General features: G+C 59.8%; 165 protein-coding genes, 7 tRNA genes and 1 pseudogene (2 of these 173 only partly in view). 100 read left to right on the plus strand and 73 right to left on the minus strand.

The window, feature by feature from the left end; all coding sequences use genetic code 11:
• On the minus strand, positions 1 to 1,271 hold the 5' portion of the coding sequence (locus NQ519_RS03405) for a Na+/H+ antiporter NhaC family protein (protein ID WP_019149468.1). The gene continues 169 nt to the left of window position 1, outside the view; 1,271 of the gene's 1,440 nt are visible here — the first part of the coding sequence; it begins with the start codon at positions 1,269 to 1,271; its stop codon lies beyond the left edge, outside the window.
• Positions 1,272 to 1,678: 407 nt separating this feature from the next.
• Between NQ519_RS03405 and NQ519_RS03410 the strand changes: the two genes are divergently transcribed.
• Genes NQ519_RS03410 through NQ519_RS03420 form a run of 3 tightly spaced genes read left to right on the plus strand, consistent with a single transcriptional unit; the run spans position 1,679 to position 4,624 of the window.
• Complete coding sequence (locus tag NQ519_RS03410) at positions 1,679 to 1,909, plus strand: DUF4492 domain-containing protein (protein WP_026076275.1); 231 nt, start codon at positions 1,679 to 1,681, stop codon at positions 1,907 to 1,909.
• Positions 1,910 to 1,918: 9 nt separating this feature from the next.
• Complete coding sequence (locus NQ519_RS03415; RefSeq protein ID WP_026076274.1) at positions 1,919 to 3,478, plus strand: cytochrome ubiquinol oxidase subunit I; 1,560 nt, start codon at positions 1,919 to 1,921, stop codon at positions 3,476 to 3,478.
• A 3-nt stretch (positions 3,479 to 3,481) separates the two neighbouring features.
• Positions 3,482 to 4,624, plus strand: coding sequence for a cytochrome d ubiquinol oxidase subunit II (locus NQ519_RS03420; RefSeq protein ID WP_026076273.1), 1,143 nt, complete (start codon positions 3,482 to 3,484; stop codon positions 4,622 to 4,624).
• 55 nt (positions 4,625 to 4,679) lie between these two features.
• Here NQ519_RS03420 and NQ519_RS03425 read toward each other — a convergent pair whose 3' ends face one another.
• On the minus strand, positions 4,680 to 5,552 hold the full coding sequence (locus NQ519_RS03425; protein WP_019149464.1) for an enoyl-ACP reductase FabI: 873 nt from the start codon (positions 5,550 to 5,552) through the stop codon (positions 4,680 to 4,682).
• Between the two features lie 243 nt (positions 5,553 to 5,795).
• Here NQ519_RS03425 and NQ519_RS03430 point away from each other — a divergent pair, with 243 nt between their 5' ends.
• From NQ519_RS03430 to NQ519_RS03475, 10 genes are all read left to right on the plus strand, one after another.
• Entirely contained in the window at positions 5,796 to 7,472 is a 1,677-nt protein-coding gene (locus NQ519_RS03430) for a BACON domain-containing protein (RefSeq protein WP_147513129.1), read from the plus strand.
• A gap of 27 nt (positions 7,473 to 7,499) precedes the next feature.
• On the plus strand, positions 7,500 to 8,534 hold the full coding sequence (locus NQ519_RS03435) for a FecR family protein (RefSeq protein WP_019149462.1): 1,035 nt from the start codon (positions 7,500 to 7,502) through the stop codon (positions 8,532 to 8,534).
• Positions 8,535 to 8,546: 12 nt separating this feature from the next.
• Entirely contained in the window at positions 8,547 to 11,885 is a 3,339-nt protein-coding gene (locus NQ519_RS03440) for a SusC/RagA family TonB-linked outer membrane protein (RefSeq protein WP_019149461.1), read from the plus strand.
• Positions 11,886 to 11,896: 11 nt separating this feature from the next.
• Positions 11,897 to 13,789, plus strand: coding sequence for a RagB/SusD family nutrient uptake outer membrane protein (locus tag NQ519_RS03445; protein WP_019149460.1), 1,893 nt, complete (start codon positions 11,897 to 11,899; stop codon positions 13,787 to 13,789).
• 65 nt (positions 13,790 to 13,854) lie between these two features.
• Positions 13,855 to 15,204 carry a glucoamylase family protein gene (locus NQ519_RS03450; protein ID WP_019149459.1) on the plus strand — a complete coding sequence of 450 codons (1,350 nt, stop codon included), beginning with the start codon at positions 13,855 to 13,857 and terminating at the stop codon, positions 15,202 to 15,204.
• A 4-nt stretch (positions 15,205 to 15,208) separates the two neighbouring features.
• Positions 15,209 to 16,603: a glucoamylase family protein gene (locus NQ519_RS03455; protein ID WP_019149458.1), complete on the plus strand. Its 1,395-nt coding sequence runs from the start codon at positions 15,209 to 15,211 to the stop codon at positions 16,601 to 16,603.
• Positions 16,604 to 16,622: 19 nt separating this feature from the next.
• Positions 16,623 to 18,866 (plus strand): glycoside hydrolase family 3 N-terminal domain-containing protein, encoded by a 2,244-nt coding sequence (locus tag NQ519_RS03460; RefSeq protein WP_019149457.1) that lies wholly within the window; start codon positions 16,623 to 16,625, stop codon positions 18,864 to 18,866.
• A 1-nt stretch (position 18,867) separates the two neighbouring features.
• Positions 18,868 to 20,529, plus strand: coding sequence for a DNRLRE domain-containing protein (locus tag NQ519_RS03465; protein ID WP_019149456.1), 1,662 nt, complete (start codon positions 18,868 to 18,870; stop codon positions 20,527 to 20,529).
• Positions 20,530 to 20,581: 52 nt separating this feature from the next.
• Positions 20,582 to 23,239, plus strand: coding sequence for a glycoside hydrolase family 2 (locus NQ519_RS03470; protein ID WP_019149455.1), 2,658 nt, complete (start codon positions 20,582 to 20,584; stop codon positions 23,237 to 23,239).
• A 14-nt stretch (positions 23,240 to 23,253) separates the two neighbouring features.
• Complete coding sequence (locus NQ519_RS03475; RefSeq protein WP_019149454.1) at positions 23,254 to 23,790, plus strand: RNA polymerase sigma-70 factor; 537 nt, start codon at positions 23,254 to 23,256, stop codon at positions 23,788 to 23,790.
• A gap of 40 nt (positions 23,791 to 23,830) precedes the next feature.
• Here the strand turns inward: NQ519_RS03475 and NQ519_RS03480 are convergent, their stop codons facing one another.
• From NQ519_RS03480 to NQ519_RS03490, 3 genes are all read right to left on the minus strand, one after another.
• Positions 23,831 to 26,419: a glycoside hydrolase family 2 protein gene (locus NQ519_RS03480; RefSeq protein WP_019149453.1), complete on the minus strand. Its 2,589-nt coding sequence runs from the start codon at positions 26,417 to 26,419 to the stop codon at positions 23,831 to 23,833.
• Positions 26,420 to 28,789 (minus strand): glycoside hydrolase family 2 protein, encoded by a 2,370-nt coding sequence (locus NQ519_RS03485; RefSeq protein ID WP_227901033.1) that lies wholly within the window; start codon positions 28,787 to 28,789, stop codon positions 26,420 to 26,422. It lies immediately after the preceding gene.
• 91 nt (positions 28,790 to 28,880) lie between these two features.
• Positions 28,881 to 32,930 (minus strand): two-component regulator propeller domain-containing protein, encoded by a 4,050-nt coding sequence (locus NQ519_RS03490; RefSeq protein ID WP_227901032.1) that lies wholly within the window; start codon positions 32,928 to 32,930, stop codon positions 28,881 to 28,883.
• 147 nt (positions 32,931 to 33,077) lie between these two features.
• Here NQ519_RS03490 and NQ519_RS03495 point away from each other — a divergent pair, with 147 nt between their 5' ends.
• From NQ519_RS03495 to NQ519_RS03560, 14 genes are all read left to right on the plus strand, one after another.
• Entirely contained in the window at positions 33,078 to 36,086 is a 3,009-nt protein-coding gene (locus NQ519_RS03495) for a glycoside hydrolase family 2 protein (RefSeq protein WP_019149449.1), read from the plus strand.
• A gap of 95 nt (positions 36,087 to 36,181) precedes the next feature.
• Entirely contained in the window at positions 36,182 to 39,328 is a 3,147-nt protein-coding gene (locus NQ519_RS03500; protein WP_044118567.1) for a SusC/RagA family TonB-linked outer membrane protein, read from the plus strand.
• 15 nt (positions 39,329 to 39,343) lie between these two features.
• Positions 39,344 to 40,900, plus strand: coding sequence for a RagB/SusD family nutrient uptake outer membrane protein (locus NQ519_RS03505; protein WP_019149447.1), 1,557 nt, complete (start codon positions 39,344 to 39,346; stop codon positions 40,898 to 40,900).
• A 22-nt stretch (positions 40,901 to 40,922) separates the two neighbouring features.
• A complete protein-coding gene (locus NQ519_RS03510) occupies positions 40,923 to 42,005 on the plus strand; it encodes a formylglycine-generating enzyme family protein (protein ID WP_019149446.1) in 1,083 nt (360 codons plus the stop codon).
• A 27-nt stretch (positions 42,006 to 42,032) separates the two neighbouring features.
• Positions 42,033 to 45,179, plus strand: coding sequence for a glycoside hydrolase family 2 protein (locus NQ519_RS03515; RefSeq protein ID WP_019149445.1), 3,147 nt, complete (start codon positions 42,033 to 42,035; stop codon positions 45,177 to 45,179).
• A gap of 1 nt (position 45,180) precedes the next feature.
• A complete protein-coding gene (locus tag NQ519_RS03520) occupies positions 45,181 to 46,716 on the plus strand; it encodes a glycoside hydrolase family 28 protein (protein WP_019149444.1) in 1,536 nt (511 codons plus the stop codon).
• A complete protein-coding gene (locus NQ519_RS03525; RefSeq protein WP_019149443.1) occupies positions 46,713 to 48,143 on the plus strand; it encodes a glycoside hydrolase family 28 protein in 1,431 nt (476 codons plus the stop codon). Before NQ519_RS03520 ends, NQ519_RS03525 begins: the two co-directional genes overlap by 4 nt.
• A 5-nt stretch (positions 48,144 to 48,148) precedes the next feature.
• Positions 48,149 to 49,576 carry an alpha/beta hydrolase family protein gene (locus NQ519_RS03530; protein ID WP_019149442.1) on the plus strand — a complete coding sequence of 476 codons (1,428 nt, stop codon included), beginning with the start codon at positions 48,149 to 48,151 and terminating at the stop codon, positions 49,574 to 49,576.
• 19 nt (positions 49,577 to 49,595) lie between these two features.
• Entirely contained in the window at positions 49,596 to 50,381 is a 786-nt protein-coding gene (locus NQ519_RS03535) for a hypothetical protein (RefSeq protein ID WP_019149441.1), read from the plus strand.
• 30 nt (positions 50,382 to 50,411) lie between these two features.
• Positions 50,412 to 52,499: an Ig-like domain-containing protein gene (locus tag NQ519_RS03540; RefSeq protein WP_019149440.1), complete on the plus strand. Its 2,088-nt coding sequence runs from the start codon at positions 50,412 to 50,414 to the stop codon at positions 52,497 to 52,499.
• A 60-nt stretch (positions 52,500 to 52,559) separates the two neighbouring features.
• The gene (locus NQ519_RS03545; RefSeq protein ID WP_019149439.1) at positions 52,560 to 54,488 is read left to right on the plus strand and encodes a hypothetical protein; all 1,929 of its coding nucleotides are present in this window, start codon (positions 52,560 to 52,562) and stop codon (positions 54,486 to 54,488) included.
• A 93-nt stretch (positions 54,489 to 54,581) separates the two neighbouring features.
• Positions 54,582 to 56,486, plus strand: coding sequence for a glycoside hydrolase family 28 protein (locus NQ519_RS03550; RefSeq protein WP_044118566.1), 1,905 nt, complete (start codon positions 54,582 to 54,584; stop codon positions 56,484 to 56,486).
• Positions 56,487 to 56,504: 18 nt separating this feature from the next.
• Positions 56,505 to 57,896, plus strand: coding sequence for a hypothetical protein (locus tag NQ519_RS03555; protein ID WP_019149437.1), 1,392 nt, complete (start codon positions 56,505 to 56,507; stop codon positions 57,894 to 57,896).
• A 4-nt stretch (positions 57,897 to 57,900) separates the two neighbouring features.
• Entirely contained in the window at positions 57,901 to 59,613 is a 1,713-nt protein-coding gene (locus tag NQ519_RS03560) for a glycoside hydrolase family 88/105 protein (RefSeq protein WP_019149436.1), read from the plus strand.
• Between the two features lie 128 nt (positions 59,614 to 59,741).
• Here the strand turns inward: NQ519_RS03560 and NQ519_RS03565 are convergent, their stop codons facing one another.
• The 15 genes from NQ519_RS03565 to NQ519_RS03635 all read right to left on the minus strand — a co-directional run bounded on the left by NQ519_RS03565 (position 59,742) and on the right by NQ519_RS03635 (position 76,033).
• Complete coding sequence (locus NQ519_RS03565) at positions 59,742 to 60,197, minus strand: hypothetical protein (RefSeq protein WP_019149435.1); 456 nt, start codon at positions 60,195 to 60,197, stop codon at positions 59,742 to 59,744.
• A gap of 99 nt (positions 60,198 to 60,296) precedes the next feature.
• Positions 60,297 to 60,917 (minus strand): DUF975 family protein, encoded by a 621-nt coding sequence (locus tag NQ519_RS03570; RefSeq protein WP_044118565.1) that lies wholly within the window; start codon positions 60,915 to 60,917, stop codon positions 60,297 to 60,299.
• 21 nt (positions 60,918 to 60,938) lie between these two features.
• Positions 60,939 to 61,070 carry a hypothetical protein gene (locus tag NQ519_RS03575; RefSeq protein ID WP_019149433.1) on the minus strand — a complete coding sequence of 44 codons (132 nt, stop codon included), beginning with the start codon at positions 61,068 to 61,070 and terminating at the stop codon, positions 60,939 to 60,941.
• A gap of 29 nt (positions 61,071 to 61,099) precedes the next feature.
• Positions 61,100 to 62,338 (minus strand): RNA-directed DNA polymerase, encoded by a 1,239-nt coding sequence (locus tag NQ519_RS03580; protein ID WP_019149432.1) that lies wholly within the window; start codon positions 62,336 to 62,338, stop codon positions 61,100 to 61,102.
• A gap of 475 nt (positions 62,339 to 62,813) precedes the next feature.
• Positions 62,814 to 63,620 (minus strand): four helix bundle protein, encoded by an 807-nt coding sequence (locus tag NQ519_RS16175; RefSeq protein ID WP_019149431.1) that lies wholly within the window; start codon positions 63,618 to 63,620, stop codon positions 62,814 to 62,816.
• A gap of 4 nt (positions 63,621 to 63,624) precedes the next feature.
• Positions 63,625 to 64,476, minus strand: coding sequence for a hypothetical protein (locus tag NQ519_RS03590; protein WP_052308419.1), 852 nt, complete (start codon positions 64,474 to 64,476; stop codon positions 63,625 to 63,627).
• 215 nt (positions 64,477 to 64,691) lie between these two features.
• Entirely contained in the window at positions 64,692 to 66,860 is a 2,169-nt protein-coding gene (locus NQ519_RS03595) for an FISUMP domain-containing protein (protein ID WP_019149430.1), read from the minus strand.
• Positions 66,861 to 66,914: 54 nt separating this feature from the next.
• The gene (locus tag NQ519_RS03600; RefSeq protein WP_019149429.1) at positions 66,915 to 67,958 is read right to left on the minus strand and encodes a fimbrillin family protein; all 1,044 of its coding nucleotides are present in this window, start codon (positions 67,956 to 67,958) and stop codon (positions 66,915 to 66,917) included.
• An 18-nt stretch (positions 67,959 to 67,976) separates the two neighbouring features.
• Positions 67,977 to 69,092 carry a DUF4906 domain-containing protein gene (locus NQ519_RS03605; RefSeq protein ID WP_083870885.1) on the minus strand — a complete coding sequence of 372 codons (1,116 nt, stop codon included), beginning with the start codon at positions 69,090 to 69,092 and terminating at the stop codon, positions 67,977 to 67,979.
• A gap of 93 nt (positions 69,093 to 69,185) precedes the next feature.
• Positions 69,186 to 70,388 carry a fimbrillin family protein gene (locus NQ519_RS03610; RefSeq protein ID WP_222704969.1) on the minus strand — a complete coding sequence of 401 codons (1,203 nt, stop codon included), beginning with the start codon at positions 70,386 to 70,388 and terminating at the stop codon, positions 69,186 to 69,188.
• An 82-nt stretch (positions 70,389 to 70,470) separates the two neighbouring features.
• Entirely contained in the window at positions 70,471 to 71,499 is a 1,029-nt protein-coding gene (locus NQ519_RS03615) for a fimbrillin family protein (RefSeq protein ID WP_019149426.1), read from the minus strand.
• A 118-nt stretch (positions 71,500 to 71,617) separates the two neighbouring features.
• A complete protein-coding gene (locus tag NQ519_RS03620) occupies positions 71,618 to 72,661 on the minus strand; it encodes a fimbrillin family protein (protein ID WP_019149425.1) in 1,044 nt (347 codons plus the stop codon).
• Positions 72,662 to 72,729: 68 nt separating this feature from the next.
• Positions 72,730 to 73,629, minus strand: a complete 900-nt coding sequence (locus tag NQ519_RS03625; RefSeq protein ID WP_227901031.1) for a fimbrillin family protein — start codon at positions 73,627 to 73,629, stop codon at positions 72,730 to 72,732.
• 159 nt (positions 73,630 to 73,788) lie between these two features.
• Positions 73,789 to 74,676: a DUF5119 domain-containing protein gene (locus NQ519_RS03630; protein ID WP_147513127.1), complete on the minus strand. Its 888-nt coding sequence runs from the start codon at positions 74,674 to 74,676 to the stop codon at positions 73,789 to 73,791.
• A gap of 28 nt (positions 74,677 to 74,704) precedes the next feature.
• Positions 74,705 to 76,033, minus strand: a complete 1,329-nt coding sequence (locus NQ519_RS03635) for a DUF3575 domain-containing protein (RefSeq protein ID WP_019149422.1) — start codon at positions 76,031 to 76,033, stop codon at positions 74,705 to 74,707.
• Between the two features lie 626 nt (positions 76,034 to 76,659).
• Here NQ519_RS03635 and NQ519_RS03640 point away from each other — a divergent pair.
• Positions 76,660 to 77,355, plus strand: a complete 696-nt coding sequence (locus NQ519_RS03640; protein ID WP_019149421.1) for a recombinase family protein — start codon at positions 76,660 to 76,662, stop codon at positions 77,353 to 77,355.
• Positions 77,356 to 78,214: 859 nt separating this feature from the next.
• On the opposite strand, the gene NQ519_RS03645 is transcribed toward NQ519_RS03640, so the two are convergent.
• Positions 78,215 to 78,302: transfer RNA gene (locus NQ519_RS03645), tRNA-Ser, on the minus strand.
• Between the two features lie 171 nt (positions 78,303 to 78,473).
• On the opposite strand from NQ519_RS03645, the gene NQ519_RS03650 reads away from it, so the two are divergent.
• The 5 genes from NQ519_RS03650 to NQ519_RS03670 all read left to right on the plus strand — a co-directional run bounded on the left by NQ519_RS03650 (position 78,474) and on the right by NQ519_RS03670 (position 83,069).
• Positions 78,474 to 78,734 carry an HU family DNA-binding protein gene (locus NQ519_RS03650; RefSeq protein WP_019149420.1) on the plus strand — a complete coding sequence of 87 codons (261 nt, stop codon included), beginning with the start codon at positions 78,474 to 78,476 and terminating at the stop codon, positions 78,732 to 78,734.
• A 24-nt stretch (positions 78,735 to 78,758) separates the two neighbouring features.
• Positions 78,759 to 79,955: a pyridoxal phosphate-dependent aminotransferase gene (locus tag NQ519_RS03655; protein WP_026076271.1), complete on the plus strand. Its 1,197-nt coding sequence runs from the start codon at positions 78,759 to 78,761 to the stop codon at positions 79,953 to 79,955.
• A 216-nt stretch (positions 79,956 to 80,171) separates the two neighbouring features.
• Positions 80,172 to 81,653 (plus strand): OmpP1/FadL family transporter, encoded by a 1,482-nt coding sequence (locus tag NQ519_RS03660; protein WP_019149418.1) that lies wholly within the window; start codon positions 80,172 to 80,174, stop codon positions 81,651 to 81,653.
• 62 nt (positions 81,654 to 81,715) lie between these two features.
• A tRNA-Arg gene (locus NQ519_RS03665) sits at positions 81,716 to 81,787 on the plus strand.
• Positions 81,788 to 81,863: 76 nt separating this feature from the next.
• Entirely contained in the window at positions 81,864 to 83,069 is a 1,206-nt protein-coding gene (locus NQ519_RS03670; protein ID WP_019149417.1) for an L-serine ammonia-lyase, iron-sulfur-dependent, subunit alpha, read from the plus strand.
• Positions 83,070 to 83,143: 74 nt separating this feature from the next.
• Here NQ519_RS03670 and NQ519_RS03675 read toward each other — a convergent pair whose 3' ends face one another.
• Entirely contained in the window at positions 83,144 to 83,893 is a 750-nt protein-coding gene (locus tag NQ519_RS03675) for a helix-turn-helix transcriptional regulator (protein ID WP_019149416.1), read from the minus strand.
• 87 nt (positions 83,894 to 83,980) lie between these two features.
• Here NQ519_RS03675 and NQ519_RS03680 point away from each other — a divergent pair, with 87 nt between their 5' ends.
• Positions 83,981 to 84,529: a porin family protein gene (locus NQ519_RS03680; RefSeq protein WP_019149414.1), complete on the plus strand. Its 549-nt coding sequence runs from the start codon at positions 83,981 to 83,983 to the stop codon at positions 84,527 to 84,529.
• Positions 84,530 to 84,637: 108 nt separating this feature from the next.
• Here the strand turns inward: NQ519_RS03680 and rpoC are convergent, their stop codons facing one another.
• From rpoC to NQ519_RS03745, 13 genes are all read right to left on the minus strand, one after another.
• Positions 84,638 to 88,897: a DNA-directed RNA polymerase subunit beta' gene (gene rpoC / locus NQ519_RS03685; protein WP_019149413.1), complete on the minus strand. Its 4,260-nt coding sequence runs from the start codon at positions 88,895 to 88,897 to the stop codon at positions 84,638 to 84,640.
• Between the two features lie 36 nt (positions 88,898 to 88,933).
• Positions 88,934 to 92,794, minus strand: a complete 3,861-nt coding sequence (gene rpoB, locus NQ519_RS03690) for a DNA-directed RNA polymerase subunit beta (protein WP_083870882.1) — start codon at positions 92,792 to 92,794, stop codon at positions 88,934 to 88,936.
• A 232-nt stretch (positions 92,795 to 93,026) separates the two neighbouring features.
• Positions 93,027 to 93,404, minus strand: coding sequence for a 50S ribosomal protein L7/L12 (gene rplL, locus NQ519_RS03695; protein WP_019149411.1), 378 nt, complete (start codon positions 93,402 to 93,404; stop codon positions 93,027 to 93,029).
• A 43-nt stretch (positions 93,405 to 93,447) separates the two neighbouring features.
• Positions 93,448 to 93,972 carry a 50S ribosomal protein L10 gene (gene rplJ, locus NQ519_RS03700; protein ID WP_019149410.1) on the minus strand — a complete coding sequence of 175 codons (525 nt, stop codon included), beginning with the start codon at positions 93,970 to 93,972 and terminating at the stop codon, positions 93,448 to 93,450.
• A gap of 17 nt (positions 93,973 to 93,989) precedes the next feature.
• Complete coding sequence (gene rplA, locus NQ519_RS03705; RefSeq protein WP_026076269.1) at positions 93,990 to 94,688, minus strand: 50S ribosomal protein L1; 699 nt, start codon at positions 94,686 to 94,688, stop codon at positions 93,990 to 93,992.
• Positions 94,689 to 94,699: 11 nt separating this feature from the next.
• The gene (rplK, locus tag NQ519_RS03710; RefSeq protein ID WP_026076268.1) at positions 94,700 to 95,140 is read right to left on the minus strand and encodes a 50S ribosomal protein L11; all 441 of its coding nucleotides are present in this window, start codon (positions 95,138 to 95,140) and stop codon (positions 94,700 to 94,702) included.
• A gap of 16 nt (positions 95,141 to 95,156) precedes the next feature.
• On the minus strand, positions 95,157 to 95,717 hold the full coding sequence (gene nusG / locus NQ519_RS03715; protein WP_010266552.1) for a transcription termination/antitermination protein NusG: 561 nt from the start codon (positions 95,715 to 95,717) through the stop codon (positions 95,157 to 95,159).
• 15 nt (positions 95,718 to 95,732) lie between these two features.
• The gene (gene secE / locus NQ519_RS03720) at positions 95,733 to 95,930 is read right to left on the minus strand and encodes a preprotein translocase subunit SecE (RefSeq protein ID WP_026076267.1); all 198 of its coding nucleotides are present in this window, start codon (positions 95,928 to 95,930) and stop codon (positions 95,733 to 95,735) included.
• Positions 95,931 to 95,947: 17 nt separating this feature from the next.
• Positions 95,948 to 96,021: transfer RNA gene (locus tag NQ519_RS03725), tRNA-Trp, on the minus strand.
• Positions 96,022 to 96,062: 41 nt separating this feature from the next.
• Positions 96,063 to 97,250 carry an elongation factor Tu gene (tuf, locus tag NQ519_RS03730; protein WP_019149407.1) on the minus strand — a complete coding sequence of 396 codons (1,188 nt, stop codon included), beginning with the start codon at positions 97,248 to 97,250 and terminating at the stop codon, positions 96,063 to 96,065.
• A 134-nt stretch (positions 97,251 to 97,384) separates the two neighbouring features.
• A tRNA-Gly gene (locus NQ519_RS03735) sits at positions 97,385 to 97,457 on the minus strand.
• A 94-nt stretch (positions 97,458 to 97,551) separates the two neighbouring features.
• Positions 97,552 to 97,634 (minus strand) — tRNA-Tyr (locus NQ519_RS03740).
• A 272-nt stretch (positions 97,635 to 97,906) separates the two neighbouring features.
• Positions 97,907 to 97,980, minus strand: a tRNA-Thr gene (locus NQ519_RS03745).
• Between the two features lie 405 nt (positions 97,981 to 98,385).
• Between NQ519_RS03745 and NQ519_RS03750 the strand changes: the two genes are divergently transcribed.
• Positions 98,386 to 98,907: a GNAT family N-acetyltransferase gene (locus NQ519_RS03750; protein ID WP_019149406.1), complete on the plus strand. Its 522-nt coding sequence runs from the start codon at positions 98,386 to 98,388 to the stop codon at positions 98,905 to 98,907.
• A gap of 56 nt (positions 98,908 to 98,963) precedes the next feature.
• Here the strand turns inward: NQ519_RS03750 and NQ519_RS03755 are convergent, their stop codons facing one another.
• The 3 genes from NQ519_RS03755 to NQ519_RS03765 form a co-directional block, all read right to left on the minus strand.
• Positions 98,964 to 99,878: a helix-turn-helix domain-containing protein gene (locus NQ519_RS03755; RefSeq protein WP_227901030.1), complete on the minus strand. Its 915-nt coding sequence runs from the start codon at positions 99,876 to 99,878 to the stop codon at positions 98,964 to 98,966.
• Between the two features lie 139 nt (positions 99,879 to 100,017).
• Positions 100,018 to 100,878 carry a Cbp1 family collagen-binding glycoprotein adhesin gene (locus NQ519_RS03760; protein WP_026076266.1) on the minus strand — a complete coding sequence of 287 codons (861 nt, stop codon included), beginning with the start codon at positions 100,876 to 100,878 and terminating at the stop codon, positions 100,018 to 100,020.
• A gap of 192 nt (positions 100,879 to 101,070) precedes the next feature.
• On the minus strand, positions 101,071 to 101,337 hold the full coding sequence (locus tag NQ519_RS03765) for a type B 50S ribosomal protein L31 (RefSeq protein ID WP_019149403.1): 267 nt from the start codon (positions 101,335 to 101,337) through the stop codon (positions 101,071 to 101,073).
• 202 nt (positions 101,338 to 101,539) lie between these two features.
• Here NQ519_RS03765 and NQ519_RS03770 point away from each other — a divergent pair.
• Positions 101,540 to 101,613: transfer RNA gene (locus NQ519_RS03770), tRNA-Ile, on the plus strand.
• Between the two features lie 44 nt (positions 101,614 to 101,657).
• Here the strand turns inward: NQ519_RS03770 and NQ519_RS03775 are convergent.
• Positions 101,658 to 103,313 carry an AMP-binding protein gene (locus NQ519_RS03775; protein WP_019149402.1) on the minus strand — a complete coding sequence of 552 codons (1,656 nt, stop codon included), beginning with the start codon at positions 103,311 to 103,313 and terminating at the stop codon, positions 101,658 to 101,660.
• A 3-nt stretch (positions 103,314 to 103,316) separates the two neighbouring features.
• Positions 103,317 to 103,874, minus strand: coding sequence for a helix-turn-helix domain-containing protein (locus NQ519_RS03780; RefSeq protein WP_019149401.1), 558 nt, complete (start codon positions 103,872 to 103,874; stop codon positions 103,317 to 103,319).
• A gap of 351 nt (positions 103,875 to 104,225) precedes the next feature.
• On the opposite strand from NQ519_RS03780, the gene hisG reads away from it, so the two are divergent.
• The 13 genes from hisG to NQ519_RS03845 all read left to right on the plus strand — a co-directional run bounded on the left by hisG (position 104,226) and on the right by NQ519_RS03845 (position 118,579).
• Positions 104,226 to 105,077, plus strand: coding sequence for an ATP phosphoribosyltransferase (gene hisG, locus NQ519_RS03785; protein ID WP_026076265.1), 852 nt, complete (start codon positions 104,226 to 104,228; stop codon positions 105,075 to 105,077).
• A gap of 15 nt (positions 105,078 to 105,092) precedes the next feature.
• Entirely contained in the window at positions 105,093 to 106,388 is a 1,296-nt protein-coding gene (hisD, locus tag NQ519_RS03790) for a histidinol dehydrogenase (RefSeq protein WP_019149399.1), read from the plus strand.
• Positions 106,385 to 107,419, plus strand: a complete 1,035-nt coding sequence (gene hisC, locus NQ519_RS03795) for a histidinol-phosphate transaminase (protein WP_019149398.1) — start codon at positions 106,385 to 106,387, stop codon at positions 107,417 to 107,419. Before hisD ends, hisC begins: the two co-directional genes overlap by 4 nt.
• Entirely contained in the window at positions 107,416 to 108,543 is a 1,128-nt protein-coding gene (gene hisB / locus NQ519_RS03800) for a bifunctional histidinol-phosphatase/imidazoleglycerol-phosphate dehydratase HisB (protein WP_019149397.1), read from the plus strand. The genes hisC and hisB overlap by 4 nt, the downstream gene beginning before the upstream one ends.
• On the plus strand, positions 108,540 to 109,136 hold the full coding sequence (hisH, locus tag NQ519_RS03805; protein WP_019149396.1) for an imidazole glycerol phosphate synthase subunit HisH: 597 nt from the start codon (positions 108,540 to 108,542) through the stop codon (positions 109,134 to 109,136). Before hisB ends, hisH begins: the two co-directional genes overlap by 4 nt.
• A 4-nt stretch (positions 109,137 to 109,140) precedes the next feature.
• Positions 109,141 to 109,869, plus strand: a complete 729-nt coding sequence (gene hisA, locus NQ519_RS03810) for a 1-(5-phosphoribosyl)-5-[(5-phosphoribosylamino)methylideneamino]imidazole-4-carboxamide isomerase (protein WP_019149395.1) — start codon at positions 109,141 to 109,143, stop codon at positions 109,867 to 109,869.
• Positions 109,851 to 110,603: an imidazole glycerol phosphate synthase subunit HisF gene (gene hisF / locus NQ519_RS03815; RefSeq protein ID WP_019149394.1), complete on the plus strand. Its 753-nt coding sequence runs from the start codon at positions 109,851 to 109,853 to the stop codon at positions 110,601 to 110,603. The genes hisA and hisF overlap by 19 nt, the downstream gene beginning before the upstream one ends.
• Positions 110,604 to 110,610: 7 nt before the next feature.
• Positions 110,611 to 111,231 carry a bifunctional phosphoribosyl-AMP cyclohydrolase/phosphoribosyl-ATP diphosphatase HisIE gene (hisIE, locus tag NQ519_RS03820; protein WP_019149393.1) on the plus strand — a complete coding sequence of 207 codons (621 nt, stop codon included), beginning with the start codon at positions 110,611 to 110,613 and terminating at the stop codon, positions 111,229 to 111,231.
• A gap of 226 nt (positions 111,232 to 111,457) precedes the next feature.
• Positions 111,458 to 112,762, plus strand: a complete 1,305-nt coding sequence (locus NQ519_RS03825) for a 3-keto-disaccharide hydrolase (RefSeq protein WP_019149392.1) — start codon at positions 111,458 to 111,460, stop codon at positions 112,760 to 112,762.
• 21 nt (positions 112,763 to 112,783) lie between these two features.
• The gene (locus tag NQ519_RS03830; protein ID WP_019149391.1) at positions 112,784 to 114,064 is read left to right on the plus strand and encodes a Gfo/Idh/MocA family oxidoreductase; all 1,281 of its coding nucleotides are present in this window, start codon (positions 112,784 to 112,786) and stop codon (positions 114,062 to 114,064) included.
• A 26-nt stretch (positions 114,065 to 114,090) separates the two neighbouring features.
• Positions 114,091 to 117,468: a 3-keto-disaccharide hydrolase gene (locus NQ519_RS03835; protein WP_019149390.1), complete on the plus strand. Its 3,378-nt coding sequence runs from the start codon at positions 114,091 to 114,093 to the stop codon at positions 117,466 to 117,468.
• Positions 117,469 to 117,577: 109 nt separating this feature from the next.
• The gene (gene tatA / locus NQ519_RS03840; RefSeq protein WP_019149389.1) at positions 117,578 to 117,760 is read left to right on the plus strand and encodes a twin-arginine translocase TatA/TatE family subunit; all 183 of its coding nucleotides are present in this window, start codon (positions 117,578 to 117,580) and stop codon (positions 117,758 to 117,760) included.
• Positions 117,761 to 118,216: 456 nt separating this feature from the next.
• A complete protein-coding gene (locus NQ519_RS03845) occupies positions 118,217 to 118,579 on the plus strand; it encodes a DUF3127 domain-containing protein (protein ID WP_019149388.1) in 363 nt (120 codons plus the stop codon).
• A gap of 802 nt (positions 118,580 to 119,381) precedes the next feature.
• On the opposite strand, the gene NQ519_RS03850 is transcribed toward NQ519_RS03845, so the two are convergent.
• Positions 119,382 to 120,305, minus strand: coding sequence for an IS982 family transposase (locus NQ519_RS03850; RefSeq protein WP_044118563.1), 924 nt, complete (start codon positions 120,303 to 120,305; stop codon positions 119,382 to 119,384).
• 174 nt (positions 120,306 to 120,479) lie between these two features.
• Positions 120,480 to 121,541: a phosphodiester glycosidase family protein gene (locus NQ519_RS03855; RefSeq protein ID WP_229092093.1), complete on the minus strand. Its 1,062-nt coding sequence runs from the start codon at positions 121,539 to 121,541 to the stop codon at positions 120,480 to 120,482.
• 208 nt (positions 121,542 to 121,749) lie between these two features.
• Between NQ519_RS03855 and NQ519_RS03860 the strand changes: the two genes are divergently transcribed.
• Entirely contained in the window at positions 121,750 to 123,891 is a 2,142-nt protein-coding gene (locus NQ519_RS03860; protein ID WP_015547688.1) for an alpha-N-acetylglucosaminidase, read from the plus strand.
• Positions 123,892 to 123,968: 77 nt separating this feature from the next.
• Here NQ519_RS03860 and NQ519_RS03865 read toward each other — a convergent pair whose 3' ends face one another.
• Entirely contained in the window at positions 123,969 to 125,174 is a 1,206-nt protein-coding gene (locus NQ519_RS03865) for an ROK family transcriptional regulator (RefSeq protein WP_015547687.1), read from the minus strand.
• A 325-nt stretch (positions 125,175 to 125,499) separates the two neighbouring features.
• On the opposite strand from NQ519_RS03865, the gene NQ519_RS03870 reads away from it, so the two are divergent.
• The 17 genes from NQ519_RS03870 to NQ519_RS03950 all read left to right on the plus strand — a co-directional run bounded on the left by NQ519_RS03870 (position 125,500) and on the right by NQ519_RS03950 (position 150,793).
• On the plus strand, positions 125,500 to 126,438 hold the full coding sequence (locus tag NQ519_RS03870) for a DUF4434 domain-containing protein (protein WP_019149387.1): 939 nt from the start codon (positions 125,500 to 125,502) through the stop codon (positions 126,436 to 126,438).
• Positions 126,435 to 127,511 (plus strand): DUF4434 domain-containing protein, encoded by a 1,077-nt coding sequence (locus tag NQ519_RS03875; protein ID WP_019149386.1) that lies wholly within the window; start codon positions 126,435 to 126,437, stop codon positions 127,509 to 127,511. The genes NQ519_RS03870 and NQ519_RS03875 overlap by 4 nt, the downstream gene beginning before the upstream one ends.
• Positions 127,512 to 127,521: 10 nt before the next feature.
• Positions 127,522 to 128,688 (plus strand): n-acyl-d-glucosamine 2-epimerase, encoded by a 1,167-nt coding sequence (locus NQ519_RS03880; protein ID WP_015547684.1) that lies wholly within the window; start codon positions 127,522 to 127,524, stop codon positions 128,686 to 128,688.
• Positions 128,689 to 128,804: 116 nt separating this feature from the next.
• A complete protein-coding gene (locus NQ519_RS03885; RefSeq protein ID WP_052308416.1) occupies positions 128,805 to 131,936 on the plus strand; it encodes a SusC/RagA family TonB-linked outer membrane protein in 3,132 nt (1,043 codons plus the stop codon).
• Positions 131,937 to 131,956: 20 nt separating this feature from the next.
• Positions 131,957 to 133,612, plus strand: a complete 1,656-nt coding sequence (locus NQ519_RS03890; protein WP_015547683.1) for a RagB/SusD family nutrient uptake outer membrane protein — start codon at positions 131,957 to 131,959, stop codon at positions 133,610 to 133,612.
• A gap of 26 nt (positions 133,613 to 133,638) precedes the next feature.
• Positions 133,639 to 134,022, plus strand: coding sequence for a hypothetical protein (locus tag NQ519_RS03895; RefSeq protein WP_227901029.1), 384 nt, complete (start codon positions 133,639 to 133,641; stop codon positions 134,020 to 134,022).
• Positions 134,023 to 134,065: 43 nt separating this feature from the next.
• On the plus strand, positions 134,066 to 135,424 hold the full coding sequence (locus tag NQ519_RS03900) for a DUF5018 domain-containing protein (protein ID WP_019149383.1): 1,359 nt from the start codon (positions 134,066 to 134,068) through the stop codon (positions 135,422 to 135,424).
• Positions 135,425 to 135,645: 221 nt separating this feature from the next.
• A complete protein-coding gene (locus NQ519_RS03905) occupies positions 135,646 to 136,818 on the plus strand; it encodes an alpha amylase family protein (RefSeq protein ID WP_019149382.1) in 1,173 nt (390 codons plus the stop codon).
• A 4-nt stretch (positions 136,819 to 136,822) separates the two neighbouring features.
• Positions 136,823 to 138,160: a family 10 glycosylhydrolase gene (locus tag NQ519_RS03910; RefSeq protein ID WP_026076260.1), complete on the plus strand. Its 1,338-nt coding sequence runs from the start codon at positions 136,823 to 136,825 to the stop codon at positions 138,158 to 138,160.
• A 16-nt stretch (positions 138,161 to 138,176) separates the two neighbouring features.
• Entirely contained in the window at positions 138,177 to 140,144 is a 1,968-nt protein-coding gene (locus NQ519_RS03915) for a glycoside hydrolase family 97 protein (RefSeq protein ID WP_019149380.1), read from the plus strand.
• Positions 140,141 to 141,616, plus strand: a complete 1,476-nt coding sequence (locus NQ519_RS03920) for a calcineurin-like phosphoesterase C-terminal domain-containing protein (protein ID WP_019149379.1) — start codon at positions 140,141 to 140,143, stop codon at positions 141,614 to 141,616. Before NQ519_RS03915 ends, NQ519_RS03920 begins: the two co-directional genes overlap by 4 nt.
• 7 nt (positions 141,617 to 141,623) lie before the next feature.
• Entirely contained in the window at positions 141,624 to 143,633 is a 2,010-nt protein-coding gene (locus tag NQ519_RS03925) for a glycoside hydrolase family 97 protein (RefSeq protein WP_019149378.1), read from the plus strand.
• Complete coding sequence (locus NQ519_RS03930; protein ID WP_019149377.1) at positions 143,630 to 145,429, plus strand: FAD-dependent oxidoreductase; 1,800 nt, start codon at positions 143,630 to 143,632, stop codon at positions 145,427 to 145,429. Before NQ519_RS03925 ends, NQ519_RS03930 begins: the two co-directional genes overlap by 4 nt.
• Positions 145,430 to 145,435: 6 nt before the next feature.
• Positions 145,436 to 147,475, plus strand: a complete 2,040-nt coding sequence (locus tag NQ519_RS03935) for a calcineurin-like phosphoesterase C-terminal domain-containing protein (RefSeq protein ID WP_019149376.1) — start codon at positions 145,436 to 145,438, stop codon at positions 147,473 to 147,475.
• Complete coding sequence (locus NQ519_RS03940) at positions 147,472 to 148,557, plus strand: SGNH/GDSL hydrolase family protein (protein WP_019149375.1); 1,086 nt, start codon at positions 147,472 to 147,474, stop codon at positions 148,555 to 148,557. The genes NQ519_RS03935 and NQ519_RS03940 overlap by 4 nt, the downstream gene beginning before the upstream one ends.
• A gap of 218 nt (positions 148,558 to 148,775) precedes the next feature.
• Entirely contained in the window at positions 148,776 to 150,089 is a 1,314-nt protein-coding gene (locus NQ519_RS03945; RefSeq protein WP_019149374.1) for an MFS transporter, read from the plus strand.
• 23 nt (positions 150,090 to 150,112) lie between these two features.
• Positions 150,113 to 150,793 (plus strand): SGNH/GDSL hydrolase family protein, encoded by a 681-nt coding sequence (locus NQ519_RS03950; RefSeq protein WP_015547673.1) that lies wholly within the window; start codon positions 150,113 to 150,115, stop codon positions 150,791 to 150,793.
• A gap of 30 nt (positions 150,794 to 150,823) precedes the next feature.
• On the opposite strand, the gene NQ519_RS03955 is transcribed toward NQ519_RS03950, so the two are convergent.
• On the minus strand, positions 150,824 to 152,224 hold the full coding sequence (locus NQ519_RS03955; RefSeq protein ID WP_019149373.1) for a DUF5009 domain-containing protein: 1,401 nt from the start codon (positions 152,222 to 152,224) through the stop codon (positions 150,824 to 150,826).
• A gap of 573 nt (positions 152,225 to 152,797) precedes the next feature.
• Here NQ519_RS03955 and NQ519_RS03960 point away from each other — a divergent pair.
• Positions 152,798 to 154,069, plus strand: a complete 1,272-nt coding sequence (locus NQ519_RS03960; protein ID WP_019149372.1) for a site-specific integrase — start codon at positions 152,798 to 152,800, stop codon at positions 154,067 to 154,069.
• A 222-nt stretch (positions 154,070 to 154,291) separates the two neighbouring features.
• Here the strand turns inward: NQ519_RS03960 and NQ519_RS03965 are convergent, their stop codons facing one another.
• Positions 154,292 to 154,810: a DUF3408 domain-containing protein gene (locus NQ519_RS03965; protein ID WP_019149371.1), complete on the minus strand. Its 519-nt coding sequence runs from the start codon at positions 154,808 to 154,810 to the stop codon at positions 154,292 to 154,294.
• Positions 154,811 to 155,263: 453 nt separating this feature from the next.
• Here NQ519_RS03965 and NQ519_RS03970 point away from each other — a divergent pair, with 453 nt between their 5' ends.
• The 13 genes from NQ519_RS03970 (at position 155,264) to NQ519_RS04030 (ending at position 172,040) form a co-directional block, all read left to right on the plus strand.
• Positions 155,264 to 155,674, plus strand: a complete 411-nt coding sequence (locus NQ519_RS03970) for a plasmid mobilization protein (protein ID WP_044118648.1) — start codon at positions 155,264 to 155,266, stop codon at positions 155,672 to 155,674.
• Positions 155,659 to 156,039 (plus strand): relaxase/mobilization nuclease domain-containing protein, encoded by a 381-nt coding sequence (locus tag NQ519_RS03975; protein ID WP_019149369.1) that lies wholly within the window; start codon positions 155,659 to 155,661, stop codon positions 156,037 to 156,039. Before NQ519_RS03970 ends, NQ519_RS03975 begins: the two co-directional genes overlap by 16 nt.
• Positions 156,040 to 156,147: 108 nt before the next feature.
• Positions 156,148 to 157,290, plus strand: a complete 1,143-nt coding sequence (locus NQ519_RS03980; protein ID WP_227901028.1) for a LacI family DNA-binding transcriptional regulator — start codon at positions 156,148 to 156,150, stop codon at positions 157,288 to 157,290.
• A 229-nt stretch (positions 157,291 to 157,519) separates the two neighbouring features.
• Positions 157,520 to 158,668 (plus strand): sialidase family protein, encoded by a 1,149-nt coding sequence (locus tag NQ519_RS03985; protein WP_161603965.1) that lies wholly within the window; start codon positions 157,520 to 157,522, stop codon positions 158,666 to 158,668.
• 21 nt (positions 158,669 to 158,689) lie between these two features.
• A complete protein-coding gene (locus tag NQ519_RS03990) occupies positions 158,690 to 159,667 on the plus strand; it encodes a bile acid:sodium symporter family protein (RefSeq protein ID WP_019149366.1) in 978 nt (325 codons plus the stop codon).
• Entirely contained in the window at positions 159,657 to 160,736 is a 1,080-nt protein-coding gene (locus NQ519_RS03995; protein ID WP_019149365.1) for a phosphotransferase family protein, read from the plus strand. The genes NQ519_RS03990 and NQ519_RS03995 overlap by 11 nt, the downstream gene beginning before the upstream one ends.
• Positions 160,733 to 161,461 (plus strand): HpcH/HpaI aldolase family protein, encoded by a 729-nt coding sequence (locus NQ519_RS04000; RefSeq protein ID WP_044118561.1) that lies wholly within the window; start codon positions 160,733 to 160,735, stop codon positions 161,459 to 161,461. The genes NQ519_RS03995 and NQ519_RS04000 overlap by 4 nt, the downstream gene beginning before the upstream one ends.
• A 144-nt stretch (positions 161,462 to 161,605) precedes the next feature.
• A complete protein-coding gene (locus NQ519_RS04005) occupies positions 161,606 to 162,067 on the plus strand; it encodes a YhcH/YjgK/YiaL family protein (protein WP_019149363.1) in 462 nt (153 codons plus the stop codon).
• Positions 162,068 to 162,087: 20 nt separating this feature from the next.
• Positions 162,088 to 165,294 carry a SusC/RagA family TonB-linked outer membrane protein gene (locus tag NQ519_RS04010; RefSeq protein ID WP_019149362.1) on the plus strand — a complete coding sequence of 1,069 codons (3,207 nt, stop codon included), beginning with the start codon at positions 162,088 to 162,090 and terminating at the stop codon, positions 165,292 to 165,294.
• 12 nt (positions 165,295 to 165,306) lie between these two features.
• Positions 165,307 to 166,788 carry a SusD/RagB family nutrient-binding outer membrane lipoprotein gene (locus NQ519_RS04015; protein ID WP_019149361.1) on the plus strand — a complete coding sequence of 494 codons (1,482 nt, stop codon included), beginning with the start codon at positions 165,307 to 165,309 and terminating at the stop codon, positions 166,786 to 166,788.
• A 17-nt stretch (positions 166,789 to 166,805) separates the two neighbouring features.
• The gene (locus NQ519_RS04020; protein ID WP_161603964.1) at positions 166,806 to 168,347 is read left to right on the plus strand and encodes a BACON domain-containing protein; all 1,542 of its coding nucleotides are present in this window, start codon (positions 166,806 to 166,808) and stop codon (positions 168,345 to 168,347) included.
• Between the two features lie 94 nt (positions 168,348 to 168,441).
• Entirely contained in the window at positions 168,442 to 170,292 is a 1,851-nt protein-coding gene (locus NQ519_RS04025) for a right-handed parallel beta-helix repeat-containing protein (RefSeq protein ID WP_147513125.1), read from the plus strand.
• A gap of 2 nt (positions 170,293 to 170,294) precedes the next feature.
• A complete protein-coding gene (locus tag NQ519_RS04030; protein ID WP_019149358.1) occupies positions 170,295 to 172,040 on the plus strand; it encodes a right-handed parallel beta-helix repeat-containing protein in 1,746 nt (581 codons plus the stop codon).
• Positions 172,041 to 172,195: 155 nt separating this feature from the next.
• On the opposite strand, the gene NQ519_RS04035 is transcribed toward NQ519_RS04030, so the two are convergent.
• From NQ519_RS04035 to NQ519_RS04070, 8 genes are all read right to left on the minus strand, one after another.
• On the minus strand, positions 172,196 to 173,965 hold the full coding sequence (locus NQ519_RS04035) for a DUF4091 domain-containing protein (RefSeq protein WP_227901027.1): 1,770 nt from the start codon (positions 173,963 to 173,965) through the stop codon (positions 172,196 to 172,198).
• 17 nt (positions 173,966 to 173,982) lie between these two features.
• Entirely contained in the window at positions 173,983 to 178,677 is a 4,695-nt protein-coding gene (locus NQ519_RS04040; protein WP_019149356.1) for an alpha-N-acetylglucosaminidase TIM-barrel domain-containing protein, read from the minus strand.
• A gap of 1 nt (position 178,678) precedes the next feature.
• Positions 178,679 to 179,587: an endonuclease/exonuclease/phosphatase family protein gene (locus tag NQ519_RS04045; RefSeq protein ID WP_026076257.1), complete on the minus strand. Its 909-nt coding sequence runs from the start codon at positions 179,585 to 179,587 to the stop codon at positions 178,679 to 178,681.
• 80 nt (positions 179,588 to 179,667) lie between these two features.
• Positions 179,668 to 181,455 (minus strand): RagB/SusD family nutrient uptake outer membrane protein, encoded by a 1,788-nt coding sequence (locus NQ519_RS04050; protein WP_019149354.1) that lies wholly within the window; start codon positions 181,453 to 181,455, stop codon positions 179,668 to 179,670.
• A gap of 13 nt (positions 181,456 to 181,468) precedes the next feature.
• Complete coding sequence (locus NQ519_RS04055; protein WP_026076256.1) at positions 181,469 to 184,945, minus strand: TonB-dependent receptor; 3,477 nt, start codon at positions 184,943 to 184,945, stop codon at positions 181,469 to 181,471.
• Between the two features lie 90 nt (positions 184,946 to 185,035).
• Positions 185,036 to 186,058: a FecR family protein gene (locus tag NQ519_RS04060; protein WP_026076255.1), complete on the minus strand. Its 1,023-nt coding sequence runs from the start codon at positions 186,056 to 186,058 to the stop codon at positions 185,036 to 185,038.
• Between the two features lie 60 nt (positions 186,059 to 186,118).
• Complete coding sequence (locus NQ519_RS04065; RefSeq protein WP_044118560.1) at positions 186,119 to 186,673, minus strand: RNA polymerase sigma-70 factor; 555 nt, start codon at positions 186,671 to 186,673, stop codon at positions 186,119 to 186,121.
• Positions 186,674 to 186,835: 162 nt separating this feature from the next.
• Positions 186,836 to 188,617 (minus strand): right-handed parallel beta-helix repeat-containing protein, encoded by a 1,782-nt coding sequence (locus NQ519_RS04070; RefSeq protein ID WP_019149350.1) that lies wholly within the window; start codon positions 188,615 to 188,617, stop codon positions 186,836 to 186,838.
• A gap of 463 nt (positions 188,618 to 189,080) precedes the next feature.
• On the opposite strand from NQ519_RS04070, the gene NQ519_RS04075 reads away from it, so the two are divergent.
• On the plus strand, positions 189,081 to 190,490 hold the full coding sequence (locus NQ519_RS04075; RefSeq protein WP_019149349.1) for a Gfo/Idh/MocA family protein: 1,410 nt from the start codon (positions 189,081 to 189,083) through the stop codon (positions 190,488 to 190,490).
• A gap of 458 nt (positions 190,491 to 190,948) precedes the next feature.
• Here NQ519_RS04075 and NQ519_RS04080 read toward each other — a convergent pair.
• Together NQ519_RS04080 and NQ519_RS04085 are read right to left on the minus strand one after the other, a co-directional pair.
• A pseudogene (locus NQ519_RS04080) lies at positions 190,949 to 191,296 on the minus strand (reverse transcriptase/maturase family protein); the annotation flags it as partial.
• A 546-nt stretch (positions 191,297 to 191,842) separates the two neighbouring features.
• The gene (locus NQ519_RS04085) at positions 191,843 to 192,133 is read right to left on the minus strand and encodes a plasmid mobilization protein (protein ID WP_044118644.1); all 291 of its coding nucleotides are present in this window, start codon (positions 192,131 to 192,133) and stop codon (positions 191,843 to 191,845) included.
• A 455-nt stretch (positions 192,134 to 192,588) separates the two neighbouring features.
• Here NQ519_RS04085 and NQ519_RS04090 point away from each other — a divergent pair, with 455 nt between their 5' ends.
• The 3 genes from NQ519_RS04090 to NQ519_RS04100 all read left to right on the plus strand — a co-directional run bounded on the left by NQ519_RS04090 (position 192,589) and on the right by NQ519_RS04100 (position 194,291).
• On the plus strand, positions 192,589 to 193,107 hold the full coding sequence (locus tag NQ519_RS04090; protein WP_026076253.1) for a DUF3408 domain-containing protein: 519 nt from the start codon (positions 192,589 to 192,591) through the stop codon (positions 193,105 to 193,107).
• A gap of 183 nt (positions 193,108 to 193,290) precedes the next feature.
• Complete coding sequence (locus NQ519_RS04095) at positions 193,291 to 193,617, plus strand: DUF6922 domain-containing protein (RefSeq protein WP_019149345.1); 327 nt, start codon at positions 193,291 to 193,293, stop codon at positions 193,615 to 193,617.
• Positions 193,572 to 194,291 (plus strand): nucleotidyl transferase AbiEii/AbiGii toxin family protein, encoded by a 720-nt coding sequence (locus NQ519_RS04100; protein WP_019149344.1) that lies wholly within the window; start codon positions 193,572 to 193,574, stop codon positions 194,289 to 194,291. The genes NQ519_RS04095 and NQ519_RS04100 overlap by 46 nt, the downstream gene beginning before the upstream one ends.
• Before the next feature lie 17 nt (positions 194,292 to 194,308).
• Here the strand turns inward: NQ519_RS04100 and NQ519_RS04105 are convergent, their stop codons facing one another.
• The 8 genes from NQ519_RS04105 to NQ519_RS04140 all read right to left on the minus strand — a co-directional run bounded on the left by NQ519_RS04105 (position 194,309) and on the right by NQ519_RS04140 (position 203,318).
• Positions 194,309 to 194,758 carry a hypothetical protein gene (locus tag NQ519_RS04105; protein WP_019149343.1) on the minus strand — a complete coding sequence of 150 codons (450 nt, stop codon included), beginning with the start codon at positions 194,756 to 194,758 and terminating at the stop codon, positions 194,309 to 194,311.
• A gap of 246 nt (positions 194,759 to 195,004) precedes the next feature.
• Positions 195,005 to 195,562 carry a hypothetical protein gene (locus NQ519_RS04110; protein ID WP_044118559.1) on the minus strand — a complete coding sequence of 186 codons (558 nt, stop codon included), beginning with the start codon at positions 195,560 to 195,562 and terminating at the stop codon, positions 195,005 to 195,007.
• A 486-nt stretch (positions 195,563 to 196,048) separates the two neighbouring features.
• Complete coding sequence (locus NQ519_RS04115) at positions 196,049 to 196,297, minus strand: hypothetical protein (RefSeq protein ID WP_019149340.1); 249 nt, start codon at positions 196,295 to 196,297, stop codon at positions 196,049 to 196,051.
• 1,147 nt (positions 196,298 to 197,444) lie between these two features.
• On the minus strand, positions 197,445 to 198,674 hold the full coding sequence (locus NQ519_RS04120) for a site-specific integrase (RefSeq protein ID WP_227901026.1): 1,230 nt from the start codon (positions 198,672 to 198,674) through the stop codon (positions 197,445 to 197,447).
• A 302-nt stretch (positions 198,675 to 198,976) separates the two neighbouring features.
• Complete coding sequence (locus tag NQ519_RS04125; protein ID WP_026076252.1) at positions 198,977 to 200,089, minus strand: FKBP-type peptidyl-prolyl cis-trans isomerase; 1,113 nt, start codon at positions 200,087 to 200,089, stop codon at positions 198,977 to 198,979.
• Positions 200,090 to 200,180: 91 nt separating this feature from the next.
• Positions 200,181 to 200,882 carry an FKBP-type peptidyl-prolyl cis-trans isomerase gene (locus tag NQ519_RS04130; RefSeq protein ID WP_019149338.1) on the minus strand — a complete coding sequence of 234 codons (702 nt, stop codon included), beginning with the start codon at positions 200,880 to 200,882 and terminating at the stop codon, positions 200,181 to 200,183.
• Positions 200,879 to 202,261 carry a Na+/H+ antiporter NhaA gene (gene nhaA / locus NQ519_RS04135; protein WP_026076251.1) on the minus strand — a complete coding sequence of 461 codons (1,383 nt, stop codon included), beginning with the start codon at positions 202,259 to 202,261 and terminating at the stop codon, positions 200,879 to 200,881. Before nhaA ends, NQ519_RS04130 begins: the two co-directional genes overlap by 4 nt.
• A gap of 4 nt (positions 202,262 to 202,265) precedes the next feature.
• On the minus strand, positions 202,266 to 203,318 hold the full coding sequence (locus NQ519_RS04140) for an arginase family protein (protein ID WP_019149336.1): 1,053 nt from the start codon (positions 203,316 to 203,318) through the stop codon (positions 202,266 to 202,268).
• A gap of 271 nt (positions 203,319 to 203,589) precedes the next feature.
• On the opposite strand from NQ519_RS04140, the gene NQ519_RS04145 reads away from it, so the two are divergent.
• The 7 genes from NQ519_RS04145 (at position 203,590) to NQ519_RS04175 (ending at position 209,370) form a co-directional block, all read left to right on the plus strand.
• Entirely contained in the window at positions 203,590 to 204,585 is a 996-nt protein-coding gene (locus NQ519_RS04145; protein WP_019149335.1) for a 4-phosphoerythronate dehydrogenase, read from the plus strand.
• A gap of 220 nt (positions 204,586 to 204,805) precedes the next feature.
• Positions 204,806 to 205,987 (plus strand): quinone-dependent dihydroorotate dehydrogenase, encoded by a 1,182-nt coding sequence (locus tag NQ519_RS04150; protein WP_019149334.1) that lies wholly within the window; start codon positions 204,806 to 204,808, stop codon positions 205,985 to 205,987.
• An 8-nt stretch (positions 205,988 to 205,995) separates the two neighbouring features.
• On the plus strand, positions 205,996 to 207,237 hold the full coding sequence (locus NQ519_RS04155; RefSeq protein WP_019149333.1) for a competence/damage-inducible protein A: 1,242 nt from the start codon (positions 205,996 to 205,998) through the stop codon (positions 207,235 to 207,237).
• Positions 207,238 to 207,361: 124 nt separating this feature from the next.
• Positions 207,362 to 207,595: a 50S ribosomal protein L28 gene (rpmB, locus tag NQ519_RS04160; protein WP_019149332.1), complete on the plus strand. Its 234-nt coding sequence runs from the start codon at positions 207,362 to 207,364 to the stop codon at positions 207,593 to 207,595.
• Between the two features lie 16 nt (positions 207,596 to 207,611).
• Complete coding sequence (gene rpmG, locus NQ519_RS04165; RefSeq protein WP_010266679.1) at positions 207,612 to 207,794, plus strand: 50S ribosomal protein L33; 183 nt, start codon at positions 207,612 to 207,614, stop codon at positions 207,792 to 207,794.
• A 13-nt stretch (positions 207,795 to 207,807) separates the two neighbouring features.
• A complete protein-coding gene (locus NQ519_RS04170) occupies positions 207,808 to 207,966 on the plus strand; it encodes a DUF4295 domain-containing protein (protein WP_019149330.1) in 159 nt (52 codons plus the stop codon).
• Positions 207,967 to 208,134: 168 nt separating this feature from the next.
• Positions 208,135 to 209,370, plus strand: a complete 1,236-nt coding sequence (locus NQ519_RS04175) for a glycosyltransferase family 4 protein (protein WP_019149329.1) — start codon at positions 208,135 to 208,137, stop codon at positions 209,368 to 209,370.
• A 70-nt stretch (positions 209,371 to 209,440) separates the two neighbouring features.
• Here the strand turns inward: NQ519_RS04175 and NQ519_RS04180 are convergent, their stop codons facing one another.
• Positions 209,441 to 210,343 (minus strand): hypothetical protein, encoded by a 903-nt coding sequence (locus tag NQ519_RS04180; protein ID WP_227901025.1) that lies wholly within the window; start codon positions 210,341 to 210,343, stop codon positions 209,441 to 209,443.
• A gap of 337 nt (positions 210,344 to 210,680) precedes the next feature.
• Here NQ519_RS04180 and ftsY point away from each other — a divergent pair, with 337 nt between their 5' ends.
• From ftsY to rny, 5 genes are all read left to right on the plus strand, one after another.
• Positions 210,681 to 211,679, plus strand: coding sequence for a signal recognition particle-docking protein FtsY (gene ftsY, locus NQ519_RS04185; protein ID WP_019149326.1), 999 nt, complete (start codon positions 210,681 to 210,683; stop codon positions 211,677 to 211,679).
• Complete coding sequence (gene rimO / locus NQ519_RS04190) at positions 211,666 to 212,964, plus strand: 30S ribosomal protein S12 methylthiotransferase RimO (RefSeq protein ID WP_019149325.1); 1,299 nt, start codon at positions 211,666 to 211,668, stop codon at positions 212,962 to 212,964. The genes ftsY and rimO overlap by 14 nt, the downstream gene beginning before the upstream one ends.
• Before the next feature lie 240 nt (positions 212,965 to 213,204).
• On the plus strand, positions 213,205 to 213,516 hold the full coding sequence (locus tag NQ519_RS04195; protein ID WP_019149324.1) for a hypothetical protein: 312 nt from the start codon (positions 213,205 to 213,207) through the stop codon (positions 213,514 to 213,516).
• Between the two features lie 51 nt (positions 213,517 to 213,567).
• Complete coding sequence (locus NQ519_RS04200) at positions 213,568 to 213,867, plus strand: cell division protein ZapA (RefSeq protein WP_019149323.1); 300 nt, start codon at positions 213,568 to 213,570, stop codon at positions 213,865 to 213,867.
• 307 nt (positions 213,868 to 214,174) lie between these two features.
• Positions 214,175 to 215,722: a ribonuclease Y gene (rny, locus tag NQ519_RS04205; RefSeq protein ID WP_026076250.1), complete on the plus strand. Its 1,548-nt coding sequence runs from the start codon at positions 214,175 to 214,177 to the stop codon at positions 215,720 to 215,722.
• A 62-nt stretch (positions 215,723 to 215,784) separates the two neighbouring features.
• Here rny and NQ519_RS04210 read toward each other — a convergent pair whose 3' ends face one another.
• The 3 genes from NQ519_RS04210 to NQ519_RS04220 are packed head-to-tail and all read right to left on the minus strand — an operon-like array spanning position 215,785 to position 217,771.
• A complete protein-coding gene (locus NQ519_RS04210) occupies positions 215,785 to 216,507 on the minus strand; it encodes a DUF6064 family protein (protein ID WP_019149321.1) in 723 nt (240 codons plus the stop codon).
• On the minus strand, positions 216,504 to 217,007 hold the full coding sequence (locus NQ519_RS04215) for a threonine/serine exporter family protein (RefSeq protein ID WP_019149320.1): 504 nt from the start codon (positions 217,005 to 217,007) through the stop codon (positions 216,504 to 216,506). Before NQ519_RS04215 ends, NQ519_RS04210 begins: the two co-directional genes overlap by 4 nt.
• Positions 217,004 to 217,771, minus strand: coding sequence for a threonine/serine exporter family protein (locus NQ519_RS04220; protein ID WP_019149319.1), 768 nt, complete (start codon positions 217,769 to 217,771; stop codon positions 217,004 to 217,006). The genes NQ519_RS04215 and NQ519_RS04220 overlap by 4 nt, the downstream gene beginning before the upstream one ends.
• A gap of 203 nt (positions 217,772 to 217,974) precedes the next feature.
• On the opposite strand from NQ519_RS04220, the gene NQ519_RS04225 reads away from it, so the two are divergent.
• Positions 217,975 to 218,610, plus strand: coding sequence for an HD domain-containing protein (locus tag NQ519_RS04225; RefSeq protein ID WP_019149318.1), 636 nt, complete (start codon positions 217,975 to 217,977; stop codon positions 218,608 to 218,610).
• A gap of 54 nt (positions 218,611 to 218,664) precedes the next feature.
• Here the strand turns inward: NQ519_RS04225 and NQ519_RS04230 are convergent, their stop codons facing one another.
• The 3 genes from NQ519_RS04230 to NQ519_RS04240 are packed head-to-tail and all read right to left on the minus strand — an operon-like array spanning position 218,665 to position 221,992.
• Positions 218,665 to 219,633 (minus strand): dihydroorotate dehydrogenase-like protein, encoded by a 969-nt coding sequence (locus tag NQ519_RS04230; protein WP_019149317.1) that lies wholly within the window; start codon positions 219,631 to 219,633, stop codon positions 218,665 to 218,667.
• A gap of 29 nt (positions 219,634 to 219,662) precedes the next feature.
• Positions 219,663 to 220,763, minus strand: coding sequence for a glycine cleavage system aminomethyltransferase GcvT (gcvT, locus tag NQ519_RS04235; RefSeq protein WP_019149316.1), 1,101 nt, complete (start codon positions 220,761 to 220,763; stop codon positions 219,663 to 219,665).
• A 20-nt stretch (positions 220,764 to 220,783) separates the two neighbouring features.
• Positions 220,784 to 221,992, minus strand: coding sequence for a hypothetical protein (locus NQ519_RS04240; protein WP_019149315.1), 1,209 nt, complete (start codon positions 221,990 to 221,992; stop codon positions 220,784 to 220,786).
• A gap of 89 nt (positions 221,993 to 222,081) precedes the next feature.
• On the opposite strand from NQ519_RS04240, the gene NQ519_RS04245 reads away from it, so the two are divergent.
• Both NQ519_RS04245 and gdhA read left to right on the plus strand, forming a co-directional pair.
• Positions 222,082 to 225,084: a PEP/pyruvate-binding domain-containing protein gene (locus tag NQ519_RS04245; protein WP_019149314.1), complete on the plus strand. Its 3,003-nt coding sequence runs from the start codon at positions 222,082 to 222,084 to the stop codon at positions 225,082 to 225,084.
• 87 nt (positions 225,085 to 225,171) lie between these two features.
• A complete protein-coding gene (gene gdhA / locus NQ519_RS04250; protein ID WP_019149313.1) occupies positions 225,172 to 226,509 on the plus strand; it encodes an NADP-specific glutamate dehydrogenase in 1,338 nt (445 codons plus the stop codon).
• Positions 226,510 to 226,572: 63 nt separating this feature from the next.
• On the opposite strand, the gene NQ519_RS04255 is transcribed toward gdhA, so the two are convergent.
• The 3 genes in view from NQ519_RS04255 to rodA are tightly spaced (at most 8 nt apart) and all read right to left on the minus strand, a layout consistent with a single transcriptional unit that may run on beyond the window.
• A complete protein-coding gene (locus tag NQ519_RS04255) occupies positions 226,573 to 227,805 on the minus strand; it encodes a phosphatase PAP2 family protein (RefSeq protein WP_019149312.1) in 1,233 nt (410 codons plus the stop codon).
• An 8-nt stretch (positions 227,806 to 227,813) separates the two neighbouring features.
• Positions 227,814 to 230,390 carry a calcium-translocating P-type ATPase, PMCA-type gene (locus NQ519_RS04260; protein WP_019149311.1) on the minus strand — a complete coding sequence of 859 codons (2,577 nt, stop codon included), beginning with the start codon at positions 230,388 to 230,390 and terminating at the stop codon, positions 227,814 to 227,816.
• 7 nt (positions 230,391 to 230,397) lie between these two features.
• Positions 230,398 to 230,686 carry the 3' end of a rod shape-determining protein RodA gene (gene rodA, locus NQ519_RS04265; RefSeq protein WP_019149310.1) on the minus strand. It continues 1,154 nt past the right edge of the window, so 289 of the gene's 1,443 nt are visible here — the last part of the coding sequence; its start codon lies off the right edge, out of view — the gene reads right to left on this strand; it ends in the stop codon at positions 230,398 to 230,400.

The raw sequence follows: 230,686 nt of genomic DNA on the forward strand, positions 1-230,686 counted from the left end.
GCGGAATCCTCCACCGAGCGGCTCAGCAGCCGCTCTTCCAGCCCCCGGTCGGCATACAGATCCTTGAAAAGGCGTCCCGAAAGGATGATCGAAATATACTGGTCGGCGGTGCAGAGGTTGAAGAAGATGCCCGCGCCGACGGTCGAGGCCACGGCCGAAAAGGTCCTGCGCACCCACCGCAGGAAGATCGCCGTCAGCGACCGCAGCATGCCGCTGCCGGTCATCACCCCGCCGAAGCACATGGCGCAGATGATCAGCCACACGGTGTTGAGCATGCCGGCCATTCCCCGCGTGGCGACCAGTTCGTCGAGCTGGGGCGTTCCCGTGGGAATGGCCGTGGGACCGAAGCAGGTCATCAGCACCCCTTTGAATCCCGACATGAAATCCAGCTCCGCGACGCCCGCCACCCGGGCCACCGTTTCGGGCTGGGCCAGAAGCATCGCCGCGCAGGCGAAGACCGCGGCGCAGAAGAGCGTCACGATGGCCGGAAGTCTCCGGGCGATAAGTATTCCCGTGGCCAGCGGCACCACGAGGAGCCACGGCGTGATGCGGAACGTCGCGGCCAGCGTCGAGGCGTACATTTCGGCGTGGGTCGAGGCGCCGTGTTCGAGCGAGAGCCCCGCGACGGTGAAGACCCCGAGGGCGACGAGCATCGACGGCACGGTGGTGTAGAGCATGTAGCGGATGTGGGTGAAGACCGGGACGCCGACGGTCGAAGAGGCCAGCACCGTAGTGTCGGAGAGCAGCGAGAGCTTGTCGCCGAAATAGGCCCCCGAGATGATGGCCCCGGCGATCCACCCTTCGGGAAATCCCATCGCCTGCCCGATGCCCATCAGCGCGACGCCGATGGTGGCGATGGTGGTCCACGAACTGCCGGTCATCAGCGACACCACGGCGCAGATCACGCACGAGGAGACGAGGAAGAACGACGGGTGGAGGATCTGCAACCCGTAGTAAATCATCGTCGGGACCACGCCCGAGACCATCCACGTTCCGGCGATGGCGCCGATGAGCAGCAGGATGACGATGGCCGAAGCCGAAGCGCGGATGTTGTCGATGATGGCCTCTTCGAGCACGGCCCAGCGGCAGCGGTAGATGCCGATGGAGAGCATCACGCAGACCGACGTGGCCGACAGCAGGGCGATCTGGCTGCCGCCGTCGATGGCACCGCCCCCGAAGGCGCGGATCACCACATATAACAACAGCGTCAGCACCGCCAGCGGGATGGCCGACACCCACGGCGACGGCAGTTTTTCGGTATTTCGCTTCATCGGTTGACTTTTACGGGGGACAAAAGTACGAAATTTTGCCGAATTTCCCAGGTTGAAAAGCCGTTAACCGCGGGCTTTGCCCGCGAGGATTTACAGTCCTGTCGGAGCGCGGACGAAAGTCATTCCGAGCGAACGAAAGTGAGCGTGGGAATCCGATGGAAGCGTCGTAAGGCCCCAGCTTCCAATCGGATTGCTGCGTCGCCTACGGCTCCTCGCAATGACGTAACAGCGCAAAACCGGATGGAGTGCATCCCGAAGCAACCGTCGCGCCCTGAAACCCGCCTCTCAGGCGGGGAGGAGTGAACGGTTCCGGCCTTATCGTATGCCAAATGTGTTTTTCGGGGCACAACCTTTCGTTTTTTCCGTTTTTCTGTTTAACTTTGGTAAATCGCAACGGCGCAAACAAAATGAACGCACTCCGCAAAGTGATCCGTTTCTATGTCGAAGGATTCCGCGAAATGACCGTGGGACGCACCCTGTGGGCCGTCATCCTCGTGAAACTCTTCATCATGTTCGCCGTGCTGAAGGTCTTCTTCTTCCCCGACCCGCTCGCCGGCAAGAGCCCCGCGGAGAAGGCCGACTGCCTGTTGGAAAACCTTGCGCCCCCGATCCCGGGAGCGGAATCCTCAACCCAATAACACCCCGTTATGCTATCCGACTACCTATCAACCGTCGATTGGTCGCGTGCGCAATTCGCCATGACGGCCATCTACCACTGGCTGTTCGTCCCGCTGACGCTCGGACTGGGATTCCTGATCGCCGTCATGGAAACCCTCTACGTCCGCACGAAGGACGAATTCTGGCTCCGGACCACCAAATTCTGGATGCGACTCTTCGGCATCAATTTCGCCATCGGCGTCGCCACGGGGCTGATCCTCGAATTCGAGTTCGGCACCAACTGGTCCAACTATTCGCACTTCGTGGGCGACATCTTCGGCGCCCCGCTGGCCATCGAAGGCATCTTCGCCTTCTTCCTCGAATCGACCTTCATCGCCGTGATGTTCTTCGGCTGGCGCAAGGTTTCGAGCGGCTTCCACCTCGCGGCCACGTGGCTCACGGCCATCGGGGCCAACCTCTCGGCCTGGTGGATTCTCGTGGCCAACGCATGGATGCAGCACCCCGTGGGATGCGATTTCAACCTCGAAACCGTGCGCAACGAGATGACCTCGTTCTCGGCCGTGGCGCTGTCGCCCGTGGCCGTCAACAAGTTCTTCCACACCGTCACCTCGTCGTTCGTGCTCGCGGCGCTGTTCGTCGTGGGCGTCTCGGCATGGTACCTGCTGCGCCGGCGCGAACAGCAGATGGCCCGCAAGAGCATCGCCGTCGCCTCGGCCTTCGGATTCGTCTTCGCCCTAATCACGGCCTTCACGGGCGACCGTTCGGGAGCCATCGTGGCTCGCGTGCAGCCCATGAAGCTGGCCGCGATGGAGGCCCTCTACGAAGGGCAGGAGGGTGCGCCACTCACCGCCGTGGGCATACTGCGGCCCAACGGCCCGGTCAACGGCGAAACCTTCCGGTTCCAGATCGGCATCCCGAAAATGCTCTCGCTGATGAGCTTCCGCGACGCCGACGCCTTCGTGCCGGGCATCTACGACCTGGTCTACGGCAACGAGGAGCGCGGCATCATGTCCGCCGCCGAGAAGATCGAGCGCGGACGCACGGCCGTGGACGAACTGGGCCGCTATCGCGCCGCGCGCGAGGCGGGCGACACGGCGGCCATTCAGGTCATCCAGAGCAAATTCGACCGTTCGACCCCCGAGGGCGAAGCGTTCCTGCGCGACCACTTCGCCTATTTCGGCTACGGGTATCTCGACCGTCCCGAGCAGATCGTGCCCAACGTGCCGCTGCTGTTCTATTCGTTCCGCGTGATGGTCGGTGCGGGCTGCTTCTTCATCCTGCTGCTGGGCGTCGTCTGGTGGCTCAACCGCAAAGACCGCCTCGCCGACAAACGCTGGCTGCTGTGGGTGGCCGTGTGGACCGTCCCGCTGGCCTACCTCGCCTCGCAGGCCGGATGGATCGTGGCCGAGGTCGGACGCCAGCCGTGGGCCATTCAGGACCTGATGCCCGTGGGCGTCGCGGCCTCGAAGATCCCCAGCGGATCGGTCTCCGTGACCTTCTTCCTCTTCCTGGCGCTCTTCACCGCGCTGCTCGTCGCCGAACTGAGCATCATGTTCCGGCAGATCAAAATAGGACCTAAAAACGACTAAATCATGGATACCTTGACTTTTCTTCAGCACTACTGGTGGTTCATCATTTCGCTTTTGGGGGCCCTGCTGGTCTTCCTGATGTTCGTGCAGGGCGGACAGGCGCTGCTGTACGACATAGGCCGCACGGAGGAGGAGCGCAACATGCTCGTCAACTCGCTGGGCCGCAAGTGGGAATTCACCTTCACGACGCTCGTCACGTTCGGCGGCGCGTTCTTCGCCTCGTTCCCGCTCTTTTACTCCACGTCGTTCGGCGGGGCGTTCTACGTCTGGATGGCCATTCTCTTCTGCTTCGTGCTGCAAGCCGTGGCCTACGAATACCGCCGCAAACCCGCCAACGTCTTCGGCAAGCGGACTTTCAACGCCTTTCTGCTGATTAACGGCGTCCTGGGGCCGCTGCTGATCGGCACCGCCGTGGGGACCTTCTTCACGGGAGCGGAATTCACGGTCGATCGCCTCAACCTCGCCAATCAGGGCGGCGCAGCGGTCATCTCGCAATGGGCGACGCCGTGGCACGGACTCGAAGCCGTCGCCGAGTGGCGCAACGTCCTGCTGGGTGCGGCGGTCGCCCTGCTGGCCATGACCCTCGCGTGCCAGTATTTCATGAACAACATCGACGACGAGACGATCCTCCGCCGCGCGCAGAGCCGCATGCGGCTGTTCGGGGTGCTGTTCGTCGTCTGCTTCGTGGCGTGGCTCCTGGCCCTCCTCCTCGCCAACGGACGGGCCGCCGATGCCGCGGGCACGATCTCGGTCGAGCCTTACAAATACCTCCGCAACCTGCTCGAAATGCCTTACGTCACGGTCGTACTGCTCCTCGGCGTGGTTTCGGTGCTGTGGAGCATCCGGCTCGGATGGTGCGGCAGCCGCCGTGCGGTATGGTTCGGAGGCGCCGGCACGGTCCTCACGGTGCTGTCGCTGCTTCTGCTGGCCGGGTGGAACGGCACGGCCTACTACCCCTCGCTGACGGACATGCAGTCGTCGCTGACGATCACGAACTCCTCGTCGAGCCTCTTCACGCTCAGGACGATGGCGTGGGTGTCGCTCTTCGTGCCGTTCGTGGCGGCCTACATCTGGTACGCCTGGCGGGCCATGAACCGCCGCCCGATCACCCGCGAGGAGATCCGCGGCGACGACCACCAATACTGAAACGAAAGAGCGGAGGCTTCGGCCTCCGCTCCTCTTTTTCCGGGCGATTCCGGAACTATTTCTCCTCCGGTTTGCCGAACGGATACTGATTCTGATGCACGTCGTCGAAACGCATTCCGTTCTCGTAGGTCTTCATCGCGCGGCGGCTCATGCCCATCGACGAGAATCCGCCGTCGTGGTAGAGGTTCTGCATCGTCACCTTGCGCGTGAGGTCCGAGAAGAGCGTCAGCACGTAGTCGGCGCAGTCCTCGGCCGAGGCGTTGCCCAGCGGAGCCATGCTGTCGGCGAACGACATCAGGTCGCCCAGCCCCAGCACGCCGCTTCCCGCGGTGGTCGGCGTCGGCGACTGCGACACGGTGTTGACCCGCACGTGCTTCTCACGGCCGTAGATGTAGCCGAAACTGCGGGCGATGGACTCCAGCAGCGCCTTGGCGTCGGCCATGTCGTTGTAGCCGTAGAGCGTGCGCTGGGCCGCGATGTACGAAAGCGCCACGATCGAACCCCAGTCGTTGATGGCGTCCTTCTTACGGGCCACCTGAATGACCTTGTGGAACGAAATGGCCGAAATGTCGAGCGTCTTGGAAAGGAAATCGTAATCCAGATCGTCGTAGGTGCGGCCCTTGCGGACGTTGGGCGACATGCCGATCGAGTGGAGCATGAAGTCGAACTTGCCGCCGAAATGCTCCATCGTCTTGTCGATGAGGTTTTCGAGGTCCGCGACGCTCGTGGCGTCGGCCGGAACGACGATCGTGTTGCACTTCTCGGCCAGCTTCGAGATGGTTCCCATGCGGATAGATACGGCAGTATTGGTGAGGACGATCTCGGCCCCCTCCTCCACGGCGCGCTCCGCCACCTTCCAGGCAATGGATTGCTCGTTCAGAGCTCCGAAAATAAGTCCCTTCTTTCCTTTCAGTAAATTGTATGCCATCGTAATTCAGATTAAAAATTCGGGCAAATATAACAATTTTTTTTCATTCGGACGACCGCCCGTCCTCCCTGCACCCTGCAAAGGCCCTGCCGCCCGGTCCGGAGCCGCCTGCGATCCGACGCAAATTTTTATCGCCCCGGAATACGTAGTTCCGCCGGGTCTTTCGTAAGTAACAATACCAAGCAACATAGTGCCGCGGCCGCAGGCCGGGGCGGAACGACCGAACTAACCTTAAATTTACTTATGAGAAACCTTAGTCTGAAATCAACTCTGTTTCTTGCCGTTGCACTCGGTCTTGCCGGGAGTATGGCCTCCTGCGACAACGACGAGCCGACACCGAAAGATCGCTATTCGATCGAACTCAGCAGCGACAATCTGCATTTCACGGAGGAGGGAGGCAATTCGAGCCTGACCCTTTCGACGAACAGCCAATGGGAGGTCAACACGTCGTCCGACTGGGTGAGCTTCGTCCCCACGCAAAGCGGCGCTGCCGCCGACAAGCAGAGCATCACCGTCACGGCGCTTCCCTTCAGCGAAGAGAACAGTTCGCGCACGACTGTCATTTCCATCAAGTGCGGCGACATCTCGACCGACGCCGTAGTCCGCAAATTCATCACCGTCAGCCAGGACGGCCCCGTCGTCGAAGACCGCGAACCGGGTATCTACTCACTGAAGGACCTGACCGAACTGGGCGAAGCGATCGCTTCGGCGACCAAAGACACCGATCCGGATTACAGCAAATGGCAGGACGAAAACGGCGTAATCAATCTCTACAACGACATCAACGCCGGAGCGACGCCGCTGCCGCTCATGGGCGGACAGGACGTCAAAGCCAACGACAAATCGGGAGCCTTCGGTGGCATCTTCGACGGCAACGGCCACACGATCTCGGGACGCCTCGAAAGCGGCGGACAGCCCATCGTGGCCCTCTTCACGCGTCTGGCCCCCACGGGCATCATCCGCAACCTCACGGTGGATGTCGAAGCGACCAACGATTACACGGGGAGCGTACAGAAACATCTTGCCGCCATCGTCGGCTTCTCGGTGACTGCGACGAGCGGCTATATCGAAAACTGCACCTCGAAAGGTACGCTGACCATGACCGGTTCGACGCCCAATCCGCGCGTCGGCGGCATCGTCGCCTACGGACGCTGCAACATCACCGGCTGCTCCAACTATGCCGACATCGTCTCCAACTCGAACCGTGTGGCAGGCATCAACGGTGCCGGAGGCGGAGCGTTCACCATCTCCGACTGCAAGAACTACGGCACCATCCGGGCGAACTGCGACGCCGCCCAGGTCGGCGGTATCATCGGACAGCTGAACGGTCAAACCATCCTCGGCTGCGAGAACCACGGCGACATCACACTGACAGGCGGCGGAAAGGCCGTAGTGGGCGGCATCGCCGGAAACAGCCAGGGTTCCAGCTCGATCGGATCGGCCGAATCGCCGTGTCTGAACAAGGGTGTCATCACGATCAACGGCGCTGAGACCGCACCCGTCGCGGGGAGCGGCGTCGGAGGCATCTCGGGCGGCATGTCGGCCGCGGTCCCCATCGCATACGCCACCAACGAAGGCGCCGTCGTCAGCAATATCGATGACAGCAGCGTCGCAGCCGGCGGCATCGTGGGCGCGATCACCAAGGCCGCCCCGCTCACCGGCTGCCAGAACAAAGCGTCGGTCACTTCGGCGGCCAACGCCGGAGGCATCGTAGGATCGACGACGGTCGCAACGGAGATCAACGCCTGCGGCAACACGGGCGACATCGTCCGGCTGGCCACGGCGACCGTTCCGGCGGCCTGGTTCGGAGGTATCGCGGGCCAGGCTCCCTCGGCAGTCCTCACGAACTGCACTTTCGGAGGCACCGTGCTCAGCGCGCCCGGCGACAACAACAACGCAACAGGAACTGCGGCCCAATAGCAGACGCAGCAAAATAAACAGACCGTCATGCAGCAATTTTCAAAGAAAACGTTACGGAATTTTTTCTTCGGCACCCCGGCATCCGATGAAAGGGAGCAGGTCAGCTCGTGGTTTACCGCCGAGGGCGAAAACCCCGAGTTCGAGAACGAACTCTACGTCCTGTGGAACGAACTGCCGGAATCCATCGACCGGGCCTCCTCCCGCAAAGGGTTCGAACGTTTTTCCGCCTCGCTGGCCCATAAAGGCATCGGCGGGGCGGCGGGCCCCCGCAAAACGATCCGCAGGATCGGGAAGTGGGCCGTGAGAGTTGCAGCATGCCTGGCGGTGCCGCTCGCCGTTTTCGCGCTCTATCTGAACGGACAGGCCCAGAAACCCAAGAACTGGATCGAGAAACACGTGGCCTACGGAGAGAAAATGCAGGTGACGCTGCCCGACAACTCGACGGTCTGGCTGAATGCGGGGAGCAAGATCATCTATCCGGAGAAATTCAACCGGAAGGTCCGGCAGGTATTCGTCACCGGAGAGGTCTACGCCGACATCGAGAAGGACCCGTCGCGCCCCTTCTTCCTCTCGGTCGGGAACCTCAACATCAAGGTACTGGGGACGAAATTCAATGTGAAATCCTACCCCGAACAATCGAAGACCGAAGTGTCGCTGGTCGAAGGGAGCATCTCGCTGGAAGCGAATTTCAACGGTTTCACCAGACAGTACACCCTCGAACCGGGCAACTACATGAGCATCGACCACCGCACGGGCGCCGTCGATACGTTCCAGTTCTCGCCCGCGAGCTACACTTCGTGGAGCGAGGAGAACGGGGGTCTCTACTTCCGCAACCAGACGCTCGAAGAGATCACCGCCGATCTGGAACGCAAGTTCAACGTAAAGATCATACTCCGGGACGAACAGCTCAAGCACGAACGTTACTTCGCCTCGTTCGTGAACAACGAATCGCTGGACGACATCCTCAAATTCCTGAAACTGGGCAGTTCGTTCCAATACGTCTCGAATAAAAATGTCATCGACATTTACAAGCACCGAACCCAACCGAAACAAGCAATTTAACCCAAACCACCCATGAAACGCGTATTCACCGCCAAACTACGTTCCCGGTTACTGCTCGCCGCATGCAGCCTGCTGCTGTCCATGCAGCTCCATGCGCAGAATATCACCATGAACTTCAAGGGAACCGTACAACAGGCCATCGAACTGTTGCAGAAGAACTACAACTATTCGGTCGTCATCAAAACGAACGGCGTCGATCTGAAAAAACAGATCGAGGTCAAAGCCTCGAACAAAACCGTCGGCGAGGTCGTGAACCAGATCTTCGCCTCGCAGAACGTCGCCTGCTCGGTCGAAGGGCGCAACATCCTCGTAAAGAGCAAAGAACCCGAGAAAGACGGAGACGCGCAGAAAGTCCGGCTGATCACCGTGCGGGGTACCGTTACGGACGCCTCCGGCATGCCGATCCCCGGCGCTGCGGTCTACAACCGGCAAACCCAGCGGGGCACCGTCTGCGACGCCCGGGGACAGTACACCCTGCAAGTGCCGGCCAACAGCCAAATCACCGTCTCGTTCCTGGGATACGACGACCTCAGCGTCGCGGTCAACAACAAGACCCTGGTCAACGTCTCGCTGACCGAAAAGGCGTCGGACATCGACGAAATCGTGGTCATCGGCTACGGAACGCAGAAGAAGAGCGATGTCACGGGAGCCGTGGCGCAGATCAACATGGAGAAGATGGCCGACAAGCAGTCGATCTCGCTGGCCGATTACCTGCGCGGTTCGGTCGCGGGCCTCAACATCCAGCGGAGCGCCTCGACCAGCGGCCAGACCTCGTTCGAAATCCGCGGCCAAACCTCGCTCGGAACCACGACCTCGCCGCTGCTGGTCGTTGACGGGATGATCTTCAACGGGGAGCTGAACGACATCAACCCCAATGACATCGCCTCCGTGTCGGTTATGAAGGACGCTTCGTCGGCCGCGGTCTACGGAGCCAATGCCGCCAACGGCGTCATCATCATCACCACCAAGGAGGGCACGGGCGACAAACCCACGATCCGCTTCGACGCCAAGACCAGCCTTTCGATCCTGACCCGGAAGCCCGCGAGCTACGACGTGAACGGCTATCTGCAAGTGCGCGCCGACAAACTCATCGGCGAAGGCGCCATCAACCAGACCAAACCCGAATATTACACCAACCCTTACAAACTTCAGGGCGTGGACCTCGCAACGTGGATGGGCTACTCCAATGCCGGCGCCTACGCCGACCCCACCGAAGTCTGGCTGGACCGTCTGGCCCTGCGCCCCAACGAAAAGACGAACTACTACAACTACCGATCGACGGACTGGGTGGACGACGTTTTCCGCACGGGCGTGATTCAGGACTACAACGTCAGCGTATCGGGCAAGTCGAAGAGCCTGAGCTATTATTGGTCGGCCGGATTTCTCGACAACAAGGGCGTGGTCCGGAACGACGACTACCAGAACGTCCGCACCCGCGTGAACCTCTCCAACAAGATCACCGACTTTCTGGAAGTGGGCATCCGGGCCAACCTGTCGAGCGCCAAAAACGACGGACAGCCCGCCGACTGGGCCGTCGCCTACAACAACAGCCCGCTGGGCGACAAATACAACGAGGACGGCACCTACACCTGGTATCCGAACGGCGACAACATGGCCAAAAACCCGTTCGAGAAGACCCAGTGGGACGTTTACAAGCGCACGACCAGCATTCTGGGAACCGTCTATGCCAAGATCAGCCTGCCGTGGGGATTCGCTTTCGAGAGCTCGTTCAACAACCGCTGGAAATTCCAGGACGACAATTCGTACAAACCCTCGTGGACGCTCGACGGCTCGGCGGGCGAAGGCATCGCCTCGCGCCGGAATACCCGTCAATACGACTGGTCGATCGAGAACATCCTCCGCTGGAACATGACCTTCAACGACATCCACCGTTTCGACGTGACGCTCCTGCAAAGCGCCGCCAAATGGAAACAGCACCAGACGACCGCCGGAGCGAGCAAGTTCACCACCTCGGAACTGCTGGGCTGGCACGCCCTGGACATGGCCGAGATACAGACCTCGGCGTCCGAGGATCAGGTGGACACCAAAGCCTCCTACATGGCCCGTCTGAACTATACGCTCATGGACCGCTACATGCTCTCGTTCACCATCCGCCGCGACGGTTATTCGGCATTCGGGCAGCAGAATCCGTGGGCCGATTTCCCGGCCGTGGCCGCCGCATGGCGCATCTCGGAAGAGGATTTCATGAAGTCGGTGAACTGGATCAGCAACCTGAAGCTCCGCTTCTCCTACGGTAAGAACGGCAACAGCAACATCGGCCGTTACACAGCGCTGGCCGGTCTGGCCAACGATTTCTACCTGACCGAAGACAAGCAGAACGTCGTGACGCTCTACCCCACCTCCATGGGCAACAGCCAGCTGATGTGGGAAGAGACGCTGGCCATGAACTTCGGTCTGGACTGGGGGCTCTTCAAAAACCGCCTCAACGTCACGGCCGAGGTGTACAAGATGAAGACGACCAACATGCTGATGGACCGCGGTCTGCCGACGCTCACGGGCTACTCCAAGGTGAAGGCCAACCTCGGTCAGGTCAACAACAAAGGTCTGGAGATCACGATCAACTCGGTGAACCTCAACACCAAAAACCTGCGCTGGACCTCCGACCTGACCTTCTCGCTCAACCGCAACGAGATCAAACACCTCTACGGCGACCTGGTCCCCGTGACGGACAGCGACGGCAACATCGTCAACTGGAAGGAGTCCGACGACCCGACCAACGGCTGGTACATCGGCCATGCCATCGACGAGATCTACGGCTACAAGATCACCGGCGTCTGGCAGAACGACGAAGCGGCCGAGGCCATGGCCCTCGGATTCTCGCCCGGCGACTACAAGACCTACCTCAAAGAGGGCAACACGAGCTACTCGACGGACGACTACCTCTGGCAGGGTTACACCAAACCCCGTTACCGCATCGCCCTGAACAACTCGTTCACGCTCTTCGACAACCTCACCGTCTCCTTCATGCTCCGCTCGGAACTGGGACACAAGAAGGCCAACAACGAGATCTGCGTAGGCAGCTATGCCGACCGGGTGTCGCAGATGAAATTCCCCTATTGGACGCCGGAAAACCAGTCGAACTACTGGGGCAAGCTGGGAGCCAGACGCACGGGAACGCTCTACCGCAACGCATCGTTCCTGCGCATCGAGAACGTGTCGATCGCTTACAGCCTGCCCAAGCGGTGGATCAACAAGATCGCCCTGCAAAACGCCAAGGTCTTCTTCAACCTCGACAACGCCTACTGCTTCGACGACTGGCTCTACTGGGATGTCGAAACCAAGGCACCGACCCCCATGACATTCACCTTCGGCATTAACTTCACCTTATAATCCAACGCACGATGAAAGCACAACATAAAATCCTGGCATGTCTGTTCAGCCTGCTGCTTCTGGGTTCCTGCACCAGCGACTGGCTGGAACCCGAACAGCCGTCGAAACTCGACCCCAACAATGCGTACAGCACCTACACCGGCTGCATGGGTCTGGTGACCAAACTGTGCAAGGACCTCCGGGCCGAGGTCATGGGGCGCAACACCAACATCAAATGGGCCTACGAGAACTCCGACCTCGCCGTGCTGGTCAACGGAAGCCCCCGCGACCTGGACGGCATGATGGTCCCGTCGATCGGCAGCAAGCCCAAGGACCTGTGGGACAACACCTACAAAAGCATCACGCGGGCAGCCATGCTCGTGACCCGCTCCGAGAGCCTCAAGGGTTCGCAGGAGCAGAAGGACGAAATCCGCGCCTACGGCGAATTCTTCCTGGGCTACTGGTACTTCCGTCTGATCACGACCTACGGCGACGTACCGCTCATCACCGAGGAGATCGACTATCCGAAGCTCGACTTCCGGACCTCGACCCAGCAGCGTATCATCAACCGGATGATCGCAATGCTCGAAGACGCCGTGAAACACCTTCCCGAAACCACCCCCGCCGGCAGCGTGAGCCGGGCGGCAGGTTACATGATCCTGACGAAATATTACCTGATGAACGGTGATTTCGAAGATGCCGTGACGAGCTCGACGGCCGTCATCAACACTCCCGGGCTGAAACTGATGAAGTCCCGCTTCGGGGCCCTCGTCGGCACGGCGAATCCCAAGATTCCGAACCCGAACGTCATGACCGACCTCTTCTACAAGTACAACCCGGCGCTCTCGACCAACACGGAAAAGATCCTCGTCGTGCTGGACGATCCCTACATGGAAGGCGGTTCGACGACTCCCGGCGGTGGCGGTGGCGGCGAGCGCATGCGCGAACACCTCGTCGAGTGGTACAACGGCCAGTACGACGAAGCGCAGGCCACGCAGCAGCGCCGCACGAGCGGCACGGGCATCCGCAGCACGATCGACGGAGCGTCGGGCGGCCCCGGTCCCTTCAGCATCTCGTCCGAAGCCGGACAGGATCTGCAAATACTCTGGACCGGACGCGGCATCGGCGCCCAGAAGAAAACCTGGTATTTCTCGAACAAGATCTGGGAAAGCGCCGACTTCAAGAACGACATGCGCCACAACGCCCCCAACTGGTACCCGATGGAAGCGCTGGTCTACAACGTCAAGACCTCGAAGCTCTACGGCAAACCCCTCGTTTACGAGAATTGCAGCGACACGCTCCGCTGCTGGGGCGACATCCAGTACAACAAGATCGTCGTGGACGACGAAAAACGGCTTCCGAGCGACTACAACCTGCTGGGCGGATTCCACGACTGGTATATCTACCGCCTTGCCGAGGCTTATCTGATGCGCGCCGAAGCCCTCGTATGGCTCGGCCGGGGCGGCGAGGCGGCCCTCGATCTCACCGAAATCCGCACCCGCGCCGGAGCCGCGGCCTTCTCGGGAACGGCCACCCTCGAAGATGTCCTCGACGAACGGGCCCGCGAGCTCTTCCTCGAAGAGTTCCGCCGCAACGAACTGGTGCGCATCGCCTTCACGATGGCCAAACTCGGCAAAGACGGCTATTCGCTCGAAAACATCGGTACGAAGAACTGGTATTACGATCGGATGCGTTTCACGAACAACATCTATTTCAACACCGAAGACGGCACGCCGTCGAACTTCGCTTACGGCGACGGCGGTAACAACGTGCAGATTTACCGCATGAGCCCCTACCATATCTACTGGCCGATCCCCGAAACGGCTATCAACGACAATACGCTGGCGACACTCAACCAGAACTACGGCTACGTCGGCTACGAGAAGAACGTCGAGCCGCTCGGACCGGAGGCGGACGCCGAATAGACGATCACCCGGCGGAGCCGGAGCTCACCGGTTCCGGCTCCGCCTTAAAACCACAATTCCACAACATGATCCGAAACCTGATTTGCACCATCGCGCTTTTGGCGGCCGCACTCTCGTCCGCCGCCCCCGACAACACGGGAAATAAGCGAAAAAGGTCGTTCGATAACGACGATGATTTTTTGACATACGTCCAAAAGCAATATTTTAACTACATTTGGGAAGGCGCGCTGCCCAACTCGGGACTCTCAAGGGTCCGCATGATTCAGGACGATCCCCAGCGGGACCTGCACACGATCACCGTGGGCAGTTCGGGTTTCGGCATCGCCGGAATCATCGTCGGCATCGAGCGGGGTTTCATCACCCGCAGCGAAGGCGTGGAGCGTCTGGCGAAGATCGCGGATTTCCTGGCCCGCAGCGACCGTTTCCACGGCATGTGGTCCCACTGGATCGACGACCGCACGGCCCGGACGATACCGTTCGCCAATCCTGCGAGCAAAGACAACGGCGGCGACATCGTGGAGAGTGCATTCCTGGCCCAGGGGTTGATCACGGCCCGTCAATACCTTTCGGACGGCACGAAAAAAGAACGGGAACTGGCCGGAAAATTCGACGAACTGTGGCGCGGAATGGAATGGTCGTGGTATCAGAAGGACGGTGAGGACGTGGTGTACTGGCATTGGTCGCCCGACTATCAGTGGGAAAAGAACTTCCCCCTGCGGGGCTACAACGAATGTCTCGCGGTCTACATCCTGGGAGCGAGCTCCCCGACCCACCCCATCACCAAAGAAGCCTACTACAAGGGCTGGGCGCGCGACGGGGCGATCGTCAGCGACACGACCCTCTACGACATCCCCGTCAAAGTGCAGCACAACACGGGACGCGAGTACGTAGGCCCGATCTTCTGGACGGCCTTTTCCTACGTGGGATTCGATCCCCGGGGATTGAAAGACGAACTGGGCATCGACTATTTCGACGTGAACGTCGCCCACGCCAAAATCCAGCAGGCCCACTGCATCGCCAATCCCAACGGATTCGACGGATACGGTGCCGACTGCTGGGGATTCTCGGCCGGTTACTCGGTGAAGGGCTACAAGGCCCACAATACGAAGAACGACCGCGGCGTAATCACCCCGTCGGGCACGCTTGCGGCCATGCCCTTCGCCCCCGACGCTGTCATGAAAGCCCTCAAACACTTCTACTTCGACCTCGGCGACGAGCTGTGGGGCCCCTACGGATTTTACGACGGATACATCGTCGCCGAAAAGAGGGTCATCCCCAACTATCTGGCCAACAACCAGTGCGCGGCGCTGCCGATGATCGAGAACTACCGTACGGGACTGATCTGGAAACTCTTCATGAGCGCCCCGGAGATTCAGGCCGGACTCGAAAAACTGGGATTCACACGCGACAATTAAGAGCATGAAACGATTTGCGATATGGCTGCTCGCCGCAGCGGCGCTCCTTGCCGGCTGCTCCGGATCGGACGAAGGTAAAGAGGGTCCGGGGGGGGGTGACGACACCCCGGCGATTGCACCTCCGAAAAACCGGGAGGACGTGGAAGGGCTGCTGACCTGGATTCAGAAGACCCACTTCGAATATATGTGGAGCGGCGCCCGTCCCAACTCGGGACTGGCGCGGGTCCGCTACTTCGCGGACGAACCGTCGAAAGACGAAAACACGCTGACGATCGGTGCCGGGGGCTTCGGGATCATGGGAATACTGGTCGGCATCGAACGGAACTTCATCACCCGCGCGCAGGGCGTCGGACGGCTGGAAAAGATCGTATCGTTTCTGGAACGCGCCGAGCGCTGGCACGGCATGTACTCCCACTGGATCGACGACCGCACGGGCAGAACCATCGCCTTTGCCGGATCGAACGGCGAAGACGACGGGGCCGATATCGCCGAGACCTCGTTCCTGACGGCCGGACTCCTCTGCGCCCGCCAATACCTGAAAGACGGTTCGGCAGCGGAGCAGGCGCTCGCCGCCCGCATCGACGCCCTCTGGCGCGGCATGGAATGGGACTGGTTCGCATCGGATACGGACGACTGCCTCCTGTGGCACTGGTCCCCGACGGTAGGCTTCAAAAAGAATTTCCACCTGGAAGGCTACAACGAATGCCTGCTGCCCTACCTTCTCGCAGCGGCATCGCCGACGCATCCGCTCCCGGAGCCCAAAAAGGCCTATATGAACGGCTGGTCGCGCAGCGGCGGCATCGTCAATCCGGGCAGCCGCTACGGAATCCCCTTCGTCGTCAGGCACAACTCGGGGGCGAACGACGTGGGCCCGATGTTCTGGACCGCCTTCTCCTACGGCGGGTTCTGCCCCAAAGGGCTGAAAGACGAACGCGGCGTCAATTACTGGAAAGCGCTCCGGAGCCACGCCCTGATCCAGTACAACTACTGCCTCGAAAACCCCAAGGGCCGGAAGTGCTACGGCGCAGACTGCTGGGGCTTCTCGGCCGGCTACACCTCCAACGCCACGACCGATTACCAGTCCATGCGGACCAACAACGACGTCGGGGTCATCACGGCCAACGCCGCGCTGATCGCCATGCCCTACACCCCCGAACAATCCATCGCCGCCGCGACGCACTATTACTGGGACATTCCGACCCAGATGGGTCCCTGGGGGTTCTGGGACGCTTACAGCGACACCGAAGGCACCGTCCGGCGCTATTTGGCCAACAACCAGTGCCCGGTGGCTCCGATGATCGAAAACTACCGCACGGGGCTGTTGTGGAGACTCTTCATGAGCGCTCCCGAGATCACCGCAGCGCTCACCGTGCTGGGATTCACATCCGACAACGATTAATCGCCAAACTGCTGCCGAAATGAAACTTCTGCTGACCCTGACTATTGCCCTGGCTCTCGCCGCCCCGGCATCGGCCCAGACCCCCGCGCTGCCCGAACAGGGCGCCGCCGCAACGTTCTACCGCGACAAACAGACCGCCCGGAAGGTGTCGGAACTGATGAAAAGAATGACCCTCGAAGAGAAGATCGGCCAATGCGTCCTCTTCGCTTCGCGCGGCATGGTCACCGGCCCCCGAAGCTCGGAAAAGATGGACGACTACATCAAAAGCGGCGCCTGCGGCAACGTCTTCGGAATAAAAACGGCGGCAGAGACGCGCCGTATTCAGCAAATGGCCGTCGAGAACACGCGGCTGAAAATCCCCGTGCTTTTCGGCATGGACGTCATCCACGGCTACAAAACGATCTTTCCGGTGAACATCGGCGTTTCGGCGAGCTGGGACATGGCCGCCATCGAACGCATGGCCCGCATATCCGCCCTCGAAGCGTCGGCGGCAGGCATCGCCTGGACCTATTCGCCGATGTGCGACATCTCGCGCGATCCCCGCTGGGGCCGCGTTTCGGAGGGCTCGGGCGAAGACCCCTATCTGGGAGAACACATCGCAGCCGCCATGGTCCGGGGCTATCAGGGAACGAACCTTGCCGACCCGACGACCATCATGGCCTGCGTAAAACATTTCGCCGCCTACGGCGCCCCGCAGGCAGGGCGCGACTACCACACGGTAGACATGTCCGAACGCACGTTCCGCGAGGTCTATCTTCCGCCCTACCGGGCCGCGCTGGACGCCGGAGCGGCAACGGTCATGACCTCGTTCAACGACTACGACGCCGTTCCGGCGACGGGAAGCCGCTACCTGATGACCGACCTGCTGCGCCGGGAGCTGGGCTTCAACGGATTCGTCGTCACCGACTACACCGCCATCAACGAGATGGTCAACCACGGCGTCGCCGAAGACCTGAAAGACGCCGCACGGCTGGCCGTCAAGGCCGGGGTCAACATGGATATGGTCGGGAACGGTTATCTCAAACACATGAAAGAGCTGGTCGCAGAGGGCCGGATCAGCGTCCGGGAGATCGACGAACTCTGCGCGCAGGTGCTCGCCATGAAATTCCGGCTGGGGCTTTTCGACGATCCCTACCGTTATTGCGGCCGCAGCGAATCGGCCTGGTACACCCCCGAAGCGCTCGCGGCATCCCGTTCGCTGGCGGCCAATTCGATGGTCCTGCTGCAAAACCGGAACAGCGTGCTGCCCATCCGGGAGGGGCAGAAAATCGCCCTGATCGGGCCCTTCGCCGACAACGTGCGCGAGATGCTGGGGTCGTGGGTCGTGGCGGCCGACACCAAGGTCGGAACGACCTTCTCGAAAGGTCTCAAAGAGCGCTTCGGCGACAAGAACGTCCGGGTCGTGGCCGGCGACGTGATGACGGATTTTCAGGACGCACGCCGGGCCGCCGAACAGGCCGACGTTGCGGTGCTGACGCTCGGACTGTCGCAGACATGGAGCGGCGAGGCGGCGAGCCTCACCTCCATTTCCCTTCCCGAAACCCAGAAGCTCCTGCTTCGCCGGGTCCGGGAGAGCGGCACTCCCGTCGTGTTAGTGCTGGTGACGGCCCGGCCGCTGGAACTGTGCGAGGAGTCCGCGACCGCCGATGCCGTACTCGTCGCCTGGCAGCCGGGAACGATGGCCGGCGAAGCGCTGGCCGACGTGCTCTCGGGCGACGTGAACCCCTCGGGCAAGCTGACCATGACCTTCCCGCGCGACGCAGGGCAGATTCCGATCTTCTACAACCAGAAGAACACCGGACGCCCGGTCGGCGCGCTCACGTCGCAGTCGAGCGAGAAATACACCTCGCGCTACCTGTTCACGCCCAACGAACCGCTCTATCCGTTCGGATACGGCCTGAGTTATACGACGTTCGAATATTCCGACCTGAAAGTCGACAATCCCCGGGCAAAGATCGGGGAAAACGTCACCGTCAGCGTCACGCTCCGCAACAGCGGCGACCGCGACGGCAGCGAGGTGGCGCAGCTCTACATCCGCGATCTGGTGGGCAGCGTGACCCGCCCGGTCCGCGAACTGAAAGGCTTCGAGAAAGTGTTCCTCAAAGCCGGGGAGAGCCGCCGGCTCACCTTCGTCCTCACTCCGCGGGAACTCTCCTTCTGGCGCGCCGACATGACCTTCGGGCAGGAGGCGGGCGACTACCGCGTATGGGCGGGCGGCGACTCGAACGCCGAACTGTCCGGAACATTCACCGTTACGAAATAGCATGAAACGAACCGCCATACTCCTTTCCCTCCTTTTCGGGCTCAGCGCACCGGTCGGTGCGGCGACGTTCGTCATCTCGCACCTGCGGCAAGTGGAGGACTGCATCCTGCGCCGCAGCGAGGTGACCTACCACGACGAACAATACTGGACCGGCTGGAACTTCGGGGCGTCGCAGACGCTCGACGCAGGCTACGGCATCGCCATGTGGAACATGTGGCGGGGCAACATCCTCGTCCGCTTCGACCTGCGCGGCATCGACTGCCGGGAGGTCTCCGCGGCGCGCTTCCGCATCTACAAGCCCCGGAACGTCACCCAGACCTCTCCCGAAGTCCCGGTGGCCATCTATGCGGTGAAGGAGTGCAACGCCGCATGGCGCGAAGGCTCGATGGAGTCGATGCCGCAGCACGACGCTGCCAGCTGGCTCTGCCGCTCGGACGGCGAGGAGTGGGCCGGAGGGCCGAACGGCTGTTCGGTCGCCGGGGTCGATCACGACGCCGAGCCCCTCGGCCGTGCGGCGGCCTCCAAATACCGGGGCGAATGGCTCGAATTCGAGATTCCGGCGGCCTTGGTCCGGCAATGGATCGAGGCACCCGAGAAGAACGCCGGACTGCTCATCAAAACCGACGCTCCCGAGGAGGTCATGGGCGACCACGTGCTGTTTTACTCGTCGGAACACGCCTCGGGCAAAGGTCCGCAACTGGTGGTCGAAGGCAGGCGCGGCAAGGCGAAATTCGCCGCCGACCCGGCGAAACGCTACAACCCGCGCTACGTGATGCCCCGGCAGGACTCGACGTTCCGCCGCTACCTCCAGGAACGGAATTTCCGCTACGTGAACTGGACGACCGACCCGGTGGTCGGTCTCCGGGGCGACCAGCGCATCTATCCCTACTACTGGGACGTGGTGGTTTACGGCGAATATATCCTGCCGAACGCCTACTACCCCTTCTCGCAGTCGATCCTCGGCCTCGACGGTATGATCGAACGGCAGGACCGCGAAGGACTGCGCCGGTTCCAGATCAACCGGCTGCGCTACCTGCACATCTGGGAGTACACCCGCGAACAGCGCTGGTACGACTGCGGCGACATCATCGAGATTTTCTCACCCTTGCAGGCGGCCTACATCTGGCTCGGATCGAAAAAGGACAACGGCCTGACCTTCGACGGCGTGCTCAACAAGGTGCACCCCAAAGGCCGGAAGAACCTCACCCGGCAGGAAATCCAGCTACGCCGGCTGGCCGAGGTGGAGGAGTGCGTGCGCAACCTCGACCTCACCCCGGTGCAGTACGACTCGGTGGAGCGGTTCATCAGCCGGATGGAGGAGCTGCGCTGCATCTACTTCAACAAATGCAACGACGCGGCGCAGGAGGTTCACCGGCTGCTGGCCGAAAAGAACGACGGCCGCGAAATGATCGACGCCCTCGGCGCCTTCATGAACTGCCACGACATCTATCTTTTCTACGACTCCTACTGGCAGATGAAACGCTGGGCGTTCCTGATGGACCATACCGACATGGTGGCGTTCAACAAATTCTGGAAACGCCAGAAATTCGGGGAGTATTCGCCCGAACGCATCGAAAAACGCTACCGGATGTGCGCAGATTTCTACCCCCGGGACCGCGGACCGCTCCCGATCGAAATAAAGAACAGGCTATGGCCGGAATAAACCGCCCCGAACGACACGCCTCAACACAGAAAACAAAAACCACCGATAAACCATGAAACGTATCCTACTGACCCTTACCGCTCTGCTGTGCACGCTGTCGCTCCGGGCGCAGCGCACCGAACTGACGATCAGCGACGGCTGGTATTTCCACCGGGGAGAGACCGTCCCCGAAGAGCCCGCTCCCGCCTCCGGCGCATGGACCCGGGTGAACCTGCCCCACACCTGGAACCGCTACGACGCATTCGACGAAACCCCGGGCTACTACCGCGGCGTGGGATGGTACGCCTACGGCTTCATCCCCAACGGACAATGGAAGGACCGCCGGATCATCCTCCATTTCGAAGGGGCCAACCAGGTCGCCGAAGTGTTCGTGAACGGCACCCCGGTCGGCAGTCACACGGGCGGCTACACGGCGTTCAACTTCGACATCACCCGCCACCTCGAATTCGGAAAGAAGAACATCATCAAGGTCCGGCTGGATAACAAACACGACCGGGACATTCCGCCGCTGAACGCCGATTTCACCTTCTACGGAGGCATTTACCGCAATGTGAAGCTGATCGCCGTCGATCCCGTCCATTTCGACCTGCAAAACTGCGCCTCGGAAGGCGTCTTCGTCGAGACGCCCTCGGTCGATTCGGCCCGTGCGACGGTCGTACTCCGCGGCGATGTGGTCAACAGCGGCGACGCAACCCGGGCGGTCCGGGTCAAAGCCGTGCTCAGGGACAGACAGGGAGCCGTCGTGGGCGAGGCCGTCAAGGCGATGACGCTCCGGGGCGGTTCGAAAAATCCGTTCCGCTTCGACGGCATCACGATCCGCCAACCCCATTTGTGGAGTCCCGAGACGCCCTATCTCTATACGGCGGAATTCTCCGTCGAGGAGGCGAAGGGCGCCAAAAACACAACCGACCGCATCGAGATTCCTTTCGGGGTCCGCTGGTTCAGCTTCAGCGGCGACGGCTTCCGGCTCAACGGCCGGAAATACCCCCTGAAAGGCACCAACCGCCATCAGGATTTCGCCGGACTGGGCAACGCCCTCGGCGACGACTACCACCGCAACGATTACCGGAAAATCAAATCGCTGGGCTTCAACTTCGTCCGGCTGGCCCACTATCCGCAGGCCCCGGAGGTTTACCGCATGTGCGACGAACTGGGCCTGCTGGTCTGGACCGAAATCCCGGTCGTCAACGAGGTGACCCCCTCCGAAGCCTTCACCCGGAACGCGCTCTCGATGATGCGCGAACAGATTCGCCAGACCTACAACCACCCCTCGGTGATCCTCTACGGCTATATGAACGAAATCCTTATCCGCATGCTCTCGAACAAACGGCTGACGGAGGAACAACGGCAGCAGGTCGCCGACGACACCCGCGCGCTGGCCCTGAAACTCGAAGCGCTGACCGAAGAGGAGGCTCCCGACCGCAACACGGTCATGGCGATCCACTATGAGGACGGATACAACCGATACGAGGTCTCCACGATTCCCGACGTAGTGGGCTACAACCTCTACTTCGGCTGGTACTACGAACAGCTGGAAGACCTGACGCGCTACCTGACCAGCGAACACGCGCGTTATCCCGACCGGCCGATCATCGTTTCGGAGTGCGGCGCCGATGCCGATCTGATGAACCACAGTCAGGTTCCCCGCTCGTGGGACTACTCCGAGGAGTATCAGGTGGTGCTGCACCACTCCTACCTCAAACAGTTCGCACGGATGCCGTTCCTCGCGGGATACGCCCTGTGGAACTTCGCCGACTTCGGCGCCGAGGCCCGCGCCGACGCCACCCCCTGGATCAATCAGAAAGGGCTCGTCACCTACGACCGTAAGGAGAAAGATGTCACGTCGCTTTACCGGGCCAACCTGCTGGAGACCCCGCTCGTCTACATCGCTTCGCGCAACTACACCCGCCGTGCGGATGTCGAGCGGCAGCCGGGCGTCGCCATCCACACGATCAACGTATTCGGCAACGGCCGGGAAATCGAACTGTCGGTCAACGGCGAATCGCTGGGCAGCAGGCCCCTCGACGGAAATATGGCGACTTTCTCCGTGCCGTTCCGCAACGGGATCAACCGGCTGGAGGCTACCGACGACCGGGGCGTGAAAGACTGTCTCGACATCGACTTCACCGTCGTACCGCACAGTCTGAAAGCCTGGAAAGGCAACGATCTGGCCGTCAATGTCGGTTCGTATCAGGCGACCGTGGCTCCCGGAACGGGCGTCATCTGGATTCCCGATCAGGTCTGCACGCAGGACGGCTGGGGACGCATCGGCGGAAAGATCCGGGAGCGCATCGACCGCCAGCACAAAGTGGGCATTTCGCAAAACATCCTCGGAACCGACTGCAACCCGCTCTACCAAACTTTCGCCGAGGGGATCGAGGGATACCGTTTCGACGTGGCCGACGGCACCTACCGGATCACGCTGTGCTTCGTGGAGAGCAACCCCAAAAGCCCCACGGAGGAGCTGATCTACAACCTTTCGGGCTCCGACACGGCATCCGTTCCGGCGGGAGTGCGCCAGTTCTCGGTGGCGGTGAACGGACGGCAGCTCCTCGACAACCTGAACCTCGCCCGCGACTACGGCAACCTGCGGGCCGTCGATTTTTCGACGGAAGTCACTGCCCGGAACAATTCAGGCATCGAGGTTGCATTCACTCCGAATATCGGAAAGACCACCCTCAGCGGTATCCGGATCGAACGTATCAACTAATCGCAGTTTCGGCCATGAATTACATCTCGGAAAGGGAACTGATAGAAAAGCTCAGGTCAGGGGATCAGGATGCCTACCGGATTCTCTTTCTGAGGTATTACATGCGCATCTACCTCTTTGCGAAAGGGTTCGTGAAGGACGGCTCCCTGGCCGAGGACATCGCCCAGAACGTCTTCATGAAACTGTGGATCGCCCGCGCCAACATTTCGGGAGAATCCATCAACCACCTGCTTTACAGGATCACGCGCAACGAAGTGCGGGACTACTTCAAATCGGGCTACCGCCGGCGCAGGGATTCGCTGGACGGGAGTCCCGAACCCGTCACCAAGGATGTCGATGCCCTCGATCTGATTCAGTCGCAATACATCGAACAGGTGGTCGTCCGAACGATCGACCACCTGAGCGAGCGCCGCAAGGAGATTTTCCGCCTCAGCCGCGAAGAGAATCTGACCAACAAGGAGATCGCCGAGATGCTGGGCATTTCGGTCCGGACCGTGGAAAAAAGCATCGAACTCACCCTGAAGGAGATCCGCAAGGTCATCCCGAGCTGAAACCCGATCCGCAGCAAAAGGCGCGACAATAGACCGCAGCCTATTTACCCGACATTTCGGACCCGATCAACGTTCCGGAAGGGGTCATCCGAATCGTGTAGCGGACATCCCTGCCGACCGTCGTGACCGTATAGATGTCCGTGTCATGCTGCCGGCGGCGCACGATCTTCGATTCGTCCACGGGGACCATCCCGACCACCCGGGCGATCGTTCGCCGGATCGGCTCCGGGAGTTTCACATACGTCAGCGCCTCGCTCTGCTCGGCGGCCAGTTCCGTGCCCCCTTCATCGAACGTGCGCGTTGTCACCAACATATGCCCGGGCCCCAGATAACGGGTCGTCCGGACGAGAAATCCGCCCTTCCGGCGCAGTTCGGCCCGGTCGATCAGTTCTCCGCCGAGCGCACGCACGATCTTCGCCTGCACCTCGGGCCGCAACTCCTGTCCGATAAAATTCTCCAACACCGACCGACAGCCCTCGAACGGCTCGCCGTGTCCGCCGAACCCCTGCACCCCGGTCTGCGGACCGGACTTGCGGGCCACCATCAGCCGACGTTCAACCCCTTCGATGCAACGGCCTTCCGACGTGACGAGGCGGGGTTTCAGCAGACAGACACCCTCCCTGCGGGGCATGACGAAGTTCATCGTGACCGCTTCGGCGCCGCCTGCTGCGACCTCGACTCCGGCTTCGCGCACCGACAGTTCCCGACCCGAAGCGTCGGCCACGGCGACTTCGAGCCGGAGCCGCTGCGGACGGTCGGTGTCGTTCCAGACCCAAACCGTCTTCGCATAACTGCCGCCGGGCCGGTAGAGCGTCTTCTCCTTGTACCACTCCCGGGCCTGGTTCATCTCGACGGAGGTTCCGACCGGTTCGTTGAGCCGCGCAAGAACCCGCAGGTTGGGCTGGGGAGTCAGCGAATCGGCCAAATTTCCCAAAAAGTAACTGTGCCCGTTGACCGCCCCGCTCAGCAGCGCGAAGGGCGCCCACGCCTGCACGCGGCGCGAGCGGTAGAAGGTCCCCAAGTCAGCATGGATGTCGGCCTGCAACCGCTCGATCTCGGGCAGCGTATAGAAATAGAGCCCCCAGCCGCTGGCCGTGCGGCTGGTTTTGAAGCTCTCGCGCGGTTCCAAATCGCCCCGCTCGTTGAGCCACAGGCGGCAGGACTCCAGCACGGTCGAGGGCCGGGCACCGCTGACCGGATGCACCGGCGTATCGACGATCGTTTCGGAGTATTCGTAAATATGGCGGGCTTCGAAATCGTCCTCGCCCCACAGCCGCGTCGGGTCGTAGAGCCGCAGTTCGGTTTTCAGCGCTTCGAGTTTCACGTTGCCCTCGTTCTCCTGATCCCAGACGACGATCGACGGGTGGTTGACGTTCTGCTCCACCCAGCGGCGGAACTCCGTTTCGGTCTGCACGAGGTCTTCGCCCGCGGGCTCGTCGTCGTGCATGAAACGCCATTCGTCCTGAATCATCAGCCCCAGTTCGTCGGCGATGTCATACCACTTGTTATAGGCGTGTCCGAGGTGGATGCGCAGATAGTTGAATCCGTAATCCTCGACCGCCGCACGCAGGAAACGACGTATCCACGCCTCGTCGAACATTACATCCGCCCAGCGGTTCAGCGCCCGCTGAAAGGCGATGTTCTCAGCCCGGAACAGCGTTTTGCGGCCGTTGACCAGCACGTCCCGCCCCTCGACACGAATATCGCGGAACCCGAAGGTCTCGGTCCGGCAATCCGCAGAACGGTCGTCCGCGAGGATGAAGTTGAACTGATAGAGCTGCGGATCGCCCTCGCGGCCCGGCGTCCAGGGCTTGAGCATCGGGGTCGGAATCCGGAAGGTAAATTCGGCCACGCTGTCCGCCGGAATCGGCAACGAGCCCAACCGGGCCTCGCAAACGACGGGAATTTCGTCGAAACCGTTCTCCAGATCGTACCGGCAGTCGTTGATCGTCACCCGGGCCTGCATTTTCCGGAATTCACCGCCGAAATTGGCCACGCGCGCCGTGCATACCACCACGCTGTCGGCCACGTCGGGCAGCAGTTTCAGGTGCCGGACCGTCACGTCGTGGGTCAGGCAGAGGGTCACATCGTCGCAGATGCCCGGAGCCCGCGAGTTGCGCCACCACTCCGACGAATTGTCCTTCGAGGGAAACGACGCCGTATTCCAGCTCCCCACGCGCACCACCAGCCGGTTGGGACCGTTGAAATCGAGCGCCCGCGTCACGTCGAACTCGGCGTGCGAATAGGTGCAATGGGCGTCGTAACCGATCTCCACGCCGTTCAGGATCACCAACGCGTTGTATTTGGCCCGGATACGCAGCAGGGCATGCGTGTAGTTGCCGTTGTCATAACCGTCGTGCGGATTCGAAAGGTCGAACTCCGTGGCGTACCATACGTAATCATACCCCACGTCGTCTTTCAGCTGCGTGGCGTCGAAATCAATGTCCGGCGCAGGCTCGGCCTGCGACATCACGCCCGGCACGGGAACGGTCGAAGGATAGGTGTCGGGCTGCGTTTCCGAGACGGCTGCCCGCCAACGCCCGTTGAGCGAGAGGGTCCGGCTCGTCTGCGCCTGCACGGCGCCGACCGCCGCGATAAAAAAGAGGAGGGTGAATAAATTCCGTTTCATCTATCGGGTAATGCTTTTCTTGATTTTACGGGGAAGGGCCCGGACGACGGTTTCGGCGGATGCAAGTCCGTCGGCCGAAACCCGGACGCGGATTTCGCCCGGCTCACCGGTCGGACGCACCACGTTCGAGACGGGCATGTCGATGTAGAGCGATCCGGTGCGGGCGGCTTCGTCGCCGAACTGCGAAACATACTCCGCGGGCCCCACCAGCGTCGCGGGGCCTTCGACCTCCCAACGCACGGTATTGCGGGCTCCGTAAATATGGTTTCCGGCCTTGTCCGCGATGTCGGCCGTCACGATGAACACCCCGCCGGGCGCGGCATCCACCGTCGTGTGCGACGCCCGCAGCGTCAGCCGTTCCGCAGGACCCGCCATCGGCACGACGCACTCCGCCACCTGCACCCCGCCGTTGCGGCCCACCACGCGCAGCGGCGCATTGCGCACCCCAACGTCACCGAAAGTCACCGAATGCCGGTTCTCCGCCGACGGCCGGAGCACGCCGCAACTCTTTCCGCCGACGAACAACTCCACCTCCTCGCAGTTGGAATCCACGACCAGCGGACGCCGCTGCCCGATGTACTGCCGCCGCCAGTAGTGGGGCATCACGAAGACCATCGGTTTTTCGGCATAGTTCGCCTGCCAGAGGTAATAGGCGTATTTGGGCACGCGGTAGCTATCGACCCATCCTTTCGGATTGTAATGCAGCATCGGGGCATTGCGGTACTCGCGGTCGCAGCCGTGATCCTCGTAGAGCCAGACCATCAGATTGGGCTGGTCGATGCGGTCCTCGACGCTGCCGGGCTTCTTGCCCCGGAGCGCGATCTGATGGCGGAACTCGTCGTTCGAGGTCCATTGCTGATTGTCGGGCCGCAAGGGTTTCTCGTCGTCGCCGTACCAGCCGCGCACAGCACAGCGGAGCATCTTCGACATGCGCAGCTCCTCGGGCGTGATGTCCACGAACCGGCCGCCCGAACCTTCGCAATGACGGCAGGTGATGAAATGTCCGGGAGACTCCATGTAAGCCCAGCGGGAGTCGGCGGCCCGGTCCGTCTCGTCGCCCATGTCGAAGAGCAGGACCGAAGGGCTGTTCCGCAGCCGGCGGACCATCTCGACGGTCTGCATCCACTGCGCCTCGGGCGAGAAGGGGCGGTTCTTGACGTTGGGAAGTTCGGCAAAGGTGATAAGTCCCAGCGAATCGGCCAGCGCGAAGACCTCGGGACCGGAACAATACTGCCCGGGGCGCAGCGCCGTGCAGTTCAGGTTGCGCTTCATGTCCAGCAGGTCCATGCGGTGGATGAAATAAGGAACGGCGTCGCCTAGCCACGGATATTCCTGATGGCGGTTGAAGCCCTGAATATTGACGGGTTGGCCGTTGACGTACAGACGCCGTTCGTCGTGGTTCCACGCGAAGGTCCGGATACCGAACACGGTTTCGTAACGGTCGCAGGTCCGGCCGCCGACCGTCACCGTAGACACCACCTTATACAGATCGGGCGAGGCCGGCGACCAGCGTTTCGGATCGCCGATCTCGAACTCCTCGTCGTAAAGCGCCGTTTCCTGCGGCCGGATATTCCGCGGAGTGCTCGCAAGGGCCACGACCCGTCCGTCGCCATCGACGATCGCGGTGGTCAGCTCCACGGCCTGCCGCTCGGCGCGTTCGTTGCGCACCCACGTGCGCACCCGGACCCGCGAAACGGAATCGGAAAGATTTTCGGTCGTGACGTGCGTACCGCCCTCGTGTTTGTACGATCCCTGAAACGGAATGAAAACGTCGTCCGTGGCGACCAGCCGCACGTTGCGGTAAATGCCGCCGTAGAAGTTCCAGCACCCGGCATCCATCGGAGGCACCCGTTGGGGATCGGTCTGCTGGTTCGAAACCTCCAGCACGAACACGTTTCCGCCATCGTAGTCTGCGTAATCGGTCAGCTCGAAGCTGAAACAGCCGTAACCTCCCAGATGCTCGCCGATGAGTTTGCCGTTCAGGTAGGCCAGACAGTTTTTCATCACGCCGTCGAACTCGATGAAGAGCTTGCGGCCGCGCATTTCGGGCCGCAGGGTGAAATGCTTGCGGTAAAAGCCCTTGCCGTTCCACCAATAGGGATTGTCCTTGGCATGGGGCGAGGCGATGAAGGGATGCAATTCGCCCGTCGTTTCGTAGGTCTGCCACGTATGGGGCACCGACACCGACTTCCAGCCGGCATCGTCGTAGGCGACCTGCGCCTGCGGAGGAATGCCCTTCACGGGTTTGGCCGTCGCCTCCTTATAGGAAAAAAGCCAGTCGTCATTGGCGTCCTCGACCTGGCGCTGGGCGGCGGAGGTCATCCACAGGGCCAGCGCCGGGACACACAGCAATATTCGCAAAGTTCTCATTCGGGTTCGTATTCTGAGTCGTACAAAAGTACCTCCGAAGCCCGAAATCAATGTTTAACCGATACCTTAATATGTCGAAAATCCGCCGGGATCAGGCGTTATGATGATTTTGCATGTAAGCCCGGGGGCTTACCCCGAACTGCTTCTTGAAACTGGTCGAAAAATAGCGCGGGTCCGAGAACCCGACCATGTAGCCCACCTGCGCCACGTCGTAGGCGTTGGTCGCCAACAACTGCGCCGCACGCTGCATGCGGGCGTTGCGCAGCAGCTCCATCGGCGACTTGCCCACGATGCTCTGGATACGCATGTTCAGCACCGAGCGCGACACGCGCATCTCGCGGGCGAAGACCTCCAGCGAGAATTCCTCGTTGGGGATATTCTGCCCGATGACCTCCGTCACACGGCTCATGAACTTCTCGTCGGCGGATTCCACGACGATATCTTCGCGTTTGCCGAGTATCTGCCCGATTTTGAGTTTCCGTTGCAGATCGGCATGGCGGCTCACCAACTGCCGGACGCGGGCCCGGAACAACTCCACGTCGAAAGGCTTCTCCATCCAGGCATCCACGCCCGCTTCGCAGAATATCCGCGCATCCTCGGGCGTATCGTCCGCCGTGAGCAGGACCACGGGAATATCGTCGGTCTGCTTCGAACCCTTGATCCTGCGGCAGAGCGCGAGCCCCTCTTCGCGGTCATAGACCACGATGTCGATCAGAATCAGCTGCGGACGCCTCTCGCGCACGGCCCGCAGCGCATCTTCCACATTGTCGTAATGCAGCACGTTGTAATCCGACAGCACCATCCGGACCAGCCCCGTGATGTCGCCGCCGCCGGCCACGACATAAACCGTTCCGGACTTCGACTCGTCGATGCCGGGGTCGTTCTCGACATAAATGTCCGATTCGGCGTACTGCTTGGTGTAGACCGGCAGAATCTGATCCTCGTCCGCCTGGTCCGACTTGTGGATATAGTACTGTTCGGCCTTGTAGCGGGCCTCCAGCGGCAGACAGATGGTAAAGGTGCTTCCGGCACCGTAACGGCTCTCGACCTCGATGCAGCCGTTGTGCATCTCGACGAACTCCCGGGCCACGGCCAGCCCGATACCGGCACCCAGCGGCGGCATCGTGTCCGACTCGTGCACCTGCCAGAAGCGCAGGAAGATTTTGTCGAGGTACTCCGAACGGATGCCGATGCCCGTATCGTGCACGGCGATGCGGACCGTCCGGCCGCTGCGACGCAAGGAGACACTCACCTCGCCGCCCGGATGCGTGAAAGTATAGGCGTTCTGCAAGAGGTTGTAGAGCGCGAGTTCGATCTTCTCAGGGTCGAAGGTCATCAAAATCGTCTCCCCGGGAAGATCGCAGACGAGTTTCAGCCCCTTCGATTCGAAAAGCGCCCGGAAATAGTCGCAGATGCGGCGCACGTACTCCGCGATATCGACCTCCGCCAGATTCATCGACACCCGGTTCTGGTCGATCTTCCGGAACTCCATGAGCTGCCGCACGGTGTTGGCCAGTTTCTTGACGTTGGCGCTCACCATGGCGACCAGTCCCCGGCGGGCCTCGTCGCTCAGCGGCTCGCGGTCGTCCGACATCAGTTGCAGGGGTACCTGCATCATCGTCAGCGGGGTTTTCAGCCCGTGCGTCAGATTGATGAACAGCTGCTGCTTGTACTGCACCATGCGCACCTGCTGCGCCGCACGGTAGCGGATCAGGATCACCCACACCACGGCCGCGGCCAGCAGCAGCGCCAGCACACCGTAGATGCAGTAAGCCCACCACGTCAGCCACCAGGGCGGCAGCACCGTTATGAGAATATCGGTGGACCCTTCGCCCAACACGCCCGAGGCGTCGGCCGCCTTGACCCGCAGCATGTACTCCCCGCGCGCGAGGTTGGAGAACGAGAGCCGGTTGGTCTCCCCGAGCGGAATCCAGTCGGGAGTCAGCCCGTCGATGCGGTAATAGAACCGCTCGCGGTTTTCGGGGGCGAATGTCAGCGTCGTGAAGTCGAGCGAAAGTTGATAGTCGTCGTAATCGAGCGTCAGCCGGTGCGACCGGTTGATATTGGCATCCAGATGAACGCCGTCGGGCACGATGTCCCGGTTGAGCACCGAAACGCCCGAAACATAGACTTTCGCCGCTTCGTCCGGACGCCCGACCTGTCGCGGATCGAAATAAGTGATACCGTTGATACCGCCCAGGAAAAGCGTTCCGTCGGCGTCGAGACAGCTTCCGAGATTGTAGTCGAGACGGGCGAAGGCTCCATCCGAGAGTTCGTAGAACGGAGCCTGCCCCGCACCGGGCGTATAGCGGTAGAGGCCCTGCATAGTCGAAATCCACAGCACGCCGTCGGCATCGGCGATGATGTCGAGCACCCAGACCTCCTCGCCGAAGGCGTTGAGCGGACACGCTTCGAACCGGTCGGGCACGGCGTCGTAGCGGTACAGCCCGTGCGACGTTCCGGCATAGACCGTTCCGTCGGCCGCGGTGTAGAGTGCATTGATGCTGACGAATCCGGCGAGCGCCCGATCCTGCAAGAAATAGGTGTCGTAACGTTCGACACGGAGCGTGTCGCTCTCCCGAACGGCCTCGTCGGGCCGGAAACGCAGCAGCCCCCGGGATTTGGTGCCGACCCAGATATTTCCGTCGCCATCCTCCAACACGGCCTGCGGACTGGCGTCGTAAAGGTCCGCGCCGGCGAACCGCACCGTCCGGCACCGCTCCGCAGCGGCATCATAGACGAACAGTCCGCCGTAGAGGAAACCCATCCAGACGTTGCCGCGGCTGTCGCAGCGCAGCTCCTTGCTGAACAGCGCCCCGCAGCGGGCCAGCAGTCCGGTCACCTCCCCGCGTTCGAAGAAACGGCGGTTCTGCGGATCGAAGAACAGCAGCATCCGCTTCGTGCCGAGCCACATCGTCCCCCGGCTGTCGAAAGCCAGCGTTTGAAGCCTCCTGTCGCCCGGTTCGGCCCTCTCCGAAGGGAGGCGGGGCATGAAATGTTCGATGGCGTAACGCTCCGGAGCCACACGCCGGATGCGGTCCAGCCCGCCCGAAGTGGCCGCCCAAACGGCACCGTCGGGACCCGGACAGACATCCGACACGACGTTGTGGATCAGTCCCCCGGCATCGGCGGCGGACATGTTATGGAATATCTCGCGGGGACGTTCGCGGGCCACATAGATACCGTCTACGGTCCCGAACCAGTAATTGCCGTTCCGGTCCCGCTCCACGCACAGCACGCTGTTGCTGACCTCGCTGGGCGACGCGGGATCTATCCACATGACGCCGTCCGGGATCGGCGTCCCGTCCTCCGCGATGCGGAACAGATGGATGCCGTCGTAAGACGACGTGACCACCACGCCGTCGCCGTCAATACGGATCGAACGGACATCTACACCGCCTCGCACCACGGTCGGGGGGGGGATTTGCGCATCCCCCGCCGGCAACGGCACAGTCATCAGACACCGCCGGTCGTTGAACCACAGCCGTCCGCGGGAGTCCACCGCCATAGCACGCACCTCGTAAGCGAAAGGACGGCTGTCGATGCGCGGCGACATCGGATCGTCCGAAAAGTCGAAACGCGACAGCTGCCCGTGGCTCCAGCTCCAAATGTTGCCGGCGGCATCGGTCGTGACGGCGAGAATATTGTTCAGGTGGCTGCCTGCGATGAAGCGGTATTCGAGCGACGAAGGATCGACCACGGCGACGCCCTCGCCCACGGTGAGCAGCATCGTCCCCCGCGATGTCCGGGTGATGGTCTTCACCGGAACGGCGGCGATGCGGCCCCCGATACGGCGGAAACGCTCCCGCACGGGGTCGTAAACGACGGCCCCGTTCTCCGTACCGATCCAGACATTGCCTTCGGCGTCCCGGGTCAGGCAGCGGATCATCGTCCGCGAAACGGGCAGTCCGTCGCTGTCGCCGAAATAGCGGTAGGAATACATGTCGTAGCGCATCAGCCCCGAGATGGTCCCCACCCACATGAACCCGTCGTCGTCCTGCAACAGCGCGGTGATCGAGTTTCCGACCGGACCTCCCTCCACGGGCACGATGACCCGTTCGGCCCGCGCCGAAGCGGCCCCGAGGGCCAAACACGACAAAATCAGAAAGATGCGGAAAAACAGATGCGTGGTCGGTTTCATTTCAAAGGTAAAGATAGCGTTTTTTTGCCATCCGGCAAGTGCCCGGAAGGCATATCCGGAAAATATCCGACCTTTTCCGGAAATATCCGAACATCCGCGCGGGGGCTTCTCCCTACTTTTGCTTTCGGACACCAAACCGCTACCCGAATGAAAAAATACGCATCCCTGCTGCTGTCGCTCCTCCTCTGCGCCACGGCGGCATCGGCACAGACCCACCACGCCGACCTCGGGCTGAACGGCCCGTGGGAATACGGCATCGACCGCAACTACACCGGGACAACGCTGGTTCCGGGCATCCCGATGGACGCCACGCGTCCCGCCGAAGGACGGCTCTGGTACCGCCGCGAAATCGAGCTGCCGGCCGGAAGCTGGAACGCCGCAGCGCTCGAACTGAAAGGCGCACGCTTCCGTCCCGAGATCTACATCGACGGCAAGCTGATTTCGTCGCAGGAGGGCGGCATGATCCGCTCGCTGCACGACCTGCGCCATGAAGCGCTGAAACCGGGCAACCGCATCACGCTCGAAATTTCGCTCGCCTCGCTGGCCGACGTTCCGCCGACCGACGCTTCGTTCATCCCCAAGGTAGACCAATGGCGGAGCAACTGCTCTTCGTCGCTCTGGGACGATGTCGTGCTGCACCTCTATACGAATGCCCGCACCGACCGCGTGCTCACCGACTGCGACCCGGAAACCGGGCATGTCAAGCTCCGCTACCGCATCCGCGGCACGGGCGCCGCATCGGCCCGCATCACGGTAACGAACGGCTCGGGGGAGCTTCTGACCCGGACGGGCACGGCTCTGCCGGGCGAAAACGAAATAGCCTTCGACTACCGGGGCCTGCTCCGGGAGTGGACGCCCGAGCGTCCCGTCCTCTACGGCCTCCGCGTGGAGCTGCTCGACGAACGCGGGGAGACGCTCTCCGACTGGCAGCAATCGCTGGGGCTGCGCCGCGCCGCCGTGAGCGGCAAACAGTTCACCCTCAACGGCCGTCCCCTCAAACTCCGCGGCGGCACGGTCGTCTGGCACCGCTGGATGCGCGACGCCGAGGGCCGCGAAGCAGGTTACGACACGGTCTGGTTCCGCGACAACATCGTCCGGCGGCTGAAAGAGCACGGTGCCAACCTGCTACGCTTCCATCTCGGCGTGCCGCCCGAACGTCTGCTGGACCTCTGCGACCGATACGGACTGGCCGTGCAGTACGAATGGAACTTTTTCCACGGTATGCCCGCCTCGCGCGAAAGCCTGATGGAGCAATACCCCAAGTGGTTCGACCTGGCGGCCCGCCACCCCTCCGTCCTCCTCTTCCACCCCTACAACGAAACCGAGGGCGAACAGCTCGAAACCGCGTGGAGCGCCCTGAACGAGATCGTCCGCGACTATCCGCCCATGATCCTCGAAGACCGCGACGTGCTGCACATCCATAAATATTGGTGGAGCCTGTTCGAAAACCTCGGACTCTACTACGACTCCTCGGAGCAGTTCCCCAAGGCGATCATGGTCGATGAATTCGGCGGCAACTACCTCGACGGCGACGGCGAGATGGGCGGCTATCCCTCCATCCGCGAAAGCTACATGCGTTTCCTCGGCCGCCGCCACACCGCCGCCGAACGGCTCCACCATCTCGACCGCTCGTGCGGCAAGGTGGCCGAATACTGGAGGCGGATCGGTGCGGCAGGCGTCGCCCCGTTCACCATCGCCAGCAGCTATGCCGACGGCAACCACTGGTTCACGGGCCCGCTGCGCGACGGACGGCCCAAAAACGTCTGGAACGCCCTGACGGTGCTTTGGTCGCCGCAGGCCGTCAGCATGGACATCTGGGACTGCAACTTCACCCCCGGGCAGGAGATCACCCTCCCGCTCCACTTCCTCAACGACACCGACCGCCGTTCGACCCTCACGGCCCGCGTGGAGATCACCGACGCCTACTCGCGGCGGAGCTTCGCCAAGACCGTAGAATGCCGCGTCGAACCTTACGACAAACGGATCGCCGAGTGCCGGATCGAAATGCCCGCCACATGCGGCGACTACATCCTGCGCACCACGCTGCTCAACCCCTCCGAGGAGGTGAAATACCCCGTCGTCTCGGAGTGGGACATCCGCGTCCTCGAAGCCAAAGTTCCGGCCCCAGTGGCCGAAGCCGTCCTCTACATCCCTGCCGCCGAAACCGAACTGCTCACCCTGGCGCACCGGCTGGGACTGCGCACCGCCGCCGACCCCGCAAAAGCCGACCTCCTGTTATTGGGACGCGCCAGTTGGGAGGGACTGGACGACTGCCGCCCGACGATCGAAAAAGCCGTCGCCCGAGGCGCAGGCGTCGTAATGCTCGACATCGGCGAACGCGGCCTCGGACAGGGCTACCCCGCCGAGGACGGCCAGCTGGGTCCCCTGCAAGGGGTTGCCCGCGTGACCGATCCCAAAGTGACGCACTACGACCTTTTCGGCGGGCTGTCGCTCACCTGCACCGAAGCAGCCGAGCCCGAAAGCCACCTGCATCCCGATTCCGTCCACACGGAGCTGTGGCGCCGTCTGACACCCCACCACACGGCCCTTTGGAACGGACTCCGGGGCGGACTGATCGTCCCCGCAGCGGATTTCGACGTGCAGGGACTGAGTCGCGAAGCCTTTTCGGCCCAGTGGAGCCGCCGCGGCGCCGATGTCGCCCGCATGGAGCGCGGGAACTACTACGCCTACGAACTCTGCGGATTCTTCGCTTTCGACTCCCGGCCCGACAATAAGGAGGTGATCCGCGAACTGCGCCGCAAGGCGGAGTTTCTGGTCGAGGACGCCCCGGCCCTGGCCATGTCGATCAACCCTAAAGCCCCGGTTCGCGTCACCGATCTCGGCAGCGGCTACCGCAACTCGGTCCGGGGCAGCGCCTCCGAGCTCGTGCCGCTGGCCGCGGCCGGCAAGAACCTCACGCGAACCCCCGTTCTGCGCATCGGGTTCGGCGACGGCAAAGGCTGCCTGCTCCTCTCGGGACTGCTCACAGCCGGGCGGCTCGACGCCGCACGCACGCCGGAACCGGGTCCCTTCCCCGTCGAATACGACGAAGCCGCCGTTCAGATGGTCATCAACCTGATGGAGAACGCCTTGGAAAACTCGCCGGGCGGCACCGGCGGCAAACGCCGGCTCAAAAACGGACTAAAACGAACATAATCGAAAAAATTTTCGACATCCGTTCCGCCTCTCCCGGATAATTTTGTATCACCGTTCATACGAACAAACGTTAACCTAAAATAACCAACTGATGAATGAAAAACTTTGACTTTTTATTCGTATCGAAATCGAAGCGCCCGGCAATGACCCTACTGGCCACGCTCGCCGCACTCCTGCTGACGACTTCGCTCCACGCGCAGCAGCGCCTCACCGTTTCGGGCGTTGTCACCGACGCCGCATCGGGCGAACCGATCATCGGCGCATCGGTCATCGTCGCCAGCACCTATAAAGGTACGACGACGGGCGTCAACGGCGACTTCATGCTGACCAACGTCCCCGCCAAGGATTCGCTGATATTCCAGCATCTCAACTACACGCGCCAGACCGTCCCGGTGAACGGACGCACGAAGATCGACGCCAAGCTCTCGGTCTCGGCCGTCGAAATCGAGGAGGTCGTGGCCGTCGGCTACGGCTACGTTCCGCGCAGCAACCTCACCAGTTCGATCGCGGTGATCAGCGAAAAGGACATCAACAAGACCCCCGTGTCGTCGATCGAACAGGCGCTCCAGGGCAATGCGACGGGCGTGCTGGTCATCACCGCGTCGGGCGAGCCGGGCAGCGAAGTGGCCATGCGCATCCGCGGCGGCACGTCCATCTCGGGCGACACCAGCCCGCTGGTGGTGATCGACAACATCCCCTCGGACCAGACCGCCCTGTCGCTGCTCAACCCCAACGACGTGGCCGGCATCGAGATTCTGAAAGACGCCGCCGCCACGGCCATCTACGGTTCGCGCGGCGCCAACGGCGTGGTGATGGTCACCACCCGCAGCGGCCAGGCCGGCAAGCCCACTCTTTCGGTCAATGCCGAGTACGGGCTTTCGATCCCGCGCTACCGCATCGAGATGATGAACAGCGAGCAGTACGCCGAGTACGACAACTTCGCACGCATGATGTGGGGCGTGAGCAGTTTCAACACGCTGCGTCCCGACACGCTCACCACGAACGATTACCAGAAACGCCTGCTGCGCGACATCGCCCAGCGCCACAACTACACGGTCGCATTGCAGGGCGGATCGAAAGACATGCGCTATTACATCTCGGGCGGCTGGCTCAGCGAAGAGGGTATCCTGCGCCATTCGAGCAACGAGCGTCTGAGTTTCTCAACCAAGTTCAACATGAACCTCTCGCCGCGCCTGCACCTCGATGTCAAAGCCTCGCTCAGCCGCCAGCAGACCGAGAAGATCAGCTCCGGCGACTCCGGCGCCACGCTGCGCATGCTGATGCAGAAACCCACCAGCACGATCAACGGCACGGACCTCGGCGACGGCACCTATATAGATGAAGAAACCGGCGAGATCAAGAGCATCAACACCGAAGCCGCCAAAGCCCTGAACTCGAACCAGTGGAACAAACGCACGACGGCCGAACTCAACGCCGTCTTCCGCTGGGACATCGACAAGCGGAAATACTGGACCTTCAACGCCACGGCCGGCTACAAATACAACAACAGCAACGACTACGCCTATGTCCTGCGGTCGATATACAGCACCGAGGCGCATATCGACAAAAACAACAAGGCGACGCGCGAAACGTCGCAGGGCATTACGTGGAGCAACGAGAACTTCATCAACTTCTCCCGGACGTTCCGCAAGAAACACTATCTGATGTGGACTCTCGGCCAAAGCTGGCAACGCCAGGAGTCGGAAGGTTTCGACATCGACGTGACGCGTTTCGACACCGACTATTTCATGTGGAACAACCTCGGGGCGGGAGCCTATATCGGCGTTCCCGGATCGAGCTATAAGGCGGTCAACCACCTGTCGTTCTTCACGCGCGCCATCTACACCTACAACGAACGCTTCACGGCGACCTTCTCGCTGCGTGCCGACGGATCGTCGCGCTTCGGCGAGGACAGCCGCTACGGTTATTTCCCCGCAGCCTCGGTCTCCTGGAAAATGACCAAGGAGAAATGGCTCAAAGACGTGAAATGGATCTCCGAACTGAAACCCCGTTTCAGCGTCGGCGTGACGGGCAACGACCGCATCGGCGAATACAAGTCGCCGACGATGCTCTCCTCGAACAAGGTGCTGGTCAACGGGCAGTCCTACAACGGTACGACCATCTCGCAGATCGGCAACCCCAACCTGCAATGGGAGACCACCCACGAATACAACGGCGGTCTGGACGTGGGGCTGTTCAAGAGCCGCATCCGCTTCTCGGTGGACGCCTACTATAAGAAGACCTACAACCTGCTCTACAACTACCGTCTGCCGCAGACGACGGGTTACTCACAGGTTTCGGCCAACGTCGGCAACATCGACAACAAGGGCGTCGAGTTCGAGATCCACACCCGCAACATCGAGCACCGCAATTTCAGCTGGAACACCGACTTCAACATCGGCTGGAACAAAAGCACGATCACCGACCTGGGAGGCAACGACCACGTCGTGCTCTACCACATGGGCAACGGCGTAAACCAGGACATCACCTTCCTGGAAATCGGACAGCCGTTGGGCATCATCAAGGGTTACGAAACCTCCATCTACAAGAGCTGGGACGAAGTCTACGCCGACGATGCCGTCTGGGTCGAGGACCCGCTCAATATCCAGACCCGTCCGGGTATGATCAAATACATCGACCAGAACGGCGACGGCGTGATCAACGATCAGGACAAGGTCGTGCTGGGGCAGGCCCTCCCGAACGTCATGGGCGGTTTCACCAACACGTTCAACTACAAGAACTGGTCGCTGACCGTCTTCTTCAACTACGCCCTCGGGGGTAAGATCATCAACACGAACGTCACCAAACTCGATCTGTATCAGGCCGGCAACAACAACTCCTATGCCGACGGACTCGGCGCATGGCGTCCCGCGAACCCGATCACGGGCGACCAGGGCTGGATGGACGGAAGCAAACCGCTGCCCTCGTCGAACAGCTCGCCCTCCACGGCGCGCCTCTACACCCAGAACGTCATCGACCGCTGGATCGAAGACGGCTCGTACCTGCGTCTGAAAACGCTCTCGCTCACCTACACCGTACCGGAGAAGATCTCCCGGAAAATCGGCATGCAGCGTCTGATGCTCTCGCTCAAAGGAACCAATCTCTGGACCTGGACCAAATACCGCGGATTCGACCCCGAAATGAGCAGCTCGGTGGGAACGTCGAACTCGACCCTCGGCATCGACCGAAGCAGCTATCCGGCATCCAAGAGCTTCACCTTCAACGTCAACATCACTTTCTAAAACCACTGCCCGATCATGAAAAAGATACTTTTCATCCTGCTTTCCGCATTCGTGCTGGGATCGTGCGATTTTCTGGACGAGGAGTCGAAGACGCAAATCCCCCTCGACAACTATTTCAACAACGAGGAGGAAGCCATGCTGTTCCTCTACGGAGCATACTACCAGGTGCGCAACACCGTATTCGGCACGGACTTCATGTACCTCACCGACACGATGACCGACAACATCGACTATTCCTCGACCAACGTTGACCGCAAGGGTGTCACCTACCTGACGCTGAACGTCAACAACTCGCTCGTCAAAAACATCTGGGGCAAGTTCTACGCCGTCGTCGAACAGTGCAACATCCTGATCGACCAGTTGGAAAAACGCCCCGAGCTGAGCCCCGCCAACAGCGAAAACATCATCGCCGAGGCCAAATTCATCCGCGCCTGGGCCTATTTCAACCTCGTCCAGCTGTGGGGCGACGTGCCCTTGATGACGGTCCCCGTCTACTCGATCAAGGAAGACAACATCCGTCCCGAACGCTCGTCGGTCGATGCCGTCTACTCGACCATCATCTCCGACATGGAGTGGGTAGCGACGATCGTCGAGGAAAAGCCCTCGGCCATCACCGTCTCCTCGGGCGTAAGCTATCCGCTGACGGTCTCGCGGGCCGCCGCCAAAACGCTGCTGGCCCAGATGTACCTTGTCCGCAAGGAGTACATGAACGTCATCGAGACGCTCAGACTCTTCGCCGACGATACGCAGGTAAACGAAGATTACGGGCTCTGCTCGCAGTACAAGTACATTTTCGACACGCGCTATAAGGAGATCGAGGAGCGCAAAAAGGAGATCCTGTGGGAGATCAGCGCCAAAAGCGAAGACAAGTACAACAACACGTGGCACCGCGAAGTGGCTCCCTCGGAGCTGAAGGGCGCAAGCGGCGAGAAGATCGAGGGCGCGACCAACGGCTACCAAAGCTACACGCCCTCGTACGATCTCTTCAATTCGTACGACACCGACGATATGCGCTACCGCCAAACCTACCAGATCACCAGCTCCTCGAAACCCCATTTCCTGAAAGGTTACGACGTTGCCGCCCTGAACCAGAATCTGGCCGGCCCGAACGTCATCCTGCTCCGCACGGCCGATGCCTATCTGATGCTGGCCGAAGCCTACAACGAACTGGGAGCTGCGGACAAGTCGGTCTTCTTCCTCAACCTCGTCCGCAGCCGCGCCACGCTCATCGGCCTCGACGCGACGCTTCCGCACGACGAACTGGCCGACGCCATTCTGGACGAGCGCCGCTGGGAGTTCGCCGGCGAAGGCGCCTACCGCCTCTACGACCTGCGCCGCACGGGCCGCTACCTCGACGTGATGCAGAAATTCACGCAGCGGGTCGTCGAGATGAGCGCCGAGGACCTGAAACAGTCCTTCGTCAACCCGATCGACGGCAAAAAGACGCCCGAACTGAGCGTTCCGTTCATCAAGCTGAGCAAGAACGCGCAGCCCAGGCACCTGCTGCTGCCGATTCCCGCCGACGAGCGCATCGCCAACCCCAAGCTCACGCAGAACAACGGATGGAACTAACCCCAAAACGACCAACGAAAAAATGAAACGCAATACATTCCGCTTTGCAATTCTGGCCGCCGCGGCCCTCACAGCCTGTAACGACACGCCCGATTCGCTCTACGAGCACGAAGACAGCGTACAGGACGTGCCCGACATCGTGCTCGAATCCTATGCCAGGCCCTACGACATCATCCCCGAAGAAGAATGGACCGAGATCAATTTCGGCAAATTCATCGCCGCAGCGATGGGCACCGATGACACGGGTTCGACGACCCTCGCCGACCAGCGTCCCGCCCACTTGGTGAAACTCGATACGCATATCCGCATGATGAAGGGCAACGTGACGGTCGAGCAGTTCGAGAAATTCGTCGAGGCCAACCCGAACGTGGTGAAGATGCCCAAGGAGCCTTTCTGGAAATGGGAAGACCCCGACGGCAACTCGCGCAAAGACTTCCCGGTGGTCGGCATCACCTGGAAGGAGGCCGACGCTTTCGCCCGCTGGCTCGGGGGACGCCTCCCGACCGAGGCCGAATGGGAACTGGCCGCCAAAGCCGTAACCTCCCCGGAAAAAGGGGACCGCTGCCTCTCATACAGCAGCAACAGTTCCTCGAACAAAGCCGCCTGGTTCTTCAACTCCAAAAATGCGAGCTACGGAACCGGTCTCGTGACGGTCATCACCGACGCTCAGGGCAACCGCATCGAGCGCATCGGCCGCATGGCGCACCGCTGCGGCGAGATGAAGGACGGCAAGACCTCCCCCGCCAATGCCCTCGGGCTGACGGACATGTGCGGCAACGTCATGGAGTGGTGCTCGGACTGGTACGGTGCGAACTACTACCAGGAGTGCATCGACAACGGAGAAGTCGTCAGCGATGACGAAGTCTATATGGGGCCGGAAGGGGGATTGCTTCAGGGCAATCCGGACAAGCGTACCTGTGTCACGAATCCGCAGGGTCCCGCCACCGGCAAGCTGAAAGTCCTGCGCGGCGGTTCGTGGAACCAGCCCGAATACGCCGTGAAAGTGACGATGCGTTTGAAGATCCAGCCCGGCACGCGCTCCGAGGAGATCGGCTTCCGGGTGGTATTCGACGTGACGGAAGGTGCCGACTACGGCGGAAACTGATAAAACAAGCATAAACAATCCCATTAGATGAAGAAGAGAGAGATACTGACGGCCCTCGCCGCCGCGGCCCTTACGCTGACTGCGGCGGCCCAGGGCTACGCCCCGGCCGAAAGCCACCGTCTGACGAAAACCATCAACACCGAATGGACGTTCAACTACTTCCCCCAGGAAGAGGAGGTCAGGGGCGTCTACGAATCCCCGTCGTTCGATGACTCGGCCTGGAGCTACGTCTGCGTCCCCCACACGTGGCAGACCTACGAAACCACGCGCGAACTGCATCCCTACATCCGCAACGTCGCCGCTTCGGACAATCCCTACTGGTGGAACGGCTGGGGCTGGTACCGCAAGCGCATCGACATCGGACGCGAGTATGCAGGCCGCCGCATCCGCTTCGAGTTCGACGGCGTGCAGAAATACGCCAAAATATATCTCAACGGCAAGTATCTGGGCGATCACAAGGGCGGCTTCACGAGTTTCTATGTGGACGCCACCGACGCCGTGAATTTCGGCGGCGCGAACATCCTGGCCGTGGCCGTGCAAAACTCGCTCGACGACAAATACCGCATTCCGCCGATGAACGCCGGCAACTGGGCGGTCTACGGCGGCATCGTCCGCGACGTGCGGCTGGTCGTCACCGACCCCGTGAACATTCCGTTCCAGGGATCGTACAAACACGAGGGCGGCACGTTCATCACCACCCCGGAGGTGAGCGCGAAACAAGCCGCCGTGCGGATCAGAACCTACGTGCAGAATCAGCGTCCCGACGCCGCGGAAGTGACCCTGCGCACCGTCGTCACCGATGCCGACGGAAACGTGTGCGAACGGCTGAACGCTTCACAGCGCATCGACGCCGGACAGATCGCCGAATTCGACCAGTCGATCCCCAAATTCCGCAAACCGCAGCTGTGGAGCCCCGACTCGCCCTATATCTACAACGCATACAGCGAAGTTTACGTGGGCAAAGAGCTGCTCGACACCTATCATTCGACCTTCGGCATCCGCAGCGTCGCGTGGGACTACAACCTGCACCGGCTGGTGCTCAACGGCAAAGTCACCCACCTGCACGGCATCAACCGCCACGAGGAGTTCCCGTGGCTGGGGCACGCCTTCCCGAAATGGATCGCGCAACGGGACATGGAAGACATGAAGTTCGGCCTCGACATCAACTACATGCGCACGGCGCACTACCCCAACGACCCGTCGGTTTACTATTTTATGGACCGCAACGGCATCTGCATCAACGAAGAACTGCCCAACATCAAGAACCAGAACTTCTCGAAGGAGGTGCAGGAGCAGAACTGCCGCGAGATGATCCGCCGCGACCGCAACCACCCCTCGATCGTCATCTGGTCGATGGGCAACGAAACCGACCACGCCTGCGACTCGCGCTACGCCGCCGAAGAGGACCCTACGCGCATCATCACCGTGCGCCAGCCCTACAACGACTCCTACAACCCGGAGTTCTGCAAGCACACCGACAAGGAGATGCCCGTCGAAAGCTACCTGCGCTGCACGATCCGAGGCTGGTACGACAAGGACGACATGAACCTCGAACCCTCCGACGGCCAATGGGCCGGCACGGAATACTGGCAACACAAACTCTCGCGCAACCCCAAGAAACCCATTTCGGAGCACAACGGCACCGTCTGGCTCTATGCCGACCACGGAGCCGACCGCGAATACGTCGGTTCACCGCTCAAACACGTCAACCCCAAAGGCTGGGTCGATAGCTGGCGCACCCCCAAATACGTCTACTACCTCTGGCAGGCCAACTTCTCGCGCAAGCCGATGGTCCACATCCAGCCGCATTTCTGGCGTTCGCAGTACGTCGGGCAAAAGAAGCTCATCACCGTGGATTCCAACTGCGCGAAGGTCGAGCTCTACGTCAACGACAAAAAGGTCGGAGAGAGGAAACCCGACATCACCAACGACTTCTGCGTCGAATTTCCCGACGTGGCCGTCGAGCAGGGCGTGATCGAGGCCGTCGCCACGCACCGCAACGGCACGGTCGTGAAAGACCGCGTCGTGATGTCGGGCGAACCCGCGGCGCTGACGATCAAACTGTCGGCGGACAAAATGATGTCCACGGCGGACAACATCGTCGAATTCAAGGTAGACATCGTGGACAAGGAGGGCGTACACGTCTACGGCGCGAACAACACGCTCAAATTCCACGTCGAAGGCCCTGCGACGCTCGTCGGTCCCGATGTCTACATCAGCGACCGCGACAAGCACGAGGAGTACGAGGGGACGATGTACATCGACGCCCCGGTCATCAACCTCATCCGCGCCGTCGGCAAGACGGGCACGGTGACCGTCACCGCCTCGGCAACGGGTCTCGAACCGGCCTCGGCGACCGTCGAAGTGGTCGATTACGTCGATCCCGCGCCGCTGCCCGGCATCTCCGAACCCCGTCTGAGCTGGGAGGGCCGCCAACACGTCGCCGTCAACGCTTCGCAGGCCAATTTCGTGCCGGCACCCGAAGAGATGCGCCTCTTCCCCGGCGAAGTGTCGTTCCCGATCGCCCGCCGGCAGGAGTTCCGCGCCCTCACCCAGGCGTTCGTCGAGGAGCAGAACCCCGGCATCGACACCTCGACGCCCGAGTTCCGCTACATGCTCGACGCCTTCTCGACGATCCTCGCCTCGACGGCCCGCTACGCCGGCGACCGGGGCTATATCGTGGCCGACGACTACAACTTCATCGCCGGCCAGTACAACGTGTCGCGCGCCATCACCAAACACCTGGCCACGAAACGGCTGCCGAAAGCCTACGTCGATTACATGACCAACTACTACGCGAAGATGATCGTGCGCGACGGCAAGGATATGAACTACATGGCCGTCTGCGAACTCATCGACCGTATTCCCGAGGGCGGCGAAGCGGTCTGGACCGGTGAAAAAAGCGCCGCGAAGGGGCTGCGCACCGCAGAGGGCACGGACCTGAAAGCCATCGCGGCGCTCGTCCGTCCCGAACTCGGCACGCTGGACAAGGATGCCCAAAAACGGGCCTACAAACTCATCACGGCCGTCAATCCGTCGGTGACGTTCAAAAGCATCCGCAACAAAAAGACCAAGACCCGCACCGACTCCTACACCGTGAAGGCCAACAGCGTGGTTCTGATCCCCGAATTCAAGGCCCTGACCTCGAAGAAATTCCCCGACAAGAAACTGTAAGATGAAACTCACCCGATACATAGGATACGCGGCGCTGGCGGCATTGCTGTCGGCAGCACCGGCGTGTACCGGGGCCAAAGTCACGCCGACGGCGGCGACACAGCCCGAACACCACACCGTGACCGACCGCTACCGCGTGACCGTCGGCGGCGTGGACCTCCCCGTCGAAGCCTACAAGGATATTTTTTATGTCAATTTCACGCTCGACGGCTGCGCTCCCGTGCGCATCGGGTCCGCTGAGCCGCTCACCGGCTGCGAGGTCAGCCCCGCGGCCCGGGGCATCGCGGCTTCGGTCGAAGGCTCCGAGGCCCGGTTCACCCTCCCCGGCGCAGGCTGGTGGGTGGTGCGCCTGAACGACCGCGACCTGCTGTTCCTGCTGGCCGACAAACCCGAGAAGGCTCCGACGGCGGACGGACAGACGCTCAACGCCGCGGATTTCGTTTCGGGCGACGGGCTTCAGACCGCCAACCTGCAACGCGCGCTGGACGAGGCTTCGGCCACGGGGCGCACGCTGATCTTCCTGCGCGGGGTCTATCCGACCGGGACACTCCGCATCGGCAGCAACACGCACCTCTACCTCGCCGACGGGGCGATTATCAAAGGTTCGGACGACCGCGGCGACTACCCCACCGACGGCGGCCTCCCGGAAGCCGACCACATCCACAACAAAGAGCACTACACCGACAACGGCGAGTGGATGACTTTCAGCCGACTGATCCTCATCGACAGCGCCGAGAACGTCTCGATCCGCGGCCGCGGCATCATCGACGGCAGCGGGGCCGTGCTCCGCGCCCAGGGCAAGCCGGCCAACCTGATCCGCATCCGCAATTCGCGCAACGTGTCGATCGAAGGCATCCTGCTGCGCGACCCCGCGGCGTGGAACACCCACATCCACTATTCGGACGGCGTGACGATCCGCGACGTGAAGCTCATCAACGACGCCACGGTCCCCAACACCGACGGCTTCGACCCCGACGCCTCGACCAACGTGATGATCGACCACTGCTTCGCCTACTGCTCGGACGACAACGTCGCCGTCAAGACCACCAACAACCTCGGACTGAACAAGGAGCTACAAAACGTCGTCGTCCGGAGCTGCGTCTTCCTGACGCGCAAGTCGTCGCTCAAAGTGGGCACCGAAACCAAGGCCGCCCGTATGTCCGACATCCTCTTCGAGGACAACGACATCGTGGAGTGCGACCGCGCCCTAGCGCTCTACTGCAACGACGGGGCGCTGTTCGAAAACATCACCTTCTCGAACAACCGCGTCGAACGCAACTATCCCGATAGCCAGCGCCGCCCGATCCATTTCAAAATCTCGGAGCGTCACGGCAAAGGGCGTATCCGCAACGTCATGATCCGCAATTGCGACTTCGCCACGGTCTTCCCGCGCCCCGCGGAGATCGCCGGACTCGACGCCGACCACACGATCGACAGCCTGACGTTCAGCAACGTCACGATCGGCGGCCGTCCCGTCCGCTCGCTCGACGACCTGGGCGCCAAGATCCGTTTCACCGAAAACATCCGTTTCGAATGACAAGACGACTCTCCATACTTCCGCTCCTGCTTCTGTGGTCGGCAGCCGCATCGGCCGCCGGATACGAGGTTCGCATGAACGGCGCGCCCCAGCAGGTCGAACCCTTCAAGCATTACCGCTACGTCACCTGCACGCCGGATGGCGCCGCGGACTTTACGGTGACGCTCCCCGAAACGGTAACCGCGGCCGAGATCAGCCCCCTGAGCCGCGGCATCGAGCCCTCGATCGAAGGACGCACGGTGCGCTTCCGCCTCCCGGAAGCGGGCCAGTACCTCGTGCGGCTGAACGACACGGCAAAACTCTTCATCTTCGCCGAGAAACCCGCGCTGAAAGCCGAGGGAACGAGCATTATAGAGTATAAAGGCATCGACAACACCGGAACGACGAACGTCACCGCCGCCGTGCAGCGTGCCGTCGATGAATGCGCGAAGAAGGGCCACACGCTGATTTTCCCCGCCGGGGAGTATCTCTGCGGCCAGCTCCGCCTGCCGTCGCACGCGCATCTGCACCTGGAACGCGGCGCGGTCATCCGGGCCGACGCCTCCTCGGCAGCCGCTTTCGAATCGACCGACGATGTCAAGACCCGCCGCTTCATCTACATCAAGGACGCCAAAGATGTCCGGATCACGGGTCTGGGCGCCATCGACGGCAGCGGCCGCGCCCTGCGCGAAAAGTTCGGCGACAAGGCCCGCATACGCCTGCTGCTGGCCGTGAACTCCTCGGGCCTGCATTTCGAGGGCGTGATGTTCCGGGACCCCGGGTCGTGGAACACGCAAATACTCCTATGCCGCAACGTCGTGTTCCGCAACATAAAGCTGATGAACGACACGGAGCTGAGCAACACCGACGGCTTCGATCCCGACGCCTCGCGCAACCTGCTGATCGAAAACTGCTTCGCCTACTGTTCCGACGACAACGTAGCCGTCAAGACCACGGGGTATTCCGGCTATCTGGGCGACGCGGAGAACATCACCGTCCGGGGATGCGTCTTCCTGACCAAGAAGTCGTCGCTCAAAGTGGGCACCGAGACCCGCGGAACGCGGATGTCGGGCATCACGTTCGAGGACAACGACGTGCTGGAATCCGACCGCGGCATGGCGCTCTACGTCTCCGACGGTACGGCCCTGAGCGACGTGCGCTACCTGAACAACCGCTTCGAACGCAACCACCCCGACAGCAAGCGGATGATGTTCCAGTTCTCGGTCAACGCCCGCCGGAAAGACTCCCCGATCGGTTCGATCCGCGGCGTCGAGATCCGGAACTGCTCCTTCCGGGCCCCCTTCCCGAAAGCCCCCGAAATCAAATGTCCGGTCCGGGGCGGCATCGAAGGCGTAGTCTTCGAGAACCTGACCGTGGGCGGTGAGAAAATCCTCGCCCCGGAACAGATCGGACTGAAATGCGTCAACGCCGAACCCTCCTTCAAATAACCGCCATGAAACGACTGTTAGCCATATCGCTGTTCCTCCTTACCGCCGTGCGCCTCGACGCACAGTGGCTCGACTCGGACGTCTACGACCGGCCACTGAAAGAGGTACTCCAGCAGGTCGAAGCACAGTATGGCGTCAAACTGCTCTACGAGGAGAAGAACGTCCGGGGACGCATCGTCAAATCGGCCCCGTGGCGCTTCTACGACGATACAGAAGCCACGCTCGACAACATCCTGCGACCGCTCGACATGCGCTGGACGGCCAAAGCCCCCGGTGTCTACGAGATCAAGAAATGGGAGTATTTCCGCAAACCCTACGCCGAAGGTGAAAAGCACCTGAAACGCCTGCTCGAACTCTACCCCGCACGCGAGGTTTTCGAAGCCCGCAAGGCCCGCATCCGCACACACATGCTCGCCACGCTGGGGCTCGACAGCCTGAAAAAGTGCGACCTCGCGCCGATTCGGAGCAACCTGCGCCGGCACGACGGCTACACCGTCGAGAACATCGCGCTGGAAATCCTGCCCGGCGTCTGGGTATCGGGATCGCTCTACATGCCCGCACGGTTCCGGGGACGCATCCCCGTCATGCTCTCGCCGCACGGCCATTTCTACGACAAAACCGACACCTCGATTCCCGACCAGCGGGGACGTTACCGCCCCGACCAGCAACTCCGCTGCGCCATGCTGGCCAAGATGGGTGCCGCGGTTTTCAGTTACGACATGTGGGCCTGGGGCGAATCGGCGCTGGCTTTCAAGCTGAAGGACCACCGTTCCGACCTGGGAATCGTCATGCAGACCTGGCAGAGCATCCGCATCCTCGACTACCTCTGCGCCCAACCGTGGGCCGACACGACCCGTGTGGGCGTCACGGGAGCCTCGGGCGGCGGCACGCAGACGATGGTGATCGCAGCGCTTGACGACCGCATCACGCTGAGCGTTCCGGTGGTCATGCTCTCGTCGCACTTCTTCGGCGGATGCCCCTGCGAAAGCGGGCTTCCGATCCACATCCTGCCGGACGAGCCGATGAGCAACAACGCCGAACTGGGAGCCCTCGCAGCCCCGCATCCGCAGCTGGTGATCTCCGACGGCCACGACTGGACGACGACCGTGCCGCAGATCGAATACCCCTATCTGCAAAAAGTCTACGATCTCTACGGAGCCCGCGACAAGGTCTGCAACGTCCACCTGGCCGCCGAACAGCACGACTACGGCGTGAACAAACGCCGCGCGATGTACGATTTCGTGGCGGAGCAGTTCGGGCTGCGGACCGAAGGGCTGCGCAACGCCGACGGCACCTACCGCGAGGAGACCGCAACGGTGGAACACGCCCCGGAAATGTATGTCTTCGGCCCCGAAGGACGGCTTCCGGAACATGCCGTCAAAGGCAGCGGCGCCCTGCGCAAACTGCTCCAAGAATACAGAATCGAACAATAACCCATAAAGACAACCTGCAATGAAACGACTCTTACCCATTCTTACGGCACTGCTTCTCTGCGGTCCGATCTCCGCCCAGATCAGCACGGCGGATTTCGAAGCCCTGCGGGCCATCTACGAAGCCACGGGCGGCGCCGGCTGGACAAATAACACCGGTTGGGATTTCAAAAACGCCACGGCCGACGACGTGAAGCCCTACAACGCCCAGGAGGGCACCGGCTGGTTCGGCATCAACGAGATCCGCAAAGGCCGCGTCAGCAAACTCGAACTGCCCGCCAACGGCCTCACGGGCGAACTTCCCGAAGCGATCTACGCCCTGGACGGCATGCGCACGCTCAACCTCTCGGGCAACGGCCTCACGGGCAGTCTCTCGCCCGAAATCGGGCGGCTGAAGCTCATGTCCTCTTTTATCCTTTCGGACAACCGGCTTTCGGGCGAGATTCCCGACGAACTGATCCTGATGGGCGCCGAAGCCAAGACCTCGAAGCCCCGCGAAGACGGCAAGGGCGGCAACGAGATCAAAGTGCTGCTCAACAAGAACCAGCTGACAGGCCCGATTCCGGCAGCGATCGGCGACATGGCCCTGCTGGCGAAACCCGCCAAGTCGATCTCGCTCGACCTGAGCTACAACCGGCTGACGGGCGAAATACCCGCTTCGGCGGCCCGGCTCACCGAGCTGACCTCGTTCAAGGCCGCCGGCAACCGCCTCTCGGGCACCGTGCCTGCGGCGCTGGAGTCGCTGCCCCGGCTCAAATACCTGCGTCTGGAGAAAAACGCCTTCACGGGCGTCGTTCCCCGCAAATAATCCGACAACAACCAGAAAACATAACCTGACATGAAAAAACTGATCCTCTTATCGCTCGCCGCGCTGGCCCTGACGGCCTGCGGCGACTCGGATTGGCTGGGAGACGGCAACGTCTACTACAAGCCGAAAGAGCTCACGCTGTCGAAAAGCTCGCTGAACGAACTCATCATCGGCGAAACCCGCCGTCTCTACGCTTCGTTCGACCCGGCGGAAACCACCGACGGAGAGATCCTTTGGAACTCCAGCGACGACGCCGTCGCCACGATCGACGAAAACGGCTCCGTACATGCCACCGGCCTGGGCGAAGCCGTCATCACGGCCCGCAGCGCGGCCCATCCCGAAATTGAAGCCACGTGTGCGGTCTCGGTAACGGTCGAATCGGGCATCCGCGTCTACGACCTGCTGCTCGACCAGCCCGTCGATGGCCGGATCACCTTCGTCCGCAACTCCACGGGCAATCGCGACTACTATTTCGAAGTCTTCGTACACGACACCTTCGACAAGAGCGTGACGTTCGAAACGACGAACGGAGAGGTCGTGGACATCGAGGAGAAGGAACTCGACGGCCGCACGGGTTTCACGCTCGTTCCGGGACAGGAACTGGGCGACGCGACGATCGTCATTCAGTCGGTGCGCAACGACGACGTGCGCACGGAAATCCCCGTCAGCCTGAAAACCATCAAGGTTACGGGCGTGGCGCTGTCGCTCAACGAGGACGGCAGCGAAGCCAGCGACGCACTCGCCGGGAAACTCACCGTCAGCCATACCAAAGCTGTCCGCGTGGTCTTCTCCACGGACGACGAGGAGATCAAGATCCCCGAGAACAGCCGCGTCAGCGTCGAGAGCAGCAACACCGCCGTTGCGACGGTCGATGCCGAGGGCACGCAGGACCCCGCCACGCAAACCGTATCGTTCAACGTCTACATGATCGACGATCCGGCCAACGCCCCCGACGGCACCTCGACAATCACCGTCAAGACCGACGACGGCTCCTACGAAGCCACTTTCACCGTAACGGCCCAATGCCCGGGCGTTCAGCAGATCGTCCTCGGCCAGGCCCTCTCCGAACCGATCCTCGCCGGACAGACGTTGCAAATGACCTACAAGACCGTTCCCGAGGACGCCTACGTGCAGACCGTACAATGGAGTTCGGCCGACGAGAGCGTCGCCACGGTAGACGCCAACGGACTGGTGACCGTCAAGGCCGATTTCGCATTCGACCCGGAGAACTGCGAGGCGACCGAGATTCTTATCACGGCCACCTCCGACGACGCCAGCGCCGCCGCAGGGTCGTGCAAACTGCGCCCGTATCAATACGTACCCGCCACAGGCGTCATGGTGACCGACCAATGGGGCAACCGCATGCGCGGCACCAGCACGACCGCCTCAACCATTTCGTCTCCCAATGATAATTACGCCTGCATCGTATATTGCTCCGGAGGAGGAACTGCTAAAAAAACTCAATTCAACGATACTCAGAGCTGGGCTGTCGCATCGCCTGCTGTCGAAGGGATCGACAAAGTAGGTTCGGTAGCCGTTTACCTAACGGCGACACCCTATCCCTACGAATATCCCACTATCGCCGACCCTGACCAGCCGTTCTACTGGGCCTGTCTCTCCACATCGCGTTTTGCAATTGCCGGAGCCGGATATGAAGAAGGTAATCAGTCGGAAGGCTGGACGGCATGCAAAAAAGACGACGGTAAGATCAAATGCTTCCTCGGCCATACCTGCAAATTCTGGACAGGTCACAAGACAACGACGAAAGATGCACCCTTCATCCGCATCTGGCGCTACACAGAAGGACAGGCAAACGACGGAAATTACAATAAGACCGACGACCTGCTTTTCCGTTTCCTGGTCAACACGTCACAAGGTTCGGGTGATTCCAAACTCGGCATACCGTCGCTCAAAAACGACGACGGCACGGCGCGGGTTTTCGACTTCCTCAACACGGGCGGCATCTCCCAGCCCTTCGACGATCCCTGTCCGGTGCCGTGGACAGGACCGATGCCGCGTCCGGTCGGTTACTACACGCTCGACGACAGCGGCGCCCCCGACCAATTCAAAACATGGGGCGACATCCCCGTACCGACGAAACTGACGGAGATCAAATAACACTGAAATTCGGTTCATGGTGCCGGGAAAGCACCATGAACCTTTTCCGACCCCGACGAAATGAAACAAACACTCTTCCTGCTGCTGGTCCTCACGGCCTTCGCCCTGCGCGCGCAGGAACCCATGCAGTACCGCATTGTCCCGGTGGGTTCGTCCCAATGGATGAATCCCGAACTCAGCGACGAAGTCCGCGAACAGATCGACCGCATCGCCGCCGACGGCTACAACGTCATCTCCGTCGGCACGTTCACCTTCCTGCCGATGCACATCGTCGATTACGCCGATTCGCCCTATCCCGAAGCCGCAGAGTATACGCCCGAGAAGGTCGCCCGAAACCTCGCGGCCCTGCGGAAGAATATCTCCTACGCCAAGTCGCGCGGCATCCGCTACGTCGTGACGCGCTCCTATTCGCACTACGCACCCTACAAATTCTGGTGCGCCCACCAGCAGGAGCTCAACCCCGACGGAGTCTTCGACCGGCTGCTGCGCAAAGCCCACCAGAACGACATGTTCCAGAAAGCGCTGGCTGGCAAATCGCCCAACTGCGTCCCCCAACAGCAATGGACCAACGATCTGTTCCGCGACTTTTTCCTTTGGTCAACCTCCCGGGCGCTGGACCTGCTGCCCGAGCTGGACGGTTTTCTGAACGCCTATGCCGAGGCGGCATGGACCTACGACATCGAAAAGGTGCGCTCCGACACCTGGGAATCGTGGAAAGAGTGCGTGGATTACGACAAGACGGACAGCTGTTTCGTCGATTATTCCAACCGTTTGGCGCACATGCTGCGCGAAAAACGGGGCAACGACGGGTTCTTCGGCATGCGCGACTGGTACGTAAAGCCCGAAGTGATGCAGCGGCTCGACATTCCGCGCGAAAAGCTGGTTCTCTCGGTCAAATACGCCGGATACGACCAGCCGCTGGTCAACTATCCGCCCTGGGGCAAGCAGATGCTCGACGAGGGTTACGGCGTGGTGCTGGACATGCACGTCTACGACGCGGAGTATCCGCACCCGGTCTACTGGTACGACAACGACATCGTGAACCGCATCTTCGACAACGTCCGCACAGGCGGGTTCACGGGCATCGTCTATCAGGACTACACGCTGCGTGGCGAGGATTCGGCCGACAACCCCGTGCGGCGGCTGACGCAGCTCACCGTGGCCGGGGCCATGAACCGCAAACCCTGGTCGGATGCCGACGCCGAAAAATACCTGGCCAAAACCTATCGCAAGGCCGCACCCCACGTACTACAATCGCTCAAAGCCGCGGCACACGCACAGGAGCAGTTCATCAAACTGATGCCTGCGTGGTTCTGGCGCGGCGACGGCCTCTCAGTCGGAGGCTTGCAGCCGTTGCAGTTCTGGCAGATGTTCGACAATCCCGAGGCACCGGCCGGCATGGCTTTCGTCCGGCAGGAGGCGGTCGGCGTACCGGAATACTGCACGGCGTGGCGCACCGGAAACCGTTCGGACGAGGAGCTCGCCGCGAAATACCATGCCGAAAAACGGCTGACCCCACCGGACGTGCTGCGCGAAATGACCGCATGTGCCGACCGGGCCGTCGCCGAAGCCGAGAAAGCCCGCGCCGCAGGACCCGCGAACGCCCCTTATCTCAAGGACATCATCGCCAGCGCCTACCTCCACCGCACGCTTTGCCAGCGCAACGCGGCGCTCGTCGAAGCCGCGCTGTTTTTCTACAAGAGCGGATACGTCTACAACGGCAAATACGAACCGTCGCGCGAACGGGTCCATACCGAAGGACCGGAATACGGCGCCGAGTGCATCGCGGCGCTCGAACGCTACATCCAGCGCGATTACCTGATGCGGCGCATCATGCTCGACTACTCCCCGCGCCGCCGCACGCTGCGCCACGCCAACACCTACTCCGCCGAAAAGAAGGTCGCCGGCGTGCTGAAACGCGAGATCGACACCGAAGACCGCAGCGAAGCGGAATTCGAAGCCCTGCGCCGCACGATCGAGGGGAAATAGGCATTTTTCACCACCTATCCCGGAATTTATTGCACATTGAATCGGCCCGGAATCCGTAATTTTGTTCCGAACGAAAACCCGAAACACAACCCGATGAAAAGACTCATTCTGACCTGCTGCCTGCTCGCCGCCACGGCAGCGGCGCATGCCGATACGCGGCTGATCGCACGCCTCGACGTACTCGACGTTTGGCAATTCAACTACAACATCTCGCACTGGTTCGAACAGGGCAACCTCCGCACGGGCGTATCCATGTACGGCGAGGAACCCGTCGCCGTTACTGCCCTGTCGCCCGAACTGGAGGGCGCCGATTGGATTCAGCCGGCCTACGGATCGAAACGCTTCGACCGCGGCGACATCGCCTACTTCGACCTGAAGGCCGACGCCGAGGTCTTCGTGGCCCACAACAACGCCATCGCGGAGAAGCCCGACTGGCTCGACACGTTCGTCCGCACGCCGCTTTACGTGGCCAACGACCGCGGCGAACGCTTCACCTGCTACCGCCGCCCCTACCGCCGGGGAGAGCGTGTCACGCTGGGGGAGAACGGCAGCAGTTCGCATAACATGTATCTCGTGGCGGTCCGCCCGATGGGCGAATGGCCCGAAACGGTGCGTCCGGACGGTTTCGTCGTGGACATCGCCGAGGCCGGTGCCGTCGGCGACGGCGCGACGGTCAACACCGCCGTCATCCAGGCCGCCATCGACAAATGCAGCGCCCGCAAGGGCGGCACGGTCTGGGTCCGCGACGGAATCTACGTCACCGGAACGCTGCGACTCGAATCCGGCGTCACGCTGCGCGTCGAAGCGGGCGCCATCCTGCGCGGCTCGGTCAACCACGACGATTTCCCGCCCCTGCGCTGCTCCCTCCCGTCGTTCCGCGGCAAGGAGGACTTCCAGATGATCTATGCCGAGAAAGCCTCGGACATCACGATCTGCGGCGGCGGCATCATCGACGGCTGCTCGCTCTTCGAAGGCTATCCCTGGCGGGGCCGCAACAACGAACACGAACGCCCGCGCCTGATCCGCATGGTCGAATGCCGAAACGTTGCGATCGAAGGCGTCACGCTGGCCCGCAGTGCCAACTGGACCCAGTATTACGAAGCCTGCCGGGGCCTGCGCGTCGAGAACGTCACCGTGCGCTGCTACACCGGCACCAACAATCAGGACGGTATCGACCTGAGCGGTTGCAGCGACGTGGTGGTCCGCAACTTCCTTTGCAGCTGCGGCGACGACGCGATCTGCCTCAAAGCGCTGTCGCTCACTCCGGCCGAGAACATCTTCGTCGAAGACGTGCGTGCGCGCTACGCCAACTGCAACCTGGTGAAGATCGGCACAGAGACCCACGGCGCCATCCGCAACGTCCGCGTCCGCAACGCCGAGGGCTGGACCCGCTATTCGATCGCCATCGAGGCCGTCGATGGCTCGGTAATCGACGGCGTGACCTACGAGGACATCCGCATGAGCAACTGCGCGGCGCCGTTCGTCGTGCGGCTGGGCAACCGCGGCCGGACCTTCGAGGGCGGCCCGAATCCCGCACCCGTCGGCGCCATCCGCAACGTCACGCTGCGCAACATCCGCAACACCGGCATCGGCTGGGTCGAAGTCAAGGGCGGCCCGGGCGTCGGCACGGCCGTCGGCGGTCTGAAAGGCCATCCGATCGAAAACGTGCTGATCGAAGACTGCGACCTGCTGCTCTTCGGCTCGATCAACGAACCGCAGACGATCTACCGCGACGTTCCCGAGAACGAGAAGAAATACCCCGAATTCGACTGCTACGGCACCTGCCCCGCCTACGGGCTCTATTTCCGCCACGTTGACGGGCTTCAGGTCCGCAACGTCCGCCTGCGGCTGGCCAACAACGACGTTCGCCCGGCGATCGTGATGGACGACGTGAAAAACTACGCGGTCGAGGGCATCGACTACGAAAGCTGTTCGCGCACGGAGCCTTACGGGCTGTGGCACCAACAGGACGGCGAAATCCGCGACACGAAAAAATGATGGATGGAGGGTCGGACCATGAAAAAACTGCTGTATACCCTGCTGCTGCTCCCCGCAGCGCTCGCCGCCCGGGAGTTCTCGCCCCGCGAGGTACTGACCCTCGACCTCGGCACGCCCGTCAAACAATGCCGGCTGACGCCGCTCGACCTCGGCAACGGTGAACGGGGATTCGTCACGGTCTTCTCCGCCGAGAAGAGCATCGACCCCTACGAAGGCAGTTTCACCTTTCCGAAGGATACGCCCAAGATCGCCGTTTTCGACGCCTCAGGCCGTGAACTGTGGCGGCGCGAACTGCCCCACACCATTCCGGGTGTGTGGTTCATGCCGCTGCTGCCGATGGACATGGACGGTGACGGATGCGACGAGATCTATTACGTCGCCAACACCTGCGAACGCCCCTTCGACTACGACGGCTACCGCCTCGAACGCGCCGACGCCCGCACGGGCCGTGTGACCGGCTCGTGGCGATGGCCCGCCCCGGCCCACAACCAGGCCAACAGCTACAAATGGCGGTTCCTGCTCATCGGCGGCCATGCCGACGACGGCAGTCCGGTGCTGGTGACCGTGCAGGGCACCTACAAGGAGATACAGATGCAGGGCTGGAACGGCGACATGAGCCGCCGCTGGAAAGTCAAGATACCCGACGACGGCCGCGGAGCGCGCGGCAGCCACTCGACCCCGGTCTTCGACCTCCGCCGCGACGGCCGCGAACAGTTCATGTACGGCGAACGGTGCTTCTCGTTCGACACGGGCGAACAACTCTTCATTCTCGACGGCGACGCCTGGAACGAACATTCCGACCTGGTGCAACCCTGGTGGGACACGGAGTCGGGACGGTGGTGCTTCTTCACCACGCGCGAAAAGGGCGACGACGGCAAGCAGCCGCGCGCCGTGATGTTCGACCAGACGGGGCGTCGGCTCTGGGAGATCACTGAGCGCAAAGGCCACTATCACCACGGCTGGGTGGGCAATTTCGGTCCTCGCGGCGAGCGGATCGCCATGGCCGGCCGCTATCCTTTCAAGGGTGAAGCGGTCCCGCCCAAAGGGTGTGTCGGCAAAACCTACGACGCACGCACGGGCGAAGAGGTGAAAATCGACTTTCCGATCAAAGGCACGGTCGTCGATTTCAACGGCGACGGCATCCACGAACTCTACACGGACGGAACTCTGTACGACCGCACGGGGCGGATCGTGCTGACGACCGGCAAAGGCATCCTCGTCGCTGCGAAAAAGGTGCTGCCGCTGGCGGGCGAACAGATCGTCGTGGCGCGGCCCGACGGCCGCATCGTCTTCTGGGCCGACCGCAACGCCCGGGAGAACCCGGCCCGGTTCGACACCGAGGTCTACCGCGACAACGTCCGCCTGTCGTCCGTCGGCTACGGACACCGTTATCCCGTACTCAATTTCTGAAGCCATGAAACGCCTGCTGTTTTCCGCCCTGCTGATCCCCACCCTGCTCCGGGGAGCCGAACCGCTCGAACTGGCCCGCCGTGTCGCCGACAAAGTGGTCGATAACACCCGTTTCGAACTCGAATACAAACTCCAAAGCGCCTATCCCAACTTCGGATGCGTCGATTTCGGCCGCTGCATGGACCGCCCGGGCGTGGCCTACGCCCTGACGACGCTCCGGTGCGAAGGCGACACCGAAGAGCTCTTCGAACTGGGATGCACAGGCCCCGTACGGATCACGATCGACGACTCGGTGGTCTACGAACGCCCCCTGCCGCACCCCTTCGCCGTGGAGTTCGGCGAGAAGGACTACCGCCTTCCGGAATCGTTCCGTCTCCGCCTGACGGCCGGGCCGCACAAGCTGCTCGTCAAGACCGAATACCGCGGCGGCGAACACCTTTTTCTGATGCAGTCGCGCAACTTCTCGCGCTATGCCGAACGGGGCCGCAAAATCTTCTGCACGCTCGAAACCTACGCCCCGAAGCTCAAGGAGGCCCGCTGGCTGGTGCTCGGAACGTTCGAAGGCGATCTTGCGACACCGCTCGCCCCGGACAGCGCACTGCTTTTCCACACGCCCTACCGGGACTGCGGACGCACCCTCGCATGGAACATCCCGCCCGTCGATATCGTCTCGGCACCGGCCGCCAACGGACGCTTCTTCGAATGGTATTACCATGTGGGATGCTTCGCCTGGGCTCTGCAACGCCTCTCCGCCGCCTCCGGCGATCCGAAATACGCGGCCTACGCCGACGCATGGTGCGATTTCTCGCTCGGCACTTTCCCGCTGGCCGAACACCAGACACAGCGGCTGCATGCCGTCCGGTCGTTCAATTTCGGCACCGCAGGCCGCCCGATGCTCGACTACGTATCGGCCCCGGCCATGCCCTACATCACCCGCTGCGTCGAGAGTCCCGATCCGCCCGAAAGCTACCGCCGGCAGGCGGAACGGGTGCTGAACTACCTGCGGCACGAACAGTTCCGCACCGAAGGTGTCTTCGCCCGGGAATACACCCTCTATCCGTCGGTCTGGGCCGACGATATGTTCATGGGACTACCCTATTTGGTCTATGGCTACCGCCTGACGGGCGACGAAAGCCTCCTGCACGACGCCGCCGACCAGCTCATCGGCTTCAACCGCCTGCTTTTCGATGCCGGTGCGGGGCTCTATCGGCAAGCCTGCTATCCCTCGCATCCCGACATCCGCGTTCCGCACTGGTCGCGCGGCAACGGCTGGGCCCTGTGGGCGACGTGCGAGGTGCTCGACGCACTCCCCCGCAGCGACCGGAATTACAAACGGATACTGGCCATCTACCGGGCCCACATCGAAGGAGTGCTGCGGTATCAGGATGCGGAAGGCTACTGGCGCAACCTCCTCGACCGGGAAGATTCCGCCCGCGAATCCTCCGGTGCGGCGATCTTCACCTACTGCCTCGCCCGCGGCGTCAACCGCGGATGGCTTCCGCGCAGGCAGGTCGAAGAGCCGCTCCGCCGGGCCTGGCAGGCGCTGACGACCTTCGTGAGCGGGGAGGACGATTTCAACGGCGTGAAAGGCGGTACCAATTTCAGCACCGACCCCGCGGACTACGAGCGCATCCCCTTCATCCGCAGCGACACGCACGGGCTGCTGCCGTTTCTGTTCGCCGCATTGGAGATGGAAAGGCTGTCACAGAAAAAATAGGCGCCGGACTCAGTCCAAAATAAACGGAACAGGCTGCAAATCGCACATACAGCCTGTTCCGTTTCATTCGTCCTCTCACACTCCCGCGACAGGGGTTGCGCTCCAGGACGACAGAGGAGCGCAAACGATCACTCCTCTTTCACAAAACGGCCCTCGGAATCGAAATACACGATGCGGTCGTCCACTCCGAAAAGCTCGGCCCGATACCCCTTGTCCTGCGGCAGGAAAGCGCAGAGAAAATGGTTCGGATAACGCTCCCGGAGATAGGTCATCGAGGTCCCGGGAAGCAGATCCACGAACTCCCGGGGAATCTGACGCACATGGTAACGGAAGCCGCCCAACATCCCGTCCGCCGAAAGCAGCAGGTAACCGCCGTTCTCGTTGACCGCGTAATAGAAACGCTTGTCCCAACGGTAACTGAACCTGTTCAGGCTGGGGAAATGCTGCAACACGAACCGACGAACCGGATCGGGCAGCTGCTTCGCCTCGATGATGCGGCCCGGAAGTTTCCCGGAGAACCTCCCGGCGCCTAAGGTGAATCCGCCGGCCAACAGCAGCAAAGCCAGCAGAAAACGAATGGTCATCTCTCTCATCGCAAAGATTTCTATTTTATATGTTTATGATTCCGGACAGCCGCTCCGCCTGCGAACCGTCGTCCGCCGCGGCACAAACCGGCCGCCCTTTCATCCGAGACAGCACGCCCTATACCCCCGCACCCGGTTGTAAAACTCGGCCATCGCCGTGCAGAAATAGGGCACGAGCCACAGAATGCCCGCCACGGAGATCACGGCCAGAATCGTCCATCCGATGAAACTCATCCAGAGCCGGAAACAGGCCCACTTGTGCCCGCACATCATGGTCCAGCTCTCCTCCATAGCTTCCGCGACCGACATATCCCCGTTGTCCCGGAGGATGAAGAAGGTCATCGAGTATCCCAGCGCCGCGATCAGTCCGGGGATGAAAAACAGGAGCGCCCCCAGCGCAACGATGAGCAGGATCAGGACCCAGGCCATCAGGACCCGGAAATAATCGCGCGGCAATCCGAACGGGGCGAACATGTCGCCCACTCGGACGACACGCCCCGAACTCACATTCAGGAAGAGCCATTGACATCCCGCGAGCAGCACCGGCATTCCGAGCGCAGCGACACCGTATCCGAGGCCCTGCGAGAGCGCATGCAGCCTGACGCAGCCTGCCAGCAGCAGCAGAAATATCAGCATTGCGGCCGCTCCGGTGTTCCACCTTCCGGCGAGACTCATCCGGGCCGATGCCCGTATCGAGCTGGGTCTCAGATCACTATCCATAGCATATCGGTATTCTCCTCGTCACAGCCGGGCACAGAAAATCGCCAGCAGGGCCGCAATCGCCCCCACCAGCGCAAAGAAACAGCCTCCGTATGCCGCCGTTTCCTTCTGTTCGTCGGGTTCTTTGACAAGCGCTTTCTTCGATTGAATCATAATTTGGGTCAGTCTTTCGTTTATCGCATTCAGTCGTCCTGCGTTCCGTCGAATGGTATCCCCTCGGGGATGAATTTCTTTTTCAGCACGGATTTTCCGTATCCGTCCGTAAAGTCGAAGAATTTCCTCAGGGGCGACTTTCCGAATTGCGTCCGAAGCATTCCGTAAGCCTTGAAATGGCAGAAATGCCCGCAGTACGAATTCAGCACGGACCTGATTTCCAGGAGCCTGACATAGGTCAGTTCCCCTCTCCAGCATTCCGCTTCGAGCACTCTGATCTTCCTGCGGAAGCGTTCGACCGACGACTTCGTGGCATAGCGGCGGTAGGGTTTCACATAGGCCCCGAGAAACGCCACTCCGTAGTGATAGGGTTGCAGCACGATCTTGTCGGGATGCAGCGTCAGGTGGAGTTCCGATTGCAGAAACCATTGCAGACATGCCGTCAGACTCTTCAGATAGCGTCTGCTGGCATGCACGACATAGAAATCATCGACATAGCGTCCGTAGTGCCTGCACCTCAGGTTGCGTTTCACGAAGCGGTCCATCTGATCCAGCAGAATGTTGCTGAACAGTTGCGAGGTTATGTCGCCTATCGGCAGCCCCACATTCTCCGGGGCGTGGAACAGGCTCTTCGAGGGCGGGAGTCCGTCCCAGTCCGATTGTTGTCCCAGCACGATGCAGTCGCTCACCGGGTTGCGGAAAAGAATCACCCGTATCAGATAGTCGATCAGCCCTCTGTCGAGCCTGTCGCACCACCTTCTGCCGTTTCCCGACACCTTGCGCCAGTTCGCATCGAGTTCCCGCATCAGCACTCCGTGGAGCACCCACCGGTCTATGCTCATGAAATAGCCTCTCAGGTCGAGTTTGAGCACATAGGCCGCCTGGGAGTAGTTCCTCGTGCAGCTTCTCAGGTGGTGTTCGAAACGCCGAATCCCCACGAACACCCCCTTGCCCACGCGGCACGAATAGCTGTCGTGAATCATGCGGGCCTCGAACATCGGGGCAATGTAGTTGTACAGCAGTCGGCACACCACCCTGTGTGCGAACGGCGAGGCGAAAATCTCGCGTTTGACGGGCTCCTCCGTGATGAAACAAAACGCCGGTTCCGGTTTGTAGGTCCTGTCCGCTATGCTGTCGCAGAGTTCTATCAGGTTGTGTTCGAAATCGAATTCGAAACTCAGTTGGCTTTTCGTGTTCCGCTTGTGCTTGCGCGTGTCGAAATAGGCACGGAACAAGTCGCCCAGCAGTTCGTCTCTCTCCTTTTCCATTCTCTCGATGCTCTCTTTCTCTCTCTCAGGCAGAAACTGCGAATCCTCGGACACAGCGCACGGGGAAGCCGTAAGCGCGGCTGTTATTATTCTGCGGGTTCACGTTCGTGGCGTTGAAATTCAAGTTGCCTGCATTCGTCGAACTCTGTGTCGGCGATGACGACCAACTGTAACCGTTGGAGCCGACATTCGTCAGCGCACCGGACGTGCGGTTGCGATAGCCCGAAGCGGGCTCAAGTGACCGCTTGCTAAACGGCGCAGGGGATGTCTTTTCCCAGCGGAAGGGGGCGAACCCTGCGTCGGATTGGATTTTCAATACCGGACGACAACGCCGCGCAGCCGTCGTCGGCTCGCCGCGCCTGTTTTCCGTCGCCGGTGGGTCACTGAATTCACAAGATACTCTTCCGGAGGCGCTTGACCTCGACGGAACTCCGATCCTGTCTGCTCTGAGAGAGTTTGGCATCGTGTTTACACATCATTCGTTGTCTTCGCCCGGGGCCGCCCAGGGGGCCTCGGGGGCCGGGGACGCCAAGGGGTCCGGGGCCGGAAAAGGGGCCGCCGCAGCGGGGGCCGGGGCTGCAAAAAGGTCCGTGCGGGCCGAGCGGGGCGCGGGGGCCGAGCGGGGCGCGGGGGCCGGGCGGGTTGCCGCAGGGGCAGGAGCCGCAAACGGGTCCGCGGGCGCAGAAGCCGCAACGGAAGCCGGGGCCGCAACGGAAGCCGCAGTCTGAGCCGCAACGGGAGCCACAGCAGGGGCCGCAAACGGGTCCGCGGGCACGGAAGCCGCAACGGGGGCCACAGCAGGGGCCGCAAACGGGTCCGCGGGCGCAGAAGCCGCAACGGAAGCCGGGGCCACAACGGAAGCCGCAGTCTGAGCCGCAGTCCGGGCCGGGGCCGGAGCCGGAGCCGGAGGAGCGACGATCCTGCGCCGCAAAGTCTTGGTGTGCCAGGCGCCCAACTGTTTGGAAACCGACTCCACCTCGACGGCCAATGTCCGGAACAACTCCAGATTGATATACCGCAAGTCGTACATGATCCGCATGCGGGCCTTGACGCCCGGTATCAGCTCGCGCGCCTGCTGCAATTGCAGGGCCTTGTCGCCCAACATGTTGTAGTGGGCCTTGTAGATCAGCACGAGAACCTCCAGAATGTCCTGTTTGAGCCTCTCGACGAGCGTGTACTTCACGTCGCGGGGGACGCTGGCAATGCACTTGTCGCGGTAGACGTGCTGCAACAAGTCGTAGGCGGCCTTGTAGACGGGCAGGTGGTCGTATTCCGCAGCCATATCGTCAGATCGAATGAATCATTTTTTTAAGTTCGGAGAGAAACATCATGCACTCCAGGGGCGTTTTCTCGGCCAGATTGAATTCCTTCAGCGCTCCGGCGACCCGGCAGGCCGCCGTCAGCGAGAAATCGGCCTCGGCGTAACGCATCCCCGGCCGGGATTCGGCCTCCGACGGCGAACGCATCCGTTCTTCGGGAAGAGGTCCGGACGCGGCAGGGTTTCCGGCGACGGCAATCCCCGGACCCGAGACAAACTCCGGAAGAGGTCCGGACGCGGCAGAGTTTCCGGCGACGGCAATCCCCAGACCCGCAGCAAACCCCGGACCAGCGGCAAACCCCGAGCCCGAGACAAACCCCGGACCCGCGGCGACAGCCCCGGTTGCGGCAACATCGGCGACAGCACCCCCGGCAACTCCGGCGGCACCCCCGGCAACTCCGGCGGCACCCCCGAACCCGGCACCTGCATCGGCGGCGGCAGCAGCAGCACCTGCATCGACAGCGGCGGCAGCGGTTTTCGTCCGGCGCACGGCCTCCTTGAGCGGCTGCGCGGCCTTCCAAACCTCGAACTCCGCGGCATCGACGGCCCGCGGAGCGGCGAAGACCACCCGGTCCTGCTCGCGCGAAATGCACTCCAAAGCCCCGCACACGGCGTTTTCGCTCGCCGCGGGAAACCCGATGGAAACCAAATGCCCCCCGCCGAGCGTCTTCAAAGCCTTCTTCGTGGTCTTGAAGGCCCTCACCTGCGAACACACGGCGAACGCCGAACGCTCGTAGGCTTTCCAGAAAAGCCCCTCGCGGTAGAGAATGATCCGGTCGGTGTTGGCCGCCTCGGTGCGAATGAAATCCTGACTCGTCATCGGTTGAATCGTTTCCGTACTGAAAAAAAAGAAAGGTTTCCGAGCCCGCCCGGCCCCGGGACGAGTCCGCCCCACGATTTGCCTCCTTCATTCCGGACCCCGGAACAGGCATCGGAAACCTGAAAAATTTTCGACCGGCTTACGCCGGTATTCCAACCGTCGGGCTTTCAATGCCCGACGGTGAATGACCGGATGCGGTCGCTGGCGCTCCCTGATTATTCTCGGACACAGCGCACGGGGAAGCCGTAAGCGCGGCTGTAATTACCCTGCGGGTGCACGTACGCGGCGTTGAAATACAAGAAGCCTGCACTCGCCGAACTCTGTGTCGGCGACGACGACCAACTGTAACCGCCGGAGCCGACATTCGTCAGCGCACCGGACGCGCGGTTGCGATAGCCCGAAGCGGGATAGAAGTCGGTCTCGCCCGTCTGCCAAGCCGTATAATAGAAGTGGTACCCGTGCTGATCGCTCAACGAATTGCGGTTCGAAGCGTTAAAAGTCGCATTACGCTTGTCGTTAGTGTCCTGGCTGCCGTAGTTGCCGCCATCGACCGTGAAGCGGTTCCACAAATCCTTGGGAGCGACGCGGTAACCCTCGGGGCACGGGTCGTAGATCGACTTGTAGATCTGAGCCTTACGCGGGTAGAGATAACCCGAGCCGTTGCCCCACAAGTGGTCGTTCTTCTTCATGACCCAATCGTAGTTCGCATACTTTCCGGTGGCGTCGTAGATGAACTTCGTCGGGTTCGCCGTAGCGTACTTGATCATCTCGGCGTCGGTCGTCTCGGCCGTAATACCGGTGGCCGTAGCCAGATTGAGCATGTTCTCCGTCTGGTTCCACTTGGTGATGCCGGACAGACCGTCGAAAGACGTTACGACATAAGAGTCGCCCGAAGCGGTGATCGCGCCCGGACGTCCCAGCGGGTCTTTGCGGCCCCACTGGTAGTAGAGACCGTACGAATCGACAGTAGCGGTAGCTCCGGCGGCAACCGTATTCATGGCACCCAGCGCGATCGGCATGACCTCGTAGGTCGAACCCGACCCGTTGCTGGCGGACGGAATGGCGTAGGTCAACAGTCCGGCCGTGGGGTCGATCTCGGGAACCCAGATGTGGTACGACCACAGGATATTGTCGGAAGCGTCCGTAATGGCGACGACGGCGTTGCCGTTGCCGGAGATGCCCGTTACCGGAACCTTATTATTCGAAATGGTACCGACGGTGATGCCCGTCAACGTGTTTTCCTTCCACAACAGCTTGGCTTTGGAGGGCTGGGGTGCCGACGAAGCGGGCGTGCCGGTCTTGCGGAAACGCATGTCGGACTTGAAAGGCGTAACGTCGATGTTCACCGTGGTCTCGCCATAGACCAGATAGGAGTTGTGCGGGCCGTAATAGTAGAACGTCGGGATGCCCGGCTTGTCCTCGACTTCGTAACGGAAATCCGTGCCGTCGGCCGTGAACCGCTCGTTGATCGGGAAGCGCAGCACCTTACCAGCGGAAAGGTCCTGAGTGGGCTTGGCGAAGAACGTGATGGTGTGGAGATCGGTCGTGCAGACGATCTTCATCTCCTCGCCGGCAGCGACGGCGGGGAACAACATGACCGACCGGGAGAACGGAGAACCCAATGCGCTGGAGGTGTTGAACGTCCAGTCGATCTTCTCCACGGAACCTGCGCCCAGTTTCGGAGCGACGGGGTCGGAGAAATCGACCGTAGCCGTGCCGCCGATCTTAGCGGAACCGGCGGTGGTGGTGATGGTCATCGACTCCATAGTCTCGTCTTTGAAATCCGACTGGCTCAGGTCGAACGCGAAAGTGCACCAAGTACCCAACTGCTTGAACTTGAAGTTAACCTCGGAAGTGGACTCAGAAGCGACGGCAGGCGTGTTGTACGAAACCTTGATGTCGTTGTAAGTGAACGAATAAGGCGAATCTTTCTCGTTCCACGACCCGATGCCGTACGTCGAACGGTGGTCCTGCTCGTAATTCTTGTTGAGATTGAACGAAATCTGACCGTTGGCGGCGACCTCGGCGGCGACGGCCGGGTAAACGGCCCTGAGGTCGCTGACATCGGTGTAAGCGATACCCTTGCCGCTCAGAGGCTCGAACTTGCCGACGGAAGTGCCCTGACCCGAAACGAGCTCGTACTGAACCTTATCGCCGTTGCTCGTGTTGACCACGAGGATGCGGTCCTTGTTGGACCAATTCACCACGGAATTGGTGCCCAATCCCGTACGGGTTCCGATCTCAGCATCCAAAGAACCCGATACACTGGCAAGCGTGTACTTGCCGCCGACAGCCGGGATGTCGCTAACCTCGGCATCCTTGCTGCAACCTGCCACGGATACGGCGAAAGCCGTCATAGCAGCGTAAAAAAAGATCTTTTTCATATTGAAACAACCTATAAGTGATTATTCGATAGTGTCAAATGATGCCGCGGCAGTCTACCACGCGACGCCGCCGTCGGAATATGCGCCGTCGTTATCGACGGTAGCCTCCCAAGCCAACCCGCCGTCGATATACGAAGCGTCGGGGGAATCGGCGTCGAGGACGACCGAGATCGGCCGCTCGATGAAGTAACGGGTACCGCCGGCGAAACCGCTCGCGGGAACGTCCTTATCGGGAGTGGTCAAAGTCAGTCCGGCCTGAGTGGTGACCGAGAACTTCACGGTGCCCGACATATTCGAGGTGGGCAGAATGACGAAGTCGATGTAAGGATTCGGATTCTGTCCGTCGGCCTTCTTCGTGATGCGTACAGGTGTGGTGAGCCGGACGGTGACGGTGCTGGTGCCCGAAGCGGAGGCAGAAGCGGCCAGAGAACCGTCGGCGAAGGTCAATTTGCAATCGCCGAACAAAGCGCAACCGGAAACGGAAACGGAAGCCTGAGAGATATAGACCTCGTCAGCGGAAGAAGCCTCGTCAAGGAACAACTGCACCCGCATCAACGACGAAGCAGGCTTGAAGTCGAAGCGGACGGACTTGTTCAACCCGATCTGCTCGGAACTTACGGTGACGGCCTGCGAGAAGCAGACCTGATAACGTCCGAACTCGCCGTTCTGGGCCGAAGGGATGTTCAACAACACGCCCCCGTCGCTGTAAGTGGCGGCAGCGGCGGTCCAAACCGGATAATAGGCGTAGAACGTGTAATCGCCCGAACCGCTCCAACTCTCGGAATAGAGGATGTTCCTGGGGTGGAAGACGGCGAGGCCCGATCCGGCGCCGGACTGGAGCGTGCAGATGTCGTGGGCCTTCAAGGCTTTGGAAGAGTCGAAAGCGTAAGCGCCGATGTTGTCGTAATCGCTCCAATACATCAGGCCCGAGGTGCCGGGGAAATAAGACCGGGACGACGCGGCGGATGCCGGAACGGATGCCGCGGGAGCGACGCCCGTGAAAGTCATCGGAGAACCGCCCGCGGGGACGGAATCCTCCTTGCTGCATCCCATCGCCGTCAAAGCGATGAGAGCCATTGCCAATACGTTGTTTTTCATACGTTTCATCGAATTAAACTATTCCCAAATTCCATCGACGTACTGTCCGGCATCGACGCCCCGGTCAACGACGACGCGAAGATCCCGGGAATTCAATCCCTTGATCGTCGAAGAAACCGTATAATGGTAATTGCGAACCACGTTGAAATCGGTGGACGCATTCTCCCCGAGGTAGATCGTATAAGTGACGTCGGTCAACGCAGAACCGCGCTGGTAGTCGCCGCCGATCTCGATGAAAGTACTGCCCGCAGGAGCGTTTTCAGGACCCTTTTCGGAGGGGCTTTTGATACTGGAGACGACGCCCCGCAGGTTCTCGGGAACGTACCACGTGTACGTGAAAGAACCCGTCCCGGAGACGGAAACAGCGGGGTAATTGATGAAATTGTCGGACGAAGCGGCGTCGGGGTACAATCCGGTGGTCCCGGTGGGAAGAGTGTGCTCCAGGAACCGAGTGCACGAAGCGGCGCTCCGCAAGCTCACGCGCGAAGGAGTGAATTTCTCCCCGGCAGCCGTAATCTGAATGTCGAAGGTGAAGTCGATTTTAGCCACCAAGCGCTTCATCTGAACCGTTCCCGAAGCGATGACGGAAGATCCCTTGTACGAACCGATCATCGGCAAAACGCCATCGGCAGATACGGCGGCCTCGCTGGCGAAAGCGAGCGTCGAAGCCTCGAACGACCCGAGCGTAACGTCCGAATCGGGCACCCCGTCCCCGGCAGAGAACTTCTGGAAGCGATCCGGACCGACGTTGGCGACGAAATAGATCTTCGTGTCGCCGGAAGTCTCGTACAAAGCGACGCTGAGCGAATAACCGTTCGTGGCGTCACCCCCGATCATGCTCGCATCGTAATACTCGCAGAACAACAGCTTCGAAGCATCCGTCGCGCCGTCGAACTGCAAAACCCACAGGTTCTTCAAAGCATCCTCGTCAACGGTGCTCCGGCCCTCGGCGGCCCCCAAAGCCGATGTCCGCATATCCGCAGCGCTCAGACCGAAAGTCATCCGGGCCGTTCGCCCGGAAGCATCTCCGCCCTGCTCTCCGGATACGGGAATCGTATCCGCACTTCGCTCGCATGAACACAAGGCCGCGGCGACGACGGATAAGATACACAATGTCTTTCTGAAAATTTTCATAACAACTTATACATTTGCAATTCATTCTTAGGTATTCCGGACGGCCCGCCGAAAATCCGTCGGACCCCGCCCGGAACGATAGTGCGGGTGCGGCTACTCGCTCGCGTTTTCGAAAACGATACCGCCCATATCGACATCGGTCCACGCATCGGAACCGGCCAACGCGGAGAAATAAGCCCCCAGATCGGCTGACCAATCCTTATTTTCGGTCCAACTGTCGGGCTTTATCTGCGGCGTGAAATAACCGCCCACGTCGGTCGTCCAACCGGAGATCTCCCAGGAGCCGACGACGACGCTGAAATGAGGCTGATCCCCCAGGGAAGTGTCCCAGACGGCATCCGTATTCCACGGCGTGATCTGCAACGTCAGCAAAACGAAGCCCCCCTGCAAGGAGACATCGAACGTGTAACGAAGACCGGGCGCAAACGCCATAGCGGAAACCTGAGCATCCAGATCGGTGGCCTCGGTAGCGCTGTTGAAGACAACCTGCATGGCCAACCCGAAGGGAGCGTCGGCCTTGGGCAACACCTCGTCCGCGACCGTGTACTCGTAGGGCTGGTCGCCCGGAGTGAAGGTGGACGCGGGGAAATCGTAAGTGCCGCCGCCGACATCGGTCGGCAACACCTCGCACACGACAGCCGAAACAGGCGAAAGCGTGATTTCGGAAAGCTCCACCTTCTTGATAACGGCTTTCGTGACGTTCTCGGCCTTCCGGGAGATGGTGAAATACAACTGGCTGCACTTACGCTCCAACATGCTCAACGCGACAGTCTGCGACGAAGTCCCCGACTGCGGAGCCACCTGGCATGCAGCGGTAAGCGAACAGGCGTAATCCGTACCGTGTTCGACGCTGACCGAACGATGGTCGTCCGCAAACGGCAAAGCCGGCGTAAGCGCGTAAAAATCGTACGCCCCGGCCGACAACCGCATAGCGTCGCCCGCGGAACTCGTAACCTTGCCCTCGGAATCCACCGCGCACGGTTTCAGAGAACCGTCTTCCTGCACCTCGTAAGCGACCTCGCTCACGTAAGTATCCTGCGCAATATCCGCAGTCGCACCGGATGCCCGGCGTTTGTAGGCGGCCACACGCACGGTGGACCCTGCGGACAACGACTCCGCGGCAGCCCGGCTGTCAGGACGGACCTGCGGCTGCACCGAGGCCGAGATCCCGACACCGCGCAACGCGAAGCCGACCTCGATTCCGCCAGGCCGGCCCGAGGCAGACTCGGAATCATGGCATGCCCCGGCGATGCCGGCCACGAACAAAATTCCTGTTAAAAACAATATTTTTCTCATAATATACCTGCTTTTCAGAATCGGAAACATCCTGCGATTCCGACTTGCGGGAAGATACGACCTCGAAAAAAGCATCGCTTTCTCAGAGGGGGATTTCCACCCGGTCCGAAGCATCCACCCACGCTCCGATCGTGGCCACAGGCTCGACAGCGGTAGTCGTGAATTTCAACACCACGTCGTAAGCCTTGCCTTTTTCGAATCCGGCGTCGGGAACCGGCAGCGCGACTTCGCAGGTTCCGCCCTGCTCCGTGACGACTGCCAGCGACAGGGACGCACCGGCTGCCACAGGGGCGACCATAGCATAACCGCACTCCGCAGCAGTATCCGAACCTTCGGTGAACGCCAGAGGATAGGCAATATCGGCATCATCGGCAAGCCGGTTCTTCGACAGAGACAGGTCTGCGGCAACGCCCTCGAACTCGACCGTACCGGGCAGCGTGATTTTGCATTTCGTCTGTCGGTCTTTCAGGGCGATGTCGGTTATCTTCCCCCAAACCGCCGGGGCTGCGGCATCGGCCGCATAGGCTTTGAACCTGAATTGCGTAAGCTGGTGTGCGAAGGTGAAAACCTTGCCGGTCGTGCCGAACCGGGATTCGGCGACCTTGCAACCCACGAGTTCCTGAGTCAGCATAATGTCCGTTCCGCCGTCGATGTTCAGCGTCACGACACCCGCAGCCGGCACCGCCCGCGGATACCACCCCACCAATTTCGTATTGTTATTGGTTTCGCGGCTCAGGTAATATTGAGAGGTTGCGAACGAAATTGCGGCCTCGGAAGATACCTCGCCCGTATTGGCGGCCAGCGTCGCCGGCAATGCGGCGGAAAGAGTCGCATAGGCAGGATATTGACCGTCGTCGAGTTGATCGAGACGGGCGAAACTGACCTCCAACGCCCCGTGTTCCGCATTGATCACGGCACGGGTGAGCGGCGGCAGTTGGGCCGTACGCACCTCCGCGGATGTTGCAGGAACGACACCGCCGCTCAACAGAATCTCCACCGGCGCATCCTTGTCGGGCGTGGGTTTCACGGACGGTTTGCGGTCTTTCGAACATCCTGCCGAAAAGACGGCCGCCAAAAGCAGAGCTGCCGAAAAAAACGATAATTTCTTCATAATCGGGCTTGGATTTATAAAAACGGGGAGAAGTGCCGACCGTAAAACGGCGCATCTCCCCGTTTGAAATTCGATATTCGGGAAAACCTCGGCCGGCAACCCGAAAAAGGGGACCTGATTACTGGATCTCGACCTCGGAGTTACCGCCCTTCACCCAATCCGTAACGGTAGCCTTAGCCACGATTTCCGTAGCCTTGAACGTCAGGGTGACTTCGAAAGCCTTGCCCTGCGTATCGCCGGAGAAAACAGCGGGATCTTCCTCGCCAACCTTAGCCTTATACAGGTCGAAAGAAACCTCTTTCGTCGTAACGGTCTCACCGAGTTTCGTATCGACACTCAATGTGAAGTGCTTGACACCGTTTTCGGCAGTGATCGGTGCTACGAGCGAATAAGCAACCTCCTCAGCCGTAGTCGTCAATGCAATCTTATTATCTGCATCATCAACTGCGTTGTCGGTATATGCAGCAGCGTCGATGCGATAAAATGCCATTCCGTCTGCCACAGGATTCGAAAATGCCGTACCGGTTGTAGCCGCACCGGTTGCCAACGTAACCTCAGCAGTATCGAAAACGTCACCGTTCATGGCTTTAACGAGCGTAATACCGGTGATGTCACCCCATACGTTCTGAGCAGCCTCATTCTCAGCCTTGACTTTGACAACCAGCTTGGTAAGCAGGTGCTTGAACTCGAAAGAAGGAACGGTACCAGCCATAGCCGTACTTTTCTTACCGTTTACTTCCGCAGCAGCCATGACATCCGTCTTACCGTCGAACGTGTATTTTGCCGTCGTAGCAATATCTTTCCAGTCAGCAAGGGCCGTCGGATAAAGAGCGCAGAAATAAACTGTAGCATCGCTCACCGGATAATACTTCGGAGTGGTGTCGAAACCTTTGGCATTTGTATCGTCAGCGAACGTTATCGTTCCGTCGCAATACCGGGTGGTATAATCTGCGGTAGTTGTGGAACCGAGAACTACGGCAGTAAGAGTGTTGTCGGAAGCGATCTGGCCTTCAAAAGGCGCACGCGTCTCAATAGTAAGGGCTTTCGAGGTAGCCATGATTTCGACCATGTCGTTCTCGACAACGGGACGGTTAGCTAACTCGCTCTTGGAGCAACTTGCCAGCGTCAGCAAAGCAAGCACAGGAACATAAAGCTTTTTCATAGCAAATAAATTAAAAAATTGGTAAATAATTAATTAATATAAAAAGGTATAACCTTATGAGATTGTCATTATTGAACGATTGCAGAACCGTAACCGGCCATCACCCACGGAACGACCGTGGCGCTCAAGACAATGCCGGTCTGCTGCTGAAACGACAGCGTAATGAGATAGGAGCGCCCAGCAGCGAAAGATTCCTCTTTCACACCGCCTATCGAGGATGTAGGCCGGATAAGCACGTCATCGTAGGTCGCCTTCGAGGTCTCGACCCGAACATGGAATTCCGGCTGTCCGGGCTCCAACATGACCTCCTGACCGACGCTCTGAGGCTGTGTCGGCGACCCCGTAATGAGCACCTCCGTGATGCCGGGCACGGCCAACTCGCCGGGAGAGCTCCAAGCGCCCAAAGCTCCGGTTTCGATGTTCATGGAAGAGTCGCTATTGACCCCCAGAAGCGAAATGCCCCGAAGAGACACCTCGTTCAACGAAGCGTAACTGTCGATCACCTGGAACCGCAACTGCGTGAGCACATGCCGGAACTCCAATCCCTGCGGCCTGCTATTGCGGCTGCCGGTTACGGGCGTCGCAAACATGACATCCTCCCGTCCGCTCAAAGAGAAATGCAACACGGGGGCGTGTCCGGATGCCGGAGCCTCCACGAAGAAACGGCCCTCGGAAGAGGTTCCGACCGGAGCGTAAGGATGGTAGGCGCAGAACTCGACCGAACTCTCCTCCTCGGCAGGGTAATAATAATTGCCGGCCCACGAAATATTTCCCGTAAGAGCGTCGATGGAAGTCGTGCGGACATTATCCATTCTCAGAACACCGCCCCACTGGCTCCCGTCCGATGGAATGCCGGACGAAGCGTCGGAAATCTGAATGCCGTAGATCCCGACATTGTTTCCCGCAGCGGAGAGATCCTCCAATGAATTGACGGCACGGGTGGGACTCTTCGCACCGAGACGTATCACGGCACGGCCGTCTTCCTGCAATGGCTCCTCAGTACATCCATTGCACACACAAGCAAGCAGGCACAAAAACAGACTACAGATCAAATGCGAATATTCAAGAATATGTTTTTTCATGATCGGAATGTTATTTTACCCGATAAACTAAAATTGCAGGTACGGCTATATGACTCCTCCGCCCGAACCCTCGTCCCACGGAAGGACCGAAGCCCGAAGCTGGCCGTCGATCAACGACAAGACCACACGCAGGGAGATTTCATTCGGGAACACGCCGCCTTCGGAAGCGATACTCCGGACGGCGTCCGTCAAGTCGGCCGTGACCGGATAAACCGTACTACTTTCGTCTTCGCCCACCAACTCCAACGATAACAGATGCGACGGAGCATCCGTACGAGGCGGAACCAAGTCGAGCACGTAAATATCGGCGGTGAAAGAGGAGCTCCCCGCAACGGGATCGGCGGTAAAACGCACGCTCGCGGCGGCGGAGGAACAAAGTCCCGAAAGGCAATGACGCGAAAGCGAAACGCCCGAAAATGAACCGCGGCAGGAACTCAGCGGAACGAAATCCCCGATTTCCAACATGAACCGGACGTGTTTGATGCACGAACAAGGCGCAGCGGCGACCCGAACGGTGTCGCGGTAAGGAACTTCCAGAGTTTCCGACTCGACCAAACGCGTGGCGTAAGCCAACCTTTCGGGCTGGCAGACATGCTCGCCATCCTCGTCCGGCAATACATAGATTTCCGCCGTATCGTAACTCCGCTCGTTGCGCACGGCAACATTGACGCAGTCGCTATTGACGACAATGACACGATAACGGCCGACAGGCAGAACGCCGCCGAATCCCTCCGACGGGCAATCGAAAGAGAGCATCTCCCCGCCGTTCTCGGGATAGAAATAAAACCGGCTGCCGGCAGGCGAAAAACCCTCGTCCCACGACAAAGCGATCTGCACGTAACCTTCTTGTTTACGATAGTCCAAACTCTCTTCGGTGCACCCCCAGGCCATCAACAGCCCGATGGATAAACATATATGAGCAATCGTTTTCATAACCGACTGATATTGATCCGCAATCAAATCAATGCTTGTTGCCTCCGAACCGATAAACCACATCGAACCTCAATCCGGTCAATGCGAATTCGTTTTTCTTATCCGAGCTGTTGTAATAGAAATAAGGCAGTTCCCGGTCGTAGATGTTGTAATCGGCACTGCGGTAGCCGCCGCGCACGCTCAATTCGAAACTCCAATGCCGGGACAACGGCAGCAGGTAACCGACCGACACGCCCGCGCTCCAATAAGTACCGGTGTAATTGGTCAGAGTGGTAATGTCGTCGCGGCGGTCACGCTGGTTGTTGAAATCGCCCGCTTCGCCGTAAACTCCGACAAAGAAACCCCGGAACAATCCGTCCCCCCGGAACCACAACCGGGGTTCGACGCTGTAAGCCGAAAGGCCCCAGAACTGTTTGCCGCTGTCGTAAGCCCAATCGGCGTACAATGCGGAAACCCCGACAGACCAACGCTTTGCGAAATAGACTTCGCCTGCGATATTGGGCATGAAAGTCGTTCTCTTGAAATCCGGGCAGACTCCGGCCCATGCGACCAGATCGGTCTTCAAGCCCACGATGGGATACAAGCGGCGGTTTTCCTTCCGCTGCCGGCGGGCAGCGGCGGCGGCTTCGCGCTGGCGCTGCAACTCTTCGGCTTTCCGGCGTGCAGCCTCGGCGGCTTCGCGCTCCGCTTGCAGACGGGCCATCTCCGCCGCCTTGCGCTCAGCCTCTATCCGGGCAGCCTGTGCGGCCTGACGCTCGGCCTCCAAGCGAGCCATCTCGGCAACATGGCGTTCGGCCTCCACCCGGGCGGCCTCTTCCTGCTCCGCAAGAGCAGCCAAACGCCGCTCCTCGGCCTCGGCTGCAGCACGCTCCTGCTCCAAAGCGGCGGCGAACTCCGCATCGTCCAACCGGCGCTGCAATTTCTCCTCCATAATCCGGTGCAGGTCGTACTGCACGGTGATCTCGACACGCCGGGACGCGGGGAACAGCGTCTTCAACATATATTTATAAGGTTCTCCGCCCCGTAAATCCATCAGTTTTTTCTCACGGCCCTCGAATACGCCCACATGGTCGATCAAAAAGAGAACATCCTCACGATGAGCCATCTGCGAACCTTCGACGAGCTCCCGCAACTTGGCCCAGTCTTCCGCCACCCACTTCACCTCGACCGGGAAATGCGACGAAAGAGCGTATTTGTCATTGAGGTAATCCCTGAATCCCTCCGCACGGCTGCGGGCCAGACGCTCGTTGATAGCATAGGAACCCTCTATCGAACAATATCCGCACAAGCGGACCGAATTGACGAAAATGAGACTATCACGATAAATCTGCCGGATGAACTCGTCGAGTTTGCGCAATTCGGACGCATTATTTTCGAAATCCGGAAGAACCTGAGTCCGGCTTTGCGGATAAGTCAGATAACAACTCATGCTGCGAGCCCCCTCTCTGATGACTTGCCGGTAGGTGGAATCCGAAACCGAGAACAATGAATCCCGCTGCTCCGGGCTGCCGGACATTCCGAATGCGGAATGAACCTGCAAGACGGACACAACGCTCATAAAGACCGGTAAAAGCCGAAAAAGCCTGCTAACACAATTGAAAGTACGCATAGAAGGGTTGATTATTAGTCGTTGAAAATACAGGGAAAACCCTCTCCCAAATGGCCTCCGAGCCCGCGGAAGGAGATGAAAGAACCGATCAATATATTATTTATCAGCAACATACCTCTTCGTTAGTATGCAATTAACCTTCGATTTTTCGCCTATCTGGTTATCCGATTGATAATCAATATATTGCAAACTCGCTGGGGGGGGGTAATTTGTTGATATTCAATTTTTTCGGAAAAAAATTTCTGCAAAAAAAATTTTTGTAATATATTTGCTCCGAGAAATCGAACGATTTATCTTCTATCGAACGGGCAGAGAATGTCCGTTTTTTGTTTGAGGAGGCATTAGTTGCAGTACATCCATTAACCCTTCAAACAATGATAGTAGCATATTTACGAGTCAGCACCGAAAAACAGACGCTGGCAAATCAACAAAACGAAATCTCGAAATTCGCAGACAGCCGTAACCTGCATGTGGATCGCTGGGTAACGGAAATCGTGAGCGGCAAAAAGAAAGGCCGGGAACGCAAACTCAGGACACTCCTGCGCCGCATGAAACGCGGAGACACGATGATCGTAACGGAACTCTCCCGTCTGAGCCGCACCCTGACAGACATCATGGCGATCGTGGGAGAACTTCTCAAAAAGGAGGTCTGCCTGTACAGCACGAAAGATCACTACGCCTTCGACGACACGATAAACAGCAAGGTGCTCTGTTTCGCATTCGGGCTGGTGGCGGAAATCGAACGAAACCTGATATCCATGCGTACACGGGAGGCGCTGGCGCTGAGACGCGAACAAGGAATCGTACTCGGACGCCGCAAAGGCAGCTACACCAAACTGCAACAGCTCATCGACGACCGCCGCGAAATAGTGAGCATGATGAACCGCGGGCACAGCGTAGCGGCCATCTGCCGCCAATACGGAGTGGCCAGAAATACGTTCGACCGATTCCGGAAACAATACATCTATTCCATCATGCGAGGTCAAAGAAAACGCTGGAGAGTCAATGGGAACGTTGCGGAGCCGAAAGAAAAGACGATCACCGACCATACGGAAACGGTCGAACTCTGAACGCGCCCCCATAACCGCCCGTCATTCAGAAGAGGGGCAGGCAGGAAAGGCGCGGATCATGCCAAAGTTCGGAGAAGAACATTTCGGGCATGCAGCCCATGTCCAACCGAATCTTTTCACCGATACCATATAATATAATAGAAACAGCGCAAAAAAACGGAAGGGGCCGACGACTGCCCCTTCCTCCTGCAAAAAAGTGCGTCACAACTTATTTGAATTCTTCATAGCTTAGTTTGCAGGATGTGAAATAAGCAGTCGGACAACCCACAGACATTGCGGCTGACAACACCCCGGCCGGCGGTGTGCGCTGAAAGAGAATTTCGATGTCCATTCATGTTCCGACACTTATTTATTAAATAAAATATTGTCAAAAAGCACTGGTTCGGAATTACGGGAACCCAACGACCGCATATCGTACAAACCACTCGGCCGAAACCCGCCCCAAGTGCCTGCATTGGCTATTTTTCCTGATATTGCGATCATTCAGTTTAGATAAAACAGCACTGACTGCGTATCTATCACTGCCCAAATATAGGAATTATATTCTTTTCTGCAAAATATTTTACAATAAAATATTTAATTTTAGCAATAAATCGTGCCGCAGGGTATCTGAAACGGGTCCGGCAATCTCCTAACCCATCGGCCCCAAAACAGCGGAAACGACTTCCGGACGACGGTTCGTGCATACGAAACAGCTTCATTCAGGCCGATGCACCCCGGAATCTCCCAGGATGCACCCGTGTTCTTGGAGACGTTTTCAACAGCCGCACCGCCTGGCAGGACTCGAAGCGGCGAACGCATAATTTGGGGCTGAAAACAAAACGGGTTGCAAACTCGATTTGCAACCCGTCTCCCGTCCTGGCGGAAAGTGAGGGATTCGAACCCCCGGAACCTTGCGGTTCAACGGTTTTCAAGACCGCCGCGATCGACCACTCCGCCAACTTTCCGGAGACAAAAGTAGCACCGATTTTCCATTCTGCCAAATCTCCATCCCGTTTTTATTCCAACCCCGCAAACCCGGAACTCAAATTCCGGAGATAATTTTCTTCTTTTCCGAAATTTGCATATCTTTGTCAGCAAGTTAGGACCCGGAGATCATTCTCTCACGCAACGAAGCCATGAACAAAGCGCAGTTTGTCGAAGCCATCGCTCTCGACGCGAACATCCCGAAGGTCGAGGCCCGCAAAGCCATCGACGCCATGATCCGTGTGACGGTGCAGTCCCTGCGCGAAGGCGAGCGGCTGACGCTGACCGGACTGGGCACGTTCAACGTACAACAGCGTCCCGAACGCGTAGGCCGCAACCCGCGCACGGGCGCCGCCGTGAAGATTCCGCCCCGCAAGGTCATCAAGTTCCGTCCCTCGGTCGAGATCGAATGATCCGGCCCGCAAAACCCTGTATACATGCCTGAAATTTCCCTTCGCGCCGAGCAGATGCCGGCCTCCCCGATACGCAAACTCGTCCCGCTGGCCGACGCAGCACGCGCCCGGGGCATCAAGATTTACCATCTGAACATCGGACAGCCCGACCTGCCCACGCCGCAAGTGGGGCTCGACGCCCTGAAGCATATCGACCGCAAGGTGCTGGAATACAGCCCCAGCGACGGCTACCGTTCGCTGCGCGAGAAGCTCGTTTCCTACTACGCGCAGTATCAGATCAAACTCACCCCCGAGGAGATCATCGTCACCACGGGCGGTTCCGAAGCCGTGCTGTTCGCCTTCATGTCGTGCCTCAACCCCGGCGACGAGATCATCGTTCCCGAACCGGCCTACGCCAACTACATGGCTTTCGCCATCTCGGCGGGCGCCGTGATCCGGCCCGTCGTCTCGTCGATTGAGAACGGATTCGCGCTGCCGCCCATCGAGGAGTTCGAGAAGCTGATCAACGAACGCACGCGCGGCATCCTGATCTGCAACCCCAACAACCCCACGGGCTACCTCTATACGCGCCGCGAGATGGACCGCATCCGCGACATGGTTCAGAAATACGACCTGTTCCTCTTCTCCGACGAGGTTTACCGCGAATTCATCTACACCGGTTCGCCCTACATTTCGGCCTGCCACCTCGAAGGCATCGAACAGAACGTCGTGCTGATCGACTCGGTGTCGAAGCGTTATTCCGAATGCGGCATCCGCATCGGCGCGCTGATCACCAAGAACCGAAAACTCCGCAACGCCGTGATGAAATTCTGTCAGGCGCGCCTTTCGCCGCCGCTGCTCGGACAGATCGTCGCCGAAGCCTCGATCGAAGCCCCGCGGTCGTACAGCACGGAGGTTTACGAGGAGTACATCGAACGCCGCAAATGCCTGATCGACGGACTGAACCGCATCCCCGGCGTCTATTCGCCGATCCCGATGGGAGCGTTCTACACCGTGGCGCGGCTCCCGGTGGACGACAGCGACAAATTCTGCGCCTGGTGCCTCTCGGAGTTCGAATACGAAGGCGAAACCGTCATGCTGGCCCCGGCGTCGGGTTTCTACTCCGATCCCGAATGCGGCCGCAACGAGGTCCGCATCGCCTACGTCCTGAAAAAAGAGGATCTCGAACGGGCTCTCGTCATCCTGAGCAAAGCGCTCGAAGCCTACAACAGCCGCCGATAGCGGCCGCCGGCAATTCCGAAACGAGGGGCAGCGTCCTGCGGGGCGCTGCCCCTTACGCTATGTACGAACCCGCCGATTCATCCAATCTTATACCTTTCAGTACAATTTTCGGGAATTTTCGACCAAAAAGTTTGGGACGTGAGGATAGTTTTCCTACTTTTGCCCCCGATTTTGCGCGTCGCAAGACACGCCGAGTATAAACCAAACCAATTCGTTATGAAAAAACTTTTCCTCGTTCTGGCCGCCGCAGCCATCGCCTCCGGCGCATACGCCGAGGGTTATCAGGTCAACAACATGTCGGCCAAGCAAACCGGTATGGGCCACGTGGGCACGGCCATGAAACTCAACTCGGAGTCGATCTTCTTCAACCCCGCAGCCACGGCTTTCCAGACCTCGAAATTCGATATTTCAGCCGGCATGACGGGCATTCTCTCCAATGTCAGCTATCGTTCGCTGCCGACGCTGGAAAACGGTTACCAGAGCGGCGCGGCCGAGAAATCCGACAATAAGCTCTCGACCCCGATCCACGTCTATTTCAACTACAAGCCCACCGAGCGGCTGGCCGTCGGACTGGGTTTCTACACCCCCTACGGCTCCTCGATGAACTGGGGCGACAACTGGTCGGGAGCGCACCTCGTGCAGGAGATCAACCTCACGGCCTTCACCTTCCAGCCCACCGTTTCGTACAAAATCTGCGACCGTCTTTCGGTCGGTGCGGGTCTGACGGTTTCGTGGGGCAATTTCGACCTGTCGCGGTCGCTGCTCTCCCCCACGATGCGCCGCGGACTTATCTCCGGCACGATCGACCCGAATATCACCCAACTTCAGGGGGCAATCAACAGCGGAATGCTCACCGGCGACGCGCTCGCCCAGGCGACTGCGACCCTCCAGACGCTCGAAGGCGCCAAAGGCTATCTCAACAGCACCATGAACCGGTCGCTGGTGTCGGCCAAACTCCAGGGCGATTCCGATGTGGCCGTAGGCGTGAACGCCGGTTTCCTGTGGGACATCACCGACGAATGGTCGGTCGGCATGACCTGGCGGTCGCGTCTGAACATGAAAGTGGGCAAAGGCCACGCGACGATGAACATCGACCCGCAGGCCGCGGCGCTCATCGCCAAACTCGGAGAGCTCAAACCCGACACGGAGCTGATCCCGGGACTCGACAAGGGAACTTTCAACGCCGAGCTGCCGCTTCCGACGACCGTGACGTGGGCCGTATCGTTCCGCCCGGCCGTGAAATGGGAACTGGCCGTCGATCTGCAATGGACCGGATGGTCGGCCTACAAAGCCCTGAACGTGGCATTCAACGAGAAGGAACTGGGCATCAAACCCATCTATTCGGTGAAAAACTACTCGAATACGCTGGCTTTCCGTTTCGGTGCGCAGTACCGCGCGACCGATTTCATCACGGCCCGAATGGGTATGTATGTGGACGAAAGCCCGGTGAGCAGCGACTATCTCAACCCCGAAACTCCGTCGATGACCAAGGTCTCCTATACGGCCGGTCTGAGCCTGCGCCCCACCAAGTTCATGTCGATCGACCTGGCCTACTGCTACGTTTCGTCGGCAGACCCCGAACGCACGGGCTCCTATCCCCTCTACGGCTATACCGACGGCAACCTCGAAGAGGTATTTTCGGGCAACTACACGCTCCACGCCAACGTATTCTCGATCGGCGTAGGGTTCAGTTTCTAAAAACCGAAAAAATTGCTATCTTTGCGGTGCGTTCGGCGACGGACGCACCGCATCGTTTCAACGGCTCCATAGTTCAAGGGATAGAACGAGGGTTTCCTAAACCCTAAATTCGCGTTCGAGTCGCGGTGGGGCTACAAAGAAAAGGAGGAATTGCTATTCCTCCTTTTCTTGTGGAATTTTACCTATCTTTGCTCCCGTAAAATCACGACTATGGAATCGCTCAAAGAACTCTATAAGATCGGCAACGGCCCTTCGAGCAGCCACACGATGGGGCCCAAACGGGCTGCGGAACGCTTCGCGGAACGGTGCCGCAATGTCGATGCCTACTGCGTGACGCTCTACGGATCGCTGGCGGCCACGGGCAAAGGCCACCTTACGGACGTAGCGATCCTCTCGGTGCTCGAACCCGTCGCCCCGACCGAAATCGTCTGGAAACCCGAAGTCGTGCTCCCCTTCCACCCCAACGGCATGCTGTTCGAGGGGCTCAAAGAGGGCCGGATCGCCGATTCGTGGACGATATACAGCATCGGCGGCGGTGCGCTCGCCAACGAGACCTCGCGGCTGGAGGTGCCCGCAAGCGTCTACCCGATGTCCACCATCTCGGAGATCCAGCAGTGGTGCGCCCGCGAAGGCAAGACCTACTGGGAGTATGTGAACGACTGCGAAGGTCCCGAAATCTGGGACTACCTCGACCGGATATGGACCGTGATGTGCGAAACCATCCAGCGGGGACTGAACAACGACGGCGTACTGCCCGGCGGCCTGAAAGTCGCCCGCAAAGCCTCGACCTACTGGGTCAAGTCGAAAAGCTACACCGATTCGCTGAACTCCCGCGCCAAAATCTACGCCTATGCGCTGGCGACCTCCGAAGAGAACGCTTCGGGCGGCACCGTGGTGACGGCCCCGACGTGCGGATCGAGCGGCGTGGTGCCGGCGGTGCTCTACCACCTGGCCACCTCGCGCGATTTCCTGCGCATCCGCATCCTGCGGGCGCTGGCCACGGCCGGACTGTTCGGCAACGTCGCCAAAACCAACTCCTCGATCTCGGGCGCCGAGGTCGGCTGTCAGGGCGAGGTCGGCGTGGCGTGCGCTATGGCCGCCGCCGCGGCCTGCCAGCTCTTCGGCGGCACCCCTTCGCAGATCGAATACGCCGCCGAGATGGGGCTCGAACACCACCTGGGCCTCACGTGCGACCCCGTCTGCGGGCTGGTGCAGGTCCCCTGCATCGAACGCAATGCCATCGCCGCAGCCCGCGCCCTCGACGCCAACATCTACGCCACGCTCTCCGACGGACACCATCTGGTCTCCTACGACAAGGTCGTGGAGGTGATGAACGAAACGGGGCACAATCTTCCGAGCCTCTACCGCGAGACCTCCGAGGGCGGACTGGCCAAACGCTACGACCGGAACAAATAATCCGACAGCCCCTTTCCGCGGCAAAAAAGGCCGGACCCTTTGCGGGCCCGGCCTTCCGTTTCTCCGGTCGGCACTCAGCCGAGCAACCCCCGGGCCGAAGCATAGCGCACCGCCTCCATCGAATTGTCCACATTCAGCTTCTCAAGAATGCGCTGGCGGTGCGTGTTGACCGTATGCACGCTGATAGCCAGTTGATCGGCAATCTCCTTCGACAGTTTTCCCCGGCCTATCAGACGCAGGATTTCCCGCTCGCGGCCGGACAAATGCGGATTTTCGGTCACAGGAAACGGGCAGACCTCGCCCGTTCGATAATGGAACAGCTGACTGCGCACGCCGTCCTCCGTCCCCTGATTGGGCGAAACGTCCAGCATGCTCAGCGAAAGCCAGACATTCCCCGAGCGGTCCAACTCCAACACCTGAAACTGCTCGATGACCCGCACGTAACGCCCGCCGACATCCACCCGGTATTCATTGATCAGCTTCGCATCGAAAGCCAACTCTTTGTGTTCCAATACATACCTCAGACAGGCGATGCCGTTGCGGTGCAGTTCCGTCCAGTCGTCGGGGTGGATGCGGCGCATAAAATAGTCCGAATCCTCGGCGGCGATGCCCTCCAGATCGTAACCGAACAGCTCCGAAAAGTTGTACGACGCGAAGACGTGACGGCGGGTATACATATCAAAGACCGAGATGCCGCTGTTCGCAACCTGCGACAACAGCGTCAACTGGAGAATATGACGTTCCAACACCGAGTAGTCCAGCTCCCGGGGATCGAACCGCTGGGAGTCCAACAGCTCCTCGAATTCACGTTGCAGTGTTTCCATTACTGATTAATCAGTATTGCCCAAAACGGACGTATGACCTTACTTTGCAGTGCAAAAATAACACATTCAATCACAAAATTCGCAACCATGAAAAAATTACTCATCACCGCCGGCCTGCTTTTCGCAGCCCTCAGCGCCTCGGCTCAATTCCACGCAGACCTCCGCGCAGGAGCGACGGCCTCCGCCATCGGCGACCAGCACCTCAAGATGGGCATCCGCGCCGGAGCCGGCGTCGAGTACCTCTTCACGGAACGCTGGGGGCTCCGCTCGGGGCTCTTCTTCTCGATGAAGGGCGCCACGACCTCGAACAACGTCTTCAACTACGACGCGGACAAGGCCACGCGGCTCTCCTGTCTCGATCTCCCGGTCGAAGCCCTCGTCTCGTTCCGCCTCTCGCAACGCTCGCGGCTGGCCCTGCACGGAGGTCCCTACGTCTCCTGCCTGCTCCATGCGTCCGTGCCCGAAGACGCCGGTTTCGACGTTCGCCGCTGGGAGATCGGGGCCGGTTTCGGCGCGGATTTCATCATCGGGCATTTCGTCATCGGCCCCGAAATTCAATACGGACTGACGCGGCTGACGAAACCCGGCTCCGGCCACAACACGACCTACGCCGTGACGCTGGGCTATCGGTTCTGAATCCCGCCCCGGCAAACAAAAAAACGCCTCTCCCGGTTCGGGAGAGGCGTTTTTCGATATACCGCAGAACGGACCGACCGGCATAACCCGCCCGGCCGCCCTTTCGGACTACTGAGCCTGCTGGAGCGACTCGAAATCGGCTTTCGAACCGACCACGAGGTCGTCGTAATCGCGGAGACCCGTACCGCCGGGGATCAGGTGACCGCAGATCACGTTCTCCTTCAGGTTCTCCAGCGGATCGACCTTGGCCTGGATGGCCGCCTCGTTCAGCACCTTGGTGGTCTCCTGGAAGGAAGCCGCCGAAATGAAGCTCGAAGTCTGCAATGCGGCGCGCGTGATACCCTGCAACACCTGGGTCGAGGTCGCAGGCACGATGTCGCGCACCTGAACCGGACGCTGATCGCGGCGTTTGAGGCTCGAATTCTCGTCGCGCAGCTTGCGCAGCGACACGATCTGTCCGGGCTGCAACAACGTCGAATCGCCGGCGTCGGTCACGACCACCTTGTCGTACAGTTCGTCGTTCACATCCATGAACTCCCACTTGTCGATGATCTGATCCTCGAAGAAACGGGTGTCTCCCGGGTCCTCGATCTTCACCTTGTTCATCATCTGGCGGACGATGACCTCGAAGTGCTTGTCGTTGATCTTCACACCCTGCATGCGGTACACCTCCTGCACCTCGTTGACGATGTACTCCTGCACCTTCGTCGGACCGAGGATATTGAGGATGTCGCTCGGAGTGATCGCGCCGTCCGACAGCGGGCTGCCGGCCTTCACGTAGTCGTTCTCCTGCACGATGATCTGACGCGACAGGGGCACCAGATAGCGTTTCACGTCGCCCTGCTTCGAGGTGATGACGATCTCGCGGTTACCGCGCTTGATCTTGCCGAACGAAACCTCGCCGTCGATCTCCGAAACGATGGCGGGATTCGACGGGTTGCGGGCCTCGAAGAGCTCCGTAACACGCGGCAGACCACCGGTGATGTCGCCGCCCGACTTGCCGACGGCACGCGGAATCTTGATGAGAATATCGCCGGCCTTGATCTTGGCGTTGTCCTTCACGACGACGTGGGCGCCCACGGGCAGGTTGTACTGCTTGACTTCGAGGCCCTCCTTATCGACGATCTTGATGACGGGGTTCTTGGTCTTGTCTTTCGACTCGATCACGACCTTCTCCGACAGACCCGTCTGCTCGTCGCGCTCGTCGCGGTAGGTGACACCCTCGATGACGCTGTCGTAGACGGCGCGGCCCTCGTACTCCGAAATGATGACGGCGTTGTACGGGTCCCACTCGCAAATCAGGTCGCCCTTCTTGACCTCGGCGCCGTCCTCCATGAAGAGCGTCGAGCCGTAGGGCAGGTTGTGCGTATAGAGTACGATCTCGGTCTTGGGATCGACGATGCGGAACTCCGACTGACGCGAGATCACGATGTCGATGGATTCGCCGGCCGCGTTCTTGCCCTTGACGGTGCGCAACTCGTCGATCTCCAGACGGCCTTCGTATTTCGAAACGACGTTGGTCTCGACAGCCGTGCCGCCGGCCACACCGCCGACGTGGAACGTACGCAGGGTCAGCTGCGTACCCGGCTCGCCGATGGACTGCGCGGCAATGACGCCGACGACCTCGCCCTTCTGGACCATGCGGGCCGTGGCCAGGTTGCGGCCGTAGCACTTCGCGCAGACGCCGCGGCGCGACTCGCAGGTCAGCACCGAACGGATCTCCACCGACTCCAGCGGCGATTTCTCGATGGCCTCGGCGATCGACTCGGTGATCTCCTCGCCGGCCTTGCAGATCACCTCGCCCGTCAGCGGATGGATCACGTCGTTCAGAGCCACACGGCCCAGAATACGGTCGTAGAGGGTCTGCACCACGTCGTCGTTGCGCTTGATGGCCGTAGCCGTCAGGCCGCGCAGCGTGCCGCAATCCTCCTCGTTGATGATGACATCCTGCGCCACGTCCACCAGACGACGCGTCAGATAACCGGCGTCGGCCGTCTTCAAGGCGGTGTCGGCAAGACCCTTACGGGCACCGTGGGTCGAGATGAAGTACTCGAGCACCGAAAGTCCCTCCTTGAAGTTCGAGAGGATCGGGTTCTCGATGACCTGCTGACCGCCCTCGACACCCGATTTCTGCGGCTTGGCCATCAGACCGCGCATACCGCTCAGCTGACGGATCTGCTCCTTCGAACCACGGGCTCCGGAGTCGAGCATCATGTACACCGGATTGAAACCGTCGTTGTCCTTGATCAGCGTTTCGATCACGGCCTTCGTCAGCTTGGTGTTGATGTTCGTCCAAACGTCGATGATCTGGTTGTAACGCTCGTTGTTGGTGATCAGACCCATGTTGTAGTCCTCCATGATGGCGTCCGAACGTTCGTAGCCCTCCTGCACGAGCTTCTCCTTCTCCTGAGGAATGATCACGGCATCGAGGTTGAACGACAGACCGCCCTGGAAGGCCATCTGATAACCCATGTTCTTGATGTCGTCGAGGAATGCGGCCACCTTGTCGGCACCGGCCTTCTTCATCACGACGGCGATGATATCGCGCAGCGAACGCTTCGTCAGAATCTCGTTGATATAGCCGACCTCCTTGGGAACCACCTGGTTGAAGAGGATGCGGCCGATGGTCGTCTCCTTCAGCACGCGCACTTCGTTGCCCTGCTCGTCCAGGTCATCGACCATGCACTTCACGATGGCGTGCAGGTCGGCACGGCCCTCGTTGTAGGCGATGATCGCCTCCTCGGCGCCGTAGAACACCCGGCCTTCGCCCTTCACGCCCTTGCGGGGCTTGGTGATGTAGTAAAGACCGAGGACCATATCCTGCGAAGGCACCGTGATAGGCGCACCGTTCGCAGGGTTCAGGACGTTGTGCGAACCCAGCATCAGCAACTGGGCCTCCAGAATGGCGGCATTGCCCAGCGGCAGGTGCACGGCCATCTGGTCGCCGTCGAAGTCGGCGTTGAACGCCGTACATGCCAGCGGGTGCAGCTGCATGGCCTTGCCCTCGATCAGTTTGGGCTGGAACGCCTGAATACCCAGTCGGTGCAGCGTCGGGGCGCGGTTCATCAACACGGGGTGTCCCTTGATGACATTCTCCAGAATGCCCCAGATCACGGGGTCCTTGCGGTCGATGATCTTCTTCGCGGACTTCACCGTCTTCACGATGCCGCGCTCGATGAGCTTGCGGATCACGAACGGCTTGTAGAGCTCGGCGGCCATGTCCTTCGGAATACCCATCTCGTGCATCTTCAGCTCGGGGCCGACGACGATCACCGAACGGGCCGAATAATCGACACGTTTACCCAGCAGGTTCTGACGGAAACGGCCCTGCTTGCCCTTGAGCGAGTCGGAAAGCGACTTCAAGGGGCGGTTCGACTCGTTCTTCACGGCATTCGACTTGCGCGAGTTGTCGAACAGCGAATCAACGGCCTCCTGCAACATGCGCTTCTCGTTGCGCAGAATCACTTCCGGAGCCTTGATTTCGATCAGGCGTTTCAGACGGTTGTTGCGGATGATGACGCGGCGGTAGAGGTCGTTCAGATCCGACGTGGCGAAACGTCCGCCGTCCAGCGGCACCAGCGGGCGCAGCTCGGGCGGAATCACCGGAATCACGTTCAGCACCATCCACTCGGGCTTGTTCTTGCCCTCCGAAGCGCGGAACGACTCGATGACGTTCAGACACTTCAGCGCCTCGGACTTACGCTGCTGCGAAGTCTCGGTCGAAGCCTTGTGACGCAGCGAGTAGGACATCGAATCGAGGTCCACCTGCTTCAGCAGCGTATAGATCGCCTCGGCGCCCATCATGGCGACGAACTTGTTGGGGTCCGAATCGTCCAGCGACTGATTGCCCTTCGGCAGCGCGGCCAGCACGTCGAGATACTCCTTCTCCGAAAGCGTGGCCAGACGCTCGATGCCCTGCTCGGAAGCGGCGCCGGCGTTGATCACGACGTAACGCTCGTAGTAGATGATCGCTTCGAGCTTCTTCGACGGAATGCCCAGCAGGTAGCCGATCTTCGAAGGCAGCGAACGGAAATACCAGATATGCACCACCGGAACCACCAGCGAGATGTGTCCCATGCGCTCGCGGCGCACCTTCTTCTCGGTCACCTCCACGCCGCAGCGGTCGCAGACGATGCCCTTGTAACGGATGCGCTTGTACTTACCGCAATGGCACTCGTAATCCTTCACCGGACCGAAGATGCGCTCGCAGAACAGACCGTCGCGCTCGGGCTTGTAGGTACGGTAGTTAATGGTCTCGGGCTTCAGCACCTCGCCGCTCGACTGGGCCAGAATCTCCTCGGGAGAGGCCAGGCCGATCGAAATCCGGCTGTAACCATTATTCGGTTTATTGTCTTTGGTAATTGACATATTCGTTCTCGTTTTTCTTTTCCTCTTAAATACACCTTACTCGAGCTTCACCGACAGGGCCAGACCGCGCAACTCGTGCAGCAGCACGTTCATTGCCTCGGGGATGCCCGGTTTGGGCAGGTTCTCGCCCTTGACGATGGCCTCGTACGCCTTGGCACGGCCCATCACGTCGTCGGACTTGATCGTCAGGATCTCCTGCAAGATATTGGCGGCGCCGAAGCCTTCGAGCGCCCAGACCTCCATCTCACCGAAACGCTGACCGCCGAACTGCGCCTTACCGCCAAGCGGCTGCTGGGTGATGAGCGAGTAGGGACCGATCGAACGCGCGTGCATCTTGTCGTCGATCATGTGGCCCAGCTTGAGCATGTAGATCACGCCCACCGTGGCCGGCTGGTCGAACATCTCGCCCGTACCGCCGTCGTAGAGGTAGGTGCGGCCGCTGTGCGGAATGCCCGCCTGCGCCGTGTATTCGTTGATCTGGTCGAGCGAAGCGCCGTCGAAGATCGGCGTTGCGAATTTCAACCCCAGCTCGCGGCCGGCCCATCCGAGCACGGTCTCGTAAATCTGCCCGAGGTTCATTCGAGAAGGCACGCCCAGCGGGTTCAGGCAAATATCGACGATGGTTCCGTCTTCGAGGAACGGCATGTCCTCGTCGCGCACGATACGGGCCACGATGCCCTTGTTGCCGTGGCGTCCGGCCATCTTGTCGCCCACTTTCAGCTTACGCTTCTTGGCGATGTAGACTTTGGCCATCTGGATGACGCCCGTCTGCGGGAGTTCGTCGCCGTTGGTGATGTTGTATTTCTCACGCTTGATGGCGGCGTCGGCCTTCTTCCACTCGATGGTGTAGTTGTTGACGGTGGCCTCGATCAGCGCATCGGTGTGCGCGTCGCCCGTCCAGTTGCACGAGCCGAGGTTGAGATAACCCATCACCACGCCGGTCTTTTCGTCCGTCGATTTGCGGGCGATCTCCTCCAGCATCTTCTGCGAGAACTTCGTGCCCGCGGGGTAGAGCTCCACCCCGAAATAGTCGGTAACGCCCGTCGTGGTCTTGCCCTGAAGCAGGGTCCACAGCTTCGAAACCAGAAGCTTCGTGAGATCCGCGATCTCGGCTGCGAACTTCTCGTCGAGCTTGTCGAGCTGCGCTTTCTCGGCGCTCTTGCCCTTCTTGCCCTCCTTGTTGGCGCGGCTGTAAAGTTTGGTGTCGATCACCACGCCGTGCAGCGACGGCTGGGCTTTCAGCGAAGCGTCCTTCACATCGCCGGCCTTGTCGCCGAAGATCGCACGGAGCAACTTCTCCTCGGGCGAAGGATCGCTCTCGCCCTTCGGGGTGATCTTACCGATCAGGATGTCGCCCGGGTGGATGTTGGCGCCGATGCGGACGATACCGTTGGCGTCGAGGTCCTTCGTGGCGTCCTCCGAAACGTTGGGAATATCCGACGTGAGCTCCTCGACACCGCGTTTGGTGTCGCGGACCTCCATGATATATTCATCGACATGCACCGAGGTGAAGATGTCCTCGCGCTGGATACGCTCCGAAATCACGATGGCATCCTCGAAGTTGTAACCCTTCCAGGGCATGAACGCCACCTTCAGGTTGCGGCCCAGAGCCAGTTCGCCGTGCTGCGTCGAATAACCCTCGGTCAGAATCTGCCCCTTCACGACCTTGTCGCCGGTCAGCACCGCGGGTTTCAGCGTCACCGAAGTGTTCTGGTTCGTCCGGCGGTAGCGCGGCAGCTCGTAAGTCGTGATTTCTGGAGCGAACGACGCGAGAATCTCGTCCTCCGTGCGCTCGTATTTGATCTGAATCTTCGTCGCATCGGCGAAAGTCACCTCGCCGTCGCCCTCGGCGACGATCTGGATGCGGCTGTCGGTGATCATGTCCTTCTCGATACCCGTGCCGACGATCGGGGCCTCCGAAGTCACCAGGGGCACGGCCTGGCGCATCATGTTCGAACCCATCAGCGCACGGTTGGCGTCGTCGTGCTCGAGGAACGGGATGAGGCTCGCGGCGATCGAGGCGATCTGGTTCGGAGCCACGTCCATCAGGTCCACTTCGCTGGCCGTAACCACGGGGAAATCGGCGCCCTCACGCGCCTTGATGCGGTCGGGCTCCAGGAAATTGCCCTCCTCGTCGATCGGGGTGTTGGCCTGTGCGGCCACCAAGTCCTCCTCCTCTTCGGCCGAGTAGTAGCGGATATGCGAATTGTCCATATCAACCTTGCCGTTCTCGACACGGCGGTACGGCGTCTCGATGAATCCCATCGGGGAGATCTTCGCATAGACGCACAGCGACGAAATCAGACCGATGTTCGGGCCTTCCGGCGACTCGATCGGGCAGAGGCGTCCGTAGTGCGTATAGTGCACGTCGCGCACCTCGAAACCGGCACGGTCGCGCGACAGACCGCCGGGACCGAGGGCCGACAGACGGCGCTTGTGCGTGATCTCGGCCAGCGGGTTGATCTGGTCCATGAACTGCGAAAGCTGCGAAGTGCCGAAGAAGGAGTTGATCACCGACGAGAGGGTCTTGGCGTTGATCAGGTCCACCGGCGTAAACACTTCGTTGTCGCGCACGTTCATGCGCTCGCGGATCGTACGCGCCATGCGCACGAAACCGACCGAGAACTGATTCGACAGCTGCTCGCCCACCGTGCGGACACGGCGGTTCGACAGGTGGTCGATATCATCGACATCGGCCTTCGAATTGATCAGCTGGATCAGGTATTTGATGATGGCGATGATGTCCTCGCGCGTCAGCGTACGGATAGCCGGGTCGATGTCCAAGTCCAGCTTCTTGTTGATACGGTAGCGGCCCACGTCGCCCAGGTCGTAGCGTTTGTCCGAGAAGAAAAGTTTCTCGATAACGTCGCGCGCCGTAGCCTCATCGGGCGGCTCCGAAGCGCGCAACTGTCTGTAAATGTAGACCACAGCCTCCTTTTCGGAGTTGCAGGGGTCCTTTTGCAGGGTGTTGTATATGATCGAGAAGTCGATGCCCGAAAGATTCTCCTTGTGCAGGAGGATCGTCTTGGCGCCGCTCTCGATAATTTCGTCGATATGGCTCTCTTCGAGGACCGTTTCGCGGTCCACGATGACGTTGTTTCGCTCGATGGAGACCACCTCGCCCGTATCCTCGTCCACGAAGTCCTCGACCCACGTCGAGAGCACCCTCGCGGCCAGTTTGCGGCCCACGGCCTTTTTGAGGTTGGCCTTGTTGACCTTCACCTCGTCCGCCAGGTCGAAAATCTCGAGAATCTGTTGGTCCGCCTCGTAACCGATGGCACGCAGCAGCGTGGTGACGGGCAGCTTCTTCTTACGGTCGATGTAGGCGTACATCACGTTGTTGATGTCCGTTGCGAACTCGATCCACGAACCCTTGAACGGAATGATTCGCGCCGAGTAGAGCTTGGTGCCGTTGGTGTGCATGCTCTGTCCGAAGAACACGCCCGGCGAACGGTGCAGCTGGGATACGATGACGCGCTCCGCACCGTTGATGACGAACGTACCGCGTTCGGTCATATAGGGAATCGTACCGAAGTAAACGTCCTGGACGACCACGCCGAAATCCTCGTGTTCGTCGTCCGTGCAGTAAAGTTTCAGCTTTGCTTTCAGCGGGACGCTGTACGTCAAACCGCGCTCCAGACACTCCTCGATCGAGTAGCGGGGCGGGTCGATATAGTAGTCGATGAACTCCAGAACGAAGTTGTTCCGGGTGTCCGTGATGGGGAAATTTTCCTGAAAGACCTTGTACAGGCCCTCGTTCTTACGGTTTTCAGCCGTAGTGTCCATCTGGAAAAAGTCCCGGAATGATTTAAGCTGTACCTCCAGCAGATCCGGATAGGGAACCCGGTTCTTGACTGTCGAAAAGCTAATTCTCTGTTGTGTTTTTGCTGCGGACATCGTAAAATCCAAATTAGTTGAAGTGTAATGGGTTACGCTCCCCAAAATTGCGGGCCTTCTATCCCGCCAATGCCCCCGTATTCAGGCGTCCTTCGCCCCGGGAGCATTTTCTTCCAAAAACCGGACACAGCTCCTGATCGGCACTTCCAGTCTTTAGACCAAGAAAAGGCATAGAGCTAACACCTTCGGTTAGCCCTATACCTGATTGTCTGCTGAGACCTAAGCAGCAATGCTACTTGAGCTCAACTTCAGCACCTGCCTCCTCGAGCTGGCCCTTGATCTGCTCAGCCTCTTCCTTGGAAACACCCTCCTTAACGGCCTTGGGAGCACCGTCAACGAGCGCTTTAGCGTCACCCAGCGAAAGACCGGCGATGTCCTTCACGACCTTGATAACCTGGAGCTTGGCCTGGCCGGCGGCTTTCAGGATCACGTCGAACGTCGATTTCTCGGCAGCAGCGGCCTCGCCTGCGCCGGCAGCGGGAGCTGCAACGGCAACAGCGGCAGCAGCCGGCTCGATGCCATACTCCTCCTTGAGGATCTGAGCGAGTTCGTTTACCTCGGTAACCTTCAGGTTAACCAGTTCTTCAGCAAGTTTCTTTACGTCTGCCATAGTTGTAAGCTTATTAATTTGTTTTTGATTCTTGTTTGTGAAATTAATTGTTTCTCGATTCGAGCGTCTTCACGATGCCCGCAATCTTTTGGCCTGCATTAGCCTGCAATGCAGAGATAACATTCTTCGCCGGGGATTGCAGCAGAGCGACGATATCGCCGATGAGCTCCTCCTTCGACTTGATGTTACACAGAGCGTCCAGCTGGTTGTCGCCCACGTAAACGCATCCCTCGGCGAAAGCCGCTTTCAGGACGGGTTTGTCCGAATTCTTGCGGAACTCCTTGATAAGCACAGCGGGAGCTTTCGCAACATGGGCGAACATGATCGAGGTAGGACCCTCCAATACTTTTACCAGATCAGCATCGGCTTTCTCCACCTTCTCGAGGGCTTTGCCCAGAAGGGTGTTCTTGGCCACCACCAGTTTCACATCGCTCTCGAAGCACTTGCGGCGCAGGGCAGCGGTCTGCTCGGCATTGAGCGACTCGATGTCGGCGATGTAGAAGTGAGGATAAGCCTGGAGCTGCTCGGCGAGGTTGTTGATTACAACCAGTTTTTCTTCCTTAGTCATCTCTTCTTTCCTCCTTCTTATTTGGTTTCTACTGATTTGGAATCAATCTGCACGCCGGGGCTCATGGTGGTCGAGAGATAGATACTCTTCACATAAGAACCTTTGGCAGCAGCCGGTTTGAGCTTGATGATCATATTCAGCACCTCTTTCGCGTTTTCCACGATCTGATCCGCCGAGAACGACACCTTGCCCACCGTCGTGTGGATGATACCGAACTTATCGACCTTGAAGTCGATCTTACCGGCCTTCACCTCGCCTACGGCTTTGCCGACTTCCATCGTCACCGTACCGGTCTTGGGGTTCGGCATCAGGCCGCGGGGACCCAGAATACGGCCCAGCGCACCCACCTTGCCCATCACATTGGGAGTACAGATGATCACGTCAACGTCGGTCCAGCCGGCCTTGATCTTGTCAACATACTCGTCCAGACCTACATAGTCGGCGCCTGCGGCCTGTGCCTCGGCCTCCTTCTCGGGAGTACAGAGCACCAGCACACGCACCGTCTTGCCGGTTCCGTGGGGCAGCGTCACCACGCCGCGGACCATCTGGTTCGCCTTGCGCGGGTCTACGCCCAAACGCACGTCGATATCCACCGAAGCGTCGAATTTCGTGAACGTAATTTCCTTCAGAAGAGCGGCAGCCTCCGAGAGCTTGTAAGCCTTACCGGCTTCCACCTTAGCGTAGGCGATCTTTTGATTTTTTGTCAACTTACTCATCTTCTTCGCAATTACATATTAGGAAATTCTCCGACGACATTGATACCCATACTGCGGGCAGTACCGGCAACCATGCGCATCGCGGCCTCCAACGTAAAGCAGTTCATGTCAGGCATCTTGCCCTGAGCGATCTCGCGGATCTGATCCCACGTCACCTGTCCCACCTTGTCGCGGTTGGGCTGTGCGGAACCTTTCTGCACTTTCGCTGCTTCTTTGAGCTGGACGGCTACGGGCGGCTGTTTTACAACGAAATCGAACGATTTGTCGCTGTAAACCGTGATGATGACCGGAAGAACCTTTCCCGCCTTGTCCTGCGTACGTGCATTGAACTGCTTGCAGAAGTCCATGATATTGACTCCCTTAGAACCCAATGCGGGACCAACCGGGGGCGAAGGATTGGCGGCACCACCTTTGATCTGCAATTTAATAAATGCAGCAACCTCTTTTGCCATAGTTTTCCTTGGTTAATTATTCTTTTTCTACTTGAGTGAAACCCAACTCCATAGGAGTTTTGCGCCCGAATATCTTCACCGATACCGTGAGTTTCTTGCGCTCATTGTCAACTGCCTCGATAGTACCTTGGAAGCTCGAGAAAGGACCGTCCGTAACCTTTACGGTCTCGCCGACAAAGAATGGTATTTCGTTTTCCTCCTCCATGGCGTTCATCTCATCGACACGGCCCAGGATGCGCGCGACCTCCTGCGGACGCAGGGGCGTGGCGTTCATCTTGCGGCTGTCCTCTTTGGTGTCGCCTAAGAAACCCAGCACATTGGGAGTATTGCGAATTATAATCGGAATCTGGCCCACGAAAGCGGCCTCCACCAACACGTAGCCCGGATAAGAAACCTTCTCTTTCGAAACTTTCTTACCGTTGCGGATGGTATAGACTTTTTCCGTAGGGATCAGCACCTGGGAGATGTAGTCTTCGAGGTGGTTGTGACGGATTTCTGCTTCGATATACTCCTTCACTTTCGCCTCCTTGCCGCCGATGGCACGGACTACATACCACTGTTTCTTAATCTCGCTCATTGGATTCAGCAGAAATTAACGGCCAAGATTACCCAGGGTCTTGTAAATGGCGGCCATCATGTTCTCGAACGTCAGGTCCATCGCCAGTACGACAATGGCGAAGATGGCCGAAGCCACCATCACGACCACCGTCGAGCTTTGAAGTTGCGGGAACGTAGGCCACGTCACCTTGTTTACAAGCTCGTTATAGGATTCTTTGATGTAATTCAACATATCTTCTTCCTTTATTTTGGCAGGAGCAGAGAGATTCGAACTCCCATCAACGGTTTTGGAGACCGCTATTCTACCCTTGAACTATGCTCCTAAAATGAGAAGCGGCACGGGACCGCTTCTCTATCGGGTCAATTATTTGAGAACCTTCAGGATCTGACCTGCACCTACCGTACGGCCACCCTCGCGGATTGCGAAACGCAGACCTTCGTTGAGAGCAACGGGGTAGATCAGCTTCACGGTGATGGTCACGTGGTCGCCCGGCATAACCATATCCACGCCTGCGGGCAGGTGAACCTCACCCGTTACGTCCATCGTACGCAGATAGAACTGGGGACGATAGTTGTTGTGGAACGGCGTGTGACGGCCACCCTCCTCTTTCTTCAGGATGTAAACCTCAGCCTCGAACTCGGTGTGCGGGGTGATCGAGCCGGGTTTGGCGACTACCATACCACGCTTTACCTCCTTCTTGTCAATACCGCGGAGGAGCAGACCTACGTTGTCGCCGGCCTCGCCCTCGTCGAGCAGCTTGCGGAACATCTCGACACCCGTACAGGTCGAAGTCAGGGTCTTCTCCTCGAGACCTACGATCTCGACGGGATCGCCGACGTGGATGACACCGGTTTCGATACGGCCCGTTACGACGGTACCGCGGCCGGTGATCGAGAACACGTCCTCGACAGGCATCAGGAACGGCTTCTCGTTCTCACGCTGCGGAATGGGAATGTACTCGTCTACGGCGTTCATCAGCTCCATGATCTTCTCCTCCCACTTCGGCTCGCCGTTCAGGCCGCCGAGTGCGGAACCGCGGATAACGGGAGCGTTGTCGCCGTCATAGTCGTATTTCGAAAGCAGGTCGCGAACCTCCATCTCGACCAGGTCGAGCATTTCGGGGTCGTCCACCATGTCGCACTTGTTCAGGAAAACAACGATGCGCGGCACGTTCACCTGACGGGCGAGCAGCACGTGCTCGTTGGTCTGGGGCATCGGGCCATCCGTAGCGGCAACTACCAGGATGGCACCGTCCATCTGAGCGGCACCCGTTACCATGTTCTTCACATAGTCGGCGTGTCCCGGGCAGTCTACGTGAGCGTAGTGGCGGGTAGCAGTCTGGTACTCAACGTGCGAGGTGTTGATCGTGATACCACGCTCTTTCTCCTCGGGGGCGTTGTCGATCGAGTCGAACGAACGGAGCTCCGAGAGGCCGTTCTTAGCCAGAACAGTCGTGATAGCTGCGGTAAGAGTGGTCTTACCGTGGTCTACGTGACCGATGGTACCGATGTTTACGTGCGGTTTCGACCGGTCGAATTTTTCTTTTGCCATAGTATTTAAGTATTAAAGTATTGTTAAAAATTGTCCCAAGTTTTAATAAAATTCATTTCGCAGAACAAGCGGGCGACGCAAACTCCCCGTCCATCCGACGGAGGCGTTCGCATCACACGCTGCTGCGCATGTAGAGCGGAAGACGAGGCTCAAACTCGCGACCCTCAGCTTGGAAGGCTGATGCTCTATCAACTGAGCTACTTCCGCAAAAACATACCGTATCAGAGTCATCCTTTCCCTCGCGCCGCCTTCCGACGGCATCCGGGACCCAGCAACTCCAACCGGCACTCTGTTTTTTTAGTGGGAAGTGATGGATTCGAACCACCGAAGGCGTACGCCAGCAGATTTACAGTCTGCCCCATTTGGCCACTCTGGTAACTTCCCTTGCTTTTCTCCCGTGAGGAATTGGCACGGCCTTTTTCCTTTTTACCCGGGGATTGACTTCGCTCCGCTCCACTTGCGTTTCGCGCCGCTCGTCTTTCCCTTTCGGGGAGGCTTTCGTCCTGCCGCCGCTCGTCGTCGTAAAAAGCCCTCGTTCCTTCGGAACTCCCAGCCTCAAAACAGTTTGTCGTTTCAAACAAGTTTGACCGTCAAACTCTTTTTCGACTGCTGCCTTTGGCAGGGTCTTTTTAGCTCCTCCTCGCGTCGGCTTTCCGAGCCGATGGAGGGATTCGAACCCACGACCAGCTGATTACAAATCAGCTGCTCTGGCCAACTGAGCTACATCGGCAGTATTCACCGTTTTGGATTGCAAAAGTAGGCATAAAAAATTTACCGCGCAAATTATTCGTGATAAATTTTCCACTTTTTAACTCATCTCAAAGAACCGCGCCCCGACGCCGTTGGTTCACGGGCGAAATCGGGTGCAAAGATAGGAAAAGTTTTGGATAACGCAACAGCTTCCGCAAAAAATATCGTCTTTCTCGTCCAACTATGTCATCCGCCGGTCCGGGCGGCGCCCGCATTCCTCCCGGACAGCCCATTCCCGGACCCGTCGCACCTATTTTATATTAGAAATTCCGCTTGTTTTCTCGTACTTACAGCAAAACCGGAAAATCCTGCCGAAGCGCCCGCAATCCAGTTTTGGAATCGTCCGTTCTTTTCACTATCTTTCGATTTTGAAAATCTTTTACGCATGGATACGATTCCCCTTTTCGGCCCCTACGCACTCAGGAGGCTCCGCGCGGAGGACGCCGTGGATATATTCCGCTCGATCGACACCCAACGCCCGTACCTCGGCCGCTGGCTGCCGTTCGTCGCCGAAACCCACTGCGTCGAACAGAGCGAAGCCGTGGTGGCCGGAATGCTCGCCGACACGGCCAATCCGGTCTACACGATCCGCGACGGCGGGGCCTTTGCCGGACTGATCGGCTTCAAATCGGCCGACGCCGGCAAACGCAGCGTCGAGATCGGCTACTGGCTCCGCGAGGAGCAGCAGGGCAAAGGAATCATGACGGCGGCCGTGCGGGCGCTCTGCGAAACGGCCTTCGCGCAGATGGGCATGCGGCGTGTCGAGATCCGCTGCGGCGCGGGCAACCTGCCGAGCAACGCCATTCCCCGGCGGCTCGGGTTCCGGCTCAGCCATGTGGAACCGCGGGGCGAGGAGCTCTCCGACGGAGAGTGGATCGACCTGAACGTCTACGTGTCGGAGCGGTAAAAACACAGGAGGCCACCCTCCCCGGGAAGCCTCCTTCAATCCGGCACAGCCGGGTTCTATTTCTTTTTGATCGAAGCGATCAGCTGGGCGGGCGTCGCCTGCAAGTAATTCTTGCAGAAACGGCTGAACTGCGTGTAGTGGCGGAATCCGTATTTGCTCATCAGCGCCTTGGTGCTGTCCTCGCCGTCACGGATGTCGGAGAAGACTTTGAGGGCTTTCTGACGCATCATCCAATGGTAGACGCTGTCGTTGAAATGCTCGGCGAAGCGGCGCTTGAAGACCGAAAGGCTCATGCCCGCCAGCGAAGCCAGCTCGGCCACGCCCTGCGCCTTGTCGTAGTTGTTGCAGACGAAGACGCGGAAATTGTCCTGCGGCTGAATCATCGACTGGAAGAAATAAGCGTGCTCGGTCGGCGTGTAGAGCACCTTGATCATCATGAAGAGTTCCGTGGCCTTCATCCGGTGGAACCGGACGCAGTTGGACATCTGCTGAATCGTAAAGATGGAGCCCAGAAGATGTTCGATGGAGGAATGCATCGAAAGCGTCGGGACGATCTCGGTCGGGATGACCGAATCGTAGGGCATCACCTTGTCGAAAATATCCTGCTCGCAGAACTCGATCCGGTGAATGAGCGACAGCACGACCACATGGGTATCGTCATCCTGCGCCGTAGCCAGAAAACGTTCGTTGCGGGCCAGGCACACGCATTGTTTCGAGGTAACCAGCCGGACCGTATCGGTACCGTGTTCGAGTTTGAGCGATCCCGACAGGATGAAAAGGATACGCACCATACGGTCCGCCGGGAAGACGACACCTTTTCCCGCCGCAAAGGTCAGCTGCGAAAACCTGCAATAGGTCGAGTCGCCGATGCGGCGAAACGGTGCAGGGAATGTGGGACAACTACTACAATCCGCAGTGCAATTCTCTTTCAACGACGACTCTACGAACTGCGGTTGGGGTTGATAATCCATAAAGTACCAATGTGAGATTCGGAACAAAAATACAAAAAAAATCGGAAAGCCAATCTCCGAGTCGCGGCGAAAGGCAAAAAAAGTCCCCGCCGTCGTCGGCAGGGACTTTCCAGGATGTTGCAAACAGGCTTCGGGGCTCTTACTTATAGCTTATTATAAGCACTTTAGACGTTTCCCAGAAGCGCACGGGATCGGTAATGACCAATTTCTCGACGACCTTGTCGCCGGCTGTCACCAGCTGATACGAATCCTCGGGATGCGACGTGACGACCGAAGCCCTTTTCTGTCCGACGGGAATCTCCGACAGCAGGCGCGAATCGGCCGCCGTGAAACTGTCCAGATTGCCGGTCCTGCCCACCGTCAGCGTCCGGCCGATGAATCCCTGCTTGTTGATGATCTGTGCGTCGCGCAACTCCTTCTCGGGCCCCACGATGTAATAGACCGTGTTGAGCTGGTTCTGCAACTCGATCTTCTCGCCGCTGAGGTTCTCGACTTCGGCGCTGCGGACGGCCACTTCCTGAGAAAGGCTCTCGACTTCGACGCCCATTTGCGCCAGCCTTTCACGCAGCCGGTCCACCTCGGCCGACTTTTCCCCGAGCTGCGCGTTCATGTCGGCGATCATCTTTTCCAGGCTCTCGATACGCAGGTTGGACTTGCGCAGCAAGGCTGCCGAACGCTGCAACGAAGCGATTTTGTCTTTATTCTCCCGCAACAGTCGGTCGATGGCCGCGATGTCGTTGTTGATCTCCTCCACGGGGCGGCGTCCTCCCTCAGCCTCGCCGGCCACGGTGATGAGATTCTCGCGCGACTTGATCAGCGCGAGGTTCTCCGAAATGGCGTTGATGTCCGCGAACACGGCGTTGATGAGCGAATCCTTGGCGCTGACGACCGTCGCCAGCGAATCGCGCTGGCTCTCGGCCTCGACGACGACCTGCCGTCCGACGCACGACGCAAGGGCTGCTGCGGCGCCCAGCGCCGCGGCGAATACGATCTGTTTCATGCAGTTTTTCATAATTACGATCAGATTGAAATCCTGTTTGCCTGCACCGCAAATATAGATATAAAAACAGTATGTCGTTCAACTATTTCGCCGCCGGACGCAAAAAAATCCCGAAGCTGCGCCGTCGTGTAAAAAACAACGGGCCGCAACCTCCGGTTACGGCCCGTTTCGGGATCGAAACGCACAGCGCGATTACTTTGCGTTCTTCTTATCGTAGCGTTTTGCGTAGCGGCTCATAAACTTATCGACGCGACCTGCGGTGTCAACCAACTTCATCTTACCGGTGTAGAACGGGTGCGACGTGTTGGAAATTTCCATCTTATACACGGGATAGGTTTCGCCGTTCACTTCGATGGTCTCTTTTGTCGAAACGGCGGACCGACACAAAAACACGTGGTCGTTGGACATGTCCTTGAACGCCACCAAACGATAATTTTCCGGATGAATACCCTTTTTCATTTCGCTGTTTTTGTTTTAATGAATGATTTTGTCGCGGCAAAGGTAGAAAAAAATTGAGAATTAAAAATTAAAAATTAAAAATTATTTTTCAGGGAGCCCCAAAAACAAGGTTCACGGTAAAGAGTTTTTTTCCGACAGCACTGGGATTTGCTGATTTTTTTTTATCTTTGCGCCACGCAAGCGCCTCCGCAGGCGCAGGACCGGGCCCATAGCTCAGTCGGTCAGAGCAGCGGACTCATAATCCGAAGGTCGTGGGATCATGCCCCTCTGGGCCCACTGAAAAGGGGCTGTCTGAAATTGTCAGACAGCCCCTTTTTCCGTTATTTCCCGTCCGCCGAGCGGATCTCCGTGCGGCGTATCTTGCCGCTGATGGTCTTGGGCAGCGACTCCACGAACTCGATCACGCGCGGATATTTATAAGGTGCCGTGATGCGTTTCACATGGTCCTGCAACTCCTTGACGAGCGCCTCCCCGGCCTGCGCGCGGTATTTCTCCGCAAGGATGATCGTCGCCTTGACCACCTGCCCGCGAATCTCGTCGGGAACGCCCGTGATGGCGCACTCCACCACCGCAGGATGGGTCATCAGCGCACTTTCGACCTCGAAAGGCCCGATGCGGTAGCCCGAACTCTTGATCACGTCGTCGGCGCGTCCCACGAACCAGTAATATCCGTCCTCGTCGCGCCACGCCATGTCGCCCGTGTAGTAGATCCCGTCGTGCCACGCCTCGTGCGTCAGTTCCTCGTTGAGATAATACTCCTTGAAAAGCCCCAGCGGCTTGCCTCCGTCGGTGCGGATCACGATCTGCCCCTGCTCGCCGTCCTCGGCCGAACGGCCGTCGGAGGTCACGAGGTCGATCCTGTACTGGGGATTGGGCATGCCCATGCTTCCGGGCTTGGGTTCCATCCACGGAAAGGTCGCCAGCGTCAGCGTGGTTTCGGTCTGGCCGAAGCCCTCCATCAGACGGATGCCCATCAGACGCTGGAACGTGTCGTACACGGCGCCGTTCAGCGCCTCGCCGGCCGTCGTGCAGTACTCCAGCGACGAGAGGTCGTATTTCGTGAGGTCCTCGCGGATGAGGAAGCGGTAGATCGTCGGAGGCGCGCACAGCGACGTGATGCGGTACTGTTCGATCTTGTGCAGAATCTCCGCGGGCGTGAACTTCTCGTGGTCGTAAACGAAGATATTGGCCCCGGCCAGCCATTGCCCGTAGAGTTTGCCCCACGCGGCCTTGGCCCACCCCGTGTCGGCGATCGTCAGGTGCAGGCTCCCTTCGTGGAGGTTGTGCCACAGCAGGCCCGTGGTGATGTGACCCAGCGGATAGGTGAAATCGTGGGCCACCATCTTCGGCTCGCCCGTCGTTCCCGACGTGAAATACATCATCATGATGTCGTCGTTGGCGTTCGCCCGCTCCGGACGCACGAAGGGTTCAGCCCCGGCAATGCCCTCGTGAAAGTCGAGAAAGCCCGCGGGAACCTCGGGACCCACGCTTATCAGCACCTCCGCAGTGGGGCTTTCGGGCATGGCCGCCGCGATATGGTCGGTGATGACCGTCTCGCCCGCCGCCACGATCGCCTTGATCCGGGCCATGTTGCAGCGGTAAACGATGTCCTTCTTGGTCAGCAGGTGGGTCGCGGGAATCACCACCGCCCCCAGCTTGTGCAGCGCGAGGATCGAGAACCAGAATTCGTAGCGGCGTTTGAGAATCAGCATCACCGCGTCGCCCTTGCCGATGCCGAGGCTCCGGAACCACGAGGCCGTGCGGTCACTCTCGCGTTTGAGGTCGGCGAAAGTGAACTGAATCTCCTCGCCCTGGTCGTTGGTCCACAGCAGGGCCTTTTTGTCGGGCTGCTCCGCGGCATAGGCGTCAACAACGTCGTAGGCGAAATTGAAATTTTCGGGAACGCGGATATGCAGGTTCCTGCGGAAATCCTCCTGCGACGCAAAGGAGGTCTGCGTTAAAAATCGTTCTACCATAGCTTACATGATTATGGCCAGGAAACGGACCGTTTTTCCGTCGAGGGCTTTCATTCCGTGGGGCTGCGCCGAGTCGAAATAGAGGCTGTCGCCCGGTTCGAGCTCGAACTCCCGGCCGTTCAGGCTGATCAGCAGGCGCCCCTCCAGCACGTAGTTCATCTCCTGCCCGTCGTGGGAGTTCAGGTGCATCGGGGCGTCGGCCGGAGCCGGCTCCACCGTCACGATGAAGGGGTCGATCTTCCGGCCGCGGAATCCCGAGGCCAGCGCCTCGTAGCGGTACGCCTCGCGGCGCTCCACCGCCACGCCCTTTCCGGCGCGGGTGATGAAATAGGAGTTCATCCGGGGCTCCTCGCCGAACATCAGCACGTCGAGGCTGATCCCGTAATGGCGGGATATGGTTTGCAGCACGTTGACCGAAAAGTCGGTCCGCCCGCTCTCCATGGCCCGGTATTGTTCGAGGGTCAGACGGCAGCTTTCAGCCACCTCCTGCTCCGACAGTTCGAGCACTTCACGCAGCCCGCGCAGACGGGTTGCGATCGATTGAATAGGATCGTCACACATGGTCGTATCGTTTGTTTGGGTAAATCCGAGCCGCCCTAACCACAGCGGCAAGTCCGCGGTAAATATACTGAAAATTTTCAATATATACTTAGGTGCGGCGGCTGCCGGTCAAAAAAACGGTCCGAATTTTGGTTTTTCCGAATGGAATCGCTATATTTGCATCCGAAGAGAACGACAATGACGACTTTCAACCATATCCATCATCACCATCACCGCTTTACCGAGGGGTAGGTCGATCATGTATATGTGAAACAACGCAATTATATGAAGCTCACCCCCTGCGGGTGGGCTTTTTCATATGCCGGGCCGCAGGTGGGTGTCCGAAACGAAAACAATCAACACACACCGAATATGCTGAGAATAGCCATCCAGGCCAAGGGCCGACTGAACGAACAGAGTATCGAACTGCTTTCCGAAGCAGGCATCCGCGTTGCCGAGAGCAAACGCAAACTCATCTCCCGCGCCGAGGGATTCCCGCTGGAAGTCCTCTACCTGCGCGACGACGACATCCCGCAGGCCGTGGCCATGGGCGTCGCCGATGTGGGCATCGTGGGGCTGAACGAGGTCGCCGAGAAGGGCTTCACCGTCGAACAGGTCATGGACCTCGGGTTCGGGGGCTGCCGCATCTCGCTGGCCGTGCCCAAATCCACCCCCTACGAGGGTCCCGACTTCTTCCGCGGCAAGCGCGTCGCCACCTCCTACCCCAACATCCTCGCCCGCTACTTCGCCGAGCGCGGCATCGAGGCCGAGATCCACACCATCGAGGGTTCCGTGGAGATCGCCCCGGCCGTGGGCATGGCCGACGCCATCTTCGACATCGTTTCCTCGGGCGGCACGCTCATCTCGAACGGGCTCACGGAGGTCGAAAAGGTCTTCTTCTCCGAGGCGGTGCTCATCGCCTGCCCCGGGCTCGACAGCGACAAGCGCCGCGAGATGAAGCAGCTGACGTTCCGTTTCAACTCGATCCTCGACAGCCGCGGAATGAAATACGTGCTGATGAACCTCCCGAAGGAGCGGCTCGACGACGCCATCCGCATTCTCCCCGGCATGCGCAGCCCGACGGTGCTGCCGCTGGCGCAGGAGGGATGGTGCTCGATCCACGCCGTGATCGCCCAGGAGCAGCTCTGGGAGCGCATCGAACGTCTCAAAGAGATCGGAGCCGAAGGCATCCTGATCCTGGCCCTCGAAAACATGATCCGCTGAAAATCCGAACCCGATATGGAAATCCTCAACATCTACCCCAACCCCGAACGCTCCGAGTGGGCGGCCCTCACCGAACGCTGCACGCGCCGGGAGGAGGAGATCACCCGTCAGGTGGCCTCGATTCTCGACGAGGTGCGCACCGGCGGCGACCGGGCCCTGCGCGACATCACCCGCCGCATCGAGGGGCGCGACTGCAAAACGTTCGAAGTCCCCGCCGATGTCCGCCGCGCGGCCGCAGCGCTCATTCCCGAAGCGCTGAAGGAGGCCCTCGACACCGCCAAGGCCAATATCGAAGCCTTCCACCGCGCCCAGCTGCCCCCCGAGGTCAGCGTCGAACCGATGCCGGGCGTGCGGTGCGTCCAGCGCGCGCTGCCCATCCGCCGCGTGGGGCTCTACATCCCCGGCGGCAAAGCCCCGCTGTTCTCCACGGTGCTGATGCTGGCCGTTCCGGCCCGCGTCGCCGGATGCCCGGAGGTCGTGCTCTGCACCCCCGCGCGTCCCGACGGCACCATAGCCCCCGAAATCCTCTATGCCGCCGACCTCTGCGGCGTGGACCGCGTCTACGCCGTGGGCGGCGCGCAGGCCGTGGCGGCCCTGGCCTACGGCACCGAGAGCATCCCGCGCGTGGACAAGATCTTCGGTCCCGGCAACCGCTACGTCACCAAAGCCAAACAGTTGGTCGGCGCCAACGACGTGGCCGTCGATCTCCCGGCGGGCCCCTCGGAGGTGCTCGTGCTGGCCGACGACGAAGCGTCGCCCGACTTCGCCGCCGCCGACCTCCTCTCGCAGGCCGAACACGGAGGCGACAGCCAGGCGGTGCTGGTCTGCGCCTCGGAACGCTTTGCCCGCGACACCCGGCGCGCCGTCGAAGAGCAGTTGCAACAGCTTCAGCGCGGCGACACCATCCGCGAAGCGCTCCGCCAGAGCCGCATCGTGGTGCTCGACAGCCGCGAGAAGATGATCGCCTTCGCCAACGCCTACGCTCCCGAGCACCTGATCGTCTCGATGCGCGACGCTTGGGAGGCCGCGGCGCAGATCACCGCCGCCGGCAGCGTCTTCATCGGGCCGTGGTCGCCCGAGAGCGCCGGCGACTACGCCTCGGGCACCAACCACACGCTGCCCACGGGCGGCTGGGCGCGGGCTTACAGCGGCGTGAACACCGATTCGTTCCTGCGCAAGATCACCTATCAGGAACTCACCCGCGACGGGCTTTCGGCCCTCTCCCCGGCGATCGTCGCCATGGCCGAGGCCGAAGGGCTCGGGGCGCACGCCGCCGCAGTCCGCGTCCGTCTGAAAAAAGAGCGCCCATGAAGACCCTCGAACAACTCGTGCGCCCCAACATCCGGACGCTGAAACCCTACTCCACGGCCCGCGACGAATACGCCGGCGGGGAGATCACGACGTGGCTCGATGCCAACGAAAACCCCTACGAAAACGGCGTCAACCGCTACCCCGACCCGCACCAGAAGGAGCTGAAACGGCGCATCGCCGCGCTGAAAGGCGTGCGCGAAGAGCAGGTTTTCATCGGCAACGGCAGCGACGAGGCCATCGACCTCGCCTACCGCATCTTCTGCCGTCCGGGCACAGACAACGCCGTTTCGATCGCCCCGACCTACGGCATGTACCGCGTCGCCGCCGACATCAACGACATCGAGATGCGCGAGGTGCCCCTCGGCGAGGAGTTCTCGCTCCCGGTCGAAGCGCTGCTGGCCGCGGCCGACGAACGCACCAAACTGCTGTGGCTCTGTTCGCCGAACAACCCCACGGGCAACGCCTTCCCGGCGGCCGACATCGAACGGCTCATCCGCCGTTTCGACGGCATGGTCGTGCTCGACGAAGCCTACATCGACTTCGCCTCCGGACCGGGATTCCTCGCGCGGCTCGACGAGTTCGAGAACCTCATCGTCCTGCAAACCCTCTCCAAAGCGTGGGGCATGGCGGGACTGCGCCTCGGGCTGGCCTTCGCGTCGGCCCCCGTCGCAGAGCTCTTCGCCCGCGTGAAATATCCCTACAACATCAACTGCCTGGCGCAGGCCGCCGTCGCCGAACGGCTCTCGTTCGACATCGCAGGGCAGGTGGCGCAGCTCCGCGCCGAGCGCGACGCCATCGCCCGGGCCCTCGCGGCATGCCCCGCCATCGAACGGGTCTACCCCTCGGAGGCCAATTTCGTGCTGGTCCGCACCCCCGATCCCGACCGCCTTTACGACGCGCTGATCGCCGCCGGCGTCATCGTCCGCAACCGCTCGCGCATCCCGGGGTGCGAAGGGTGCCTGCGCATCACCGTCGGGACGCCCGAGGAGAATGTCCGGATGCTGGAAACCGTCAAAAATTTCACCCTATGAAAAAAGCCCTCTTCATCGACCGCGACGGCACCGTCATCGCCGAACCCGCGGACGAACAGATCGACAGTCTCGAAAAACTCGCGTTCGTGCCCGGAGCCATCTCCGCGCTGAAAGCCCTCACGGGCCTCGGGTTCGACCTCGTGCTGGCCACCAACCAGGACGGGCTGGGCACCGCGTCCTTTCCCGAGGAGACCTTCTGGCCGGCGCACGAAAAGATGCTCTCGACGCTGCGGGGCGAGGGCGTCGCGTTCGACGACCAGCTGATCGACCGCACTTTCCCGCACGACAACGCCCCCACGCGCAAGCCCGGAACCGGGATGTTCGGCCGCTACACGGGCGGCGAATACGACCTCGCGGCGAGTTACGTCATCGGCGACCGCGTGACCGACATCCTGCTGGCCCGCAACCTCGGAGCCCGGGGCATCCTGCTGGCGCCCGCCGCCGAGGGGCTCCGGATGCTCGACGAAGCCGGGGCCGCCGACGCCTGCGCGCTGGTCACCGACTCGTGGGCCGAGATCGCCGAGTTCATCCGCCGCGGCGAACGCCGGGTGGAGGTCCGGCGCGAGACCCGCGAGACGCAGATCACCGTCCGCCTCGACCTCGACGGCCGCGGCGACTTCAACGGCGAGATCTCCACGGGCCTGCGCTTCCTCGACCACATGCTCGCGCAGATCGCCCACCACGGCGGCGTGTCGCTGGCCGTGGATGCCCGGGGCGACCTCGACATCGACGAACACCACACGATGGAGGATGTGGCCATCACCCTGGGCGAGGCCATCGACCGCGCGCTGGGCACGAAGGCCGGAATCGCCCGCTACGGCTTCGCCCTGCCGATGGACGACTGCCGGGCGCTGGTGCTCCTCGACTTCGGGGGCCGCATCGACTTCGAGTGGGACGCCGAATTCCGCCGCGAGCGGGTCGGCGACGTTCCGACGGAGATGTTCCGCCACTTCTTCCACTCGCTCGCGTGCGCCGCACGGTGCAACCTCCAGATCTCGGCCCGCGGCGACAACGACCACCACAAGGCCGAAGCCATCTTCAAAGCCTTCGCCCGCGCCCTGCGCATGGCCGTCGGCCGGCAGGGCTTCGGATACGACATTCCCAGCAGCAAAGGAGTCCTATGATAGCGGTAGTCGATTACGATACGGGCAACCTGCGGTCGGTTGCCGACGCCCTGCACCGCGCCGGGGCCGAATTCATCCTCACGGCCGACCCCGCGCTGCTGCGCCGCGCCGACCGGGTGATCCTGCCGGGGGTCGGGGAGGCTTCGTCCGCGATGGCGAAACTCCGCGAACGGGGTCTCGACACCGTGATCCCCACGCTCACGCAGCCCGTGCTGGGCATCTGCATCGGCATGCAGCTGATGTGCCTGTCGAGCGAGGAGGGCGACGCCCGCTGCATGGGCATCTTCCCGACGCGGGTCCGGCGGCTTCCGACGCTCACCGCCGCGGGCGAGCGGCTCAAAGTCCCCCACGTGGGCTGGGACACGATCTCGGAGCTCCGCACCCCGCTGTTCGACGGCATGGCCGAAAACACCTATGTATATTACGTCCACTCCTTCGCGGCGGAACCGTGTGCAGCGACCGTCGCCACGACCCGCTACGGAGTTCCGTTCAGCGCGGCGCTCGGCCGCGGCAACTTCTTCGGCACGCAGTTCCACCCCGAAAAGAGCGGGCGGGCGGGCGCGCTGATCTTACAGAATTTCCTAAACCTCTGACACCATGATCGAAATCATACCGGCAACGGACATCATCGACGGCCAGTGCGTGCGCCTGACGCAGGGCGACTACGCCAGCCGGAAAACCTACTACCGCGACCCGCTCGAAGCGGCCCTGCGCTTCGAGGAGGCGGGCATCCGCCGCCTGCACATGGTCGATCTCGACGGCGCCAAAGCCTCCGAACCCCGCAACCTCGCGGTGCTGGAGCGCGTGGCGACGCGGACGGGGCTCGAAGTGCAGTACGGCGGCGGCATCAAGAGCCGCGAGGCGCTGCGCAGCGTCTTCGACGCCGGGGCCGGCCGTGCCATCTGCGGCAGCCTCGCCGTCCGCGAACCCGAACGCTTCGCCGAATGGCTCACGGAGTTCGGGCCCGAACGGCTGATCCTCGGGGCCGACATCCGCGACGGCTCGGTGGCCATCCAAGGCTGGCTGGAAAGTTCGGCGCTCACGGCTCCCGAACTGATCGGGCGCTTCCTTCCGCAGGGACTTGCGCAGGTCATCTGCACCGACATTTCGCGCGACGGCATGCTGTGCGGCCCCTCGGCGGCCTTCTACGCCGAGTTGCAAAGCCGCTTCCCGGCCGTGGAGATCACCGTCAGCGGCGGCATCTCAGGCATGGACGACATCGGGGAGCTCGACCGGCAGGGCCTGCGAAGCGTCATCGTCGGCAAAGCCCTCTACGAAGGGCGCATCACCCTCAAAGAACTCGAACGATGCTTGCGAAACGCATAATCCCCTGCCTCGACATCCGCGACGGCCAGACCGTCAAGGGGATCAACTTCGTGGGGCTCAAACAGGTCGGCGACCCCGTGGAACTCGGCGCGAAATACGCCGCCGAGGGGGCCGACGAACTGGTCTACCTCGACATCAGCGCCTCGGAGGAGGGCCGCCGAACCTTCACCGAGCTGGTTTCGCGCATCGCCGCACGCATCGACATCCCCTTCACCGTCGGGGGCGGCATCTCGTCGGTCGATGACGCCGGGCGGCTCCTCGACGCCGGGGCCGACAAGGTCACGCTCAACAGCGCCGCCGTAGCCGATCCCGCGCTGATCGACGCCATCGCGGCCAAATACGGTTCGCAGTTCGTCGTGGCGGCGATCGACGCCCGGACGGTCGGGGGCCGCTGGGTCGTAACGACCCACGGCGGCAAACGCCCCACCGACCGCGAACTCTTCGCCTGGGCCCGCGAGGCCGCCGACCGCGGTGCGGGCGAGATCCTCTTCACCTCGATGGACCACGACGGCACGAAGAACGGCTATCCGTGCGACACCTTCGCGCGGCTGGCCGAACTGCCCGTCCCGATCATCGCCTCGGGCGGCGCCGGCACGGTGGACCACATCGCCGACGTGCTGACCCTCGGCCGCGCCGACGCGGCATTGGCCGCCAGTATCTTCCACTACAACGAAATTCCGATCCCCGTGCTGAAACGGGCCTTGAACGAACGCAACATAAACGTCAGATTATAAAACCGCTATGAAAATCGAAGCAAAACCGTTCTCGGCGCTCGACGCCGCGAAACTCCCCGGCGGACTCGTTCCCGCCGTCATCCAGGACGCCCGGACCCTGCAAGTGCTCATGCTGGGCTACATGAACGAAGAGGCTTACAACAAGAGCCTCGCCGAAGGACGCGTCACCTTTTACAGCCGCTCGCGCCAGTGCCTCTGGACCAAGGGCGAAACCAGCGGCAACTGGCTCGACATCGTATCCGTCGCCGCCGACTGCGACAACGACACGCTGCTCGTGCGCGTCATCCCCCACGGCCCGACCTGCCACACGGGTTCGAAAACCTGCTTCGGGGAGGCCGTTCCCGAGACCGAGGGCTTCATCCGCTACCTGCAAAGCGTCATTCAGGGGCGCCACGCCGAGATGCCCGAAGGTTCCTACACCTCGAAGCTCTTCAACCGGGGCGTGAACAAGATCGCGCAGAAGGTCGGCGAAGAGGCCGTGGAAACCGTCATCGAGGCCGTGGCCCAAAACCGCGAGGCGATGATCTACGAGGCTTCGGACCTCATCTACCACCTGCTCGTGTTACTCGAAGCCACGGGTTGTTCGATCGCCGATCTCGAAAAGGAGCTGGCACGCCGCCACTCCTGATCCCCGACCGGTCCGGAAATCCGGACCGCAGAGCGCAACGCCGCAGCGTGCTTTTTCAGCACGCTGCGGCGCTTTTTTCGACCCGATCCGATATTTTTTCGTCATTTCAGGCTACAAACCCCGCAAAAAAAGTTACATTTGTGAAACAGACCCCGAAAAAAGCGAAAACCAAACTTACCCGGTTAAGATAAACGATAACCCCAAAAACTGCCTAAACCTACACCTTATGAAACGAAACTCATTCCGAAATCTGCTCCGCACGCTGGCCGGATCAGGGATCATCGCGGCCTGCCTCTGCTCGTGCGGGCCCCGTCACAACACCCTCACCGAAGCCGAAATCGCCGACGGCTGGCAACTGCTCTTCGACGGCAAGACGCTCGACCAATGGAAAGACTTCAACGGCGATTCGCTCACGCAGCCGTGGCATGTCGTGGACGGCTGCATTCAGGCCGCGGGCGACGGCAGCGACCTTTCGGGATACATCGTCACCAAAAAACAGTATGAAAACTTCATTCTCGACTGGGACTGGAAACTCTCCCCGGGCGGCAACAGCGGCATGCTCTACCATGTGGTCGAGAACCCCTATTTCGCGGTTCCCTACGTCACCGGACCCGAATATCAGCTGATCGACAACGACGGCTGGGAGGCGCAGAACGCCCCGACGAAACTCGAACCGTGGCAACGGCTGGGCGTGGACTACGCCATGCACCTCCCGAACCCCGATTCGCTCGTCGTCAATCCGCAGGGCGAGTGGAACACGTCGCGCATCGTCTGCGACAACGGCCACGTCGAGCATTGGCTCAACGGCCGCAAAATCCTCGAATTCGACGCCTGGACCGACGACTGGTTCGCCCGCAAGAACAGCGGCAAATGGGAGACGGCTCCCGAATACGGCCTAGCGCAGCGAGGCGTCATCTGTCTGCAAGACCACGGCTACCCCGCCTCGTTCCGCAACCTGAAGATCAAGGAGCTGCCGCGCAAGGCCGGCCGGGAGGTCGAACTTTTCAACGGCAGGGACCTCACGGGCTGGGAGGCTTACGGCACCGAGAAATGGTACGTGGACAAAGAGGGCAACCTCGTCTGCGAGAGCGGCCCCGACAAGCAGTACGGCTACCTCGCCACGCGGGAGTATTACGACGATTTCGACCTCACGGTGGAGTTCAAACAGCTGGCGAACGGCAATTCGGGCGTCTTCTTCCGTTCGTTCGTCGAGCCGCCCGTGAAGGTCCACGGCTGGCAGTGCGAGGTGGCTCCCAAGGGGCACGACACGGCGGGCATCTACGAATCCTACGGCCGCGGATGGCTGGTGCAGATTCCCGACGAGAAGGAGTCGGTGCTCAAGGAGGGCGAGTGGAACACGCTGCGCCTGCGGGTGCAGGGCGACCGCGTGCAAACGTGGCTCAACGGCGAGGCGATGGCCGACATCACCGATGCGAAGATCGGCGCCGCACAGGGACGCATCGCCCTGCAAATCCACGACGGCGGAGGCATCAAAGTCCTCTGGCGCAACCTCCGGCTCACGACCTTATAAATCCAAAACAACCTGAAGAAAATGAGTTCCCGCAGAGATTTCCTCAAAACGCTGGGCGGCATGACGCTGCTGACCGTCGTACCGCGCAGCGTGCTCGGAGGCCCGAAATTCGTCGCCCCGAGCGACCAGCTCACCAAAGGCATCATCGGCGTGGGCGGCATCGGCAAGAGCAGCTACCACTTCACGTCGAACGACGCCTGCCGGCTGGTGGCGGTCTGCGACGTTGACCGGAACCACCTCGACAGCGCCGTGGCGCTGGGCCGCAAGAAGTTCGGCCAAAAGCTCGAAGCCTATCACGACTACCGCGACCTGATCACCGACCCCAACGTAGACATCGTGCACATCGCCACCCCGCCCCACTGGCACGGGCTGATGGCCGTCGAAGCGGCCAAGGCGGGCAAGGACATCTGGTGCGAGAAGCCGATGACGCGCACCATCGGCGAGGGCAAGCGCGTCGTGGAGGCCGTCAAACGGAACGGCCGCATCTTCCGGCTGAACACCTGGTTCCGCTTCAAGGACACCTTCTACGGGCTGGGAACGACGGTCGAACCGCTGAAAAAGCTCGTAGACAGCGGCCTGCTGGGATGGCCCCTCAAGGTGACCATCTCCGGAGCCACGGGTTTCGCCTGGAAATTCTTCTGGGTGGGAAAGGAGAACCTCACGCCGCAGCCCGTTCCGGCGGAACTGGATTACGACATGTGGCTCGGACCGGCGCCCTGGAAGCCCTACAACAAACACCGCGTGCACGCCACGTTCCGCGGCTACTGGGACTACGACGGCGGCGGCCTGACGGACATGGGACAGCATTACATGGACCCCGTGCAGTACCTGCTGGGCAAGGACGACACCTCGCCCGTGAAGGTCGAGGTCGATGCTCCGCAGCAGCATCCCGACGCCGTGGGCATCTGGCACCGGATCGTCTACACCTATGCGGACGGCTGCCAGATCGTCCTCGAGGGCGAAGGTTTCGAGAGCAAAGGCAAGGTGCCCTACATCGAAGGGCCGCTGGGCAAGGTCTACCAGGGATTCGAGTGCACGATCCCGAACGTCATGGAGAAGATCTCCGAGATGCCCGACCCCGAGCCGCAGAACACCGATTTCCTCCAATGCGTCCGCACCCGCGAGCGTTTCGCCCTCGACGAGATCAAGGGACACCGCAGTTCGACGCTCGTGAACCTCGGGGCCTGCGCACTGAGGCTCAACCGCACGCTGCAATTCGATCCCGACAAGCAGCTGTTCGTCGGCGACGATGCCGCCAACCGGCTGATCGACCAGCCGATGCGCACGCCGTGGAAAATCTGACCCAACCCTGCAAACCTGAGATAACGATGAAAAAGATACTTGCAATACTCCTGCTGACCCTCGTGCCGTTCGCCGCCGGGGCGCAGGACGCACGCCAGCGCACCGCCGCGACGATCGTGGCGGACGGACTGAACCAGCTTCCGGCGCAGAACCCCAAGGCGTTCGACGCCGTCATGCAGGAGCTGGCCGCGACCGGAGCCGAAGGAATCCGGATGATGGCCGGGATGCTCGTCCCCGCCGCCGAGGGCAAAAATGCCGCCGTGGAGTACGCCATCAACGGCGTGGTGAGCTACGCGACCGCCGCAGACCGCGCGGAACTCGCCCGCGAGGTCCGCGCAGGACTCGTCGCGGCCGTGGAAGCCTGTACAGACAAGCCCAATCAGGCATTCCTGCTCTCGCAACTGCAACTCTGCGCGACGGCCGCCGAAGCCCCCGTATTCGTGAAATACGCCTCGGACAAATACCTCGCGGACTACGCCGTGCGCGGACTGATCTCCACGCCCGGAACCGACGGGGCGATACTCGCTCTGATCGAGCAAAGCCCGGCCCCGCAAGCCCTGCTGGCCTATGCCGCCGCGGAGAAACGCCTTGCGGCCGCCGAACCCGCGCTGCTGAAATGGGCCGCAGACCCCGCGGCCGACGACGCGACGAAGGAGGCCGTTTACAACGCGCTGGCGAGATGCGGCGGCGAAGCGTCGCTCGCAGCCCTCGCCGCGGCAGCCAAGGCCGCCGGATACACGTTCACGGAAAGCGATGCCGCAGGCGCCTACGTAAGTCTGCTCGCACGCCTCGCCGCCGAGGGGAACGCCAAGGCTCTCGCTGCGGCCAAAGCCCTGCGGAAAGCCGGCATGCCGCAGAACATACGGATCGCGGGACTGGAAATCGCCCTGCGTGCGGATGCCAAAAAGCGGACGCAGGAGGTGCTTGCCACCTTGAAAGACACCGACCGGAACTATCGCTGCGCTGCGCTCGACTGCGCCGCGGAGTTCGCCGACGACGACCTCTACGCCGCGATCGCCAAAAAACTGCCGTCGCTGAAGAACAACACGGCGAAAACCGACGTTATCAGTTGGCTCGGAGCCCGACACGCCGTCTCGCAGGCCGGGACGGTCATCGCCGCCATCGCGTCGTCCGATCCGGAACTCGCCCGCGCGGCCATCCGCGCCGCCGGCCGGATCGGCGGGCAAGAGGCCCTCGACGCCCTCGTCGCCCAGCTCGACGGACCGCACGCCCGGGAGGCGTCGGCCGCTCTCGCAGCTTTCAACGGCAAGCCCAACGCCGCTTTCGCAGCCGCCCTCGACGGCACGCCGCGGACACAGGCCAACGCCCTGAAACTCGTGGCGATGCGCCGCATAACGACCGCCGCAGACAAGGTCTTCGCCCTGCTGGAATCCCCCGATGCCGCCGTGCGGGCCGCCGCATACGACGCATTGGCAGGCGTCGCCTCACCGAAAGATTTCGAACGTCTGTGCGACCTGCTGGACAAGGCGCAGGAGGCCGACGTGAAGGCCCTGCAAGCCGGCTTGAAAAATGCGCTGGCCCGGGAGACGCCCGCCGCCCAATACGAAAAAACGATGGCCCGGATCGCCTCCGCCCCCGCGAAAGCCCGCTATTACCCCCTGCTGGCGCAAGCCGCCAGCAAAGAGGCGATCGACGCCCTGCTGGCTGCCGACGATCGCGAAGCCGCCTTCGCGGCCCTGCTGACGGTCGAAAATCCCGCAATGGTGGATGTATTGTACGACCTCGCCCGCCGGAATCCCGCGTGGACCGACGCGGCGCTGGCCCGATACACGGAGTTCGTGACGGCATCCGCCGACACGGGCGTCCGCAAATACCAGCTCTACCGCCGCGCCCTCGAACTGAACCCCTCGGCCAAGGTGCAGAACAAACTGCTCAAGGCGCTCGCCAAAACCCCGGAATTCCCGGTGCTGGTGCTCGCCGTGAAATATCTGGATAACCCCGCGACGGCCGAAACGGCGGCGCTGGCGGTGAAGACCGCGGCGGCGAAGAACCCCGACATGGGCGGAGAGATCGTCGCCTCGGCTCTGAAAAAGGCACAGGAGGTCTACGCCGAACTGGCCAAATCCGACGCCGATGCGGGTTACGCCGTCGATGAGATCAAAGGTCTGCTGGCGAAACTCCCCGCCGAAGGGTTCGTTCCGGCATCCCTCGCCCCGGAAACGTGGAAGGCCGTGGCCGGCGATCCCGACGCCCGCCGGGCGATGAAGCCCAAAGCGCTGGCCAAGGCGCAGCAGGAAGCCGACGCAGCGGCGGCCGGAACATGGAACGCCGCAGACGGCGTGCTCACGGGAGCGACGGGAGCCCCGACGCTCGGGTCGGCGAAGGAGTACGAAAATTTCAGTCTGATCGTCGAATGGAAAACCGACGGCGAGGCGGGTCTCGGCATCCGCTCGATCCCGCAAATCGCCCTCGGAGGCCGGAACGCCGGAGCGCTGACGGGCAACATGCTCCACGAAAACACGGCTCCTGCGGCCGCCAACCGCCCCGGAGAGTGGAACACGATGGAGGTCCGGGTGGTGAACGACCGCGTGACGGTGGTGCTGAACGGCATCACGACATGCAACAACGTCATTCTCGAAAACACCTGCAACCGTGAAATCCCCGCCTACACCGAGGGTCAAATCCTGCTCGTCGGAGGCACGGCTCCCGTCAGCTTCCGCGAAATGTACGTCCGCGAGCTGCCCCCGACGCCGCGTTTCGAGCTCTCGCCCGAGGAGGCCGCAGAAGGCTTCGAAGTGCTCTTCGACGGAACCTCGATGCACAAATGGACCGGAAACATCACCAACTACGTTCCCCTCGACGGCACGATCTACGTCACGGCGCAGTACGGCGGCAGCGGAAACCTCTACACCAAGAAGGAGCACGCCGACTTCATCCTGCGCTTCGAGTTCCAGTTCGTGCAGGAAGGGGTCAACAACGGCATCGGCATCCGCACCCCGATGGGCGTGGACGCCGCCTATCACGGCATGGAGATCCAGATTCTCGACCACGACGCCCCGATCTACAAGAATCTGCGCGAATACCAGCAGCACGGATCGGTCTACGGCATCATCCCGGCCAAACGGGTGAAATTCCCGCCGCTGGGCACCTGGAACGTCGAGGAGATCCGCGCCGTGGGCGACCGGATCACGGTGACGGTCAACGGCGAGGTGATCCTCGACGGCGACATCCGCGAAGCCTGCCAGGGACACAACGTGGCGCCCGACGGCGGCAAGAAGAACCCCTACACGGTCGATCACCGCAACCACCCGGGGTTGTTCAACGCCTCGGGACACATCGGACTGCTCGGACACGGCCCCGGCATCAAGTTCCGCAACATACGAATCAAGGAACTGCCCGCCTCGAAGGTCAGGGATCTGCCTGCCCCCGTCAAGACGAAGTAGCACGACCGACCGCCCGAAAGAAAACCCGCCGCCAACCGGCGGGTTTTCCCGGCCTAGCGGCAGGAATCCATAAATTACGCTATATTTCGAGGAACCAAAAGACTAAAATATGATCATACCCTGCTTTATCGGCTACATGGAGATCGTCATCATCCTGCTGATCGTGCTCCTGCTGTTCGGAGGAAAGAAAATTCCCGAACTGATGCGCGGAATGGGCCGCGGCATCAAAGAGTTCAGAAACGCCGCCGACGAGGACAACAGGAAACAATCCGCGAAAAAGCAGGACAAATAAAATCCGGCTGCCGCGAAAACGACATCACGATCTCCCTCTCGATAGACGCCTTCACGCTGGGCGACCAGCGCGAAACCCACATCCGAATGTCGCACGGCGAGATCGACGACGACGAACGCTCCGCATCCGCAAATTCCGAGGCGGCGAAGAGCAGGCATACAACTTTTCGGGACTTCTCGGAAAGCCCTTCCACACCGGAGCCGACCTCCGGCTGATCGAGGATTTCGTCGAAACGCTCAACCGACGGGAGCACCGGTTCCACACGGCCATCGCCGATTCGGTCGAAAGTCACCGCATCTGTTTCGAGGCCGAGCGCAGCCGACTCTTCGGAAAGACTGTCTCGCCGGAGGTACGATAACCGCACAGTTTGCAAAACAAAAGCGCTTCACAGGCTCTCGAAATCCCGAAAAAATCACTACCTTTGCGGAAAACAAACAACTATATCATTTATACAGTATGGAATTCGAAGGAACCGTTTACAAAATAATGCCCGTGACGAAAGGAACGTCGGCGCGCGGCGAATGGCAGCGTCAGGACGTGGTTTTCGAGATGAACGAGGGTTCGTTCACCCGCAAGATCTGCGTGACGTTCTTCAACAAGCCCGAAGACGTAGCCCGGCTGAAAGAGGGGGCGACCTACAACGTCTCGGTCAACATCGAGTCGCGGGAGTACAACGGTCGCTGGTACACCGACATCCGCGCATGGCGTCTGCAACCCAAGCAGGAGACGGCAAGCGCTCCGATGCCCGACATGCCGCCCATCGTCGAGGAGCCATCCTACGCATCCTCGCCCGCACAGGTTGACGACCTCCCCTTCTAAAGGAGGCTTAGCAGCCTCTTTCAGGCGCGATGGAACCTCATAACGATCATATCCAGTTCTGCACCAAGACTTAAGAAGCCTTTTTTATATCCATAGAAAAATCCCGGACCCTGAAATAGCGTGGGATTATAACGATGTAACGATTCGATTATCGGGTCGTTACATTTTTAATATAAGATAATAGGTAACGAAAAGGTAACGGTTTGTTTTCAGCTTTTTGCGCCCAAATACCGTATTTCAAATAACCTACTGCAAGATACGATTTTTTTGGAATTGGCAAATAGTCAAGAGTTGTTAGATGCAACCTGTTTCTTTTACAATTTCTGAAGTGTATTGTCCAAAATCGAACCTCCGTATTTGTGATTTTTGTTATATGTTTTATGATTACTATTACCACTTTAGAATGCATATTTGAATATAAACTGAGTTCCTTTCTCCTGTACAGATTCCTGTTCCAAGAAAAAAGAGTTCAGACGTATCTTGTTTTCTTGAAGGATATGTCTGGGAATCTTCCTGATAGATATTGGCCGTGTATTTAATGACGGTCTTTTTATAAAAAAAATCGATGAACAGATTCATTGTCAGTATCTATAATAAGTTTTCTCAGCTCATCAATTTTTGCGTGAAGCTGTTTCTGCTGTTTAGAATCTGGAAACGCAACTCCTTCTAAGATCCAGCATCCGGTATATATACTTGCTTAGGATGAGTGGTCTTTGATTATTCTATAATTATAAACCTGTTGGTTGAATTAGATTAGTGAATATTTTATCAGCCCAATCGGACGAAGATTAACGAAATTGCCCTATTGCATAAACGTCATAGCTGCGATTTTGCCTGCCATACGGGTAAAGAGACCGCAGGATTGCTTTGCATAGTTTCGTATCATCATGAGATTGTCGTTGAGTTGGGAGAATATTGTTTCTATACGCTTGCGGAATCTCTTGTATGTCCGGGATGGCGGACGCCAGTTTTTCTGATTCAGCCGATACGGGACTTCAAGAGTTATATTAGCTGTCTCAAAGAGGTTTTTCTGAACCTCGGCACTGAGATAACCTTTGTCTCCAAGCATCATACAGTCATGATATTCCCAACGCACATCATTGAGGTAATGGATGTCATGTACGCTTGCCGCAGTCATGTCATAGGAATGTATCACACCTCGTATCCCGCACACAGCATGGAGTTTATAACCGTAATAGTGCAGACCTTGCGAGGCGCAGTATCCCCAATCCGGAGCGGCCTCCGCGTTGTCTCGGCCCATGACACAACGTTTCGCCCTTGCGTTCTGGCAGACCTTTACCGGCTTGGAATCAATGCAGAACACGTCCTCAGATCCGTCAATGGCGACAGCAACCTCCTTGCGGATTTCCTCGGCAAGTCTGGCCGTCAGCTTACGACGGACATTGAACTGCCGGCGGCTGATCTGGTTTGGCAAATCGTCCTTGCACTCATGTCGCAGACGATGAAAAAGAAGATTTTCGCTATCGAATCCGAAAGCCTCGGCGGTTATGCCGAGAGCGACGACTTCGAGGTCGGAAAACTTCGGAACAACGCCACAACGGGGTACGTTTCCAAGTTCATTTACACGATTCCCAGCGAAATCCTTGCAGATTCCGAGAATTCTAACGAAATTTGCTATGAAGTTGCGCATAAGCAGAGCAATAGTAGTTAACGGTGTGATTACCACTAATTTGCTAATAATCTGCAATTTGTGCAACTTTTTCATTTATAAATATTGGGAAATTTAATTCAACCAACGAGTATAAAAGATTATCTGAAAGCCGTGTCAAAAGATGTTAATTAATCCTTTTTTTGACAAATTTCGGGCAAAAGTGAATGAATGCGCACCACAAAAACGGGCGGCAGAATGCCTGCCGCCCGTAAAGTATTGGGTTTCGCGTCACTGCTCGGCGATTATTACCGCCGTGGGAACGCTTCGCTCCCGTAGCGCGACGTCCTGCGCAGTCGTACCGGGCGTGTCGCTGGGCATGTTGAGCACCCGTCCCTCCCGGCCCACGAAGGTCGAGGAGCCGCCGCCGTCGAGATTGATCGCTTCGACACATCCCAGCGAGATCATTTTGTCGGCCAGTTCGGGCAGTGTCATACCGGCGCTGCCCCGCTTGTTGCGTCCGTCGCAGACCACGATGACCAGTTTCCCGTCCTCCGTGGCGCCGATGGCCGTCCGGGGATGCCGCGCAAGCCCCTGCAGACCTCCGCAGTCGAAAATCTCTTTCCAGTAGTTCTCCTCGGCCACGTTCCGGCCCCCGTGGACCAGCATCGGGCCGCCGCCGATGGCGTTGTAGGGCTGCCAGCGGCGTCCGCCCGCCGTGTGCGAGGTCGGTGGCGCCGGCATGAACGTCATGGTCTTCTCGTTGTTGCCGAGCGCGGACGGGAAAGCATAGGGACAGTTGTCGTCGTCGGCCACGCAATAGACCCAGGCCGCCTCGAAACTTCCGTCGCGCAGCTGCCCCAAAGCGGCCCGCACGGGGAAGAAATGCGTGTAAGGATTTGTGGACCATATCCAATCCTCCTGCACGGCGAGCGATCGGACCACACCCCGGTCGATGAGCAGGCTAACCGAAGTCGTACCGCCGAAGAACCCCCCGTTGACGGCCAAATACGGCGTACCGTCTCCCGATTCGGCGAATGCCGAGAAATAGGCCGTCGGCTTCTTCGCTGCGGAGAACTGCGGACGGAACCGCAGGTTCGGATTCGCCTTGAAATCGACGATGGCGTAGAAGCCCAGGCACTTCGAGCCGTTCGCAAGTTCCTGCGTAAACTCATCGACCGTAAGACCCTTCGGATAACCGGGCAGACCTTCCGGATTTTCTTCGCCGCCGTCGCCGCCCGGATCGTCCCCTTCAGAGAGAGCCGGAGGAGTCTGGTGCTCCTTCTCGCTGCATTGTACGCAGGTGCAGCACAACAGAAGGGCTACCAACAGCATATAACCGAGATTTTTCATGTGCATCATACAAATGTTTATTCATTTCATGGAAGCAAAGATAATTAATTTACGGTAACATAAAACTCTTCAGCGTAAATATTTTTACTTTGTATGATGTTTTGAATAATTTTATTAATTTTGCCATCAAAGCAATCGATCGCTCACCCAAACCCTGCCCGATATGAAAATACCGAGATTTATTGCCTGCCTTACGGCGCTGCTCTGCATGGCCGCTGGCTGCCGCTCTGAGGACGATGCCGCCGTCCGCGCACTGGCCCGGCGGATCATTCCCGAGCACGAAAAACAGTTCCGCTTCGAGCGTCTTACCGATACGACCGAGTGTTTCGAACTGGAATCCCGCGGCTCAAAGATCGTCGTGCGCGGCAACAGCTCCGCCTCGATTGCCGTGGGACTGAACCATTACCTGAAGAATTACTGCCTGACGACCGTCTCGTGGCATGCCTGCAATCCCGTGGAGATGCCTGCCGTGCTACCGCGGATCGACGAAAAAGTCCGCGTCGAATCCCGCGCACGGGAGCGTTTCTTCCTCAATTACTGCACGTTCGGGTACACCATGCCGTGGTGGGGATGGACCGAATGGGAACGCTTCATCGACTGGATGGCGCTTCAGGGCGTAACCATGCCGCTGGCCATCACGGGGCAGGAAGCCGTCTGGCAGCGGGTATGGACCCGGCTCGGACTTTCGGACGAAGAGGTCCGCGCCTACTTCACCGGTCCGGCCCACCTGCCCTGGCACCGCATGTCGAACATCGACCGCTGGCAGGGTCCGCTGCCCGAGGAGTGGATCGACGGCCAGCTGGCGTTGCAGCAGCGTATTCTGGCGCGCGAACGCGAACTGGGGATGAAACCCGTGCTGCCGGCCTTCGCGGGACACGTTCCGCAGGAGCTCAAAAGACTCCATCCCGATGCCCGGATCACACGCGTGAGCTACTGGGGCGGCTTCGACGATCGATACCGGTGCAGTTTCCTCGACCCGATGGACCCGCTTTTCGCGGTCATCCAGCGGGAGTTCCTCACCGAACAGACCCGTCTGTTCGGCACGGGCCATATCTACGGCGCCGATCCGTTCAACGAGATCGACGCCCCGACGTGGGATCCTGAAACGCTCGCCGGAATGTCGCGCCACATCTACGAGTCGATGGCGGAGGTCGATCCCGAGGCGGTGTGGCTCCAGATGGGTTGGCTCTTCTATGCCGATCCGACGCACTGGACCGCGGAGAACATCCGCGCCTTCCTCGGCGCCGTGCCGCAGGACCGGCTGCTGATGCTGGATTACTTCTGCGAATTCACAGAGATCTGGAAGCAGACCGAAAAATTCCACGGCCAGCCTTACTTGTGGTGCTACCTCGGCAATTTCGGGGGCAACACGATGCTATCGGGCAATTTCCATACCGTGAGTGCCCGCATGGAGGACGCTTTCGCCCATGGCGGCGACAACCTGCGCGGCGTGGGCTCGACGCTCGAAGGCTTCGGCGTTAACCAGTTCATGTACGAATTCGTGCTGGACAAAGCGTGGAACACGGGCATTGCGGACGACGAGTGGATCGCACGCCTGGCCGACCGCCGCACGGGATTCCGCGACCCCGCGGCCCGCACCGGCTGGCGGACGCTCTGCGACAGCGTCTACACGCTGCCCGCGCAGACCGGACAGTCTCCGCTGACCAATGCGCATCCCGCGCTGGAGGGTAACTGGCACTGGACCACCAAGCCCACGACGGGCTACCGTTTCCCGACCTTGTGGCGGGTTTGGGAAGAGCTGCTCGCTGTGGACAGCGAACGCGACACCTACCGTTTCGACGTAGTGAACATCGGCCGGCAGGTGCTGGGCGACTACTTCCTGATAGAACGCGACCGTTTCGCCGCGGCCTATGCGCAGCACGATCGGAAGGCGATGGACGCCGCCGCCCGACGCATGACCGGATTGCTTGCGGACATCAACCTGCTCACGGCCTGCCACCCCGAGTTTTCGCTCGAGCGGTGGATCGCCGCGGCGCGCGGCTTCGGCAGCGACAACGCTTCGAAAGATTACTACGAAACCAACGCCCGCATGCTCATCTCGGTTTGGGGCGACAGTTACCACCTTACCGATTACGCCAGCCGCACATGGTCCGGAATGATTTCGACCTACTACGCTCCCCGCTGGCGGCTCTTCATCGAACGCGTGATGGAGGCGGCCCGCACGGGCCGGATGTTCGATCATGAGGCTTTCGACCGCGAAATCCGCGACTTCGAATGCCGATGGGCCGACGCCTCCCACCCGCTTACTTTCCCCGAAGCGGGAGACGCCGTGCGGACGGCGCGCGAACTGGCCTCGAAATACAAACCGCTGTTCGACGCCGAGCGGTAGGGCGTCGTACCTATTTATATAAAACCCCGGACTTTATCGTACAGTCCGGGAGTTTTCCGTTCGCAGAGGGCCGCTTCTCAGAACAGCCCCAGCGACTTGCTGCGCGCCAGTATGCAGGCGCCCATCACTCCAGCGCGTTCGCCCAGGGTCGAGAGGCGTATCTGCGTATCCTTGTTGACCAGCATCAGCGAGTATTTGTTGATGGCGTTGCGCACGGGCAGCATCAGGTACTCCTTGGCCACCGAAAGCGTACCGCCGATAACGATCACCTCCGGATTGAACATGTTGATAAGCCCCGCGATGGCCTTGCCGAGCGTGTGCCCCACCGACTCCAGAATCTCGATGGCCAGCACATCCTCCTTCAGCAGCGCGGCCAGAATATCATTCAGCGTGATCTCCTCGCCTTTTTTGTATTTCTCGGAAAGCATCGACACGCGTCCCTCCTTGAGTTTCTCCAGAAAAATCCGGTGCATGGCCGAACCGGAAGCCCCCGTCTCAAGACAGCCGCGTTTGCCGCAGCGGCAGATGATCTCGTTGTCGAGCAGCGGAAAATGGCCGAATTCGCCCGAAAAGCCCGACTTGCCGTAAAATATCTTGCCGTCGATGATCATCCCCAACCCCAGTCCCCAGCTGGCGTTAATGTAGAGCATCGTCTTCTCGGAGTGGGCGTCGCCGTACATATATTCGCCGTAAGTGGCGGCACGGGTGTCGTTCTCGATGTAGACCGTCGTGCCGAGACGCTCTTCGAGCAGCATCGTCAGCGGCTGTTCCTCGACGAAGAAATAGCTGTAACTGTATCCGGTCTGCGAATTGACGCGGCCCGAAATATTCACCCCGACGGCCAGCACCTTGTCGCGGGCGATCTTGCGCGCACGGATGAAATTCTGAATCACGTCGCAAAGACGGTCCAGCGAACGGGGATCGTTGTCCATCAGAAAATCGACCGTCGTTTCATCGATCAGCTGTCCCTTGAAATTGATGGCGGCCATCATGACCGAATCCTTGCGCAGATCGACGCCGACGAAATACCCGGCATAGGGATTCAGGCCGTAGATATTCGGCCGTCGTCCGCCGGCCGTCCCCTGCTCGCCGAAATTGTGCACGAAGCCCTCGTCGATCAGCTCCCCGATGAGTTTGGTCACGGTCGGCACGCTCAGATTCACGGCCTTGCTCAGATCGGTGATGCTCGAATCGCCGCCGAGAATGTACTGACAGATAATCTGCTGTTTGAGAATAGCGGCCTTGTTGCCTTCCGTGGCCAGTTTGAGGAACGAATTGGTCATTTCGTCGGGGTGTTTGATTTACGTCTTTACGATTGGGTAAAGATAAAAATAAATAGCGAGTCGGGCAAACATTCTGCGGAAAATGCGCCCCGAGCCGCGAATTTATAACGAATGTCGCCATGCGGACCGTTCATTCGCAGAAATTTTACGATCGTACCCCGATCGGCCGCCGCCCTTCCTGCGAACGAGCTCCACCTGCAAAATAAACATATTTGTGACAAAACCGCTGTTGAATAAATTTTATCACCAAAACCGCTTGTGATAATAATTTTTATTATTACATTTGCTCGTGATTTAACGCCACCTTTATTATAACCAAACCGCCATGCAGATCAAAGGAACCTTTCTGGACGAAATCAGCCACGACATTCCCCACCAGAACTGGGGCGAAAAGGAGTGGGACGCCGATTTCGGACACATGCACCGGGCCGGTATCGAGCACGTGATACTCATCCGCTGCGGCTACCGCCGCTGGCAGACCTTCTCCTCGCAGGTGCTCACCTCGGAGGAACGCTGTTACGAACCGCCCGCGGACCTGGTCGGGATGTTCCTGCACCTGAGCGAAAAGTGGGGCATGAAATTCTGGTTCGGGCTCTACGACTCGGGCAAATACTGGGCATCCGGGGATTATCTGCACGAGGTGGAGCTCAACTGCCGCCTGATCGACGAGGTGTGGGCCCGTTACGGGCATCACGCCGCTTTTGGCGGATGGTACATCTCGCAGGAGTGCAGCCGCAACACGGGCAAAATCATCGACCTCTACGCCCGGCTGGGCCGTCACTGCAAAGCCGTCTCGGGCGGACTGCCGACGCTGATTTCCCCCTACATCGACGGCAGCAAGAACATCAGCCAGTACACCGACCGGACCACGCGCACGGGCGGCGTCACGGCCGAGAGCCACGAGGCGGAGTGGGACGCCATTTTCCGGGGGATTCAGGGCGCGGTGGACATCGTGGCCTTTCAGGACGGGCACGTCGAATACGACGAGCTTCCGGAATTCCTCCGCATCAACAAGCGGCTGGCCGACCGCTACGGCCTGGAGTGCTGGACCAACACCGAGACCTTCGACCGCGACATGCCGATCAAGTTCCTGCCGATCAAGTGGGAGAAGCTGCGTCTGAAGTTGCGGATGGCCGAGGAGGCGGGTATCGATCAGGCCATCACCTTCGAATTCTCGCATTTCATGTCCCCGCAGTCGGCCTACCTGCAGGCGGGGCACCTCTACGACCGATACCTCGAATACTTAAATACTTCGAAGAAATGAAAAAAACGCTGTTCCGCGGCCTGCTCGGCGCCGCACTGACGATACTTGTCTGCCTGCCCGCCGCATCGCGCGGCAAAGGTCCGAAGAAGACGCGCGAATTCACGGATGCGGATTTCCGCACCGAAAAGATCCTCGAAGCCCTCCCCATCCGCGCCACGTTCCTCGACGAGGTGAGCTGGGACATTCCCCATCAGAACTGGGGCGTGAAGGAGTGGGACGCCGACTTCAAGGCCATGAAGCAGATGGGAATCAACACCGTCGTGCTGATCCGCGCCGGGCTCGGCAGCTGGATCGCGGCGCCGTTCGATTGCCTGCTCCGGACCGGAAAGGTCAAGTATCCGCCCGTGGATCTGGTGGAGATGTTCCTCGCGCTGTCCGACAAGTACGGAATGGATTTCTGGTTCGGGACCTACGACTCGTGCTACCACTGGCACGTGGGAGAGTATGAGAAGGAGATCGAACTGAACATGCAGCTCATCGACGAGGTGTGGGCCAAATACGGCCACCACAAATCGTTCCGGGGCTGGTACCTCTCGCAGGAGATCAGCCGCCGCACCCGCAACGTATCGAAGATATACGCCGCGATGGGCCGGCACGCCAAGGAGATATCGGGCGGGCTGAAGACGATGATCTCGCCCTACATCCACGGCGTCAAGACCGATCAGGTGATGGCCGGCGACAAGGCGATCACCGTCGAGGAGCACCGCCGCGAGTGGGACGCGATTCTGAGCGACATCGCCGGAGCCGTGGACATCCTCGCTTTCCAGGACGGACAGGTCGATTACGACGAACTCTACGACTACCTGGTGGTCAACCGCGAGCTGGCCGAACGCTACGGCATGGAGTGCTGGACCAACGTCGAATCGTTCGACCGCGACATGCCCATCCGTTTCCTGCCGATCAAATGGGAGAAACTCCTCTTCAAGCTCGACGCCGCACGGCGCGCCGGGATGCAGAATGTCATCACGTTCGAATTCTCGCACTTCATGAGCCCCAATTCGTCCTACACCCAAGCGGGACACCTCTACAACCGCTATATGGAATACATGAACTATCTCCAACACAAAAAATAAAGAACCTCCCATGATCGATTTCAAACAACTGGCGTGTCTGAACCGGGACGAACTGCTCGAAAACGTGGTTCCGTTCTGGCTCACCCACTCGCAGGACGAACGATACGGCGGCTACTTCACCTGCCTCGACCGCGGGGGCGACGTCTACGACACCGACAAATTCGTCTGGCTGCAGGGACGGCAGGTGTGGCTGTTTTCGATGCTCTACAACCAGGTCGAGAAGCGTCCCGAATGGCTCGAATGCGCCGTACAGGGGGCGGAGTTCCTCCGTAAACACGGCCACGACGGCAATTACAACTGGTACTTCTCGCTCACGCGCGAAGGCCGGCCGCTCGTGGCTCCCTACAACATCTTTTCCTACACGTTCGCCACGATGGCCTTCGCGCAGGCGGCTCTCGCCACGGGCAGCGACCAATATGCCGAAATCGCCAAGCGCACCTTCGCGCGGATTCTCGAAAAACGCGACAACCCCAAGGGACCGTGGTGCAAGACCGTCCCGGGCACGCGCGACCTGAAGGATTTCGCCCTGCCGATGATCCTCTGCAACATGGCGCTCGAAGCGGAGCAGATGATCGACCCCGCGCTGCTCGACGCGACGATCCGGGATTGCATCCACCAGGTCATGGAGGTCTTCTACCGCGGGGAGCTGGGGCTGATCGTCGAGAACGTCGCAGCGGACGGCGAGCTCTCCGACTCGTTCGAAGGCCGGCAGATCAATCCCGGCCACACGCTCGAAGCTATGTGGTTCATCATGAACCTCGGCGTGCGGCTCAACGACCGGGCGCTGATCGACAAGGCCGTAAAGATCGCGCTCGACACGGCTGAATATGGCTGGGACAAGGAGTACGGCGGCCTGTTCTATTTCATGGACCGGCTCGGACACCCGCAGCAGCAGCTCGAATGGGACCAGAAACTGTGGTGGGTGCATATCGAAGCGATGATCGCGATGATCAAGGGATACCGCCTCACCGGTTCGCAGGCGTGTCTCGACTGGTTCCTCCGGCTGCACGACTACACCTGGTCGCATTTCAAGGACCCCGAATACCCCGAATGGTTCGGCTATCTGAACCGCCGCGGCGAGGTGCTGCTCCCGCTCAAGGGCGGCAAATGGAAAGGCTGTTTCCATGTACCTCGCGGTCTGTACCAGTGCTGGAAAATACTCGACGAGTGCCAATAACCCAAACATAAAACTATGCGAAAAATGCCTTAATCAACCATTTCGAGCGGAGCACGTCTCCCGTCACAAAAATCTAAACCTATTGCAACCCTAATTTTATGAGAAACGTTTACAAAATGAAACCTTCAGGCATTCGCTGCCTATTGAGCAGCGTATTAGCCGTGGTCTCCATGGCGATCACAGGCACCAATGTGGCTGAGGCGCAAGGACTTTCAGTCTCCGGAAGAGTGACCGACGCAAGGGGGGGGGAAATTTCGGGTGCTACGGTCATCGTAAAAGGTGACAACACCCGGGGAACTACCACCGATGCACAGGGACAGTATGCTATCGAGGTCTTGTCCTCCGACGATGTGCTGGTCTTCAGTTTCCTCGGTTACAAAACTGCAGAAGTGGCCGTCCGCGGCCGCAAAACCCTGAACGTCCAACTGGAAGAGGACGCCACGCTGGTGGATGAAGTGGTCGTAGTGGGATACGGCACACAGAAACGACAGTTTCTCGTAGGCTCCGTGTCCCAGGTCTCCAGCAAGGAGTTGCTGAAGGCCCCGATGACCAACGTATCGAACATGATGACCGGCAAATTGCCGGGAGTGACGAGTATTCAGCGTTCGGGACAGCCCGGCAGCGACGGCACCACGATCTTCGTCCGTGGAGTCTCCTCGTTCAACAATTCCAGCCCGCTTTGCATCGTCGACGGGGTGGAGCGTATGATTAATACGGTCAACCCCAACGACATCGAATCGATCTCCATCCTCAAGGATGCCGCCACCTCGGCCATCTACGGCGTACGCGGAGCCAACGGCGTTATTCTGATCACCACCAAAACCGGCTCGAAGGGCGCTGCTACCATTTCATACGACGGCTCGGCGACTTTCACCACCAATGTCGCCATGCCCGAGATGCTTAACGCCCAGGACTACATCGGCTGGCACAACAAGGCTCGCGAGATGGACGGATTGAATCCGCTGTGGACGGATGAGGTGATCGCCGGTATGAAGGAAAAAGGGATATACGGTGAAACGGACTGGATGGATCTGCTCTTCAAGAACTACGGTTTCACACACCAGCACAACATCTCCGCTACGGGAGGTACCGACCGCGTAAAATACTATACGAGCATCGGTATGATGAATCAGGACGGTATCCTGCCCAATACCTCTTACCAGCGTTTCAACGTGCGCGCCAACATCGACACGAAGATCGCCAAGAATTTCAATCTGAACGTCAATATCGCCGCATTCCGCGAAGACACCCACGCACCCGGATACTCTCTTGGCACGCAGGGTGAGTTCAACCCCATCTCGCAGGCGCTCTTCTCGTTGCCGATCATCGCTCCGACCTATAATGACCTGCCGCAAGGTTATATGAGCGGCGTATACACGCAGCAGCCCATTGCCGCGGTCAACAAGAGCGGTTTTCAGGATACGAAGCGCTGGCAGTTCGAGGGAAACGCCAAATTGGAATACGATTTCGGCAGCATCAAGGCGCTTGAAGGACTCAAGGCCGCCGTACACGTTGCATACGACTATTCGAATACGGGCAACCGCAATATGCTGCAATCGTACCAGCTGATGTCATTCTCGCCCACGACGATGAATTCCACAGTCGTGAATGCATCGGGAGTCAATGTCAACAGCAGCTTCAACAAATCGTCGTCGTTCGGAGACGGATTCACCGTTCGCCCGACGCTGACCTACAACCGCGAATTCGGGCGTCACAGCGTAGGCGGCCTGTTCTTCTACGAGCAGAAAAAAGCCTACTCGGACACAATGACCGGCTATAAGGCGGGGTATTTCGCCTCCTATCCGGTCGATCTTTCGATCGGCACCACGTGGGAAGGCATCACAACCCCCGTAACCGGTTCGTTCAGCGAAACGAGTATCGCCAGCTACGCCGGCCGTTTCAACTATGCATTTGACAAGAAATATCTGGTCGAATTTACATTCCGCGCGGACGGTTCCTACAAGTTCGCCCCCGAAAACCGCTGGGGATTCTTCCCGTCCGCAGCCGTCGGCTGGGTCATGTCCGAAGAGAAGTTCTTCAAGCAGGCACTCCCGAAAATCGACTTCTTCAAGCTGCGCGCCTCTTACGGCGAACTGGGTATGGACGATACGAGCCCTTATCTCTATGTGCAATCCTACAGATCGACCGCACCCTCCTACAGCTATATCATAGGCGGCAAGGGTCAGACGACCTATTACACCAGCAACTATGTCTACAAGGACCTTACCTGGTCGCGTTCGCGCAGTTTCAACGTGGGCCTGGACCTGAACGCTTGGGGCGGAAAACTGGGCATCGAATTCGATTGGTTCTACAAGGTTACCGACAATATCCTCGAACAGGTCGGCGGTTCCTACGCACCCTCCCTGGGAGGCAACGTACCGTCATACAAAAACTCCGGCAAGGTAGATAACCGCGGCTTCGAGCTGGTGCTAAAACACAACAATCACTTTGCCAGCGGTTGGCGGTATTCGCTGACGGGTAGTCTCTCGTGGGCCCGCAACCGGGTTCTCGCCAAACAAATTTCCGACAACCATCCGATGTACCGTGCCATCCTGGGCAAACCGATGGGTACGCTCTACGGGTACAAGGCGATCGGACTCTATCAGACCGAAGAGCAGATCGCCAATTCGCCGACGGCTCCTTCGGGAGAGAAGCGTCTGGGTGACCTGATGTATGCCGACGTCAACGGCGACGGCAAGATCGAGCAGTCGCAGGACTTCATCAAAATCGGCCGCGGCTATACCCCCGAGATGAACTTCTCGCTCAATATGGAGGTGGCATGGAAAAACCTCTATCTTACAGCCCTCTGGCAGGGTGTAGCCATCTGCGATTATCAGCTCAGCGCGGCATACTATTCGGGCGTTTTCGACAACACGATGTACACCCGTCCTTTCTACGGCAACGGCAACGCACCCTATTATCTCGTGGAGAGCGCCTGGCGTGAAGACAACCGCAATGCCGACTATCCGCGTCTGAGCACCGTAGCCAACGGCAACAACGCATGGCCTTCGTCCTGGTGGGTGAAAAACGGGGCATATCTTCGTCTGAAGAACCTCCAGATCGGCTACTCGCTCCCCGAACACATTCTGAAAAATACCGGTATCGGCCGGGTAAATATCTACGTGGCAGGAACCAATCTGCTGACTTTCAGTGCATTCAAATACGTGGACCCCGAAATGCCGTCGGTCAACAACGGTTACTACCCGCAACAGCGGACCTACAGTATCGGAGTCAATTTATCCTTCTAACCGCTAAAGCAACTGAACCTATGAAAAAGATCATATTCATACTCGGTCTGGCGGCCGTCGTATTGGGCACCTCCTGTTCCGACGTGCTGGACCTGAATCCGGCGGACCGGTTTTCGCCGGCGACCGTCTGGTCCACCACCACTACAGCTGATAAATACGTCATCGGACTCTACTCCATCTTCGGGGCAAACACCGAGATGCGCGGCGGCGATGCCTATGCGTCGCCCCGATTATCGGATGCCTATTCCGACATCCTGAAAAGCACCTCCTGGAATCAGTACAACCACAACTTCAACGCCACGCTCCTCCAGGAAACGGCTTTCAACAGCAACTCCGCCGGTGCGTTCGAGTGCTGGTCGAGTCATTATGACCGCATCCGCCGCGAAAACGAATTCCTGCGCGACGCGGCCGAATTCGGCCGCAAATTCGGTGAGGACTGGCTCAAGATTCGTATCGCCGAAGTGCGTTTCTGCCGTGCCTACGCCTATTTCATGCTGTGCCGGGTTTACGGCGGGGTGATTCTTCGCACCGAAGTCGACGGCCCTGAGCAGAACGACAAAGCCCGTTCGACGGAGGAAGAGTGCTGGGGCTTCATCATTAACGAACTGAAGGAACTGGCTCCCGACCTGCCCTTGAAATGGGACAGCGACAACTCGGGCCGCGCCACTCAAAAAGCCGCATACGGTCTGTTGAGCCGCGTAGCGCTCTACGCTGAAAAATGGGATGTCGCCGCACAGGCCGCACGCGATTGCGCCACGGCAGAGGGTAATCTGGACCTGTCGAAGAACGGCTATGCCAAAATCTTCGAACTCGGCATCAACAGTCCCGAAGTACTCTTTGCCGTAGAATTCAAATCCAGCGTGATCGACCATGCCTACGACGCCTACGTGCGGCCCTCGGGCGATACAAAGGAGTTAGGCAAGCAGGTTTATTCGGGATTCGTTCCCACCAGCGAATTGGTCGACAGCTATGAAATGGCAGGCGACGGCGGCAATTTCTCCTGGGAGAAACACGGTAAGGATCCCTATGCGAACCGTGAACCGCGCTTCTACGCCACGATTCTCTATAACGGAGCCGATTGGATGGGGCGGAAGATCGAAAGCTTCGTTGGCGGCAAGGACGGATACAAGGCCTATGAAAACGCCGGAGCCGCCGGAACGACCGTAACGGGTTATTACCTGCGCAAATACCTCATAGACGGAGACAAGACGTGGGTCACGAGCGGCTCGGGACAGGACTGGATCGTACTGCGCTATGCCGAGGTCCTCCTGAACAAGGCTGAGGCACTTGCCATGGAGAACTGGAACAAGAACAGCGCCGAAGCGCTGCAGGCGCTCAACGATGTCCGCGCCCGCGTCGGACTGCCCGCGCGTGCCACCGCCGACAAGGAGACCTTCCTGGAATACGTGCGTCACGAACGCAAGGTGGAGTTGGCCGGCGAAGGTTTCCGCTACTGGGACCTGCGCCGCTGGCGGCTGGCCGAAAAAGTCATCGACGGGCAGAACGTGCACGGCGTTAAGATCTCCAAACAGTCCGACGGTTCATTTACCTACGAGCAGGTCGATGCCGACGGCGGACACAAGCGCATCTTCTACGACCGTTATTACCGATTCGCCATTCCGCTTTCGGAGCGTTCGAACAATTCGCTCTGTACGAACAACGACGGATGGATCTAATGATTAACCGCAAAAACAGAACGACTATGAAACTCCGTAAATATCTTGCAGTACTGGCCGTAGCGGCATTCGCATCGCTTGCGACATCATGCGCCGAAGCGGAAGACGAATTCATCCACACGGACAGTACGATTAATTCCATCGAAATCCAGCCCGCCGAAGGCGGAGCCGGTATCGCAGGAATCATCGACGAAACGACGGGCGAGATTTTCTTCCCCATTCCCAAACAACTTCGTGAAAAATACGACGTGAAAAAGCTGATGGTACGCGCAAACGTGGCTTATGACACCTATATCTATCCGTCACTGTCGGGATTGAAAGACCTCTCCGATCCGATGGAGATCAAGGTTCGGGCAGGCGACAATGGATCGCGAACCTATACGCTGTGGGCTTTCTACACGCGCAGATAACGAATTACAACGAATGAATAAATCTAAAATTAACTCGACCAATATGAAAAAGTTCAATTTATTCGCTTACGCCACCCTGGCAGGTCTCGCGCTGTCGTTTGCAGCCTGTACGGACGACGATCCGGAAATCAGCAAACCCGGCCCGCAGATCGACCGCGGCGAAAAATGCCGTATCGAATCTTTCGTTCTGAATCTCCCCGAAGGGGAAACGCTTTCAGGCGATGTCTACGACTACGACAAATCGATCGACCTTGCCTATACCACGCCGCAGCTGGAAGCCATGAAGACGGCCACCGCCACGGTGAAACTCTCCGAAGGCGCAACCATCACGCCCGATCCCTCCGTGGCGGCCGACTATACGCAGCCGATTTCATTCACGGTGACGGGAGCCGACGGCAAGACCACCCGCATTTATACAACAAAGCCCGTTGAAAAAGTTGTCGTTTCCTATACCAAGATCGGTGCTCTGGCAGAGAAAACGGCCACTCAGATGGACATCACCGATCACACGAAATACCTGCAAATCGGCGTCAGCGGCGACAAGATCGTCATCGGCACCAAGGTATTCGACGGCAAGACGCTCGCTGCCGCAGGCAATCTGAACATGACCGGTTACGACGGATTGCAGGTCACCTCGCTGGCTAACGACGAGGCAGGACATCTGATCGCTTCACTGACCGCTGACGGCACGAGTGGATCGGCTCCTGTTACGTACGCCTGCTGGAAGAACGGATGCGACCAGCCCGCCGAAACGATCCTCGGTCCGTCGGACAGCGCCATCGCAGCGTTCCTCTCCGTGGGCGGCAACCTCGTCGAAGGCAAAGCGCTCATTACGGCATTGGGCGCACGCGTAGCCACTGGCCCGAGTTTCTGCTGGGGTTTCGCCGACGGCGTGCGTGGCGACTACTACAACCTGCTTACCGGACAGCCCTCGAACGACGGCTCGTGGAGCCAGATGGTTTCGGCCTGCTCGGGAGAGGTTTCGGGCACCTGGTTCATGTGGGATGCCGTGGCCGGCGGTCACAACGTATTGACCTGGGAAGGCTGGGACGGCACATCCTCGCTCAATCTGAAGCAGATTCCGGGAGCAGCGCCCAACGGTCCGAACAACTGGGGTAACTACACCAAAGGTTCGATCCGCGCTTTCATGTTCAACGAAAAGGCTTATGCCGCCGTCTTCACCACCGGCTGGCCCTGCACCTACGTCTCGATCGTGGACTCGAACGGCGAATTCCTGCTCAACCCCGCCGAGGCGACGCTCAATTACGCGATCTCGGACGCCAACCCCTACTGCCCCGTCGGAACATTCGTGTATAACGAAAAGGAAAACTGCGGTTACGTATACGTACTGGTTCCCGGGCACGCAGTCAAGAGCTGGAAACTGGAGATCACTTACGATTAACAAACCTTACACCTGTCACGACAGGTCTTGACGAAACCGTATCAATCCGCATTCTTCCCGGTCCGGGCCCGTTCTCGGGCCGGAGGAATGTGGTTCTTTTAACACGACCCATGAAAATAAGCACCTTTTTTACAGTCATCCTCTTCGTTGCAGCGACATCGATATCCTGTGGCGGAAACTCCGCCCGGACGCTTCGCGCCGCCGACGGTGGAAAACCCAAAATGCTCTGGTTCGACGCAGAGGCCAATTTCAAGCGCTTCGCTTCGCAGGATTCGATCCGCTACTATTTGGACCGCACCGTCGAGTGCGGATTCAACCACATCGTCGTGGACGTGCGCCCCATTTCGGGCACCGTGCTCTACGAAAGCGATATGCTGGAACCGCTCACCGTCGTTGGTCCGGACACCGTCCGCCGCGATTGGGACTACCTGCAATGCTTCCTCGACGAAGCGCGTAAAAGGGAACTAAAAGTGACCGTCTCGACGATGATTTTCCCTGCGGGATTCACCACGTTCCGCCAGGGAGCGGCCTACTCCGACCCGGAACTGGCGGGCCGAACCTGTGTCGAATACACGCCCGAAGGGAGGAAAGACATCAAGGACGACCCGACGAAAGTCGCGGCGTTCCTCAATCCCGTACTGCCCGAAAATCAGGAGTACGTGCTGCGTTTCGCACACGAACTGCTCACAAAATACAAGTTCGACGGCTATGCCCTCGACTATTGCCGCTTCCCCGATGCTGAGAGCGATTTCTCGCCCGCTTCGCGCGAAGCGTTCGAAACCTACCTCGGACACGGCATCGACCGTTTCCCGGAGGATATATTCACCTACGACGCCAACGGAGCCCGCGTGGCTGGCCCCTACTATAAACAGTGGTGGGAGTTCCGCTCGGGCGTCATCCGCGACTTCATCGCCGAAGTGCGCACGCTTATCGAACGGACCCAGCCCGGCGTGAAACTGGAGTATTGGGCCGCCTCGTGGCTGCACGCCATCTACACACAGGGCCAGAACTGGGCCAGCCCGCGTTCGCGCTTCCACGAAGCCTATCTCGACGATTGGGCCACGCCGACCTACAACCGCACCGGATTCGCCGATCTGCTCGATGTCTTCATCACGGGAACCTACCTCGAAAAGGTATGGGGCATGGATGACCCCGAATCGATCGAATACGGTCTCGCCCGCTCGCTGAAGGATGTCGACGGCGACTGTGCGGTCTACGGTTCGCTCTACGCCCAGAACCATGTCGATCAGTTCGAAGACGCCGTATACCTGTGTCTTTCGCGCACGGACGGAGTGATGGTCTTCGACATCATTCAGGTCATCGAAAACGATCTATGGGATGACATCAAACGTGGTATCGACCGGGCTGAAAAAGAACAGAAAACTCAAAAATGACAAGATGAAAAAATCCATCCTGATACTTTGTGTCCTGCTGATGGCGGCGATTCCGTCCGCCTGCACGGAATCGCATAAAACCCCTCCGGAACTCGACAAGCCGCAACCCGGGCCGAACCCCGATCCGAAACCGGAACCCTCAGAGGGAAAGGAAAAAATGCTCTGGTTCGATGCCGAGGCCAACTTCCAGCGATTCTCGACACAGGCCGGTATCATCGCCATGCTCGACAAAACACAGGAAGCGGGATTCAACAAGATCGTCGTGGATGTGAAGCCCGTCGAGGGGGACGTACTCTACAAAAGCGAGTTCATGACCCAAGCGACGACTATCGGTTCAGTTAACGTTGCCGACAGAGGTTGGGACTACCTCCAGTTTTTCCTCGACGAGGCACATAAACGGAACCTGAAAGTGACCGTCTCGACCACCGTATTCCCCATGGGCATGCCCAGCACCAGACAGGGACCCGCCTACCGGGGCACGACATGGAAGGGGAAAACCTGCATGCAATACAAGCCCGAGGGCATGGTCGACATCAAGGATGACCCCACGAAGGTCGCAGCGTTCCTCAATCCCGTCCTGCCCGAAGTTCAGGAGTTCGCCCTGCGTTTCATTCGTGAAATAGTCACCAACTACGATTTCGATGCCTACGCGCTCGACTACTGCCGTTTTCCGGACTATCAGAGCGATTTCTCGGAAGCATCCAAAGAGGCGTTCGAAAAGTACATTGGCGGACTCGTCGAGACGTGGCCGGGCGATGTCTTCACCTACAACGCTTCCGGCGAAAGAGTCCCCGGCAAATACTACAAAGAGTGGTGGGAGTTCCGCTCGATGATAATCCACGACTTCGTAGCCCGCGTTCGCAAGGAGATCAAGGCAATCAAACCGGACGTAAAATTGGAATATTGGGCCGCTTCGTGGTGGGGCGCACTCTATGCCAACGGACAGAACTGGGCCAGCAAGGCGTTCCGTCCGCTAACGGATCAGGATGCGTGGTCGTTCAACTCTTGGTGTTCGATCAATTACCACCAGACCGGTTTCGCCGATCAGCTCGACACGTTCCTGCTGGGGACCTACCTGCCCCGCGTGTACGGACCCGACGACGGCGAGTCGATCGAATACGGTATCAACCGTGCCGAGCGCTTCCTGCTCAACGCCTGTACCTATTACGCGACGGTGGATTGCTCGCAGAAGACATTCGACATCGAGGAAGCCTGCTATTACTGCCTCAAACGCACGGCCGGGCTGATGGTCTTCGACATCGTTCATGTCATCAACAACGATATGTGGGCCGCCATCAAGCGGGGTATCGACCGTTACGAAGCGGAGACGGCAACCGAATAAGTAAAACAGTTGCACCATGAAAAAACTCCTTCTTATCGCCGCAGCCGTGCTGGCCGGGGCTTCGGGGCTCCGGGCCGAAGAGTACACAGCGATATCTCCCGACGGAAAAATCACGGTGACGGTATCGACCGCGCCCGAACTGCGCTGGAGCGTCACGCGCGAGGGCGAACGGCTGCTCGACGCAAGCCGCATCGGCATGAAGATCGCCGGGGCCGAGCCGTTCGGCGCGGCGCCCGTCGTGCGGCGGGCCGAACGGCGGCGCATCGACGAGCGCAGCACGGCGCCCGTTCCGACCAAGTTCCGCACGCTGCACGATCGCTGCGAAGAGCTTCTGCTTACGTTCCGCGGCGGCTGGGCCGTCCGCTTCCGGGTCTACGACAACGGCGCGGTCTACCGTTTTGAAACGGCGCGAAAGGGGACCGTCGACATCGAGTCGGAGACCGCCGAGCTGAATTTCGCCGCCGATTTCGAGACCCTCTGGCCCCGCGAGGAGAACCCCGATTTCATCTCCCACTGCGAAGCGTTCTTCGACCGCAAGCACCTCTCGGAGCTCGACGCGAAGCGGTACGCCTACCTGCCCGTGTGGTTCTCCTCGCCGCGCGGCACGCGCATGGTCGTGACGGAAACCGATCTGGAGGACTATCCCTGCCTGTTCCTGTTCGGCGGCGAGGGACACAGCCTCCGCGCGCAGTTCCCGCCCGTGGTGCTCGAAGCCCGGCTCAGGGAGGGTTCGGACCGCAACGAGGAGCTGGTGAAAAAAGCGCCCTACATCGCCCGGACCCGAGGCACGCGCACGTTTCCGTGGCGCGTGGTGACCATCGACCCCGACGACCGCGCGCTGCTGGAGAACAACCTCGCCTACCAGCTCGCGTCGAAACCCGTCGAAGGCGACGCCTCGTGGGTGCGGCCGGGCAAGATTTCGTGGGAGTGGTGGCATTCGCTCAATATCTACGGGGTCGATTTCCGCTCGGGGGTCAACACCGCGACCTACAAGTATTACATCGATTTCGCGGCCAAATACGGCATCGACTACATCCTGCTGGACGAAGGGTGGTCCGTGAGCACGCTCAATATCAAGGAGCCGCGCCGGGAGATCGACCTCGGGGAGCTGATCCGCCACGGCCGCGAAAAGGGCGTCGGCGTGGTGCTCTGGACGCTCTGGAACCCCATGAAGAAGGACCTGGAAGGCATCCTGGACACCTACCGCGACTGGGGCGTGAAAGGCATCAAGATCGACTTCATGCAGCGGTCCGATCAGGAGATGGTCCGATTTTACGATGAGATCGCCCGCGCGGCGTTCGACCGTGGTCTGATCGTGGATTTCCACGGGTCGTTCAAACCCGCGGGGCTCCAGCGCAAATACCCCAACGTCCTCTCGTTCGAAGGAGTTTACGGCATGGAGCACGACAAATGCTCGACCGACATTTCGCCCGTCCACGACTGCACGCTGCCCTTCACGCGCATGGTCGCCGGACCGATGGACTACACGCCCGGCGCCACGCGCAACGCCACCCGGGCCGATTTCGCCATCAGCTGGGACAACCCGATGAGCCAGGGCACGCGCGCCCATCAGGCGGCGCTGTACGTCGTCTTCGAAAGTCCGCTTCAGATGCTCTGCGACTCGCCGTCGCACTACCTGCGCGAAGCGGAGTTCACGGCCTTCATCGCCGCCGTGCCGACCGTGTGGGACGAAACGGTGGGGCTCGCCGCCTCGGTGGGCGAGTACGCCGCCGTGGCGCGCCGCAGCGGTGAGAAGTGGTACATCGGAGCCATCACCGACTGGACGGCCCGCACGCTGGAGGCCCCGCTGAAGTTCCTCGACGGTGGCCGCTACCGCATGAAGGTCTTCGCCGACGGGGTGAATGCCGACCGCATCGCGCGGGATTACCGCACCGAAACCCGTGAAGTCACGCGCGACGACGCGATCGCCCTGCGGATGGCCCCCGGAGGCGGTTGGGCCGCCGTTCTCGAACCCGTGAAATGAAAACCAGCGCGTTCATCCTCTTTGCGGCGCTGCTCGCCGCCTCGTCTCTTTCCGTCACGGGGCGGGCGGCCACGCGCACGATCGATCTGTGCGGCCGCGTGACGGCTTCCGGCAGGGGCGTGACGGGAGTTTGCGTCACGGACGGCCGCACGATCGTGCGCACCGACGCCAAAGGGCGCTACCGCCTGCCGTCGGATACGGAGGCGGAGTTCGTCTACCTGACGCTGCCCGACGGGTACGAAATCCCCCTGCGCGACGGCACGCCCTGCATCTACCGGCGCATCGCTCCCGGCAGACGGCGCTACGATTTCGCGCTGGAGCCCGCGGCGCAGGACATGACGCGCCACCGCCTGCTGGCGGTCGCCGATCCGCAGGTCTACTTCGAGTGCGAGCTGGACAGCGTGCGCCGGGCCGCGGACGACATGCGGCTGACGGCCGCCGACGGAGTGCCGACGCTGGGGGTGGTCTGCGGCGACATCATCGGCGACATCGACCGCAGGCCCCCGCTTTTCGAACCGGTTAGCGAGGCCCTCGCCGCGAGCGGGGTCGCGTTCTTCTACGTCGCGGGCAACCACGACATGGACCTCGGCGTGCGGACGAGCGACCGGGCGAAACGCTCGTTCAAGGAGCACTTCGGCCCGACCTACTACGCTTTCGACCGCGGCCGCGTGCACTACGTGGTGCTCGACGACTGCTTCTACATCGGCCGCAGCTACCTCTATGTGGGGTATCTCGACGAGCGGCAGCTCCGCTGGCTGGAGCAGGACCTCGCCACCGTCCCGGCGGGCCGCACGGTGGTCGTCTGCCTGCACATCCCGACCTGGTCGCGCGCGGCGCGGAGCGGTGAATGGAGCCGCGAGGAGTCGCACAAGGTGCTCAACAACCGCCGGGCGCTCTACCGGATGCTCGAACCCTACAACGCCCATATCCTCTCCGCGCACGAACATTACAACGAAAACTACACCCCCGAGCCGCACCTCTTCGAGCACGTCCACGCTCCGCTGAGCACCCTTTTCTGGCAGACCCCGTGGAGCATGGACGGCATTCCGGCCGGGTACGGGGTCTACGAGTTCGACGGCGACGGCCTCACGTGGTACTACAAGGCCGCGGACCACCCCCGCAGCCGGCAGTTCACGGCCTACGGCGTCGGCGAGGACCGCCGCCGCCCCGACGCCGTGACGGTCAACGTCTGGAACTGGGACCCCGCCTGGCAGGTCGTCTGGTACGAGAACGGCGAGCCGCGCGGACCGATGACCCGTTACACGGGGTACGACGCGTCGATCTACGACTACGTGGCGCGTTACAGCGAGCATTTCAAGCACAAAAACATCGGCGCGGACCGCACCGAACACCTCTTCCACGCCCTGCCCGCGTCGCCCGATGCGCATATCCGCGTCGAAGTCCGCGACCGATTCGGCCGGCTCTCGGTCTGGGAGAGCGGCACGGGCTATTCGACACCGAAAAAACCATGACAGCACGATGAAAAAACCTCTTTCGATCCTCTTCGCGGCGCTCGCCGCACTCCTCTGCACCGCCTGCGGCAGCTCAGGCCGCGTCTGCTCGCCCGACGGCACGCTTTGTCTCGAGGTGGCCGAACGCGGCGGCCGCATCGGCTACTCCGTGACGCGCCGCGGCGCGCCCCTTTTGGATTTCTCGACGCTGGGATTCGAACTGCTCGATGCCCCGGCGCTGCGCGAAGGGCTCGAAATCACGGGCACGTCGCGCGACAGCCGTGACGAGACGTGGGAGACCGTCTGGGGCGAACAGCGCACCGTGCGCAGCCATTACAACGAACTGAGGGTCAGCGTGCGCGAAAGCGACGCACCCCGCCGCCGCTTCGACGTGGTGTTCCGCCTGTTCGACGACGGCTATGGCTTCCGCTTCGAATTTCCCGAACAGCCCCATCTGGGCGAGTTCGCGATCACGGACGAGCTGACCGAATACCGCTTTCCGTCCGACCACAACGCCTGGTGGATGCCCGCGCGCGAACCCTACTACGAGAGCCTCGCCCGCCACACCCCCATCTCGCGGATGGACACGGTCAACACGCCGCTCACGCTGGAATGCGCCGGCGGAGGGTATCTCGCCCTGCACGAGGCCGATCTGACGGACTACGCCAAAATGAGCCTCTACCCCGACGGAACCACCCTGCGCTGCCACCTCACCCCGTGGTCCACGGGGGTGAAGGTCTACGCACGGACGCCTTTCCGCACGCCGTGGCGCACGATGATCGTCGCCGACACGCCGGGCGGTCTGGTAACTTCGCGGCTCATGCTCAACCTCAACGAGCCGTGCCGCATCGAGGACACCTCGTGGATCCGCCCCGCCAAATATGTCGGCATCTGGTGGTCGATGCATCTCTTTCAGGAGACCTGGGCGCAGGGACCCCGCCACGGCGCCACGACCGAAAACGCGAAACGTTACATCGACTTCGCCGCGGAACACGGCATCGAGGGCGTGCTGGTCGAGGGGTGGAACGTCGGCTGGGACGGCGAGTGGACCAAAAACACGGCCCGGATCCGCTTCACGGAGCCCTATCCGGACTTCGACATCGAAGCCGTTGCCGGCTACGCCGCCCAAAAGGGCGTGGAACTGATCGGCCACCACGAAACGGGGGCCGATACAAAGAATTACGAGGCCCAGCTGGAGGAGGCTTTCGCGTTCTATAAAAAGTACGGCGTCGATTACGTCAAAACGGGCTACGTCAATGTGCTGATGGACGGAAAGGAGCTGCACGACAGCCAGTACGGCGTGCGGCACTACCGCCGCGTGATCGAGACGGCAGCCCGCTGCGGCATGATGATCGACAACCACGAGCCGGTCATGCCCACGGGGATAGAACGCACGTGGCCCAACCTGATGACGCAGGAGGGCGTCCGCGGTCAGGAGTACAACGCCTGGTCGCCCGACGGCGGAAATCCGCCCGAGCACACCACCGTGGTGCCGTTCCTGCGCGGACTGGCCGGGCCGATGGACTACACGTTCGGGACGTTCCGTTTCGACAACCCCGTCTCGCCCTTCGCGCGGGTGCAGTCGACCATCGCGCGCGAGCTGGCGCACTACGTGGTGATTTACAGCCCGCTCCAGATGGCCTCGGACCTGCCCGAAAACTACCGCGGACACAAGGCCTTCGACTTCATCCGCGACGTGCCCACCGACTGGGAGCGGACGCTCGTGCCCCAGGCCGCGATCGGCGACTATGCCGTATTCGTGCGGCAGGACCGCAGCTCGGAGGACTGGTACCTCGGCGCCGTCACCGACGAGGAGCCCCGCACGGTCGGCGTGCCCCTCACGTTCCTCGCGCCCGGGGTGACCTACACGGCGCAGATTTACGCCGACGGCGAGGGCGCCGACTGGAAAACCAATCCCTATGCCGTTGACTACGAAGAGCGTCCCGTAACGGCCGCCGATACGCTGACCGTGAGCATGGCTTCGGGCGGCGGATGCGCCGTTAGGTTCGCCGCACCTGAAAAAACACCGATCCGATGAAAAAAATCCTGATTCCGGCCCTGCTGTGTCTGACGTTCGCCGCGGGCTGCACCTGTGAAAACACCATCCGCCGCCGGGCCGACGTGCTCGTCATCGGCGGCACGACCTCCGGCACGACGGCCGCCATCGCCGCGGCGCGGCAGGGCGTGCAGACGCTCGTCGTCGAGGAGACTCCCATGCTGGGAGGCATGCTCACGGCCCAGGGCGTATGCGCCACGGACGGCAATTTCGACCTGCCGTCGGGTCTGTGGAACGAGTTCCGCGACCACCTGCGGAAGCGTTACGGCGGTATCGGCGCGCTGTGGACGGGCTGGGTGAGCACCACCCTGTTCGAACCGCACGTGGCCGACAGCATCTTTCACACGATGGCCGCGGCCGAGCCGACGCTCGAGGTGGTGCACGGCTACCGCCTGACGGGCATCCTGCGCCGCGGAAAGCGGGTCACGGGCGCCGAGTTCACCGACGCGCGCGGGGGCCGCATGCTGGTGCGGGCCCGCATCACCGTCGACGCCACCGATCTGGGCGACGCGCTGCCGTTGAGCGGCACCTCATACCGTCTTGGCATGGACGCCCGCGCCGACACGGGCGAAGAGCTGGCTCCGGCCGAGGCCAACGACGCGGTGCAGGACCTCACGGTGGTGGCCATCCTCAAGGACTACGGGCCCGGCGCGGACCGAACCATCGAGCGGCCTGCGGGCTACGCCCCCGCGGAGTTCGCCGGGTGTTACGACCTCTCGTCGGAAGGGGTGCGCAGCGCCGACCGGATGCTCGAATACGGCCGTATGCCGGGAGGCAAATACATGATCAACTGGCCCAAGGAGGGCAACGACATCAACCTCGACGTGGTGGAACTTCCCCATGCCGAGCGCACAGCGGCCCTCGAAGCGGCGCGGCAGAAGACCCTGCGCTTCGTCTACCACATCCAGCACGAGCTGGGATACCGCCGCCTCGGCATCGCTGACGACGAATTCGACACGCCGGACGGGCTGGCCTACCTGCCCTACCACCGCGAGGGGCGGCGCATGGACGGCGTGGTGCGCATGACGCTCGACGACGTGACCGATCGTTACGCGAGGCCGCTCTACCGCACGGGCATCTCCGTCGGCGACTACCCCGTCGACCACCACCGCAACTGCCGGACCGATCTGCCGAAGATCCTCTTCCCGCCCGTGCCGTCGTTCAGCGTGCCGCTGGGGGCGCTGATTCCCGACCGGACCGAGAACTTCATCGTCTCGGACAAAGCCATTTCCGTCTCGAACCTCGTCAACGGCTCGACGCGCCTGCAACCGGTCGTGATGCTTACCGGACAGGCCGCGGGAACCCTCGCGGCGCTGGCCGCCGAACGCCGCTGCCCGCCGCGGGAGGTTCCCGTGCGCGAGGTGCAGGAGGCCCTGCTGGCCCAGAAAGCCTACATCGCGCCGCTCTACGACGTAAAGCCCGACGATCCCGACTTCGCGACCCTGCAGCGCATCGCCGCGACGGGCATCCTGCGCATGACGGGCGAGCCGTTCCACTGGGCGAACCGTTCGTGGTTCTACCCCGAGCGGACGATCCCGGTCGGGGAATTCACCCGCGGACTGCACGACTTCGCCCCTCGAATCCCCGTCCGGACCGACACGACCGCCCTCACCGCCGCACGCGCCGCGAAGCTCATCGCCGAGGCGGGCGGCAAAGCCCCGCGGATCCGCCCCGCGGATGCGGATAGGCCCCTCACGCGCCGGAAACTGGCGTTGCTTCTCGAGGAGTGTCTCGATCCCTTCGCCCGCCCGGTCGATCTTCACGGAGAATACCGCTAACTGCTTATGAAACGACTGATTCTGACCCTTCTGTCGACCGCCGCGGCGGTCACGCTCGCTGCACAGCCCGACTCGCTCGACTACCGCGGCGACTACTACTTCTCGAAACGCAGTCAGCAGGAGTCCCTCCCCGTGCGGCCGCACCACACGGTGATGCTCGGCAACAGCCTCACCGAGCGGGGCGCCTGGGCCGAATACTTCCCCGAAGCGCACGTGATTAACCGCGGCATAGGCGGGGACTGCGTTGCCGGCATGGCCGCGCGGCTGGACAGCATCGTGGCGGGACGGCCGCGGGCGATATTCCTCATGGCGGGCGTCAACGACCTGATATTCTCGACCATCGCGCCCGAGGCGCTGCTCCGGCAGTACGAACGTCTGCTGGACCGCATCGCCGCCGAATCGCCTGCGACGCAGGTCTTTATCCAAAGTCCGCTGCCCCTCGACGAGGCGCGCAACGAACCATATTTCACGGGAAAGAACGCCCGCATCGAGGCTTTCGACCGCCTGCTGCGGCGGATGGCCGCCCGGCGCGGACTGAAATTCATCGACATCCGCAGCCGCATGCTCCGCGACGGAAAACTCCCCGCGGAGTATACCGTGGACGGCATCCACCTCACACCGGCGGGCTACGCCGTCTGGGTCGAGGCACTGCGCCCTTACGTCACGCCGGCCGGGGCGCGTATCGGCACGGTGACCTGCGCGGGCCGAGGTCTGGCGGGGGTTGTGGTGAGCGACGGCGACAACTGCGCCGCCACCGACTCGGCGGGCCGCTTCGTGCTTCCGGCGAACGACCGGGCGCGCTTCGTCTTCGTCTCGACCCCCGCGGGCTATGCGTCGCCCTCGGAGGAGGGGGTCGTGCGCCATTACCTTCCGGCGAAGTCCGACGGCAGTTCCCACGACTTCCGTCTCCGGCGCAAACCATCCGGCGAAACCCGCCACGGCTTCGTCGTCGTCGCCGATCCGCAGCTCTTCGCCCGCAAGGAGTTCCGCCTGCTGGAGCGTGCGGCGGAGGACATCCGCCAAACCGCTGCCGCCGCCGAGCGCTCCGGACGCCCGATGCACGGCATCTGCGCGGGCGACATCACCTCGGGCGACCACACGTTCTACACCTCCTACAACGAGGTTATGTCGGCGACGGGAATCGAGTTCCGCAACGCGATGGGCAACCACGACATGAAGCTCTGGGGCCGCTCGCACGAAACGTCGGCCGCGGCGTTCGAAGCAATGTACGGCCCCGCGTACTACTCCTACAACGTGGGTGAGGTACACTACGCGGTGCTGAACGACAACTACTACATCGGCCGCGACTGGTACTACATCGGCTATCTCGAGGAGCGGCAGCTGGCGTGGCTCGAACGGGACCTGTCGTTCGTTCCCGCGGGAACGACGGTGGTCGTGGCGCTCCATATCCCGACCGCGTTCGCCGGAAAGGACGAAAAACCCTTCGACTATCCGCAGGCCGAGCGGTCGCTCTGCAACCACCGGGCCCTGCACCGGCTGCTGGAGCCCTATGACGCGCACGTCGTCTCGGGACACATGCACACGACGACGAACTGCCCCGTCCGCGAGGGGCTCTACGAACACAACGTCGCGGCCCTGAGCGGCGCGTGGTGGCAGGGCGCGATCTGCACCGACGGCACGCCGGCCGGCTACGCCGTCTTCGAGGTCGACGGCGGCGAGGTGACGTGGTACTACAAATCCGTCGGGCATCCGCGCTCCTTCCAGCTGAAAATCTACGATTCCAAGGACGACGAAGCCTTCGCCGGACGCGTCGTGGCCAACGTCTGGAACTGCGACCCCGCCTGGACGGTCGAAATGCACGCCGACGGCGGCCGCCCCGTGCGGATGGAACGCACCACGGCGGTCGATCCCCAGGCACGGAGGCTCTACGCCGATGCGTCGAAGCTCGACCACAAATGGATCACGGTCACCCCCTCGGACCACTACTACGCGGCGCCGCTGCCCGCCGGAACGCGGCGCGTCGAGGTCACGGCCCGCGACCGCTTCGGAAACACGTACCGCGCTGAAAAAAGAATAAACCGATGAAAAAACTGATTTTCTCCCTGCTGCTCTTCGCCTGCGGGGCCGCTTCGGGCCGCGGTAGGGGCCCGGTGTTCACCCCCGCCGACTCGCCCGAAATCCGCTTCACGGGCCGCGCCGCAAAGGGCCCCGGCGGAGCGTTGTCGTTCGACTGGAGCGGCAGCCAATTCACGTTCCGATTCGAGGGCACGCGCTGCGCCATGCGGGCCGCGGACACGGGCCGCAACTACTACAACGTTTTCGTCGACGGCCGTCACACCGGCGTCGCCGCCACTTCCGGGGCCGATACGACCGTCGTGCTGGCCGAGGGGCTCGAACGCGGCCCGCATACCATACTGGTGCAGAAACGCACCGAGGGCGAGCAGGGCCGCACGACGCTCCGCGGCGTCGAAACCGACGGGGCGCTGCTCCCGCTCCCCGCACCCCGCACACGCCACATCGAATTCATCGGCGACTCGCACACCTGCGGCTACGGCACCGAGGGCAAATCGGTCGAGGAGCCCTTTACGCCCGAGACCGAGAACTGCGATCTGGCGTGGGGATGCGTCATCGCCCGCTATTTCGACGCCGAATACACCCTCATCGCCCACTCGGGACAGGGCATCGTCCGCAACTGGGGCGACGAAAAGGAGGTCTCCGACTGCACCATGCGCGAACGCATGCTGCGCACCTTCGACATGGACCCGGCGTCGCGCTGGGATTTCCGCGGCTGCACGCCCGACATCGTCGTCATCAAGCTCGGCTCGAACGACTTCAGCACCGGTGTGACCCCTTCGGAGCAGGCCTTCAACGCCTCCTACGCGCAGGCGCTGGATCAGCTGCGCGCGGCCTACGGCGAGGTTCCCGTGCTGTGCGTAGCCCCGAGCGACAACACAGTGATCCTGCGCTATCTGGAGAATTTCCTCCGCGAGCGGCAGGACGCGCATCTCCACCTCACGGCCATGCTTCCCGGCATCACCGACTGGGATCGCGACATGGGCGCCAACTACCACCCCAACCACCGGGGACACCGCAAGATGGCCATGGCCGTCATTCCCTACATCGCCACGATCACAGGGTGGGAAATGCCCGACCGGAATGTCGAATAATTAGCCGCAAATAATTATCTTTGGTGTCGTAACGGCACTTTTATCGGTCGGAGGGTTTTGCCGAACCGCCGGGAATCCGGTTTTGCACCCTTCCGCCTTTTTCGTATCTTTGTATAAAATAAGCCGAAACCGGAGGGGGAGGGCCGCCGCAGGGTCGTTTTCAACCGCTCCCGCCTCCGTCCGTAATGTCCGTGCCTAACTACTAAACGCAAAAACGCATGAAACCCGAAACCGTCCGGCGCCGCTCGCCGCTATCCTGGGTTCCGACCGTCTACTTCGCCATGGGACTGCCGTTTATCCTCGTGAACATGGTCTCCACGCTGATGTTCCGCGGTCTGGGCATCGACGATGCGCGCATCGCGCTGTGGACCTCGCTCATCATCCTGCCGTGGTCGCTCAAACCGATCTGGAGCCCCCTGATGGAGATGTTCCGCACCAAGAAATTCTGGGTCGTGTCGACCCAGCTCATCTCCGGGCTGGGGCTGGCGCTGACGGCGCTGACGCTGCCCCTGCCCGACTTCTTTCCCTACGCCGTGGCGCTGATGGGCGTCATTGCCTTCAGCGGCGCCACGCACGACATCGCCACCGACGGGGTGTATATCACCGAACTCTCGAAGGACCAGCAGGCGCGGTTCATCGGCTGGCAGGGGGCGTTCTACAACATCGCCAAGGTGTTCGCCATGGGCGGGCTGGTCTATCTGGCCGGAGCGCTCAAGGAGCGGGTCGGGATCGTCGAGGCGTGGATGATCGTCATGGCGCTCTGCGGCGCGCTGCTCTTCCTGCTGGGAATCTACCACCTGCGGATGCTGCCTTCGGGCGGCGAAGCCACGGCCCATGCGGGGAGCGTCGGCGAGGCGCTGCGCGAGACGGGCGCCATCTTCCGCGGATTCTTCCGGAAAAGGTACATCGGCATCTACATCGCCTTCATCGTCTTCTACCGCTTCGCCGAGGGGCTGGTCATCAAGATCGTTCCGCTGTTTCTCAACGCCCCGCTCGACAATCAGGGTCTCGGCCTGACCGAACAGCAGATCGGCCTCTACTACGGCACGTTCGGCGTGATCGCATTCGTCGTGGGTTCGATCCTGGGCGGCTACTTCATCGCGTGGCTCAAACTGCGGCGGGCGCTGTTTCCGCTCATCACGATCTTCAACATCCCGTTCGTGGTCTACGCCCTGCTGGCCTGGTTCCAGCCCGCATCGCCCCTGCTGATCTGCGGCGGCATCGTCTTCGAATATTTCAGCTACGGATTCGGGTTCGTGGGCCTCACGCTCTTCATCATGCAGCAGGTGGCGCCCGGACCGCACAAAATGGCCCACTACGCCTTCGGTTCGTCGCTGGCCAATCTGGGCGTGATGCTGCCGGGCATGGCGAGCGGCTGGCTCTGCGACCAGGTCGGCTACCACCGCTTCTTCCTCTGGGCCCTCATGGCCACCATCCCCATATTCCTCATCGCCTGGCGCATCCCCTTCGCCCATCCGGACACGGAGGAGGGAGCGGCCCAGGCCGTGGAAAAGGAACTGACCGACGAATAAATCACCGATAAACACCGTTAGACATGCTGAAAAATCTTATCATCACCCTCGCCGCCGCCCTCACCGCCGCGACGGCCGCCGCACAGGCCCCGGCCGACTGGGCCAACTTCGGACGTTTCGAAAAGGAGAACGCCGCGCTGGCGGAGCATCCGAAAGTCGTTCTGATGGGCAACTCGATCACCGAAGGGTGGATCGCCAAGCGTCCCGACTTCTTCGCCGAAAACGGCTACGCGAGCCGCGCGATCAGCGGACAGACCACTTCGCAGATGCTCGTGCGCTTCCGCGCCGACGTCGTGGAACTGCATCCGCAGGTCGCGGTGATCTGCGGCGGCACGAACGACCTGGCGCAAAACACGGGCTACATCTCGCTCGAGCACATTCTGGACAACATCCAGTCGATGGCCGAGCTGGCGCGCGCCAACGGCATCCGGCCCGTCCTCTGCTCGGTGCTCCCGGCCGGTGACTTCCCCTGGCGTCCGGGTTTGGAACCGGCGCAGAAGATCGTCCGGCTCAATGCGATGATCCGCGCCTACGCCGAACGGGAGGGCATCCCCTATGTGGATTACCATACGCCGATGGCGGCCGCGGACGGTTCGATGATCGCCGAATACACCTACGACGGCGTGCATCCCACCGAAGCGGGGTATCGGGTGATGGAGCGGATTCTGCCGCCCGTCGTCGAACGGGCGCTCTCCGACAAGTGACAGAACGGGGCTTCGGCCCCGTTTTTTTGGTCAGGTGCGCCAGAAGATTTTGCTCCGCGTGAAGGCCGCCGTGAAGAGCATCATCAACAGGGTGACGATCACCCCGCGCCCGACTCCCATCACGCAGCCGCACTGACCCCACAGCCACGGGAGCGCCACGGCCCGGTCCGCGAAGACGAGCAGCGGCACGACGACGTAACCCGCCGCCGTGTAAGCGATCATGGGGTTCTGCCCGCAAAGGACGAGCAGACCGCCCCGCGAACGGCCCTTTCGGAGCAGGACCGACGTGACCAGCAGCACGTGCGAAGCCATTCCGGCCGTGATGAAAAAGTAGCTCACCGTGGCGGGGTCCTTCTTCACGCCCTCTTCGAGCGATTCGAACGCAAGACCCAGCAGGAGCCAGAAAAATCCGGTCGTGAACAGTCGATAAAGCAGGGATTCGATCCCAGTGCGGGGCTTGCGCAGCAACATCCACGCCGCCGTGCCCAGCGCGAGCGTCAGCACCAGATTGAGCGTCAGCGTACGGGTGAAAAGCCCCCACATATTGACCGCAAGGAGCAGCGCTGTGAGCCCTGCGGCGGCGATCTGTCCGGAAAGCGCCGGACGCTCCTCCTGCTGCCCGCGCGCCAGCCAGCGGGCGAACAGATCGCCGGCCACGCTTCCCGGCAACACGATGCAGAGGTATTGCAGAAACTCCGTGCGGAAGAGCCACGGCACAGGCGAGAAGTTCCACACCGCCTCGTTCCACGACCCCGGAACCGCCGCGCCCAGCTTCAGGGCGGCAATCAGGGCGACGATGCCCATCCGCAGCCAGAGGTTGCGGCGCGTCAGCCACCAGATCAGCGAACCCGCGACGACCACGTCGGCGAGAATCAGGATGATGATGTCCGACCGCACGACGCTCACCCCGACGCCCAGCCACCGGTACACGCCCATAAGGACCGCGAGGACCGCAATGCCGCCGGCGTTGAGCCACCCGTTCTGCCGCGGGATGAAGCCGGGAATCCGCACGAACATCGCGAAAAAGGCGCCCCAGACCGTCATCGTCACAAGGGCGCTCACGACGGGACGCTGCAACACGGCGTCGAGCGTCCACAGCCCCGTGTTGCCGAGCGCAACGGCGAAAAAGGCGAGCAGCAGGCCCCGTTTGAGGATCGAGACGACGATCCGCCGGGGCGGGTCGCCGCGGTTCAGCCTGCGGCCCAGCGAGAGCGGAAAGGCCGCGCCCATCGAAAAGAGGAAAAAGGGGAAGACGAGGTCCACCCACGTAATTCCCGCCACCGACGCATCGAAGACGAACGACGGCGGCGGCAGCTGCGCGTGGAACAGCCACGCCGGCAGGTCGGGATTCCAGGCGATGTAACCCGAGAGGACCATCCCCACGATGGCAAGTCCCCGCAGGATGTCCACGGCATAGGCACGATTATTCATTCAGGCAGTTTCAGTTTAATAATTTTAACTCCAAACGCCTGTAAAAATAAGAAAAATCAACACCAACACCCACAAAAGCAAAAACTTTTACACTGTTAGTCCCCCAAATAAGGGCATATCTGAAAATTACACACTATTTTCATTGCATGGAATTCCCGGCTAAGAGGGTTTATGTGTGTTTTCCGGCGAGCAAGTGCGGCCTGCACCGGGTTGTTTCCCGGGATGGATTGTCCGGCTGAAAGCCGGATATGGGAGTTCCGGCGAGCATGTTTTATGCATCGGAAAGAACGGGGCAAATGGATTGTACAGAAGTACTACCCATTCGTTTCCCGAGAGGAGAAAATGGGTGTAAATATTAAATATTCAGCGATTTAATCTTTGCACAGGGTTTCTTCTTCGAGGGATTCCAAGCATAATAAGGTAATTCCAGACGAGGTTACGGTTTCCAGATCGTTACCTCGTCTGTTTTGCTGTATTTTGCATAAAATATTCGTTTGCAATTTCTTGCATCGCGCTTCATCTTGACAGACAACTCTGAGGAAATTAGTTTTAACCCCCAAATTTCATCGGAGTATGCGCAGTACATTCAAGGTTCTGTTCTACCTCAAAAAGGACAAACACAAAGTTCAGCCGGTTGTTCCCGTCATGGGCCGTATTACCGTCAACGGTACGATCGCCCAGTTCAGCGCCAAACTCAGCGTTCCTCCCCATCTGTGGGAGGTGAAGGGCGGTCGCGCCAAAGGCAAAAGCCTCGAAGCCGACCGTATCAACCGCTATCTGGATAATATTCGTATCCAGATCGGAAAGCATTACCAGTCTATCTGCGACCGTGACGGATATGTTTCCGCCGATAAGGTGAAGAACGCCTATCTGGGTTTCAGTAAAAGGTATAAACTGTTACTGGAGTTATGCGATGAATTCTGCAAAGAGTACAAGAACCGTATAGATGTGGACCGTACTATCCATTCCTTATTCCGTTATCAAACGCTACGACGCGATTTGAGTCTTTTCATCTGTCAGGACTATAAAGTCAAGGATATACCCCTTGTGGAACTGGATCAGTCTTTTGCAGAGAAGTTTGCCGCCTATCTGAAACATGTCAAGGGCCTTGCCGACACGACGATCAGCGTTGAGATCAAATCACTGAAGCATATCGTCAAGAAAGCGTTTAACGACGGGCAAATGGAGAAGAATCCGTTTGCCTATTACTACTACTTTGCCGACCAGCCGGAAATTGAATATCTCACCGAAGAAGAAATCAATAAACTAATTATCGGCAAAGTCAAGCAGCAGCGTCAGGATCGGACACGGGATATGTTTCTGTTCTGTTGTTTTACGGGCCTGTCCTATGCCGATCTGGCCAAACTGAGTTATGAGGAGTTGAAACAGACTCCGGACGGAGCATGGTGGATTAACAGTATCCGTCAGAAGACGAAAGTACCGTTTACGGTAAAACTACTTCCGGTTGCGAAAGCTATTCTTGAAAAGTACCGAATAGAGGAGAATAGGTATAATCCGCTGTTTCCCGAGAATCCGGGAAAGGTCTTTCCGGTAGCTTCATTGAAATCCTCGGATGCCTGCCTGAAACATATCGCCAGACAATGCGGAATTACCAAGAATCTGAAATTCCACATGGCGAGACATACCTTTGCAACGACGGTCTCCTTGATAAACGGTATTCCACTGGAAACAGTATCAAAAATGTTGGGACACAAATATACGACCACGACTCAGATTTATGCCAAGGTGACAAACCAAATGATAGATAATGCGATAAGCCGAATAGAGGACCAAATTGGCGAACGGTTCCAATGTCCGACTCTGAAAGAAGAGAGCGACGGCTAATCCGAAAGACATCGACGATTACAAGTTTCCCGCCGAGAGGCAATTAAACGCCGGAGATGGAAATACGCAAGACCTTGTGAATCGCCCGAGGGCGAGCCTTGCGTATTTCCATCCCCGGCATTTTGCTGGTCGTCGGAAAAGGCGGACTTTTGCGGCCCAGACGCCAGTCGTTTCGCTACGTCCATATCAGAAACCCAAGTAATCGCTTATCGCATTATCTGTTTAAAATAGTCGTCTGTTGTTCTTCTTCTCGTGGAGATAATTCAACTCGTCGCTGTAAATTCCGATTACAAAGCGTAGCATATTGTCGACCAAAGCTGTAAGCCTTGTATTCTCATTCCCCAATAAGTGGAGGATTGCTGATACTTTGTGCTTGGTTGCCGCACTGATATAGATCGCCGAACGGTTACGGCAGTCCGCCGGGGCAAAGAATGTGCGTTCGAAATCCGGCAGCGGAATCTTTTTGCGACGGAATCCGGCCAGCTCCTTTACGTCACTCGTTTGGGTATTGACGTCTGTCCTTTCAGCAGTCGGAGCCGATGCTCCGGATACCGTTTCCGATGTCTTTCCCTCGGGAGCGTCCGTATTTTCCGCTTCCGGATCGGGAATCCGGCGGACAACTTTCGAATCCAAAGGGGCTTGTCCGGCGATCATCTGACGCATCAATTCTTCGTCGACTTCGATATGGGGACGCTTCGATGGTTTTGTTGCGAGGTTGTCGGTTTCTTTTAATGAATCCATGGTACAATGTTTTTAAGATTGAACGTTCGCTTTATGCTTGTAAAGCGTGTGTGTCTGGTTTTATGGTTTAAACCATTCAAAATACCATTTTCTGCTTCACGCAGTTTATATCGGAATAATGAACGGAACAAGAAAACCTACCTTTCATGATGCAGGATACCACCGACTGAAATACCTCGGTTTTGATGTCCGGCCACGACCGCTCCAGTCCGCACCTAGAGCTTGTTTTGGCGCCCGGACGGTTGTAATATTGCAACCGGGAAAGACCCGTCCTCGAAAGCCGTAGCGGAGGTTTTTCAAAGTTTTCACAAAAAATTTCCGCCGCGGATTTTTGTTATCGCCAGATAACAGCGAGCTGTACCTTTGTCCGACAAATTGGCATTTGTCCGACAAAGGTGCTCGCCCTGCGAGGCCGGGCGTTCTCCCGAGTCGAACGCCTTTTTAACCGATATTATGAATACCGACCGAACACACACACAACAATTCCGAACTCCGAGTTATAAATACTCCTTCCGGCTCAATGAAGAGCAGAATATCCGCTTCAACGAGTTGCTCTGCAAAGCCGGACTTGAGCATAACCGCAGCCGGTTTATCGTCAAAAGAATCTTCGCCGAGGAATTTGTTGTCATCAGACGCGACCCGTCAAAGACGCAGTTCGTCGCCCGGCTGAACGACTTTTATTTCCAGTTTCAGAAACTCGCCAACAACTATAATCAGATTGTAAAGGCTGTCAATGCGCACTTCTCCAACGTCGCTATCCCGCATCAGATCGCCGCATTGGAACAGCGCACGAGGGAGTTGAAGGCCCTGAGTATCGAGATTCTGAACCTTGCCAAACAAGCTAAGGAATGGTTGCGAATATAAGATCCGGGGCAACACCCGGCGGGGCCCTGCGTTACAACAAGGAGAAGGTAGATAAGGATGAAGCCGAAGTGCTGCTTTGGCAGAAGATGCTCGAACCATATGATAAATGCGGACGCCTTGATATTGATGCCTGCATGGAGAGCTTCATGCCGTATCTCGAAGCCAACCGCAGGACTATGAACACGGTTTTCCATGCCTCGCTGAACCCTTCACCGGAGGACAGGCTGACAGACGAACAGTTGCGGGAGATTGTGTTGGAAAAGCTACTCTTGATCCCGACAAGTGTAGTTTTCATCATGTATGGACTATATGGCATTTATAACCAGACCATCATGCTAAATATGCACCTCGTAACCGTAATTTGATCAGAAAGATTGCTCAGTTGATTGCGTTTTTGGACGCAAATGTAGGATTGCACACTCCTTTGTTTCCCCCCCCCTTCCAGCAATTTAAAGACAAACTAAATATATACGGTGCACAGGTCTAAATTTTTTGTAGAAAATTTTGGAATTGAAAAAATCTTTTATAACTTCGCTTTACGAAACCGATTGCGTAACTACAAAATCATGAACCCTCGCGGAAATACGAAGAAAATCTCGATCTACGATCTGGCCAGGCGGCTCAATGTCTCCGCTTCGACTGTATCACGGGCGCTACATGATCATCCGTCGATCGGAAAAGAGATGAAAGAAGCTGTGCGGGCGTTGGCGAAAGAGTTGAATTTCAAACCGAACCATATTGCAGTCGCGCTTAAAACCGGCAAAATGAAAACCATCGGTATTGTTGTTCCCCAAATTAACCGTACCTATTTTGTCGAAGCCATTGCGGGTGTGGAGCGCGAACTTTATAAGGCCGGTTATGACCTGATTATCGCCAGCACGGGCAACCTGTACGAACGGGAGCGGAAAATCATCACGTCACTCAGCCAAGGAAAGGTGATTGGGGTCATTGCTGCCGTAGCGGCGGAAACGACCGATTACTCCCATTACCAAATGCTGGTCGACAACAACATTCCGCTGGTGATGTTCGACCGTAAAATGCCCATCGACAATACAAGTTGTGTGGTACAGGACGATTTCGACGGTGCCTATCGTGCAACGGAGCACCTGATCGAGCAGGGATGCCGGCGTATCTATCATTTCCGCGGGCCTCAGAATGTGTCGGTATGGAGCGATCGTGACGCCGGGTTTCGCAGAGCGCTCGAGAAGCACGGTCTGGGGATAGCTCCCCAGGCGATTCATACGGCAATTACAACCGAGGACGAGGGCCGTAAGTACGCAAAAAAACTACTGATGCACAAAGAGTTGCCCGATGGCATTCTCTTTTCGGGAGACTTTGCGGCAAAGGCCGCAATGGAAGAGTTCATTGCGGCTGGAGTGCGTATTCCGCAGGATATCGCAGTCGTAGGATTCGTCAACGAACCCTGGGACACTTTGCTCAACCCGCCGCTCAGTTCCATCGAGCAGTTCAGTGGCAAGATCGGCGAAACAGCTGCCCAGATGATGCTGGAAGCGATCGACGGTATGCCGCACCGGAATATCGTCTACAAACCGCAACTGATCGTGCGGGAATCATCCATGAAAAGAAAGTATGCGCCGGCAACAACTCCGGTATAGCGAACCACCGATAATTGACCCTTTTTTATTTCACAATTTACGCAACCGATTGCGTAAATAAAAAACAGAAACCGAATCTATGAAACTTCATTCTTGTTTATGGCTTTTGTCCTCCGTTTTCGCACTGATTGGTCCAATCTGCATGCCTGCGGCGGAAAAGCGTCCGTCCCGCCTTCTCCCGCCGTCGCGGGACCCCGTTATCGGCACATCCGAACGTCCCGATCCCGCCATGGAGCCGGTTCGGGTCGATACACGTCCCGCCGAAAAGTACAGACTCGCCAACCTCGACTACGGCATGACGATCGGTATCGAGCAAACCCCCGGCGGTCGGATCTGGTGCTGCTGGGTCGCCGGCGGAGACGATGCCGACGCCTATTTCCTGCTGGCCTGGAGCGACGACGGGGGTGAAACGTGGAGCGATACGAAAGCCGTCGTCGATCCGCACGACGCAACGCTTCCCGAAAAGCGGCGGACGATCGTGGGCAATCTGTGGTGCGATCCCGACGGACGGCTGTGGCTTTTCTACGACGTTGCCATGACCTATTACGACGGCAGGGGAGGCACATGGGCTGCGGTCTGCCGGAATCCCGACGGGCGGAAACCCCGGTGGAGCGAGCCGCAGTACATCGGCGTCGGTTTCACGCTGAACAAACCGACCGTGCTTTCGAACGGCGAATGGATATTGCCGCAGTCGCTCTGGGAGCGCGGCGTGATCGATATTCTGCTGGATGACGGTCGTAAACAGAACGTTTATCACGATGCCTGGCATGAATACGACTCGTTGCGGCGGGCCAATGTCTTCATCTCTTCGGACAAGGGCCGTTCCTGGCAGTTGCATGCAGGCATTGCCGTCCCCGGACAGCGTCACGACGAGAATATGGTCGTCGAACGCCGTGACGGTTCCCTGGCTATGACCGTCCGGTCGAAGGCTGGCTGGATTTACCGTTCGCTCTCCTACGACAAAGGGCGTACCTGGAGCGCGCCCGAGGAGTGGCAGTCCCATGTCAACTCGCGTCATTTCATCCGCCGCCTCGCCGACGGACGCCTGCTGCTCGTACGTCACGGCATGACCGACGAGCAGACCCCCGAACGTTCGCACCTCCGGGCTTTTATCTCCGAAGACGACGGTCTCACCTGGCAGGGCGGATTGTTGCTCGACGAACGCCGGGGCATCTCTTATCCCGACGGGTTCGAGTCTTCCGACGGTTATGTCTACATCTCCTATGACCGCAACCGTTCCAAGGACGGTGAAATCCTGCTGGCGCGCTTTACGCCCGACGACGTGCTGCGCGGAGAGGTCGTCTCCCCGCGCGGCGTCCTCCGCAAAATCATCAGTACGCCCGGACGAATCAAAACCCACCGCAGTAAAAACCGCTAAACAACCTAAAACCCTATCCAAATGAAAAAAATCGCTGAATGGTTCATCAACCTCTATGCTGTCTGGATTGTCCTGAGTTTCGTCATCGGTTACTTCTTTCCCGAAGCCTTCCTCTGGTTCACGCACGGAAACCTGATGACCTGGGCTCTGGCGTTGGTAATGCTCGGAATGGGGCTCACGCTCAAAGTCGAAGACTTCCGCGCCTTGTTCCGCATGCCGCGTACCGTGGTGCTGGCCGCCATTTCACAATATACGGTCATGCCCCTTTCGGGATGGCTGATCGCGCATCTGCTGGGACTTCCCACGGAATTTGCCGTAGGCCTTATCCTTGTGGCCTGCTGCCCGGGCGGAACGGCCTCGAACATGATCGCCTACATCGGCCGAGCCAACGTCGCATTGTCGGTCATCAGTACGGCCGTCTCCACGCTGCTGGGAATCGTCATGACCCCCGTGCTGTGTAAACTGCTTGCCGGACAGTTCGTTCCGGTCGATGCCTGGGGAATGTTCATGAATGTCGTGCAGGTCGTACTGATTCCCGTCGCACTGGGGGTCTTCATCAATTACAGGTTCCCGCGTTTCGTCGCGGGACTCGGCCAGACCGGGCCGGTCGTTTCGACGATCGCCATCGTGTTCATTTCAGGAGGCATCATCGCTCCGGCCGTCATCGGTGGCCGGGAGACGATGCTCGAATATGCCGGATTGCTGATTCTCGCTTCGAGCCTGCTGCACACGCTCGGATTCACGCTGGGGTATACGCTGGGGCGCATCTTCCGTTACGACCAGGGGATAGCCAAGGCCATCGCCTGCGAAACGGGCATGCAGAACGGGGGACTGGCAGCGGTGTTGGCCAAGGACAGTTTTCCGCTGCTTATGCCGCTGGTAGCCGTACCTTCGGTGTTCTGCTCGATCATGCAGACCGTCATCGGCGGCTTGTTGGCGACGCTCTGGCGTTTTACGACGCGCGAGAACCTGCAAAACACTCCGGAACATGGCAAATAGGACAAATATCTACTATTGGAAATGCGACCGTCCGCAGGCGTTCTACGCGATCGACAGGAATGGCCGGGGCAATAGCGTCGACATCGAAAAGCGGGTCGGGGAGATGCTGACCGGTTACTTCGGGGAGCTCACGACGCTGCGGCCGGCCGGAGGACAGGGCAACCACCTGACTTTTTTGGCCGATCACGCGGGTAAGACCTACTTCATCCGGATCGAGAACGGTCCCGACGGCGACGACTACATGGAAGTCGAAGCGTCGGTGATCGAACGGGTCCGCGCCGCGGGTGTCCCTACGCCGCATATCTATGCGGTCGACTCCTCGCGCCGCGGGGTGCCGTTCGCCTATCAGATCATGGAAAAACTCGAGAGCAGCGACCTGAACCGCATCTACCGGCAGGGCGAACTCGCAACTCCGGAGATCATGCGCACCCTCGGGAGCTATGTGGCACGCTGGCAGGAAATCACCCCCACGGGTTTCGGCCCGTTCGATGCCGAAGAACTTCGCCGCAGCGGCACACTCCGCGGGCTGCATGCCGCCTATCGGGATTATTACACGCTCAACCTTAAAAAACACCTCGATTTTCTGGTTACACACGATTTTCTGACACGCGCCCGGTCGCAGGATATCGTGGAACTCGTCGGCAGCCGCCTGGGGCTGCTCGACATCGGGCGGGGATGCCTGGTTCACAAAGACCTGGCGCTCTGGAATGTCATGGGAACACGCGACGAAATCCAATCGGTGATCGATTGGGACGACGCCGTTGCAGGCGATCCCACCGACGACCTTTCGCTGATGGCCTGTTTTCACTCCGGAAGCGAAATACAAGCGCTTATCGAAGGTTATCGCAGCGTGCGGCCCTTGCCGGAGAATTTCGAGCCCCGCTTCTGGCTTCACTTGCTGCGTAACATGCTCTTCAAAGCCGTCATCCGTGTCGGAGCGGGTTATTTTCAGAAGAACAGCGATTTCTTCCTGTCGGACGACGGGGGCAAACTCGAAATACAGACCCGCATGCGTATCGACGCCGCATGCGAAGGGCTGAAAGGCAACTTTAAAATAGATCAATTATGAATACGAGAACTTTGGGCACGGGAACCTGGATTTCGGTCGGTGCCCCCGTCATCACCGAAGCAGTTGCCGGCATGGGATTCGATTGGCTGCTGCTCGATCTCGAACACGGCAGCATGACCGAGGCCGACCTGCTGCCGAACCTCCACGCTGCCGCCGCATCGGGTGTGAAAGTCATCGTCCGTATCGGCGAATTTCGCCCGTCGCTCGTCGGCCGGGTCCTCGATTTCAGAGCCGCAGGCATCATGGTTCCCCATGTGTCGGACGCCGCGACAGCCGCACAGATCGTAAGCGCCATGCGCTATCCGCCCCACGGGGAACGCGGTTTCTCGACCTCGACCCGCTCATTCGGCTACGGAGCCCGGGCCCCGAAGGAAATGAGTGGCTGGGAAGCACCTCTGCTGCTGGCGCAGATCGAAGATTACGAAGGGGTCCTCGAAGCCGAACGGATCGCCGCAGTCGACGGGGTAGACATGCTCTTTGTCGGACCGCGCGACCTGGGGCTCGATCTATCCGTGCGTCCCGCAGAGCGGACGTTCGATTTCGACGAGGCGTTGCAGCGTGTCGCAAAAGCCGCACACGCCTGCGGTAAACAGGCCGGCATCCTTGTCCGCGACACGGTCGACATCCCCAAACTCCGCGGATATGGATTCACCGCCCTGGCCGCCGGTTCCGATCTGGGCATCCTGCGCTCCGGCTATAAACAACTGATACAGGCTTTCGAATAACACAACACCGACCTTAAAACTCAACCTATGTCACTGTCATTCATAATCCGAGGTGCATTTCTGTCAGCAGCCGTCCTGTCCGTCTCCTGCAGCGGAGCCCCCGAACGCCGTACACCGACCGGCAACCCTTATCCGCAGTCGATCATGCAATCGATTGTCATAAAACCGGAATCCGATGAAACCCACCGATGGGCTGCTGCCGACGCCCGTTTCGGCAAGATGTTCGACTATTTGAAAACCCACAGTCTGGATACGCTCGCCGAAGGGCGTCACGAGATCGACGGTGAGGAGATTTTCCTGCTAATCGTCACGGGAGAGATGCACCCTGCAAGCAACGGAGTCCTCGAAGCCCACGACCGTTATTTCGACGTACAGATTCCGCTCCTGCAGCCGGAACGTTTCGGTTTGGCATCCCGCGCACAATGCCACGCCCCGCGCGGGACGATGGATACGGCCGCCGACATTCTCTTCTTCGATGACTCGCCCCGCCGTTACGTCGATGCCGGGCCGGGCGAACTGATCGTCTTCACGCCCGAGACCGCTCATGCACCCATGATCGGGTCGGGGACGCAGCGCAAGGCGGTCTTCAAGATCAAATGCAACTAACCACCTCAAACACCAACCTTATGAAAAACCTGTTCAAATTCTGTTTTGCGCTCTTCGTGCTGTCGGTGCTTCCGGCAATGCTTCCGGCGCAAACGCTTCGCGCCGTCAAAGGCACGGTGTTCGACAGCGACGGAACGACACCCATGGCGGGCGTCAGCGTGCTCGTTCGCGGAACCAACCGCGGAACAACGACCGATAAGACCGGTAAATACTCCGTGCAGGCATCCGAAACCGACATCCTCGTCTTTTCATTCCTGGGCTATGCCGAAAAATCGGCCATCGTCGGCAACCGCACGTCCATTGACATCGTACTCCAGGAGGACCGCAAGACGATCAACGAGGTCGTCGTGACGGCGCTCGGTATCAAACGCGAGGAAAAGTCGCTCGGATATGCCGTCTCGAAAATGAGTGCCGACGAGCTGAACAATGCCGCTTCGAGCAACTGGCTCAACGGTATTGCCGGTAAAGTCGCCGGACTCAACATGAACCAGGCCGGGGCCGGTCCCGGCGGTTCGATGCGCGTGACCCTGCGCGGCGAATCATCGATCAATCCTGCCGCCAGCGAAGCGCTCTTCGTTATCGACGGCGTACCCATGCTCAGCGACATGGACAGCTCGGGAGGATCGACATCGGCCTACGACGCCGGATCGTCCGACATGCCCATCGACTACGGCAACGGCGCCAGCGACCTCAACCCCGATGACATCGAGTCGATCACCGTACTGAAAGGTGCCGCCGCAACGGCGCTCTACGGTTCACGCGCCGCCAACGGTGCCATTGTCGTCACGACCAAATCGGGTAGCAAGGAACGCGGCGTGCGCGTCACCTACTCGACGACCGTAACGTTCGAAAATGCCGGTTACTGGCCCGATTTCCAGGATCAGTACGGTTCGGGCGGTATCGGGAACGACCGTTATTACTCGTTCTATAACATTGCGGCCGAGGGGCTTACAAAGACTCAGAATCACCGTTCATGGGGACCGAAATTCGAAGGGCAGCTCTATTACCAATACGGGGCCAAGAATGAGGACGGGACTTACACCGCCACTCCCTGGGTCGCCCGCGACTGGTACAAAGGTTTCTTCGAAACGGGCGTAACCTACAATAATTTCGTGGCGATCGACGGCAGCAACGGCAAGGGGACCTCGGCCCGACTTTCGTTCACCGACAACCGGAACGACTGGATCACGCCCAACACGGGTTACAACCGTCAGACCCTCTCCGCATCGTTCCGCTCGGAGGTGACCGACTGGCTGACGCTCGACATGAAGGTCAACTACAACCGCAAGCAGAGCGATAACCTGCCGCAGTCGGGATACGGCGTATCGACCATCCCTTATACGCTGATGTGGTCGCAGCAGAGCGTGCCTATCAAGTGGTACAAGGACTACCGCATCGACGAATATACCCAGAACAATCCCTTCACCACGAGTGCCGACAACCCCTATTTGCAGGCCTATGAGCAACTCAATACAATGCTTCGCAACCGGGTCTATGGCAATGTAAGCCTCAATGTCAGGCTGGCCAAATGCCTGAGCCTGATGCTGCGCTCGGGATTGGACATGAACAACGAGTTCCGCACACAGCAACAGCCCTTCGGTTCGCGCAAGGCTGCCAATGGCAAATACAAGGAACAGCGGCTCTACCGTGCCGAGTTTAACCATGACTTTCTCCTCAAATATGACAATCGCTGGGGCGATTTCGGACTCAACGCCTCGGTCGGCGGCAACATCATGCGCTACAACCAGAATAACAGCACGATGTGGTCCACGGCGTTGAAGACCCCCGGAGTTTACAAATTCGCCAATTCAGTGGACCGCCCGCTCTACACCAATACGATCCGCGACAAATCGATCCGCAGCCTCTACGCCATGGCGCAGTTCAGCTACAAGGACTACGTTTATCTCGACGTCACGGGGCGCAACGACTGGTCATCGACGCTTGCCAAGGGCAACAACTCCTATTTCTATCCCTCGGTCAGCGCCAGCGTACTGCTTTCATCGATCTTCGGATTCAGCGAGAAGGCGCCTGCCGTCGATCTGCTGAAAGTGCGCCTTTCATGGGCCAACGTCGGCAACGACACCGATCCCTACAAGATCAACAACTACTATACGAACAGCGAGTTCGGCGGCGGCTTGATCTATCCTACGGGCATTATCAATGCCGATCTCAAACCCGAGATGGTAGAGAGTTGGGAGACCGGTTTGGAGGCTCGTTTCTTCAAAGGGCGTCTCGGCGTGGATTTCACCTATTATTACTCTACGAGCCGCAATCAGATTCTCAGTGCTCCGGTCGATCCCGTCACGGGTTCGCAGAATACGCTCATCAACGCCGGCAAACTCGTGAACAAAGGCATCGAGGTAGCTCTCAGCGGCACACCGGTCCGCACGAAGAAATTTCGCTGGGACATCGACGTAGTTTACTCCCGCAACTGCAACGAGGTGCTCGAACTGACCGAAGGGGTCGACCAGTGGGTCATCAGTAAGATCGCTACGGCGCAGGTCATCGCCCGGCCGGGCGGGACGCTGGGGGCCCTTTACGGCACGGGATTCGAACGCATTCCTGAAGGTGCGACTTGCGTCATGCCCGACGGTTCGGTGAAGGACATCTCGGGCGAAATACTCTATGAGAACGGTTACCCTGTGCAGAACAAAACCGAACTGCGGTATCTGGGCGACACGCAGCCGGACTGGAAGGGAGGGATCACCATGAAGTTCTCCTACCGAGGCCTGAAACTAAGCGTTTCGGCCGACGGTCAGTTCGGGGGACACGCTTGGTCGCTTTCCAATTCGATGTTCTCTTATCTAGGCAAGTTGAACAATTCGCTCGAAGGCCGTTACGACGGACTGGTCGGCAAGGGTTATGTCTATGACTCCGCCACGGGAACCTATTCGCCCAACATGGAGGTCACCGAGGAGATCGGAACCTACTATGACCGGGTCTACAACCGCGATAACGTCGAGTCCAACATCTTCTCCACTTCGTTCATCAAACTGCGTGAGGTGCGTCTGGAATACTCGCTGCCGAAAAAATGGATGGAGAAAACGCGCTTCCTGCGCGGCGTCAGTGTCGCGGTCTTCGGCCGCAATCTGGCCATGTGGACGCGCTGGCCGCAATACGACCCCGAGATTGCGGCACTGAACGGATCGACCATCACCACGGGCTTCGAATCCGGACAGTTCCCCATGACCCGTTCTTACGGGTTCAACGTAAAACTTCAATTCTAAAATCCCGCAGTTATGAAAAACATACGCACACTCTGCCTGACGACGCTCCTCGCCGCTGCGACGATTGTATCGTGTCAGAAATTGGAGGAGATGAACAACAACCCCAACCAGATCACCCTTGGGGAAACTGCGCCCTCATCACTGCTGCAGAACCTGCTCTACGACGGCAACTGGACGCTGCAATACCGCTCGTGGCGCATTAACGGCGACCTGATGCAGTATGCCATGCAGTCCGACGGACTGGAGAAGATCTCGTGTTTCGTCCTTAAGGCCAGCGATTCGGAGATGCTGTGGCGCAACCTCAGCGGCTCATGCATGAACGCCGTGCACATGGCCCGGCTGGCCGTGGACCAGGACGACCCCAACAGCCAGGCTATTGCAATCACCCTGAAAGCCTTTTACGTCTCGGCGATGACCGATATTTTCGGCGACATGCCCTATTCCGAGGCGTTCCGGATTGTCGGCGACAACATTACCCACCCCAAATACGACGAACAGAAGGACATCTACGCCTCGCTGTGCGACGAGCTGAAAACAGCCGACGGGCTGTACGACACGTCGGCGGCCTATGATGACGCGGGCTACGACCTGCTCTACAACGGCGACCTGAAAAAGTGGCGGAAATTCACCAATGCCCTGCGGCTGCGGCTGTTGTTGCGCCAGAGCCGTCGAGTCGACGTTTCGGCCGCAATGCAGGAGGTGGTCTCGGCCGGAGCACTCTTTGAAAATAACGCCGACGGGGCTATCCTGCGGTTCACGGGTGTCGTGCCGTTCTTCAACGGTTTCGGTCCCTCGGGTTCGCTGACGGCGCCTGCCGCTTCGCAGAACAAACGTATGTGTTCGCGCCTGATCGGCCTGCTGGACGACAGCGGCGACCCGCGCCTCTCCAAATATGCGGACCCGGTCACGGTCAGCGGACAGCAGGTCTATCAAGGCATGCTTTCGGGGCAGGAGGACGATTACATCAATGCGAACAAGAGCACCACGTCGAACTATGCCCGTGCGCTTTCGAGCGACATACAGCCTTCGACCTTCATGTCGTACGCCGAACAGCAGTTCATCCTGGCCGAAGCCGCTGCGCGCGGATATATTGCCGGCGACGCCGAAGCGTATTACAAGCAGGCTGTCCGGGCTTCCGTGACCGAATGGTGCGGCGATGCGGCTGCCTCGGCAGCCGATCTGACACTCGCACATCCCCGGGTACAGTACGACGGTACGATCGAGCGGATCATCGAGCAGAAATGGGTCAGCCTCTTCATGGTGGGCTTCGAGGCATGGTGCGACTACCGCCGCACGGGCTATCCGACGCTCGAGATCGGCCCGGCCTGCGAGAACAAGAATGCGAACGGCGTAGCCACGCTTCCTACCCGTCTGTGCTATCCGACCATCAGCCAGACCGCCAACGAGGTGCAATATCGTGCAGCCGTCGAACGCATGGGCGGTAAGGACGACATGCTGACCAAGGTATGGTGGGCCTCGGGAACCAATTACTAACCTTTAATTCGAAGACTATGAAACGATTCAGAATACTTGCATTGCTGCTTCCGATACTTTGGACGGCAGGCTGCGAGAATGATGAAAATGGGGTAGCGCCCTATTTCGAGAGCGACTACTCCGCCGAAAATCCCATCCAGCTCGAGCCGCAAGGGGGAGCCGCGGACAAAACACAGGAAGTGCGTGTCGTCGTAAGGTCGAACATCAGCTGGACCGTCGCGAGCGACGCCGAAGAGTGGTGTACGGTGTATCCGGCCGCAGGAAAGGATGAAGGCCGTTTTTATGTGACCGTCCAGGTTCAGGACCAGCCTTATCCGCGCAGTTGTACCCTGACCGCCCGCGACGGCGGGGGCAATGTCGTTGCAACCATCCCCGTCAACCAGAGCGCTCCCGCGAAACGCCTTGAAATCGCGGAGCCGGAGATTACGGTCAGCGCCGACGGCGACGAAATAGCCATCGGTGTCGATACGAATATCGATTGGGGAGCCGAATTGGTCGATGCCGCCGACGCTGCGTGGGTGACGCTCGGCGCGCCCGACCTGGAAGCCGACCGGCTGCCCGTTTCGGTCACGCCGTACAGCGGCGACCGACAGGCACGTATCCGGATCTATGCGCTCGACGAACCTTCGCTGGAGCAAACGCTCACCCTGATACAGACCAGCGTTTTGATGCTTTCCGACTTCACGACGCTCGATGCCGTACCGCATAACACGCTGGTTACGCTCCGGAACGTCAATTTCGCAGTTCCCCTGGGTACGCTCTACAACCTGACCCTCGCGGGATTCGAATGCGACCTCACGATCCGCGACAGCAAAGGCAATACCTTTACGGTGCGCACTCGCGATAGCGATGGTTTCAAACACGCGCAGAACATCCTTTTCGGGGATTATAACCTGACGGGCTCCATCGACCGTTCGGGTTCCACTCCCGCACTGAGGCTGCGTTCGGAGGCCGACATGGTGAAGATCGCCGCCGAGTCCTACCGTTCGATCGCAGAGTGGTACGGGGATAAGAGTGCGGTTTCGGATACGGGCTGGAGCGTGGCAAAGGGTTCGGGAACGGCTACGTTCGGTGTAAAGATCAACAGCGCCGGTGCCGATGTCAAGTCCTCGTTCGCCCGCAGGGATTGTACGAAGGCGTATGCTGCCGACAACACCTATTGGGGGCCGAGTCTCAAGTCATGGGACGGTTCGGGACAATACTACAAGTTCACGGTTTCGACCGCCGGTATATCGGAAGACATCTACCTGTCGCTTTGGACTTTGTCGTTCAGCTCGTCGGTTGCCGAACTGAAAGTCGAATGGGCCGAGAGCCCCGATGCGGCGACGTGGACCGACTGCGGCGTGGTGCTCACGCAGAACAATGCGGCGAACGGCACCAGCAACGAATACTTTCTGGGGACGTACAGCGTGCGTGCACCCGGCGCTCAGAACCGTGAGACGGTCTGCTTCCGGGTTTCGAAAGCCTCGGACAAACGGGCCGACGGCAAGACATCGGTCATCAGCGCCATGGGCCCGAATTACATGTGTTATTTCGGCGTCTTTGCGCTGAACGAATAACCGTCCGGACATTGTCGGGTTTTCCGTCCGCCCGAACGCCCCGGCTGCCGGGCGGACGGAAGGCTCTACAATCCGGAACCAAAAACAACCCATTATGACCCGACTGAAAACCATATTCCTGCCCGTTCTTCTGTTTGCAATGGCCTGTACGGGGGATTCGACCGGCAAGCCTTCGCAGAACGGCCCCGACGGCCCCGGTTCCGGAGGGACGACACTGCCCGAAGGGACGGTGTCGATCACCGATTTCCGTGCCGCGGCGGCCGGCGGAGATTGGCACAAGGCTTTTACGGAGGCTTTCCGGGTTGCCGACCGGATTCTCGTCCCTGATGGAGAATATCCGCTCTCACCCCTTATGGTGCCTTCGGGCAAGATGATCGAAGGAGCCGGCGCGGGTACGGTCTTCACGCCGCTCGGCTCGATCCTGTTCCGGGTGGAAGGCTCGGCCGACGACGAAATCCCGGTCGTGAACCACATTCCCGATTTCTCCTCGGCGATCGAAGTGGCTTCGGTCCGGGAGTTAGTTCCGGGCGATCTGGTCATTCTGAAATCACAGCGTAACTGCATGTTCCGCGAAGATGCGGGCGATTGGACCCTGGGGCAGACGACCAAAAACAGCCGGACCTGTTTTTTTGGCGAACTGCTCACGGTCCGTTTGGCGGCAGGCAATACCGTAACGACCGAAGAAGCAACTCTTTTTCCCTTCTACCGCAGCGATGCATCTCAGGAAACGGTGAAAGCGGGCTTTGAGACGCGCGCTGGCTCGACCCTGCAACGGATCGATGCCGTGCGGGATACGCACCTGAAAAATTTCACGATCCGTGTGTCGAGAGCTTGCTCCGAGATCGTGCGGATTAAATGGGCCGAGAACTGCACGGTCGAGCAAGTCACATTCCGCGTTTCAGCCGTTCCGGACGATTCGTTTATGGTGCTCAAGATCTATTTGGCGCGTAACTGCAAGGCCGTCGGCTGCCGGTCGGAATACTCCTCGGCGCTGATTGCCGATCTCCAGAAACGCATGACGAAGAATTACGACTGCTATTCGACCTACAATAACTTCCGCATCATCAGTTCCCAGGAGTGTGTGCTGGAGAACTGTACCGACAATTTCGCCTCCCATGCCTTCAACATCACCTACTCCTCCGGCGGCATTCCGAGCATCCGCTGCAAAATACGGAACTGCCGGGCTGTCAATTCGGTCTGGGCGGGCGTGATCGCGCAGCAGTGTACGCCGTGGAGCGAACTTGCAGGCAATACGGTCGAACGGTCGGGGCAGGGGGTGTTGGCCGGATGCCGTGGTTCAAAGATCGTGAACAATACGGTCAGCACTCATCTGCCCTTTTCAACCGACTATTATTATACGCGGATCGCCCGGGGCGGCACGGTCGGCGTAGCTGTTTTCGAAGGTTATGCCCGCAACTGCGAAATCCGGGGCAACCGCGTGGAGAATTTCTACACCGGAATCGCCGTATTGGATGGTTATGAGGAACTGAATGTCTTCGACCGGGTCGATGCCGTCATCGCCGACAACACGGTCAGGAACTGCATCCACGGTTTTTACCATTATCGCAATTCATACAATACCGCCCGCGGTGCAATGCATGTGACGCTTTCGTGCAATGTGTTGAACGGCGCGGGAGACAGCGTATCGGCCGGGGGCAAACAACGGGAAACTTACGGTATTCGCCTTTCGGACCGCTGCGGGGAGTATGCTATCCGCTCCAATGCGACCGATGGGTTCCGCTACGGCGCTGCTTTGGGCTGTATGCCCGATTACATGACACTCGATGCCAACCGTTTCTCCAACGGCCGTTACGGGATTTTTCTCGACGATCTGTCGGGCACGGGCGAAACCGGGGATATTCACTTGCACGACAGCGACAACACTTTTTCTTCGATCCTGATTCCGCGTCAGGGGCTGGATCAGGCGTGCGTAAAAAACTATTGATTATGAAACGCTTTATCATCTCGGTACTCCTGCTTGCCGCGGCCGAAACCCTGTGTGCCCAGCGGGTCGTGCTTTCCGACTACGCCGCAAACAAATCGGGCGACGATTGGGCGGGGGCTTTCGCCGCCGCTTTCGCCGAAGGCGATTTCGTCTACGTGCCCGAAGGGGAGTATTATTGCTCCGAAGTCCGCGTTCCGGGCGGCAAGACCATTGCCGGGGCCGGAAACGCGACCCGTTTCCGGCCTTTGGGCAAAGTGCTGTTCTGCGTGGAGGGCGTCGTTGAGGAAGAGCGCCTCTTGGCCGAAGACATGGCCGATTTCTCTCGGACCATGCGGCTCGTATCGGCCGACGGACTGCTCCCGGGCGACGACCTGCTGCTGATCGGACAGCGCAACAGCATGATGCGTGAAGACTGCGGTCCGGAATGGACGCTCGGACGGACCTACAAGAAAACCTGTCCGTTCGGGGAGTTTCTCACGGTCGAAACCGTTGAAGGCTGTGTCGTCACGACCACGACCGCAACGCTTTTTCCGTTCTATTACAAAGACGCTTCGCGCGAGACAATCCTCGAAGAATATCCCATCAAGCGCCGGCATACGACCGTACAGCGGCTCCGGATGGTGAAGAATAGCCACCTGCGTAATTTCACGGTCGTTAATACGGCGGATTGCACAGGGGCTATATCGTTCCGGTATGCCGAGCAATGCTCTGCACGGAATATCCGAGTCGAGATTCCTGCCGTGGCCGACAATTACTGCCCCTTTTCGATCAACTGGTCGAAATACGTCAGCTGCCTGGGATGTTCTACAATGTTCGATGAGGAACTGGCGGCTTCGTTGAAACCGATTGCTGCCGAAGGGTTCAAAGCCTATTCGCGTTACAACCTTTTCTGCATTTTCGCCTCATTCGGCTGCGGGTTCGAGCAATGCGAATCGGATTTTTCGACGCACGCTTTCAACATTACTGCCGGGCGGGTCGGCCATATCCCCTGTGTAGGATGTTATGTGCGAAATTGCCGTGCTTCGAACGCTTTGTGGGCCGGAGTCATCGTGCAGCAGGCTTGCTGCAACTCCCTGCTCGAAGGCAACAAGGTTTCCGGTTCGGCCCAGGGAGTCGTCTCGGGAGGACGCAACACCGTCATCCGTAACAACGAGGTGTATTGCGACCTGCCGTTCGAGACCAATTATTATTACGCCCACGCCAAACGGGGCGGGACCTCGGGCGTGGGGCTGTTCGAAGGGTATGCTGGCGGATCTGTCATCGAGAACAACGTGATTACGGGAGCACGCACGGGCATTCTGATCATCGACGGCTACGAGCAGAACAATATTTTCACCGAAGGTGATATCGTCATCCGCGGCAATCGAACCCATGAATGTCTCAACGGGTTCTTCCTTTACAAAAACAAATATAATCGGGACCTGAACCGGCTGAATATCCTGCTGGAAGAGAATAGTTTCATACGCGATAGCGGCACCACCGCGAGAATCGGCGGCCATGATTCGAGTTCCTACGGCATACGTCTCTTTCCGCGCACCTGTGGTGTGACACTGCGAGGCAATGCCGTTTCTGGCTGTAAATACGGGATGTTCGTTTCGTCTCCGGCCGAGGAGATCGTTGTTGAAGGTAATGTCGTTCAGAATACGACTTACGGAATTTCACGTAAACGCAACGAGCATCCACAAATTGGGCTTCAGACTAAAAACAATACGTTTATCCATGTTAAAACTCAGGAAAAAGAGTGGTGATGGCAATAAGTAGGTTGAAAGTGTATAATCTGTTCTCTTTCTGTTTTTCGAGTCGGTTTAGAGTGCTTGCTCGACAAGCCGGATGTTTGCGGTTCAAATCCGCTTGTTCCCACCAAAAACAAGCCACTCATTGCGAGTGACTTGTTTCGTTGGTATCAGTACGACAATTCGTTGAGTTTCCGTTTGGCTCGGGAGAGCCTATCGGGCCAGCCCGCTTCCGGGGTTATGGTGGCGAATCCGGAGAGCAGCGTTTCGAGCTGTTCGAGCCGTGACGCGGCCTCCGGTGTTCCGGTTGCTGCGAACTCCTTTTTCAGGATCGAGATCTTTTCGGCATCCTGGATTCCTTCGACCAGTCGTTCGAACCGGATGGAAGAGCGTGCCCCGGGATAAATGATATACGTATCGCCGGCGGGGAAGGTTCTGAAACGCGAGTCGGTCAGCGGTTCCCCGACCCACGAATTGTAGGCCCAGCGCAGGAATCCGTCGTAACCGCAGGCGGCCGTATACCATCCGGCATAGACCGCTTCAGCGGGGTCGGAGAAGGTGAACATGTTGGGAAAACGGTCCGAACAGCAGACGTAGTAGGTCGTTACGAAGCCTTGGGCGCGTCGCTCGGCGATATGCTGCGGCGGAACCCGGTCGCGAACTTTGACGCACATGCTGTTTATGAAGGGATAGCTCAGGTAGCTGTTCTTGTTATCGGCCATGGCGATTCCCAATTCGGGAGCCGTCTTCCGCAGGAGGTCGAGCGCATCGGTCATCTCTTCCGGCGAACGTTCGTCCATGGCGATATTCGTCCGCCCGAGCCACCCCTTTTCACGGAGGTGCCCGGTGAAGTCGGTGAGGAACGGTACCCATAGCTCTTCGAAGGCCGGAGTGCCCGGATCGGCTGTCACGTCGACGAAACGGCCCGTGACACCGTCCCGGTAGTGGAGCTCGTTGTTCCACGGCAGCATCGAGTAGCAGTTGATGGTGTGGTCGATGCCCAGACCCGTCATCAGTTCGACCCACCGGTCGAAGACCGTATAGTCATAGCTCCACGACCCGTCTGCATTCTTTGTCCAGACAATCATGTCGGCGTAGGAGTCGAAGCACTGGTTGTTCCACGGGTCCTTGTTCAGCGTCGTCGTGACGACCTTTTGTCCTGCATCGGCCAGGAGCCGCATATACGGGACAAGGGCCTCGAAATGGGCGTCGCTCCACATGTCGAGCCCCTCGACGCGGGCGACGGCCGCAGGGTGCTGCCAGAGGTCGAGGTAGTAGTTCCACTCGGCAGGGGGCGGGAGTTCCCGGTCGATGACCGTGAGTCCGATGTCGAACGTTCTGAGCTGCCGGCCTTTTGCATACAGTTTGATTGTCGAAACGTATTCTCCGGCGGGGGCGTCGGCCGGGACGGAGACCGTTATCCACACCGGACGGACGTTCCGGGCCTTCAGGTCGAAAACATCGATGTCGTCGAGCATGTCCGGAACCAGGTGCGGCGGGTAGATCGCCGGATCGTGATAGCCGCATTTGTTGCCGAACTCGTCGCTCAGGACATAGCGGACGAATCGGGCCTGGGCGGCATCTTCAGGAAGCATGTGCCCGTCCGACCTGAACGGTCCCACCTCGACCTCTACGCCGTCCGCACCGGAGGCGGTCCAGAGCAGCAGTTGGGCGGACACCCGTTCGCCGCGCCATCCTTCCAATCGGGCGGATGTCGAGGGTGCTACGTCCGGAACGACCGAACGTCTGAAAACGGTGTCCGTGCTCACGAACGAGGCGTGGAGCCCTCGGGGAACGCCCGACCAGTCGGAGAGCGTGTCGGCCGTGGGGTCGGGCAGTTCGTCGAACGATGAGATTTTCCGGGCGGTCCCGCTGTCGCACGAGACGAGCAGCAGGGAGAGCCCTGCGGACAATAACAATGAAGAAAGGTACGGTTTCATATCTTACTGGTTTTGGGTCAGTTCATGGCCGGCTCCAACTCTATGTCGAGGCGGCCGCCCTCCGTGACGTCGATCTCCCGGCGTTCGTGGCCTTCCAGTTCGAAGACGGCCCGGTCGTTGGTCCGGATACGGAGGGTGTATCTTCCGTGTCTGTCGGTCACGACGGCACATGCGGGAGCCGATGCGGCGTAAACCCTGACGTCCGGCATGACCGCTGCCTGCACGTTGCGCACCGTTCCCGAAATCTCGACCTCCGCTCCCGGCTCCCGGACGGCGCCGGCTTTCGCCCCGATCGCCTTTGGACCCGGGATGTCTGCGCATCCGGCCACGGTTACCGTGTCTCGGAGCCGGATGTCCCGGGAGGAGGCTCCGACCTGCAACTCGAAATCGCCCGGTTCGACGATGCGCCGCATGGCCGCGTCGTACAGGGAGAGCAGCGGAACGGGGATCGAAAAACGAACCGACCGCTCTTCGCCCGGGTTCAACTCCACCTTATCGAACGCATGGAGTTGTCTGACGGGTGTCGCAACGGAACTTATCAGGTCCCGGACATACAGTTGCACGACTTCGCTGCCCGTCCGGCTGCCCGTGTTTTTCACGCGGACGTTTACCCTCAGGGTATCGGTCGCAGTGAACTCCCCGGAAGCTGTCTCCATCCCGGAGTATTCGAACTGCGTGTAGCTCAATCCGTATCCGAACGGATAGAGCGGTTCGGGGTCCGAGAAGACGTAATCGCGCCCCGGATTGTCGGGGGTGCCCTTCTTATTGTAGTAGCCCTTGTCCGTGGGCAGGTGGTTGTAGTAGCACGGCAGGTGCCCGGCGCTCTGCGGAAACGAGACGGGAAGCCTGCCCGAAGGGTTCGTCTTCCCGAAAAGTATTCCTGCGACGGAGGCTCCGCCCTCCTCGCCGGCATACCACTGCACGAGCACGGCATCCGCCAATTCCCGGATGCGGGCCAGTTCGAACGGTTTGCCTGTCACGAGCACGACTATCATCGGTTTGCCCGTCCGGGCGAGTTCTTCGACGAGTTCCTCCTGCACGCCCGGCAGACGCAGGCTGGTGAGGTCGTAACCCTCCCCGCTGGTCGCCGGTTCGGATGCCCGTGCGAGTATGGCGCTCTGCGATCCGACGAATACCACGACGGCGTCGCTCCGGCGGGCGGCTTTCAGGGCTTCGCCGAATCCGCTTTTGTCCTGCGAATAGGGATCGCATCCCTCCGCGTAGTTCACCCGCACGCCGGACCCGTCCAGGTATTCCCGGATTCCGCACAGCGGGGTAATGCCCTTGTCCTTCTCCGCACTCCAGCTGTAATCGCCGAACTGTACGCGGTCGGCGTTCGGGCCGATAACGGCCACCGACCGCAGTTTGCCGGGCGACAGCGGCAGCACGCCGTTGCGGTTTTCGAGCAGTACGGCACTTTCGTCGGCGATCTGACGGGCGAGGCGCACGGCTTCGGGGGCGTGTATCTTTCGCCGCCAGCCGAGCGTGTCCGCCGGTTCCCCGTCGAAAAGGCCGGAAGCAAATTTAACGAATAAAATGTTACCGACAGCCCGGTCGATGTATTTTTCGTCGAGAAATCCTTCCCGGACCATTTGTTCCGCGTGCCGGTATTCTTCGCTTCCGGCTTCGAGGTCGATGCCTGCTTCGATGGCCATGCGGGCTGCGGCGCCTCCGGGAGCGGCCGCGCGGTGGAAATGCGAGAGCATCCTGACCGAACCCCAATCGGAGTAGACGTACCCCCTGAATCCGAGGCTGTCGCGCAGCAGTCCGGTCATCAGGGATTTCGAACCCGTGACCGCCTCGTCGTCGTAGGAACTGTAACAATTCATGGCGGACCGCGGCTTCGTTGCGGCGATCAGTTCCCGGAAAGGTTTCACGTAAAGGCTCATCAGCTCCCGTTTGCCGCCTTTCACCGAGGCCAGGTTGAGCCCTGCCGTGGGGGTGCCGTGTGCGACGAAGTGTTTGGGTGTCGTGATCATGCCTTTGGCGTGCATGGCTTTCATGTAGGCGGCGCCCATGCATGAGATCAGATGCGGGTCTTCGCCGAAGGTCTCTTCGACACGTCCCCAGCGCAGTTCCCGGGCGATGTCGAGCACGGGTGCGAGCACCTGTTTCGCACCGATGGCCTCCATTTCGTCGGCAATATGGCCGGCCATCCCGCCGACAAGCCGCGGGTTAAAGGTCGCGCCTTGCGCAATGGCCTGCGGAAAGATGGTGCTGCCATCCTGCACAACGCCGTGAAGCCCTTCCATGACGGGAATGACGGGAATGCCGAGGCGGGTGTCGCTGCACATGTATGCCTGTATCTGCCGCATGGCTTTCAGGTATTGTCCGGAGGAGTAGGGGAATGCCTCGACGCATCCCCAGCCGACTCCGCCGGTGGAGGATGCCAGTTTTTCGAGGTCGACCTCTCCTTCGTTGTCGTAGTGTTTGAAATGGATATGGCGCATCTGCGCGATCTTTTCACGCAGGGTCATCCGTCCCAGCAGGTCTTCGGCACGTTCCTGGGGCGTGAGGCTCCGGTCCTTGTAGGGCGGACACACCGCGAGCAACACCGAATCGACCTCGGCGAGCAGCTCTCCGCGCGGTTCGGTCGGATACTCCTTCCCGGAATCGGCCCATGCCTTTTCCATGCCGAAATAGTCCGGTTCGGGGACTTTCCGGCCCTCCATATCGGCACTCAGATAGTCGAAGAAAGCCTTCCAGCGCGGCAGGTAGTAGTCCGCGAGCAGGCCGCTCCACTCCTTGTTGGCGTAGTCGTGCACGCGGGTATTCGGGTCGGCGGGTCCCCAGTAGGTGATCTGCGTCTTGGCGTTTTTCAACGACTGACGGCGTTCCTGCTCGTTGTCGCCGTAGTGCAGGGCCTTGTCGAGCCATCGTCCCAGCAGAAAATCCGGTTGCGTGCCCGTGAGGCGGTCCTGAAGTCCGAGCAGCGCGAGGAAATCGGCCGAAAGCAGGCCGAAACCTTCACGGTCGCCGCGACGGTATGCCTTGACGCTCCTTTGGTAGATGTCCCGGGCGTGGTTGGCGAGCACCTGGCGTGCCAGATCGGCCAGGTCGTAACGGTATGTCGGCGAGTCTCCGTATTGCTCCGCCGCCTTGCGGAAAAGGACCAGCGCGTCGACGAGCTTTGCCGGGTCGTACTGGAATCGTTTGGGGCCCCACGTCGAAACGCTGGTGACGTCCAGTCCGGGACGGGCGCAGAAGATGGATTCGAAGGTCCCTTCCCCCTTGATCGCGAACTCGCCGTAGACGGACCCCAGCAACAATCGCCAGGCTTCGTAAGCATGGTCGTTCCATGTGCCGTAGCGGTAGACGATGTATCGGCGCAAGTAGTCGTCGGGATCGGGCGCTCCGGGCTCCCAGGCCGTTTTCAGGGCCCAGTCGTAGACGACCGGATTGGCGGCGATGCCTTCGGGCAGGATGCCCACGCCGCAGAGAAGGTTTTCGGATTCGGAACGGGCCTCGTGAGGTCCCGCGAGAATCACCGGAAGCTGACCGCCCATATCGGTCTTACCGCCGAAATGATTTACGGTGGCCCAGATCCACGGGGTGCCGTAAAACTCCCCGGTGTTTCGCCACGTCGAACCGCTCTCCCCGAAGAGGTCGATGACTACGGTCAACGCCGGATCGAGCCCTGCGAGCAGTTCTTTCTTCGGATTGCCGCTCCAACCCTGGAGCATCCATTTCGATCCGGGGAAATGCCGCTGCATGGAGGCCTGGATCAACGATGCCGTGCGGGTCACGTGCATTCCGGTCGTATCGCCTCCCTCGTGGAAGAGGTCGCCTCCGAGGTATTTCACCGAGTCGCCGTAGAGTTCCCGCAGGACGGAGTAATAGCGGTCGGACATCCGGTCGAAAAGCGGGTCTTCGGGAAGCAGGATCGCCGGACGGGGGAAGATACGTCCCCACAACCCCTGATCGACGATCCGGGCGTCGGGGTATTTCTCCCGGAGCTTGTTGGGAACCATCCCCCAGAAACCCTGCAATACGGGTTCGATACCCAGTTCGGCCATCCGGGCCAGGATACGCTGCTGCATCCGGACCCGGCTTTCCATCATGCCGCGGCTCATCGGGCCGCCCCACCCTTCGAGATTGCCCATGAGCCACCATGCCGTGAAAGCCGGCCCCGGGATGAAATCGCCGATCTCCTTTTCGGTGAATCCTGCGTCTTCCAGCGTCCGGGCCCATACGAGTTCGGTCCCCAGAGGGGCGAGCATGAGATTGACGCCGTTCAGGGCCATCCAGTCGAGTTCGCGCTCCCAGTCGTTCCAGCCGTAAAACGAGTAGGTGTAGTTGTACGTGCAGTAATTCAGGGCGTAGCGGTAACGGAACGGTGAACGGACCGTCACCGACGGGGCGACCTCGGGCAGCGACGGCAGATCGTGCAGGTTGTCGCCGTTGTGCGACAGGCTCATCCCGCAAAAGCGGTTCAGGTAGTAATTGACGGCCGTCGCCGCCGCCGAAGGCGAAGTGGCCTCGATCGTCAGCCGTCCCCGGCGTGTGGCGAGGGTGAACGCGTCGCTGTTTTCTGCAGCGTCGGAAGCCGGCCGGAAATCGACCTTGCCGGCCAGGAAGGGGATACGGCGCTCCACGAGCCGGGCGACGCCGCTGAAATCGGTCCGTTCCGGACTGGCTCCGGCCAGGGCCGGAAGCGACAGGAACAGGGTGAGGAGAACCGCCCGGCAAAGCGATGTCAGACGTAAGCTCATTTTATTTCAGTTCAATGTCCAGATAGACCGGGAAATGGTCCGAAACGGTGTCGAGGTCCTCGACCTTGCCGTTGAAATTCAGTTTTTTCACAACTCCGGTTTCCAGAAAGTTCACCGCGGACGATTGGCCGTTGTCGTCGAACAGGATGTAGTCGATGGTTTCGTTGGGCTGGCCCGGAAGCGTTCCTTCGGTCGAACTCTTGATCGCAAATTCGTTCGTGAGGACCGGGAAGGCCGCGCCGCCGCCCGACCACCTGTGGGAGTCGTTGAGGTCTCCGGCGAGGAACACCGGTTTCCGGTAGCCGTTCGACACTTCGTTGATGATCGTGGCGCTCTGGCGTCTGGCCCCGTCGTTCAGGTCGAGGTGGGTTCCCAGAAAGACGAAGTCGTCCGTTTCGACGACGACCAGCATACGCCCCTCGTCGCCCGGCAGTTCGACCGTTTTCGTGCTTTTTACGCCCAGCGATCGCTTGACGAGGACCCCGGGGCCGATCTTACCACCCATGTAGTCCGCCGCCGGGGCGAAAACGACCTGATAGTCGATGCCCGTCGCATCGGCGATCTCTTGCAGCAGGTCGCGTTTGTTGCGGTTCAGCGCCCCTTTGTCGAGCTCCTGGATCGCTACGATATCGGCGTCGAGCGTCTTGATCACCCGGGCGAAGTTCTCCGTATTCGTCTGCGAGACGGCCGGTGTGCCCGTGTTGCCGCGGCAATAATAGGAGTTGTAGGTCATCAGCCTGATCGCGGACTGCGACGGTTTGGGGTACTTGTACTCTTCGGAGGTGCCGCCTTCGTTGCCGCCGATGCCTCCGGAACTGAGTCCCGGGGCCTCCGATTTTCCGCACGAGGTGAGGGGAAGCATGCTCGCGAGGAGCATGACGGCGAAGATGATTTTTCCTGAATTTCTCATATCCTGATTCTTGTTTGTGTTGTTTTCTTAGAACGGGAGTGTGCGGCGGCACGACATTGCGTACCGCCGCACTCCGTGGCTTACCAATTCGGATTCTGTTTGATCTTGTCGGGAGCGAACTGGATCTGCGACAGCGGCAGCGGGTAGAGGTAATCCCGGTCTTCACGCCATTCGCGCGGTTCGGTTTCCGTGTTGTGGACGATGATGTTGCCTCCGGCTGCTCCGGTCAGCTCGAAAGCGCTGCCGATTTTGAGGAACGTTTTGATGACCGCGAGTTCCGGATGGTCCGCGGCCTTCGGAGCCGAAGAGGTCGTATAGAGACAGACGTCCAGCGCGCTGACATCGCCGCTGCCGTCGAGGTCGTAGATACGGTAGCCGTCGGAGTTCATGCCCGGCGTGAAATACATGCCCTTGAACTCCTGTTCGAACATTTTGCCCTCTTTCCAGCGTACCATGTCGTAGTAGCGATGCCCTTCAGCGATCAGCTCGATGGTCCGCTCGCGGCGGATTTCGAGGATGACGCCCTTGTTCTCGCCGCTGACGTTCGGATAACCCGTCACGTTGCTGGCGAGATACGGGTCCGGATTGGCATTGGCCGCCTTCATGTCGAGATTCGGCATACCCACCCGGTCGCGGATCGGTTTGATGGATTTGTTGATGTCGTCCTGGGTGAGCGTTCCGCGTTCGGCCTTGGCCTCGGCGAAATTCAGGTAGACCTCGGCCGCACGGAAGAGGATGATGTCGTTGTAGGACTTGTTGTAACCGTCCTGGCTCACGTCGGTCACCCACTTGGTCAGCTGATAACCGGTCGTCGAGCACGAGAAATCGGGCGAAAGCCTGGCTGTCTGGCCGATGCGCGTGTAACCCGGACCGCGCACGGTCTGCGTCAGCCGTGGATCACGGCCCTGCATCTCCTGGAAAAACTCCATCGTGCTGTATCCCGGAACATCCGTGAAACGGCTGCCGTCCGATTTGAGGTAGCTGTCCACGATCTTCTTGTTCAGTCCAGGCATGCCGTAGGTGTTGGAAAGCGTGTAGTTGTTGGCGTTGTGGATGATGTTCAGGCCGATCTCGTAGTCGCGGGCCAGGATCACCTCCGTGGAAATGGCGTTGTTCGACGAGAAGAGGTCCCGGTACGGAGTCGACGAACCCTTGTAGATCAGATACGGGCTTTCATCGATGAACCGTTCGGCAGCCTCGATACATTCGTCCAGGTACTCTTCATGGCCGGCTATGCCGTGGTATTTGCGGAATGTGCCTTCGAAGAGGCAGATCCGCGATTTGAGGGCGAGCGCGGTCCACTGCGTGACGCTGTAAACGTTCTGTTCCTGGGGCAGTTTGGCAATGGCGTAGTCGATATCTTCGAGGATCTTGGACATGACGAACTCGCGGGAATCGCGGGCCTTGTACAGGTCGGGGTTGTCCGATTTCAGGGGTTGGTCGTACCAGGGCACGTCGCCGAAGCGTTTCACCTTCTCGAAATAGAAATAGGCGCGGAAGAACCGGGCCACGCCGTCGTAGCGCTCCCGTGCTTTCGTGTCGCTGCAACGGTGCGAATAGTAAAGGTAGTTGTTGATATAAGTGAGCGGCTGCCAGCTTCCGGTGTCCCAGCCGCCGCCCTCGTTGACGACGGTGCGCGTGCCCGACACTTCGGATTGGAGCGTCGTTACGATGATGACGTCGGCGCTCTCGGAATAGATGGCGCTCGCCTCGGGGAAGTTCTGCTGGTAGAAGGTGTTGGTGAATGTTTTCAGTTCCTCTTCGTTGTTGAAATAGTTCTCAGGGGCCAGCTTGTCCAGCGGGAACTCATCGAGATTGCACGAAACGAATGCCGCGGCAATGCATAAGGTACAGAGTATCTTTTTCATAATTCAGGTTTATTTAGAAACTGATGTCGACGCCGAATGAGAAAGTTCTCGAAAAAGGATAGACGCGTCCGTTCGCATCGGAGGTCATTTGCTCGGGATCGAGGTAGTCGCTTTTCAGTTTGGTCCATGTGAAGAGGTTGTCCCCGCTGAAATAGACGCGGATTTTCTCGACCCGTATCTTGGAGGTCAGCGACGAGGGAAGCGTATAGCCGAAAGTCAGGTTTTTCAAACGGCAGTAGGCGAGATTTTGCAGATACCGGTCGTTGGTCTGGGCGAGCGACCGCGAGCCTTGTGCGGCATAGCCGCGGACTTTGGGGTAATAGGCGTTGGGAGTGTCTTCCGTCCACACGTCCGTCAGGAACGTGGTCGGAATGAACGAGGAGTACGGCCGGGCATAGGGACCCCAGAAGAGCATGTTGTTGGCTCCCGGATAGATGTGCTGGCGGCCGATGCCCTGGAAGAACACCGAAAAGTCGAATCCGTACCAGGTGAAACCCGCATTGATGCTGTAATGGTAGCGCGGCCGCGAGTTGCCGATCACGCGCAGGTCGCCGGGGTTGTCGGAGGTGTAGTCGCCGTAGTCGACCGCGCCGCTGTCGTCCAGGTCGGCGTAGATGAGGTCGCCGGCCTGCAGGCCGCGGTAGGCGCCAACTGCCTCGTTGTAGATGTTCGGGTTCACGAAACTCTGGTCTATCTTGCGGTTGGCGGCTTCGGCATCGGTCCGGAACAGTCCCTCGATGTGGTAGCCCCAGAGTTCGCCCACGTCGCGCCCGACGATGTAGGTTCGCAGCGAGTTGGTCGGGTTGTCGAATTTCGTGATCTTGGCCTTGCTGTCGGCGAGGGTGAGGCTGATGTTGTAGGAGAAGGGCTTTTTGCAGAGGTTGAAGCGGTCCTGCCAGCCGAGCGTGATCTCGTATCCGCGGGTGCGCAGGTCGCCGGCATTCATGTTCGGCGAGGCCATGCCGTAGACGCCCGGAAGCTCCTTGCCCGGGATGAGCATGTCCTTCGTGTCCCGGATGTAGAAATCGGCGGTCGCCGTCAGGCGGTTTCCGAAGAATCCCAGGTCGAGGCCGAGGTTCTTCGTGATGATCGTCTCCCAGGTCAGGTCGCCCGACTGCGGGGCGCCGAGGCTGGTGATGTAGATTTTGTTGCCGTTCATCAGGTAGGAGGTCGAGAGCGAGGGGCTCAGCGACTGGATATAAGGATAGCTGTCGGCGATGGCCTGATTTCCGAGCGAACCGATCGACGCACGCAGTTTGACGTTGTCGATCACCTTGCGGACCGGTTCCATGAAATTCTCCTCGCTGATCCTCCAGCCGAGGGCCACGGAGGGGAAGAAGCCCCACCGGTCGTGTTTCGGGAAGCGGGACGAACCGTCCCAGCGGAAGTTCACCTCGGCGAGGTATTTCCCGGCGTAGTCGTAGGTTCCCCGTCCGAAGAAGCCGAGCAGCGCCCAGCGGCTCTGGCCGCCCGACGCTTCGGCTACGCCCGTTCCCAGGTTGAGGTCGTTGAGGTAGTCGGACTGGAGCGAGGATTTGGCGCCGTAGATGAGCTTGTAGCGGTATGCCTCGTGGTTCATACCGGCGAGAATCTTGAAATTGTGCCGGTTGATGCTACGTTCGTAGGTCGTGTAAAGGTCATAGGTGTAATGTTCCTCGACGGCCGAATTTTCGCGCAGCTTGTCACTGAAAAACCCGGTCGTAGCCGTTTTCATCTCTCCGTAAGCATCCGAATAGGAGATGTTGGCCGAGCGGAACGACTTTTCCCGGTGGTAACGCTTGTAACTGAAGGTTCCGACAATGCTCCATCCCTTGAGGGGCGTGATCACGCCTCCGATCGTCGTGGTATACTGGGTCTGTTTCAGTTGCGAGAATGCCTTGCCCTGCGTTACTGCCGCCGCCATACCGTCGGCCGGAGCCGATCCCGTGACCTCGGTGGTGTAGACGCTCGAACCGTCGGGGTTGTAGGGCGTTACGAAAGGCATTGCGTGGAAAGTGTAGTTGGGAATGTTGCCGCCGTCCTCGAAATCGTAGCCCGGCGAACGGTAGTTCGAATGGAACAGGCGGGCGGCTCCGTTGATCGACAGCCACGGCTTGACCTGGGCGCCGAACTTCATGTTCAGGTTGTTGGTCGTGTATTTGTCGGTGTTCTGGGCGTAGAGACCCTCTTTGGTGTAGTGGTTGCCGCTGACCAGATAGTTGAACTTTTCGTTGCCGCCGCTGATGCTCAGGTCATGATCCCACGTAGGCTGGGTGTAGTCGAAGAGGTAATCGTACCAGTTGAAGTTGGCGTAGTACATGTATTTGCCGTTTTTCTGGACGACCCAGGGCCTGTCGGGATTCTCGGTCCGGTCGTTGCGGCGCTGGTACAGCTGACGGAAGTCGTCTCCGTCATAGCGAGTGTAGGGGCTGCCGTTGTAGGACTTGTTGAACTCGTCGGCGAGAACGGCCGCATCGTAACCGGTCGTGATGAAATCCGTGCAGGTCGTCGGGTCCGAAACGCTGAAACGACCGCTGTAATTGATGCGCATTTTGCCGTCGGCGTTGTTTTTCGTGGTGATCAGGATCACGCCGAAACCGGCGCGGGCGCCATAGATCGCCGCCGAGGCCGCGTCCTTGAGCACCGATACCGACTCCACGTCGTTGGGGTTCACCCGGTCGATGTTGCCTTCGATGCCGTCGATGAGCACGAGCGGCGCTCCGCTGCCGTTGATCGACGCTACGCCGCGGATGTTGAGGTTGGTCTCGGCGCCCGGGAGTCCGGAGCCGTAGGTGATGTTGAGGTTGGGGATCACGCCTTGCAGGGCCTTGCCCAGCGACGATACCGGCCGGTCCTTGAGCTCTTCGGAAGTTACTTGTGATACCGCACCCAGCAGGTTGGCCTTTTTCTGCGTGCCGTAACCCACGACGACGACCGCCTCCATGCTCTTGCTGTCCTCTTTGAGTGTGACCGACATGTTCGGTGCGGCTTTGAGGGTCTGGTTCTCATAGCCCAGGTAGGAGACGATGAGGTATGCGCCCTGAGGTACGCGGATGAAGAAGCGTCCGTCGTTCCCGGTCGTGGTGCCGCGGTTACCGGTCTCCGTGACGACGGTGACCCCGACCAGCGGATTGCCTTCGTGGTCGGTTACCTTGCCTGTTACGTCGATCTCCTTCGACTGCGGTGCCGCAGATTTCTTCTCCTTCAGGAAAAGCACGACCTGCATGTTGGCGATCTCGAATCCCAGGTTAGTCGTCTTCAGCATGCTGCCGATCGCTTCCGCGACGGGCATATTCCGCGCCGAGAGCGAGACTTTTTGGGTCAGGTCTGTTTTTTTGACGTCGTAGAAGAACGTGTATCCGCTCGTTTTTTCGATGGTGCCGATGGCTTCGGAAAGGGGGATGCCGGAAAAACTGGCCGTGATCCTCTTCTCCGTCCCCCGGCCCTGGCCGAATGTTACCCCTCCCCACAATACGAGCAGGACGGTAACGAGGAAAAGTCTTGATTTCATATTTTTAAGGTTAAAGTTAGCGTTGCAGGAGGCTGGCTGCCGGCTTTTCCGACAGCTGCCCGATTGCAGATTCGATATGTTGCCTTGTAGTTACAAACCCCGTTTTTTCGATATGCGAAGACAGTTGTCTTCCGTAAAGCGGTATTCTATGGGATTCAGACGGGCCATGATCCGCATGACCTCCTCGACCGGTTCGTTGCCGAGGGTGAACGTGTAGACGTATTCGGTCGCTATCGCGGGATCGACGCTTATCCGGATGTCGTACCACCGCGAAAGGTAATGGCTGATGTATTGCAGGTTCTTCTCCCGGAAGACCAGCTTTTCCTTCGACCAGCACCGTTCGAGTTCGACATTTCCCTGGGAGATGGTGATGCGTCCTGCGGAGTCGCAGTCGGCGATCTCGCCGGGGACCATGAAAAACTCTTTCCCGGCCCGATTCAGCGACACCGATCCTTCGATGAGGCCGACTACCGTTTTGCCCGACACTTCGGTCGTGCGGACGTTGAACTCCGTGCCGTGCACGGCAACCGTCAGGTCCCCGGTCTCCACGACGAAACGCCGCTTTTCGTCCTTCGCCACGTTGAAGAATGCCTCGCCCGACAACCGTACCACCCGTTCGCCGTTTCCGATTCCAGTGTTCAGCGTGAGCGTCGTGTTGTTGCGCATGAAGATTCTGGTTCCGTCGGACAACAGGATTTCGGACTTCCCGCGGATCGTGGAGTACTGCTGTATACGGAGCTCCTCTTCCGCTGCGGACCCGCCGGCGAGCTGCGACAGCACGTGTCCGCCTGCGACGAGACAGACGGCGGCAGCAGCCGCAACGGCCCAACGGAGCAGTTTCCCGGAACGTCTGGCCGGCAGTCGGGGTTCCGATGCTTTTTTCGCAGTCGCACCGATGGTCCAGGCAGAGAGTTCGCGCCAGCCCTTTTCGACATCCGGTTCGTAGGCCGCCTGCCGTGAAATGCTTTCCCACAACCCGGTCAGCTCGCGGTAGATGCGTGCGTTGGAGTCGCTGGCAAGCCAGGCTTCGAGGCGGGCCTCCTGCCCGGGGGTGGAGGTTCGTTTCAGGCGGGCGATTATTTCATCCCAAGGTATGTCTTTGCCGATACTCATCTTAATATACAGGTAGGACACGAAAAACAGGTGCAACCCTTACGCGAAAAGCCGCAGGTTTCAAAAAAACATCCATAAAAGGACCATCTTATCCGTTATGTAGCTGCGAATCGTTTTGAGCGCTTTGGTGATCTGTGCCTCGACCGTCTTTACCGAAATGTTCAGTTGTTCGGCGATCTCGCGGTTGGACATCTCCTCGTTGCGGCTCTTCAGAAATACGTCCCGGCATTTGTCGGGCAGGGACAGGATGGCCTCTTCGATGAAATGGTTCAACTCTTCGACCTCCATGTCGCGGTTCTCCTCGCTGCACAGTTCGACCATCACGTCGCTCAGGTAAACCGAAGGTGCGTTGTCGCGGAGGTAATTGATGCACCGGTTCCTTACCGACCGGAACAGATAAGCGCACAACGAACTTTTGATTTCGATCCGTGTCCTGTTTTCCCAAATGTAGATGAAGACGTTCATCACCACCTCCTCCGCCGGTTGTTCGGATTTCAGGATCAGTCTCGCATACCGGCACAAAGGGACATAATAGCTCTCGAAAAGGAGGCTGAATGCTTTTTCGTCATCCTTTTTAAGCAGTTCAAGCAATAGGCGATCGTTGAACTCTTTCAAAACGTTCGGGTATTCGGATTCGTGAATATCATCGTTTCGCTTTCCGTCCAGACGGAGGGCAACGATACAAATATATCAAAATTTTCGTTTCGTCGCTCTCCGGGATGCAAACGGGGTAAAACAGTCCACGGGCGCACTGCGCCTGCGCCCGTGGACGTTTGCTTACCGGACGCAGGCGCCCATCTGCTTGCCCGAACGGTCTACCCCCGTCTGGTCTTTGGTGACGAGGGCGGCATCGGCCGCGGGTACGAGCGTGTCCTTCACCAATGCGCTCAGTTCGCTGGCACTCATGCCGCCCGTGACTGCCGGATTGTCCGAACCGGTCAGGGCGATCGTGCTGGTGTGGCCGCCGTTATTTCCGAAGCTGCCGAACATCGTCGCCGCATCGAACGACACTCCCTCGGCGATGCTTCCGCCGGCGTTGTAAACCGCCGTGCCGACCACCGAGTTGCGGATCACGGCCCTGGCGGCCGATTCGTTGTCGTAGCCGATATCTTCCATGCCGGCTGTCGTGGCGATATTTCCGGCGATGACCGAGTTGTAGATCCGTACCTTCGCGTCGGCCGTGCGTATCTGGATACCGCCGCCCATGCTCTTTCCGTCGTTCTTGTGGATGGTGCAGTTGATGACGTCGAGGTCGCCCGAGTTTACGTTCAGGGCACCGCCCCGCTGGCCGCCGATAACCTTGTTCTCGTAGAAGGTACAGTTCACGAAAGCTGCTTTGGCAGTCCACAAGCAGTAGTATCCGGCGGCGTCACGGCTGTCCCCGAGGACTCCGGCGCTGTTCTTGTTGAACGTACAGTTGAAGGCGTAGGTTTCGGCCGTGATACCACCGCCGCCTGCCGCCTGGATGGCCGCGCTGTTACCGCCCGACTGGTTGTTCTCGAACGTACAGTCGTACAGATAGAGCACCGAGCAGTCGTTGCAGATACCGGCGGCGGGAGCTCCGGCGCCGTTCGTTTTGTTGTCCCGGATCTGGCAGCGGGTGAATTTCGCCTCTTTGGCCTTTTTGAGGTACACGCCGCCGCCGTCGTGGGTCTCGGCCGTGTTGTTGGCAATGACGCAGTCTTCCAGTTCGGCCCGGGTGGCTCCCTGTACGACGAGTCCGCCGCCGTTGCGGGTCTGGCAGGGTTCTCCGTTGACCGTGGGACCGAGTTTGGCCACCGCAACGCCGTCCTGGATGTAGAGGCCTTTGACTTTCACCGATTCGCCCTCTGCGAGCGGGGCGCTGATCACCATGACGTGATAGGCGTTCGCAGTTTCCGAGAGTTTGCCGCTGAGGATGGTCTTGTTGACTGCCGGATCGGCGACCGCGCCCTCCTCCGGAGCGACCGGATAGCCGCCTATGAGGGTGATGTTCTTGTTGATTTCGAAGGTCTTGTTGTTGTCGTCGCCGGAGGTCTCGGTGCCCGTCAGGAACTTGGTCGGGGTGTAGGTTCCGGCCGCAATGTGGATCTCCTCACCGGCAACAGCCTCCCCGAGCGCCCATTCGAGGGTCGTAGGTTCATCCCAATAGAGGCCCGAATTGTCGGTGGAGCCGTTTCCGGTCACATAGAATTTACGTTCGCCGGCCGGGGCTTCGGTCCCGGCTGCCTGGGTGATCGTAATCTCCCGGGCGTTCTCTTCGTCGATCCATACCACGACGACGGCGCTGCGTTTCTCCTGCGTGCGGTTCTTTTCGACGGTGATGACCATCGTGGCGTTGCCGATGCCCCACGAAGGGCTCACTTTGATAAAATCCTTGTTTGCCTGCGCCTCCCAGGGGGCTTTGGTCTTGATCTCGATGTCATGTGTTTCAGCCGTTGCGCCCGCCTCGATGGTCAGGGGGCTGACGGTGAGCCCGTCGCCGGCTGCGGGACCATCGCCCGTGTCGCTGTCAGAGCAGGAGAGCATGAGTGCGGCCGAAAGTCCCAGAAGGATCGTTCCCAGTTTTCTGAAGTTCATAAAAGTTTCGTGTTAAAGGTTTGATTTGCGTCGGGACGAACGATCGTTCGGTCGTCCCGTCCCGGCGGCTGTCGTGATGGTTGTTTTGCGGGGGCGGCGGATGCGCCCGCCCCGGTGTGCGGAAGTTTCGGAATCGTATGGCGGTTCTACATAGGCTCGAAGTTTTCAGATTCGTTTCATTCGGTTCAGGATAGTTTTTGCACGGCCGTTGCAGTTGCGCAAATACCAGCAGTACCGTGGTTTAGGCGGCGATGCGGGACATCTGTTTCATAAAAATGACACGAAAAATATCCGTCACCCTTACGCCCGGAAAATAAATTTGTCAATTTCCCGGTTTTCTTTTGCCGTATCGCAATTAATTCCTATCATTGCACCGTCATCGGTTCAGGACAGGCCGTTCATCTGCGCAGACAGCTTCCGGCGACGGGATTTCCGTTTTCCGTAAACCTAATCATGTACAGAGATGAAAAAACCTATCACAACAATCATTTTCGTATTACTTTCGATCCTCCTCGGCGGCTGTTCGGCCGGCTGCGACCATACGCAGGAACGCCCGGCGGGACAGTCCGATGTCATAGCCCTCGCATGCGATCCGATTCCAGTCGTCCGGGTCGGGTTCATCGGGCTGGGCATGCGCGGCATCGGCGCCGTCGAACGGTTCATGTACCTCGACAGCGTGGAGGTCGTGGCCCTTTGCGATCTGGAAGAGGCAAATCTCGCACGCAGCCAGGCCGTGCTCCGGGAAAAGTCGAGACCGAAGGCTGCGGAGTATACGGGTCCGGACGGCTGGAAGCAGCTCTGCGAACGCCGCGACATCGATCTGGTCTACATCAGCACCGACTGGCTGAGCCATACGCCCATGGCGGTTTACGCCATGGAACAGGGCAAACACGTAGCCGTGGAGGTGCCTGCGGCCGTTACCGTGGAGGAGTGCTGGAAACTGGTCGATACGGCCGAGAAGACCCGCCGCCATTGCATGATGCTCGAAAACTGCTGTTACGATTTCTTCGAACTGGCGACCCTCAATATGGCGCAGCAGGGGTTATTCGGGGAGATCGTGCATGCCGAAGGGGCTTATATCCACGATCTGCGCGAACTTAGTTTCAACAGCCGCTGGGAGGACGGCAGTTACGTTCCGGGCGTCGGAAAAGCCGGGAGAGGCAAAGGTCCGTCGGGCTACTGGAACTACTGGCGCAGGGAGTACAGCCGTGAACACACAGGCAACCCCTATCCCACGCACGGGCTGGGGCCCGTCTGCCAGGCACTGAACATCCACCGCGGCGACCGGATGACCTGGCTGGTGTCGCTTTCAAGCGGCCAGTTCGGTATGACGCGCTATGCCGCCGAACGTTTCGGCGAAGAAGCGCCGGAAGCCGCGGATTACCGGCTGGGAGATATGAACACGACGCTTATCCGTACCGCAAAGGGGAAAAGCATCCTGATACAGCACGACGTCACTTCGCCGCGGCCGTACAGCCGTATTCATCTGCTCAGCGGCACCAAAGGGTTTGCCCGGAAATACCCCGTGAAACAGATCGCACTGGAACCCGACGCCCACTCGGCGCTCGACGAAGCGCGGATGGATTCCCTGCTGGCCCGTTACGAGCACCCTTTCAGCCGGGAGATCGGTGAACTGGCCCGCCGGGTAGGCGGCCACGGAGGGATGGATTTCATCATGGACTACCGGCTCGTCTATTGTCTGCGCCGCGGTCTGCCGCTGGATATGGACGTGTACGATGCGGCCGAATGGTCGTGCATCGTGGAGCTGAGCGAGCGGTCGGTGCTTGCCGGAAGCCGCCCCGTCGAGATTCCCGACTTCACGCGCGGGGCCTGGAAGAAACTGAGCCGGTTGGAGTTCGCCGGTGTGCGCTGATCCGGATACGGGAACAATATTGTACGGAGGGAATTGCGGGGCCGGGGACGAGTACGCTTCGGCCGACAAGCGGTTCACCGTCCCGGCGAGACGAAGACTATGAACTCTTTGCCCAAGGAGGTCGGCGAGGCGGACTGTCCGTGGGCGTGGACCAGCATCGGCATCGTGTGCCACTGCCCGGCGAACAGTTTCAGCTAAAGAAGATGATAGGATTAAAGATGCGGTAGCAAATGTATAGGATTTCTACGACTCCATCAGGAATAATTAACGATCCAGATAGGTTAGACCCACGAAACGCAACATTTCCTATTTAAATTTGCACTCAACAATTTGAAGTTGTTTGACAGGATGGAAAGCAGATGCGAACAAATGCACACAATCGTTTCCGAACCATTACCCGCTATATGCAAATAGAGTCATAACTTTTTAAGTTACAACTCTATCTGGATGTGAATGGATAGTACGAATGGTACTACCTCCTGCACCAGTTTGTCGTCGAAAGAGGGTACGCCGAGAGGTCAAGTCTTTCCGTTTTTCTTCGGGATATGCACTCTTCTCGATGGCTGGGGAGAGTAGCTTTCGTCTTTCAACGAAAGAATCAGTTTCTCAATGCGGGGAAGGCTTATACGGTCGATGGTTTCTCCATCTGCACCTTGTGTCATATTACCCGGCTTGGCATATATTCGCTGATAAGCCAGATAATACATTTCCTCATTGAAAAGAATACGATAAAGCCTCTCAAACCTGTATTCCGTGGTTTGACTATGCTTTGTCAGACTGTTTAATACTCTTGCGGGACTTCTCATAATGCCTCTCGCATTTTCCGTTAATCGTATTAATGAATATTAGCTGCCGCCCTTCGTCATGTGCGAGGCTTTCCCTCGCTCGGACTACTACGGCGGCTCCGTTGCCATGCCGGATATTCATAGACCTTCGTCCAATAGCCTTACGGCATTCCGGTTTAGGTAATCCCCGTTTGCGATATAATAACTATGGCACGACAGATTGTCGGATATGACGTCCGCCTTTTACTGCTTATTGCAGGTGCGTCGTGATAAGTTCTTGCTCTCTCTGTACAACTACCACAATGAGAGTATCACGATATGACGAGTATAGTTACCTTAACGTCACAGTTTCGCTAGGTACCGCTCAGGCTGTCATTCAATCAATCCGGATTTTATCCTCATATCTGTCTTTCATCACCCCATTCAGTCGCAGTCCGGTAACTGACTGACTTATGGTTTATCCCCGACATGCTACACTCCCTGTCCGGTTTCCCTTTCAGATAAGTCGGTTGATGATAGGTTATTTTCAAAGAACACTTACCTAATAGCTTGCCATCGCTATATTTATTATATCACCTTGACGGGCGCATAGTTGTTCCCGAGCTTTTGAAATTGGAAATAAAAGTCGTTCAGCCGAGCGACGAATTGCACTTTGGAAGGGTCGCGTCTGACGACAACGAACTCCTCGCCGAAGATTCTTTTGACGATAAAACGACTGCGGTTATGCTCTGATCCGGCCTTACAGAGCAGTTCGTTGAAGCGGATATGCTGCTCTTCATTGAGCCGGGAAGAGTATTTATAACTCGGTGTTCGGGGCTTCTTGTCGGTTATGTCTGTCAGTTTTCGGTTGGTATCCATATATAGCTTAAAAAAGGGTCGCGACTTGGGAGCGGCCCCGGCCTCGCAGAGCGAGCACCTTTCGTATGCCGAAAAGTTTTTCGGCATACAAAGGTACAGCTCGCTGTTTCTTTGCAGAAACAAAAGTCCGCGGCGGAAAATTTTTTATAAAAACTTTGAAAAGCCTCCGCTACGGCCTCCGAGGGCGGGTCTGTTCCCGGTGCAATATTACAACCGTGCGGGCGCCAAAACAAACCCTCGGTGCGGACTGGAGCGGTCTGGAGCGGACATCGGAACCGAGGTATTTCAGTCGGTTGTATCTTGCAGCATGAAAGGTCGGTTTTCTTATTCCGGTCATTATCCCGATATAAACCGCATGAAACAGAAAACGGTATTTTGAATGGTTTAAAACATAAAACCAAACATACATGCTTTACGACTGCAAAACGAACAATCAATCTCAAAAACGTTGTACCATGGATTCATTCAAAGAAAAAGACAAACCTTCGCCTAATCTTTCGAAGCGTCCCCGTATCGAAGCCGCCGAGGAACTGATGCGTCAGATGATCGCCGGACAAGCTCCTTTGGATTCGAAAGTCGTCCGCCGGATTCCCGAACCGGAAGAGAAAAATACGGACGCTACCGAGGAAAACACCTCGGAAACGGTATCCGGAGCATCGGCACCGACGACTGAAAAAACAGATGTCGACACCCAAACGACTACTGTAAAGGAGCCTGCCGGATTCCGGCGTAAAAAGCTCTCGCTGCCGGACTTCGAACGCACCTTCTTCGCATCGGTGGATTGTCGTAACCGCTCGGCGATCTATGTCAGCGCCCAAACCAAGCGCAAAGTGTCGGCCATCCTCCACCTGCTGGGAAACGATAATATAAGATTAACGGCCTTGGTCGACAATATGCTGCGGTTCGTCATGGACATTTACAGCGACGAGCTGAATTATCTCCACGAAAAGAAGAATAGCAGACGACTGTTCTGATGCGATGCAACCGGGACGGGATGAATATGCCGGTGTCCGCAGTCCGTAGCTCAGAGAATCCTCACCGGATTGCCCGGTACACCCTTTTCACGAAGCATATTCATTCTATGTGGAGATCGTTGCCCGGAAATTGCATATGCGGAATAAAATGCGTACATTTGTATTAGTTATTTCCTTTCCATTATGATTCTCTTCAACAGATACGAACAGAACAAGGGCAAATACCATATTTCTCCGACGTTGCTTTGGGAATACGACCTGCGGCATTTCGACTGGCAGCAGGCCCGCAGCATCGTCGTACAGCGTGTGATCGAGCGCGGCTGTGCAGAGGACTATTTCGCGGCATTCGACCTGTACGGGGGCATTGCGGGCTTCCGCGAGATTCTCCGTGAGGTTTCCACACTCTCGGACAAAGACATGAATTTCGTATGCACATTTTTCAATCTTAAAAAAGAAGAACTTCGATGCTATACACGCAGACTGTTGCGCCGGAAACTCTTGAGCTGCTGAAACGGCTGGAATCCGAGCCGTTTATGGACTCTTTCAGTCTGGCCGGCGGAACGGCTTTAGCCCTTTATTTAGGCCATCGGGTCAGTGTCGACCTCGATTTGTTCACCCCCGAATCTTTCGATGAAAAGCAGTTGGAGTTTTCCTTACGGCACAAATATGGCTTCCAAACCAAATTTACAGCGCAACATACTCTGAAAGGTACAATCGGCGGGGTGAAGATCGACTGTATCGCACATCGGTATAAATCTCTGAGACCTCCCCATATGGAATCGGGATTGCGGCTCTATGACATGGAAGACATTATCGCCATGAAACTCGCGGCTATCTCCGATGACGGCTCCCGGTTAAAGGATTTCATAGATATGGCATTCCTTTCGACCCGTTTTTCGCTGGACTCCATGCTCCGTTGTTTCGAACGCAAATTCCCCTTTTCGAATGTATTGGGCCCGGTGAAAGGCCTCTTATATTTCGATGACATCAACTTCGGGGAGAAGGTCTTCATTCCCGCTTACGAATATTCCTGGGAGAATATCGCGCTAAGACTCCGGGATATGTCTTTGCAGCAAGACCATGTTTTCGACACAGCACCTCTGGCCCGGCACAAAGATTGCCGGGAGGAAAAAGTGCCCGAAGACAATGATACGCCGGGTCAGAAACACGGACGCCGAAGGTAGCGTACCTTGGCGGGCAGTCATTTCTTCGCGGCGTTTCTGGGCATGCCGGGAATCGGGTTGGCGGTAAGAATTTTGTAATATTTCACACCGTCGACCACGACGGGTTCTTTTGCGACGAGGTAGCGCACGGAGAAACACTCCGCTTTTGCCAGCGTGAGGAGCTTCGAGGCCAGACATACGTTCGAGAACTCCACGCCCCCGGTCAGCCGCTTCGTCGCGGCGTTTTTCCCGGGACGGTCTCCGCGGAGCCGGAATCCCTCCTCTTGCTGCGTCCTGCACAGGTACCAATCCTTGGGGTTCTGCTCGTCGTTGGCCAGATTGAGCCTGCAGCCGTCGCGCAGTTCCATCTCTGCGGTCAGCGCTCCCGAAAGATAGATATACCCGTGGCGGTTTACGCGGATCGTCCTGCGCTGGGCGTACGTCGCGGGCGAACAGCTGTTCGCCTTGTTCCAGATAATGAGTTTCATTGCAAATAAGATTTTTAGATTGAACATTCGGTTTTCGCCGTGATACCCGGCTCCGTCACACGCTATGCGTCACGCTGACGGGCGGCTTCGTTTTCCGCGGAGCCTTCGGCGAAAGAAAGGGCTCCGGGTGTTCGTGTACCCACGAAAAATCGAAAGGGCTAAAAGGCTCTGTTTTAGCTGACTCGGAAAGCGTTCTGCCTGTCCGGCAAGATTCTCTTTCCGCGGCCTTCTTCGCTTTTTCCGGGTTTATCCGGCATAGGGAGATTCGGCCGCGGCGGGCCTATGGCTTCGCCGTGCGAAACGTCGGTTTGTGCGCACGGCCTTCACGACGGCCTTCACCTCGCGGGCGGCCCGCGAGGGTGTCGTCCCGGCATACTGCGCCAGCAGGCGATAACTGCACGGACGAGGGGACTCGTAATAGCGCAGCAGGAAGAGGCGGCAGACCTCGTGCGGGAAGTTGCGGCGTATGAACGCCAGAATGTCCAGCACCAGCCGCTCGCAGGCTCCGAGCTCTTCTTCCGGAACCGTAGGGCCTTCGTCGCACAGCCGCAGAAAGAAACCCGTGCCGGGATGGACATCGCGCCGCGGGGTGCGGTGCCTGTGCAGTACGGCATGGCGGTAACAGGCGCGGAAATAGGCTTCGAAGTCGGCGATGCCCCCGACGGAGCATAAAGCCTTCTCCCGCACCAGCAGGTAGGTGTCGTGGAAGGCGTCCTCGTCGAGGCCGTAATAGGAAAGACGTTCCCGGAGCCGCATGTAGCAGGCCGAGAACCAGACGTTGAAATACACTGCATCCTGTGACATAAGCAGAAGAATTTTGAAGATTGAACATTTATTTTGTTTTCAGGGGTTATCCATGTAATCCCTATAACTCATATGCCCCCGCAGGCCGGCTGTGTCGCTTCGGACAGTCCGGCCGGGAATACGCAGGCAGACCCGGAAGACGGGGCATGCGGCGCCGCTGTCGGGGCATCCGCACGCCGGGGTGTATCGGGCTACTTTGAGGGTGAGCGTTTCGACAGTCGGTGCGGTGCCGGAATACAAGGCCATATCGACCCGGATGTTTGGAGCAGCAAGTCGTATTCGACCGGAGATTCCGTAAATGCCCCTTTCGGCGATGGATAGCGTCACGACATATCCGGATTCGTAAAGCCGGAAGTTCCTGTCGGTTATGTGGAAGCAGACCGGGACGAACAGACCTCGGCCGTACATCTTTCGGCTGCCGGAGAAAAGCGCAAATTCCGGACGAAACGGCGACAACCGATCGTTTGCTGGCATATGCCTGATCGCTTAACTGCGGACGTTATCCGGCACGGGATTGCGAATCGGCTTTTTGCGGGTTCTTTGCAGATGCCACTTCCCGTCGTGGCAGACAGCAATGTATTCCTGCCGGGGAGAGGAGCCTCGGTATGTGCAGAGCATGGCGTTCGTGCCGGGCCGTCCGGCGGCCGACGGGGCGTTCAAAATGTCGATGGCAGCACGGATGCTGGCGGACTGTCCCAGACTGCGGGAACAGGAAGAATCGAAGATTTCAATCATAACGACAGGTTTCAGAGCGTACGTTTGTACAAGGTGAAAAGGATGATTGTGTGAGTCCGGCCGGCATGGGCGACGGATATAAAGCTGTTATAGTCCGTATATGTCTTCGGGGCGGATGCATATCCCTGAAATTGAAAATCACCCCTGTCAGAGTTTGTTCTGACAGGGGTGAAATCGTAAAATTCGGACTTGTTTAATCCGTTCGGGGATTGTTACTCGGCTATGCCGCGGATTTCAGCAGCTCCGGCACTCGGGTATCGGGTTCGATATCCGGATCTGCGGGGATGGACTGCGGCTGGGGCATTTGCTCCGGATCGTAAGGAATCGAATCCGGAATCTCCGCGGTGCTCCGTATCGGTACCGTTCCTTGCGAAGATGCGGGCGTCGGAGCCGGCAGTGCCGTCATCCGTGCCGGGTGTCGGTGTGATGTCCTTCGAACTTTCGACATGACCTGAATACAGTTTTTACCGTGTGTCTCACGTTTCTGTGCCTGCCGAACTCTATCGTATGATCGTACAGGCGGATGAATAAAATTGGATTGCGGGGCTTTCCGTCCCGAACGAGTCGGTTGCCTCGGGAAGTGTCACAATCCCGCGACGCCGGCCCCGGGGCGGAAAAATACCGCAGACTCCGGCGAGGACGATTTTTCCGACACGCGGACGGCGGGGAAGGCTCTGCCGACCCTTCGCGGGATTAACTTAACCGGGGCAACCGACGCGGGATGAAATTTTCCTTTTCGCTCTTATACCATATGAAGTCCTGAGAGGAATCTCACGCCCTCGTCCAAGATAAGATACTGACTAAGCGAACGGTTTTCGACGGGTTTCGCCCCGATCTCCACATTGCCGTAAATTCGTACGATGGGATTTGGAGTTGTGGATGCTCGCAGAGGCAGAGATTACGGAGAGAAAACCATACGAAACGTATCGTTCCGGAGCAAATGCCAATCAATGGAAACGGGCACCGTTTCACAACGAGGCCCGCTCCGAAAAATTCCAAATTGAAATCTGTAGTTGAGTTTAGGGAGTTTCGGGAATAACACTCGAAGATAACTCTTTTTCCCGAATCGGCAAACTTGGCTCCTATGCGTTCGCACAATTTCTGCCGATCGCTTCCGGGTTATGGGAACCCGGTGCTGCCCACCGGCCTACTGTGCGACCCTGAAGATACCATTCAGTTTTTCGCTCAAAGCCGCCATATCCCGGCCGATCTTGTCGTTAGTGATGCGCGCATAGATTTGAGTCGTGGTGATCCGTTTGTGCCCCAGCATCTTGCTGACCGTTTCCAGAGGTACGCCTTGCGAGAGCGTGACCGTCGTGGCGAAGGTATGACGCGCCATATGGATCGTGGGGTTGAACGACAGACCGGCATGTCTGGCAACATGCCTCAGCGACATGTTCAGCGTCTTATGGGTACCTTTGAGCGGGAAGACCCGGTCGCCCGAGAGGTGCATATCCTTATAACGCTCGTAGAGCATTCCGGCAACGGGAAGAAGTTTGACACGGAACTGCGTACCTGTTTTCTGACGCCTGTCGATAATCCAGCGCTCCCCGTTATCGTCCGTATGGATGTCCGCGTGGGTGAGTTTCACCACGTCCGCATGGCTCAGGCCCGTGAAAGCACAGAAGACGAAGGCATCCCGGTTGATACCCGTTCGGTAATTGGGGAGCCTGACATCTATCACGGCTTGTAACTCCGAAGCCGAAAGGTAACGGCGTTCTGAGTATTCCGGCCTCACGTAGAAACCTGCGAAAGGATCGGCGGCAATCCAGCCGTTCTTATACGCCGTGTAGGTCATCAGCTTCAATTTCTTGAGCGTAGAATGGATCGTCCCGGAACGCATCCCTTGTACCGAGGAGAGGTAGACCACGAACTTTTCGATAAAGTCCCGCTTCAATTCTTTGAAAGGAATATCCTTGACATGATATTCGTATTCGAGGAAGGAGGCCAGACGGCGGCGGCGTTTGCAGTAGTCCTCATAGCTGGAATAGGCCCGGTCTTTGCCCACGCGTTTGAGAAACCCTGCGAGGTATTCGTCGAAGGTCTGTAACAGCAGGCGGCAGTCGTCACCCATACCGAGGAAAGCGTTGCGAACCTTTTCGGCCGTAACGTATGAATCACGGTCGCAGAGACGTTGGTACTGCTTGCCGATATTGGTCTTGATATTTTCCAGCTTCTCGTTGATGCGCTGCGATTCGAGGCTTTTGCCGGAGGCTTTGTTCGCTTTGGCATCCCAGAGGGAAGAACGGACGGAGAGTTTGCAGCTGAACTGCGACATCGTACCGTTGATCGTAATACGGCCCATAATGGGAACCTGACCGTGTTTTTCCGACTGCCTTTTCACATAGAAAAGGACTTTGAAAGTGCTGCGTTGCATAATAACTTGAACTTTGTGGATGGGTTAAACGTTTAGTCAAGTTATTTGTTATGCGGTAATTCGATGCAACACACTGAAAACAACTGTCTTAAATGCAAATTAAAGCATTTCGGGCAGGTAACGGATAAGTAACGAAACTCACCGTTAAACCTGCCCGATTTTGCAATTCTATTGCTCGGAGCATATGCAGAACAGAGAATCAAATATCTGAAAACATGATATTTACTCTTTTCTACACTTTCGTTTTCCTACAAATACCGAACCGTTTCCGTTCCGGGATTTTTCGTATTCGGCCTTTCCGGTTACTCTGCGGGAGCGACCTCGGGCTTCTCGGCCGTTGCAGTCGAATCCGCCGGAGCGGGCTCCTCGTAAGGAGTCACGTCAATCAACTCGACCTCGAACTCCAAAGCCTCGTTGGGACCGATGTCACGGCCTGCGCCGCGCGCACCGTAAGCCAGGTCGGCGGGAATCCAGAGCGTGATCTTGCCGCCCTTGCCCACCAGTTGCAAACCCTCGGTCCAGCCGGGGATCACACGGTTGAGCGGGAACTCGACGGGCTCGTCCTTGTCGAAATCGTCGGGACGCTGTTTCTTGATCATCTCCTGCTGCTCTTTCGAGCGGTTGGCGAACTTCGAGGTATCGAACACCTTGCCGTCGCGGGTGCGGCCCGTGTAGTGAACCTTCACCACGTCGCGCGGGTCCTTCGGCATCGCAGCGGCGTCGCCGGCAGCGGTAACCTTATAGAGCAGGCCCGACTCGGTCTTCTTCACGCCCGATTTCTTCTCCATTTTCTCCAGCCATGCCTTCGAAGCCTCGGCGTTCTCGGCCGGACGCTTCACCATGAAGTAGTACTGCAAGTACTGGTTCACCTCGTCCTCCGTCATTTTGGCGTTGTTGTCGCGGACGTTCTGCATGGCCTCGCTGATCCAAACCAGCTGGATGGGCATGCCGCTCTGAGCTACGTTGTAACCGATATCGTTACCGAATGCGTAGGAAATCTCGGCGCGCTCCTCTTCGCTCTCGAACATCTCGGGATCGGCTGCGGGATACTCGACCTTGGTCGAATCGCCGCCGGCCAGACGGACGCTGTCGGCAGCGGCACGCTTCTCGGCGATAGCCTGCGCACGCTCGCCGCGCTTCGACATGAAATACTCGCGCAGCATGTCCAGCGACTTGTCGTGCTCCTGCGAAGCCTTGCCCATGGCGCCTTCCTTGATACCCTTGTCCACGAGTTTGAAATCGAACGGGATATCCTTCATTTCATAGCTCATGCCGTAACCGATGTTGGCTCCGAGCGAATACGACAGCGAGTCGAAATCCGAAAGGCTGCCCATCTGCACGCCGCTCTTGTTTCCTCCGCAAGAAGCGAGCATCGCAGCACCCGCGAGTGCCGCAGCAAAAAAGATTTTTTTCATTGTTGTTTTTTAACTATGTTTTGAGTTTGCTTTTATTCGTACGCGCAAAGATATAAAAATATTGTATAACGCTCATCTTTATCGGCGTAAATTATCTTCGCCGCGACCGATTCGCGTATTTATCGACATCGACGAGCTCGATTTCATAGTAAAGCGTCGCATTGGGGGCCACGCCCAGCTCCTTGTCGCCCTCGGCGCCGTAGGCCGCCGACGAAGGCATCCAGGCGTTGATCTTCCCGCCCTTGCCGATCAGCTTCACGCTCTCCTGCACGCCCTTCCGCAGGTCGCGCAGCAGCGAGCGCACCGTGTCGCCCTTCTCGTAGGAGGAGGCGATGCGGCTGCCGTCGGCCGTGCGGATCACCCACCGCAGGGCCACGCTGTCGCGGTCCGACACGGGGACCTGCTCCTGATCGCCGACGGCCGTCACCGTATAGGTCACGCCCGACGAGGTGCGGGCATAGGAGCGGTTCGACTTGGCTATATCGGCAAGGAACTGCTCCTCGTAGGCCCGGGCCTTCTCGGGCAGCGCATAGCTCACATAGCGCAGGTAGAACGTCTCGGCATCGGCCGCCGAAAGTTTCGCCGACCGGTTTACGGCGTCGCGGATGCCCTCGCAGACGGCGTTCACGTTAATCGTCGAATCCATCCGCAGCAGGTTCATACCGACGTTCATGCCGATGACATAGGCCACCGAATCGGTGTCGTTTCTGAGTTTCACGCCCCCGCCCGACTTCTTCGAGCAGGCCCCGGCCAGCAAAGCGGCGGCGGGGAGGATCAGCAGGATTTTTTTCATTGTCTCGTACTTTTTTTCGAAAAAGCCAGAATCAGCAGGCATCCCACGATCGCCGCCGCGAGCGAGCCCATCAGAATGGCGATCTTGCCGCGGTCGATCAGATCGGCATCGGTGAAGGCCAGCGAATCGACGAACAGCGACATCGTGAACCCGATGCCGCCCAGACAGCCCACGGCCAGCAGCATGCGCCACGTCGCCCCCTCGGGCAGCTCTGCGAGGCCGGACTTCACGGCGCCCCACGAAGCGAGGAATATGCCCAGCGGCTTGCCGACGAGCAGACCGAAGAAGACGCCCATGCCGATCGAACCGATTTCGGGCGAATGGTGGAAGATATTGAGGTATTCGAACGAGGTGATCTCGACGCCGGCGTTGGCCAGCGCGAAAATGGGCATGACGAGGAAGGTCACGTAAGGCGCCAGGGCGTGTTCCAGCCGGTAGCTCATGCCCACGGAGTTGGCCGACAGGTCGTGCATGCGCCGCAGGTAGAAGCGCTGCTCCTCGTTGGGGAAATCCTCGTGGGTGGCGGCCGAAAGCATCAGCCCTTTGAGCCAGCGCATCTTATGGGCGAAGTACTCCTTGCTGTAACGGGGTTCCATCGGGATCAGCAGGGCCATCGCCACTCCCGAGATGGTCGAGTGCACCCCCGAATAGTAGAACAGTCCCCACACCACGAAGGCCGGCACCAGGTAAGAGAACATCCGCTTCTCGCCCATCTGCTTCATGAAGTAGACCCCGAGCATGATGGCCAGCGCCACCAGCAGGCAGCCGATCTGAACCGTCCCGCCGTAGAAGAGCGCGATGACCAGAATGGCCCCCAGGTCGTCGGCGACGGCCAGCGCCGTGAGGAAGATTTTGAGCGACACGGGAACGCGGTCACCCAGCATCGAGAGGATGCCGATGGCGAAGGCGATGTCCGTGGCCGTGGGGATTCCCCAGCCGTTGGCGGCGGCCGTACCGTGGTTGAAGAGCGTGAAGACGATGGCCGGAGCCAGCATGCCCCCCGCGGCGGCCAGCACCGGAAGAATCGCCCGCCGCACGGACGAAAGCTGTCCGCAGACGATCTCGCGCTTGATTTCGAGCCCCACGGCGAAGAAGAAGATCACCATCAGCCCGTCGTTGATGAACTTCTCGACGGTCATGCCCCGGGGGAAGATCCAGTCGATCAGTCCGTCCGGAGAGCGGACCATCAGCGAGAGGTCGGTTTCGAGCAGGTGATGATAGTAAACCTTGGTGCCGGGCAGGTTGGCCAGCAGCATGGCGAGGATCACGCACGCGAGCAGCACTACGCCGCCGGCCCACGGAGCCTCCAGAAAATTACGGCCGCGAAGCCCCATCACATGTCGCTGGCGCACCCAGCGATACATCGAAAACAGTCGCATTTGCTTATTCGTTGTTTGGTTTTTCGTTCGATTTGAGCGCCTGCCCGCAGAGTTTCCACAGGATGCGGGCCCCGGTGATGGCGTCGATCCGGTCGTCGGCCGCGGGGCACACCTCCACCACATCGAATCCGATGATGCGGCGGCCCGAGCGGACCAGCGTGTCGATCAGGTAGACGGCCCGGTTGAAAGAGAGGCCCCCGCAGACGGGCGTACCCGTATGGGGGCAGTTGTCGAAAGAGAGTCCGTCGATGTCGAAGCTCACGTAGACCTCGGCGGGCAGCGTCCCGACGATGCGGCGGCACTGGGCGTCCCACGTCTCGCCGCGGAACTCCGCAGCGGCCAGCGAGAGGTCGTCGAACGTGGCGATACGCTCCGACGAAGCGGCCATCGCGGCCTCCGCCTCGCTGAAATCGCGCACGGCGACCTGAGCGATCCGGCTGACCTGCGGCACGTCGCGCAGGACGTTGAACATGATCGACGCATGGGAAAATTCAAAACCCTCGTAAGCGTCGCGCAGGTCGCAGTGGGCGTCGATATGCAGGATGCCGAACGCCTCGTGACGGGCCCCCAGAGCGCGGATCAGCCCGTAGGGCGTCGAATGGTCGCCGCCCACGAGCCCCACGATCTTGCCTGCGTCGAGCCAGCGCACGGCCTGCGCCCCGATGTTGGCGTTCATGGCCGCACAGCCCTCGTTCACGCGGCGGACCTTGCGCACGACATAGTCGTCTTCGAGGCACCCGCCCCCTTCGAGATGGTCGATCACCCGCGAGGCATCGACACGCAGGCGCTGCGAAGACTCCAGCAGCGAATAGTCCACGTCGGCCGTGGCGATGCCGCGGCGCCAGGCCCCGGGGGCCAGCGGGTCGTAAAAATCCAGCTGCGTCGAGGCTTCGATGACGGCGTCGGGAGCATAGGCCGTTCCGGCTCCGTAGGAAACCGTCACGTCCCACGGCGCCGAAATCAGCACCAGTTCCGCCGTTTCGGGCTCGAACGGAAGCCCGAAATAGGTTCCGTTGTCCACGCCGACGCCATCCGGATCGAAGGGTTTCTGTTCCATAATGAAATTTAAGAATCTACAAAGATAGCAAAAAACCCGGTGATTCCAAACCCGGATCGCATACGGCTTTGCAAAACCATCCGACCCCTAAAAGTGTCGTTACGACACCAAAGATAGAAAAAAATCGAATGGATTCAAAATCGGACTGCGCGCCCCGGCAAAACCTTCCGACGGACAAAAAAGCGTCGCGGCGACACCGGAGATGCGAAAAATTCAATTTTTGTCTATATTTGTTTCCCGTAAAGGAACGAAAGAAAAAAACGTCCATACCATGAAAATCATAGCCGACAGTGCCATTCCCTTCCTGAAAGGGGTTCTGGAACCTTTCGCCGAGGTGCGTTATCTCCCCGGAAAGGCCATTTCGGCCGCCGACGTCCGCGACGCCGACGCGCTCCTGACCCGCACCCGCACGCGGTGCGACGCGGCGCTGCTCGCCGGTTCGCGGGTGCGCCTCGTCGCCACGGCGACCATCGGATTCGACCACATCGACACGGCGTGGTGCACAGCGCACGGAATCACGGTCACGACGGCCGCCGGATGCAACGCCCGGGGCGTCCTGCAATGGGTCGCCGCCGCGCTCGTCCACCTCTCCCGCACACAGGGCTGGCAGCCCGCAGAGCGGACGCTGGGCGTCGTGGGCGTGGGACACGTCGGGTCGCTCGTCAAAACTTATGCCGAAGCGTGGGGATTCCGCGTTCTCTGCTGCGACCCGCCGCGCGAGGAGCGGGAGCGGTGCGGATTCCTGCCGCTGGAGGAGGTGGCCCGCCAGGCCGACATCCTCACGTTCCACACCCCGCTCGACGACACGACGCGCCGCATGGCCGGCGAGGAGCTGTTCCGGCGCATGAAACCCGGCGCCGTCGTGATGAACTCCTCGCGCGGGGAGGTGGTTGACGGCGCAGCCCTGCTCCGGAGCGGTCTCGAATGGGCCCTCGACGTTTGGGAGCACGAACCGGACCTCGATCCGGAGCTGCTGGGAAAAGCCCTGCTCGCAACGCCCCACATCGCGGGTTACTCGGAGCAGGGCAAGGCCAACGCCACGGCGATGTCCGTAGCGGCGCTGGCGCGCTGTTTCGGACTGCCGCTCGAAGGGTGGTATCCGCCCGAAGCGGCGCCGTCCGTTCCCCGGCCGATCGCGTGGCAGGAACTTTGCGACACCATCGGCGGCGTCTACGACATCGGAGCCGAAAGCCGCCGGCTCAAAGAACACCCCGGCGACTTCGAATCCCTGCGCGACCGCTACGCCTACCGCCGCGAATACTTCTGACCCCGCCCGCCCAAGAGGCGGGTTTCAGGGGCGACGGGAAGTCACCGGGATTCCGGTCCGGTTCTGCGCTCCGCCACATAACGGCCGAAGTCGTACATCGTTAGTCAATTTTTACTACCTTTGGGGTCGTAACGACCCGTTTATCCCGTCGGAAGGTTCTGCCGAACCGCACACATTTCGGTTTTGCACCCATCCGACTTTTTAGTACCTTTGCCGCGTCATGTACCGAAGGATCATAAAACCCCTGCTCTTCTCGCTCAACATCGAGCGGGCCCACCACATCGTCCTGCTGATGCTGCGCATCTTCGGGCTGATCCCCGGGGGCCGCTGGCTCCTGCGCAAATGCTACGCCGTGGAGCATCCGGCGCTCGAACGCGAGGTCTTCGGCATGCGGTTCGCCAATCCGGTGGGAATCGCCGCGGGGTTCGACCGCAACGGCGAAGCCTACCGCGAACTGGCCGCCCTGGGATTCGGATTCGTCGAGGTGGGCACCGTCACGCCCCGCCCCCAGGCGGGAAATCCCCGCCCGAGGGTCTTCCGGCTCCCGAAGGACAACGCCATCATCAACCGCATCGGACTTTCGAACCGCGGCCTCGAAACCGCCATCCGCCACCTGCGGCGTCCGCACGGCGGGGTGATCGTGGGGTGCAACATCGGCAAGAACACCTCGACTCCGGCCGAGAACGCCCCGGCCGACTACCTGAAACTCTTCCGCAACCTTTACCAGTATGCGGACTACTTCACCGTGAACATCAGCTGCGACAACTCCTGCCGCGAAGGGGCGACGCACACGCGCGAACACATTCTTCAGATACTCAACCCGCTGTTCGACTTCCGCCGCGGGCAGAACCAGTACCGGCCGGTCATGCTCAAAATCTCGCCCGACATGACGGACGAGGTGATCGACCGGATCACCGACGTACTGATGGAGACGCCGCTCGACGGCATCGTGGCCACCAACGGCTCGCACGGCCGCGAGGGGCTGCGGACCAGCCGCACGACGCTCGAAAAGATCGGCAGCGGCCGCCTCAGCGGAGCGCCCCTCACCCGCCGCGCCGTGGAGATCGTGCGCCGCATCCACACCCGCTCGGGCGGCACCTACCCCATCATCGGCGTGGGCGGACTGATGTCGGCCGACGACGTGCGGGCGATGCTCAACGCCGGGGCCGACCTCGTGCAGCTCTACACGGGATATATCTACGAGGGTCCCGGACTGGTCCGGAACGTATGCCGCGCGCTGATCGACGAGGCCGAAGAGCTGGCCGCCATGCGCGCCGCCGAGGAATCGATGAAAAACGGGGAAAATCCCGAAACATCCGGTCCGGAGCCCGCCGAAACCGCCGGGGAGGCATCCGACGGCAAGTCGGAGGAGGAGCGTCATCCCGGCTCCGGGCAAAAATAACTCCACCCATGAAGGCAACCATCATCACCATCGGCGACGAAATCCTCATCGGCCAGATCGTGGATACCAATTCGGTTTCCATCGCCAAACACCTCAACGCCGCGGGCATCGTGGTCCGCGAGAAGCTCTCGATCGGCGACGACCGCACGCAGATCGTCGAAGCCGTCGGACGCGCCATGTCCGCTTCGGAGGTCACCGTCATCACCGGCGGACTCGGCCCCACGAAGGACGACATCACCAAGAAGACCCTCGCGGAGATGTTCCGCAGCGAGATGCGCTACGATCAGCGGGTCGCCGGCCACGTAGAAAAGATGCTCGCCGAACGGGGCATCGAGTTCAACGAACTGAACCGCTCGCAGGCGATGGTTCCCGCGTGCTGCACGGTGCTGTTCAACGCCCACGGCACGGCCCCGGGCATGTGGTTCGAACGCGACGGACACGTCGCGGTGTCGCTCCCGGGCGTACCGTTCGAGATGGAGCACCTGATGGAGGACGAGGTGATGCCGCGGTTGAAAGCCCGTTTCGCGCTGCGCCAGATCGTCCACCGCACGATGATCACCGCCGGGCTTCCCGAGTCGATGCTGGCCAAGCGGATCGAGGCGTGGGAGAACGCCCTGCCGCCCTACCTGAAACTGGCCTATCTGCCCAATCCGGGAGCCGTGCGGCTGCGCCTGTCGGCCTACGAGGTCGAAGGCGAGAGCGTCGCCCGCGAGATCGAACGTCAGTTCGAAGCCCTGCGCAAGCTCATCCCCCACAACATCATCGGATTCGAGACCGCCACGATGCAGGAGCTGGTGCACAAGATCCTCACCGAACGCGGACTGACCCTCGCCACGGCCGAAAGCTGCACGGGAGGCGCCATCGCCGCGCGCTTCACGGCCATACCCGGCGCATCGGCCTACTTCCGCTGCGGCGTGGTGTCGTACAGCAACGAATCCAAGGTGAAACTGCTGGGCGTGAATCCCGCGGACATCGAACGCTACGGCGCCGTGAGCGAACAGGTGGCCCGTCAGATGGCCGAAGGAGCCCGCCGCGCGGCAGACGCCGACTACGCCGTCGCCACCACCGGCATCGCCGGGCCCACGGGCGGCTCGGCCGAAAAACCCGTCGGCACGGTCTGGATCGCCGTCAGCTCGCCCGAGCGCACGGTCGCCCTGCTCAAACAATGCGGAACCGACCGCGGGCAGATCATCGACCGCGCCAGCGCCTTTGCCGTCGGCCTGCTGCGCGACTGCCTCAACGGAAAATAGAGGCTCCGGACGAAATCCTCACGCCCCGCACCGAATAAAAAAAGCCGGGGATTATTGGTATTTGACGAAAAGGTTGTATATTTGCACTCCCCTAATCGGGTTTTAACCAAAAATCTATCGAATAATGAAAGTTTGCGAAATCACAGGCAAGGTAGCGATCGTGGGCAACAACGTTTCGCACTCGCACCACAAGACCAAGCGCAAATTCAGTCCCAATCTGAAAACCAAGCGTTTCTGGTCGGAGCAGGAGGGCCGCTGGATTACCCTGAAGGTAACGGCCGCCGGTATGAAAACAATCAACAAGAAGGGTCTTGCAGTCGCCCTGCGCGAAGCTGCCGCACCCAAAAGCGTGTACTAAAAACAACGAGTAACCAATGGCAAAGAAAGGCAACAGAGTTCAGGTCATCCTCGAGTGCACCGAACAAAGAGAGAGCGGCGTTGCGGGAATGTCCCGTTACATCACCACCAAGAACAAGAAAAACACCCCCGACCGTCTGGAGCGCAAAAAGTACAATCCGTTCCTCAAGCGCGTCACCGTTCACCGTGAAATCAAATAGTTAAGAGAGCTTTATGGCAAAGAAAGTAGTCGCAACACTGAAAACCGGCACGGGTAAGCAGTTCACCAAGTGCATCAAGATGGTCAAGTCGGAGAAGACCGGAGCCTACATGTTCAAGGAAGGCATCGTCCCCAACGACCAGATCAAAGAGTTCTTCGAGGAGAAGAAATAGCGTATTTTAAGAGCTCGACTCTTAAATACAAAGGGCATCTTTCGGGATGCCCTTTGTGTTTTCAGGAGCCGAAAATACCGCGATTGAAATATTTTTGCTACTTTTATCCGAAAAATTTCCAGACGGCCCGATCCGGTCGGTTCCGTCCGGGAGATTACGACGTGTTTCATGAAGAAAATAGCATTCATCATCATTCGCTACGGAGTCGAAGTCAACGGCGGCGCAGAAGTCCACTGCCGCATGCTGGCTGAACGATTGCGACCCTATTACGACGTGGAAGTGCTTACCACAACGACCCGAATCTTCCGGGACCCCGCCAGCGACTACCCCGAAGGGGTCAGCACCGTCAACGGCGTCACGGTCCGCCGGTTCAAACCCGCACCCATCGACGGAGAGCACCACGGGCTCTACCGCAAGAAGTGCAAGACGGCCCGCCGCATCCGCCTGCAACTGGCCAAAATGGGGCTGCTGGGCGTGATCTCCTCGCTGCATCCCGAATGGACCATGAGCCTCGAAGCCGAAAAACGCTACTACGAATCGCAGGAGGACCATACGCCTCAGATGTTGGAGTTCATCGAACGGCACAAGGATGAATATGCGGCTTTCCTTTTCATGAATTTCTATTTCAGCCAGCCGGTGCTGGGCTCGACGATCGCCCCCGAAAAGACGATCCTCATTCCCCTGGTTCACCCCGACAAACCGCTCTATTACAGCATCAACGCCCCGATGTTCACCCGCGTAAGGCACATCGCCTTCAACACCGCGGCCGAGCGGCAGCTCTGCCGCCGGGCGTTCGGCGCCTCGCTGGCCCCGAACAGCCTGGTAGGGTGCGGCATCGAAGAGGCTCCGGAAGCGGATTGGGGGGGGGTCAAGGCCAAATACGGACTGCCCGACCAATATGTGCTCTATCTCGGGCGCATCACGCCGTCGAAGACGACCCGGGTGATCCCCGACTTCCTGCGCTACAAGAAGGAACACGGCGGCGAAATCAAACTGGTGATGGTGGGCGGCACGGAACTCGACATCGAGCGTTCCGACTCTCCCGACATCATCTTCACGGGATACGTTTCCGACGAAGAAAAGAGCGCCATCATCCGTCACGCCACGGTGATGGTCAATCCGTCGCGCATGGAGAGCCTCTCGCTGCTGATGCTCGAAGCCATGCAGAACCGCGTGCCGCTGCTGGTCAACGGCCGGAGCCGCGTGATGAAAGACCACTGCAAGTCGAGCGGAGCGGCGTTCTGGTACGACAGCAGCCGGGATTTCCGCAACAAACTCCACCGCCTGATCTCCGATCCCGAACTGCGCCGCACGATGAGCGAAAAAGGCCCGGCGTACGTGCGCGAACATTACGACTGGAGCGTAATCATCCCCAAGCTGCGGACGCTGATCGAAAGCCTCTGACGCGACCCGCAGAAATACGAATCGGTGCACCCCGAAAGGAGTGCACCGATTTTCCGTCCGGACCCCGGCGTCAGAACTTATGCACGGCGCGCACGAGGAACTTGTTGTATTTCGGAATCTCGATCACGTAGGGAGGTTCGATGCCCATGTGGGTCGTATAGGCGCTCTTCTCGTCCATCTCGGTCGAGGAGAAATAGTAGACCAGCCGGTCCATGCGCTTGCCGCCGGCATCCTTGAGCGCGTCGTTGAACTTGTTGCGCGCCTGGCGGTTGTTCTGCACGCGCGTTCCGCCGTTGTAGTTGTGGCCGATGGTCAGCATCTCGTCGATGGCGGGCAGGTACCACCCCTCGCCCTTGTCCCGGCACCACTTGAAAGCAGGGAAATCATCCCACGTAAGGTTGTTGGCGGCGATGTACTGCGCCACTTTCTCCATGTTCTCCGCTCCGTCGGTCCGGCTGTCGGCGCCGACCACACGCAAGTCGGGCTTGCGGAACTCGCTCCAATGGAGGTAGATCTCGTCGAGCGACATCACCAGCCCGTGCATGCCGTCGTCCGAAAGCTGGCAGATGACGCCCCGGATGCCGTTCTGGTCATACAGCTCGCCGATCTCGTACTGTTTGAGCACGTAACGTCCGGCGGGCGTCTGCGTCGCAGGTCCGGCAGCCGGGGTTTCGGCCGGAGCGGATTGCGCCGGTTCCGCCGGGGTGGCCGGGGTCAGCGGCGTCGCAGGGATGGTCCTGGTGTAATACTCCTTTTCGCCGTTGGCGTACTGGATATAGTGTATCTCCTTGACGGGCAGCACGTAGGTCGGACCGTCGGGATTCGAAAAACGTTTGTAGCGCACCGCCTCGGGGGTGATTTCGATCACCTTGGCTTCGATCTTCGTGGCGTCGGTCTTCACGATCAGGTCCTGCGCGGCGGCGGTCAAAGCGCCGCACAACGCCGCGAACAACAGCAGAATGGTTCTTTTCATCATTATAATATATAACATATGTTGGACAATGATAGTGCAAGCCGAGAGCAGAGGCAAATTTATTTGACTATGCCGAGGCGCCGCCTATCCAAGCGGAGGTTCATCCTCTGCAAATATAACGTTTTTTTTCAAACATTCTTGTTTACCTTTGGTGTCGGTGCCGTAACGGCACTTTCAGACAAGCGGAAAATTCTGCCGGACCGCAGCGATCTGCGAAACTTTCCGACTTTTTCGTACCTTCGGCTGCGCCTTAAATACTCCCGCTCGGCAATGTTCAAATAAAAATTTGACATTGCCCTCGCTTATTCATATCTTTGCAGAAATTAACCGCAAGGACATGGCATTTTTCGATATTTTCAAAAAGAAACAGGATACGCCGCCCTCCGAGGAGCAGGCGCGCAAACAGCAGCAGGAGCTCAGCGCCGGGCTGGAAAAGACCAAGACGGGACTCTTCTCGAAACTGGCGCGCGCCGTGGCGGGCCGCTCGACGGTCGATGCCGACGTGCTGGACGACCTCGAAGAGGTGCTCATTTCGTCGGACGTGGGCGTGGAGACCACCGTGAAGATCATCCGCCGCATCGAGGAGCGCGTCGCCCGGGACAAGTACATGAACGCCTCGGAGTTGCAGTCGATCCTGCGCGAGGAGATCACCGCCCTGATGGAGGATGCGCACGGCTCGTCGGAGCACTTCGGGCTCGACGCCGCCGAGGGCCAGCCCTACGTGGTGATGGTCGTGGGCGTCAACGGCGCCGGCAAGACCACCACCATCGGCAAACTCGCCGCGCAGCTCACCAAGGCGGGCCGCAAGGTCTGGATCGGCGCGGCGGACACGTTCCGCGCCGCGGCCATCGACCAGCTGCAAGTGTGGGCCGACCGCGCCGGGGCGACGATGATCCGTCAGCAGATGGGCTCCGACCCCGCGTCGGTGGCTTTCGACACGCTCACCTCGGCCAAGTCCAACGGCGCCGACGTGGTGCTGATCGACACCGCCGGGCGTCTGCACAACAAGGTCAACCTGATGAACGAACTGACGAAGATCCGCAACGTCATGGCGAAGGTCATCCCCGGAGCTCCGCACGAAGTGATGCTCGTGCTCGACGGCTCGACGGGCCAGAACGCCTTCGAGCAGGCGAAGCAGTTCACGCAGGCTACGCAGGTCACCTCGCTCACCATCACCAAGCTGGACGGCACGGCCAAGGGCGGCGTGGTGATCGGCATCAGCGACCAGTTCCACATTCCGGTCCGCTACATCGGCATCGGCGAAGGCATCGACCAGCTGCGCATCTTCGACCGCAGGGAGTTCGTCAACGCGCTGTTCGGAGATGAAAAAAATTAACGTCATCACGCTCGGCTGTTCAAAGAACACCGTCGATTCGGAGCACCTGATGGCGCGGCTCGCAGCCGCCGGGTACGAGGTCCTCTTCGACAGCGACCGCACCGACGCCAAAGTGGTGGTGATCAACACCTGCGGATTCATCGGCGACGCCAAGCAGGAGTCGATCGACATGATCCTGCGCGCGGCGGCGGCCAAGCAGGCCGGGAAGATCGAACGGCTGTTCGTCGTGGGATGCCTCTCGGAACGCTACGCCGACGAACTGCGGGCCGAGATTCCCGAGGTGGACGAATATTTCGGCGCCCGCACGTGGGACGGCATCGTCCGCGCCCTGGGGGCCTCGGAGGACCCTGCGCTGGCCACCGAACGCCGCCTGACCACCCCGAAGCACTACGCCTATCTGAAAATCTCGGAGGGCTGCAACTGGAAATGCGGCTACTGCGCCATTCCGCTCATCCGCGGCGGCCACGTCTCCGTCCCGATGGAGGAGCTGGAGGAGGAGGCCCGCAAACTCGCCGCACAGGGAGTCCGGGAGCTGATGGTCATCGCGCAGGACACGACCTATTACGGCATCGACCTCTACGGACGGCGGATGCTGGCCGAGCTGCTGCGCCGCCTGTGCCGCATCGACGGCATCGCGTGGATACGCCTCCACTACGCCTACCCCGCCGCTTTCCCCGACGAGGTGATCGAAGTGATGGCCGCGGAACCCAAAATCTGCAAATACCTCGACATTCCGTTCCAGCACATTTCCGACGCCCAGCTCGCGGCCATGCACCGCCGTCACACCAAGGCCGAGGCGATGGAGCTGATCCGCCGTCTGCGCACGGCCATTCCGGACCTCGCGCTGCGCACGACGCTGCTCGTAGGTTATCCGGGCGAGACGGAAGCCGATTTCGAAGAGCTTCTGGAGTTCGTGCGCGAGGTGCGCTTCGAGCGGCTCGGGGTCTTCGCCTACTCCGAGGAGGAGGGGACCTATTCGGCCGAGCAGCTCCGCGACGACGTGCCAGAGGCCGTGAAACAGGAGCGCGTGGAGCGCATCATGGCCCTGCAAAACGAGATTTCGCTCGAAAACAACCGCCGCCGCGTGGGACGCACCGAACGGGTCATAATCGACTCGCGCCAGGGCGATTTCTACGTCGGACGCACGCAATACGACTCCCCGGAGGTGGATCAGGAGATTCTGATACCCGTCGGCGGGAGACGGCTCCTGCGCGGACACTTCTACGAAGCGGAGGTCACGTCGGCAGCCGATTACGATCTCTACGGCGAAGTACGCACAAAATAATTTTTGGCTTTTCCCCGTTTTTTTCCTACCTTTGGTGTCGTAACGACACTTCAGGCCGGGAAATTTTGCCGGACCGCATGCAATTCCGTTTTGGAATCGTCCGGTTTTTTTCCTACCTTTGATGTCGTAACGACACTTTTAGCAGGTCGGAGAGTTTTGCGGATCGTACGCAGTTCCGTTTTGGAATCGTCCGCTTTTTTCCTACCTTCGATAAAGTAAACCGGAACTCGATCCGAAGACATGGCCGACAAAAGCGTGATAACGAATCTCGAAGCCCGCGTAAAGCAGCTTATCGACGACCACAGACGGCTGTCGGAACTCTGTGCGGAACTGACGGCACAGCGGGAGACGCTCCGCGCGGAGAAACGCACGCTGGAAGAGCGTGTCCGGGAGCTGGACGGCGAGCTGGCGCGCATGCAGCTGACCGAAGGTCTTGCGGGAGAGAGCCGGAACCGGGAAAAAGCGCGGGCGCGCGTCAACCGTCTTATGCGGGAGGTGGACAAGTGCATCGCGCTGCTGGGGCAGCAGCCGGCAGCGCCGGAGGCCCGATAAGGCAGCCCCGGAAGAGGAGGAGACAGAGAACGAAACGAAAGAAGAGAGAAAATGGCAAAACAGTCGATAACCCTCAAAATAGCGGGAAAAAGCTATCAGCTCAATATCGAACGCGAAAAAGAGGAGGTGTACCGGCTGGCCGAACGGGAGGTGAACAACTACCTCGCACAAATAAAACAACGGAACATCAAGGACTGGAACGACCAGGACTACCTGTCGATAACCGCGTTGCAGTTCGCCATTGCGAACGTCGGAATGCGCCAGAGCCGCGAGGTGGACAGCGAAGATCTCCGGCAGCTGGAAAAAATCGGCACGGAAATAGATACGTATCTCAACGACCTGAAAGGGTGACCCCCCGAAGGCGGTACGCATCGGCGAAAAACGTTCTTTTACATACAAGAATCTACCCGCATAGATTCCTTAAAGCTTTGCGAAACTGAACATTTACTAAATTGGGGCAACTCAGGGCGCTTCAAAATCAGGCCTTACTACCCTTCGGGGGAGTACGTTACGGCGTACCGTTGGAAGATTGCGATTGTCGGAGCCCCCACACATGACTGATCGGCAGATTCGTCAAACGAGACTAAGGAATCCTATGCGGTTTTTTATGACTACACAAGAAACCCTAATAATAACAACCAAAAACACGTAAAAGTCAATGTATACCATCATTTTGACTGCCTGCATCTCTGCCGTGGTCGCCGTTGCGGTCTACGCGGTTGTCACCAACCTCGTGGTCAAAACGTCGATCCGCAAGCGCCGCGAAGCCGCCGTGAAGGAGGCCGAGGCCGAAGGGGAGATGATCAAGAAGGAGCGCATCCTCCAGGCAAAAGAGAAGTTCATACAACTCAAGAGCGAATACGACCGCCAGGTCAACGAACGCAACCAGAAGATCGCCCAGAGCGAACAGCGCGCCAAGCAGATCGAGCAGAACCTCCAGAACCAGCAGCGCGAACTGGAGAATAAGCTCCGCGACAACGACCGGCTGAAGGAGCAGATGCAGAACCAGCTGCAAATCCTCGAACACAAGAAGGAGGAGATGGACCAGATGCAGCGCGAACAGAACGTGCGTCTGGAACAGATCTCGGGCATGAGCTCGGAGGATGCCAAGAACATCCTGATCGAGAACATGAAGGCCGAGGCCAAGACCGAAGCCGCCGCCTACATCAACGAGACGATCGAAGAGGCGAAGATGACGGCCACGAAAGAGGCCAAGCGCATCATCGTGGCGTCGATCCAGCGCGTGGCGACCGAGACGGCCATCGAGAACGCCGTGACGGTCTTCAACATCGAGAGCGACGAGGTCAAGGGCCGCATCATCGGCCGCGAGGGCCGCAACATCCGCGCCCTGGAGGCCGCGACGGGCATCGAGATCATCGTCGATGACACCCCCGAGGCGATCATCCTTTCGGGATTCGATCCCGTGCGCCGCGAGATCGCGCGTCTGGCCCTGCACCAGCTCGTCACCGACGGCCGCATCCACCCCGCCCGCATCGAGGAGGTGGTGGCCAAGGTCCAGAAACAGATCGAGGAGGAGATCGTCGAGGTGGGCAAGCGCACGACGATCGACCTGGGCATCCACGGACTGCACCCCGAGCTGATCCGCATGATCGGCAAGATGAAATACCGCTCGTCCTACGGTCAGAACCTGTTGCAGCACGCCCGGGAGACGGCCAACCTCGCAGGCATCATGGCCGCCGAACTGGGCCTCAATCCCAAGATCGCCCGCCGCGCAGGTCTGCTGCACGACATCGGCAAGGTGCCCGACGACGAACCGGAACTGCCGCACGCAATCATCGGCATGAAACTCGCCGAGAAGTTCAAGGAGAAACCCGAAGTCTGCAACGCCATCGGCGCCCACCACGACGAGGTGGAGATGACTTCGCTCATCGCCCCGATCATCCAGGTCTGCGACGCCATTTCGGGCGCACGCCCCGGCGCACGCCGCGAGGTGGTCGAGAGCTACATCAAGCGTCTGAAAGAGATGGAGGACATCGCCCTGTCGTATCCCGGCGTGGTGAAGACCTACGCCATTCAGGCCGGACGCGAGCTGCGTGTGATCGTCGGAGCCGACAAGCTCTCGGATCAGGAGTCGGAGGGACTGTCGCACGACATCGCCAAGAAGATCCAGGACGAAATGACGTACCCGGGTCAGGTGAAGATCACCGTCATCCGCGAAACGCGCGCCGTAGCCTACGCCAAGTAGGAGACAACGCACTACGACAAAAAAATCCCTCCGGACAACCCGGGAGGGATTTTTTCAGCCCTCTAACCGATAAACTGCTGCCAGATGGTCACGGAGAAGAAGACCCCGAGGGCGGTGCACATGGCCGCCAGCAGGAAATTCATCACCCGGAGGTCGGGCTTGGTGTCGCGGTGGAAATTGAGGTCGATATACTCCTTGAAAAAGAGGTACAGAGCCGGAACCGACGCGCTGGCCAACAGCAAATCCTCGGGGATGCCGAAGAAATAGATCTTCGAAAAGCCCACCAACGCCCAATGGCACAGGAAAAGAATCACGAACAGATTCACCCGTTTCGAGAAAGCGAGCAGCAGCCCGATGGTGAAGACCGCCACCGAGCAGGGCATGACGGGCGAGGTGACCATCGGGAACTCCAATCCCCGCAGCAGCGAGAAGAGCGGGTAGACGAACGGCATGAGGTAGAAGACGAACGCGATGCAGTCGTGCTTGCGGGTCCGCTCGAACGTGGTGTAATTCACCGCAATATCGTAAATCCACACGGCGGCCATCACGCCCCAGAACAGCGCCATCACCCCGCTGTAAGGGCGCTCGGCGCAGGCCCAGAGGTAATAGGCCACGGCGATCCAGCCGTTGAGCAGGGCGAGATAAACTTTCATCGCCACCTTCACGCGCGGCGAAGGCCGGCGGTACAGCAACGCCGTGAGCACGATGCCCGCGACGACCAGCAATGCCTGCAAGGGCCATGTAGCGGCATTATAGCCGGCGATCGTCTGCCAGAAAACATTCATTGTTCGGAGATGTGTTTTTTGTCGCGCGTCAGCGAATGGGCGCGCTTGTTAAACAGGAAAATCGGAGCCGCGGCGCCTGCCGCCAGCATGAAGATCACACAGAAAGTCACGAAGCCGTTGCGCAGGATCTCCTGCAAATACTGGGCGCTGGCCGCCGCATCGCCCAGGTGCTGCATGAACATGATCGTTGCGAAGACCGTTTTGTAGGCATACATGCCCGGGATCATCGGGAGCAGCGCCGGAATGAACAGCACGGTCATCGGACAGCGGATGCGGCCGCCCAGCAGGAGGCTGCCCACGCCGATCACGACCGACGCGCAGAGCGACGCCGTGGCGATGTCCACCCCGCCCTGCATCAGCACGAAGCGCAAGGCATGGCCCACGGCGGCCAGCAGCGCGATGACCGGAAAGGCCCGCATCGGGGGATCGGAAATGGCCCCGAAGCCGATGGCCGCAACGGCGGCGAAGAATCCGTCGGAGAGAATTTCGGGCAGCATCATAGCAATCCGTTTTTAACGATCATCAGCGTGCACGACAGCCCGATGGCGATGCAGATTATCAGCATCAGGGCCGACGCAAGGCGGGCGATGCCGTTCAGCACGTGCCCCTCGACAATGTCGATCACGCCGTTGATGAGCGGCACGCCGGGAATGAGGAAGAGAACGCTCGTGGCGAGGGCCACCTCGGAGGTGGTGTCGAACATCAGCGCTACCGAGGCGTACATCGAGGCCGCGAACGACGAGGCGATGAAAATGACATAGTGGTTGAATCCCCGGGCCTGCATCCGCTGGCGGAGGAAGAATCCCAGCAGCGTGGCCGTGAAGACGATGCTCACGGCGAACCAGTCGCCGCCGAACAGCCGGCAGAACGAGGCGTTAGCAAAGCCCACGAGGATAAGCGTGAAGATGGGATCGAGGCGCGGCCGGGCGATGATGTCGGCATAGCGGGCCCGGATCTCCGCAAGCGGCAGGCGGCGGTCGAAAGCCTCCCAGCTCAGGGCACTCAGCTCGGCGTTCAGTTCGAAGCTGATCGGCAGGGGCGGGATGTCGGCCACCTCGCTGTATATCTCGCCGCTTTCGTCGTCGCAGACCGAAAAGGTCACGACCCGCTGGAACGCCGAAACGATCACCCGCACCCCGAGCGCCTCGCCCAGCCGTTTGGAGTTGCGCACCACACGGGATGTGTGGACGCCCGACCCCATCAGCCGGGTGGCATACTCGGCGATGAACTGCGCTATCTCCTTGAGTTCCGCCGCTGTTTTCATAACCCGAACTTTAACCGGGGACAAAGATACGGATAAGCGAGGGCAATGTCAAATTTATTTGAACATTGCCGAGCGAGAGTATCTGAAAGATTCTGCGATGGAATAAGAACGAATGGTTCCAAAGCCGAATTGCGCAGGATTCGGCAAAACCCTCTACGCCCCGAGAACACTCAAGGTAACAAATTTTTATGTATCTTCGCCGTATGAAACGACCCGATCCATCGCTCGTGGCCTACATCGAGGCCGAGATCATCCCCCGTTACGAACATTTCGACCGCGCCCACGGCACGGACCACGTGCGCACGGTCATTGCGCAGAGCCTCGCGCTGGCCGCCCGCTACGACGTAGACACAGATATGGTCTACACCGTCGCCGCCTACCACGACACGGGGCTGGCGAACGGACGCGAACGCCACCACATCGACGCCGGACGCATTCTCGCGGAGGATGCGGAACTCCGCCGCCGGTTCACCGAAGAGCAGATCGGGATAATGCGCGAAGCCGTGGAGGACCACCGTGCATCGTCGGACCATCCGCCCCGCACGATCTACGGCCGCATCGTGGCCGAAGCCGACCGGGTGATCGACCCTGCGACAATCGTCCGCCGCACGGTGCAGTACGGACTGGCGAACTACCCCGCGCTGGACCGCGAGGGGCATTACGCACGCTGTCTGGCCCACCTGCAAAAGAAATATGCCGAAGGCGGCTACCTGCGGCTCTGGATCGCCGAATCGGACAATGCCCGGCGGCTCGAAGAGCTCCGAGCGATCATCCGCGACCCGCAGCGACTGCGGAGGCTCTTCGACGAAACATTCGACGCGGAAACGGCCGCCGAATAACGAAAAACCCCGGAGCTTTTCGAAGCGTCCGGGGTTTTTCGTTTCCGAAGGCAGTTACTCCTCGCCGTGGGGGAAATACTTCATGTACTGCACCCGCTGGTAGAACTCGCCCTCCGAGGAGCCGTAGTCCATGCGGCCGCAGAACTCCCCGAGCGAATCGAAGCCCTGGCGGGCGGCCCATTCGTCGATGAAGCGGTTGATCGTGCCGATCACCTCGTAGCCGTGACGGTGGATGGCCGTGCAGACCTGCACCGCAGCGGCGCCGCACAACAGAGCCTTGACGGCGGCGGCACCGTCGTGCACACCCGTCGAAACGGCAATGTCCAGCTGCGGCAGCGCATGGGCGCACAACGCCGTACTGCGGAGCACGTTGCGCAGCTCGGTCGGCTCGCTGAACGGATCGCCGTTCACGAAGCACATCTTCTCGATGTCGATGTCGGGCTCGAAGAAGCGGTTGTAGAGCACCAGACCCCGGGCGCCGCGGCCCAGCAGAGCGTCGCCGAGCGACAGCACGTTCGTCAGGCGCATCGGGAGCTTCACCGACACGGGGATCGTCACCGCAGCGGCGACCTTGCGCACGATGTCGGCATAGTGCTGTTCGATCTGCTGCGCCGAAGCCTGCCGGTCGGTCGGCAAAAGGAAGATGTTCAGCTCCAGCGCCGAAGCCCCGGCCGCCTGCATGGACGAAGCGTACTCGATCCACGCGTCGCCCGTACCCACGCAGTTGATGCTTCCGACGACGGGAATGCCCGTCTTGGCGGCATCGGCGACGAGTTGCAGCAGTTCGGCCTTGTAGGCGTCGCCCAGATAGCGTTCGAGATACTCGCCCGCGTCGCCGTAACCCTCCATCTTGTCCAGCGAAGCGGCCTGACGGTAAATCTGCTCCTCGAAGATGGATTTCAGCACCACGGCGCCGGCGCCGTTGCGGACGCACTGCTCGACATTGTGCATGTTTGCCGTATAGGGGGAACTGCTGACCACGACGGGGCTTGCGAGTTCCAGCCCGAGATATTTCGCTTTCATAGGGAATTAAGGTATCTGTCTGTTAAACATTAAACGAACGGAATCTTCACCACCTCGGCCTTCACGGGTTTCTCGCGGATGACCACGGCGATCTCCGTGCCCGGCTTGGCATAGGCGGCCTCGACGTAACCCAGCGCCACGCCGACTTTCAGGCAGGGCGACATCGTGCCGGAGGTGACGTGTCCGATCCCGGCGCCCTCGGGCGAAGCGATCGGATAGCCGTGGCGCGGAATGCCGCGCTCGATCATCTTCAGTCCCACGAGCTTGCGGGCCACGCCCTCGGCCTTCTGCTTCTCCATCACAGCACGGTCGATGAACTCCTTGCCGTCGGCGAACTTGGTGATCCAGCCCAATCCGGCCTCGATCGGCGAGGTGATGTCGTCGATGTCGTTGCCGTAGAGGCAGAAGCCCTTCTCCAGACGCAGCGTATCCCGGGCGCCGAGACCGATGTTCTTCAGCCCGAACTCCTCGCCGGCCTCCCAGAGCGCCTTCCAGAGTTTGTCCCCGTCCTCGTTGGCGACGTAGATCTCGCAGCCGCCCGAACCGGTGTAGCCCGTGATCGAAAGGATGGCGTCGCATCCGGCGACAGGCATCTTCTTGAAGGTGTAGTACTCCATCTCCTCGACCGGCTCCGCGCACATCTTCTGCACGATCTTCATGGCCAGGGGTCCCTGCACGGCCAACTGGCAGATCTCGTCCGAAGCGTTGTAGAGCTCCTTGCCGTGACCGGCCTCCATGCCGAAAGCCTTGCCCTCGGCGCAGATGTGCGCCCAGTCCTTGTCGATGTTGGCGGCGTTGACGCAGAGCATGTAGGTCTCGGCATCGACGCGGTAGACGAGGATGTCATCGACGATGCCCCCGCGGCCGTTGGGCATGCAGGAGTACTGCACCTTGCCGTCGTAAAGTTTCGCAACGTCGTTGGTCGTGATGCGCTGCAACAGGCCGAGCGCCTTGGGGCCCTTGACCCAGATTTCGCCCATGTGGCTCACGTCGAAGACGCCGGCGCCGTTGCGGACGGTCATGTGTTCGTCATTGATGCCCGTGAATTCGATGGGCATGTTGTATCCCGCGAATTCGGCCATCTTGGCGCCCGCGGCGATGTGATACTTGGTAAATACGGTGGATTTCATATTGCAATCATACGATTATTTCATTCATAACGACGCTTCACGCCCAGGCGCGGACAGCGGTGGAACTCCTTCGTGCGGTCGAACAGGTAGCGGTAGGTGGTGTGCACCTTGTGGCGCGTGGCGCAGACGTAGGTCTCGATCATGCGGTTCATCACGGGGTTGAAGTCGCCGATCCACGCCAGCTCCATCGATTTGTAAGGATTCTTCGTCCGTTCGAGGAACTGCCAGTACTTGACCATGATGGCCGACTCGACGCCCTTGCCGTGGAACTCCGGGGTGATGCCGAAGATGACGCCGAAGATGCGGTCGCACGACTTGCGCACCTTGAGGTCCCACATCAGGCGCAGTTTCTGCCGAAGGCCGAACTTGCCGTTGAACTTGCCGATCAGGCGGTTCAGGTCGGGAACGGTGATGAAGAACCCGATGGGCTCGTCGTTGAAATAGGCGAAGAAGATGATGTTGGGGTCGATGATCGGCTTCATCTCGCGGACCATCTCCAGCGCCTCTTCCTGCGTCATCGGCTTCACGCCCGAGAAGAGGGCCCACGCCTTGTTGTAGATGAGACGGAAGCTCTCGGCGGCATCTTCCAGATTCTTCATGTCGATATTCTCGATCCGGTAGCCCGGCACGGTGTAGAGCCGCTCGGCACGGGCGAAAATCTGCTTGTTGGCTTCCGAATCGTTCACCCGCCAGATGAAACTGTGCTGGTTGAAATAGTTCCGGAAACCGTAGTTCTCGAACAGCTCCTTGTAATAGGGCGGGTTGTAGGGGTTCTTGTAAAGGGGCTGGAATTCGTAGCCCTCGACCAGCAGTCCCCACCAGTCGCGCCGCTGCCCGAAGTTGATCGGTCCGTCCATGGCCTCCATGCCGCGGCTGGCGAGCCACATGCGCGCGGCGTCGAACATCATGTCGGCGACCTGCTGGTCGTCGATCGCCTCGAAGAACCCGCAGCCGCCCGTGGGCTGCTCTTCGAGGGCGGCCTTCTCGCGGTTGTAGAACGCCGCGATGCGCCCCACGACCGCGCCCTGCCGGTCACGGACCACCCAGCGGACAGCCTCGCCGTCGGCGAAAAGTTCGTTCTTCGCCGGGTCGAAGACCTCGCGGACATCGACATCCAGCGGGCAGACCCAGTTGCGGTTTCCCTTATAGATCTTTTTGGGAAGGTCGAGCCACTCGCGCTCCGCGGCGGGCGTCGTGACCTCCTGTAAGGTATACTTATCCTTGTTCATCGCTCTGTCTCTCTAATTTCAGCGTTTCCGATTTCAAAGGTAACAAATTTTTCCTTATTTTTGTTGGTAGATCAAATTTAGCATTCCGAATGAACAAAAGCCTGGAACAATATATGCCCGACGGGAGCAAGGTCCCCTACCGGTTCATGAAATACCGCATCCACAAAATCCTGCTCGTGTGTTGCAGCTACGACGGCTACATCCTCGAAGAGGACGGGCACATCGAATCGCAGATCAACCAGGAGTACATCGACCTCAACATGTCGAACCCGCCGTCGCTGACGCGCGTCAGCTCGACGGCCGAGGCGCTGGAGGCGCTGGCCGGCGACGATACGTTCGATTTCATCCTCACGATGTACAACGTCGGCGAACCCGACGTGTTCGCGTTCGCCCGGATCGTCAAGGAGCGCCACCCCAACACCCCCGTCGCGCTGCTGACCTCCTTTTCGAAGGACATCTACCGCCGCATCGAGGAGCAGGACCGTTCGGGACTGGACTACATCTTCTCGTGGCACGGCAACACGGACCTCATCATCGGTATCATCAAGCTCGTCGAGGACAAGATGAACGCCGACGAGGACATCCTCGAAGGCGGCGTGCAGGCCATCCTGCTGGTCGAGGACTCCATCCGCTTCTATTCGACCTATCTGCCCGAGCTCTATAAACTGCTTCTGCTGCAAAACACCGAGTTTCTGAAAGACGCCTTCAACGAACAGCAGCAGGTGCTTCGCAAGCGCGCGCGTCCCAAAATCCTGCTGGCCCGCTGCTACGAGGAGGCCGTGGAGTTGTACGAACGCTACAAAAAGAACCTGCTGGGCGTGATCTCCGACGTGGGGTTCGTCCTCCGCCGCAACGACCCGCCCGAGAGCGAGAAGCTCGACGCCGGAATCGACCTCTGCCGCCGCATCAAGCAGGACAACCCGCTGATGCCCGTGCTGTTGCAGTCGTCGCAGGTGGCCTTCGGCAAGCAGGCCGCGGAGTTGGGCGCAGGGTTCATCGCCAAGAACTCCAAGACGCTCCTTTCGCAGCTGAGCGAATACATCGCCAAGGAGTTCGCCTTCGGGGACTTCGTTTTCAAGGACCCCGACACGGGCGCCGAGATCGGCCGCGCCAAGGACCTCACGCAGATGCAGCAGATGATCGCCACGATCCCCGACAAGGCGTTCGAATACCACACTTCGCAAAACCACCTCTCGAAATGGCTCTACTCGCGGGGCCTGTTCCCGCTCGCGGCGTCGATCCGCCAGTACAACAAGAGCCATTTCGCGTCGGTCGAGGATCACCGCAACGCGCTGGTGAACCTGATCCGCGACTACCGCACCCTGCTGGGGCAGGGCGTCGTGGCGCGTTTCGACGCCGAGACCTACTCCGACGCCGTGGCCTTCGCCCGCATCGGCGAAGGTTCGCTGGGCGGCAAGGCCCGCGGACTGGCTTTCATGAACTCGATGCTTATGAAGCACCGCCAGTACGACAAGTACGAGAACGTGCGCATCATGATCCCGCGGTCGGTGGTGATCGCCACGGAGTACTTCGACGACTTCATCCGCCACAACGGACTGAAATACATCATCTCGCAGGATTTCTCCGACGAGGAGATCCTGTCGGAATTCGTCAGTTCGGTGCTCCCGTTCCGGCTGCGCGAAGCCCTGAAGGGCTACATCCGCACGGTCCGCACGCCGCTGGCCATCCGCTCGTCGTCGAAGCTCGAAGACTCCCACTACCAGCCTTTCGCCGGCATCTACTCGACCTACATGATCCCCTACGTCGATAACGAGGATCAGATGCTCCGCCTGCTGCTCAAAGCCGTCAAGAGCGTCTACGCGTCGGTCTATTTCGCGGCGTCGAGGGCCTACATCCAGACCTCGCAGAACCTCATCTCGGAGGAGAAGATGGCCGTCATCATCCAGGAGGTGTGCGGCACGGAGCAGGAGGGGCTCTTCTTCCCCACCTGCTCGGGCGTGGCGCGGTCGATCAACTACTACCCCATCGGCGACGAACAGCCCGCGGACGGCGTCTGCAACGTGGCGATGGGGCTCGGCAAGCTGGTCGTGGACGGAGGACGCACGCTGCGCTTCTCGCCCAGCTATCCGCAGAAGGTGCTCCAGACCTCGACCCCCGAACTGGCGCTGCGCGACACGCAAAACGAGGTGCTGGCCCTGAGCCTGCGCCCCGAGGAGTTCCGCACGTCGATCGACGACGCGGTGAACCTGCACCGCCTGAGCCTCACGGAGATCGGCCGGTTCCGCAATTCGAAATACGTCTGCTCGGTCTGGGACCGCGAGAACGAACGCATCTCCGACAGTCCCTTCGACTCCGGGCGCAAGGTCATCACCTTCAACAACATACTCAAATACAACACCTTCCCGCTGGCGAAGATCGTCTCGGACATCCTCCGCATGGGCGCCGAGGAGATGCGCTGCCCCGTGGAGGTGGAATTCGCCGTCAACATGGACGTTGCCCCGGGACAGCAGCAGATCTTCAACCTGCTGCAAATCCGCCCGATCATCGACAACCAGGACAACCGCGCCATCGACTGGGAGGCGGAAGAGACCTCCCGGGCGCTGATCTACGGCGAACAGGCTCTCGGCATCGGCATGATGGCGGACATCGCCGACATCATCTACGTCAAGTCCGAGGCTTTCGACTCGCTCGCAACCGAGAAGATCGCCGACGAACTGCTGACGTTCAACAACCGCATGCGCGACGAGGGGCGCTCGTATATCCTCGTGGGTCCCGGACGCTGGGGCTCCTCGGACCCGTTCCTCGGCGTGCCGGTCAAGTGGAACCACATCTCCGAAGCGAAGGTGATCGTCGAGTGCGGCATCGAGAAATTCGATGTCGAGCCCTCGCAGGGCACGCACTTCTTCCAGAACGTCACCTCGCTGGGCGTGGGATACCTGACGATCAATCCCTTCCGCGGCGACGGCATCTTCCGCGAAGAGGAGCTCGACGCCCGGCGGGCGCTCTTCGAGGGAACCTACCTGCGGCAGGTGCGTTTCGAAAAGCCGCTGTGGGTCTGCGCCGACGGGCGTTCGAACAAGGGCATGGTGCGTGAGGAAATGAAAAATGAAGAATTAAAAATTAAAAATTAGAAGATTTTTCGTCCGAACAGTTACAATCTATAAGAAATATTTTTATATTTGTGATAGATAGGACCAACTAACTAAAAACTTCAGCATATGAACGTCAACAAATTAATGACCGAACTCGAGCGCAGGCATCCCGGCGAAAGCGAATACCTGCAAGCCGTGCGCGAGGTCCTCATGACCGTCGAGGAGAGTTACAACCAGCATCCGGAATTCGAAGCCAACCGCATCGCGGAGCGCATCGTGGAACCCGACCGCATCTTCACCTTCAAGGTGGTCTGGGTGGACGACAAGGGCGAAGTGCAGGTCAACACCGGTTACCGCGTGCAGTTCAACAACGCCATCGGCCCCTACAAAGGCGGCCTGCGGTTCCACCCCTCGGTGAACCTCTCGATCCTGAAGTTCCTCGGCTTCGAGCAGATCTTCAAGAACGCCCTCACCACGCTGCCGATGGGCGGTGCGAAGGGCGGTTCGGACTTCAACCCCAAGGGCAAGTCGGACCGCGAGGTAATGCGTTTCTGCCAGGCTTTCATGACCGAACTGTGGCGTCACATCGGTCCCGAGACGGACGTTCCGGCGGGCGACATCGGTGTCGGCGGCCGTGAAATCGGATTCCTCTACGGCATGTACCGCAAGCTGGCCCGGGAGAACACCGGCGTGCTGACGGGCAAGGGCATGACCTACGGCGGATCGCTGATCCGTCCCGAGGCAACGGGCTTCGGAGCCGTCTATTTCCTGCGCCAGATGCTCGAAAAGGCCGGCATGGAGATCAAGGGCCAGACCATCGCCATCTCGGGCTTCGGCAACGTGGCCTGGGGCGCCGCGACGAAAGCGACGGAACTGGGAGCCAAGGTGGTGACCATTTCGGGTCCCGACGGCTATATCTACGATCCCGACGGCCTCGACGCCGAGAAGATCGCCTACATGCTGGAGTTGCGCGCGTCGAACAACGACGTGGTGGAGCCTTACGCCAAGAAGTTCCCGGGATCGAAGTTCTTCGCCGGCAAGAAACCGTGGGAGGTCAAGGTGGACATCGCCATGCCGTGCGCCACGCAGAACGAGCTGGACGGCGAGGACGCCAAAAAACTGCTGGCCAACGGCGTGAAGATCGTGGCCGAGGTTTCGAACATGGGCTGCCGTCCGGAGGCCATCGACGCCTTCATCGCGGCGAAGATCCCCTACGGACCGGGCAAGGCCGTGAACGCCGGCGGCGTGGCCACGTCGGGTCTCGAAATGACGCAGAATTCGCAGAAACTCAACTGGACGGCCGAAGAGGTCGATGCCAAGCTGCACCAGATCATGTCGTCGATCCACCACGCCTGCGTGGAGTACGGCACGGAGAAGGACGGCTACCTCAACTACATGAAGGGCGCCAACATCGCCGGATTCATGAAGGTCGCCAAGTCGATGGTCGAGCAGGGCATCCTGTAAGTTCCGGCACGCTCCGGCGACGACGAAAAGCGCGGACCTCATTCGGGGTCCGCGCTTCGCGTTTCAGAAGGCCGCGCTGATGCCGATGCCGAAGGTCAGGCGGTGGATTCGCTGCCGCGAAGCGCCCGTCAGGGGCGGCGCAACGTCATAGTCGGTCGAGAAGCGCACCCCGAGATTCTGAGAGGCGAGATAAGTCGTGGAGAGGCCCGTTCCGAACGAAAAGCCGCTGCGCCCCTCCAAGCACCGGATGTCCGTGTCGCAGGATTTGTAAATCTCGCAGCCGGCAAGCAGTTTCGCGCCGACCAGCCACCGCATCGAAAACGGATAGGAGAAATAGGGCCCCGCATAGACCGAAGCGCACTCCAGATCGTCGTTCTGCGCAACGCCGTTGACCTTCACCCGCAGGTTGGCGCACGACATGCGGCCGCCGAAGCCCCAGTAGGGCGAGGCGAACCAGGCTCCCTGAATCTGAACGGAAGGTCCCGCAAGCAGCTGCACCCGCATGCCGGGATACGGATCGTAGGTCCCCGGCACGGTCGTCAGTCCGAGGCCGAAGCCCAGAAACGACGGGCGGCGGTAGCGGTCGTAGACCGAATAGGTTTCCGATACGAGCAGCCCTTTGTCCTTGAAAATCAGGTCGGCGAGGAAATAGCCCAGCTCCGTGGCCAGGATGCCGATCCCGGCGCCGACCATGATGTCGCTCATCCAGTGGCGGTTGTTCAGCTGGCGCGTGACGCCCGTGACCGTAGCCACGGTATAGCCGCCGATGCTGTACCACGGGCTGCGGTGGCCGTACTCCTTGTGGAGCATCGTGGCGGTCATGAAGGCCGTGGCCGTATGTCCCGAGGGAAAGGAGTTGCGCGACGAGCCGTCGGGACGCATCACCCGGCAGGAGTATTTCAGCGAATTGACGCCGATGGCCATCAGCCCCGCCGAAAAGGCGTCGGAGACCAGCATCCGGCCCCACGAACTGCGCCCCTTGACGCCGAAAGCCTTCATGCCGACCATCACCCCGGCCGGAGCGTACTGGAGATAATCGTCGTAGTCGTGGTGGAACGAACGGCTGTACCCGTTGCGCAGCCGCCGGAAATCGGAATCATAAGCCTGCATGACCACACCGCCCACGATGAGCGGCGTGCCGATGAAGAGCATGCGGTAGGCTTTCGTCGAAGTGTGGCGGTCGATGCGCCGGCGGAACTCCCCGCCCGCGCTCAGATCGACACTGTCCGGCAACTGCGCCCATGCTCCCAAGCTCGCGAACGAGAAGAGGCAGACGACGGCGAAGCGTTTGAACATAACTATCTTTACTGTCTTTTTCGGCGAATGGCGCGGACCGCCTCGCCGCCGACGGCCAGCAGCGAGGTGAAACCGATGACGGAGGCCCACTCGCGGCCCGTGAGCGGCACGGTGCGGAACACCTCGCCGCCGAACTCCACGATCAGCACCTGTCCGATGCCGATGGCCGCGAGGATCAGGAAGAATTCGCGGCACCCCTTCAGGCAGGTGAACACCGAATGACGCGTTTCGAAGCCCTTGGCGTTGAACATGTTCCAGAATTGCAGGAAGACGAAGGTCGAGAAGAACAGCGTCAGCTGCTCCACGGAGAGTCCGCCCTCGGAGACCGTCCACCAGAAGAGCATCCCCAACAAGACCGCGACCATGACCATTCCGCAGGTGAAGATGGTGCGGGCCATAGCGCGCGTGATGATGAATTCGTCCCTCGGGCGCGGCTTGTCGCGCATCACCTCGGCGCTGGGCGGCAGCGAAGCCATCGCCATCGCCGCGAAGGTGTCCATGATGATGTTGACCCAGAGGATCTGCACCACCGTCAGCGGCATTTCGGTGCCGAACACGGCGCCGACGAAGCAGATGACGATGGCCGCGAAGTTGATCGTCAGCTGGAACAGCACGAACCGCTGGATATTGCGGTAGAGCGAGCGGCCCCACATCACGGCCGTGGCGATCGAGGCGAACGAGTCGTCGAGCAGCGTGATGTCCGAAGCGTCCTTCGCCACGGAGGTTCCCGAGCCCATCGAGAGGCCCACGTTGGCGAAATTCAGCGCCGGGGCGTCGTTCGTGCCGTCGCCCGTGACGGCCACCACCTCGCCCCGCTGCTGCAACAGCCGCACGAGACGCTGCTTGTCGAGCGGCCGGGCGCGGGACATGATCTTCAGCTCCTGCACACGCTCCAACAACTCCTCGTCGCTCAGGGCGGCGAAATCCGTACCGGTGATATGATTGCGGTCGCCGTCCTCGGCGTCGTTCCACAGCCCGATCTGACGGGCGATCTCACGCGCCGTGGCCGGCGTGTCGCCCGTGACGATCTTGATGCCTATGCCGGCCCCGAGGCAGCGGGCGACCGCCGCGGGAACGTCCTCGCGGACCGGGTCGGAGATGGCCGCGACGGCCGCAAAATGCAGTCCGCCGGCCCCGACAGCCTCCAGACAGTCGTCCGAAGCGGTCTCGGCCCACGCCACGGCCAGCGTGCGCATGGCGCGGCTCTGGAAGCCCAGCAGCTGTTCGGCGACCTGCGCGTCCTTGCCGTCCGGAAGGCACATCGTGCGCACGATCTCCGGCGCACCCTTCACGCAGAGGATGCGGCGGCCCGAGACGGCGCTTTCGATGATCGTCGCCATGTATTTGCGCTCGGTCGAGAAGGTCAGCCGATCGACGATCTTCGCTTCGGCCCGCAGGGGCTCGTAATCGGTCCCGCGGCTGCGCATCCATTCGAGCAGGGCCCCTTCCGTGGGGTTGCCGATGATGTGCCCTTCGGCATCGAGGAACGCCGTGGTGTTCAGCGCCACGACCTCGGCGAAATCCCGCTCGGGAAGCGCGTCGTAGCGCACCAGCTCCTGCACGTGCATGCGGTTCTGGGTGAGCGTGCCGGTCTTGTCGGTGCAGATGACCGTCACGGCGCCCATCGTCTCGCAGGCGTGCATCTTGCGCACGAGGTTGTTGGTTTTCAGCATCCGCCGCATGGACATCGCCAGCGACAGCGTGATCGACATCGGGAGCCCCTCGGGAACGGCCATGACGATGATCGCCACCGAGACCATGAAGATCTGCAACACATGCTGGGAGATCGTCAGCCAGTCGCCGTCGAGCAGTCCGCCCACGAAGATCGCCTTTGCGAGCATCACGCAGAAGATCAGCGCCGAAAGCAGGATGCCCAAACGTCCGATCAGACGCGAAAGGCGCGTCAGCTGACGGTCGAGCGGCGTCTGTTCCTCGCTCTGCACGGTGGCCTGCTCCGTCACCCGCCCGGCCTCCGTCGCGTCGCCCACGGCCGTGACGACCATCACGCCGTAACCGTCCGCCACGGTCGTGCCCCGCAGCACGGCGTTCGACGGATAGGTCGCATCGGGGTCGAAATCGGCCTCGCTGACGGTCTTGTCCACCTCGGGTTCGCCCGTGAGGGTCGATTCGTTGATCTTCAGCGACACGGCCTCGACCAGTTCGCCGTCGGCGGGGATCGTCTCGCCGCCCTCGATATAGACCACGTCGCCCGCGACGACCTCGCGTCGGGGAATCTCGCGGATCGTGCCCTCGCGCATCACCTTGACGGGGATGTCGTCGTTGACCTGATTCAGCCGCCGGAAGCGACGCTGGGCGTCCCACTCGAACCAGAAGCCGACGCACGTGGCGAGGATGATGGCGCAGATGATGCCCACGGATTCGGTGAAATCCTTATGGATGAATCCGATGGCCAGCGACAGCACCGCCGCCAGCAGCAGGATGCGGATGATCGGATCGCGGAATTTTTCGAGCAACAGTCGCCACACCGAATCGTCTTTCGGCGGGGTGATAACGTTGTCGCCGTGCCGGCGCCGGCTTTCGGCGACTTCCTGCGGGGAGAGTCCCCGGGGATCGAAGGATATCATGGCATTGTCAAAATTTGGTCAGGGAAAACTGCCGCGTCGAGGCGTCGAGCCGCACGGCGATGAACAACAGGATCGTAAAGGCGATGAGCGACGAACCTCCGTAGCTCATGAAGGGCAGCGGAATGCCCATGACGGGCATCAGTCCGATGGTCATGCCCACGTTGACCAGCACGTGGAACAGCAGGATCGCCGCCACGCAGTAGCAATAGATGCGGCCGAAAGGCTCCTGCTGCCGCTCGCCCATGCGCATCAGGCGCAGGATGAGGATGCACAGCAGCGACAGCACCACGACCGCG

The organism is Alistipes senegalensis JC50 (assembly GCF_025145645.1).
Taxonomy (GTDB): domain Bacteria; phylum Bacteroidota; class Bacteroidia; order Bacteroidales; family Rikenellaceae; genus Alistipes; species Alistipes senegalensis.

Coding starts and splice junctions, on each gene's coding strand:
- NQ519_RS03410 (WP_026076275.1), top strand. CDS start 1,679: ATGAACGCACTCCGCAAAGTGATCCGTTTCTATGTCGAAGGATTCCGC.
- NQ519_RS03415 (WP_026076274.1), top strand. CDS start 1,919: ATGCTATCCGACTACCTATCAACCGTCGATTGGTCGCGTGCGCAATTC.
- NQ519_RS03420 (WP_026076273.1), top strand. CDS start 3,482: ATGGATACCTTGACTTTTCTTCAGCACTACTGGTGGTTCATCATTTCG.
- NQ519_RS03425 (WP_019149464.1), bottom strand. CDS start 5,552: ATGGCATACAATTTACTGAAAGGAAAGAAGGGACTTATTTTCGGAGCT.
- NQ519_RS03430 (WP_147513129.1), top strand. CDS start 5,796: ATGAGAAACCTTAGTCTGAAATCAACTCTGTTTCTTGCCGTTGCACTC.
- NQ519_RS03435 (WP_019149462.1), top strand. CDS start 7,500: ATGCAGCAATTTTCAAAGAAAACGTTACGGAATTTTTTCTTCGGCACC.
- NQ519_RS03440 (WP_019149461.1), top strand. CDS start 8,547: ATGAAACGCGTATTCACCGCCAAACTACGTTCCCGGTTACTGCTCGCC.
- NQ519_RS03445 (WP_019149460.1), top strand. CDS start 11,897: ATGAAAGCACAACATAAAATCCTGGCATGTCTGTTCAGCCTGCTGCTT.
- NQ519_RS03450 (WP_019149459.1), top strand. CDS start 13,855: ATGATCCGAAACCTGATTTGCACCATCGCGCTTTTGGCGGCCGCACTC.
- NQ519_RS03455 (WP_019149458.1), top strand. CDS start 15,209: ATGAAACGATTTGCGATATGGCTGCTCGCCGCAGCGGCGCTCCTTGCC.
- NQ519_RS03460 (WP_019149457.1), top strand. CDS start 16,623: ATGAAACTTCTGCTGACCCTGACTATTGCCCTGGCTCTCGCCGCCCCG.
- NQ519_RS03465 (WP_019149456.1), top strand. CDS start 18,868: ATGAAACGAACCGCCATACTCCTTTCCCTCCTTTTCGGGCTCAGCGCA.
- NQ519_RS03470 (WP_019149455.1), top strand. CDS start 20,582: ATGAAACGTATCCTACTGACCCTTACCGCTCTGCTGTGCACGCTGTCG.
- NQ519_RS03475 (WP_019149454.1), top strand. CDS start 23,254: ATGAATTACATCTCGGAAAGGGAACTGATAGAAAAGCTCAGGTCAGGG.
- NQ519_RS03480 (WP_019149453.1), bottom strand. CDS start 26,419: ATGAAACGGAATTTATTCACCCTCCTCTTTTTTATCGCGGCGGTCGGC.
- NQ519_RS03485 (WP_227901033.1), bottom strand. CDS start 28,789: ATGAGAACTTTGCGAATATTGCTGTGTGTCCCGGCGCTGGCCCTGTGG.
- NQ519_RS03490 (WP_227901032.1), bottom strand. CDS start 32,930: ATGAAACCGACCACGCATCTGTTTTTCCGCATCTTTCTGATTTTGTCG.
- NQ519_RS03495 (WP_019149449.1), top strand. CDS start 33,078: ATGAAAAAATACGCATCCCTGCTGCTGTCGCTCCTCCTCTGCGCCACG.
- NQ519_RS03500 (WP_044118567.1), top strand. CDS start 36,182: ATGAAAAACTTTGACTTTTTATTCGTATCGAAATCGAAGCGCCCGGCA.
- NQ519_RS03505 (WP_019149447.1), top strand. CDS start 39,344: ATGAAAAAGATACTTTTCATCCTGCTTTCCGCATTCGTGCTGGGATCG.
- NQ519_RS03510 (WP_019149446.1), top strand. CDS start 40,923: ATGAAACGCAATACATTCCGCTTTGCAATTCTGGCCGCCGCGGCCCTC.
- NQ519_RS03515 (WP_019149445.1), top strand. CDS start 42,033: ATGAAGAAGAGAGAGATACTGACGGCCCTCGCCGCCGCGGCCCTTACG.
- NQ519_RS03520 (WP_019149444.1), top strand. CDS start 45,181: ATGAAACTCACCCGATACATAGGATACGCGGCGCTGGCGGCATTGCTG.
- NQ519_RS03525 (WP_019149443.1), top strand. CDS start 46,713: ATGACAAGACGACTCTCCATACTTCCGCTCCTGCTTCTGTGGTCGGCA.
- NQ519_RS03530 (WP_019149442.1), top strand. CDS start 48,149: ATGAAACGACTGTTAGCCATATCGCTGTTCCTCCTTACCGCCGTGCGC.
- NQ519_RS03535 (WP_019149441.1), top strand. CDS start 49,596: ATGAAACGACTCTTACCCATTCTTACGGCACTGCTTCTCTGCGGTCCG.
- NQ519_RS03540 (WP_019149440.1), top strand. CDS start 50,412: ATGAAAAAACTGATCCTCTTATCGCTCGCCGCGCTGGCCCTGACGGCC.
- NQ519_RS03545 (WP_019149439.1), top strand. CDS start 52,560: ATGAAACAAACACTCTTCCTGCTGCTGGTCCTCACGGCCTTCGCCCTG.
- NQ519_RS03550 (WP_044118566.1), top strand. CDS start 54,582: ATGAAAAGACTCATTCTGACCTGCTGCCTGCTCGCCGCCACGGCAGCG.
- NQ519_RS03555 (WP_019149437.1), top strand. CDS start 56,505: ATGAAAAAACTGCTGTATACCCTGCTGCTGCTCCCCGCAGCGCTCGCC.
- NQ519_RS03560 (WP_019149436.1), top strand. CDS start 57,901: ATGAAACGCCTGCTGTTTTCCGCCCTGCTGATCCCCACCCTGCTCCGG.
- NQ519_RS03565 (WP_019149435.1), bottom strand. CDS start 60,197: ATGACCATTCGTTTTCTGCTGGCTTTGCTGCTGTTGGCCGGCGGATTC.
- NQ519_RS03570 (WP_044118565.1), bottom strand. CDS start 60,917: ATGGATAGTGATCTGAGACCCAGCTCGATACGGGCATCGGCCCGGATG.
- NQ519_RS03575 (WP_019149433.1), bottom strand. CDS start 61,070: ATGATTCAATCGAAGAAAGCGCTTGTCAAAGAACCCGACGAACAGAAG.
- NQ519_RS03580 (WP_019149432.1), bottom strand. CDS start 62,338: ATGGAAAAGGAGAGAGACGAACTGCTGGGCGACTTGTTCCGTGCCTAT.
- NQ519_RS16175 (WP_019149431.1), bottom strand. CDS start 63,620: ATGGCTGCGGAATACGACCACCTGCCCGTCTACAAGGCCGCCTACGAC.
- NQ519_RS03590 (WP_052308419.1), bottom strand. CDS start 64,476: ATGACGAGTCAGGATTTCATTCGCACCGAGGCGGCCAACACCGACCGG.
- NQ519_RS03595 (WP_019149430.1), bottom strand. CDS start 66,860: ATGAAAAAGATCTTTTTTTACGCTGCTATGACGGCTTTCGCCGTATCC.
- NQ519_RS03600 (WP_019149429.1), bottom strand. CDS start 67,958: ATGAAAAACAACGTATTGGCAATGGCTCTCATCGCTTTGACGGCGATG.
- NQ519_RS03605 (WP_083870885.1), bottom strand. CDS start 69,092: ATGAAAATTTTCAGAAAGACATTGTGTATCTTATCCGTCGTCGCCGCG.
- NQ519_RS03610 (WP_222704969.1), bottom strand. CDS start 70,388: ATGAGAAAAATATTGTTTTTAACAGGAATTTTGTTCGTGGCCGGCATC.
- NQ519_RS03615 (WP_019149426.1), bottom strand. CDS start 71,499: ATGAAGAAATTATCGTTTTTTTCGGCAGCTCTGCTTTTGGCGGCCGTC.
- NQ519_RS03620 (WP_019149425.1), bottom strand. CDS start 72,661: ATGAAAAAGCTTTATGTTCCTGTGCTTGCTTTGCTGACGCTGGCAAGT.
- NQ519_RS03630 (WP_147513127.1), bottom strand. CDS start 74,676: ATGAAAACGATTGCTCATATATGTTTATCCATCGGGCTGTTGATGGCC.
- NQ519_RS03640 (WP_019149421.1), top strand. CDS start 76,660: ATGATAGTAGCATATTTACGAGTCAGCACCGAAAAACAGACGCTGGCA.
- NQ519_RS03650 (WP_019149420.1), top strand. CDS start 78,474: ATGAACAAAGCGCAGTTTGTCGAAGCCATCGCTCTCGACGCGAACATC.
- NQ519_RS03655 (WP_026076271.1), top strand. CDS start 78,759: ATGCCTGAAATTTCCCTTCGCGCCGAGCAGATGCCGGCCTCCCCGATA.
- NQ519_RS03660 (WP_019149418.1), top strand. CDS start 80,172: ATGAAAAAACTTTTCCTCGTTCTGGCCGCCGCAGCCATCGCCTCCGGC.
- NQ519_RS03670 (WP_019149417.1), top strand. CDS start 81,864: ATGGAATCGCTCAAAGAACTCTATAAGATCGGCAACGGCCCTTCGAGC.
- NQ519_RS03675 (WP_019149416.1), bottom strand. CDS start 83,893: ATGGAAACACTGCAACGTGAATTCGAGGAGCTGTTGGACTCCCAGCGG.
- NQ519_RS03680 (WP_019149414.1), top strand. CDS start 83,981: ATGAAAAAATTACTCATCACCGCCGGCCTGCTTTTCGCAGCCCTCAGC.
- rpoC (WP_019149413.1), bottom strand. CDS start 88,897: ATGTCAATTACCAAAGACAATAAACCGAATAATGGTTACAGCCGGATT.
- rpoB (WP_083870882.1), bottom strand. CDS start 92,794: ATGTCCGCAGCAAAAACACAACAGAGAATTAGCTTTTCGACAGTCAAG.
- rplL (WP_019149411.1), bottom strand. CDS start 93,404: ATGGCAGACGTAAAGAAACTTGCTGAAGAACTGGTTAACCTGAAGGTT.
- rplJ (WP_019149410.1), bottom strand. CDS start 93,972: ATGACTAAGGAAGAAAAACTGGTTGTAATCAACAACCTCGCCGAGCAG.
- rplA (WP_026076269.1), bottom strand. CDS start 94,688: ATGAGTAAGTTGACAAAAAATCAAAAGATCGCCTACGCTAAGGTGGAA.
- rplK (WP_026076268.1), bottom strand. CDS start 95,140: ATGGCAAAAGAGGTTGCTGCATTTATTAAATTGCAGATCAAAGGTGGT.
- nusG (WP_010266552.1), bottom strand. CDS start 95,717: ATGAGCGAGATTAAGAAACAGTGGTATGTAGTCCGTGCCATCGGCGGC.
- secE (WP_026076267.1), bottom strand. CDS start 95,930: ATGTTGAATTACATCAAAGAATCCTATAACGAGCTTGTAAACAAGGTG.
- tuf (WP_019149407.1), bottom strand. CDS start 97,250: ATGGCAAAAGAAAAATTCGACCGGTCGAAACCGCACGTAAACATCGGT.
- NQ519_RS03750 (WP_019149406.1), top strand. CDS start 98,386: ATGGATACGATTCCCCTTTTCGGCCCCTACGCACTCAGGAGGCTCCGC.
- NQ519_RS03755 (WP_227901030.1), bottom strand. CDS start 99,878: ATGGATTATCAACCCCAACCGCAGTTCGTAGAGTCGTCGTTGAAAGAG.
- NQ519_RS03760 (WP_026076266.1), bottom strand. CDS start 100,878: ATGAAACAGATCGTATTCGCCGCGGCGCTGGGCGCCGCAGCAGCCCTT.
- NQ519_RS03765 (WP_019149403.1), bottom strand. CDS start 101,337: ATGAAAAAGGGTATTCATCCGGAAAATTATCGTTTGGTGGCGTTCAAG.
- NQ519_RS03775 (WP_019149402.1), bottom strand. CDS start 103,313: ATGGTAGAACGATTTTTAACGCAGACCTCCTTTGCGTCGCAGGAGGAT.
- NQ519_RS03780 (WP_019149401.1), bottom strand. CDS start 103,874: ATGTGTGACGATCCTATTCAATCGATCGCAACCCGTCTGCGCGGGCTG.
- hisG (WP_026076265.1), top strand. CDS start 104,226: ATGCTGAGAATAGCCATCCAGGCCAAGGGCCGACTGAACGAACAGAGT.
- hisD (WP_019149399.1), top strand. CDS start 105,093: ATGGAAATCCTCAACATCTACCCCAACCCCGAACGCTCCGAGTGGGCG.
- hisC (WP_019149398.1), top strand. CDS start 106,385: ATGAAGACCCTCGAACAACTCGTGCGCCCCAACATCCGGACGCTGAAA.
- hisB (WP_019149397.1), top strand. CDS start 107,416: ATGAAAAAAGCCCTCTTCATCGACCGCGACGGCACCGTCATCGCCGAA.
- hisH (WP_019149396.1), top strand. CDS start 108,540: ATGATAGCGGTAGTCGATTACGATACGGGCAACCTGCGGTCGGTTGCC.
- hisA (WP_019149395.1), top strand. CDS start 109,141: ATGATCGAAATCATACCGGCAACGGACATCATCGACGGCCAGTGCGTG.
- hisF (WP_019149394.1), top strand. CDS start 109,851: ATGCTTGCGAAACGCATAATCCCCTGCCTCGACATCCGCGACGGCCAG.
- hisIE (WP_019149393.1), top strand. CDS start 110,611: ATGAAAATCGAAGCAAAACCGTTCTCGGCGCTCGACGCCGCGAAACTC.
- NQ519_RS03825 (WP_019149392.1), top strand. CDS start 111,458: ATGAAACGAAACTCATTCCGAAATCTGCTCCGCACGCTGGCCGGATCA.
- NQ519_RS03830 (WP_019149391.1), top strand. CDS start 112,784: ATGAGTTCCCGCAGAGATTTCCTCAAAACGCTGGGCGGCATGACGCTG.
- NQ519_RS03835 (WP_019149390.1), top strand. CDS start 114,091: ATGAAAAAGATACTTGCAATACTCCTGCTGACCCTCGTGCCGTTCGCC.
- tatA (WP_019149389.1), top strand. CDS start 117,578: ATGATCATACCCTGCTTTATCGGCTACATGGAGATCGTCATCATCCTG.
- NQ519_RS03845 (WP_019149388.1), top strand. CDS start 118,217: ATGGAATTCGAAGGAACCGTTTACAAAATAATGCCCGTGACGAAAGGA.
- NQ519_RS03850 (WP_044118563.1), bottom strand. CDS start 120,305: ATGAAAAAGTTGCACAAATTGCAGATTATTAGCAAATTAGTGGTAATC.
- NQ519_RS03855 (WP_229092093.1), bottom strand. CDS start 121,541: ATGAAAAATCTCGGTTATATGCTGTTGGTAGCCCTTCTGTTGTGCTGC.
- NQ519_RS03860 (WP_015547688.1), top strand. CDS start 121,750: ATGGCCGCTGGCTGCCGCTCTGAGGACGATGCCGCCGTCCGCGCACTG.
- NQ519_RS03865 (WP_015547687.1), bottom strand. CDS start 125,174: ATGACCAATTCGTTCCTCAAACTGGCCACGGAAGGCAACAAGGCCGCT.
- NQ519_RS03870 (WP_019149387.1), top strand. CDS start 125,500: ATGCAGATCAAAGGAACCTTTCTGGACGAAATCAGCCACGACATTCCC.
- NQ519_RS03875 (WP_019149386.1), top strand. CDS start 126,435: ATGAAAAAAACGCTGTTCCGCGGCCTGCTCGGCGCCGCACTGACGATA.
- NQ519_RS03880 (WP_015547684.1), top strand. CDS start 127,522: ATGATCGATTTCAAACAACTGGCGTGTCTGAACCGGGACGAACTGCTC.
- NQ519_RS03885 (WP_052308416.1), top strand. CDS start 128,805: ATGAAACCTTCAGGCATTCGCTGCCTATTGAGCAGCGTATTAGCCGTG.
- NQ519_RS03890 (WP_015547683.1), top strand. CDS start 131,957: ATGAAAAAGATCATATTCATACTCGGTCTGGCGGCCGTCGTATTGGGC.
- NQ519_RS03895 (WP_227901029.1), top strand. CDS start 133,639: ATGAAACTCCGTAAATATCTTGCAGTACTGGCCGTAGCGGCATTCGCA.
- NQ519_RS03900 (WP_019149383.1), top strand. CDS start 134,066: ATGAAAAAGTTCAATTTATTCGCTTACGCCACCCTGGCAGGTCTCGCG.
- NQ519_RS03905 (WP_019149382.1), top strand. CDS start 135,646: ATGCTCTGGTTCGACGCAGAGGCCAATTTCAAGCGCTTCGCTTCGCAG.
- NQ519_RS03910 (WP_026076260.1), top strand. CDS start 136,823: ATGAAAAAATCCATCCTGATACTTTGTGTCCTGCTGATGGCGGCGATT.
- NQ519_RS03915 (WP_019149380.1), top strand. CDS start 138,177: ATGAAAAAACTCCTTCTTATCGCCGCAGCCGTGCTGGCCGGGGCTTCG.
- NQ519_RS03920 (WP_019149379.1), top strand. CDS start 140,141: ATGAAAACCAGCGCGTTCATCCTCTTTGCGGCGCTGCTCGCCGCCTCG.
- NQ519_RS03925 (WP_019149378.1), top strand. CDS start 141,624: ATGAAAAAACCTCTTTCGATCCTCTTCGCGGCGCTCGCCGCACTCCTC.
- NQ519_RS03930 (WP_019149377.1), top strand. CDS start 143,630: ATGAAAAAAATCCTGATTCCGGCCCTGCTGTGTCTGACGTTCGCCGCG.
- NQ519_RS03935 (WP_019149376.1), top strand. CDS start 145,436: ATGAAACGACTGATTCTGACCCTTCTGTCGACCGCCGCGGCGGTCACG.
- NQ519_RS03940 (WP_019149375.1), top strand. CDS start 147,472: ATGAAAAAACTGATTTTCTCCCTGCTGCTCTTCGCCTGCGGGGCCGCT.
- NQ519_RS03945 (WP_019149374.1), top strand. CDS start 148,776: ATGAAACCCGAAACCGTCCGGCGCCGCTCGCCGCTATCCTGGGTTCCG.
- NQ519_RS03950 (WP_015547673.1), top strand. CDS start 150,113: ATGCTGAAAAATCTTATCATCACCCTCGCCGCCGCCCTCACCGCCGCG.
- NQ519_RS03955 (WP_019149373.1), bottom strand. CDS start 152,224: ATGAATAATCGTGCCTATGCCGTGGACATCCTGCGGGGACTTGCCATC.
- NQ519_RS03960 (WP_019149372.1), top strand. CDS start 152,798: ATGCGCAGTACATTCAAGGTTCTGTTCTACCTCAAAAAGGACAAACAC.
- NQ519_RS03965 (WP_019149371.1), bottom strand. CDS start 154,810: ATGGATTCATTAAAAGAAACCGACAACCTCGCAACAAAACCATCGAAG.
- NQ519_RS03970 (WP_044118648.1), top strand. CDS start 155,264: ATGAATACCGACCGAACACACACACAACAATTCCGAACTCCGAGTTAT.
- NQ519_RS03975 (WP_019149369.1), top strand. CDS start 155,659: ATGGTTGCGAATATAAGATCCGGGGCAACACCCGGCGGGGCCCTGCGT.
- NQ519_RS03985 (WP_161603965.1), top strand. CDS start 157,520: ATGGAGCCGGTTCGGGTCGATACACGTCCCGCCGAAAAGTACAGACTC.
- NQ519_RS03990 (WP_019149366.1), top strand. CDS start 158,690: ATGAAAAAAATCGCTGAATGGTTCATCAACCTCTATGCTGTCTGGATT.
- NQ519_RS03995 (WP_019149365.1), top strand. CDS start 159,657: ATGGCAAATAGGACAAATATCTACTATTGGAAATGCGACCGTCCGCAG.
- NQ519_RS04000 (WP_044118561.1), top strand. CDS start 160,733: ATGAATACGAGAACTTTGGGCACGGGAACCTGGATTTCGGTCGGTGCC.
- NQ519_RS04005 (WP_019149363.1), top strand. CDS start 161,606: ATGCAATCGATTGTCATAAAACCGGAATCCGATGAAACCCACCGATGG.
- NQ519_RS04010 (WP_019149362.1), top strand. CDS start 162,088: ATGAAAAACCTGTTCAAATTCTGTTTTGCGCTCTTCGTGCTGTCGGTG.
- NQ519_RS04015 (WP_019149361.1), top strand. CDS start 165,307: ATGAAAAACATACGCACACTCTGCCTGACGACGCTCCTCGCCGCTGCG.
- NQ519_RS04020 (WP_161603964.1), top strand. CDS start 166,806: ATGAAACGATTCAGAATACTTGCATTGCTGCTTCCGATACTTTGGACG.
- NQ519_RS04025 (WP_147513125.1), top strand. CDS start 168,442: ATGACCCGACTGAAAACCATATTCCTGCCCGTTCTTCTGTTTGCAATG.
- NQ519_RS04030 (WP_019149358.1), top strand. CDS start 170,295: ATGAAACGCTTTATCATCTCGGTACTCCTGCTTGCCGCGGCCGAAACC.
- NQ519_RS04035 (WP_227901027.1), bottom strand. CDS start 173,965: ATGAAACCGTACCTTTCTTCATTGTTATTGTCCGCAGGGCTCTCCCTG.
- NQ519_RS04040 (WP_019149356.1), bottom strand. CDS start 178,677: ATGAGCTTACGTCTGACATCGCTTTGCCGGGCGGTTCTCCTCACCCTG.
- NQ519_RS04045 (WP_026076257.1), bottom strand. CDS start 179,587: ATGAGAAATTCAGGAAAAATCATCTTCGCCGTCATGCTCCTCGCGAGC.
- NQ519_RS04050 (WP_019149354.1), bottom strand. CDS start 181,455: ATGAAAAAGATACTCTGTACCTTATGCATTGCCGCGGCATTCGTTTCG.
- NQ519_RS04055 (WP_026076256.1), bottom strand. CDS start 184,945: ATGAAATCAAGACTTTTCCTCGTTACCGTCCTGCTCGTATTGTGGGGA.
- NQ519_RS04060 (WP_026076255.1), bottom strand. CDS start 186,058: ATGAGTATCGGCAAAGACATACCTTGGGATGAAATAATCGCCCGCCTG.
- NQ519_RS04070 (WP_019149350.1), bottom strand. CDS start 188,617: ATGAACTTCAGAAAACTGGGAACGATCCTTCTGGGACTTTCGGCCGCA.
- NQ519_RS04075 (WP_019149349.1), top strand. CDS start 189,081: ATGAAAAAACCTATCACAACAATCATTTTCGTATTACTTTCGATCCTC.
- NQ519_RS04085 (WP_044118644.1), bottom strand. CDS start 192,133: ATGGATACCAACCGAAAACTGACAGACATAACCGACAAGAAGCCCCGA.
- NQ519_RS04090 (WP_026076253.1), top strand. CDS start 192,589: ATGGATTCATTCAAAGAAAAAGACAAACCTTCGCCTAATCTTTCGAAG.
- NQ519_RS04095 (WP_019149345.1), top strand. CDS start 193,291: ATGATTCTCTTCAACAGATACGAACAGAACAAGGGCAAATACCATATT.
- NQ519_RS04100 (WP_019149344.1), top strand. CDS start 193,572: ATGCTATACACGCAGACTGTTGCGCCGGAAACTCTTGAGCTGCTGAAA.
- NQ519_RS04105 (WP_019149343.1), bottom strand. CDS start 194,758: ATGAAACTCATTATCTGGAACAAGGCGAACAGCTGTTCGCCCGCGACG.
- NQ519_RS04110 (WP_044118559.1), bottom strand. CDS start 195,562: ATGTCACAGGATGCAGTGTATTTCAACGTCTGGTTCTCGGCCTGCTAC.
- NQ519_RS04115 (WP_019149340.1), bottom strand. CDS start 196,297: ATGATTGAAATCTTCGATTCTTCCTGTTCCCGCAGTCTGGGACAGTCC.
- NQ519_RS04120 (WP_227901026.1), bottom strand. CDS start 198,674: ATGCAACGCAGCACTTTCAAAGTCCTTTTCTATGTGAAAAGGCAGTCG.
- NQ519_RS04125 (WP_026076252.1), bottom strand. CDS start 200,089: ATGAAAAAAATCTTTTTTGCTGCGGCACTCGCGGGTGCTGCGATGCTC.
- NQ519_RS04130 (WP_019149338.1), bottom strand. CDS start 200,882: ATGAAAAAAATCCTGCTGATCCTCCCCGCCGCCGCTTTGCTGGCCGGG.
- nhaA (WP_026076251.1), bottom strand. CDS start 202,261: ATGCGACTGTTTTCGATGTATCGCTGGGTGCGCCAGCGACATGTGATG.
- NQ519_RS04140 (WP_019149336.1), bottom strand. CDS start 203,318: ATGGAACAGAAACCCTTCGATCCGGATGGCGTCGGCGTGGACAACGGA.
- NQ519_RS04145 (WP_019149335.1), top strand. CDS start 203,590: ATGAAAATCATAGCCGACAGTGCCATTCCCTTCCTGAAAGGGGTTCTG.
- NQ519_RS04150 (WP_019149334.1), top strand. CDS start 204,806: ATGTACCGAAGGATCATAAAACCCCTGCTCTTCTCGCTCAACATCGAG.
- NQ519_RS04155 (WP_019149333.1), top strand. CDS start 205,996: ATGAAGGCAACCATCATCACCATCGGCGACGAAATCCTCATCGGCCAG.
- rpmB (WP_019149332.1), top strand. CDS start 207,362: ATGAAAGTTTGCGAAATCACAGGCAAGGTAGCGATCGTGGGCAACAAC.
- rpmG (WP_010266679.1), top strand. CDS start 207,612: ATGGCAAAGAAAGGCAACAGAGTTCAGGTCATCCTCGAGTGCACCGAA.
- NQ519_RS04170 (WP_019149330.1), top strand. CDS start 207,808: ATGGCAAAGAAAGTAGTCGCAACACTGAAAACCGGCACGGGTAAGCAG.
- NQ519_RS04175 (WP_019149329.1), top strand. CDS start 208,135: ATGAAGAAAATAGCATTCATCATCATTCGCTACGGAGTCGAAGTCAAC.
- NQ519_RS04180 (WP_227901025.1), bottom strand. CDS start 210,343: ATGAAAAGAACCATTCTGCTGTTGTTCGCGGCGTTGTGCGGCGCTTTG.
- ftsY (WP_019149326.1), top strand. CDS start 210,681: ATGGCATTTTTCGATATTTTCAAAAAGAAACAGGATACGCCGCCCTCC.
- rimO (WP_019149325.1), top strand. CDS start 211,666: ATGAAAAAAATTAACGTCATCACGCTCGGCTGTTCAAAGAACACCGTC.
- NQ519_RS04195 (WP_019149324.1), top strand. CDS start 213,205: ATGGCCGACAAAAGCGTGATAACGAATCTCGAAGCCCGCGTAAAGCAG.
- NQ519_RS04200 (WP_019149323.1), top strand. CDS start 213,568: ATGGCAAAACAGTCGATAACCCTCAAAATAGCGGGAAAAAGCTATCAG.
- rny (WP_026076250.1), top strand. CDS start 214,175: ATGTATACCATCATTTTGACTGCCTGCATCTCTGCCGTGGTCGCCGTT.
- NQ519_RS04210 (WP_019149321.1), bottom strand. CDS start 216,507: ATGAATGTTTTCTGGCAGACGATCGCCGGCTATAATGCCGCTACATGG.
- NQ519_RS04215 (WP_019149320.1), bottom strand. CDS start 217,007: ATGATGCTGCCCGAAATTCTCTCCGACGGATTCTTCGCCGCCGTTGCG.
- NQ519_RS04220 (WP_019149319.1), bottom strand. CDS start 217,771: ATGAAAACAGCGGCGGAACTCAAGGAGATAGCGCAGTTCATCGCCGAG.
- NQ519_RS04225 (WP_019149318.1), top strand. CDS start 217,975: ATGAAACGACCCGATCCATCGCTCGTGGCCTACATCGAGGCCGAGATC.
- NQ519_RS04230 (WP_019149317.1), bottom strand. CDS start 219,633: ATGAAAGCGAAATATCTCGGGCTGGAACTCGCAAGCCCCGTCGTGGTC.
- gcvT (WP_019149316.1), bottom strand. CDS start 220,763: ATGAAATCCACCGTATTTACCAAGTATCACATCGCCGCGGGCGCCAAG.
- NQ519_RS04240 (WP_019149315.1), bottom strand. CDS start 221,992: ATGAACAAGGATAAGTATACCTTACAGGAGGTCACGACGCCCGCCGCG.
- NQ519_RS04245 (WP_019149314.1), top strand. CDS start 222,082: ATGAACAAAAGCCTGGAACAATATATGCCCGACGGGAGCAAGGTCCCC.
- gdhA (WP_019149313.1), top strand. CDS start 225,172: ATGAACGTCAACAAATTAATGACCGAACTCGAGCGCAGGCATCCCGGC.
- NQ519_RS04255 (WP_019149312.1), bottom strand. CDS start 227,805: ATGTTCAAACGCTTCGCCGTCGTCTGCCTCTTCTCGTTCGCGAGCTTG.
- NQ519_RS04260 (WP_019149311.1), bottom strand. CDS start 230,390: ATGATATCCTTCGATCCCCGGGGACTCTCCCCGCAGGAAGTCGCCGAA.